Annotated in this window: 213 protein-coding genes (2 of these 213 only partly in view); 64 read left to right on the plus strand and 149 right to left on the minus strand. The window is 71.1% G+C overall.

Features of this window, described 5'->3' with window-relative positions; all coding sequences use genetic code 11:
- Nucleotides 1-706 carry the 3' portion of a DeoR/GlpR family DNA-binding transcription regulator gene (locus tag FJ657_RS13800; RefSeq protein ID WP_141164293.1) on the plus strand. 107 nt of this gene lie to the left of the window's left edge, so 706 of the gene's 813 nt are visible here — the last part of the coding sequence; its start codon lies beyond the left edge, outside the window; its stop codon occupies nt 704-706.
- Between the two features lie 79 nt (nt 707-785).
- A complete protein-coding gene (gene purU, locus FJ657_RS13805) occupies nt 786-1646 on the plus strand; it encodes a formyltetrahydrofolate deformylase (RefSeq protein ID WP_141164294.1) in 861 nt (286 codons plus the stop codon).
- Between the two features lie 85 nt (nt 1647-1731).
- Here purU and FJ657_RS13810 read toward each other — a convergent pair whose 3' ends face one another.
- The 5 genes from FJ657_RS13810 to FJ657_RS13830 form a co-directional block, all read right to left on the minus strand.
- On the minus strand, nt 1732-4821 hold the full coding sequence (locus FJ657_RS13810) for an alpha-mannosidase (RefSeq protein WP_141164295.1): 3090 nt from the start codon (nt 4819-4821) through the stop codon (nt 1732-1734).
- Between the two features lie 61 nt (nt 4822-4882).
- The gene (locus FJ657_RS13815; protein ID WP_141164296.1) at nt 4883-5722 is read right to left on the minus strand and encodes a carbohydrate ABC transporter permease; all 840 of its coding nucleotides are present in this window, start codon (nt 5720-5722) and stop codon (nt 4883-4885) included.
- A gap of 1 nt (nt 5723) precedes the next feature.
- Nucleotides 5724-6662 carry a carbohydrate ABC transporter permease gene (locus FJ657_RS13820; RefSeq protein WP_219995932.1) on the minus strand — a complete coding sequence of 313 codons (939 nt, stop codon included), beginning with the start codon at nt 6660-6662 and terminating at the stop codon, nt 5724-5726.
- Complete coding sequence (locus FJ657_RS13825) at nt 6659-8047, minus strand: extracellular solute-binding protein (RefSeq protein ID WP_141164297.1); 1389 nt, start codon at nt 8045-8047, stop codon at nt 6659-6661. Before FJ657_RS13825 ends, FJ657_RS13820 begins: the two co-directional genes overlap by 4 nt.
- Before the next feature lie 284 nt (nt 8048-8331).
- Nucleotides 8332-9660: an ROK family transcriptional regulator gene (locus FJ657_RS13830; RefSeq protein WP_141164298.1), complete on the minus strand. Its 1329-nt coding sequence runs from the start codon at nt 9658-9660 to the stop codon at nt 8332-8334.
- A 127-nt stretch (nt 9661-9787) separates the two neighbouring features.
- Between FJ657_RS13830 and nagA the strand changes: the two genes are divergently transcribed.
- The 3 genes from nagA to FJ657_RS13845 are packed head-to-tail and all read left to right on the plus strand — an operon-like array spanning nt 9788 to nt 11722.
- Nucleotides 9788-10933 carry an N-acetylglucosamine-6-phosphate deacetylase gene (nagA, locus tag FJ657_RS13835; protein WP_141164299.1) on the plus strand — a complete coding sequence of 382 codons (1146 nt, stop codon included), beginning with the start codon at nt 9788-9790 and terminating at the stop codon, nt 10931-10933.
- Nucleotides 10934-10991: 58 nt separating this feature from the next.
- Nucleotides 10992-11417, plus strand: a complete 426-nt coding sequence (locus FJ657_RS13840; protein WP_141164300.1) for a VOC family protein — start codon at nt 10992-10994, stop codon at nt 11415-11417.
- Nucleotides 11414-11722: a winged helix-turn-helix transcriptional regulator gene (locus FJ657_RS13845; protein ID WP_141164301.1), complete on the plus strand. Its 309-nt coding sequence runs from the start codon at nt 11414-11416 to the stop codon at nt 11720-11722. The genes FJ657_RS13840 and FJ657_RS13845 overlap by 4 nt, the downstream gene beginning before the upstream one ends.
- A 4-nt stretch (nt 11723-11726) precedes the next feature.
- On the opposite strand, the gene FJ657_RS13850 is transcribed toward FJ657_RS13845, so the two are convergent.
- From FJ657_RS13850 to FJ657_RS13885, 8 genes are all read right to left on the minus strand, one after another.
- Nucleotides 11727-12497 carry a glucosamine-6-phosphate deaminase gene (locus tag FJ657_RS13850; RefSeq protein ID WP_141164302.1) on the minus strand — a complete coding sequence of 257 codons (771 nt, stop codon included), beginning with the start codon at nt 12495-12497 and terminating at the stop codon, nt 11727-11729.
- Between the two features lie 77 nt (nt 12498-12574).
- Nucleotides 12575-13507: an ROK family protein gene (locus tag FJ657_RS13855; RefSeq protein ID WP_141164303.1), complete on the minus strand. Its 933-nt coding sequence runs from the start codon at nt 13505-13507 to the stop codon at nt 12575-12577.
- Nucleotides 13504-14997: a glycoside hydrolase family 3 N-terminal domain-containing protein gene (locus tag FJ657_RS13860; RefSeq protein ID WP_141164304.1), complete on the minus strand. Its 1494-nt coding sequence runs from the start codon at nt 14995-14997 to the stop codon at nt 13504-13506. The genes FJ657_RS13855 and FJ657_RS13860 overlap by 4 nt, the downstream gene beginning before the upstream one ends.
- Entirely contained in the window at nt 14994-15941 is a 948-nt protein-coding gene (locus FJ657_RS13865; RefSeq protein ID WP_141164305.1) for a carbohydrate ABC transporter permease, read from the minus strand. Before FJ657_RS13865 ends, FJ657_RS13860 begins: the two co-directional genes overlap by 4 nt.
- On the minus strand, nt 15938-16891 hold the full coding sequence (locus FJ657_RS13870) for a carbohydrate ABC transporter permease (protein WP_141164306.1): 954 nt from the start codon (nt 16889-16891) through the stop codon (nt 15938-15940). Before FJ657_RS13870 ends, FJ657_RS13865 begins: the two co-directional genes overlap by 4 nt.
- 104 nt (nt 16892-16995) lie before the next feature.
- Nucleotides 16996-18267: an extracellular solute-binding protein gene (locus FJ657_RS13875; protein ID WP_141164307.1), complete on the minus strand. Its 1272-nt coding sequence runs from the start codon at nt 18265-18267 to the stop codon at nt 16996-16998.
- Nucleotides 18268-18467: 200 nt separating this feature from the next.
- The gene (locus tag FJ657_RS13880; protein ID WP_141164308.1) at nt 18468-19622 is read right to left on the minus strand and encodes an ROK family transcriptional regulator; all 1155 of its coding nucleotides are present in this window, start codon (nt 19620-19622) and stop codon (nt 18468-18470) included.
- Nucleotides 19623-19790: 168 nt separating this feature from the next.
- Entirely contained in the window at nt 19791-23375 is a 3585-nt protein-coding gene (locus FJ657_RS13885) for a S8 family serine peptidase (protein WP_141164309.1), read from the minus strand.
- Nucleotides 23376-23697: 322 nt separating this feature from the next.
- On the opposite strand from FJ657_RS13885, the gene FJ657_RS13890 reads away from it, so the two are divergent.
- The 6 genes from FJ657_RS13890 to FJ657_RS13915 all read left to right on the plus strand — a co-directional run bounded on the left by FJ657_RS13890 (nt 23698) and on the right by FJ657_RS13915 (nt 28477).
- Nucleotides 23698-24150 (plus strand): FMN-binding protein, encoded by a 453-nt coding sequence (locus FJ657_RS13890; protein ID WP_141164310.1) that lies wholly within the window; start codon nt 23698-23700, stop codon nt 24148-24150.
- 3 nt (nt 24151-24153) lie between these two features.
- On the plus strand, nt 24154-25074 hold the full coding sequence (locus FJ657_RS13895; protein WP_141164311.1) for an FAD:protein FMN transferase: 921 nt from the start codon (nt 24154-24156) through the stop codon (nt 25072-25074).
- Nucleotides 25071-26654 (plus strand): ferredoxin--NADP reductase, encoded by a 1584-nt coding sequence (locus FJ657_RS13900; protein ID WP_141164312.1) that lies wholly within the window; start codon nt 25071-25073, stop codon nt 26652-26654. Before FJ657_RS13895 ends, FJ657_RS13900 begins: the two co-directional genes overlap by 4 nt.
- 182 nt (nt 26655-26836) lie before the next feature.
- Nucleotides 26837-27301 (plus strand): Hsp20/alpha crystallin family protein, encoded by a 465-nt coding sequence (locus FJ657_RS13905; RefSeq protein WP_141164313.1) that lies wholly within the window; start codon nt 26837-26839, stop codon nt 27299-27301.
- A 175-nt stretch (nt 27302-27476) separates the two neighbouring features.
- On the plus strand, nt 27477-27926 hold the full coding sequence (locus FJ657_RS13910; protein ID WP_141164314.1) for a hypothetical protein: 450 nt from the start codon (nt 27477-27479) through the stop codon (nt 27924-27926).
- A 128-nt stretch (nt 27927-28054) separates the two neighbouring features.
- Entirely contained in the window at nt 28055-28477 is a 423-nt protein-coding gene (locus tag FJ657_RS13915; RefSeq protein WP_141164315.1) for a hypothetical protein, read from the plus strand.
- Between the two features lie 102 nt (nt 28478-28579).
- Here the strand turns inward: FJ657_RS13915 and FJ657_RS13920 are convergent, their stop codons facing one another.
- The gene (locus FJ657_RS13920) at nt 28580-29797 is read right to left on the minus strand and encodes an NADP-dependent isocitrate dehydrogenase (RefSeq protein ID WP_141164316.1); all 1218 of its coding nucleotides are present in this window, start codon (nt 29795-29797) and stop codon (nt 28580-28582) included.
- Between the two features lie 189 nt (nt 29798-29986).
- Between FJ657_RS13920 and FJ657_RS13925 the strand changes: the two genes are divergently transcribed.
- The 4 genes from FJ657_RS13925 to FJ657_RS13940 all read left to right on the plus strand — a co-directional run bounded on the left by FJ657_RS13925 (nt 29987) and on the right by FJ657_RS13940 (nt 33025).
- Nucleotides 29987-30439 (plus strand): GNAT family N-acetyltransferase, encoded by a 453-nt coding sequence (locus FJ657_RS13925; RefSeq protein ID WP_141164317.1) that lies wholly within the window; start codon nt 29987-29989, stop codon nt 30437-30439.
- Between the two features lie 46 nt (nt 30440-30485).
- Nucleotides 30486-30797 (plus strand): MGMT family protein, encoded by a 312-nt coding sequence (locus tag FJ657_RS13930; protein ID WP_181408985.1) that lies wholly within the window; start codon nt 30486-30488, stop codon nt 30795-30797.
- Between the two features lie 76 nt (nt 30798-30873).
- Nucleotides 30874-31317, plus strand: coding sequence for a MarR family winged helix-turn-helix transcriptional regulator (locus FJ657_RS13935; RefSeq protein WP_141164318.1), 444 nt, complete (start codon nt 30874-30876; stop codon nt 31315-31317).
- Nucleotides 31318-31546: 229 nt separating this feature from the next.
- Nucleotides 31547-33025 (plus strand): MATE family efflux transporter, encoded by a 1479-nt coding sequence (locus tag FJ657_RS13940; RefSeq protein ID WP_141164319.1) that lies wholly within the window; start codon nt 31547-31549, stop codon nt 33023-33025.
- A gap of 71 nt (nt 33026-33096) precedes the next feature.
- Here FJ657_RS13940 and FJ657_RS13945 read toward each other — a convergent pair whose 3' ends face one another.
- From FJ657_RS13945 to FJ657_RS13960, 4 genes are all read right to left on the minus strand, one after another.
- Nucleotides 33097-34905: an ABC transporter ATP-binding protein gene (locus tag FJ657_RS13945; protein ID WP_141164320.1), complete on the minus strand. Its 1809-nt coding sequence runs from the start codon at nt 34903-34905 to the stop codon at nt 33097-33099.
- Nucleotides 34902-36818 carry an ABC transporter ATP-binding protein gene (locus tag FJ657_RS13950; RefSeq protein ID WP_141164321.1) on the minus strand — a complete coding sequence of 639 codons (1917 nt, stop codon included), beginning with the start codon at nt 36816-36818 and terminating at the stop codon, nt 34902-34904. Before FJ657_RS13950 ends, FJ657_RS13945 begins: the two co-directional genes overlap by 4 nt.
- A 327-nt stretch (nt 36819-37145) precedes the next feature.
- Nucleotides 37146-39068 carry a sensor histidine kinase gene (locus tag FJ657_RS13955; RefSeq protein WP_141164322.1) on the minus strand — a complete coding sequence of 641 codons (1923 nt, stop codon included), beginning with the start codon at nt 39066-39068 and terminating at the stop codon, nt 37146-37148.
- Nucleotides 39065-39736 carry a LuxR C-terminal-related transcriptional regulator gene (locus FJ657_RS13960; protein ID WP_255447353.1) on the minus strand — a complete coding sequence of 224 codons (672 nt, stop codon included), beginning with the start codon at nt 39734-39736 and terminating at the stop codon, nt 39065-39067. The genes FJ657_RS13955 and FJ657_RS13960 overlap by 4 nt, the downstream gene beginning before the upstream one ends.
- 408 nt (nt 39737-40144) lie before the next feature.
- Here FJ657_RS13960 and FJ657_RS13965 point away from each other — a divergent pair, with 408 nt between their 5' ends.
- Nucleotides 40145-41110, plus strand: a complete 966-nt coding sequence (locus FJ657_RS13965) for an ATP-grasp domain-containing protein (protein ID WP_141164323.1) — start codon at nt 40145-40147, stop codon at nt 41108-41110.
- Between the two features lie 159 nt (nt 41111-41269).
- Here the strand turns inward: FJ657_RS13965 and purH are convergent, their stop codons facing one another.
- The 3 genes from purH to FJ657_RS13980 all read right to left on the minus strand — a co-directional run bounded on the left by purH (nt 41270) and on the right by FJ657_RS13980 (nt 45335).
- On the minus strand, nt 41270-42859 hold the full coding sequence (gene purH / locus FJ657_RS13970) for a bifunctional phosphoribosylaminoimidazolecarboxamide formyltransferase/IMP cyclohydrolase (RefSeq protein WP_141164324.1): 1590 nt from the start codon (nt 42857-42859) through the stop codon (nt 41270-41272).
- Nucleotides 42856-43443 (minus strand): phosphoribosylglycinamide formyltransferase, encoded by a 588-nt coding sequence (gene purN, locus FJ657_RS13975; protein WP_141164325.1) that lies wholly within the window; start codon nt 43441-43443, stop codon nt 42856-42858. The genes purH and purN overlap by 4 nt, the downstream gene beginning before the upstream one ends.
- Before the next feature lie 95 nt (nt 43444-43538).
- Complete coding sequence (locus FJ657_RS13980; protein WP_181408986.1) at nt 43539-45335, minus strand: cell division protein PerM; 1797 nt, start codon at nt 45333-45335, stop codon at nt 43539-43541.
- Nucleotides 45336-45520: 185 nt separating this feature from the next.
- On the opposite strand from FJ657_RS13980, the gene FJ657_RS13985 reads away from it, so the two are divergent.
- The gene (locus FJ657_RS13985) at nt 45521-46135 is read left to right on the plus strand and encodes a DUF4166 domain-containing protein (RefSeq protein ID WP_141164326.1); all 615 of its coding nucleotides are present in this window, start codon (nt 45521-45523) and stop codon (nt 46133-46135) included.
- A gap of 106 nt (nt 46136-46241) precedes the next feature.
- Here the strand turns inward: FJ657_RS13985 and sucD are convergent, their stop codons facing one another.
- The gene (sucD, locus tag FJ657_RS13990; protein ID WP_141164327.1) at nt 46242-47144 is read right to left on the minus strand and encodes a succinate--CoA ligase subunit alpha; all 903 of its coding nucleotides are present in this window, start codon (nt 47142-47144) and stop codon (nt 46242-46244) included.
- Nucleotides 47145-47179: 35 nt separating this feature from the next.
- The gene (gene sucC, locus FJ657_RS13995) at nt 47180-48343 is read right to left on the minus strand and encodes an ADP-forming succinate--CoA ligase subunit beta (protein ID WP_141164328.1); all 1164 of its coding nucleotides are present in this window, start codon (nt 48341-48343) and stop codon (nt 47180-47182) included.
- A 185-nt stretch (nt 48344-48528) separates the two neighbouring features.
- Between sucC and FJ657_RS14000 the strand changes: the two genes are divergently transcribed.
- Nucleotides 48529-49287: an oxygenase MpaB family protein gene (locus FJ657_RS14000; protein WP_181408987.1), complete on the plus strand. Its 759-nt coding sequence runs from the start codon at nt 48529-48531 to the stop codon at nt 49285-49287.
- Here FJ657_RS14000 and FJ657_RS14005 read toward each other — a convergent pair.
- Entirely contained in the window at nt 49263-49640 is a 378-nt protein-coding gene (locus FJ657_RS14005) for a hypothetical protein (protein ID WP_141164330.1), read from the minus strand. The genes FJ657_RS14000 and FJ657_RS14005 overlap by 25 nt on opposite strands.
- Nucleotides 49641-49746: 106 nt before the next feature.
- Nucleotides 49747-50127: a hypothetical protein gene (locus FJ657_RS14010; protein WP_141164331.1), complete on the minus strand. Its 381-nt coding sequence runs from the start codon at nt 50125-50127 to the stop codon at nt 49747-49749.
- Between the two features lie 194 nt (nt 50128-50321).
- Between FJ657_RS14010 and FJ657_RS14015 the strand changes: the two genes are divergently transcribed.
- Nucleotides 50322-51572 carry an MFS transporter gene (locus FJ657_RS14015; protein WP_141164332.1) on the plus strand — a complete coding sequence of 417 codons (1251 nt, stop codon included), beginning with the start codon at nt 50322-50324 and terminating at the stop codon, nt 51570-51572.
- Between the two features lie 61 nt (nt 51573-51633).
- On the opposite strand, the gene FJ657_RS14020 is transcribed toward FJ657_RS14015, so the two are convergent.
- From FJ657_RS14020 to FJ657_RS14030, 3 genes are all read right to left on the minus strand, one after another.
- On the minus strand, nt 51634-52128 hold the full coding sequence (locus FJ657_RS14020) for a hypothetical protein (RefSeq protein ID WP_141164333.1): 495 nt from the start codon (nt 52126-52128) through the stop codon (nt 51634-51636).
- 174 nt (nt 52129-52302) lie between these two features.
- Nucleotides 52303-54696, minus strand: coding sequence for an ATP-dependent helicase (locus FJ657_RS14025; RefSeq protein ID WP_141164334.1), 2394 nt, complete (start codon nt 54694-54696; stop codon nt 52303-52305).
- A 68-nt stretch (nt 54697-54764) separates the two neighbouring features.
- Nucleotides 54765-55781: a glycerophosphodiester phosphodiesterase family protein gene (locus tag FJ657_RS14030; protein ID WP_181408988.1), complete on the minus strand. Its 1017-nt coding sequence runs from the start codon at nt 55779-55781 to the stop codon at nt 54765-54767.
- A gap of 24 nt (nt 55782-55805) precedes the next feature.
- Here FJ657_RS14030 and FJ657_RS14035 point away from each other — a divergent pair, with 24 nt between their 5' ends.
- From FJ657_RS14035 to FJ657_RS14045, 3 genes are all read left to right on the plus strand, one after another.
- Nucleotides 55806-56156 carry a DUF4190 domain-containing protein gene (locus FJ657_RS14035; protein ID WP_141164335.1) on the plus strand — a complete coding sequence of 117 codons (351 nt, stop codon included), beginning with the start codon at nt 55806-55808 and terminating at the stop codon, nt 56154-56156.
- Nucleotides 56143-56742 (plus strand): hypothetical protein, encoded by a 600-nt coding sequence (locus tag FJ657_RS14040; protein WP_141164336.1) that lies wholly within the window; start codon nt 56143-56145, stop codon nt 56740-56742. Before FJ657_RS14035 ends, FJ657_RS14040 begins: the two co-directional genes overlap by 14 nt.
- Before the next feature lie 74 nt (nt 56743-56816).
- Nucleotides 56817-57611, plus strand: coding sequence for a Bax inhibitor-1/YccA family protein (locus FJ657_RS14045; RefSeq protein ID WP_141164337.1), 795 nt, complete (start codon nt 56817-56819; stop codon nt 57609-57611).
- 77 nt (nt 57612-57688) lie between these two features.
- Here FJ657_RS14045 and guaA read toward each other — a convergent pair whose 3' ends face one another.
- The 9 genes from guaA to guaB form a co-directional block, all read right to left on the minus strand.
- Complete coding sequence (guaA, locus tag FJ657_RS14050) at nt 57689-59278, minus strand: glutamine-hydrolyzing GMP synthase (RefSeq protein ID WP_141164338.1); 1590 nt, start codon at nt 59276-59278, stop codon at nt 57689-57691.
- Entirely contained in the window at nt 59275-59760 is a 486-nt protein-coding gene (locus FJ657_RS14055) for a DUF3817 domain-containing protein (RefSeq protein ID WP_141164339.1), read from the minus strand. Before FJ657_RS14055 ends, guaA begins: the two co-directional genes overlap by 4 nt.
- 10 nt (nt 59761-59770) lie before the next feature.
- Nucleotides 59771-60598 (minus strand): SURF1 family protein, encoded by an 828-nt coding sequence (locus FJ657_RS14060; RefSeq protein WP_141164340.1) that lies wholly within the window; start codon nt 60596-60598, stop codon nt 59771-59773.
- Nucleotides 60598-62175: a cation:proton antiporter gene (locus FJ657_RS14065; protein ID WP_141164341.1), complete on the minus strand. Its 1578-nt coding sequence runs from the start codon at nt 62173-62175 to the stop codon at nt 60598-60600. The genes FJ657_RS14060 and FJ657_RS14065 overlap by 1 nt, the downstream gene beginning before the upstream one ends.
- A 3-nt stretch (nt 62176-62178) precedes the next feature.
- Nucleotides 62179-62703 carry a cation:proton antiporter regulatory subunit gene (locus FJ657_RS14070; protein ID WP_141164342.1) on the minus strand — a complete coding sequence of 175 codons (525 nt, stop codon included), beginning with the start codon at nt 62701-62703 and terminating at the stop codon, nt 62179-62181.
- Nucleotides 62704-62740: 37 nt separating this feature from the next.
- Nucleotides 62741-64642, minus strand: a complete 1902-nt coding sequence (locus FJ657_RS14075; protein WP_141164343.1) for a glycerol-3-phosphate dehydrogenase/oxidase — start codon at nt 64640-64642, stop codon at nt 62741-62743.
- Between the two features lie 101 nt (nt 64643-64743).
- A complete protein-coding gene (locus tag FJ657_RS14080; protein WP_141164344.1) occupies nt 64744-65865 on the minus strand; it encodes a GuaB3 family IMP dehydrogenase-related protein in 1122 nt (373 codons plus the stop codon).
- Nucleotides 65866-65918: 53 nt separating this feature from the next.
- Nucleotides 65919-67043 carry a carboxypeptidase-like regulatory domain-containing protein gene (locus FJ657_RS14085; protein WP_181408989.1) on the minus strand — a complete coding sequence of 375 codons (1125 nt, stop codon included), beginning with the start codon at nt 67041-67043 and terminating at the stop codon, nt 65919-65921.
- A gap of 177 nt (nt 67044-67220) precedes the next feature.
- Nucleotides 67221-68723, minus strand: a complete 1503-nt coding sequence (gene guaB / locus FJ657_RS14090; protein ID WP_141164346.1) for an IMP dehydrogenase — start codon at nt 68721-68723, stop codon at nt 67221-67223.
- Nucleotides 68724-69109: 386 nt separating this feature from the next.
- Between guaB and FJ657_RS14095 the strand changes: the two genes are divergently transcribed.
- From FJ657_RS14095 to FJ657_RS14110, 4 genes are read left to right on the plus strand one after another with little or no spacing between them, the layout of a single operon-like run.
- Nucleotides 69110-70468 (plus strand): branched-chain amino acid ABC transporter permease, encoded by a 1359-nt coding sequence (locus FJ657_RS14095; RefSeq protein WP_141164547.1) that lies wholly within the window; start codon nt 69110-69112, stop codon nt 70466-70468.
- Nucleotides 70469-70478: 10 nt separating this feature from the next.
- Nucleotides 70479-71450 carry a branched-chain amino acid ABC transporter permease gene (locus FJ657_RS14100; RefSeq protein WP_141164347.1) on the plus strand — a complete coding sequence of 324 codons (972 nt, stop codon included), beginning with the start codon at nt 70479-70481 and terminating at the stop codon, nt 71448-71450.
- The gene (locus FJ657_RS14105; RefSeq protein WP_141164348.1) at nt 71443-72378 is read left to right on the plus strand and encodes an ABC transporter ATP-binding protein; all 936 of its coding nucleotides are present in this window, start codon (nt 71443-71445) and stop codon (nt 72376-72378) included. The genes FJ657_RS14100 and FJ657_RS14105 overlap by 8 nt, the downstream gene beginning before the upstream one ends.
- A complete protein-coding gene (locus tag FJ657_RS14110; protein ID WP_141164349.1) occupies nt 72368-73204 on the plus strand; it encodes an ABC transporter ATP-binding protein in 837 nt (278 codons plus the stop codon). The genes FJ657_RS14105 and FJ657_RS14110 overlap by 11 nt, the downstream gene beginning before the upstream one ends.
- A 419-nt stretch (nt 73205-73623) precedes the next feature.
- On the opposite strand, the gene FJ657_RS14115 is transcribed toward FJ657_RS14110, so the two are convergent.
- From FJ657_RS14115 to groES, 3 genes are all read right to left on the minus strand, one after another.
- Nucleotides 73624-74892: an ABC transporter substrate-binding protein gene (locus FJ657_RS14115; protein WP_141164350.1), complete on the minus strand. Its 1269-nt coding sequence runs from the start codon at nt 74890-74892 to the stop codon at nt 73624-73626.
- Nucleotides 74893-75016: 124 nt separating this feature from the next.
- Entirely contained in the window at nt 75017-75949 is a 933-nt protein-coding gene (gene rarD / locus FJ657_RS14120; protein ID WP_141164351.1) for an EamA family transporter RarD, read from the minus strand.
- Between the two features lie 77 nt (nt 75950-76026).
- A complete protein-coding gene (gene groES, locus FJ657_RS14125; protein ID WP_141164352.1) occupies nt 76027-76323 on the minus strand; it encodes a co-chaperone GroES in 297 nt (98 codons plus the stop codon).
- 153 nt (nt 76324-76476) lie between these two features.
- On the opposite strand from groES, the gene FJ657_RS14130 reads away from it, so the two are divergent.
- A complete protein-coding gene (locus FJ657_RS14130; protein WP_141164353.1) occupies nt 76477-77649 on the plus strand; it encodes a THUMP-like domain-containing protein in 1173 nt (390 codons plus the stop codon).
- 86 nt (nt 77650-77735) lie between these two features.
- Here FJ657_RS14130 and FJ657_RS14135 read toward each other — a convergent pair whose 3' ends face one another.
- The 5 genes from FJ657_RS14135 to tsaB all read right to left on the minus strand — a co-directional run bounded on the left by FJ657_RS14135 (nt 77736) and on the right by tsaB (nt 81168).
- Nucleotides 77736-78215 carry a DUF4190 domain-containing protein gene (locus FJ657_RS14135; RefSeq protein WP_141164354.1) on the minus strand — a complete coding sequence of 160 codons (480 nt, stop codon included), beginning with the start codon at nt 78213-78215 and terminating at the stop codon, nt 77736-77738.
- A gap of 77 nt (nt 78216-78292) precedes the next feature.
- Entirely contained in the window at nt 78293-78583 is a 291-nt protein-coding gene (locus FJ657_RS14140; RefSeq protein ID WP_141164355.1) for a DUF4190 domain-containing protein, read from the minus strand.
- 139 nt (nt 78584-78722) lie between these two features.
- Nucleotides 78723-79835: a tRNA (adenosine(37)-N6)-threonylcarbamoyltransferase complex transferase subunit TsaD gene (gene tsaD, locus FJ657_RS14145; protein WP_141164356.1), complete on the minus strand. Its 1113-nt coding sequence runs from the start codon at nt 79833-79835 to the stop codon at nt 78723-78725.
- Nucleotides 79832-80476 (minus strand): GNAT family N-acetyltransferase, encoded by a 645-nt coding sequence (locus tag FJ657_RS14150; RefSeq protein WP_255447354.1) that lies wholly within the window; start codon nt 80474-80476, stop codon nt 79832-79834. The genes tsaD and FJ657_RS14150 overlap by 4 nt, the downstream gene beginning before the upstream one ends.
- On the minus strand, nt 80473-81168 hold the full coding sequence (gene tsaB / locus FJ657_RS14155) for a tRNA (adenosine(37)-N6)-threonylcarbamoyltransferase complex dimerization subunit type 1 TsaB (RefSeq protein ID WP_141164357.1): 696 nt from the start codon (nt 81166-81168) through the stop codon (nt 80473-80475). The genes FJ657_RS14150 and tsaB overlap by 4 nt, the downstream gene beginning before the upstream one ends.
- Nucleotides 81169-81309: 141 nt before the next feature.
- On the opposite strand from tsaB, the gene FJ657_RS14160 reads away from it, so the two are divergent.
- Entirely contained in the window at nt 81310-82050 is a 741-nt protein-coding gene (locus FJ657_RS14160) for a DUF899 family protein (protein ID WP_181408990.1), read from the plus strand.
- Nucleotides 82051-82180: 130 nt separating this feature from the next.
- Here FJ657_RS14160 and tsaE read toward each other — a convergent pair whose 3' ends face one another.
- Genes tsaE through glmS form a run of 4 tightly spaced genes read right to left on the minus strand, consistent with a single transcriptional unit; the run spans nt 82181 to nt 86169 of the window.
- A complete protein-coding gene (gene tsaE / locus FJ657_RS14165; protein ID WP_141164549.1) occupies nt 82181-82645 on the minus strand; it encodes a tRNA (adenosine(37)-N6)-threonylcarbamoyltransferase complex ATPase subunit type 1 TsaE in 465 nt (154 codons plus the stop codon).
- 35 nt (nt 82646-82680) lie between these two features.
- A complete protein-coding gene (gene alr / locus FJ657_RS14170) occupies nt 82681-83853 on the minus strand; it encodes an alanine racemase (protein ID WP_141164550.1) in 1173 nt (390 codons plus the stop codon).
- Between the two features lie 56 nt (nt 83854-83909).
- The gene (locus tag FJ657_RS14175) at nt 83910-84272 is read right to left on the minus strand and encodes a holo-ACP synthase (protein WP_141164359.1); all 363 of its coding nucleotides are present in this window, start codon (nt 84270-84272) and stop codon (nt 83910-83912) included.
- A 46-nt stretch (nt 84273-84318) separates the two neighbouring features.
- Nucleotides 84319-86169 carry a glutamine--fructose-6-phosphate transaminase (isomerizing) gene (gene glmS, locus FJ657_RS14180; RefSeq protein WP_141164360.1) on the minus strand — a complete coding sequence of 617 codons (1851 nt, stop codon included), beginning with the start codon at nt 86167-86169 and terminating at the stop codon, nt 84319-84321.
- 47 nt (nt 86170-86216) lie between these two features.
- On the opposite strand from glmS, the gene coaA reads away from it, so the two are divergent.
- Nucleotides 86217-87161, plus strand: a complete 945-nt coding sequence (gene coaA, locus FJ657_RS14185) for a type I pantothenate kinase (RefSeq protein ID WP_141164361.1) — start codon at nt 86217-86219, stop codon at nt 87159-87161.
- Nucleotides 87162-87213: 52 nt separating this feature from the next.
- On the opposite strand, the gene glmM is transcribed toward coaA, so the two are convergent.
- From glmM to FJ657_RS14205, 4 genes are all read right to left on the minus strand, one after another.
- Complete coding sequence (gene glmM / locus FJ657_RS14190; protein WP_141164362.1) at nt 87214-88578, minus strand: phosphoglucosamine mutase; 1365 nt, start codon at nt 88576-88578, stop codon at nt 87214-87216.
- A 23-nt stretch (nt 88579-88601) separates the two neighbouring features.
- Complete coding sequence (rpsI, locus tag FJ657_RS14195) at nt 88602-89093, minus strand: 30S ribosomal protein S9 (RefSeq protein ID WP_141164363.1); 492 nt, start codon at nt 89091-89093, stop codon at nt 88602-88604.
- Between the two features lie 26 nt (nt 89094-89119).
- Complete coding sequence (rplM, locus tag FJ657_RS14200) at nt 89120-89566, minus strand: 50S ribosomal protein L13 (RefSeq protein ID WP_141164364.1); 447 nt, start codon at nt 89564-89566, stop codon at nt 89120-89122.
- 158 nt (nt 89567-89724) lie between these two features.
- Nucleotides 89725-90618, minus strand: a complete 894-nt coding sequence (locus tag FJ657_RS14205) for a tRNA pseudouridine synthase A (RefSeq protein WP_141164551.1) — start codon at nt 90616-90618, stop codon at nt 89725-89727.
- Between the two features lie 90 nt (nt 90619-90708).
- Between FJ657_RS14205 and FJ657_RS14210 the strand changes: the two genes are divergently transcribed.
- The 4 genes from FJ657_RS14210 (at nt 90709) to FJ657_RS14225 (ending at nt 95948) form a co-directional block, all read left to right on the plus strand.
- Entirely contained in the window at nt 90709-92613 is a 1905-nt protein-coding gene (locus tag FJ657_RS14210) for an acyltransferase family protein (RefSeq protein WP_181408991.1), read from the plus strand.
- Between the two features lie 132 nt (nt 92614-92745).
- The gene (locus FJ657_RS14215) at nt 92746-93090 is read left to right on the plus strand and encodes a DUF485 domain-containing protein (protein WP_141164366.1); all 345 of its coding nucleotides are present in this window, start codon (nt 92746-92748) and stop codon (nt 93088-93090) included.
- Nucleotides 93087-94697 (plus strand): monocarboxylic acid transporter, encoded by a 1611-nt coding sequence (locus FJ657_RS14220; RefSeq protein ID WP_141164367.1) that lies wholly within the window; start codon nt 93087-93089, stop codon nt 94695-94697. Before FJ657_RS14215 ends, FJ657_RS14220 begins: the two co-directional genes overlap by 4 nt.
- Nucleotides 94698-94880: 183 nt before the next feature.
- On the plus strand, nt 94881-95948 hold the full coding sequence (locus tag FJ657_RS14225) for an ATP-dependent DNA ligase (protein ID WP_141164552.1): 1068 nt from the start codon (nt 94881-94883) through the stop codon (nt 95946-95948).
- A gap of 37 nt (nt 95949-95985) precedes the next feature.
- On the opposite strand, the gene ligD is transcribed toward FJ657_RS14225, so the two are convergent.
- The 31 genes from ligD to FJ657_RS14380 form a co-directional block, all read right to left on the minus strand.
- A complete protein-coding gene (ligD, locus tag FJ657_RS14230; RefSeq protein ID WP_141164368.1) occupies nt 95986-97008 on the minus strand; it encodes a non-homologous end-joining DNA ligase in 1023 nt (340 codons plus the stop codon).
- Between the two features lie 159 nt (nt 97009-97167).
- Nucleotides 97168-97743 carry a 50S ribosomal protein L17 gene (gene rplQ / locus FJ657_RS14235; RefSeq protein WP_141164369.1) on the minus strand — a complete coding sequence of 192 codons (576 nt, stop codon included), beginning with the start codon at nt 97741-97743 and terminating at the stop codon, nt 97168-97170.
- 41 nt (nt 97744-97784) lie between these two features.
- A complete protein-coding gene (locus FJ657_RS14240; RefSeq protein ID WP_141164370.1) occupies nt 97785-98777 on the minus strand; it encodes a DNA-directed RNA polymerase subunit alpha in 993 nt (330 codons plus the stop codon).
- Nucleotides 98778-98963: 186 nt separating this feature from the next.
- Complete coding sequence (rpsK, locus tag FJ657_RS14245) at nt 98964-99362, minus strand: 30S ribosomal protein S11 (protein WP_141164371.1); 399 nt, start codon at nt 99360-99362, stop codon at nt 98964-98966.
- The gene (rpsM, locus tag FJ657_RS14250; RefSeq protein WP_141164372.1) at nt 99362-99742 is read right to left on the minus strand and encodes a 30S ribosomal protein S13; all 381 of its coding nucleotides are present in this window, start codon (nt 99740-99742) and stop codon (nt 99362-99364) included. Before rpsM ends, rpsK begins: the two co-directional genes overlap by 1 nt.
- 164 nt (nt 99743-99906) lie before the next feature.
- Nucleotides 99907-100023: a 50S ribosomal protein L36 gene (rpmJ, locus tag FJ657_RS14255; RefSeq protein WP_055821300.1), complete on the minus strand. Its 117-nt coding sequence runs from the start codon at nt 100021-100023 to the stop codon at nt 99907-99909.
- Between the two features lie 66 nt (nt 100024-100089).
- On the minus strand, nt 100090-100311 hold the full coding sequence (gene infA / locus FJ657_RS14260) for a translation initiation factor IF-1 (protein WP_100365313.1): 222 nt from the start codon (nt 100309-100311) through the stop codon (nt 100090-100092).
- Between the two features lie 224 nt (nt 100312-100535).
- The gene (locus tag FJ657_RS14265; protein WP_141164373.1) at nt 100536-101126 is read right to left on the minus strand and encodes an adenylate kinase; all 591 of its coding nucleotides are present in this window, start codon (nt 101124-101126) and stop codon (nt 100536-100538) included.
- Entirely contained in the window at nt 101123-102457 is a 1335-nt protein-coding gene (gene secY / locus FJ657_RS14270) for a preprotein translocase subunit SecY (RefSeq protein WP_141164374.1), read from the minus strand. The genes FJ657_RS14265 and secY overlap by 4 nt, the downstream gene beginning before the upstream one ends.
- A 91-nt stretch (nt 102458-102548) precedes the next feature.
- Nucleotides 102549-103247: a 50S ribosomal protein L15 gene (rplO, locus tag FJ657_RS14275; RefSeq protein ID WP_141164375.1), complete on the minus strand. Its 699-nt coding sequence runs from the start codon at nt 103245-103247 to the stop codon at nt 102549-102551.
- Nucleotides 103247-103432: a 50S ribosomal protein L30 gene (rpmD, locus tag FJ657_RS14280; RefSeq protein ID WP_141145312.1), complete on the minus strand. Its 186-nt coding sequence runs from the start codon at nt 103430-103432 to the stop codon at nt 103247-103249. Before rpmD ends, rplO begins: the two co-directional genes overlap by 1 nt.
- Entirely contained in the window at nt 103432-104178 is a 747-nt protein-coding gene (gene rpsE / locus FJ657_RS14285) for a 30S ribosomal protein S5 (protein ID WP_141164376.1), read from the minus strand. Before rpsE ends, rpmD begins: the two co-directional genes overlap by 1 nt.
- Nucleotides 104175-104534 carry a 50S ribosomal protein L18 gene (gene rplR, locus FJ657_RS14290; RefSeq protein WP_141164377.1) on the minus strand — a complete coding sequence of 120 codons (360 nt, stop codon included), beginning with the start codon at nt 104532-104534 and terminating at the stop codon, nt 104175-104177. Before rplR ends, rpsE begins: the two co-directional genes overlap by 4 nt.
- A gap of 2 nt (nt 104535-104536) precedes the next feature.
- Nucleotides 104537-105073: a 50S ribosomal protein L6 gene (gene rplF / locus FJ657_RS14295; RefSeq protein WP_141164378.1), complete on the minus strand. Its 537-nt coding sequence runs from the start codon at nt 105071-105073 to the stop codon at nt 104537-104539.
- Nucleotides 105074-105079: 6 nt separating this feature from the next.
- A complete protein-coding gene (gene rpsH, locus FJ657_RS14300; protein WP_141164379.1) occupies nt 105080-105478 on the minus strand; it encodes a 30S ribosomal protein S8 in 399 nt (132 codons plus the stop codon).
- A 117-nt stretch (nt 105479-105595) separates the two neighbouring features.
- Nucleotides 105596-106174, minus strand: coding sequence for a 50S ribosomal protein L5 (gene rplE, locus FJ657_RS14305; RefSeq protein ID WP_141164380.1), 579 nt, complete (start codon nt 106172-106174; stop codon nt 105596-105598).
- The gene (gene rplX, locus FJ657_RS14310; RefSeq protein WP_141164381.1) at nt 106174-106533 is read right to left on the minus strand and encodes a 50S ribosomal protein L24; all 360 of its coding nucleotides are present in this window, start codon (nt 106531-106533) and stop codon (nt 106174-106176) included. The genes rplE and rplX overlap by 1 nt, the downstream gene beginning before the upstream one ends.
- Before the next feature lie 3 nt (nt 106534-106536).
- Complete coding sequence (gene rplN / locus FJ657_RS14315; RefSeq protein ID WP_141145305.1) at nt 106537-106905, minus strand: 50S ribosomal protein L14; 369 nt, start codon at nt 106903-106905, stop codon at nt 106537-106539.
- A gap of 3 nt (nt 106906-106908) precedes the next feature.
- Nucleotides 106909-107226 (minus strand): 30S ribosomal protein S17, encoded by a 318-nt coding sequence (gene rpsQ / locus FJ657_RS14320; protein ID WP_141164382.1) that lies wholly within the window; start codon nt 107224-107226, stop codon nt 106909-106911.
- Complete coding sequence (gene rpmC / locus FJ657_RS14325) at nt 107226-107549, minus strand: 50S ribosomal protein L29 (RefSeq protein ID WP_141164383.1); 324 nt, start codon at nt 107547-107549, stop codon at nt 107226-107228. Before rpmC ends, rpsQ begins: the two co-directional genes overlap by 1 nt.
- Complete coding sequence (rplP, locus tag FJ657_RS14330) at nt 107549-107968, minus strand: 50S ribosomal protein L16 (RefSeq protein ID WP_141164384.1); 420 nt, start codon at nt 107966-107968, stop codon at nt 107549-107551. The genes rpmC and rplP overlap by 1 nt, the downstream gene beginning before the upstream one ends.
- 3 nt (nt 107969-107971) lie before the next feature.
- On the minus strand, nt 107972-108733 hold the full coding sequence (gene rpsC / locus FJ657_RS14335) for a 30S ribosomal protein S3 (RefSeq protein WP_141164385.1): 762 nt from the start codon (nt 108731-108733) through the stop codon (nt 107972-107974).
- Nucleotides 108733-109137 carry a 50S ribosomal protein L22 gene (gene rplV / locus FJ657_RS14340; protein WP_141164386.1) on the minus strand — a complete coding sequence of 135 codons (405 nt, stop codon included), beginning with the start codon at nt 109135-109137 and terminating at the stop codon, nt 108733-108735. Before rplV ends, rpsC begins: the two co-directional genes overlap by 1 nt.
- Before the next feature lie 23 nt (nt 109138-109160).
- Entirely contained in the window at nt 109161-109442 is a 282-nt protein-coding gene (rpsS, locus tag FJ657_RS14345) for a 30S ribosomal protein S19 (protein WP_141164387.1), read from the minus strand.
- Between the two features lie 15 nt (nt 109443-109457).
- The gene (rplB, locus tag FJ657_RS14350) at nt 109458-110294 is read right to left on the minus strand and encodes a 50S ribosomal protein L2 (protein WP_141164388.1); all 837 of its coding nucleotides are present in this window, start codon (nt 110292-110294) and stop codon (nt 109458-109460) included.
- Between the two features lie 19 nt (nt 110295-110313).
- Entirely contained in the window at nt 110314-110613 is a 300-nt protein-coding gene (gene rplW, locus FJ657_RS14355) for a 50S ribosomal protein L23 (protein ID WP_141164389.1), read from the minus strand.
- Complete coding sequence (rplD, locus tag FJ657_RS14360; protein WP_141164390.1) at nt 110610-111263, minus strand: 50S ribosomal protein L4; 654 nt, start codon at nt 111261-111263, stop codon at nt 110610-110612. The genes rplW and rplD overlap by 4 nt, the downstream gene beginning before the upstream one ends.
- A gap of 2 nt (nt 111264-111265) precedes the next feature.
- Nucleotides 111266-111916, minus strand: coding sequence for a 50S ribosomal protein L3 (gene rplC / locus FJ657_RS14365; RefSeq protein ID WP_141164391.1), 651 nt, complete (start codon nt 111914-111916; stop codon nt 111266-111268).
- A gap of 27 nt (nt 111917-111943) precedes the next feature.
- Nucleotides 111944-112252, minus strand: coding sequence for a 30S ribosomal protein S10 (gene rpsJ, locus FJ657_RS14370; RefSeq protein ID WP_141145294.1), 309 nt, complete (start codon nt 112250-112252; stop codon nt 111944-111946).
- Nucleotides 112253-112734: 482 nt separating this feature from the next.
- On the minus strand, nt 112735-113712 hold the full coding sequence (locus tag FJ657_RS14375) for a DNA topoisomerase IB (RefSeq protein WP_141164392.1): 978 nt from the start codon (nt 113710-113712) through the stop codon (nt 112735-112737).
- A gap of 107 nt (nt 113713-113819) precedes the next feature.
- The gene (locus FJ657_RS14380) at nt 113820-114971 is read right to left on the minus strand and encodes an ROK family transcriptional regulator (protein WP_141164393.1); all 1152 of its coding nucleotides are present in this window, start codon (nt 114969-114971) and stop codon (nt 113820-113822) included.
- 142 nt (nt 114972-115113) lie between these two features.
- Between FJ657_RS14380 and FJ657_RS14385 the strand changes: the two genes are divergently transcribed.
- Genes FJ657_RS14385 through FJ657_RS14410 form a run of 6 tightly spaced genes read left to right on the plus strand, consistent with a single transcriptional unit; the run spans nt 115114 to nt 120484 of the window.
- Complete coding sequence (locus FJ657_RS14385; RefSeq protein WP_141164394.1) at nt 115114-116145, plus strand: sugar ABC transporter substrate-binding protein; 1032 nt, start codon at nt 115114-115116, stop codon at nt 116143-116145.
- Nucleotides 116146-116190: 45 nt separating this feature from the next.
- Nucleotides 116191-117177 (plus strand): ABC transporter permease, encoded by a 987-nt coding sequence (locus tag FJ657_RS14390; RefSeq protein ID WP_219995934.1) that lies wholly within the window; start codon nt 116191-116193, stop codon nt 117175-117177.
- A gap of 8 nt (nt 117178-117185) precedes the next feature.
- Entirely contained in the window at nt 117186-117938 is a 753-nt protein-coding gene (locus tag FJ657_RS14395) for an ATP-binding cassette domain-containing protein (RefSeq protein ID WP_141164395.1), read from the plus strand.
- A 1-nt stretch (nt 117939) separates the two neighbouring features.
- Nucleotides 117940-118851 (plus strand): sugar phosphate isomerase/epimerase family protein, encoded by a 912-nt coding sequence (locus FJ657_RS14400; protein WP_141164396.1) that lies wholly within the window; start codon nt 117940-117942, stop codon nt 118849-118851.
- Nucleotides 118852-118896: 45 nt separating this feature from the next.
- On the plus strand, nt 118897-119772 hold the full coding sequence (locus FJ657_RS14405; protein WP_141164397.1) for a sugar phosphate isomerase/epimerase family protein: 876 nt from the start codon (nt 118897-118899) through the stop codon (nt 119770-119772).
- On the plus strand, nt 119765-120484 hold the full coding sequence (locus FJ657_RS14410; protein ID WP_141164398.1) for a nucleoside/nucleotide kinase family protein: 720 nt from the start codon (nt 119765-119767) through the stop codon (nt 120482-120484). Before FJ657_RS14405 ends, FJ657_RS14410 begins: the two co-directional genes overlap by 8 nt.
- Nucleotides 120485-120624: 140 nt before the next feature.
- Here FJ657_RS14410 and FJ657_RS14415 read toward each other — a convergent pair whose 3' ends face one another.
- The 28 genes from FJ657_RS14415 to FJ657_RS14545 all read right to left on the minus strand — a co-directional run bounded on the left by FJ657_RS14415 (nt 120625) and on the right by FJ657_RS14545 (nt 159161).
- Complete coding sequence (locus FJ657_RS14415; protein ID WP_141164399.1) at nt 120625-121590, minus strand: carbohydrate ABC transporter permease; 966 nt, start codon at nt 121588-121590, stop codon at nt 120625-120627.
- Nucleotides 121590-122894 (minus strand): carbohydrate ABC transporter permease, encoded by a 1305-nt coding sequence (locus FJ657_RS14420; RefSeq protein ID WP_141164400.1) that lies wholly within the window; start codon nt 122892-122894, stop codon nt 121590-121592. Before FJ657_RS14420 ends, FJ657_RS14415 begins: the two co-directional genes overlap by 1 nt.
- Nucleotides 122895-123019: 125 nt before the next feature.
- Nucleotides 123020-124342, minus strand: a complete 1323-nt coding sequence (locus tag FJ657_RS14425) for an ABC transporter substrate-binding protein (protein ID WP_141164401.1) — start codon at nt 124340-124342, stop codon at nt 123020-123022.
- Nucleotides 124343-124539: 197 nt separating this feature from the next.
- On the minus strand, nt 124540-125934 hold the full coding sequence (locus tag FJ657_RS14430) for a hypothetical protein (RefSeq protein ID WP_141164402.1): 1395 nt from the start codon (nt 125932-125934) through the stop codon (nt 124540-124542).
- A gap of 84 nt (nt 125935-126018) precedes the next feature.
- Nucleotides 126019-127212, minus strand: a complete 1194-nt coding sequence (gene tuf / locus FJ657_RS14435; RefSeq protein ID WP_141164403.1) for an elongation factor Tu — start codon at nt 127210-127212, stop codon at nt 126019-126021.
- Between the two features lie 121 nt (nt 127213-127333).
- Complete coding sequence (gene fusA, locus FJ657_RS14440; RefSeq protein ID WP_141164404.1) at nt 127334-129448, minus strand: elongation factor G; 2115 nt, start codon at nt 129446-129448, stop codon at nt 127334-127336.
- A 72-nt stretch (nt 129449-129520) separates the two neighbouring features.
- The gene (gene rpsG / locus FJ657_RS14445; RefSeq protein WP_141164405.1) at nt 129521-129991 is read right to left on the minus strand and encodes a 30S ribosomal protein S7; all 471 of its coding nucleotides are present in this window, start codon (nt 129989-129991) and stop codon (nt 129521-129523) included.
- Nucleotides 129991-130365: a 30S ribosomal protein S12 gene (gene rpsL / locus FJ657_RS14450; protein ID WP_141145283.1), complete on the minus strand. Its 375-nt coding sequence runs from the start codon at nt 130363-130365 to the stop codon at nt 129991-129993. The genes rpsG and rpsL overlap by 1 nt, the downstream gene beginning before the upstream one ends.
- A 436-nt stretch (nt 130366-130801) precedes the next feature.
- Entirely contained in the window at nt 130802-131524 is a 723-nt protein-coding gene (locus tag FJ657_RS14455; protein ID WP_141164406.1) for a type 4a pilus biogenesis protein PilO, read from the minus strand.
- Nucleotides 131524-132306 carry a hypothetical protein gene (locus FJ657_RS14460; RefSeq protein WP_141164407.1) on the minus strand — a complete coding sequence of 261 codons (783 nt, stop codon included), beginning with the start codon at nt 132304-132306 and terminating at the stop codon, nt 131524-131526. The genes FJ657_RS14455 and FJ657_RS14460 overlap by 1 nt, the downstream gene beginning before the upstream one ends.
- Complete coding sequence (gene pilM, locus FJ657_RS14465) at nt 132303-133460, minus strand: type IV pilus assembly protein PilM (RefSeq protein ID WP_141164408.1); 1158 nt, start codon at nt 133458-133460, stop codon at nt 132303-132305. Before pilM ends, FJ657_RS14460 begins: the two co-directional genes overlap by 4 nt.
- Nucleotides 133376-134209 carry a prepilin peptidase gene (locus tag FJ657_RS14470; protein ID WP_255447356.1) on the minus strand — a complete coding sequence of 278 codons (834 nt, stop codon included), beginning with the start codon at nt 134207-134209 and terminating at the stop codon, nt 133376-133378. Before FJ657_RS14470 ends, pilM begins: the two co-directional genes overlap by 85 nt.
- Complete coding sequence (locus FJ657_RS17425; RefSeq protein WP_255447357.1) at nt 134206-136131, minus strand: hypothetical protein; 1926 nt, start codon at nt 136129-136131, stop codon at nt 134206-134208. Before FJ657_RS17425 ends, FJ657_RS14470 begins: the two co-directional genes overlap by 4 nt.
- The gene (locus FJ657_RS14475; RefSeq protein ID WP_141164410.1) at nt 136128-136802 is read right to left on the minus strand and encodes a type IV pilus modification PilV family protein; all 675 of its coding nucleotides are present in this window, start codon (nt 136800-136802) and stop codon (nt 136128-136130) included. The genes FJ657_RS17425 and FJ657_RS14475 overlap by 4 nt, the downstream gene beginning before the upstream one ends.
- Nucleotides 136799-138196 carry a type IV pilus modification PilV family protein gene (locus tag FJ657_RS14480; RefSeq protein ID WP_141164411.1) on the minus strand — a complete coding sequence of 466 codons (1398 nt, stop codon included), beginning with the start codon at nt 138194-138196 and terminating at the stop codon, nt 136799-136801. Before FJ657_RS14480 ends, FJ657_RS14475 begins: the two co-directional genes overlap by 4 nt.
- Nucleotides 138197-138321: 125 nt before the next feature.
- A complete protein-coding gene (locus tag FJ657_RS17510; protein WP_305005805.1) occupies nt 138322-138771 on the minus strand; it encodes a type IV pilin protein in 450 nt (149 codons plus the stop codon).
- A gap of 316 nt (nt 138772-139087) precedes the next feature.
- Nucleotides 139088-140329, minus strand: a complete 1242-nt coding sequence (locus tag FJ657_RS14490; RefSeq protein WP_181408992.1) for a type II secretion system F family protein — start codon at nt 140327-140329, stop codon at nt 139088-139090.
- Nucleotides 140329-142578: a PilT/PilU family type 4a pilus ATPase gene (locus FJ657_RS17515; protein WP_305005807.1), complete on the minus strand. Its 2250-nt coding sequence runs from the start codon at nt 142576-142578 to the stop codon at nt 140329-140331. The genes FJ657_RS14490 and FJ657_RS17515 overlap by 1 nt, the downstream gene beginning before the upstream one ends.
- A gap of 23 nt (nt 142579-142601) precedes the next feature.
- A complete protein-coding gene (locus tag FJ657_RS14500) occupies nt 142602-144266 on the minus strand; it encodes a GspE/PulE family protein (RefSeq protein ID WP_141164412.1) in 1665 nt (554 codons plus the stop codon).
- Between the two features lie 171 nt (nt 144267-144437).
- Complete coding sequence (locus tag FJ657_RS14505) at nt 144438-144854, minus strand: DUF6121 family protein (RefSeq protein ID WP_141164413.1); 417 nt, start codon at nt 144852-144854, stop codon at nt 144438-144440.
- On the minus strand, nt 144829-146073 hold the full coding sequence (locus FJ657_RS14510; protein ID WP_141164414.1) for an ECF transporter S component family protein: 1245 nt from the start codon (nt 146071-146073) through the stop codon (nt 144829-144831). Before FJ657_RS14510 ends, FJ657_RS14505 begins: the two co-directional genes overlap by 26 nt.
- A gap of 106 nt (nt 146074-146179) precedes the next feature.
- Nucleotides 146180-146584 carry a type IV pilin protein gene (locus FJ657_RS14515; protein WP_219995935.1) on the minus strand — a complete coding sequence of 135 codons (405 nt, stop codon included), beginning with the start codon at nt 146582-146584 and terminating at the stop codon, nt 146180-146182.
- 315 nt (nt 146585-146899) lie between these two features.
- Nucleotides 146900-150784: a DNA-directed RNA polymerase subunit beta' gene (locus tag FJ657_RS14520; protein WP_141164416.1), complete on the minus strand. Its 3885-nt coding sequence runs from the start codon at nt 150782-150784 to the stop codon at nt 146900-146902.
- Nucleotides 150785-150831: 47 nt separating this feature from the next.
- Entirely contained in the window at nt 150832-154326 is a 3495-nt protein-coding gene (rpoB, locus tag FJ657_RS14525) for a DNA-directed RNA polymerase subunit beta (protein WP_141164417.1), read from the minus strand.
- Nucleotides 154327-154669: 343 nt separating this feature from the next.
- The gene (locus FJ657_RS14530) at nt 154670-155500 is read right to left on the minus strand and encodes a response regulator transcription factor (RefSeq protein ID WP_141164418.1); all 831 of its coding nucleotides are present in this window, start codon (nt 155498-155500) and stop codon (nt 154670-154672) included.
- Nucleotides 155497-156729: a sensor histidine kinase gene (locus FJ657_RS14535; protein ID WP_181408993.1), complete on the minus strand. Its 1233-nt coding sequence runs from the start codon at nt 156727-156729 to the stop codon at nt 155497-155499. Before FJ657_RS14535 ends, FJ657_RS14530 begins: the two co-directional genes overlap by 4 nt.
- A 106-nt stretch (nt 156730-156835) precedes the next feature.
- Nucleotides 156836-157363 carry a hypothetical protein gene (locus FJ657_RS14540; protein ID WP_141164420.1) on the minus strand — a complete coding sequence of 176 codons (528 nt, stop codon included), beginning with the start codon at nt 157361-157363 and terminating at the stop codon, nt 156836-156838.
- 181 nt (nt 157364-157544) lie between these two features.
- Nucleotides 157545-159161: a glucoamylase family protein gene (locus FJ657_RS14545; RefSeq protein WP_141164421.1), complete on the minus strand. Its 1617-nt coding sequence runs from the start codon at nt 159159-159161 to the stop codon at nt 157545-157547.
- Nucleotides 159162-159276: 115 nt separating this feature from the next.
- Here FJ657_RS14545 and FJ657_RS14550 point away from each other — a divergent pair, with 115 nt between their 5' ends.
- From FJ657_RS14550 to FJ657_RS14560, 3 genes are all read left to right on the plus strand, one after another.
- Complete coding sequence (locus FJ657_RS14550) at nt 159277-160140, plus strand: spermidine synthase (protein WP_255447358.1); 864 nt, start codon at nt 159277-159279, stop codon at nt 160138-160140.
- 80 nt (nt 160141-160220) lie between these two features.
- Entirely contained in the window at nt 160221-161363 is a 1143-nt protein-coding gene (locus FJ657_RS14555) for a PQQ-dependent sugar dehydrogenase (protein WP_141164422.1), read from the plus strand.
- Entirely contained in the window at nt 161363-161869 is a 507-nt protein-coding gene (locus tag FJ657_RS14560; protein ID WP_141164423.1) for a SprT-like domain-containing protein, read from the plus strand. The genes FJ657_RS14555 and FJ657_RS14560 overlap by 1 nt, the downstream gene beginning before the upstream one ends.
- 36 nt (nt 161870-161905) lie before the next feature.
- Here FJ657_RS14560 and FJ657_RS14565 read toward each other — a convergent pair whose 3' ends face one another.
- The 3 genes from FJ657_RS14565 to FJ657_RS14575 form a co-directional block, all read right to left on the minus strand.
- Entirely contained in the window at nt 161906-162208 is a 303-nt protein-coding gene (locus FJ657_RS14565; RefSeq protein WP_141164424.1) for a DUF427 domain-containing protein, read from the minus strand.
- A 109-nt stretch (nt 162209-162317) separates the two neighbouring features.
- A complete protein-coding gene (locus tag FJ657_RS14570; RefSeq protein WP_141164425.1) occupies nt 162318-162776 on the minus strand; it encodes a 2-phosphosulfolactate phosphatase in 459 nt (152 codons plus the stop codon).
- A 55-nt stretch (nt 162777-162831) separates the two neighbouring features.
- Entirely contained in the window at nt 162832-163269 is a 438-nt protein-coding gene (locus FJ657_RS14575) for an EVE domain-containing protein (protein WP_141164426.1), read from the minus strand.
- A 69-nt stretch (nt 163270-163338) separates the two neighbouring features.
- Here FJ657_RS14575 and FJ657_RS14580 point away from each other — a divergent pair, with 69 nt between their 5' ends.
- On the plus strand, nt 163339-163821 hold the full coding sequence (locus FJ657_RS14580; protein WP_141164427.1) for a hypothetical protein: 483 nt from the start codon (nt 163339-163341) through the stop codon (nt 163819-163821).
- 232 nt (nt 163822-164053) lie between these two features.
- Nucleotides 164054-165715, plus strand: a complete 1662-nt coding sequence (locus FJ657_RS14585; RefSeq protein ID WP_141164428.1) for a DEAD/DEAH box helicase — start codon at nt 164054-164056, stop codon at nt 165713-165715.
- 103 nt (nt 165716-165818) lie between these two features.
- Here the strand turns inward: FJ657_RS14585 and FJ657_RS14590 are convergent, their stop codons facing one another.
- On the minus strand, nt 165819-166328 hold the full coding sequence (locus FJ657_RS14590) for a septum formation family protein (RefSeq protein ID WP_141164429.1): 510 nt from the start codon (nt 166326-166328) through the stop codon (nt 165819-165821).
- Nucleotides 166329-166472: 144 nt separating this feature from the next.
- Complete coding sequence (locus FJ657_RS14595; RefSeq protein WP_141164430.1) at nt 166473-168488, minus strand: aldo/keto reductase; 2016 nt, start codon at nt 168486-168488, stop codon at nt 166473-166475.
- Between the two features lie 296 nt (nt 168489-168784).
- Between FJ657_RS14595 and FJ657_RS14600 the strand changes: the two genes are divergently transcribed.
- A complete protein-coding gene (locus tag FJ657_RS14600; protein ID WP_141164431.1) occupies nt 168785-170221 on the plus strand; it encodes a fibronectin type III domain-containing protein in 1437 nt (478 codons plus the stop codon).
- A 261-nt stretch (nt 170222-170482) separates the two neighbouring features.
- On the plus strand, nt 170483-171916 hold the full coding sequence (locus tag FJ657_RS14610) for an LAVTG motif-containing sortase-dependent surface protein (protein ID WP_181408994.1): 1434 nt from the start codon (nt 170483-170485) through the stop codon (nt 171914-171916).
- Nucleotides 171917-172018: 102 nt separating this feature from the next.
- Here the strand turns inward: FJ657_RS14610 and FJ657_RS14615 are convergent, their stop codons facing one another.
- On the minus strand, nt 172019-172612 hold the full coding sequence (locus FJ657_RS14615) for an NUDIX hydrolase family protein (RefSeq protein WP_141164434.1): 594 nt from the start codon (nt 172610-172612) through the stop codon (nt 172019-172021).
- 121 nt (nt 172613-172733) lie between these two features.
- On the opposite strand from FJ657_RS14615, the gene FJ657_RS14620 reads away from it, so the two are divergent.
- The 3 genes from FJ657_RS14620 (at nt 172734) to FJ657_RS14630 (ending at nt 179302) form a co-directional block, all read left to right on the plus strand.
- Entirely contained in the window at nt 172734-173375 is a 642-nt protein-coding gene (locus FJ657_RS14620; protein ID WP_255447359.1) for an alpha/beta hydrolase, read from the plus strand.
- An 83-nt stretch (nt 173376-173458) separates the two neighbouring features.
- Entirely contained in the window at nt 173459-178483 is a 5025-nt protein-coding gene (locus FJ657_RS14625; RefSeq protein WP_141164436.1) for an Lhr family helicase, read from the plus strand.
- A 39-nt stretch (nt 178484-178522) separates the two neighbouring features.
- Nucleotides 178523-179302 carry a DNA-formamidopyrimidine glycosylase family protein gene (locus FJ657_RS14630; protein ID WP_141164437.1) on the plus strand — a complete coding sequence of 260 codons (780 nt, stop codon included), beginning with the start codon at nt 178523-178525 and terminating at the stop codon, nt 179300-179302.
- Nucleotides 179303-179347: 45 nt separating this feature from the next.
- Here FJ657_RS14630 and FJ657_RS14635 read toward each other — a convergent pair whose 3' ends face one another.
- The 4 genes from FJ657_RS14635 to FJ657_RS14650 all read right to left on the minus strand — a co-directional run bounded on the left by FJ657_RS14635 (nt 179348) and on the right by FJ657_RS14650 (nt 183763).
- Complete coding sequence (locus FJ657_RS14635; protein WP_141164438.1) at nt 179348-180670, minus strand: O-acetylhomoserine aminocarboxypropyltransferase/cysteine synthase family protein; 1323 nt, start codon at nt 180668-180670, stop codon at nt 179348-179350.
- The gene (locus FJ657_RS14640; protein ID WP_141164439.1) at nt 180667-181920 is read right to left on the minus strand and encodes a MalY/PatB family protein; all 1254 of its coding nucleotides are present in this window, start codon (nt 181918-181920) and stop codon (nt 180667-180669) included. The genes FJ657_RS14635 and FJ657_RS14640 overlap by 4 nt, the downstream gene beginning before the upstream one ends.
- Before the next feature lie 191 nt (nt 181921-182111).
- Nucleotides 182112-183050: a hypothetical protein gene (locus tag FJ657_RS14645; protein WP_141164440.1), complete on the minus strand. Its 939-nt coding sequence runs from the start codon at nt 183048-183050 to the stop codon at nt 182112-182114.
- Nucleotides 183047-183763 carry a sigma-70 RNA polymerase sigma factor region 4 domain-containing protein gene (locus tag FJ657_RS14650; protein WP_141164441.1) on the minus strand — a complete coding sequence of 239 codons (717 nt, stop codon included), beginning with the start codon at nt 183761-183763 and terminating at the stop codon, nt 183047-183049. Before FJ657_RS14650 ends, FJ657_RS14645 begins: the two co-directional genes overlap by 4 nt.
- Nucleotides 183764-183949: 186 nt before the next feature.
- On the opposite strand from FJ657_RS14650, the gene FJ657_RS14655 reads away from it, so the two are divergent.
- Nucleotides 183950-184249 carry a DUF1905 domain-containing protein gene (locus tag FJ657_RS14655; protein ID WP_141164442.1) on the plus strand — a complete coding sequence of 100 codons (300 nt, stop codon included), beginning with the start codon at nt 183950-183952 and terminating at the stop codon, nt 184247-184249.
- Between the two features lie 126 nt (nt 184250-184375).
- Here the strand turns inward: FJ657_RS14655 and FJ657_RS14660 are convergent, their stop codons facing one another.
- The gene (locus FJ657_RS14660) at nt 184376-185479 is read right to left on the minus strand and encodes an AraC family transcriptional regulator (protein ID WP_255447360.1); all 1104 of its coding nucleotides are present in this window, start codon (nt 185477-185479) and stop codon (nt 184376-184378) included.
- A 151-nt stretch (nt 185480-185630) separates the two neighbouring features.
- Between FJ657_RS14660 and FJ657_RS14665 the strand changes: the two genes are divergently transcribed.
- Nucleotides 185631-186467: an SDR family NAD(P)-dependent oxidoreductase gene (locus FJ657_RS14665; RefSeq protein WP_141164443.1), complete on the plus strand. Its 837-nt coding sequence runs from the start codon at nt 185631-185633 to the stop codon at nt 186465-186467.
- A gap of 180 nt (nt 186468-186647) precedes the next feature.
- On the opposite strand, the gene FJ657_RS14670 is transcribed toward FJ657_RS14665, so the two are convergent.
- The 15 genes from FJ657_RS14670 to FJ657_RS14740 all read right to left on the minus strand — a co-directional run bounded on the left by FJ657_RS14670 (nt 186648) and on the right by FJ657_RS14740 (nt 200964).
- Nucleotides 186648-187415, minus strand: coding sequence for a hypothetical protein (locus tag FJ657_RS14670; RefSeq protein WP_141164444.1), 768 nt, complete (start codon nt 187413-187415; stop codon nt 186648-186650).
- A gap of 145 nt (nt 187416-187560) precedes the next feature.
- Nucleotides 187561-188268 carry a GntR family transcriptional regulator gene (locus FJ657_RS14675; RefSeq protein ID WP_141164445.1) on the minus strand — a complete coding sequence of 236 codons (708 nt, stop codon included), beginning with the start codon at nt 188266-188268 and terminating at the stop codon, nt 187561-187563.
- Between the two features lie 49 nt (nt 188269-188317).
- A complete protein-coding gene (locus tag FJ657_RS14680) occupies nt 188318-189223 on the minus strand; it encodes an NAD(P)-dependent oxidoreductase (RefSeq protein WP_141164446.1) in 906 nt (301 codons plus the stop codon).
- A complete protein-coding gene (gene pcaC, locus FJ657_RS14685) occupies nt 189216-189665 on the minus strand; it encodes a 4-carboxymuconolactone decarboxylase (RefSeq protein ID WP_141164447.1) in 450 nt (149 codons plus the stop codon). Before pcaC ends, FJ657_RS14680 begins: the two co-directional genes overlap by 8 nt.
- Nucleotides 189662-190066 carry a cupin domain-containing protein gene (locus FJ657_RS14690; RefSeq protein ID WP_141164448.1) on the minus strand — a complete coding sequence of 135 codons (405 nt, stop codon included), beginning with the start codon at nt 190064-190066 and terminating at the stop codon, nt 189662-189664. The genes pcaC and FJ657_RS14690 overlap by 4 nt, the downstream gene beginning before the upstream one ends.
- Nucleotides 190063-191001: an NAD(P)-dependent oxidoreductase gene (locus FJ657_RS14695; protein ID WP_141164449.1), complete on the minus strand. Its 939-nt coding sequence runs from the start codon at nt 190999-191001 to the stop codon at nt 190063-190065. Before FJ657_RS14695 ends, FJ657_RS14690 begins: the two co-directional genes overlap by 4 nt.
- Nucleotides 190998-191846, minus strand: coding sequence for an SDR family NAD(P)-dependent oxidoreductase (locus FJ657_RS14700; RefSeq protein ID WP_141164450.1), 849 nt, complete (start codon nt 191844-191846; stop codon nt 190998-191000). The genes FJ657_RS14695 and FJ657_RS14700 overlap by 4 nt, the downstream gene beginning before the upstream one ends.
- Nucleotides 191833-192714, minus strand: coding sequence for an N-acyl homoserine lactonase family protein (locus FJ657_RS14705; protein WP_141164451.1), 882 nt, complete (start codon nt 192712-192714; stop codon nt 191833-191835). Before FJ657_RS14705 ends, FJ657_RS14700 begins: the two co-directional genes overlap by 14 nt.
- Nucleotides 192704-194356 carry an FAD-dependent oxidoreductase gene (locus tag FJ657_RS14710; RefSeq protein WP_141164452.1) on the minus strand — a complete coding sequence of 551 codons (1653 nt, stop codon included), beginning with the start codon at nt 194354-194356 and terminating at the stop codon, nt 192704-192706. The genes FJ657_RS14705 and FJ657_RS14710 overlap by 11 nt, the downstream gene beginning before the upstream one ends.
- Entirely contained in the window at nt 194353-194913 is a 561-nt protein-coding gene (locus FJ657_RS14715) for a gluconate 2-dehydrogenase subunit 3 family protein (RefSeq protein ID WP_141164453.1), read from the minus strand. The genes FJ657_RS14710 and FJ657_RS14715 overlap by 4 nt, the downstream gene beginning before the upstream one ends.
- Nucleotides 194914-194923: 10 nt before the next feature.
- A complete protein-coding gene (locus tag FJ657_RS14720; protein ID WP_219995936.1) occupies nt 194924-195937 on the minus strand; it encodes an ABC transporter permease in 1014 nt (337 codons plus the stop codon).
- The gene (locus FJ657_RS14725) at nt 195930-197507 is read right to left on the minus strand and encodes a sugar ABC transporter ATP-binding protein (protein ID WP_141164454.1); all 1578 of its coding nucleotides are present in this window, start codon (nt 197505-197507) and stop codon (nt 195930-195932) included. The genes FJ657_RS14720 and FJ657_RS14725 overlap by 8 nt, the downstream gene beginning before the upstream one ends.
- Nucleotides 197504-198058 carry a hypothetical protein gene (locus FJ657_RS14730; protein WP_141164455.1) on the minus strand — a complete coding sequence of 185 codons (555 nt, stop codon included), beginning with the start codon at nt 198056-198058 and terminating at the stop codon, nt 197504-197506. Before FJ657_RS14730 ends, FJ657_RS14725 begins: the two co-directional genes overlap by 4 nt.
- Nucleotides 198058-199695 (minus strand): GMC family oxidoreductase, encoded by a 1638-nt coding sequence (locus FJ657_RS14735; protein ID WP_141164456.1) that lies wholly within the window; start codon nt 199693-199695, stop codon nt 198058-198060. Before FJ657_RS14735 ends, FJ657_RS14730 begins: the two co-directional genes overlap by 1 nt.
- Nucleotides 199696-199890: 195 nt before the next feature.
- Nucleotides 199891-200964: a sugar ABC transporter substrate-binding protein gene (locus FJ657_RS14740; RefSeq protein ID WP_141164457.1), complete on the minus strand. Its 1074-nt coding sequence runs from the start codon at nt 200962-200964 to the stop codon at nt 199891-199893.
- 211 nt (nt 200965-201175) lie between these two features.
- Here FJ657_RS14740 and FJ657_RS14745 point away from each other — a divergent pair, with 211 nt between their 5' ends.
- Nucleotides 201176-201667, plus strand: a complete 492-nt coding sequence (locus FJ657_RS14745; protein ID WP_141164458.1) for a GlcG/HbpS family heme-binding protein — start codon at nt 201176-201178, stop codon at nt 201665-201667.
- Nucleotides 201664-202446, plus strand: a complete 783-nt coding sequence (locus FJ657_RS14750) for an SDR family NAD(P)-dependent oxidoreductase (protein WP_141164459.1) — start codon at nt 201664-201666, stop codon at nt 202444-202446. The genes FJ657_RS14745 and FJ657_RS14750 overlap by 4 nt, the downstream gene beginning before the upstream one ends.
- 42 nt (nt 202447-202488) lie before the next feature.
- On the opposite strand, the gene FJ657_RS14755 is transcribed toward FJ657_RS14750, so the two are convergent.
- Complete coding sequence (locus tag FJ657_RS14755; protein ID WP_181408995.1) at nt 202489-203241, minus strand: M15 family metallopeptidase; 753 nt, start codon at nt 203239-203241, stop codon at nt 202489-202491.
- Nucleotides 203242-203328: 87 nt separating this feature from the next.
- Between FJ657_RS14755 and FJ657_RS14760 the strand changes: the two genes are divergently transcribed.
- The 3 genes from FJ657_RS14760 to FJ657_RS14770 are packed head-to-tail and all read left to right on the plus strand — an operon-like array spanning nt 203329 to nt 205744.
- Complete coding sequence (locus tag FJ657_RS14760; protein WP_141164461.1) at nt 203329-204006, plus strand: response regulator transcription factor; 678 nt, start codon at nt 203329-203331, stop codon at nt 204004-204006.
- Nucleotides 204003-205235 carry a sensor histidine kinase gene (locus FJ657_RS14765; protein ID WP_181408996.1) on the plus strand — a complete coding sequence of 411 codons (1233 nt, stop codon included), beginning with the start codon at nt 204003-204005 and terminating at the stop codon, nt 205233-205235. Before FJ657_RS14760 ends, FJ657_RS14765 begins: the two co-directional genes overlap by 4 nt.
- On the plus strand, nt 205232-205744 hold the full coding sequence (locus FJ657_RS14770; RefSeq protein ID WP_141164463.1) for a VanZ family protein: 513 nt from the start codon (nt 205232-205234) through the stop codon (nt 205742-205744). Before FJ657_RS14765 ends, FJ657_RS14770 begins: the two co-directional genes overlap by 4 nt.
- A gap of 72 nt (nt 205745-205816) precedes the next feature.
- Here the strand turns inward: FJ657_RS14770 and FJ657_RS14775 are convergent, their stop codons facing one another.
- A complete protein-coding gene (locus FJ657_RS14775) occupies nt 205817-206371 on the minus strand; it encodes a hypothetical protein (protein ID WP_141164464.1) in 555 nt (184 codons plus the stop codon).
- Nucleotides 206372-206496: 125 nt separating this feature from the next.
- Here FJ657_RS14775 and FJ657_RS14780 point away from each other — a divergent pair, with 125 nt between their 5' ends.
- Nucleotides 206497-207282, plus strand: coding sequence for a response regulator transcription factor (locus tag FJ657_RS14780; protein WP_141164465.1), 786 nt, complete (start codon nt 206497-206499; stop codon nt 207280-207282).
- Entirely contained in the window at nt 207279-208685 is a 1407-nt protein-coding gene (locus tag FJ657_RS14785) for a sensor histidine kinase (protein ID WP_255447361.1), read from the plus strand. Before FJ657_RS14780 ends, FJ657_RS14785 begins: the two co-directional genes overlap by 4 nt.
- 77 nt (nt 208686-208762) lie before the next feature.
- On the opposite strand, the gene FJ657_RS14790 is transcribed toward FJ657_RS14785, so the two are convergent.
- Complete coding sequence (locus FJ657_RS14790) at nt 208763-209305, minus strand: MarR family winged helix-turn-helix transcriptional regulator (RefSeq protein WP_181408997.1); 543 nt, start codon at nt 209303-209305, stop codon at nt 208763-208765.
- A gap of 53 nt (nt 209306-209358) precedes the next feature.
- On the opposite strand from FJ657_RS14790, the gene FJ657_RS14795 reads away from it, so the two are divergent.
- Complete coding sequence (locus tag FJ657_RS14795) at nt 209359-209964, plus strand: isochorismatase family protein (protein ID WP_141164467.1); 606 nt, start codon at nt 209359-209361, stop codon at nt 209962-209964.
- Complete coding sequence (locus tag FJ657_RS14800) at nt 209961-211616, plus strand: MFS transporter (RefSeq protein WP_141164468.1); 1656 nt, start codon at nt 209961-209963, stop codon at nt 211614-211616. Before FJ657_RS14795 ends, FJ657_RS14800 begins: the two co-directional genes overlap by 4 nt.
- A 542-nt stretch (nt 211617-212158) precedes the next feature.
- Here the strand turns inward: FJ657_RS14800 and FJ657_RS14805 are convergent.
- Both FJ657_RS14805 and FJ657_RS14810 read right to left on the minus strand, forming a co-directional pair.
- Nucleotides 212159-213562 (minus strand): pyridoxal phosphate-dependent decarboxylase family protein, encoded by a 1404-nt coding sequence (locus FJ657_RS14805; protein ID WP_141164469.1) that lies wholly within the window; start codon nt 213560-213562, stop codon nt 212159-212161.
- On the minus strand, nt 213559-214266 hold the full coding sequence (locus FJ657_RS14810) for a TetR/AcrR family transcriptional regulator (protein ID WP_141164470.1): 708 nt from the start codon (nt 214264-214266) through the stop codon (nt 213559-213561). The genes FJ657_RS14805 and FJ657_RS14810 overlap by 4 nt, the downstream gene beginning before the upstream one ends.
- 124 nt (nt 214267-214390) lie before the next feature.
- Between FJ657_RS14810 and FJ657_RS14815 the strand changes: the two genes are divergently transcribed.
- The gene (locus FJ657_RS14815; protein WP_141164471.1) at nt 214391-215464 is read left to right on the plus strand and encodes an agmatine deiminase family protein; all 1074 of its coding nucleotides are present in this window, start codon (nt 214391-214393) and stop codon (nt 215462-215464) included.
- A 4-nt stretch (nt 215465-215468) separates the two neighbouring features.
- Nucleotides 215469-217367: an amidase gene (locus FJ657_RS14820; protein WP_141164472.1), complete on the plus strand. Its 1899-nt coding sequence runs from the start codon at nt 215469-215471 to the stop codon at nt 217365-217367.
- Here FJ657_RS14820 and FJ657_RS14825 read toward each other — a convergent pair.
- Both FJ657_RS14825 and FJ657_RS14830 read right to left on the minus strand, forming a co-directional pair.
- On the minus strand, nt 217364-218221 hold the full coding sequence (locus FJ657_RS14825; RefSeq protein ID WP_255447362.1) for a glycoside hydrolase family 16 protein: 858 nt from the start codon (nt 218219-218221) through the stop codon (nt 217364-217366). The genes FJ657_RS14820 and FJ657_RS14825 overlap by 4 nt on opposite strands.
- Before the next feature lie 246 nt (nt 218222-218467).
- A complete protein-coding gene (locus tag FJ657_RS14830; protein WP_141164473.1) occupies nt 218468-219490 on the minus strand; it encodes an aldo/keto reductase in 1023 nt (340 codons plus the stop codon).
- 108 nt (nt 219491-219598) lie between these two features.
- Here FJ657_RS14830 and FJ657_RS17520 point away from each other — a divergent pair, with 108 nt between their 5' ends.
- A complete protein-coding gene (locus tag FJ657_RS17520) occupies nt 219599-220195 on the plus strand; it encodes a TetR/AcrR family transcriptional regulator (protein ID WP_141164474.1) in 597 nt (198 codons plus the stop codon).
- A 100-nt stretch (nt 220196-220295) separates the two neighbouring features.
- Here the strand turns inward: FJ657_RS17520 and FJ657_RS14840 are convergent, their stop codons facing one another.
- Both FJ657_RS14840 and FJ657_RS14845 read right to left on the minus strand, forming a co-directional pair.
- Entirely contained in the window at nt 220296-221681 is a 1386-nt protein-coding gene (locus FJ657_RS14840) for a dihydrolipoamide acetyltransferase family protein (protein WP_141164475.1), read from the minus strand.
- 27 nt (nt 221682-221708) lie between these two features.
- Nucleotides 221709-223883 carry an alpha-ketoacid dehydrogenase subunit alpha/beta gene (locus FJ657_RS14845; protein ID WP_141164476.1) on the minus strand — a complete coding sequence of 725 codons (2175 nt, stop codon included), beginning with the start codon at nt 223881-223883 and terminating at the stop codon, nt 221709-221711.
- Between the two features lie 199 nt (nt 223884-224082).
- Between FJ657_RS14845 and FJ657_RS14850 the strand changes: the two genes are divergently transcribed.
- A complete protein-coding gene (locus tag FJ657_RS14850; RefSeq protein ID WP_141164477.1) occupies nt 224083-224817 on the plus strand; it encodes a GntR family transcriptional regulator in 735 nt (244 codons plus the stop codon).
- A gap of 95 nt (nt 224818-224912) precedes the next feature.
- Here the strand turns inward: FJ657_RS14850 and FJ657_RS14855 are convergent, their stop codons facing one another.
- Nucleotides 224913-225713 (minus strand): HAD-IA family hydrolase, encoded by an 801-nt coding sequence (locus FJ657_RS14855; RefSeq protein WP_141164478.1) that lies wholly within the window; start codon nt 225711-225713, stop codon nt 224913-224915.
- Nucleotides 225710-225847, minus strand: the 3' portion of a protein-coding gene (locus tag FJ657_RS14860; protein WP_141164479.1) for a class II fructose-bisphosphate aldolase. The gene runs 741 nt beyond the window's last position; 138 of the gene's 879 nt are visible here — the last part of the coding sequence; the start codon falls outside the window, past its right edge; the stop codon is at nt 225710-225712. The genes FJ657_RS14855 and FJ657_RS14860 overlap by 4 nt, the downstream gene beginning before the upstream one ends.

Genomic DNA, 225847 nt, shown 5'->3' on the forward strand with positions numbered 1-225847 from the left:
GCTCGCCGCCGAGCTCGCCGTGTCGCCCGCGACCGCGCGCCGCGACCTCGCCGACCTCGCCGACCAGCGGCTGCTGCTGCGCACCCACGGCGGCGCCCGCCTGCTCGAGAGCCGCACCGAGGTGCCGGTCGCGCTGCGAGACAGCCGCAACCAGGAGGCGAAGCGCGCGATCGCGACCGCCGTCGCCGCGCTCGTGCCGAAGCAGCGCTACGCCGTCGCCCTGAGCGGCGGCACGACCACCGCCTCCGTCGCCCGCGCCCTCGCGAGCCACGGCGAGCTGACGATCGTGACGAACTCGCTGACGATCGCACAGCTGGTGACGACGCATCCGCAGCTCAAGGTGATCATGACCGGCGGGGCGCTGCGCCACGAGTCGCTCGAGCTCGTCGGCGTGCTCGCCGAGAACACCTTCAAGGCCATCAACCTCGGCATGGCGATCCTCGGCGCCGACGGCGTCAGCCCCTCGGGCGGCGTCACGACGCACGACGAGACCGAGGCGCGCACGAACTCGGCCATGGTGCAGCACGCGCAGCGGGTGATCGTCGTCGCCGACGGCTCGAAGCTCGGCCGCGCCGCGCTCGCCCCGGTCGCGACGCTCGACGAGGTCGATCTGCTCATCACCGACGAGACGGCCGACCCGGATGCGGTGGCCGAGCTGCGCGCCGCCGGGCTCGAGGTGCGCATCGTGCCCGCCGCGCGCGCCTGACGCCGCCCGGGCGTGACTCGGCTCGGGCGGAGCCGCAACCCGGCGGAACCGCGCTCCGACCGGCCCTAGAGTTGCTCGGGTGACCGCCAGCCCCGCCACGCACTGGATCCTGACCCTGGTCTGCGACGACCGCCCCGGCATCGTGCACGCCATCAGCGGCGCCGTGGTCGAGGCGCGGGGCAACATCACCGAGTCGCAGCAGTTCTCGAGCGACGACACCGGCCGCTTCTTCATGCGCCTGCAGGTGGAGTCGGAGGCGAGCCGCGACGAGTTCGTCGCCGCGCTCGCGCCGGTCACCGACCGCTACGCGATGGAGTGGCAGCTGGATGTCGTGAACCGTCCGCTGCGCACGCTCGTGCTGGCGTCCAAGGCCGGGCACTGCCTCAACGACCTGCTGTTCCGCGAGCGCGCCGGCCAGCTGCCGATCGAGGTTCCGCTCGTGCTCGCGAACCATGCCGAGCTGGGCTCGCTGGCCGAGTTCTACGGCGTGCCATTCGAGCACCTGCCGGTCACGGGCCCCGACGAGAAGGCCGCTTTCGAGCGGCGCGTGCTCGACGTGGTCGAGCAGCACGACATCGAGCTGGTCGTGCTGGCGCGCTACATGCAGATCCTCTCCCCCGAGCTGTGCGAGAAGCTCGCCGGGCGCGCGATCAACATCCACCACTCCTTCCTGCCGGGCTTCAAGGGCGCGAACCCCTACAAGCAGGCGCACGCCCGCGGCGTGAAGATCATCGGCGCGACGGCGCACTTCGTGACGAGCGACCTCGACGAGGGCCCGATCATCGAGCAGAACATCGTGCGCGTCGACCACACCCGCTCGCCGCAGCAGCTCGTCGCGATCGGGCAGGACGAGGAGAGCCGCACGCTCACGCAGGCCGTGAAGTGGTTCTCGGAGCACCGCGTGCTGCTCGACGGCGCGCGCACGATCATCTTCCGCTGAGCTCGATTCTGCTCCCCGGAGAACGGCAGACGGAGGCCCCGCCAGCACACCCCCTGTGCTCGCGGGGCCTCCGCCGTCGCGTGGATCAGGCGCGCGGGATGCGCACCGTCACCAGCTCGAAGGGCCGGAGGTTCAGCTCGAGCGCGTCGTCCGAGGTCGCGCCCCGGCCGCCGTCCGTCGCCGCCGATCCGTCGAGCGGCCGCTCGAGCAGGTCGGTGCGCACGGCGGCGCCGGCGGCGAAGCCGGGCTCGAGGCGGCCGGAGGCGCGACCGCCGCGCGACTCGTAGAGCCGCACCACGACATCCCCCGACCCGTCTTCGGCCAGCTTGACCGCCTCGATCAGGATGGATGCCGACGCCGGTCCCGTGACCTTCACCAGCGGCTCAGCGGCGAGCGCCGCGCCCGCCGCCTCAGCGCCGTCCGCGCTGCCGGCACCACCCGCGACCGTGCGCAGCGGCAGGTTCACGCGGTATCCCGCGCCGATGCCGTCGAGCAGCTCGCCGGGCACGATCACATGGTGGAACACGTGGCGCCCCTGGTCGGCGTGCGGGTCGGGGAAGGTGGGCGCGCGCAGCAGCGACTCGCGCACGAGCGTCGTGGTGCCGCCGTCGTCGCGCGTCGTGCGGGTCACGTCGTGGCCGTAGACGCGGTCGTTCGCGACGGTCACGCCGAAGCCGGGCTCGTCGACGTGCACCCAGCGGTGGGCGCTCGTCTCGAAGCGCGCCATGTCCCACGAGGTGTTCGCGTGGGTGGCGCGGCGCACGTGGCCGAACTGCACCTCGCTCGCGGCGGTGGCGGCGTGCACGTCGAAGGCGAAGGCGAGCTTGAGCAGCTTCTGCCGCTCGTGCCAGTCGATCGCGGTCTCGATCTCGAGGCCGAGCCCGTCGCCCGACAGCGCGAGGCGCTGCACGATGCTCGAGTCGCCGACGGTCCGGTGCAGCACGACCGTGTCGCCCTCGATCGTCAGCGACTCGGTGCTGACGGCGTCGACCGGAGTGCGCTGGTAGGCCGCGTCGATGTCCCACGCATCCCACTGGTTCGGGGTGTCGCGGAAGAACTGCAGCTCGTTGCCGCGCCCGCCCGGCGCGATCGCCTCGCGGCCGGCGGCCGCTCCGGCGCCGTCGTGCCGCACGAGCGACACGAGGTGCCCGTCGCGGTCGAGCCGCGCGGTCAGGGCGTCGCTCGCGAGCTCGGCTCCGCCATCATCCGTCGCCGTGACGCGAGTGGATGCGCGACGCGCGACGCCCGCGGAGAGCGCCGGGATCCCATCCACCTCGACCGGGCTCGCGTTGAACGCGAGGTCACCGGACCCCGTCGACGAGCCGGCTCCCCCGCCGAGCGCCCCGATCGCGTCGCTGATCAGCCCCTCGAGGCTCTCGGCCACGGCGGCGTAGTTGCGCTCCGCGTCCTGGTGCACCCAGGCGATCGACGAGCCGGGCAGGATGTCGTGGAACTGCTGCAGCAGCACGGTCTCCCAGGCCCGGCGCAGCTCCTCCGCCGGATAGGACGCCCCGGCCCGCACGGCCGCGGTCGCCGCCCAGAGCTCGGCCTCGCGCAGCAGGTGCTCGCTGCGGCGGTTGCCCTCCTTGGTGCGCGACTGCGAGGTGTAGGTGCCGCGGTGGAACTCGAGGTAGAGCTCACCCGACCAGACCGCCGGCTTCGGCAGCGAGGCCCGCGCCTCGGCGAAGAACTCGTCGGGCCGCTTGAGGTCGACCTTCGGCGAGCCGTCGAGGTCGTGCTTGCGGTGGGCCGTCTCGATCATCTCGCGCGTGGGCCCGCCGCCGCCGTCGCCATAGCCGTAGGGCACGAGCGAGAGGTCGCTGACGCCGCGCTCGCGGTTCTGGCTCGCGGCCCGGGCCAGGTCGGCGCCCGACAGGTCGGAGTTGTAGGTGTCGACCGGCGGGAAGTGGGTGAAGATGCGGGTGCCGTCGAGCCCCTCCCAGAGGAAGGTGTGGTGCGGCATGACGTTGGTCTCGTTCCACGAGATCTTCTGGGTGAGGAAGTTGTCGCTCGCCGAGGCGGCGACGATCTGCGGCAGCCCGGCCGAGTAGCCGAAGCTGTCGGGCAGCCACACCTCCTTCGTCTCGACGCCGAACTCGCGCAGGAAGAAGCTCTTGCCGAAGACGAACTGGCGGGCCATCGCCTCGCCGCCGGGCATGTTGGTGTCGCTCTCGACCCACATGCCGCCGACCGGCACGAAGCGCCCCTCCTTCACCCGCGCGCGGATCCGCTCGAACAGCTCGGGGTAGCCCTCCTTCATCCAGGCGTACTGCTGGGCGCTGGATGCGGCGAAGACGAAGTCGGGGTAGCGGTCCATGAGGTCGAGCACGTTCGAGAAGGTGCGGGCGACCTTGCGGCGGGTCTCGCGCACGGGCCACAGCCAGGCGGAGTCGATGTGCGCGTGCCCGACGGCGACCGTGCGGTGCGTGCTGCCGGCGGCGCGGTCGGCGAGCACGCCGGCGATCTCCGCACGAGCAGCCGAGGCGGTCGCGCTCACGTCGTCGGGGTCGAGCACGTCGATCGCGCGCTCCAGGGCGCGCAGCAGCCCGGCACGACGCGTCGACTCGGCCGGCAGGTTCTCGAGCACGCCGAGCAGCGTCCACACATCTCGCTCGAGCGCGAAGGCCTCGCGGTCGAAGACGCCGAGGTGCGCGCCGGTGAAGCGGTAGATCGGATCGCGCGGCGCCGTGGCGAGGTCGCCGAGCGGCGTCGGGGTGTTGCTCCAGTCGCTGCCGACGTCGGGGTTCGACGCCGCCTCGATGTAGAGCGTGAAGCTCTCCCCCGGCCCCGCGGGCACCGGCACGAAGGTGTTCTTCGGCTCGAGGCCCTTGACGACGACGCCGTCCTCCGACCAGATGAGCCCCTCCGACTGGAAGCCGGGACCGCTGGGCAGGAAGCCGAGGTCGGCGACGAGCTCGACCGCATCCGCCGGCCAGTCCGCCGGCACCGTGCCGGTGACCCGCAGCCAGGTCGTGCCCCAGGGGCGGCCCCACATCCGGCCCGCCTCGAAGGGCTCGTAGCTCTGCGTGACGGCCTCGGCGAACGGCACCGGCTCGCCCGGCGCCTCCCACGCCGTCACCTCGACGGGTGCGGTCTCGGAGTAGGCGGCGGGCAGGATGCGCTCGCGGTAGCTGCGGCGGATGCGCGCCTCGATGAGCGCGGTCGTGTCGTGCATGGAGTTCTCTCCCGGAAGGTGGATGGATCAGGTCGTTCGAGGTCGGCGGCGCCCGCCCGGTTCAGCCCTTGACCGCGCCCGCGAGCGCGAAGGAGCCGCCCGAGAAGCGCTGCACGAGCACGTACAGCGCCAGCACGGGCACCGAGTAGAGCAGCGAGAACGCCGCCAGCTGGCCGTAGGCGACGGCCCCGTAGGCGCCGAAGAAGTTGTAGATCGTGACGGCGGCGGGCATCTGGGTCGGATCGGTGACGAGGATGAAGGGCACGAAGAAGTTCCCCCAGGCCTGGATGAACACGAAGATGAACACCACGCCGATGCCCGGCCGCATGAGCGGCACGACGACGCGCAGCAGCGTCGACAGCATCGACGAGCCGTCGGTCCACGCCGCCTCCTCGATCGAGATCGGCACCGAGTCCATGAAGTTCTTCGCCATCCAGATCGCCATCGGCAGGCTGGTCGCGGCGAGGAACAGGATGATGCCGGGGAACGAGTTGAGCAGGTCGAGGGCGACGAAGAGCCCGTAGACCGGCACCATCATCGCCGTGATCGGCAGGCAGGTGCCGAACAGCACCCCGTAGAGGAACGGCCGGTTGATGCGCAGGGTGTAGCGCGACAGCGGGTAGGCCGCGAGTACCGCCACGACCACGGTCAGCAGCGCGGTGCCGGCCGAGATGATCAGGCTGTTGCCGAGCGGGATCCACGCGTTCTCGGGTGTGAGCACCTTCGCGAAGTTGTCGAGCGTGAACTCGGGCGCCTTCGCGGTGAGCGTCGCGCGGGTGTCGAAGCTGGCGAGCACGAGCCACACCATCGGCAGCAGGAACGCCACCCCGATGAGCACGAGCACGAGGTTCGACACGATGCGCAGCCCGCGGCCGCGCGGCGAGGTCAGGGCGAGCGACATGTCAGTCGACCTCCGGCTTCAGGGCGCGGATGTACACGATCGAGCACAGGGCGCCGACGACGAGCAGGATGAGCGCGATCGCGGTGCCGAAGCCGAGCTGGCCGAAGGAGATGCCCTCCTTGTAGGCGAGCAACGGCAGCGTCGACGAGTTCGTGCCCGGTCCGCCGCCCGTCATGACGTAGATGAGGGTGAACACCGAGAGGGTCTGCAGCGTCGTCAGCATCAGGTTGGTCGAGATGCTGCGGCGGATCATCGGGATCGTGATGCGGATGAGGCGCTGCCAGCCGGCGGCGCCATCCACCTCGGCCGATTCTGTGATCTCCGGCGGCACGTCGTTGATGGCCGCCGAGTAGACGAGCATCGAGAACGCGGCGCCGCGCCAGATGTTGGCGAGGATGACGGCGAGCATCGGGAAGCTGTAGAGCCAGCTCGGCCCGTCGATGCCGATCGCGGCGAGCATCCCGTTCAGCGTGCCCGCCTTCGTGAAGAAAGCGTAGGCCGCGAAGGAGGCCACGATCTCCGGCAGGATCCACGCGCCGACGACGATCGTCGAGACGAGGGCCCGCACGACCTTGTTGGCGCTGCGCAGCATCAGCGCGAGGGCGAGACCGAGCACGTTCTGGCCGACGACGGCCGAGAAGAACAGGAAGACCAGGGTCAGCACGACCGACTTCGGGAAGTCCGGGTCGGCGAACAGGTCGGTGAAGTTCTTGAAGCCGATGAACTCGGCTCCCGCGGCGGCGGAGCCCGAGAGGGCCGAGTTCGTGAAGGCGCCGAAGACGGCGCTGATGACGGGCCCGAGCAGGAAGATCGCCAGCAGCACGATCGCCGGCAGCAGCGGGGTGCCGCGCAGCAGGTTCCGGCCGAGCCGGCCGCGCCGGCGGCGGTCCCCGGAGGGACCGCCGCCGAGCACGGCGGGCGCGGCAGCGCTCGCCGTCACTTCGTGGTGTTCTTCTCGCCGACGATGCCGACGACGGATTTGTCCCAGTCGGCCGCAGCCTCCTTCGGACTCTGCTGTCCGGTCATCACCGCCTCCATCGCCTTCTGGATGTCGAGCGAGATCTTCGAGTAGTCGGCGGTCGCCGGTCGGAAGTTCGTGACCGGCACGATCGAGCTGAAGAACTTGAACGAGGGGTTGGCCTCGGCGTAGGCCGGGTCCTCGGCGACGTCCTTGCGCACCGCGATCTGGCTGGCGGCCACGTCGTAGGCGAGCGAGTTCTCCTTGTTGAGCGCGAGCGCGATGAAGTCCCACGCCGCGTCCTTGTTCTTGCTCTTCGCGCCCATGGCGAGCGTCCACCCGCCCGACATGCTGACCGAGCCGGGGTCCTGGCCGTCCTGCGTCGGCATCGGCGCCTGGCCCATCACGTCGTTCCACTCGGGCCAGGGCGCGTTGCCGTCGGGCAGCCAGGTGCCGCTCTGCCATGAGCCGTCGAGCGAGATCGCGAGCTTGCCCTGCGGCAGCCACTCCGACGAGATCGTCGTGCCGATGTTCTTGTCGAGCGCCTGGTCGGGCGTCGGGCCGAGGTCGCCCTGGTAGACGTCCTTGATGAACTGCAGCGAGTCGGTGAAGCCCTTCGAGCCGGTCACCCACTTCTTGCTGTCGGTGTCGTAGAGGGTGTCCTTCGTGCCGTAGAGCAGCATCTCGAAGCCCTGCATCGACGAGGCCTCGCCCTGTGCGGTGCCCGAGTAGATGTTGAACGGCACGACGCCCGGCAGCTTCGCCTTCACGGCCTTCGCGGCGTCGAGCACGTCGTCCCAGGTCTTCGGCTGCCAGGGCACCTCGACGCCGGCCTTCTTCAGCAGGTCCTTGTTGTACCAGAGGGCGCGGGTGTCGGTTCCCATCGAGATGCCGTAGGTCTTGCCGTCGTCGCCGAGCCCGGCCTGCTTGGCGTTGCCGAGGAACTGATCCCAGTCGTCCCACTTGTCGATGTAGCTGTCGAGCGGGGCGAGGTAGCCGGCGTCGACATCCGACTTCACCTGGAAGGTGTCTTCGTACATCACGTCGGGCGCGGTCGAGCTCGACTTGTTCATGAGCGCGAGCTTGGTGAAGTAGTCGGTCTCCTGCGCGGCGATCGGCACGAGCTCGACCTTCATGCCGGGGTGGGCTTTCTCGTACTCGGCCTTGACCTTCTTGAGGTTCTTGTCGAGCTGGATGAAGTTGCCGAACTTCTGGTAGGCGACCTTGATGGTCTTGCTGTCGCCTCCGCCGCTGCCGGAGCAGCCGGTGAGCAGCAGGGCTCCTGCGGCGATGGTGGCGAGAACCGCGAGTGCGCGCTTCGGCGCGGTGACGCGGCGTGCTCTGTTCCTGAGTGCTGGTTTCCTCATCGAAACTCCTCGGTGTGCACGGCACCCGTCGGCGAGGAGTCAGCGCAGCGCTGGTGATGCAGGAGCTGCTGGTGATGCTGGTGGTGCTGAACGCGGGGGCGTCATCGTCGCCGCGGGCGGGGGTGCAATAACTAAAACCGATGTACTTAATGTGTGTCAAGCATTCCCCGAGATCGAGAGGCAGGATCGCGCGGCGATCCTGGTCTCGCCGCGCGGTATCGTGCGGCGCGCTCAGGATCGCGCGGCGATCCGGCCTCGAACGACGGGCGGGCGGGATGCGCGGCTCAGGCCTGCGCGGCGAGCAGCAGGTTCGCGGGGCGCGGCGAGTAGAGCGCATCCAGCACCTGGCAGGCGGCGCCCACCGCGGTCACGTCGGCGCCCGCGGCACTGGACACGATCCGCACCGGATGCGGTGTCACGAGCGCGGGTGACGTGCGCACCGCACGCTCGACGCGGTCGAGCAGCAGTCGTTCGACCGGCTCCCAGAACGGGCCGCCGCAGACGATCCGGTCGACGTCGAGCAGGTCGGCGAAGCGCACGAGCGCCGTCGCGATGTCGGCGCCGAGCGCCTCGATCAGCGCGACCGCGACGGGCTCCCCTGCCTCGGCGCGATCGGCCAGAGCGCCGAAGGCGTCGAACAGCGCGCGCGGGTCGTCGACGTCGGCGGAAGGTGCGCCGGCCCCGACTCCGGCCCCGGCGCCGGCACCGACCCCGGCGCCGACGCCACCCCCGCCCCCGGCGCCGGCGCCGGCGCCGGCGCCGGCCGCTCGCCGCACGAGCCGCAGCGGACTCGTCTGCTCGCCGAGGCATCCCGTGCGTCCGCACTCGCAGGGCACGCCGCCCTCGGTGCTGTCGCGCACGATCGTGTGGCCGATGTCGCCGGGATTCGCCGAGGCGCCGCGCACGACCGCGTGGTCGAGCACGATGCCGAGACCGACGCCCGAGCCGTAGTAGAAGAACGCGAAGTCGTCGCCGTCGTGCCCCGTCTGCCCCCAGAGCTCCGCGGCGGCGGCCGCCGTCACATCCTTCTCGAGCACGACCGGCATGCCGAGGCGTCGAGCGAGGTCATCGCGCAGCGGCACCTCGCTCCAGCCGCGCAGCAGCGGCGGGTCGTCGACGACGCCGCGCTCGCGGTCGATCGGGCCGGGCGCGGCGATGCCCACGCCGAGCACGCGCTCGCGCGGCACCGCGAGCGACTCCGCTGCCTCGGCGAGCAGCGACTCGATCGCCCGCTCGATCGCGTCGAGCACCTGAGTCGGCGACACGGCGACGGGCGTGCGGTGGATGCGCCGGGCCACGACCGCGCCGTCGAGGTCGGTGAGCACGAAGGAGATCAGGGCGGGGTCGAGGTGCACGCCGATCGCGTAGCCGCCGCGCGGATCGAGGCGCAGGATCGTGCGGGGCTTGCCGCGGCCGTTGACCTGCTTGCCGGTCTCGAGCACGACCTCGTCGTCGAGCAGTCGCCGTACGACATTGCCGATCGTCTGCGGGCTGAGCCCGGAGGCACGGGCGAGCTCGACGCGGCTGAGGCCGTCGGGGGCGCGGCGGATGAGGTCGAGCACGACGGCCTGGTTGAAGCCGCCGACGGCGAGCAGGTTGGTGCCGCGGCGCATCGCCTCTCCCTCCTCGATCGTCGAGCCGCGCCGGTCACGATCGGGTCGAGCGAGCGTCTTCGGCGGCGCGCCCGGGTGGGCACGCTGGACAGTATGGCCCTCGCGGAGCGGTGGGTAGAGTTCCGCCATGAGTGTTCTGCTGCACTCCGGTCGCCGTGTCGATGCGCGCGGAGAGGTCGATGACGCCTGGCTGCTCCTCGAGGGCGAGCGCATCACGAGGACGGGTCGCGGGGTCTCGTCAGCCCCATATGCCGACGAGAGCATAGATCTCGACGGCGCGCGCATCCTGCCTGGCTTCGTCGACATCCACGGGCACGGCGGCGGGGCCGCCGCCTACGACGCGGGCGGCGAGGAGCTCGAGCGGGCTCTCGCGGCGCACCGGCCGCACGGCACCTCCCGCCAGGTCGTGAGCCTGGTGGCGAACCCGCTCGAGCAGCTGGAACGGAGTCTGCGCGGGATCGCCGAGCTGAGCCGCCGCGACCCGCGCGTGCTGGGCGCGCACCTCGAGGGGCCGTTCCTCTCGCCCGACCACAAGGGGGCGCACAACCCGGAGTTCCTCATCGAGCCCTCGGCGGATGCGGTCGGCCGCCTCCTCGCCGCCGCCGACGGCACGCTGCGGCAGATCACGATCGCCCCCGAGCTGCCCGGCGCGCTCGAGGCGATCACCCGCTTCAGCGCCGAGGGCGTCGCGGTCGCCGTCGGGCACACGGACGCCGACGCCGCGCTCGTGAGCACGGCCTTCGACCACGGCGCGCGCCTGCTGACCCACGCCTTCAACGCGATGCGGCCCATCCACCACCGCGCGCCCGGCCCCGTCGTCGCGGCGCTCGACGACGAGCGCGTCGTGCTCGAGCTGATCCTCGACGGCACGCACGTGCATCCCTCGGTCGCCCGGCTGCTGTTCGCCTCGGCTCCCGGCCGGGTCGCCCTGGTGACGGATGCGATGGCCGCGGCCGCCGCGGCCGACGGCGACTACCGGCTCGGCAGCCTCGACGTCGAGGTGCGCGACGGGGTCGCGCGCATCGCCGGCACGGACACGATCGCCGGATCGACGCTCACGCAGGACACCGCGCTGCGGCTCGCCCTGCACGAGCTCGACCTCCCGCTCGCCGATGTCTCGGCCGCACTGTCGCTCACGCCCGCACGCGCTCTCGGACTCGACGACCGCTTCGGCCTGCTCGCGGCCGGCCACGCAGCCGATGTCGTCGTGCTCGACGACGACGACCGGGTCGCCCGCGCCTGGGCCGCGGGCGTCGAGGTCGAACGCCGCTGACGGAGCCCGTCCCGACAGGCTCTTGACGCGCCACTTGCATTTTGCAAGTATCACCGTCATGAGCCTCTTCATCACCTGCCCGGTCGCCGACATCGAGCACGCGACCGCCTTCTACACGGCTCTCGGCTGGACGCTCAACGCCGAGATGTCCGATCACAACGTGTCGTGCTTCCGCATCTCCGCGAGCGACGCCGACCCCGCCGCCGAGCAGTACGTCATGCTCGGCACCCGCGAGATGTACGCGAGCGTCGGCGGCACCGAAGACCTGATCGGCGGGCCCGACACCCCGTCGAAGGTCACCGTCTCGTTCGATCTGCCGAGCCGCGAGGCGGTGGATGCGCTGGTCGAGCGCGCCGGCGCGGCCGGCGGCCGGATCGGCGACATCGACGACTACCCCTTCATGTACCAGCGCCAGTTCGACGACCCGGACGGCTACCACTACTCGCCGTTCTGGATGAAGCCGGACGCCGCTCCGACCGCGTGAGCGGATCCGACGACGCTCCGACATCCGACCTCGCCGCCGCGCTCGACGTGATCGGCGCGCGGTGGGCGCTGCTGATCGTCGCGCGGCTGCTCGACGGCCCGCAGCGCTACGGCGACCTGCAGCGCGACCTCGGCGTGCCGACGAACATGCTCGCCACCCGACTGCGCGAGCTCGAGACGGCGGGGGTGCTCGCACGCCTCCCGCTGCGCCACAACACCCGCGCGTACGCGCTCACCGAGCGCGGACTCGCGCTGCGCGACGCGATCGACAGCCTCGCGCGCTGGGGCGGCGGCCGCGAGGGCTGAGCGTCTAGACCTCGAAGGGCAGCCGGTTGTCCCAGGCGAAGCGGTAGTAGTCGGCGTGCTGCAGGCGCGATGCCGCGGCCTCGTCGACGATCACGAGCACCTTCGGGTGCAGCTGGATCGCCGAGCCCGGCGACGACGCGCTCACCGGGCCCTCGACCGCCTCGGCGACCGCCTCCGCCTTGGCCTCGCCGAAGGCGAGCAGCACGAGCTGGCGTGCGTCGAGGATCGTGCCGAGCCCCTGGGTGAGGCAGTGCCGCGGAACCTGGTCGGGCGAGTCGAAGAAGCGGGCGTTGTCGGCGCGGGTCGCCTCGGTCAGCGTCTTGATGCGGGTGCGGCTGGCCAGGGACGAGCCGGGCTCGTTGAAGCCGATGTGCCCGGTGCGGCCGATGCCGAGGATCTGCAGGTCGACGCCGCCGGCGGCCGCGATCGCCGCCTCGTAGCGCGCCCCCGCGCCCTCGAGCGGCCCGCCGTCGTCGCCGGGCACGTGCACGAGCTCGGGCGTGAGCCCGAGCGGTTCGACGACCTCGCGCGTGATGACGGCGCGGTAGCTCTCGGGGTGGCCGTCGGGCAGCCCGACGTACTCGTCGAGCGCGAAGCCGCGCGCCGCGGACAGGTCGAGCGAGCGGCGGGCGAGCGCGGTCCAGGTCGTGAGGGGCGTGGATCCGGTCGCGAGCCCCAGCACCGCATCCGCCCGGCGGGTCACGAGGCGCGCGATCTGCTCGGCGGCCAGCTCGCCGGCAGCCTCCGCATCGGGGACGATCGCGATCTCAGCCATTCGGGTTCTCCATCATCATCGGGGCGATCCGCTCTCAGCTGGAACGGCTCTCGGTCGGGGTGCGAGCCGGGTGGCTCTCAGGCGGGATGGGCGGCGCCCGCGGCGCCGAGCGGCTCGACCCCGATGAGCGCGGCGCCGACGGCCGCCGCGGGGAAGCCCCGGGGCAGCAGGTCGACGCGGGTCGGGAGGTCCTGCATGCGCAGGAAGGGCGAGGCCTCGCTCCAGGCCTCGAGCACGGCGCGCACGGCCGCGAGCAGCTCGTCGCCGAGCGAGCTGAGGCCGCCGCCGATCACGACGCGGTCGACGTCGACGGTGAGCACGAGGATGCGCACGGCGGCCGCTATGTTCGACACGAGCCGCTCGCGCACGGCCATCGCCGGCGCATCCCCGGCGTCGGCGGCGGCGAACAGCGCCCGCACCGGCTTGGGGTCGTCGCTCGGCCAGAGCCGCGCGACGGCGGAGCCGGAGGCGCTGAGCTCGAGGCAGCCGCGCTGACCGCAGGGGCATTCGGGCCCGTCGGGGTCGACGGGGATGTGACCGATCTCGCCGGCGACGCCCCGCGAGCCGCGCCAGAGGCGGCCGTCGAGCACGAGCCCGGCGGCGAGTCCGGTGCCGAGGTTGAGGTAGGCCATCGAGTGGCTCGGGCCGTGCTCGAGCAGCGAGTACACCCCGAGGGCGGCCGCGTTGACGTCGTTCGCGACGCGCACCGGCCGACCGAGTGCGGCGCCGAGGCGCGCGCCCAGGTCGAGCCCTTCCAAGCCGAGGTTGACCGCGTGACGCACGCGCCCGAGGTCGTCGACGGCGCCGGGGATGCCCACCCCGACCGAGCGGGCGGCGGCGACCCCGGCGGGCTCCGCCTCAGCGAGCTCGGCGACGACGGCGGCCGCCGTGGCGATGACCTCGTCGGCGCCGAATCCGGTCGCGCGACGGCTCTCGGCGATCACGGCGCCGTTGTCGCCGACGAGCACCGCGTGGGTCTTGGTGCCGCCGATGTCGATGCCGATCCTCACGGCCGCTCCAGCCAGTCGATCAGCGCGGCGCCGACGATGCGCGACGCCCCGAAGGTGGCGACGTCGGCGTAGGCGCGGTCGGGCGCGGGCCAGCCCATGTCGATCGCGATGGTGCCGGGGCGGGTCGCCCGAGCCTCGTCGATCAGCTCGCGCACCCAGGCGTGCCGGTGATTGTCCTTGCCGATGAGCACGAGCGGCGCGAGCCCGCCGTCGCCGGCCGTCAGCGACGCGAGCACCCCCGCGGCATCCTCTTCACGCACCTCGACGACCGCACCGCCGGCGGCGGCGACCCCCCACGGGGAGTGGCCGACGGCGATGTTCGCGGTGGTCTCGATGGTCACCAGGGTGGCACCGGCAGCGGGCGCCGCGCCAGGCTTCACCTCGAAGGCGGTGCGGATGCGCTCGGCCGACACGGGCGGCGGGCCGGAGCTCCAGCCGTCACCGGAGGCGGCATCCGCGTCAGAGTCGCCCGGCAGCTCGGCGCCGCCCGGCACCGTCGCCGCCAGCTGGGCGCCCAGCGCCGCGACGCGCGCGGCCGCCTCCTCGATGCGCGACGCCGGCAGCTCATCACGCGCGACGGCCGCGCGCACGGCGGCTTCGATCAATGCGAGCTGCTCGTCGGTGTTGCGCGTGCCGATGCAGAGCAGGTCGCACCCGGCCTCGAGCGCGAGCGCGGCGGCGCGTGGGATGCCGACCTCGCCGCTCGCCCCGGCCATGTCGAGCGCGTCGGACACGACGACCCCCGCGAAGCCCAGGCTGCTCCGCAGGAGGTCGTCGAGCACGGCCCGCGAGAACGTCGCGGGGGTCTTCGGCCCGTCGAGGGCGGGCACGACGATGTGCGAGCTCATGATCGTGCGCGCCCCGGCCGCGATGGACGCGGCGAAGGGCGGCAGCTCGCGCTCGTCGAGCTCGGCGCGCGAGGCCTCGACGACGGGCAGCGCGAGGTGCGAGTCCTGCGCGGTGTCGCCGTGCCCCGGGAAGTGCTTGGCGCTCACGGCGACGCCCGCGGCCTCGTGCGCGGCGATCCACGCGGCGCTGTGCCGGGCGACGAGCCGGGCGTCCGCGCCGAAGCTGCGCACGCCGATCACCGGGTTGTCGGGGTTCGAGTTGACGTCGACGTCGGGCGCGAAGTTGAGGTTCACGCCCGCCGCGGCGAGCTCCCCCGCGACCGCCGCGCCGACGGCCCCGGTCAGCTCGAGGTCGTCGAGCCGGCCGAGCACCGCGTTGCCGGGGAACGGGGCCCCGGTCGCCGCATGCAGCCGGGTCACGTCGCCGCCCTCCTCGTCGATCGCGATGATCGCGCAGGGGTTGGCGGCGCGGATCGCGTCGGTGAGCGCACGGGTCTGCGCGGGATCGACGATGTTCTCGCCGAACAGGCACACCCCCGCGAGCCCCTCGCGCAGCCGGGTCTCGAGCCACGACGGCAGGGTCGTGCCGACGAAGCCGGGCAGCAGGGTGCCGAAGACGGCCGCGGGCGCGACGTCGCTCATCCCTTCACCGCCCCGGCGACGAGGCCGCTGGTCATGCGCCCCTGCACCAGCAGGAAGAACACCACCACGGGGATCGCGACGAGCGTCGAGCCGGCCATGATCGCCGCCCAGTTCGTGGTCGTGTTCGCCTGCACGAAGGTGCGCAGCCACACCGGCAGGGTGTGCGCCGAGTCGTCGGACATGACGACGAGCGCGAAGACGAACTCGTTCCAGGCCTGGATGAAGCCGAACACGCCGGTCGCGATCAGACCAGGCGCGAGCAGCGGGAAGGTGACCCGCCAGAAGGCGCCGGCGCGCGAGCAGCCGTCGATCATCGCCGCCTCCTCGAGCTCGGCGGGCACGCCGTTGACGAATCCGCGCAGCGTCCAGATCGTGAACGGCAGCACCGTCGCGACGTAGACCAGGCTCAGGCCGATGATCGAGTTGAGCAGGTTCCAGCCCTCGAGCAGGCGGTAGGTGGAGATGATCATCGCCTCGCCCGGGATCATCTGCACGACCAGGATCGCGATGATGAACGCCCGGCGTCCCTTGAAGCGGAAGCGCGTCACGGCGAGTGCCGCCAGGAAGGCGAACACGAGCGCGACGCCGACCGTGATGAGGGTCGAGCCGAGCGAGTTGAGCAGCGCCGGCAGGAACGGCGTGCGGGTGTCGCCGAAGAGCACGAGCGCGTAGTTGCGCAGCGTGAACTCGTCGGGGAAGAAGTGCGGCTCGGCCCCGCGCACCAGGTTGTTGGGCAGGAACGACGAGTTCACCATCCAATAGACGGGGAAGACCGAGAGCAGGAAGATGACCACCGCGATCGCGCTGAACACGATCGACGAGGGACGGATGCGGCGGCGGCGCGCGACCCCGCGCCCGGCCGCCGTGGTGGTGCGGCCGGACGCGGGCGGCGCGGAGACCGGCGACGTGGATGCGGTGCGTTCCGGGGCGACGACGGCGGTCATGCCTCGTCCTCCTTCAGGCTCTGGCGGATGTACACGAACGAGACGGCCATGAGGATGAGCACGAGGATCACGGCGATCGCGCCGCCCGTGCCGTACTCCCCGTTCGCGAGCGAGGTCTGGTAGATGTACACGCCGATGGTCGAGGTCTCGGCGATCGAGCCGCCGATCGCCTGGAGGGCCTGGATCTGGGCGAAGACGCGCAGATCCCAGATCGTGCTGAGCACGATGAGCACGAGGAAGATCGAGCGCAGGTACGGCAGCACGATCAGGCGGAAGCGCGCCAGCGCCCCGGCCCCGTCGAGCTGCGCGGCCTCGAGCACCTCGTCGGGCACCTGCGTGAGCCCCGCGTACACGGTGAAGGCGATGAAGGGGATGGCGCCCCAGACGACGATCACCCCGGCGACGAAGAAGAAGCCGACGGCCGAGATCAGCCACGAGTGGCCCATCCAGTTCGTGCCGGTGACCTGGGTGAGCAGGTAGTTGGCGACGCCGTACTGGGTGTCGAAGACCCAGCCCCAGACGAAGGTCGCCGAGAGCGGCGGCATCGCCCAGGCCAGCAGCAGGCCGATCGAGAGCAGAGTGCGGAAGCCCTTGTTGAGCCGCTGCATGAGCAGGGCGACGAGCGTGCCGAGCACGATCGTGATCACGACGCAGACGACGCAGAACAGCACGCTGCGCCCGAGCACGTTCCAGAACTTCGGGTCGCTGAGCACGTTCGCGTAGTTCTGGAAGCCGATGAACGGCGCCGGGGCGCCGAAGACCTGGGCGCGGCCGTACTGCTGGAACGACTGGATGACGAGCTGGATGAGCGGCCAGCCGATCACGACGGCCAGCACGACCGTGCTCGGCACGAGCAGGGCGAGCGGGAGGCCGACGTGGCCGCGCCGACGACGGCCGGCGGGGGTGAGCGCCGGCGGCGCCGCGACGGGCGCCTTCGAGGCGAGAGACATGGGGAGAGGCTCCGACTACTGTGAGCCGCGTGACCTCACCTTCCTAGGGCGATGGCCGCGCGGGCCGGATGGGCGGCGATGGAACCGCCGCCCATCCGGTTCGATCACTTGTTGAGGATGGCGTCGATCTTCTTGTCGAGCTCCGTCGCGAGGCTCTTCACGTCGCCGCCCTGGGCGACGGCGCTGAAGAAGTCCTGCAGCAGGTTGCTCGACTCGACATCCGCCCACTTCGGCGAGGCCGGGGTGAGCTTCGAGTTGGCGGCAGCCTCGGCGATCGCCTTCGCCACGTCGTCGGTGCCGAGGGTCGAGGCGAGCGACTTCTTGGCCGGCACGAGGCCGTTCTTGCCGAGGATGGTCTGGTAGTCGTCGCTGAGCATGATCTTCAGCGCGTCGTAGGCCAGCTCCTTGTGCTTCGACTTGTTCGAGACGGCGATGTTCGATCCGCCGGCGAACACGTGGGCGGCGCCGCCGCTCTTGCCCGGCAGTGCGAAGACGCCGAGGTTCGACTCGAGGTCGGGGCAGCCGGGGGTGTCGCTGTCAGCGGGGGCGAGGATGGAGCCCTTGACCCAGCTGGGCGCGCTCAGCTGAGCGACCTGGTTGGCGCAGAACGGCACCTGCGGGTTGGTCTCGTCGCCGTCCTTCGGGGCGGTCGAGGCCTTCTCGTAGACCTGCTGCAGCTGCTCGATGCCCTTGACCGAGTCGGCGCTCGAGAACGACGAGGTCCACTTGCCGCCCTTCTCGGTCGCGATCTCGCCGCCGTTCTCCCAGATGTAGGGAAGGGCGTTGTACCAGTCCTTGCCGGGGGCGTAGATGCCCGAGACGCCGGCGTTCGCGCTCGCGAGCTTCTCGCCGTCGGCGACGTACTCGTCGAGCGTCTTCGGGGCCTCGAGTCCGGCCGCGGCGAACATGTCCTTGCGGTAGAAGACGAGACGCGCACCCGAGTAGTACGGGGCGGCGTAGAGCTTGCCGTCGGCGCTGCCCGCCTCGACGAAGCCGGGCAGCAGGTCGTCGCCGCCGAGCTCCTTCTTCTTGCTGCTCAGGTCCATGAACGCGCCGACCGTGGTGAACGCGGGCGACTGGGTGTTGCCGACCTCGACGACGTCGGGGCTGTCGCTGCCCGAGAGGGCGGTGGTGAGCTTGTCGACCAGGCCGGTCCAGCTCTGCTCCTCGATCTTGAGGGTCGAGCCGGGGTGCTGCTTCTCGAAGGTCGTCGTCAGGTACTCACGCGCTTCCTTGGGCGTGTCGGTTCCGTTGAGCCAGACCCGGATCTCGGCCTTGTCGTCACTGCCGCCGCTGCCTCCGGCAGCGCAGCCGGAGAGCACGAGGCCGGCGGCCGCGACGAGCGCTGTCGCCGCGACGATGCTGAACTTCCGCATCTCGATTTCCTTTCCTAGGGCGATGTGCCGTCACGGATCGGTGGTGCCTGTCCGCGACGGTGCGGGGGTGGTGGTGCGGGGTGATGCAGATGGTGCGGTGATGCCGGTGGAGCTGTGGTGCGGGTGATGCCGGTGGTGCGGGTGGTGGTGCCGATGGTGCGATGCGCATCCCCTCGACGAGGTGGATGCGGCGGGCGGGGTCAGCTGACCCCGAGCCGCCCCGAGAGCACGAGCGCGGCGGATCCCCGCAGCACGATGTCCTCTCCGAGGCTGCTCGACCGCAGGGCGACATGGTCGTGGAACTCGGCCATGGTGCGACTGCGGAGGGTCTCGAGCGTGGCCGCGACGAGCGGCCCGTCGAGAAGGGCGGCGGGACCGTTGAGCACGATCTCCGCGAGGTCGAGGGCGCCGACGACGGGCGCGAGGGCGATGCCGAGGCGGCGGCCCGCCTCGGCGAGAACAGCATCCCGCGCCGCGGCGTCGGCCGCGGCGGCGAGGCCCGCCTCGAGGCGGGGCACGGCGAGCCAGGTCTCGAGGCAGCCGCGCTTGCCGCAGACGCATTCGTCGCCGCCGTCGGTGCCGACGACGACGTGGCCGATCTCGCCGGCGGCCCAGCGGCTGCCGTGCAGCGCGATGCCGCCGATCACGAGCCCGGCGCCGACACCGTGGCCGACCTTGACGAGCATGACGTCGCTCGATGCTCCGCCGAAGCTGTGCTCGGCGAGGGCGGCGACGTTGGCGTCGTTGGCGACGACGACCGGCAGCGCGGTCTCGGCGGCGAGGCGCGACTGCAGGTCGACGCCCGCCCAGCCCAGGTTGGGGGCGCTCTGCACGCGGCCGGCCGGGTCGACGATGCCGGGGCTGCCGACGCCGATGCCGAGCACGGGCACCGAGGCGAGGCCGACGAGCTCGCGCACCAGGCCGGCGGCCTTCTCGAGGGCCGCGTCGCCGGTGGCGGCGTCGAGCGGCATCTCGCGGCGGTGCACGACGTCGCCGTCGATCGTGAGCACCGCGCCACGGAACGCGTCGTGCTGGCTGAGGTCGACGCCGATGATCTGGTGCGCGTCGCGGGCGATGTCGAGCAGCGTCGCGGGCTTGCCCGGGCGGGGGTCTTCGCGCTGACCGAGTTCGACGACGTAGCCGTCGGCGATGAGCTCGGCGACGAGGTCGCTGACCGTGACCCGGGTCAGCCCGGTGTCGCGGGCGAGGTCCGCTCGACTGCGGGCGCCTTCTCGGAAGAGCGTCTGCAGCACGAGCGAGCGGTTGTGGCCTCGCGCGTGCTCGGGCAGCAGTTTGGTGCGCGGACGCAGTGCTCGCCCGAGGGCGGTGACTCCGTTCGCATCCGATGCCGACATGTTTGTTAGTAAAGCGTACGAACAAAGCCCGCGCAATACGGCGCGGGCTTTGTGATCATCTGGTGACCGGATGCCGCGAGCGCGACACGATCACCGAGAGCGACCGAGGGGATGCGCTGCCGCGAGTCAGCCCGCGGCAGCGCAGCCCCTCAGTTCATCCCTCCCCGATCAGAACCAGATCAGCAGCGGGGCCACCGGGCTCGTCGACGGCGCGACGCCGTCGGCTCCCGAGTAGGTGGCCGTCACCTTGTGCAGTCCCTGCCCCTGCTTGGGCAGCTTCACCGTCACCGTGCCCTTCGGGCCGACCGCGAGCGGGGCGCCCACGTTCTTGCCGTCGATCTTGAGCTGCACCGTGCCGCCCGCGGCGCCGGTCACCCTGACGGTGGCCTTCACCTGGCTCCACGAGAACGCGCTCCAGCTCGACAGCGTGACCTTCGTCGACGACGCGGCGAGCACCGTCACCGGCGCGCTCGTCGCCGTGCCCGAAGGCAGACCCTCCTTCGACGCCGTGACGACGACGGCGAGGCTCGCGCCCGCATCCTTCTTCGTCGGCGTGTAGACGGACTTCGTCGCGCCGGCGATGTCGGCGCCGTCCTTCTGCCACTGGTAGGCGAAGGTCAGTCCGTCGACGTCCCACGATCCCGGGTCCGCCGTCAGCTTCGCGCCGACCGCGGGCGTGCCCGCGATCGCCGGCGGCTCCGTGTTCTGCGGAGCACCCGGCTCGCCGCCGCCGCCCTCGCCGGTCGCCACGTCGACGACCGTGCGCAGGCCGCTGTCGGCGTAGCTGACGATGCCGAGGTAGTGGCTCTCGGCATCCAGCCCGGCCCAGCTCGCGCGGTACGAGGTCTTCTCGCCCTGCGTGCCCTGCACGACGGCCGGGTCGAGCGTCAGCGGCGCCCCGCCCTGCACCACCGAGGTGACGGTCAGGTCGAACGGCGTCGGCGCCCCGGCCGAGTCGTAGACGTCGACGATCACCTGGTAGTCGCCGGGCGTCGGATCCTCGAGGTCGACGCGCTCGTCGCCGGATGCCGTCGCCGACTGCCACCCCTCGACCGGCGTCGTGCCGTCGAGGCGGTACACCGTCAGGTCGAGATCGACCCCGTCATCGAGCGCATCGAGGTCGAAGCGCGCGAAGCCGGCGCCCTCGGGAACCGAGGTCGCGTAGGTGTAGCTGTCGCCCGTCGAGCCGGTTCCCGAGTGCTCGGGGTCGGCGCCGGTCGGGTCGGGCAGCAGAGCGCCCTTGCTGAGGCCGGTCGTGCCGAGCGGCAGCGGTCCGGTGGCGCCGGGCGTGATCTCGACGTCGACCGAGCCGGTCGTGCCGGTGCCCGTGACGGTCTCGGGTGCGACGACCGACACCGGCTTCACGGCGAGCGGGCTGCGCACGACGGTGTCGCCGCTCTTCCAGCTCAGGTACCCGCTGCTCCACGCGTCGACCGGAGCCGTCGTGCGGTCGAAGGTGACGGTGAAGCTGGTCGACTCGCCCTCGGCGAGGGTGATGCTCGACGGCTCGACCTTCGCATCCACGCCCGCGAGTCCCGCGACCGACGCCGTGTAGGTGCCGGCCGTGCGCGCGGTGACCGTGCGGGTGATCGACTCGGGCGCCGTCAGCGCGCCGATCGCGATCGAGGCCAGGTTGAGTTGGCTCGCGTCGATCGGCGTCACGTCGGGGCCGAGGTCGTAGCCGAGACCGGCGATGTAGCTGTTCCAGTCGTCGGGCCCGTTGAGGTACACGAGTCCGGGCGAGAACATCTTCGTCGGGTCGACGTGACCGGCTCCCTGGCCGAAGACGTCCTCGACCTTCGTGCCGGCCTCATCCACGGTGTCGTAGGCGGTCGTCATGAGCGCCGACTTGATCTCGGCCGGCGTCGTCAGCGGGTGCGCGCCGAGGTACAGCGCGGCGAGTCCGGCGACGTGCGGCGAGGCCATCGAGGTGCCCGAGAGGAACTCCCAGGTCGGGTCCTCGCCCGCGGCGTTGGCGCCGTCGGCGAGGATCGCCACGCCGGGGGCCGCCACGTCGGGCTTGAGGATGTCGCTGCCGTCGGCCAGCACGGGTCCACGCGACGAGAAGCCGGCGAGCTGCGGCGTCGGGATCTGCGTCTCGGTCGTGTTGTCGGGCGTCAGCACCGCGGTCTGACCGGGCGTGCGTGCCGCCTTCAGCACCGCGTCGCGGTACTGCGCGTCGAGGTGCACGCTCGGGATGACGTGGTCGTCGGCGTCGATCGAGCCCTCGACGACGTTCACGAGGATCATCCCCACGCCGCCGGCGGCCTTCACGACCTCCGACTTCTGCGCGCGTGCGTTGACGCCGCGGTCGCAGACGACGATCTTGCCCGCGGCCTTCGCCGGGTCGAGGTCGCCGGGCTGGCAGAGCGTGGGATCGGCCACGCCGGCCGCGCCGATGTCACCCGCGTAGACCACCTCGGCCTCCACCTTCTCGGTGACCGTCACCGAGGCGCCCGCGAAGGCGTTCGGGGTCGGCTGGCCAGGGAAGGTCGCGGTGGCGTAGTAGGTGGGGATCGTGGTCGCCGCGACGGTGGTCTCCCACGGCGCCGCGTTGTCGAGCGTCGAGGCGCCGGGGCCGTCGTTGCCGGCCGAGGCCGCCACGAAGATGCCGGCCGAGGCGGCGCCGAGGAACGCGACGTCGGTGGGCGAGACGGTCGTGGTGGCCGAGCCGCCGCCGATCGAGTAGTTGATCACGTCGACGCCGTCGCGCGTGGCCTGCTCGATCGCCGCGATGAGGTCGCTCGAGGCGCAGCCGTCATCGTCCTGCGACTCGGGGTCGGGTCCCGACCAGCACGCCTTGTACATGGCGATCTTCGCCGCCGGGGCGACGCCGCTGATCGTGCCGTAGTCGCGACCCGAGACGCTCGCCTTCACGTCGGCGTTTCCGGCCGCGGTCGACGAGGTGTGCGAGCCGTGGCCGTCGCCGTCGCGCGGCGAGATGTACTCGCCGGTCGCCGGCGTGCCGGCGCGGGCCTCGGTCCAGCCGTTCACGTAGTAGCGGGCGCCGACGAGCTTCGTGTTGCACTCCTGGCCCGTGAACTGCTGCGCCGCATCCTTGCCGGGCTGGCAGAGACCGGAGTAGGTGCCGCCGTCGCCCTTCTTGTAGAGGATGCTGCCGCCGGCCGTCCAGGGCTCGCTGCCCGGCGTCGCGCCGAGCTTCTTGCCCGCGAACGACGGGTTCTCGGGCGCGATGCCCGAGTCGACGACGCCGACGACGACACCCTGGCCGGCCTTGTCGGTGCCGCCGAGCTTCGACCACACGCCGTCGTCGCCCGAGAGACCGAGGAAGTCGGTGCTCGGCACGGCCGCGGTGAGGTGGTGCACGTCGTCGAGGTTCAGCGCCGCGACGCGCTTGTCGGCGCGCAGCTCGGCCGCCTGCTGCGCCGTGAGGTCGGCGGCGAAGGCGTTGAGGGTGAGGCTGTAGCTGTAGTCGACGCTCGCGCCGACGTCCTTCGCCACGGCCTTCTGCTCGGTCTCGAGGTGCTTGGTGTAGCTCGCGACCGGGGCCTGCCCGGCGAGCAGCTGACGCCCCTGCTTCGGCGCGGTCGCGGCATAGCCGTTCACGCCGCCCGTGTAGCTCGCGGCCGGGTCGCCCTTGAGGGTGACGATGTAGCGGCCGGCTTCGAGGTGCGTCGTTCCGCCGAGGCCGCTCGGCAGCTCCGAGTTCTGGCCCGTGACCGGCGCGGGCGCGGCGGTCGCCGGCGTCGCGGCGAGCAGCCCGCCGGCGACGAGGGCGGCCGTGGCGAACACGGCGGCGGCGGATCTGACTCCGCGCGGGGATCGACCCGTGGGGTCCGTTGTCGTTCTCACTGATGAGGTCCTTTTCGATCAGGGATGCGGATCACGCGGCAGTCGGGTCTGCGACGATGATTCAACCTAGCTGAGAAACACCCCCGAACGGGGGACAATCTCGGATGAACCTTCCGCGGGGTCGATGCGTTGGAATGGATGTACGCACAGCCCGGTTGCGGCTGTCGCACAGACCGATCCGCTTCGGTTGACCCGCGCGAGCACGCGCACAGGACTTCGGCGCCGACCGCGCCAGGACGACCATCCGCCCCCTGGAGGACTCATGACCGCCCTTTCCCGCCCCCTCGTCCTCGGCGTCGCCGGGCTCGGACTCGTCGGCGCGCTCGCCGGCTGCGCGACGACCACGACCGACTCCTCCGGCTCGACCGGCGGCGGCTCCGAATCGTCGTCGAGCGACGCGGGTTCGACGTCGAGCAACGGCTACAAGGACGGCTCGTACACGGCGACCGGCGAGTACCAGTCGCCGGGCGGCGACGAGTCGATCAAGGTCACGCTGACCCTCGAGAGCAACAAGGTGACCAAGGCCGAGGTCGAGCCGCAGGCCTCGAGCGGCAACGCGAAGCAGTACCAGACGCAGTTCAGCTCGGGCATCGACGGCGAGGTCGTCGGCAAGAGCCTCGACGAGCTGTCGGTCACCCGCGTCTCGGGGTCGTCGCTCACCTCGCGCGGCTTCAACGACGCGGTCGACCAGATCAAGCACCTCGCCGAGCTCTAGGACGTGCCCGTCTCGTCCGAGACCGCGCCCGACCCGTCGGGCTCCCCGGCGCGCTGGCGTTTCGAGGCGATCGGCACCGCCTGGAGCATCGACACCCCGTCGCCGCTGAGCGCGGCGCTGCAGGGCGACATCGCCGATCGCATCGAGGGCTTCGACCGCGACTGGTCGCGGTTCCGGCCCGATTCGCTCGTGAGCCGGATGGCGCGCGAACCCGGGCGCTACCACCTGCCGGGCGAGGCCGGTCCGCTGCTCGCGCTCTACCGCATCCTGTTCGAGGCGACCGCGGGCCGCGTCTCGCCGCTCGTCGGGCACGCGCTCGAAGACCTCGGCTACGACGCGGGCTATCGCCTGACGCCGGCGCAGCGCATCCGCCCGACCCCGAGCTGGGATGACGCGCTCGCGTGGGACGGCGAGCAGCTGACCTTGCTGCGGCCGGCGCTGCTCGACGTCGGCGCGGCCGGCAAGGGGCTCCTGGTCGATCTGCTGTCGCGGATGCTGCACGACGCGGGCGAGCACGAGCACGTCGTCGACGGCAGCGGCGATCTGGTGCGCGCCGCCCTGCAGGACGCGGCGCCGGAGCGGATCGCCCTCGAGCACCCCGCCGACCCGACGACGGCGGTGGGCGTGATCGAGCTCGGCAGCGGCGCGATCGCGGCGAGCGCCGCCAACCGCCGCGCCTGGGCCGGCGTCCACCACATCATCGACGCCCTGACCGGGCTGCCGACGCGGCAGGTCACGGCGACCTGGGCCGTCGTTCCCGCGACGGCCGAGTACCCGGCCATGACGGCCGACGGTCTCGCGACGGGGCTGTTCTTCGCCGCGCCCGACGCGTTCGCCGCGGCCGGCCCCTTCGCCTGGGCCACAATCACTTCCGGGGGGCGCATCGCGCACTCCCCCGACCTGCCTGGAGAGGTCTTCGCATGATCGAGCGACTGGATGCGGTGTTCGGCCGCGTCACGATGTACCGGCTGATCGCCATCAGCCTCGCCGCGCTGGCGGTGATCTCCGCCGTGCTGGTCGGCACCGGCTCGATCACGATCGTGACGCTCTTCTCGTACGCTCCCGGGCTGAAGCTCGTGGCGATGCTGGTGAGCCTCGTCGTCGCGGTGGCGTGGGCGTCGCTGTCGAACTTCGTGCTCGCGCTGCTCTTCCGGGCGCGGTTCCACGCCGAGTCGAGCGTGATCACGGGCCTTCTGCTGTTCTTCATCTTCCCGCCGACGCTCGACGTGACCGGCCTGCTCGGGCTCGCCCTGGCGGCGACGCTCGCCTCGGCGAGCAAGTGGCTGATCGCCCCGCACGGGCGGCACCTGTTCAACCCGGCGGCGTTCGGCGCGTTCGTCGTCGGCGTGCTCGGCCTCGGCTCCGGCTCCGTCGCGTCTGCGTGGTGGGCGGGCACCCCGCTGCTGGCTCCGTTCGTCGTCGTCATCGGCCTCGCCGTCGCGATCCGCACCCGGCGGGGTCTGGTGATGCTGACCTTCGCGGTGGTCGCGATCCTCGCCCAGACCGGCAGCTTCGTCATCGGCGGCGGCGACGCCGGATTCGCCCTGCAGTCGGCGGCGCTGAGCTCGGCGACCCTGTTCTTCGCGGTCTACATGATCACCGAGCCGCTCACGCTGCCGCCACGGCGCTGGCAGCAGCTGCTCATCGCGATCGTCGTCGGCCTGCTCTTCGGCTTCCGCTTCTCGCTCTCGAGCGGCGCCGAGGTCGGCCCGTTCACCTTCGGCCTGTTCGCGACCCCCGAGCTGTGGCTGCTCGTCGGCAATCTCGTCGCCTTCGCGCTCGCCCGCCGCCGCGGCATCCGCCTCGAGCTCACCGACCGCCGGCAGCTGACGCCGACCAGCTGGGAGTTCCAGTTCACGCCGAGCGGACACGTCCCCTTCGCGCCCGGCCAGTTCCTCGAGCTCGACGTGCCGCACGCGAAGGCCGACAGCCGGGGCACGCGCCGCACCTTCAGCATCGCGTCGCCGCCGCGTCCGGAGTCGGGTATCCGTCTCGGCCTGCGCGTGCCCGAGTCGAAGCCGTCGAGCTACAAGCGGGCGCTGCTCGAGCTGCCGGTCGGCGCGAAGCTCACCGCCACCTCGGTGGGCGGCGACTTCACGCTGCCCGCCGATGACGGCCGCCCGCTTCTGCTGGTCGCCGGCGGCATCGGCATCACCCCGTTCATCGCGCAGCTGGAGCAGCTGCGACTGACGGCGGCCGGGCGGGATGTCGTGCTCGTCTACGCCGTGTCGTCGCTCGATGAGATCGCCTACGCCGCCGAGCTGGGCCGCAGCGGCGCCCGGGTGCTGCTGGTGTCGCCGCAGCCGCTCCCGCGCATGCCCGAGGGGTGGGACTGGCTCGGTGCGGGCCGGCTCGACGGCGCGCGCCTGCTCGCGGCGGTGCCCGACGCGGCGTCGCGCGAGGCGATGCTCTCGGGGCCGCCGGCGCTGATCGCCGCGCTCAAGCCGGCCCTGCGTCGCGCCGGCGCCCGCCGCATCCGCACCGACGCGTTCCTGGGGTACTGACCCCCGGTCGCCGGACGCCCTCGACGCCGCCGCTCTCCGTTCGCGGGGACGGCGGCGTGGGCGCGTGGAGGCGGCGTTCGCCCTGCGAGATCACGGTCGCAATCCTTAGCACTCGCGACACCCGAGTGCTAACTTGGACGCAGTTGAGTCACACCGACTCAAGTTCGAGAAGGAGCTCATCCATGTACCTGACCCGCGATCTCGAGCGCGCCACCGCCGCCCGCCGACTGACGAGCGCCCCGGCCCCCCGCGCCCTGCCCGCCGACCTCTACCGCGACGGCGACCACTACGTGCTCGCCCTCGAGATGCCGGGCGTCGACCCCGGCACGATCGACGTCGACGTCGACGGCCGCCTGCTCACCGTGAGCGCCCGCCGCACCGCCCTCACGGGCGACGGAGTCGAGTGGATCGCGCGCGAGCGCGGCACCGGCGACCTGCGCCGCCGCTTCACGCTCGGCCGCAGCATCGACACCGAGCAGATCTCGGCCGACTACCGCGACGGCGTGCTCAGCGTCGTCATCCCGGTCGCCGAGACCGCCAAGCCGCGCAAGGTCGCCGTCGTCGGCGCCCCCGCCGCGCCCGCCGGCGCCGACGCCGCGTCGGGCGACGCCGGCGAGACGGTCGCCACGGAGACCGCCGCCGAGTGAGCGGCACCACCGCCGACACCGCGTCCCCCCGTGCGACGACGGCGGAGACGGGCCCGGATGCCGAGCGCCGGGCCCGTTCGCTGTTCCCAGGCAGCGCCACCCTCGGCGGATAAGCTGACGCCCACCCCGCGGCGGCACGGCCCCCGCGCCACGGACCATCCCGAGGAGACCCGCCATGGCCCCGACCCGCCGCACCGCCCTCCGCCGCACGACGACCGCGCTGCTCGCCATCGGCGCGCTCAGCACGGCTCTGCTCGCCGGCTGCAGCGCGATCGACCCGAACGGCAAGCCGCAGGCCTGCCTGTCGCTGAAGGACCCGGCGCAGAAGGCCGTCACCGACGTCAGCGACGCGCTGCAGGGCATCACGAGCGATCCGCAGGCCGCCGCCGATCAGGTGCGCGCCACCAAGGACGACCTGCAGAAGGCCGTCGACAAGGTCAAGAACGACGATGTCAAAGCCTCGGCGCAGAAGGTCGTGGATGCCCTCGGCGACCTCGAGACCGCGATCGACGCCCGGGTCGCGAACCCGGCCGACCTCGACACCAGCGCCCTGACCGACGCCGGATCCGCGGTGCAGACCACGGCGAAGGATCTCGTCGACCTCTGCGCGTCGAGCCTCAACTGATCCGACTCCGGCGCCGGCGCGGACGACATGGGGATGGGCACCGGTCCCCACGCTCGCGGCCATAGCCGGGCCACATCCCGTGCATAGACTGCAGACTCCTGCTCACCTATCGCACCAAGGAGTCCCCCGTGGTTTCGACCCGTCGTCTCACCGTCGCCGCCCTCAGCGTCGCGACCCTCAGCATCGCCCTGCTCGCCGGCTGCGCCGGCGGTCAGAGCAAGGCCGAGGCCTGCGCGTCGCTCAAGAGCGTGACCGAGAAGACCAACAGCGAGCTGTCGAGCGCCTCGAGTGACATCGCGACCGACCCGTCGAAGGCCGCCGACGCGATCGACACGTTCAAGGGCGAGTGGCAGAAGGCCACCGACAAGATCCAGAACGCCGACGTCAAGAAGTCGGCGCAGAAGGCCGTCAACTCGCTCGACGACTTCTCGAAGGCGCTCTCCGACCGCACCGACGACCCCACGGACACCGACACGAGCGCCCTCATGGATGCCGCCACCGCCGCCCAGGAGGCCTTCACCGACCTCGGCACCGTCTGCTCCAAGGCCTGACGCCCGCGCCGGCGGCAGTGCGCTCACCGCCTGCCGCCCGGCGCCGACGCAGAAGGGGCCCGGATGCTTCCGCATCCGGGCCCCTTCTCTGTTCAGCGCGACTCAGCCGAGCTTCGCCTGCAGGTTCTGGTCGAGGGTCTCGAGGAACTCCTCGGTCGTCTGCCAGGCCTGGTCGGGCCCGACCAGCAGCGCGAGGTCCTTCGTCATCTTGCCGCTCTCGACGGTCTCGATGACGACCTGCTCGAGGGCGAGCGAGAAGTCGATCAGCGGCTGGTTGCCATCGAGCTTGCCGCGGTGCGCGAGGCCGCGCGTCCAGGCGAAGATCGACGCGATCGGGTTGGTCGACGTGGGCTTGCCCTGCTGGTGCTGGCGGTAGTGGCGCGTGACGGTGCCGTGCGCGGCCTCCGCCTCGACGACCTTGCCGTCGGGCGTCGAGAGCACCGAGGTCATGAGGCCGAGCGAGCCGAATCCCTGCGCGACGGTGTCGGACTGCACGTCGCCGTCGTAGTTCTTGCAGGCCCAGACGTAGCCGCCCTCCCACTTCATGGCCGAGGCGACCATGTCGTCGATGAGGCGGTGCTCGTAGGTGAGGCCGGCGGCCTCGAAGCGGTCCTTGAACTCGGTGTCGTAGATCTCCTGGAACAGGTCCTTGAAGCGGCCGTCGTAGGCCTTGAGGATCGTGTTCTTGGTGGAGAGGTACACCGGGTAGCTGCGGGCCAGGCCGTAGTTGAGCGAGGCGCGCGCGAAGTCGCGGATCGAGGCGTCCTGGTTGTACTGCACCTGGGCGATGCCGTCATCCGGGGCGTCGTAGACCTCGAACTTCATCGGCTCGGAGCCGTCTTCGGGCGCGAACTCGACCGTGAGCTTGCCCTTGCCCTTGAAGACGAAGTCGGTGGCGCGGTACTGGTCGCCGAAGGCGTGACGGCCGATGATGATCGGCTTGTTCCAGCCGGGCACCAGGCGCGGGATGTTCGAGATGATGATCGGCTCGCGGAAGATCACGCCGCCGAGGATGTTGCGGATCGTGCCGTTGGGCGACTTCCACATCTTCTTCAGGCCGAACTCCTCGACGCGGGCCTCGTCGGGGGTGATGGTCGCGCACTTGACGCCGACGCCGTGCTTCTGGATCGCGTGCGCCGCGTCGATCGTGACCTGGTCGTCGGTCGCGTCGCGGTGCTCGATTCCGAGGTCGTAGTACTCGAGGGTCACGTCGAGGTAGGGGTGGATCAGGCGGTCCTTGATGAACTGCCAGATGATCCGCGTCATCTCGTCGCCGTCGAGCTCGACGACCGTGCCTTCGACCTTGATCTTCTCCGCCACTGATGTGTCCTTTGGTTCGCGTAACAGGCCGTAGCAGAGCCTACCGCCCCGCCCAGATATCTCGACATCGAGAGAATCGGCGCCGGTCCCCCGAACAGCGGACACCGCAATCCCTGCGCACGCGATGAGTCAGCCGATCTCCTCCTGGGGGCTTACACGGGGGTGGACGAAGCGGGTTAGTCTCGTGTCATGGCTGACCTGAGACTCGAGGAGCTGTCGGCTCAGACGATCGCCGCGGCGAACAGTCTGACGCTCAAGCCGGGCCAGGAGGCCTTCCTCGCCCCCGAGACCTACACGCACTACGAAGACAAGATCGATCCCACCACGTCATGGGCGCGGGTCGTGCTCGACGGCGACGAGGTCGTCGGCTACCTCGTGGGCAACTTCGACGAGACCGCCGGCGACGACTTCCTGCGCGCCGCCCTCTGGCGCATCAACGTCGCCGCCGACGCCCAGGGCAGCGGCGTCGGCAAGTTCGCCGTCCACGCGCTCGCCGACGAGGCCCGCAAGCGCGGCTTCAGCCGCATCACCGTCGTGTGGGAGTCGGGCGAGGTCGGGCCGGAGAAGTTCTTCCAGGCGGTCGGCTTCACCGTGATCGGCGAGACCCCCTACGGCGAGAACCTCGGCGCGCTCGACCTCTGATCGGCACCGGCAGGCAGCCTCGCCGACTCGGTGACAGACTGGCCGGATGCCGCCCTCCGACGACTTCGTGAGCCGCGTGCTCGAGGTGGTCGCCGACATCCCCGAGGGCCGGGCGATGGCCTACGGTGACGTCGCCGCGGCGCTCGGCTCGTGTGCCGCGCGCGGTGTGGGCCAGGTCATGGCGTACTACGGCTCGGACGTGCCGTGGTGGCGCGTCGTGCGGGCGAGCGGACACCCCGCGCAGGATCACGAGCACCTCGCGCTTGAGCACTACCGGGTCGAGGGCACGCCGCTGCTCTGGTCGCGCGACGGCTCGGTGTTCCGCGTCGATCTCGCGCGCGCCCGCCACCTCCCCTGACCCCGTCAGGATCGCGCGGCCATTCCGTTCAGTTCGAGGCTTGACAGTTAGAAATCTAACAGTTAGAGTTCTGAACATGGACGCACCGGAGAACGCCTTCGACAGCAGCCTCGGCTTGCTGCGATGGATCGGCTGGGCCCAGCGCAAGGCCGCTGAGGACTGGGTTCGCGAACGCGAGCTCAGCTTCGAGCAGGGTTTCGTGCTCGGGTACCTCGTCGACTCCCCCGGCGCGATCCAGCGCGACATCGCGCGGATGACCCGCACGAGCGCCGCGAGCGTGTCGAGCCTGCTGCAGGGACTCGAGCGCCGCGGACTCGTCGAGCGCCGCACGGAGGAGGGCGACGACCGCAGCAAACGCGTCTACACGACGCCGGCCGGGGCCGAGCTCATCGCCGGATTCGAGACCGCCATGGCCTCGGCCGACGAGGTCATCCTCGCCCCGCTCAGCGACGACGAGCGCTCCACGCTCGACGGCCTGCTGCGCAAGATCACCGCCGCGCTGCCGAAGCCCAGCCGCTAGCAGCCCGCCACCGCAGAACCCGGCACCACCGCACCACAGCCACCACCCTCGACGCCGCCCGAGCGGCGCCCTCGACGACCGGGATCTCCGGCGCGGATCCGTCCCGCGCATCCCGACGACTCATCCCGCCACGCCGGCTGCCGCCGGCGCGCGCTCGACCCTGCCCGACCGGCCCCGCCGACCGAGCGCTGGCGGGCATGCCCTCGGCGTGCCCGGAAGGAGAACCACCATGAGCACCTCAGAACCCGCCGCCACCGCGGCATCCACCGCAGCGGAGTCCACCACCCCGTCCTCCGCCGGCGCCGTCGGCTCGAACCGCTGGTACCTGTCGGCCGCGCCGATCGTGCGCGCCCTCATCCGCCTCTGCGCCCCCATGGCCGCCGGCATGATCGTCGGCGCCGTCTACAACGTCATCAACGCCGGCTTCATCGGCTCACTGCACGACACCGCCCTGCTCGCGGCGATCACCTTCGGCACCCCGCTGCTCGGCCTCGTCATGGCGGTCGGCGGCGTCTTCGGCGTCGGCGGCGGCGCGCTCATCTCGCGCCTGCTCGGCGCGGCCGAGAAGAACCCGGCCGAGGCAGACGAGATCAAGCACGCCTCCGCGGTCGCCGTCTGGGGCTCGGTCATCGCCGGCGCCGTCTTCGGCGTCGCGGGCCTGCTGCTGCTGAACCCGCTCGTCGGCCTGCTCGGGGCGGATGCCGCGGCGTACGCCGCCACCGCGTCGTACGTCGCGGTCATGCTCGCCTTCGTGCCAGTGCTGGCGCTCACCTTCTGCCTCGAGCAGCTGGTGCGCGCCGAGGGCGCCGCCCGGCAGTCGATGATCGGCCTGATCCTCTCGACCGTCGGCAACCTCGTCTTCGACGTGCTGTTCATCCTGGTGCTGCACTGGGGCGTCGCCGGCGCGGCGCTCGCAATGGGCCTGTCGAACGTCATCGCGGTGATCTACTACGGCGCCTGGCTGCAGCGGAACAGCGAGTTCGTCAGCCTCTCGCCGCGCTGGTTCACGCTGCGCGGCAGCATCCTCAAGCCGATCTTCGGCGTGGGGGTGAGCGAGCTGCTGCAGTCGTCGTTCCTCATCGTGACCTCGCTCGTGCTGAACAACCTCGCCGTCGCCTACGGTGATGGCCCGCTCGCGGCCATGGGCGTCGCGGTGCGCATCGCGCAGCTGCCGGAGTTCCTCGTGATGGGCATCACGATCGGCGTGCTGCCGCTGCTCGCCTACGCCTACGGCAAGGGCGACCGCGAGCGCCTCAACTCGGCGCTGAAGGCGGCGGCCGTCGCGGTCGGCGTGATCGTGCTGGTGTTCTCGACGGTCGTGTTCGTCTTCCGCGAGCCGGTGTTCGAGCTCTTCTCCGACGACCACGCAGTGCTCGGCATCGGCCTCACGATCCTGACGGCGCAGCTCGTCGCGGCCATCGTGAACGGCTTGACGGGCCTCATGACCTCGCTGTTCCAGGCGACTGGGCGCTCGGTGCCGGCGATCGTGATCTCGATGGCGCAGGGCGTGCTGTTCATCCCGATCGTGCTGCTCGGCAACTGGTGGTTCGGCCTGGCCGGCATCATCTGGTCGCTGACGGTGAGCGAGATCCTCGTCTTCCTCATCGGCGGAGGTATGTGGCTGGCCTCGCGCCGCGCCATCGACCGCGGCCTCGCCGAGGGCAGCCCCGAGCGCGCCGAGGAGGCGCTGGCCATGGCGGAAGGCTGAGCGCCGCGACGATCCACGAGGGGCCCGCATCCGTCTCCGGATGCGGGCCCCTCGTGTCAGCGCGAGCCGACTCAGACCAGCGAGTCGCGCCAGGCCGCGTGCAGTTGGGCGAAGCGCCCCGTGCCCGTGATCAGCTGCTCGGGGCTGCCGTCCTCGACGATGCGACCGTGCTCCATCACGAGCACCCGGTCGGCGATCGCGACCGTCGACAGGCGATGCGCGATGATCACCGCGGTGCGGTCGGCGAGGAGGGTCGTGAGCCCCTCCTGCACGAGGCGCTCCGAGGGGATGTCGAGCGAGGCGGTCGCCTCATCCAGGATGAGCACCGCCGGGTCCGCCAGGAAGGCGCGCGCGAACGAGATCAGCTGCCGCTGCCCCGCCGAGACGCGCCCGCCGCGCTTGTTGACGTCGGTGTCGTAGCCGTCGGGCATCGACATGATGAACTCGTGCGCGCCGACCGCCTGCGCGGCCCGGCGGATCTCGTCGAAGCTCGCGCCCGGCTTGCCCAGCGCGATGTTCTCGCCGACCGAGCCCGAGAACAGGTACGCCTCCTGCGTGACCATGACGATCGCGCGGCGCAGGTCCTGCGCATCCAGCTCCCGCAGGTCGACGCCGTCGAGCGTCACCGCCCCCTTGCTCGGGTCGTAGAAGCGCGAGATGAGCTTCGCGAGCGTCGACTTGCCCGCACCGGTCGAGCCGACCAGCGCGATCGTCTGGCCCGAGGGGATGTCGAGCGAGAACTCCGGCAGCACCACCCGGTCGCCCTTGTAGGCGAAGGTGACGTCATCGAAGCGCACGGCTCCCGTCGAGTGCGCGACGTGTACGGGCTTGACGGGGTCCGGCACGCTCGGCTTCTCCTCGAGCACGCCCGAGATCTTCTCCAGCGCCGACGCGGCCGACTGGTAGGAGTTGTAGAACATCGCCATCTCCTCCATCGGGTCGAAGAAGCGGCGCGTGTACAGCACCACGGCCAGCAGGGCGCCGATCTCGAGCCCGCCGCCGATCACCCGGAAGCCGCCCACCAGCAGCACGACCGCGACGGTCACGTTGCCGATGAGGATCAGGCCGGGGTCGAAGATCCCGAACAGCTGGATGACCTTCGCATTGGCGTCGCGGTACTCCTCGACGTGCTCGCCGAACTCCTTCTCGTTGCGCTTCTCCTTGCGGAAGGCCTTGACGGCCCGGATGCCGGTCATCGACTCCACGAAGTGCACGATCACGGCCGCCGAGGCGACGCGGGTGCGGCGGAACAGGTTCTGCGAGCTCTTCTGGAACCAGCGCACCAGGAACCACAGCGGCACGAGCGAGGCGGCCAGCACGAGCCCGCTGAACGGGTCGAGCGACACCAGCGCGATCGCGATGAACACCATGTAGAGCACGCCGCGCACGAGGCCGTTGATGCCCGAGTCGAGCAGCTCGCGGATCGCATCCAGGTCGCTCGTCTGACGGGCGATGATGCGGCCGGAGGTGTAGGTCTCGTGGAACTCGAGACTCAGCCGCTGCGCGTGCACGTACACCCGCTTGCGCAGGTCGAACAGGATGGCCTGGCTGATGCGCGCCGACAGCACCGTGTACTGCGCGATCAGCACCGCGCCGGCGATGCCCGCGATCAAGTAGCCGCCGACCGCGGCGCCCAGCGGAAACCAGTCGGAGGCCTTCATCAGCGCGGGCAGGCCCTGATCGATGCCGAAGGCGATCAGCGCCGGCCCCGCGACCTGCAGGCCGGTGGAGACGACGATGACCGCCGCCGTCAGCACGAGCTTCGCGCGCAGCGGCTTCAGCAGCGAGCCGAGCAGGCGCAGCGAGCGCTGCCGGATCGCCCGGCTCTCGTCTTTGGTGTAGTCGGAGCGCTCTTCGCCCGCGACGCCCGAGATGCTCATTCGCGTCCCTCCTCGGCTGCGGCGACCGCATCCCGCTCGAACGATCCCTCGTCGGGGATGATGTCGAGCGTTCCGGTCTGGGTGTGCTTCTGTCGCGCTTCCTCCTCCTCGTCGAGCGACGAGATGACGAAGCGGTAGTGCTCGTTGCGGGCCAGCAGCTCGCTGTGCTCGCCCACATCGGTCACGCGCCCGTTCTCGAGCAGCGCGACCCGGTCGGCGAGGGTGACGGTCGACGGACGGTGCGCCACGATCAGCGCGGTCGTGTCGCTGAGCACGCGGCGCAGCCCCGCCTCAACCCGCGCCTCGGTGTCGACGTCGAGCGCCGACAGCGGGTCGTCGAGCACGAGCACCTCCGGGCGGGCGGCGACGGCACGGGCGAGCGCGAGGCGCTGCCGCTGACCGCCGGAGAGGCTGAGCCCCTCCTCGCCGACCTTCGTGTCGACGCCCTCGGGCAGCTCGTCGACGAACGACGCCTGCGCCACATCCAGGGCCTCGCGCATGACGCGCTCGGCCTCGACGGCCTGGCTCGGATCCGCGAGCTCGGGCCGGCCGAGCAGCACGTTCTCGCGCACCGACGCCGAGAACAGCGTCGCGTCCTCGAAGGCCATCGCGATGTGACGGCGCAGATCCTCGCGGGTGAGGTCGCGCACATCCACGCCGTCGAGGCGCACCGCGCCGCCGGTCACGTCGTAGAGGCGCGTCGTGAGCGCGGTCAGAGTCGTCTTGCCCGAGCCGGTGAGCCCGACCAGCGCCATGGTCTCGCCGGGGCGGACCTCGAGCTGGATGCCGTTGAGCAGGTCGGGGAACTGCTGCGGCGAGTCCTGGTACCGGAAGTGCACGTCGTCGAAGACGAGGCGCCCCTTCGCATCCTGAACCGTCGCCGGCTCGGCCGGATCGGTGATCGCGTTCTCCGAGTCGAGCACCTCGTAGAGCCGGTCGACGGCCGTGCGGGTGTCGAAGGTCATCGACAGCAGGAAGCCGATCGACTCGATCGGGAAGCGCAGCACGGTCGCCGTCGCGAAGAACGCGAACAGCTGCCCGACCGTGAGCACGTCGTTCGCCGCCAGCAGCACCCCGCCGAGCAGGCTCAGCGCGAAGGCGACATCGGGCACCAGCAGCAGCCAGAGCCAGATGCCGGCGATCGCCTGCGCCTTCTCGATCTCGGTTCCGCGCAGCTCCTCGGCCTGACGGGCGAACTTCTCGAGCGAGTGCCGACCGCGGCCGAAGGCCTTGAGCACGCGGATGCCGTGCACGCTCTCCTCGACGGCGGTCGCCAGGTCGCCCTGCTGGTCCTGGCTGCGGCGGGCGACGACCGAGTACTTCTGCTCGAAGACGTAGCCGTAGATCCAGAGCGGGATCGAGCAGATCAGGAACAGCAGACCGAGCTGCCAGCTCCAGAAGAACAGCACCACGAATCCGACGACGATCGTGATCACGTTGACCACGAGCAGCACGATGCCGAACGACAGCCAGCGGCGGATCAGCCCGAGGTCGCTCATCGCGCGCGACAGCAGCTGCCCGCTCGCCCAGCGGTCGTGGAAGGCGACCGGCAGGTCCTGCAGCTTCGCGTAGAAGGCGTTGCGCATGCTCGCCTCGACGTGCGTGCCCGGGGTGAGCACGAACCAGCGACGCAGCGCGATGAACACCGCCTCGCCGGCGCCGAGCAGCAGCACGAGGATGACGGCGGGCCAGATCTGCGCGCCGTCACGGGAGCGCAGCGGACCGTCGACGAGGTTCTGCAGGATCACCGGGATCGCCAGCGACACGAGGCCCGCGAGCAGCGCCGCGACGGCGCCGAGGATCAGCCGGCCGAGCGCCGGCTTCACGAAGGGGTAGATCTTGGCGAGCGTGGCGACGGTGCCGGCGCGATGCTCACGCGGTCGAGGACGGTCGGGGGACGTGGTGGAGCGCATGCGTCATCCAGGGTCGTTTCGGCGCACGGAGACGCCGGAGCGGAGATGGTGGTGGTGTGGATGCTGCGGGCGGCCGGTGAGACCGGGGCCCGCCGAGATGGGGCTGGGGGTGCCGCCGCTACGGCCGCTTCGCGGCGCGCACGGCGTGCACGACGGAACCGACCGGGGAGAGGCGGACGCCCTCGATTCGCGTGATGGTCGTGGTGTCCATGTCGCCTCCTCGTCGCGTCCGCAGCCCGCGGGGTGACCCCGCGCGAGCCTTACAACCTATCCCCGGGCTGTGAATCCGCGCAAGAGCCGATCAGTCCGGCCGAACAGTCCGGCCGATCAGTCGCGCTGTGCGGGAACGGCCGGCAGCCGCACCGTCACGGTCGTGCCCGTGCCGACGTCGCTCGCGAGCTCGAGCTCACCGCCGAGAGCCTCGACCCGGTCGACTAGGCCGCGGATGCCGGTGCCGGCATCCAGTGACGCTCCCCCTCGACCGTTGTCGCGCACCGTCAGCACGAGCGATCCGGCCTCGCCGTCGCCGACGACATCGCGGGTGTCGTCGCTCTCGAGGTGCAGGCGCACCCACGCGCGCCGGGCTCCCGAGTGCCGGGCGATGTTGGCCAGGCACTCCGAGGCGACGAAGTACACCGTCGCCTCGACCAGCTCGGCCGGGCGCTCGTCGACGAGCACGTCGACCTCGGTCGGAACCGGGCAGCGCGACGCGAGCTCGGGCAGCGCGAGGGCGAGCCCGCCCTCGACCAGCACGGTCGGGTGGATGCCGCGGGCCAGTTCGCGCAGCTCCTTCAGCGCCGACGACAGCCGGCCGAGCGTCTCCTCGAGCCTCTGCGCCAGCTCGTGCGCGCCCTCCGCACGGGCGGCGGAGACGAGCGTGCGCAGCTCCATGGCGAGCGCGACGAGCTGCTGCTGCGAGCCGTCGTGCAGGTCGCGCTCGAGCCGCTTGCGCGCCTCGTCGCCGGCCTCGACGATGCGCTGACGCGACTCGCGCACCTGCGAGAGCGTGAGCTCGACCTCGCTGCGCAGCGCGCGGTTGTCGACGCTGAGGCGCAGGGCGGCCGAGACGCCGTCGAGCAGCCGCTCGTTCTCGGCGAGGGCGCGGTCGTGACGGATCACGGCGATCGGGGTGCCCCCGTCGCCGGAGATCGGCAGCAGCGTGCTCGTCGGCTCGGCCACATCCAGGTCGACCTCGACCGGGGCGCCGGCGTCGTCGATCCAGCCGCCCGTGCGCTGATCCCACCAGAACACCTCGACGCCCGGATCGCGCAGCACCGTCGCGAGCGACTCGCGCCAGGCCGCGCGGTCGACGCCGTCGCGGGTGATCATCATGAGGTCGGCGACGCGGCCGCGGGTGTTGCGCAGGTGCACACTGCCGGCGATGTAGCAGATCGGCACCGACGCGACCGCGAACAGCGAGACGACCGCGACGGATCCGTCTCCCGTGATCGCGACGACGAAGGCGCCCTTCGCAGCGCTGTGCATCGCGTAGCTGATCGCCTCGGCGACGAGCGCGGCCGTCCACGCGAAGAGGCCGATCGGCATCACGAAGGCGACGCTGCGGGTCGGCTGGCTGCCGCGGCTCCACTGCCAGAGCAGCCGGGTCGCGACGAACAGCACGATGACCGCACCGATCACGCGGTAGATCGTGTCGACCGTCGTGAAGGTGCTCTGGTCGCCGACGAGAGCGTAGGCGTTGCTCACGCACAGGCAGTCGCGGTTCTCGGTCTTGTCGGCGATCAGCACGACCACGGCCCGCACGACCGAGACGCTCACGCCGAAGCCGACGACCGCCCAGTCGACGACGCCGACGTAGCGGCCCCGCGGATAGGCGAGCGCGATTAGACCGAGCAGCAGCGCCCAGATCAGGTCGATGCTGCGCAGGATCGGCCAGACGTAGCCGAAGTAGGCGACCACCGCGAAGAAGGTCTGCGGGATCCAGAAGTAGGGGAACAGCGCCATCATGACGATCGGCAGCCGCCGCTCGCCGAGCTGCAGTCCGACCATGGCCGAGAACGCGAAGACGAACGGCACCGCGGCGTGCAGCGTCACCCACGAGACATCGGGGCGGTCGAGGGGCGGCGTCGACTGCCAGCCGAGCACCTGCATGACCAGGTTGAGCAGCGGGCCGGCGGCGATGAACACGCCCCAGGCGATCGAGCGGCCGACACCGAGGCGGCGCGGCGGCGTCGGGCGCACGTCGAGCGGCCGCGGGTGGACGGAGCGCGCGGCCGCCGCCGCCGCGTTCATCGCGACCCGAGGAAGGCGAGCACCGCCAGCACCCGACGGTGGTTGTCGGGCGAGTCGTCGAGGCCGAGCTTCTGCATGATGTTGCGCACGTGCGTCTCGACCGTCTTGACGCCGAGGAACAGCTGACGCGAGATGCCCGCGTTCGAGTTGCCCTGGGCCATCGCCTCGAGCACGGACAGCTCACGTGCTGTCAGCGTCGACAGCGGGCCGTCGGCGCGCGGCCGGTTCATGAGCTGCGCCACGACCTCCGGGTCGACGACCGAGCCGCCGCGCGACACCGTCGTGACGGCGGCGACGAGCGTGTGCGGCTCGGAGACGCGCTCCTTCAGCAGGTAGCCGGTGCCGGCGCCGGCATCCAGCGCACGCATCGCGTACTCGGGCGTCGCGTACATCGACAGCAGCAGCACGCCGATGCGTGAACCCTGCCGACGCAGGGTCTCGAGGGCGACGATGCCCTCGTCGCGGAACTTCGGCGGCATGCGGATGTCGAGCACCGCCACGTCGATCCCGCCCGACTCGACGGCCGCGACGAGCTCCTCGCCCGAGCCGACCGAGACGACGACGTCGACTCCGCCGTCGGCGAGCACCTTGCCGATGCCTTCGCGCAACAGCATCGCGTCATCGGCGACCGCTGCGCGCAGTCGCGTTCCAGGTGTTGCGTCGGTCATAGCAACCCGACCTCCGATGGGCGGCGGGGCTCCGCCCGAGCGTCCCGATCTCCCCTCGGGACAGGTTGAGGATACCTAATCAGGGCTTCCCCCGATGAACTGGACAGACCGTTCCGCCAGATTGTGGCTCGGAGCAAGCGCTCCCAGCGACGGAACGGGGGTAGAGCGGATGTCGTCCCACATCGCGAAGCTCACCGCCCCCGTCGGCGTGTCGGTCGGCAGCCCCGCGACCGATGCCGACTCCGACACCGTGATCCGCTCGACGCGCAACCCGAAGCGCCCTGCGCTGCGCCCGAGCGGGGCGAGGAGTCGTCTCGCCCCCCGTGCGGTTCCCAGCTCGGCCCCGGCGGGCCGGGAACCGCACGGGTCCCCTCGTCCTCTCGTGGGCATCCGAGGAGAGCTCCGCCTGTGATCCTGCTCGTCGCCCCGCCCGATGACCGTCATGCCGCCGCCGTCGCCGACCGCCTCCGTGCCCGCGGCGACGAGGTCGCCCTCATCGACGTCGCCAGCCTGACCGCCCAGCTCACCGTCGGCCTCGACTTCGCCCCCGGAATCCGCGCCTCCGGCTCCGTGCAGCTGCGCGGCCTCGACGGCTCCACCACCCAGACGATCGACGTCTCCCGCGTCACCGCGGGCTGGTGGCGACGCAGCTGGATCCCCCTGCTCGGCGCCGACGACCCCCGCCTCACCGGCGCCCCCGTCGACTTCGGCGAAGCGCTGGTCTCGACCGCCGAGGCCCTCGACATCGCCTGGGCCAACGAGCCCGTCGCCGTCGACCTGGCGCAGCGCCGCACCCGCCTGTGGGCGGCCGCCCGGCGCGCCGGCCTGATCATGCCGCACACGATCGTCACCCGCGACCCGGGCGCCGCGCACCGCTTCGCGAAGCAGCACCTGCGCACCGGCGTCATCTGCCGTCCGCTCGTGAAGTCGCACGCGGAGTGGCCCGCGCAGGACCGCATCGTGGGCGTCTCGGCGATCGACGAGCTCGTCGAGCAGAGCGGCCCCGACCTGGTGCTGCGCGCCTTCGTGCCCGGCTCCGACGTGCGCGCCTTCGTCGCCGGAGACCGCGTGCTCGCCGCCGATCTCGGCGCGGCCGCGGCCTCCGACTCCGATGCACCGTTCCCCGCGGTGCCGGACTGCGCTCGGGCCGTCGACCTGCCCGACGACATCCGCGACGGACTGATCGCGCTCGTCGCCGACCTCGGGCTCGGCCACGCCGCCGTCGACCTGCGCCGCACCCGCGCCGGCGAGCACCTCTTCCTCGACCTCGACCCGCTCGCCGAATGGCTCGACGTCGAAGCCGCGACGGGACTGCCGCTCACCGAGTCCCTCGTCGACGAGCTGGTCGCCCGCTCCGCCTCGCGCGTCGCCTGAGCTGCGGCGCCTGCTCCGCCTCGCCTGAACTGCGGCGCCTGACGCTCCTCGCCGGATCCGCGTCTCCTGTTCGCGGGCTGGAGACGACGGACGCCGGGGTGGATGCTCGCGCATCCGCCCCGGCGTCGTGCCGAGTCGCGGGCCGTCAGGCCCGTCGGCTCAGTGGAAGAAGTGGCGCTCCCCCGTGAAGTACATCGTCACGCCCGCCGCCGCGGCCGCGTCGATCGTCTCCTGATCGCGCACCGATCCGCCGGGCTGCACGATCGCGCGGATGCCCGCCTCGAGCAGCACGGCCGGGCCGTCGTTGAACGGGAAGAAGGCGTCCGAGGCGGCGACGCTGCCCGCGGCGCGGTCGCCGGCGCGGTCGACGGCCAGCTTGCACGAGTCCACGCGGTTGACCTGGCCCATGCCGATGCCGACCGAGGCGCCGTTCGCCGCGAGCAGGATCGCGTTCGACTTGACCGCGCGGCACGCCGTCCAGGCGAAGGCGAGGTCGGCGAGGGTCTGCTCGTCGGCCGGCTCGCCCGCGGCGAGGGTCCACGTGGACGGGTCGGCGAAGTGCGCGTCGACGTCCTGCACGAGCACGCCGCCCGAGATGTCCTTGAACTCGCGCGTCGGGCGCTGGAAGCCCTCGGGCAGGGTCAGCAGACGGATGTTCTTCTTCGTCGACAGCACCGCGAGGGCGTCATCGTCGAAGCCGGGCGCGACGACGACCTCGGTGAAGATGTCCTTGATCGACTCGGCCGCCGCCAGATCGATGCGGCGGTTCGCGGCGATCACGCCGCCGAAAGCCGACACCGGGTCGCACTCGTGCGCCTTGCGGTGGGCGGCGGCGATGGTCGCGCCGACGGCGATGCCGCAGGGATTCGCGTGCTTGATGATCGCGACAGCCGGCTCGGCGAGGTCGTAGGCGGCGCGCACCGCCGCATCCGCATCGACGTAGTTGTTGTACGACATCTCCTTGCCGTGCAGCTGCACGGCCTGGGCGATTCCGCGCTCGGCGGGCACCGTGTAGAGCGCGGCGCCCTGGTGCGCGTTCTCGCCGTAGCGCAGCTGGCCCTGCAGCTCGGCGCTGTAGCTGAACTCGAGCGGGAAGCCGTCGACGCGGCCGATCGCCTGGGTGTCCTCGACCTCGAACCAGCTCGCGACGGCGGCGTCGTAGGCGGCCGTGTGCTGGAAGGCCTCGCGGGCGAGGCGGCGGCGCTGCGCCAGGTCGGTTCCGCCCGCGTGCACGGCGGCGATGACGTCGGCGTAGCGGTCGGGGGCGACGACGATCGCGACGTTCGCGTGGTTCTTCGCCGAGGCGCGCACCATCGCCGGGCCGCCGATGTCGATCTGCTCGACCACGTCGTTCGCGGCCGCGCCCGAGCGCACCGTCTCGACGAAGGGGTAGAGATTGACGACCACGAGCTCGAAGGGGCGGATGCCGAGCTCGTCGAGCTGACGCTCGTGCGACTCCAGCCGCAGGTCGGCCAGCAGACCGCCGTGCACGCTCGGGTGCAGGGTCTTCACCCGGCCGTCGAGCGACTCGGGGAAGCCGGTGACGCTCGAGACCTCGGTGACCGGGTGCCCGGCGTCGGCGATGGTCTTCGCGGTCGAGCCCGTCGACACGATCTCGATGCCGGCGGCGGCGAGCTCGCCGGCCAGCTCGAGCAGTCCGGTCTTGTCGCTGACCGAGATCAGCGCGCGACGGATCGGGACGATGTCCCTGCTGCGGTAATCGGCGGGGTCGTGGCTGGGACCGCTCACGCGAGCTCCTTCAGATCGAGATGTCCGTTGGCGATGTCGAGCACGGTCTGGATGAGCAGACGGCGCTCGACGGGCTTGATGCGCTCGTGCAGCGCGGCTTCGGTGTCGTCGGGCAGGATCGCGACGCGCTCCTGGGCGACGATGGGGCCGGAGTCGACGCCGTCGTCGACCACGATCACGCTGGCCCCGGTCTGCTCGGCGCCTGCCCGCACGGCATCGCGCACGGCGTGCGGGCCGGGGAACTCGGGCAGGTAGGCGGGATGCGTGTTGAGCAGCGCCGGGGTGAGCGCGCGCACGAAACGCGGCGGCACCAGGCGCATGAGGCCCGACAGGATCACGAGATCGGGCTGCCACTGCTGCACCTGGGCGAGCAGCTCGTCGCCCCAGGCATCGCGGTCGGGGAAGGCGCCGTACGGCACCGTGAAGCTCGGGATGCCGAAGGCCTCGGCGTGCGCGAGCCCCTCGGCGTCGCGGTCGGCGCCGATGGCGACGACGCGCGCGGGGAACTCGGCGTCCTGGGATGCCTCGAGCAGGGCGCGGAGGTTCGATCCGCCGCCGGAGATGAGCACGACCAGCCGGAGCACCCGACAAGACTAGGGGACGCGCGCCGGGGCGCCGACCACGGCGGCGACGGCCCGGATGCGGTCTCGCGGCACGGGCGCCGCCGACGTCCGGCTGCTCAGCGCGGCAGGTCGACCGGACCGGTGTCGACGTCGTCCTCGGCGGCGCGCGCATCCGGCTTCCCGTCGCGGCTCTGCCCGGCAGCCACGGAGCCGGCGTGGGCGGACGGGGCGCCGGCGCCGCCGCCAGCGCTGTCGGCGCGGTCGGCGCTGTCGACGGGCGCGGCGTCGTCGACCCGCGCCCGTCGTTCGGCGCCCGGACGACGCAGGCGGCCGCGCAGCGAGCCGAGGCTGTCGAGGAACGAAGCGCCCGAGCGCACCGTGTCGATCGGACCGGTGTCGGCGTGCATGTCGACGCTCGCGTCACGATGCGCCGCCGCGTCGTGCACGACGATCGGCTCGGGCTCGGATGCGGTTCCGACCTTCTCGGGAGCCGGCTCGGGCGACGCCGGAGCGGCATCGCGACGCGGCCGATCCGCGAACCGCGCTGCGGCCGACGACGACGCGACGGGCGTCGGAGTCGGACCCGCGCCCGCGCCCGCGCTCATCGTCCCCTCGGGAACCAGGGCGCCGCGGCGCTCGGCCGCCGTGCGCGCATCCAGCTCCGCCGTCGCGTCCGCCTCGTCGGCGTCGAGTTCGGCACGACGCCGCAGCGGCCGCCCGGCCGCGAAGCCGATGCCGATCGCGACGGCGAACTCGATCGCCGAGACCGCGCCCACCGCGATCGGATCCGGCCCGACCGACACGAGCCTCCCCGGTCCGGCCGCGCCGCCCGACGCCCACGCCAGAAGACCCATGACGAGCCCGCCGGCGACGCCGCCGCCCAGCGCGGCGACGAGCATCCACCGGCCGGAGCCCTCCTCGCCCAGGTCGCGCCGCAGTCCGCCCCGCGTCGCCGCCCCCGCCAGGAAGCCCGCGACGATCGGCACGAGCAGACCCGCGAAGCCGAAGGCCGACGAGCCCTCCGGGATCGCGCCGAAGATCGGGAGCGCCGGGATCGGCCCCAGGCTCGTGCCCAGCGGCGACACGCTGGACCCCGTCCCGATCGCGAAGCCCGGACCCACGAACCACGACGCGGTCCAGATGATCAGATTCGGCAGCAGCGCCAGCTGTCCCGCGGTCAGCGCGACGCTGCCCGCGACGCCCGGGTGCAGCGACTCGTAGAGACGGATGATCTGCGCGTACGACACGACCAGCGCGAGCGCGAGCGCCGCCGCGGAGACGAGCAGCGTGATCGACGCGGCAGCCGCCCCCGACCGCAGAGCCCCGGTGAGCACGATGCGCGGCAGCTCGGGGATCATCCGATGCACGCGTCGACGCACTCGCTCGGCCGTCTCGTCGTTGCGGTTCCAGGCCCACTCGCGCAGCAGTCCGAGCATCAGTCCGACCGCGAAGGCGACCGTGGGCAGCAGCGCGCCCTGCCAGATCGACGGGCGCGCCGACGCGTGTAGCGCCGAGAGCGTGGCCAGCAGCGACAGGGCGCCGAAGACCCCGGCCGAGGCGAGAGTGCCGAGGATCGGATGGTGCGTCTCGAAGATCCGCGCACCGGCGCGCAGCCCCAGCAGCGCCGTCAGCAGCGCGAAGCCGAGCGCCGCGATCGTGACCACGACCACCGAGGTCTCCGGGCCGGCGCCGAGCGCGGCGGCCGTCGTCGGATCGAGCGCGAGCCGCACATCCGCCCCGTGTCCGATCAGCCAGCTGTCGACCGACGCGCGCCAGAAGATCAGCCAGTCGGGTCCGAAACCGTACTGCGCGGCCCACAGGATCGTCAGCGGAACGAGCGGGATCGCGATGCCGATCGCGAACGCGAGGGCCGCCTCGAACGCGGAGAGCAGCAGGGTGAGGCGGCGGGTCACGTGCCGACTGTATTCGGGCGTCCGGCATCCGCCGCGGGGGCGCGGCGGGCGCGGGCGAACCGGGGCGTCGATCGGGCGCCGCGTTCTCTCCGCGGCCCTGTATCGGCGATTCAACAAGGTCCTGAGCCGGCGCGGACAGCAGCGCGGATCGGCCCGGCGCTAGGGTCGGAGACCAGGAGGCGCGCATGGCGGAGTCGGTGTACCAGCGGGTGCTCGGCGACGACTTCGCGCTGCTCGACCTGCGACTGCGACGGTACTTCGGCATGCCGCCCGAGGGAGCCGTCGGCGTCGGGCGCGGCGTCTACGACCACGCCGGAGCCGTCGGGATCGGCGGCCGCCTGCTGCGACCGGTGCTGACCTGGCTAGCGTGGCAGCGCATCCTCTTCCCCGAGAGCGGCGACGAGATCGCGTTCACGGTCGTGAACCGCGCCGACGAGCGCCGCGGCACGCTCTCGGCGCAGCGCACCTTCGACTTCGACGGCGTGCGCCGCGTCATGGAGGACACCATGTCGGTGCGCCGCGGGCGCCTGCGTGACCGCCTCGGCCGCACGCGCTGGCTGGAGGTCGACCTCGAGCTCAGCGTCGTCGACGGCGGGCTGCACATGGTCTCGCGGGGCCTCGGCATCCGTCTCGGTCTCGTGCGGCTGCCGCTCCCCCGCGTCGCCCGGGTCACGCTCGACGAGCGCAGCGACCCCGACGGCGTGCACCAGCGGGTGGATGTGCGGCTCACCGCGCCGCTCATCGGCGAGTTCTTCCGCTACTCGGGCATCTTCAGCTACGACTACCGCCAGCTGCGCTGACCCCTCCGCGGACCAGCGCCGGCGAGACGACGAGGGGCCCGCATCCGGGTGGATGCGGGCCCCTCGTGCATGTGCGCGAGCCGCGACGGCTCGACGCGGGCACGGCTTACAGCGCGGCGTAGACCTCGCGCAGCAGGGCGGCGGTCTCGCTCGGCGTCTTGCCGACCTTGACGCCGGCGGCCTCGAGGGCCTCCTTCTTCGCCTGTGCGGTGCCCGCCGAGCCGGAGACGATCGCGCCGGCGTGGCCCATCGTCTTGCCTTCGGGGGCGGTGAAGCCGGCGACGTAGCCGACGACCGGCTTGGTCACGTTGGCCTTGATGAAGTCGGCCGCGCGCTCCTCGGCGTCGCCGCCGATCTCGCCGATCATGACGATCGCCTTGGTCTCGGGGTCGGCCTCGAAGGCGGCGAGGGCGTCGATGTGGGTGGTGCCGATGACCGGGTCGCCGCCGATGCCGATGGCGGTCGAGAAGCCGAGGTCACGCAGCTCGTACATCATCTGGTAGGTCAGGGTGCCCGACTTCGACACGAGGCCGATCGGTCCCTTGCCGGTGATGTTCGCCGGGGTGATGCCGACGAGCGCCTCGCCGGGGGTGATGATGCCGGGGCAGTTCGGCCCGATGATGCGGGTCTTGTTGCCCTTCGCCTTGGCGTAGGCCCAGGCCTCGGCCGAGTCCTGCACCGGGATGCCCTCGGTGATCACGACGAGCAGCGGGATCTCGGCGTCGATGGCCTCGATGATCGCGCCCTTCGAGAAGGCCGGCGGCACGAAGGCGATGGAGACGTCGGCGCCGGTGGCGGCGATCGCCTCGGCGACGGTCGCGAAGACGGGCAGCTCGACGGTCGAGCCGTCGGCGGCGGTGTGCTCGACGGTGGTGCCGGCCTTGCGGGCGTTGACGCCGCCAACGACCTGGGTTCCGGCCTTGAGCATCAGGGCGGTGTGCTTGGTGCCCTCGCCGCCGGTGATGCCCTGCACGATGACCTTCGAGTCCTTGTTCAGGAAGATCGACATTTCTCTTCTTCTCTCAGTTCTTCTCGGTCGTCGGATCAGGCGTTGGCGAGCTCGGCGGCCTTGTCGGCGCCGTCGTCCATGGTGGTCGCGAGCGTGACCAGCGGGTGGTTCGCGGCGGCGAGGATGGCGCGCCCCTCCTCCACCTGGTTGCCGTCGAGGCGCACGACGAGCGACTTGGTCGCCGCGTCGCCGAGGATCTCGAGGGCCTTGACGATGCCCTCGGCCACGGCCACGCAGGAGGTGATGCCGCCGAAGACGTTGACGAAGACGCTCTTGACCTGCTCGTCGCCGAGGATGACGTCGAGGCCGGCGGCCATGATCGACGCCGACGCGCCGCCGCCGATGTCGAGGAAGTTCGCCGGCTTCACGCCGCCGTGGTTCTCGCCCGCGTAGGCGACGACATCCAGGGTCGACATGACGAGCCCGGCGCCGTTGCCGATGATGCCGACCTGGCCGTCGAGCTTGACGTAGTTGAGGTCGTTCTGCTTGGCCTTGGCCTCGAGCGGGTCGGCCGCGTCCTTATCCTCGAGCTCCTCGTGCTCGGGGTGGCGGAAGCCGGCGTTCTCGTCGAGCGAGACCTTGCCGTCGAGGGCGACGATGTCGCCGGCGCCGGTGAGCACGAGCGGGTTGACCTCGACGAGCGTCGCGTCCTCGCCGGTGTAGACCTCGTAGAGCTTCACGATGACGGGGGCCACCTTGCCGACGAGCCCCTCGGGGAACTTCGCGGCGACGGCGATCTCGGTGGCCTTCTCGAGGGTGATGCCGGTGCCCGGGTCGACCTCGATGCGCGCGAGGGCCTCGGGGCGCTCCTCGGCGAGCTGCTCGATCTCCATGCCGCCCTCGTAGCTGGCGAGCGAGAGGTAGGAGCGGTTGGCTCGGTCGAGCAGCACCGAGAAGTAGAACTCCTGCTTGATGTCGGCGCCGGCGGCGACCATGACGCGCTTGACGACGTGGCCCTTGATGTCGAGACCGAGGATGTCGTTCGCGGCGGCCTCGGCGTCGTCGGGGGTCTTCGCGACCTTGACTCCGCCGGCCTTGCCGCGGCCTCCGGTCTTGACCTGCGCCTTGACGACCGTCACGCCGCCGAGCTTCTCGGCGGCCGCACGGACCTCGGCGGGGGTGTCGGCGATGATGCCGGGGAGTACGGGAACCCCGTACTTCTCGAAGACGTCACGGGCCTGGTACTCGAAAAGATCCACGCTGGCTGCTTCTTCCTTGCGCGTCGGAGTCGTCGGGGAACAGCCGGTATCTCGACATAGAGATAGTTCGACATCAAGAGATATCGGCGGCACCAACCCTAGCGCTCCCGCGCGACCGCTTCGTGCGAGCGCGTTCAGGATGCGGAGCGCAGGCGCCACCGGACGTGCGGCCGTACGATCGCCGCGTGAGAGCTGCCCGCGACTGGCCGGAGTACGCGGCCGACGGCGCGCTCGTGCTGGGCGGCGCGGCGGCGATCCTGCTGCAGCTCGGCGATCCGGTGGTCGCCCGCGGGGTGGCCGCGCACAGCGCCTTCGCCCGCGATCCGCTGCGTCGGCTCGAGCACACCCTCGCCTACGTCTACGCGGTGTCGCTCGGCGACGACGAGCTCCGCCGCCTCGTCGCCGGGATGGTCGACGGCGCGCACGACGGTGTGCCGGGCGCCCGCGACGCCGAGCACCAGACCTGGGTGGCGGCGACGCTGTGCTGGACCGGCATGCGCACGCACGCGCTGCTGCGGGGTCCGGTCGCGGCGGCGCTGGCCGACGAGATCGTCGCCCGCAGCGAACGCCTCGCCACCGCGCTGCAGCTGCCGGCCGGCGCGTGGCCTGCCGATCGCGCGGCTTTCGACGCCTACTGGGATGCGCGCATCCTCGCCCTCGAGATCGGAGCAGAGGCCCGCGAGGTCGCCGGGCAGCTGCTGCACCCGACCGCGCTGCCCTGGTGGGCGCGGCCGGCGATGCCGATCGTGCGCGCGCTGACACCGGCGCTGCTGCACCCGTCGGTGCGCGCCGCCTACGGGTTGCCGCTGCGACGCCGGCGCGCGGCGCTCGCGCTCGCACTGGTGCGCACGGTGCTGGCGATCACGCCGCGACGGCTGCGCGAGCTGCCGTCACGGCGCCTGCTCGCGCGGCTGCGGCATCACTCCTCGCGGAAGCCGCGGTAGATGCCCGCGGCCGAGGCCGCGTGGCCCACCGCGTCGACGAGCTGCCGGAAGGCGTTGTCGGTGCGGGCGATGCCGATCGTTCCGGAGTTCGCGAAGATGCTGCGGCTGCCGCGCTGGATGAGCGCGGTCGGCGCGCCCTGCGCATCGATCCCGAAGACGACGTGGAACTCGATGTACATCATCTCGGCCGCGTTGGCGCCGGCGAGCGCGGTGAGGTTCGCGTCGCCCCGGCTGAAGCGGTGGCGCCCGTCGGGCTGCACCTGCGCCGAGTAGCCGATCCCGACGATCGTCCGGCCGACCAGCTCGATCGCGGCCACCGGCGAGCCCGAGAACGTGAACAGCACGTCGGACATGGCGGCTCTTGGCGTTCGAGAAGTGGATGCCGGCCGCGCGGGGTGCGCGCGGCCGGCGGATCGGAGGCCCGAGCGGGCCGCCGGGGCGGTCACACCGCCGGGGAGATCAGGCCGCGGGGCCCGAGCCGATGTAGATGCCGGCGTTCGAGGCGGCGCCGCCGATCGCATCCACCAGCTGGCCGTAGGCGCTGTCGGTCTTCGAGACGCCGATCGCGCCGCCCTTGAGAAAGCTCGCGCCGCCGTCGCGGTCGACCCGCACGGTCAGGTTGCCCGACTCGTCGTGGGCGTAGGCGACGACGAAGGCGACGTGGAAGTCGTCGCCGGAGAGCGCGCCGAGCCAGAAGGTCTTGGTCTTGCTGCCGCGGCTGAGGCGGTGGGCTCCGTTCGGCAGCACCTCGGCCGAGTAGCCGAGCGCCGACACCGTGTTCGCGACGAGGGTGGAGGCGGCGGTGCTGTCGCCGCCGAGGGTGAAGAGGGTGCCGGCCATGATGCTCCAGATGCTCGCGACGTGCGCGCACGTCGATGGTGGTGGTGGCACCGCGACGGGGCAGTCGCGGCACCGGCGCCGCGAGCTCCCCCGAGGATGGAGAGCGGCGTTTCGCTCACATTAGCGCCGGGATGCGCGGCCGCGCGATGGGCACATCTGCCCGCGCGGATCCGGCCCGGTCCTAGGCTGGCGCGGTGAGATTCGCCGCGCTGCGCGCCCCCTGGTACCGCGGCTACCTGATCGGCGGCATCCTGCTCATGTCGGGCGACCACGTCGAGCACGCGATCACCTACTTCGTCATGTGGCAGAAGTTCCAGTCGCCCGTGCTCGCGGGCTTCGCGACGATCAGCCACTGGGTGCCGTTCCTGCTCGGCGCGATCCCCTTCGGACATGTCGCCGATCGCTTCGACAACCGGCGCATCATCCAGGCCTCGTGCGTGCTCTTCGCCCTCGTCTCGGTGGCGTGGGCAGTGCTGATCGGCACGAACACGCTGCAGCCGTGGCCCTGCGTGATCCTGCTCGTGCTGCACGGACTCTCGGGCGCGTTCTGGAATCCCGCCGACCAGCTCATGCTCTACGACATGGTCGGTCCGAAGGATCTGCCGAGCGGGGTGCGGCTCATGGCGACCGGACTCAACCTCGGCCAGCTGGCGGGGCCGGCCCTCGGCGCCGCGCTGCTGTTCATCGTCGGGCCGGTGTGGGGCATGGCGCTCAACGTGCTGCTCTACGTGCCGTTCTTCGTCTACCTCGCGATCACGCCGGTCACCGGTCACCGCACGCGCCGCGTGACACCGCCGCGGATGCGCGTGCGCGACGTGCTCGGCGTGCTGCGCGAGGTGCCGCGCTATCCGGCGATCCTGCTGATGATGCTCGTGCAGGGCGCGGTCGGCCTGTTCATCGGAACCGCGCTGCTGCCGCTGCTGCCCGACTTCGGCCGACTGCTCGGGCAGGACCAGGGGCCCGGCTACATCCTGCTGCTCATCGCGATGTCGACGGGGGCGGTCGCGGGCGGGCTCGGCATGGAGGCGCTCGGGCGCATCGCCGCGAGCACGCGCGTCGCGATCATCGCCTCGGCGCTGTTCGGCCTCGGCGTGCTCGTCTTCGCGCTCTCGCGCAGCTTCCCGCTCTCGGTCGCGGCGCTCGTGCTCGCCGGCCTCGGCAACCTCGTCGGCGCCTCGACCGCGCAGACCGTCGTGCAGCTCGCTGCGCCCGAGGACCGCCGCGGCGCCTTCATCGGCGCGTTCGGCATGGCCGCGAACGGCTTCCGCGCGGGCAGCGGCATCGTCGTCGGCGGACTCAGCGCGCTGCTCGGCGTCGCCAGCGGCGTCGGCATCGGGGCGGGCGCACTTCTCGTGGTCGCGCTCGTGCTGCTGACCGTCGTCACGCTGCGGCGACGGCGCGGGGATGCGTCGGTCGACCCGGCGGGTGTGGTCGCGCTCGACTGAGGCGAGCGCCGACGAGGACGGCGATGACGGCTCGATGCCGACCGCGCGACGCCGACCGACGTCAGCGCTGCTGCGCGGCGATCGGCCCCGAGAAGCGGCCCGGCTGCGCGACCGTGAACGTCGGGGCCTCGAGCCCTGCGGTGAGCGCCTGCCCGACGGCGGCCGCCAGGTCGGCGCGCTCGGGGAAGGGCTGCGGAATGCCCTCCGCCTCGCCGATCGCGAGCTGGCCGACGAGCTGCATCGTGACGCCGCCCTGCTGGCCGACGCCGGTCAGCGGAGCGAGCCCCGTGCCCGGCAGCATCACGATCTCCTGCTCGGCCGGGTTGGCCGACAGCACGCCGATCTCGCGGGCGGTCAGCGACACGATCGCGAGCAGCACCGGCGCGGTGAAGTTCTCACTGGCGACGCGGGCGTCGAGCGACCCCGAGAACGGCTGCGCGGCCACGATCGGACCGCCGAGCCCCTCGGGCGCACCGCGCCAGACGATGCCGCTGAACTGCGGCAGCTTCTGGATGATCGGCAGCAGCTGCTCGATCGGCGGCGGAGTCGTGCTCATGCCGACACCCTAGCTTCCCCGGCGCGCGCAGCCGCGGCCCCTGTTCGTGCCACAGCATCCAGCAGGTCGTCCATCGCGTTCCCCCTCGTCGGTCTCGCGGCGCCCGTCGGGTCGGGCGCCGCGCCTCCTTCTCGCCGACCGCCCCCCGCGGCCGGACTCGTCACCTCGCTCGCGTCAGAGCTTCTCGATCGGCGCGATCTTGATGAGCAGCTTCTTGCGCCCGGCCGTGTCGAACAGCACCTCGGCGATCGACTTCGGCCCCTGCCCGGTCACGCCGGTGACGCGGCCCTCGCCGAAGTCGGCGTGACGGATGCGGTCGCCGATCTCGAGGGTCAGATCGCCGTTGTCGCGAACCTTGGCCGTGACGGCGTTCGCCCACTCGCGCTTCTCGCGGTTCGGGGCCGGCGGCAGCGACGAGCCGTAGCTGAACCGGTCGGATGATCCGCCGCGCCGGGCGTTGAGCGCGCGCGGCTGCGATCCTCCTCGCGAGTTCGCGAAGCCCGGCGACTGACGCCACTCGATGAGCTCGGCCGGCACCTCCTGGAGGTAGCGGCTCGGCAGGGCGACGGTCGTGTCGCCGAACTGCGCGCGCTGCATCGCGAGCGAGAAGAACAGGCGGCGCTTGGCGCGCGTGACGCCGACGTAGAACAGCCGGCGCTCCTCCTGCACTCCCCCGGGCTCGCCGGCCGACATCTGGTGCGGCAGCAGCCCCTCCTCGATGCCGGTGAGGAAGACGGTGTCGTATTCGAGGCCCTTGGCCGTGTGCAGCGTCATGATCGACACCGAGCCGTCGGTGTCGTCGATCTCGTCGGCGGCGGCGAGCAGGGCCACGTTGGTGAGGAACTCGATGAGGGTGCCGTCGGGGTTCTGCTTGCGGAACTCCTTGGTCTGCGCGAGCAGCTCCTCGAGGTTCTCGGCGCGCGCCTCGTCCTGGGCGTCGCGCGTGGCGCGCAGCCCGGTGACGTAGCCGGTGCGCTCCATGAGCAGCGCGAAGATGTCGGCGGGGGCGGCGGTGAGCGCCTGGCCGGAGGCCTCGTCGAGCAGGTCGACGAGGGTTCGGATCGCGCCGGTCACCTTGGGCCCGAGCCCGAGCTGCTCGACATCGCGCAGCGCATCCCGCAGCGGCACGCCCTCGCGGTCGGCGTGCGCCTGCAGCGTCGCCTCGGTCGCCGGGCCGATGCCGCGGCGCGGCACGTTGAGGATGCGACGCAGCGCCAGGTCGTCGGCCGGGTTGACGACCTGGATCAGGTACGCCATCGCATCCTTGATCTCGGCGCGCTCGAAGAACTTCGTGCCGCCGGGGATGCGGTACGGCAGGGCCGAGCGGATGAAGATCTCCTCCAGGGGCCGGGTCTGCGAGTTCGTGCGCACGAACACGGCCATGTCGTTGAGCGAGGTGCCCGCCGTGCGCAGCTTGTCGATCTCGTCGGCCACGAACTGGGCCTCGTCGTGCGCCGAGTAGCCGGTGTAGCCGGTGATCTTGTCGCCGGCGCCGATCGTCGTGAAGAGGTTCTTCGCGGTGCGGTCGAAGTTGTTGCCGATGACGGCGTTCGCCGCGTCGAGGATGTTCTGCGTCGAACGGTAGTTCTGCTCGAGCAGGATCGTCTTCGCCTCGGGGAAGTCGCGTTCGAACTCGACGATGTTGCGGATGTCGGCGCCGCGGAAGGCGTAGATCGACTGGTCGGAGTCGCCGACGACCGTGAGCGAGGCGGGCGCGATCGACCCGTCGGCCTCGAGCCGGGTGCGGGTGTCGGCGGGCACGTTCTGCGGCTTCACGGCGCGTACGAGCTCGCGGATGAGCGCGTACTGGGCGTGGTTGGTGTCCTGGTACTCGTCGACGAGCACGTAGCGGAAGCGGCGCTGATAGAGCGCGGCCACCTCGGGGAAGGCGCGGAACAGGTAGACGGTCTGCGCGATGAGGTCGTCGAAGTCGAAGGCCTTCGCGCGGGCGAGCCCCTCGCTGTAGCGGCGGAAGACCTCGAGGAACGCCGACTCCTTCGGGTCGTCGACGTTCGCGTTCCGGGCGAAGCTCTCCGCATCCGTCAGCTCGTTCTTGAGCTTCGAGATGCGCCCGGCGACGCTCGACACCGTCAGCCCGAGGGTGTCGGCCTCGAGCTCCTTGAGGATGCGCTTGATCAGCGCGCGGCTGTCGGCCGAGTCGTAGATCGTGAAGCTCGGCGAGAGACCGAAGGCCTCGGCCTGTCGCCGAAGGATGCGCACGCAGGCGGAGTGGAAGGTCGAGATCCACATGCCCTGCGCGGCGTCGCCGACGAGTCCGTGGATGCGCTCGCGCATCTCGGCGGCGGCCTTGTTGGTGAAGGTGATCGCGAGGATCTGGCTCGGCCAGGCCTCGCGGGTGTCCAGCAGGCCGGCGATGCGGCGGGTCAGCACGCTCGTCTTGCCCGAGCCGGCTCCGGCGACGATGAGCAGCGCGCGCCCGCGGTAGAGCACGGCCTCGCGCTGCTGCGGGTTGAGCCCGGCGAGCAGGCGCTCGTCGACCTCGGACGATCCGCCGAAGGAGGAGGTGGTCGGGTGGTCGGGCTCGAAGCCGTCGAGGACGAAGCTCATGTCCCGACGAGTCTAGGTGCGACCGCCGACGCCCGAGGGCTCGCCGCCGAGACCTCGACGCGGAGGCGTCAGCGCTCGTCGCGTACCGCGACGGCGAGGTCGGGCTGGTCGGCGAACACCCCGTCGACGCCCGTGTCGTAGATCGCCCGGAACTCGGTGCGCCAGTCGCCCGGCGCCTCCTTGCCGCCGCCGAGCCGCGCGGCACGGGTGAGGAAGCGGTTCTCGGCACGCAGCGTCCAGGTGAAGACCTGGAGGCCCGCGGCGCGGATGCGCTCGACCGTGCCGGTCGACTCGACCTCGTCATCCTCGGAGACGATCACCAGGCTCTTCGCCAGGCTCACCCCGTCGACCGCGCCGATCAGCGCCGGCAGTCCGCGCGGTCCGATCTGCGCCGCGTAGCTCAGCGCGTTGACGCCGTCGCGCGCCTCGAGGTCGGGGGCCGCGCCGTCCGCCTCGATCAGGTAGACGGTGGAGCCGGACACGCCCCGGTCGCGCACCTTCGTGAGCACGCTCTGCTCGAACGACTCGACGGTGAGGCGATCGGCCACGTCATCCCAGCCGGCGATCTCGCGGGCGAACAGCTCGTCGAGCGGCAGCCCGATCGACGCGAAGTAGTGGGCGTGCTTGATCTCGGCGACCATGCGCAGCATCCGTCCGGCCACGTCCTGGCACTCGTCGATCAGCCCCAGCAGGTCGACCAGGCGCAGCATCGGCTCGGCGCCGTCGTGGCCCGCGGATGCCGGACGCACCTTCGGCAGACGCTCGACCGCGCGCAGGGTCGCCAGCTCGGCCCAGTCGAAGTCCTCGGTGAACCAGCCAGTCAGCCGCTGGCCGTCGATCTGCTTCGTCGTGCGGCGGTCGGCGAACTCCGGGCGACGCGCGACGTCGGTCGTGCCCGAGATCTCGTTCTCGTGCCGGATCACCAGCACGCCGTCGCGGGTGGCCACCAGATCGGGCTCCACCGCATCCGCCCCCTGCTCGAAGGCGAGCCGGTAGGCCGACTCGGTGTGCTCGGGACGATAGCCGCTCGCACCGCGATGACCGATGACGAGAGGACGGTTCGGCACGGGGAGGGATCCGGTCACGCGACCCAAGATAATGGGGTCACGATGAACAGCAGGGATACGGCGAGCGCCTGCACGCACTGCGGTCGCGACCTCGACCCGGCGTGGAAGTTCTGCGTCTGGTGCGGTGCGCGCGTCATCCCCGCGGAGGCCGCGCCGGAGCCGACCCCGCACGCGGAGCGGCACCTGAATCCGGTCGCGGTGTTCGCGCTCGTGCTCGGCATCCTGCTGTCGCCGCTCGCGATCGCCTTCGGGCACGTCGCGCTGCACCAGCTCAAGTCGAGCGAAGACCGCGGCCGGCTCATCGCCCTCATCGGCACCGTGCTCGGCTACGCCGCCGTCGTTCTGATCGTGCTCGTCGTCGTCGCCTGGGTGCAGCTGCGTGTCCCGCTCTGATCGCGGCGCCGTCGGGGCCGCCGTCGCGCGGCGCTTCGTCGAGCCCGCCCGGGCTCTCCCCCTCCGCTGGGGCTCCTACCGCCCGCGGCTGATCGGCGGGCTCGCCCTCATCGTCGCCGGCGGCGTGGCGATCGCCGGCTCGAACACCTTCCAGCTGCTGCTGCTGCTCGCCGGATCGACCGCCCACATCGTCGGCTGGGGCATCATCCCGAGCGACGGCTGGCGCCGCGTCGTCGCCGCTCTCCCCGCCACGCTCGGCTGCTGGATGGCGCTGCCCGGTCCGCGCTACCTCGCCGTGCTCGTGCTCCCCTTCGCCGCCTGGCTGCTCGTGCGGCACCGTCCCCCGCTCGCCTGGCTGACCGCGCCGCTCGTCGTGATCGCCGCGATCGGCGTCGCGCTCGCGATCGGCGAGCTCGAGAGCGGCGCCCCGGGCGCCTACCGGTGGATGCTGCCGGGCACCGCGGTCATGGCGGCCGTGCTGGTGGGCTGCGCCTCGCTGGCGCGGGCCATCCACGCCGGCCTCGATCGCTCACGGCGGAACGGCATGCAGGGGATGCCCAGCCGCCGGGCTACAGGTGATCTTTAGACTGGTGCGACCCGGCATTCCCGGGCGTGACCCGCATCCAGCGGGCCCACCCTGACCATGAGCATGGAGGCGACATGGCCAACGGCAACCCGGCGTTCCGATCCCCCGCGTTCTCGGAGCGCGGCACGGCGGTTCCGCCGATCCCCACCCCCGAGCAGCTGGCCCACCACTACGACCTGCCCTCGGCGACCCCGATCGACACCGACCGGATGACCTACGAGGACACGGCGGTCAAGACCGTCGTCAGCTTCGGCGTGCTGCTCATCGGCGCGGTCGTCGGCTGGTTCTTCCCGATCCTGCTGTTCCCCGCCGCGATCGCCGGCCTCGTGCTCGCGCTCGTCAACATCTTCAAGAAGCGCCCCTCGGCGGCGCTCGTGCTGGCCTACTCGGCCGTGCAGGGTGTCGTGGTCGGCGCGGTCTCGCAGTTCTACTCGACGAAGTTCGACGGGATCATCCCGATCGCCGTGTTCGGCACCCTCGCCGTCGTCGGCGTGACGCTCGCGCTGTTCGCGAGCGGCAAGGTGCGGGCCTCGGCGCGCGCGACCAAGATCTTCCTCGTCGCGATGCTCGGCTACGTCGCGTTCTCGCTCGTCAACGTCGTGCTCATGCTGACCGGCGTCGTCGACAACTACGGCGGACTGCGCGGCGTCGAGATCGCGGGCATCCCGCTGGGCATCCCGCTCGGCATCCTCGTCGTGATCATGGCCGCGTACTCGCTCGTGCTCGACTTCGACAGCATCCAGCAGGGCGTGCGCAACGGCGCCCCGCGGGTCTACGCCTGGGCCGGCGCCTTCGGCATCATCGTCACGGTCGTCTGGCTGTACCTCGAGATCCTCCGCCTCGTGAGCTACTTCATGCCGCGCAACTGACGTACCGCAACCGAGAAGGGCCCCGTCGCGATCGCTCGCGACGGGGCCCTTCTCGTGTGCGCAGGCGAGCCGGAGGCTCACTCCCACTCGATCGTCCCCGGCGGCTTCGACGTGACGTCGAGCACGACGCGGTTGACCTCGCTCACCTCGTTCGTGATGCGGTTCGAGATGCGGGCCAGCACGTCGTAGGGCAGGCGCGTCCAGTCGGCCGTCATCGCGTCCTCGCTCGAGACCGGACGCAGCACGATGGGGTGGCCGTAGGTGCGGCCGTCGCCCTGCACGCCCACCGAGCGCACATCCGCGAGCAGCACGACCGGGCACTGCCAGATTTCGCCGTCGAGGCCCGCCTTGGTCAGCTCGGCACGAGCGATCGCGTCGGCGTGACGCAGAATCTCGAGACGGTCAGAGGTGACCTCACCCACGATGCGGATTCCGAGGCCGGGCCCCGGAAAGGGCTGACGCCCGACGATCTCCTCCGGAAGCCCGAGCTCCCGGCCGATCGCGCGCACCTCGTCCTTGAACAGGGTGCGCAGCGGCTCGACGAGCTCGAACTGCAGGTCCTCCGGCAGCCCGCCGACGTTGTGGTGGCTCTTGATGTTCGCGGTGCCCGAGCCGCCGCCCGACTCCACCACATCCGGGTAGAGCGTGCCCTGCACGAGGAAGCGGATGGGGTCGCCCTCCGACGCCGCCTCGGCGACGAGCTCGGACTGCACCTTCTCGAACGAGCGGATGAACTCGCGGCCGATGATCTTGCGCTTCTGCTCCGGATCGCTCACCCCGGCGAGGGCGTCGAGGAACTGCTGGCGCGCGTCCACCGTCACCAGGCGCACGCCGGTCGAGGCGACGTAGTCGTTCTCGACCTGCTCGCGCTCACCCTGACGCAGCAGTCCGTGATCGATGAAGACGGCGACGAGCTGGTCGCCGACGGCCTCGTGCACGAGCGCGGTCGAGACGGCCGAGTCGACGCCGCCGGAGAGCGCGGAGAGCACCCGGCCGGTTCCGACCTGGGCGCGGATGCGCTCGACCTGCTCGGCGATGACGTTGCCGCTGTTCCAGTCGGCGGGCAGCCCGGCGGCCTTGTGCAGGAAGTTCTCGATGACCCGCTGGCCGTGGTCGGAGTGCTTGACCTCGGGGTGCCACTGCACGCCGTAGAAGCGGCGGGCGTCGTCGGCGAAGGCCGCGACCGGGGTGTGCTCGGTGCGGGCGAGCACCTCGAAGCCCTCGGGAGCGCGCGCGACCTGGTCGCCGTGGCTCATCCACACGTTCTGCTCGGCCGGCTGCCCGTCGAGCAGCGTGCCCTGGGTGACGACGGTCGCGTTGGTCGCGCCGTACTCGCGCAGCCCCGTGTTGGCGACCTCGCCGCCGAGGGTCTGCGCCATGACCTGGAAGCCGTAGCAGATGCCGAGCGTCGGCACGCCGAGGTCGAAGACGCCGGCGTCGAGCGCGGGCGCGCCCTCGTCGTAGACCGACGACGGACCACCGGAGAGGATGATGCCGACCGGGCTCTTCGCCGCGATCTCGGCGGCGGTCGCCGAGTGCGGCACGATCTCGCTGTAGACGCCGGCCTCGCGCACGCGGCGGGCGATCAGCTGGGCGTACTGGGCGCCGAAGTCGACGACGAGGACGGGGCGCTGCTCGGTCGGCGCCGCGGGGGTGGGGTCGGTCACGCGTTGGTCTCCACGGTGTTGTCAGATGAACCGGTGTTGCCGGACGGGGACGAGGCGCCGACGCGAGCACGCTGCTCAGCTTCGGCCTTCTGGATGATGGCCTCGATCTGGCGGGGCACCCGCCGCTCGAGGAAGAACGACAGCAGCGGGATGACGCCGCCGGCGGCGATGAAGAGGAAGCGCCCGAAGCTGAAGCGCGAGAAGCGCCACAGCACGAAGTCGAGACCCACGTAGAGCACGTAGAACCAGCCGTGCGCGATGAGGATGATCGTCGTCAGATCCGTGCCGCCGGGGCTGTGCGGAGCAGCTAGGAAGAAGCCGCGCGGGCCTCCGGCGTAGACGTCGTAGCCCCATCCCCAGCGGATCGCCGTGACGACGCCGAGCAGGAGGAGCATGGTGCCGGTGATGATCGACGACACCTTGTAGATCTTGACCGCCAGACGCAGCCGCGGGATGTCGGAGGGGCGGGGGCCGAGAGGCATGAGGCCCATTCTACGGGCGGCTCGAGGGCTCGCCGGCCGCCTCCGCCGCCTCGCGCTCGGCGAGGATCTCGCGCTCCATGGCATCGCGCACGAGGCGGTACCAGAGATAGAACGCGAAGCCGGCGAAGATGACCCACTCGATCGCGTAGAAGATGTTCAGCACGTTGAGCGCCGCATCCTGCTCGGGCGGCGGCGCGACGATCTGCCGGGTGCCGGCGATCGGCTCGTCGTCGACCACGTAGCCGCCGTAGACCGGGCCGACCTCGGCCCATTCGTTGATCAGCGCCGCGGGCGCGAGCGCCGAGCGCTGGCCCTTCTCGAATTCGTCATCGGTCGGCGCCTCACCCGGCATGTAGCGTCCGCGGATGCTGCGGGGCTCGGCGTCGAGGCCGGCGGCGGCCTTCTCGGCGGCGGCGCGCGTCGCGGTCCAGCCGAGCGCGACGGCGAGCGAATCGCCGTCGTCGTCGACGAGATGACCGACGACCCAGTAGCCGGCGCGCCCATCCACCTCGCCCGCGGTTCCGACGCGCACCCGGTCGCTGAGCACGACGGTGTCGCCGGGCACGACCGCGCCGCTGACGCTGACGCGTCTCCCGGCCTCGTCTCCGGTCACCGCGGTCTGCGGGCGGTCGACCTGCGACAGCGGCAGCACTTTCTCGGTGTCGAGCTTCTCGGTCGTCGCCGTCAGCACGGCCCGGCCCAGCTGCCACTGGGCGAGTGCGGCGAAGGTCGCGGCGATCGCCATGACGAGCAGCAGCGCGCCGATCCAGCGCGGCGTGCGCGCGATGCTCCACCAGCGCCGGCCGTCGAAGGCGGGGCGCTCGTCGCTCGAGGCCATCAGTACTCCGGGTCCCTCTCGCGGCGACGCGGGCGGGCGTCGCCGTCGCTCTGCTGCATCGCCTGCTCGGCGAGGCGCAGGGCGTTCTCACGCTCGCGCTCACGCGCGGCGGCAGGATCGTCGGAGGCGCGCCGGGCCTCGGCTTCGGCCGCCGTCGCGGCGTCGACCGACTCGGCGCGCGCGGCACCCGCCGCCCGCTCTGCCGCATCCTCGCGGTCGCCCGCGCGCTCGGCCTGCTCGACCGTGGCCGAACGGGGAGCCTGCAGCGGCGTCTCGTCGTCGAGGTACTCGCCGTCGATCGTCGGCTCGTCGGCGACGGCGTCGGTCTCGGGCTGCTGCCCCTCCATGGCCGCCTCGGCGATCGCGAGCTCGAGGTCGCGCCCGGCATCGGGTCGCTTGGCGATCTTCGGGCGCACACGGAAGATCGCGGCGCCGATCTTCTCGCTGTTGACCGACAGGATCGGACCGACCACGGCCATGATCAGCACGTAGAGACCCGCGAAGGGCTGCAGCCGTTCATCCAGCCCGGCCCCGGCCGCGAGCGTCGCCAGGATCAGCGCGAACTCGCCGCGGTTCTGCAGCATCGCGCTCGCGTTGAGTCCCTCGGCCGGCGTGAGCTTGTTGAAGCGGGCGATCAGCTGGCCGCTCGCGGTGTTGATGATGAGCGTCATCACGACCGCGACGAGCACCGGCACGAGCACGCCGCCGAACTGGCGCACGTCGAGCGCGAGGCCGAAGTTCAGGAAGAAGAACGCCGCGAAGACGTCGCGCATCGGCAGCGCGAACTGCTCGATGCGGGCGCGGAAGCGGGTCGCCCCCAGCACGAGGCCGATGAGGAACGCGCCGATCGCGTCCGAGACGCCGAGCAGCTCGCCGATTCCGCCGAAGGCGACCGCGAGGCCGAAGAACAGGATCGTGAACAGCTCGTCGTCGCGGGTCTGCACGATGCGCGAGACGATCCGGCCGCCCCAGCGCGCCACCGTGAACATGACGACGAGGAAACCGAACGAGATCGCCAGCTTCAGCACGATCGCGCCGAGGTCGGTCTCACCGCCGACCACGACGCCGACGATCGCGAGGTACGCGGCGACGAAGATGTCCTCGAGCACCGCGATGCCCAGGATCATCGGCGTCTCGCGGTTGGCCAGACGCCGCAGCTCGATCAGCAGCTTCGTGACGATCGCACTCGACGACACCGCCGTCATGCCGGCGATGATGAGCGCCTCGCGCGTGCCCCATCCCACCCACATGCCGAAGGCGAAGCCGGCGCCCATGTTGGCGAGGATGCGCACGCCGCCCGAGAGGGCGAGCTTGCCCGCATTGCCGAAGAACTCGTCCTGATCGAACTCGAGGCCGAGGTTGAAGAGCAGGAAGATCAGGCCGAAGGTCGCGACGAGCTCGACGTCGGCCGGCTCGAAGGCGAGCGGGAAGAAGTGCGTGTTCGGGCTCGCGAGCACGCCGACGACCATGTAGATCGGGATCGCGGGCAGGCCGATCAGCTTGCCGAGGCGTCCGAGACCCCAGGCCAGGACGAAGAGGATGCCGAGGACGAGCAGCTCTCCGCCGAGGGAGTGCACGGTCTACGCTCCGGCGTCGGCGGCGACCTTGGGCGTCAGCTCCCCCGTGCGATAGAAGTTGAAGGCCTTCGCGACCTTCTCGGGGCTGCCCGCGACGACGAGCGTGTCGCCGGGGAACACCTTGAAGTCGTCGGCCGGAGCCGGGTTCGCCGATTCGCCGCGCACGACCGCGACGACCGTCAGGCCGACGAGTCCGCGGGTGGCGAGGCTGCCCAGCTGCTGCCCGGCGATGTGGTGGTCGTAGTCGACCGTGAACCAGTCGATCGAGAGGCCCGGCAGGGTCTCGAGCGCCGAGAGCGACTCGGTGATGCGGGTGCCGCCGAGCAGTTCGGCGAGCGTGTGCGCCTCGTCTTCGTCGAGACGCAGAGACACCTTGGCGGCGTCGGCGCCGTCGCCGGCGTCGGAGAACGTGATGAGGTCGCTGTGCCCGGAGCGGTGCGTGATCACGCCGACCTTGCCGCCGTCATCCGTGACGAAGGTGTGGAGCACGCCGACCCCCGGGAGCTTGACCCGTCGGACATCGACCATGGATGAGCTCCTTCAAGCTGTGGGGAATGCCCTCAGTCTACTGAGGCCCGTCCCCGGTGGCCGGACGCTTCGCCTGCGGCGTACGTCCCGTGCGCGGTGCGCGGGTCGTGCGCGACGCCGCGGACTTCGCCGTGCGCGGCTTCGCCGAAGCCGTCCGTCCGGCCGGCTTCGGAGCGGTCGTCACCGGCGCATCCGCCGCACTCGGCAGCTCGGCGAGGATCGTCGAGATGTCGGGAGCCTCGAGACGCACCCGGTCGGCCGCGGCATCGTCGGGCTCGAGCTGGCTGGCCCGCTCGGCGGCGACACGGCGCAGATAGTTCTCCGTCTCCTCCTGGATGCGGTCCGCATCCCAGCCGAGTACCTCGCCCATGAGCGCAGCGGCGACGGGCGCGGCGCTGACGCCGCGATCCCAGGCCTCGATCGAGATGCGGGTGCGGCGCGCGAGCACGTCCTCGAGGTGCAGCGCTCCCTCGTGGCTGGCCGCGTAGACGAGCTCGGCCTGGATGTAGTCGTCGGCCCCCGGCACCGCCTCGGCGAGCTCGGGCCGCTCCTTGATGAGCTCGAGCACCTCGTCGGTCAGCACGCCATAGCGGTTGAGCAGGTGCTCGACGCGCACCCGGTGCACGTCGAAGGCGCGGGCGATGCGGGCGCGCTTGTTCCACGCCGCCTGGTAGCCCTCGGCGCCGAGCAGCCCGATGTCCTGCGTGACGCTCTCCGACCATCTGCCGTCGAGCGCCGCGACGGCCTCGTCGATCGCGTCCTTCGCCATCACGCGGTAGGTCGTCCACTTGCCGCCGGCGATCACCACGAGACCCGGCACCGAATGCGCCACGAGGTGTTCGCGGCTGAGCTTCGAGGTCTGCTCGCTCTCGCCCGCCAGCAGCGGACGCAGGCCCGCGTAGACGCCCTCGACATCCTCGCGGGTCAGCTTCACGGCGAGTACCTGGTTGACGTGCTCGAGCAGGTAGTCGATGTCGGCGGCCGTCGCAGCGGGATGCGCCTTGTCGAGGTTCCAGTCGGTGTCGGTCGTGCCGATCAGCCAGTGCCGACCCCACGGGATGACGAAGAGCACGCTCTTCTCGGTGCGCAGGATCATGCCGATCTTCGACTGGAAGCGGTCGCGCGGCACGACCAGGTGAACGCCCTTCGACGCGCGCACCTTGAATCCGCCGCGGGCGCCCACCATCGCCTGCGTGTCGTCCGTCCAGACGCCGGTCGCGTTGACGACCTGCTTGGCGTGGATCTCGAAGCGCTCGCCGGTCTCGACGTCGAGCGCCTGCACGCCGACGACGCGCTCGCCGACCTTGAGGAAGCCCTCGACCCGCACGCGCGGGGCGACGTGGGCGCCGTAGAACGAGGCCGTGCGCGCCAGATTCGCCACGTAGCGGGCGTCGTCGACCTGCGCGTCGTAATAGGTGAGGCCGCCGATGAAGGCGTCCTTGTCGAGCCCGGGCATCGCCTTCGCGAGCTGCCGCTTCGACAGGTGACGGTGGTGGGGCACGCCGGGCGGGCGGCCGCCGCTCCACGAGAAGGCGTCGTAGAGCAGCATTCCGGCGCCGATGTAGAGGCGCTCGAACACGGGCTTCGTCAGCGGGTAGAGGAAGCGCACCGGCTTCACCAGGTGCGGGGCGATGCGCTGCAGCAGCAGGCCGCGTTCGATGAGCGCCTCGCGCACGAGCCCGAAGTCGAGCTGCTCGAGGTAGCGGATGCCGCCGTGCACGAGCTTCGACGAGCGGCTCGAGGTTCCGGAGGCGAAGTCGCGCGCCTCGAGAAGACCCGTGCGCAGACCGCGGGTGACGGCGTCGAGTGCAGATCCCGTGCCGACGATCCCGCCGCCGACGACGAGGATGTCGAGCTCGCGATCGCGCATCGAGGCGATCGCCGCCGCGCGCTCCTCGGGACCGAGCTTGGTGGATCGGGTCACGGACCTGCGGGCCATCGGCGCCTCCTCATCGAAACCACCTCAACGCTACGCCGGAGCGTCGCGCGGGGCCGAGGGATGCCGTCTGCACGTTTTCCCGGAATGGTCCGGGAGCCGCCTCAGCCCTGGGCGTAGGGCGCGACGACGACCTCGACGCGCTGGAACTCCTTGAGGTCGGAGTAGCCCGTGGTCGCCATCGAGCGACGGAGCGCGCCGATCAGGTTGGTCGTGCCGTCGGCCGCCGTCGACGGCCCGAAGAGCACCTGCTCGAGCGGAGCGATGGTGCCGACCTCGACGCGGTTGCCGCGCGGCAGCTCGCCGTGGTGCGCCTCGGCGCCCCAGTGGAATCCGCGTCCCGGCGCCTCCTCGGCGCGGGCCAGGGTGGAGCCGAGCATGACCGCGTCGGCGCCGACCGAGATGGCCTTGACGATGTCGCCCGAGGTGCCGAGTCCGCCGTCGGCGATGACGTGCACGTAGCGGCCGCCCGACTCGTCGAGGTAGTCGCGGCGAGCGCCGGCGACATCCGCCACCGCGGTGGCCATGGGCGCGTGGATGCCGAGCGCCGAGCGGGTCGTCGACGCCGCTCCCCCGCCGAAGCCGACGAGCACGCCGGCCGCACCGGTGCGCATGAGGTGCAGCGCCGCGGTGTACGTGGCGGCGCCGCCGACGATGACCGGCACGTCGAGCTCGTAGATGAACTTCTTCAGGTTGAGCGGCTCGACGGTCTTGGAGACGTGCTCGGCGCTGACCGTCGTGCCGCGGATGACGAACAGGTCGACGCCCGCATCCACGACCGCCTGGTAGTGCTCCTGCGTGCGCTGCGGGCTCAGCGCGCCGGCGACCGGCACGCCCGCGGCGCGGATCTCGGCGAGGCGCGCCTTGATCAGCTCGGGCTTGATCGGCTCGGCGTAGATCTGCTGCATGCGCTTCGTCGCCGACTCGGCCGGCAGCGTCGCGATCTCGGCGAGCACCGCGGTCGGGTCCTCGTAGCGGGTCCAGACGCCCTCGAGGTCGAGCACGCCGAGTCCGCCGTGGCGGCCGATCGCGATCGCCGTCTCGGGGCTGACCACCGAGTCCATGGGGGCGGCGAGCACCGGGATGTCGAAGGTGAAGGCGTCGATCGTCCAGCTCACGCTGACGTCCTGCGGGTCGCGGGTGCGCCGGCTGGGGACGACGGCGATGTCGTCGAAGGCGTACGCGCGTCGGGCCCGCTTGGACCGGCCGATCTCGATGTCAGTCACCGGGCAAGCCTAGCGGCGACGCGGTGGATGCGATCCGGGTGCGGCCGAGGTCGTCAGCCGTCCGACTCCCGGTCCGCGTCGATCGACGGGCCGGCCGCGGCCCCGGCCGCCGCGCGACGACGCCGCAGGCCCGCGATGACGGCGAGCGCCGCCCCGACCGGCACCGCCGCGGCGGCGCCGACGATGAGCCACGGCGGCGCGGTGACGCCGGTCGCGGCCAGCTCGGGCGCGGTCGCGGCCGGAGCCGTCACCGGCGGCGCCTGCACGATCGGGTCGCCGGCGCGCACCGCAGCCGCGGTCGCGAAGACCGGCTGTCCGTCGTCGTTCGGAATCGGGCTGACGGTGAGCGCCGGGCCGTCCTCACGCCCGTCCTCGGTGGCGACGAGCGTGACCGGCTGCGGGAACAGCTCGGGGATGTCGAAGGCGCCGTTCTCGTCGGTCGTCGCCGTGGGCGCACCGGGAAGCGGCTGCCCGGCCGAGTCCGCGACGACGACGGTCGCGCCGGGCACAGGGGCTCCGGACGCATCCGTGACGTTGCCGGCGAGGCTCGCCGTGTGCCCGACGAACCAGAGCTGCGCGAGTGGCGAGCCGTCGATGCGGGTCGAGGTGATCGACAGTGTCGTGATCGGCACGGAGGGGCTGAACCAGCCCGCGGCACCGTTCGTGTCCTGTCCGGTCGGAGAGAGCACCCCGGTCAGCACGCCGGAGTCCGGATCGAACGCCGTGATCGCGGCGGGCGTGCTCGCGTAGTTGAACCCGCCCTGGAAGCCGAGCTGGTCACCGGTGACCGAACCGGCTGGCCCGGCGGCGCTGATCGTGATCGACTCCGCGTCGATGTCACCGAGGATGAACGACCATCCCGAGGTCGGAGTCGGCGCGGCGAAGGTGAATGTGGTGGTCGACGGCGCCGTGTTCGAGACCGGGCCGAAGCTGAGGTAGCTGCTGCCCGACGAGGTGCCGTACAGCTGCCCGGGCGGGGTGCCCGCTCCGATGGTCGCGCTGACCGGGGTCGACGGCGGCGGGGCCGTGGTCGTGTAGGTCGAGTCGGGGAAGCCGGGCGCGAGCGAAACCGCAGCGGGGGCGGTCGTGATGGTGGCGTATTTTCCGGCGCGCTGCCCGGGCGCCGCCTGCGCGCTCAGCGCCGTCGTGGTCAGCAGCGCCGCGGCCACCGCGGTCACGCCGAGCGTCCGTCCCCGAAACCCCATGCGCCCCATGCGTCACACAGTAGAGCGGCCCTTGTCCCCCTGTCGAGGGGAGAAGGGCCGCTCTGCTGACGCGTGGTGTCGGGGATCAGCGCGAGGAGCTCGGCGCCTCGACCGTCATCGGGATGTCGGATCGGGGAGCTCGTGTGCGACTCAGCGCGAGTAGTTCGGCGCCTCGACCGTCATCTGGATGTCGTGCGGGTGGCTCTCCTTGAGACCCGCCGGCGTGATGCGCACGAACTTGCCCTGCGCCTTGAGCTCGGGGATCGTGCGGGCGCCGACGTAGAACATCGACTGACGCAGGCCGCCGACCAGCTGGTACACGGTCGCGGCGAGCGCGCCCTTGTAGGCGACGCGGCCCTCGATGCCCTCGGGGATGAGCTGCTCGTCGCTCGGCACATCCGCCTGGAAGTAGCGGTCGCGCGAGTACGAGGTCTTCTTGCCGCGGGTCTGCATCGCGCCGAGCGAGCCCATGCCGCGGTAGTTCTTGTACTGCTTGCCGCCGACGTACATGAGGTCGCCGGGGCTCTCGTCGGTTCCGGCGAGCAGCGAGCCGAGCATGACCGTGTCGGCGCCGGCGACGAGCGCCTTCGCGATGTCGCCCGAGTACTGCAGTCCGCCGTCGGCGATGACCGGCACGCCGGCCTCGCGGGCGGCGAGCGAGGCCTCGTAGACCGCGGTGACCTGGGGCACGCCGACACCGGCGACGACGCGGGTGGTGCAGATCGAGCCCGGGCCGACGCCCACCTTGACGGCGTCGACGCCGGCGTCGATGAGCGCCTGGGCGCCTTCGCGGGTCGCGGCCTGGCCGCCGATGACGTCCACGCCGGCGAAGGCCGGGTCGGCCTTGAGGCGGCGCACCATGTCGAGCACACCGGCGCTGTGGCCGTTCGCGGTGTCGACGACGATCACGTCGACGCCCGCCTCGAGCAGAGCGGTGGCGCGCTGCCAGGCGTCGCCGAAGAAGCCGATCGCGGCGCCCACGCGCAGGCGGCCCTGCTCGTCCTTCGTGGCATCCGGGTACTTCTCGGTCTTCTCGAAGTCCTTGACCGTGATGAGGCCCTTGAGCTTGCCGTTCTCGTCGACGAGCGGCAGCTTCTCGATCTTGTGCTCGGCGAAGATCGCGATCGCCTCGTCGGGGTCGATGCCCACCGGAGCGGTGATGAGCGGGGCCTTCGTCATGACGTCGCGCACGAGCGTGGTCTGGTGCTCGAAGGGGGCGACGAAGCGCATGTCGCGGTTCGTGATGATGCCGACCAGGGTTCCGTCGCTCTCGACGACCGGGACGCCGGAGACCCGGAACTGACCGCAGAGCGCGTCGACGTCGGCGACGGTCGCCTCGGGCGTCGTCGTGACCGGGTTCGTGATCATGCCCGACTCGGAGCGCTTCACCTTGTCGACCGCGGCGGCCTGATCGGCGATCGACATGTTGCGGTGCAGGATGCCGATGCCGCCCTGGCGGGCCATGGCGATCGCCATGCGGGCCTCGGTCACGGTGTCCATGGCGGCGGAGAGCAGCGGCACGGCCACGTCGATGCGCTTCGTCAGTCGCGAGCGGGTCGACGCCTCGCTCGGGATGACGTCCGTGTAGCCCGGCAGGAGCATGACGTCGTCGTACGTGAGACCGATGAATCCGAACGGATCGGGCTGTTCCATGGTGTCCTTCGCCTGTTTTTCCCGCCCCGTACCGGGGGCGATCGCCTCGTGGTGGGAAGAACCGGCTGCGGCATCGGAACCGGTAGTCCATCGTAACGGTCGCGGATGGCCCTTCATTCCCCCTCCGCACCCGCCTCCGACGACGGATCCGGTCGCTCCGCGCCCGAATCGTGATCCGTCTCGACTTGCGCCCGGGCACCGCGCCCCGGATTCTTGTCCCTACGTGATTCACCGTCGAAACACGTCCGACACATCCACGGGTTAACTTCGCCGGTGGATGCGAGGCATCCACCCAGCCCCCGACCTGCACTCAGGAGGCAATCGAAGTGGGAATTCTCCCTGTCGACCCCCGGCGTCAACGCGCCGTCGGCATCGGACTGATCGGGATGGCGTTCGCAGCGCTCGTCGCCGTTCTGCCGATCGCCGCGCCGCTCGCCGCCGCGGCCGATCCCATCGACCCCAGCACCGCCGACGAGAGCATCTCGATCTGGCTGCGCGAGCGCGACTCGAAAGCGCCCGTCCCTAACGTCACGGTGGAGGTGAAGGGCAAGAGCTTCGACGAGACGTTCACCACCGATCCGGATGGACGCGTACTCGTCGGGCTGCCGAGCGGCGGCGACTACACGGTCACCGTCGACACCTCGACGGCGCCGGCCGAGATCGGCACGCTGCCCGCAGCTCAGAACCCGCGCAAGCTGACGGTTCAGAACACCAACAAGAACGTGCCGGTGAACTTCCTGTTCACGACCGACGCGGGCGCCGGAGGCGGAGCGTCGACGACGCCGAGCGACGGGGCCAGCCCCTCGCCCGACAGCAGCGCCGGTTCGAGCTCCGGCAGCGGCGACAGCTCCGGCAGCCCCGCGATCACCGGCGGCCTCGTGGCCTCGAAGATCGTCACCGGCATCATCTACGGCCTGCTGCTCGCGCTTGCCTCGATCGGCGTCTCGCTGATCTACGGCACCACCGGGCTCAACAACTTCGCCCACGGCGAGCTGGTCACCTTCGGCGCGCTGATGGGCTACCTGTTCTCGAGCATCCTCGGACTTCCCGGCTTCGTCGGCATCATCGCCGCGGTCCTGCTCGGCGGCCTGTACGGCTTCGTGCAGGACACGGTGCTCTGGCGCCCTCTGCGCAAGCGCGGCGTGGGCCTCGTGCCGCTGATGATCGTCAGCATCGGCCTCGCCCTCGCGACCCGCTACCTCTACAGCTTCTTCTTCGGCGCCGACCGCCTGACGCTGCCGAACGACCCGTCGCCGTTCCTCAGGATCGGCTCGGTCAGCCTGCGCTTCACGGATGTGATGGGCGCGGTCGTCGCGCTCGTCGTGCTGCTGGCGGTGGCCTGGGTCATGCTGCGCACGCGGCTCGGCAAGGCCGCCCGCGCGGTCTCCGACAACCGCTCGCTCGCCGCGGCATCCGGCATCGACGTCGACGGCGTCATCCGCTGGATCTGGATCGGCGGAGGCGCGCTCGCCGGCCTCTCCGGCGTGCTGATCGCCTACTACCAGTCGCTGCGCTGGGACACGGGAAGCCAGATCCTGCTGCTGATCTTCGCGGCCGTGACCCTCGGCGGTCTCGGCTCGGCGTTCGGCGCCCTCGTCGGATCGATGGTCATCAGCGTCTTCATGAACCTGTCGACGCTGTTCATCCCCGACAACCTGAAGTACGTGGCGGCTCTGGCCGTCATGATCGTCATCCTCCTGGTGCGACCGCAGGGCATCCTCGGCCGCCGCGAGCGGATCGGCTAGGAGGGCGACCGTGGACTTCAACTTCATCCCCCTGGCCTTCGGCGAGGCGATCTCGCCGACCACCGCGGCGTACGCGCTCGCGACCATCGGTCTCGTGGTGCACTTCGGCTTCACCGGCCTCGTGAACTTCGGTCAGGCCGGGTTCATGGCGATCGGCGGCTACGCCTTCGTCGTGACCAGCCTTCAGTTCAACTGGCCGCTGCCGTTCGCGATCCTCGCGACCATCGTCTGCAGCGTGATCTTCGCGTTCCTGCTGGGGCTTCCGACGCTGCGACTGAGGGCCGACTATCTGTCGATCGTCACGATCGCCGCGGCCGAGATCGTCAGACTCTCGGTCAAGACCCCCGAGCTCACCGGCCTCACCGGCGGCGCGACGGGTCTCAACGGCGGCGCCGAGTCGTTCCAGGACCTCAACCCGATCCCGAACGGCCAGTACCTCGGACCGCTGCACATGAGCGCGGCCGACCTCTGGTCGGCGATCGTCGGCTGGTCGCTGGTGCTGCTCGCCTGCCTGCTCGTCTGGGCGCTCATGCGCAGCCCCTGGGGCCGCATCGTCAAGGGCATCCGCGAAGACGAGGATGCGGTGCGCGCCCTCGGCAAGAACGTCTTCAGCTACAAGATGCAGGCGCTCGTGCTGGGTGGTGTGCTCGGCGGTCTGGCCGGAGCGCTGTTCATCCTGCCGCGCTCCCTGCAGCCGGATAACTACGGCACGCAGCTGACGTTCTTCCTCTACACGATCATGCTGCTCGGCGGCGCGACGACGATCTTCGGGCCGCTGCTCGGCGCGGCGATCTTCTGGGTCGTGCTGTCGCTCTCCGACGGCCTGCTCAGCGTGGCCGTCACCAACAACATCCTTCCCATCTCGAGCACCCAGCAGGGCCCGATCCGATTCATCATCGTCGGCGTCGCGCTCATGCTGCTCGTGATATTCCGACCCCAGGGCATCCTGGGCAAGAAGGCCGAGGTGTTCTTCCGTGCCTAAGACGGATGTGAACGAGCTCATCGCGGGGCCGGTCGCCCCGGGCGTGCCGAAGAAGAACCCGATCGTCGTCGCCGACGGCATTACCCGCACCTTCGGCGGCTTCACCGCGGTGAACGTCGACCACGTGGAGATCCCGGCGAACGCGATCACGGCGCTGATCGGGCCGAACGGCGCCGGCAAGACGACGTTCTTCAACCTGCTCACCGGCTTCGACAAGCCGAACGAGGGGCGCTGGACGTTCCTCGGCGAGCAGCAGTACGGCGTGCCCGCCCACAAGGTCGCCCGGCGCGGCATGGTGCGCACCTTCCAGCTGACGAAGGCGCTCAACCTGCTCAGCGTGATCGACAACATGCTGCTCGGCGCACCCCAGCGCCCGGGCGAGCGGTTCCTCACGTCGCTGATCCCCTCCACCTGGCGTGCGCGCGAGGAGGAGCTGACGGCGAAGGCCGACGACCTGCTGAAGAAGTTCAAGCTCGACGCCAAGCGCGAGGACTTCGCCGGCGCCCTCTCGGGCGGCCAGCGCAAGCTGCTCGAGATGGCCCGTGCGCTCATGAGCGACCCGAAGATGGTCATGCTCGACGAGCCGATGGCCGGCGTCAACCCGGCGCTGACCCAGTCGCTGCTGGGCCACATCCTCGCTCTCAAGGAGGAGGGGATGACGGTGCTGTTCGTCGAGCACGACATGCACGTCGTGCGCGAGATCGCCGACTGGGTCATCGTCATGGCCGAGGGCAAGGTCGTCGCCGAGGGCTCCCCCGACACCGTCATGGACGACCCCGCGGTCGTCGAGGCGTACCTCGGCGCCCACCACGACACCGACCTCGGCGACGTGCGCGGCCAGCAGGAGATCGCGAAGGACATGGAGTCCGATCTCATCAAGCAGGAGATCGAGGAAGAGATCGAAGAGGAGGCCGCCGATGGCCGCTGAGCTGGAGACGGTGCTGAAGACCACCGACCTCGTCGCGGGCTACCTGCCCGGTGTCAACATCCTCAACGGATGCTCGGTCACGGTCGGCAAGGGCGAGCTGGTGGGCATCATCGGCCCGAACGGCGCCGGCAAGTCGACCCTGCTCAAGGCGATCTTCGGTCAGGTGAACATCCGCGGCGGCTCGGTCACCCTCGCCGGCCAGGACATCACCGGGCTGAAGGCCGACAAGCTCGTCAGCCGCGGTGTCGGCATGGTTCCGCAGACGAACAACGTGTTCCCGTCGCTGACCATCGCCGAGAACCTGCAGATGGGCCTCTACCAGAAGCCCAAGATCTACAACGAACGCCTCGAGTTCATCACGGCGCTGTTCCCGGAGCTGTCGAAGCGTCTCGCGACGCGCGCCGGCTCGCTCTCGGGCGGCGAGCGCCAGATGGTCGCGATGTCGCGGGCGCTGATGATGGATCCGAGCGTGCTGCTGCTCGACGAGCCGAGCGCGGGCCTCTCGCCCGTGCGTCAGGACGAGACCTTCATCAACGTCTCGCAGATCAACCGCGCCGGCGTCTCGGTTCTGCTCGTCGAGCAGAACGCGCGCCGCGCGCTGCAGATCTGCGACCGCGGCTACGTGCTCGACCAGGGGCGCGATGCCTACTCGGGCCCGGGTCGCGAGCTGATGAACGACCCCAAGGTGATCGAGCTGTACCTCGGCACCCTGGCGGCCGATCAGGAGAAGGCGAAGGCCTCGGCAGCGAAGCCCGCTGCCGCGGCGAAGAAGCCCGCTGCGGCGGCGAAGGCCGCGAAGCCGGCGGAGTCGTCGACCGAGGGCTGATCGCCCGTCAGAACGCCACGAGGGGCCCCGGATGCGTGCATCCGGGGCCCCTCGTCGGTGTGCGGTGCGGCGCGGCGCGGCGTGCGGTGCGGATCACAGTCGCGCGACGTCGTCCCGCTGCTCGATTCAGGACCGACGCGTCGAGTCGCTCGGGCTCGCCAGTCCGACGCGCCGGTGTGGAGCGTGTCGGATGCGCGGAACGCATCGCGGTCGCCGGTGCGGGTTCGGGCGCGGGCCGGGGAGATCCCCGGGAGAAGTCGGTGGCGTCGACCCCGCGCAGCGGCACCGCACGGCGGCACCGCGAGGGCTACCGCGCTGCGGCATCGCACGGCGGCACCGCGCACGCTCCCGTGCACGACGAAGGGGGCCCGGCCTGATGGCCGAGCCCCCTCGAGATCGCGGTCAGAGACCGCGTGACCTCAGTTCTTGGTCAGGTCGCCGAAGACGGCGTCCTCGTACTCGGTCTTGTTGCCGGCCGTGTACTTCCACACCGAGACGTAGGCCTGCGACGGGTCGCCGTTCTTGTCGAACGAGATCGGGCCCGACTGGCCTTCGTAGTCGACGTCCTTGCCGTCCTTGATCAGCTTCGCGCAGTCCTCGAAGGTCTTGCACTTCTCGCCGCCCTCGGAGACCGACTGCAGGTTGTCGCGGATCGTCTTGCCGTCGGTCGCCTTGCCCTGCAGCGCGGCGAGCGCGAGCAGGATGGTGGCGTCGTACGACTCGGGACCGTAGGTGAACACCGACAGCTTCTTGCCGGCGGCCTTGTCGAGCTTCGCGGCGAAGTCGTCGCTCGCCTTGACGCCCGGGTTGGTGAACTGCGCGCCGGCGATGTCGACGTTGGTGTACTTGTCGTCGATCACGCCGTAGTTGCCGTCGACGCCGTAGAGCTTCGTGAAGTCGAAGCCCTGGCCCTTGAGCTGCTCGGCGATGACCTTGATCTCGTCGTAGCTGATCACGAGCAGCGCGTCGGGGTTCGGCGCGAGGGCGGTCGTCACCGCGGAGGTGAAGTCGCTGGCGCCCTCATCGAAGGTGACGTTGGCGGCGAGCTCGATGCCGTTCTCGTCGAAGTACTTCTTCACCGAGTTGTCGAGGCCGATGCCGTAGTCGTTGTTGCCGTAGAGCACCGAGACCTTGGTGGCGCCGTCGGAGACGATCTTCTGAGCGACGACCTGGCCCTGCAGCACGTCCGAGGGAGCGGTGCGGAAGTAGTAGCCGTCGTCCTTGTAGGTGGAGAAGGCGGGCGAGGTGTTCGCCGGCGAGATCTGCACGACACCGGCCTGCGTGATCTGGTCGATGACCGAGAGCGAGACGCCCGAGGAGGCCGCGCCGACGATCGCCGAGACGCCGCTGGCGAGCAGCGCCTTGGTCGACTGCGTGGCGATGTCGGTCGAGGTGTCGCCCGAGTCCTTCTGCGTGGTCGAGATCTTGATCCCGGCCTTGGCGGCGTTGATGTCGTCGACGGCGGCCTGGACGCCCGCGATCTCGGGCGGGCCGAGAACCGCGAGGGTTCCGGTCGTCGGCAGCAGCGAGCCGATCTTCAGGTCGAGGTCGCCGCCCGAGCCGCTGTCGCCGCCGCTGCCGCCAGTGGCGCAGCCGGAGAGGACGAGCGCGGAGGCTCCGAGCAGCGCGACGCTGCCGAGAACCGCCCGGATCGAGCGGGAAGACGTGGGGCGTGAAAGGGCACCCATGTTGCTCCTTGAAGGTGATGTGCAGGGAAAGCTTCAGGTGCAGACGCACCCTCGCGTGGGTGCAAAAGTAACCGCCCTGTAAGGCGGAGACAATAAGCCGGTGTTACAGCCCTGTAACGCCTGATCAGGCGAGCACGCGCCGCTCCCGGCGCGCCGCCCCCGCGGCCCGCAGCGCATCCGCGCTGAGCAGGATGAGCGCCAGCCAGACGAGCCCGAACCCGATCCAGCGCTCGAGGTCGATCTGCTCGTGCAGCAGCACGACGCCGGTGATGAACTGCAGGACCGGCGCGAGGTACTGGGTGAGTCCGAGCGCGACGAGCGGGAGCCGGCGCGCCGCCGCCGAGAAGAGCAGCAGCGGAGCTGCGGTCGCGATGCCCGACAGGGCCACCAGGATCGTGTGCGCGACGCCGTGCCGCCCGAAGTCGAGCCCGGTGATCGAGCCGACGACGATGAGCTGCACGATCGCGACGGGCAGCAGCCAGGCGGTCTCGACGGTGAGGCCGCCGATCGCGTCCACTCGGCCGCCGACCTGCTTCTTGATGAAGCCGTAGGTGCCGAAGCTCAGCGCGAGGATGAGCGAGATCCACGGCACGCTGCCGTAGCCGACGGCGATGACCGCGATCGCCACGACCGAGATGCCGACCGCGACCCACTGCGCCGGACGCAGCCGCTCGCGCAGGAAGACCACGCCGAAGAGCACGGTCACGAGCGGGTTGATGAAGTAGCCCAGCGAGGCCTGCAGCACCTGGCCGCCGAGCGCGGCGACGACGAACACCTGCCAGTTGACGTAGATGACGACGGCGGCCGCGAGCAGGGCCAGCATCGCGCGCCGGTCGCGCAGCAGCCGACCGAAGGAGCGCCAGCCGCGCACGATCGTGATGAGCACGACGCAGACGACGAGCGAGAAGAGGATGCGCCACGGGATCAGCTCGAAGGGGCCGATCGGGGCGAGCAGCACGAAGTATCCCGGCAGCAGCCCCCAGAGCAGGTAGGCGCTGCCGGCGAAGGCGAGCCCGGAGCCGAAGCGCGGAGAGGATTCGGGCTCGGGCTCGGTCACCGCGCGAGCCTAGCGGGACGACGAAGGGCCCCGCCGCGCGATGCGGCAGGGCCCTTCGGAAAGCGGAAGAACGCGGGTCAGCGCTCGACGACCGCGAGCACGTCGCGCGCCGAGAGCACCAGCAGGTCCTCGCCGCCGAACTTGACCTCGGTGCCGCCGTACTTGGAGTAGATGACCTTGTCGCCCACGGCCACGTCGACCGGGACGCGGTTGCCGTTGTCGTCGACGCGACCGGGGCCGACGGCCACGACCTCGCCCTCCTGGGGCTTCTCCTTGGCGGTGTCGGGGATCACGAGGCCCGACGCGGTGACCTGCTCCGCCTCGACCTGGCGGATGACGATGCGATCTTCGAGCGGCTTGATTGCGACCGACACTCTGACCCTCTTCTTTCGTTGAAGTCCGTTGGCACACTCCGTTCGAGAGTGCCAAAGACACCATAGCGCGTCGTTAGCAGTCGTTCAATGCGAGTGCCAGCGACGCGACACCCGGCGCAACCCGGCCGGCGCATCCGCGCATAGGGTTGCCGGATGGACACGGCCGAGCTGCAGGAGCTGCTCACCCCCGAGAGCCTGGCCCTGCTCGACGAGCTCGACCTCGACGCGCTCGGCGACGCCGTGGCCGCCGTCTCGCGGCTGCGCGCGGCAGGCCACTCCCCTGCCCGTGTCGCCGCCGTGCTCTCGCAGGCGCGCCTGCGCCGCCGCGCCCGGGCGAAGTTCGGCGCCTTCGCCGACCGGATGCTGTTCACCGGCGCCGGTCTCGAGCAGTCGACGCGCCTCGCGGTCGCCTCGCTGCACGCGGGGCGATTCGCGGCCGCGGGTCTCGACCGCGTCGCCGACCTCGGCTGCGGGATCGGGGCGGATGCGCTCGCGCTCGCCGGCCTCGACCTGGCGGTGCTCGCCGTCGAGCGCGACGAGCCGACGGCGGCCCTCGCGGCCTACAACCTGGCCCCGTTCCCCCGGGCGCGCGTCGAGTGCGCCGACGCCACCTCCGTCGACCTGAGCGAGGTGGATGCGGCCTGGCTCGACCCGGCCCGGCGCAGCGCGGGCCGCCGTCTCGACGACCCGGGCGACTGGGAGCCGTCGCTCGACTTCTGCTTCGACCTCGGCCGCCGCATCCCCGTCGGCATCAAGCTCGGGCCCGGCGTCGACCGCGGGCTGCTGCCGGAGGGCTTCGAGGCGCAGTGGATCTCGGCCGATCGGGAGGTCGTCGAGCTCGTGCTGTGGTCGGGTGTGCTGGCCCGCCCCGGCGTGGGCCGTGCGGCGCTCGTGCTCGGCGCGCACGGCGCCGCCGAGCTGGTCGCGGACGCCGACAGCGCGGACGCCGAGACGGGCGACCTCGGCGAGTGGATCTACGAACCCGACGGCGCCGTCATCCGCGCCCGCCTGATCGGCGACCTCGCGCGGCGACTCGACGGGCGGATGCTCGACGAGACGATCGCCTGGATCACCGCCGACGAGGCCGTCGACACCCCGTTCGCGCAGCGTTTCCGGGTCGTCGACGAGCTGCCGTTCGACGAGAAGAGACTCAAGCGGGAGCTGCGCGAGCGCGGAATCGGCACGCTCGAGATCAAGAAGCGCGGCGTCGACGTGGATCCCGCGCAGCTGCGCAAGCGACTCGCCCTGAGCGGGGCGGCCTCCGCGACGCTGGTGCTGACGCGCCGCGCGGGCGCACGCGTGGCGCTGCTCGCCGAGCGCGCCTGACGCGGCGCGGCGCGGCGCATCCGGACCGGTGCCCGGAACGACGAAGGGGGCCGGCTCATCCGAGCCGACCCCCTTCGCGAACCGACTCAGTAGTCGTAGTAGGCGCTGGTCGACGCCGCGGCGATGATCGCGATGATCCAGAAGATCACCGCGATGACGCCACCCGCGATGCCGATGTAGCCGAGGATCAGGCCGGCGAGAGCCAGGCCGCGGCCGCCCTCACCCGTGCGCTTGATCTGACCGAGCGCGATGTGGCCGGTGATGACGGCGCCCAGCGAGACGACGAAGGCGAGCACGAGCGAGATGATCGCGAGCGTGTTCGTGCCCTGCGACTGCACGGGCTGGTAGCCGCCGTACTGCGAGCCGGGGGCGCTGTAGGTCTGCGGCGCGGCCTGGCCGTAGGGCTGGGCGGGCTGACCGTAGGGCTGCTGCTGCGGCTGCTGACCGTAGGGCTGCTGCCCGTACGGCTGCGCGGGCTGCTGGCCGTAGGGCTGCTGGGGCTGCTGCGGCTGGCCGTAGGGGTTGCCGCCGGCCGGCGACGCGGGAGGAGGAGGGATGTCGCTCATGCGAAGACTCTATTCATTGTGGGGCGGTGGCAGACGACGATGCCCCGGCATCGGAGCCGGGGCATCGTCGCTGAGGTTCAGTAGCTGGTGTAGTTCCCGGCGCCCGAGGCGGCGAGCACGACGCCGAAGATGATCCACAGCACGCCGATCACGAGGCTGGCGATGCTGATGATGAGACCCGCGAGGGCCAGGCCGCGGCCGCCCTCACCGGTCTGCTTGATCTGGCCGAGGGCGATGATGCTGACGATCAGACCCGCCAGGCTGAAGACGAAGGCCAGGATCAGGCCGACGATCGCCAGCGTGTTGGTCTTCGCCGCCGGGGCCGGGGTGTATCCGGTGGGCTGGGCGGGAGGAGGGGTTGCGGTCATTTTCGGCTCCTAGATAGGTGAGTCGTCAGCGCATGACAGCCTGTCAAAGCCCTGAATGCGTGTCAACGCGCCAGACCGTGTATTTCGAGATGTGTTCAGCAGTTCGCCGGGGCCCGTTCGCCGGTCGACGCGCGGCGGGTCACACCGCCTGCACCTCGGTGACCGGCAGAGTCGAGTCGGCGGCGAAGTCGAGGGGCGACGGCGCCCGCCCCGCGGCGACGAGCTGAGCGCCGACGCTGGCGATCATCGCCCCGTTGTCGGTGCACAGCGAGAGCGGCGGGATGCGCAGCGCGACGCCCGCTGCCGCACAGCGCTCTTCGGCGAGTCCGCGGATGCGGGCGTTCGCGACCACTCCCCCGCCGAGCAGCAGCCGCGGCACGCCGTGCTCGGCGCAGGCGTCGAGCGCCTTCGTGATCAGCACGTCGGCGACGGCCTCGCGGAACGACGCCGCCACATCCGCCGTCGGCACTTCGTCGCCGCGGTCGCGCGCGGCTTCGACCGTGCGCGCGACGGCGGTCTTGAGCCCCGAGAAGGAGAAGTCGAAGCGGTGGCGCTCGCGATCCTTCGGCGCCGTGAGCCCGCGGGGGAAGCGGATCGCGCGCGGATCGCCCGTCGCCGCGGCGCGGTCGATCTGCGGACCGCCCGGGTACTGCAGGCCGAGCAGCCGGGCGACCTTGTCGAAGGCCTCGCCGGCGGCGTCGTCGATCGTCTCGCCGAGCAGCTCGACGTCGTCGATGAGGTCGCGCACGAGCAGGAGGCTCGTGTGGCCGCCGCTCACCAGCAGCGCGATCGTCGGCAGCTCGAGCTCGCCGCGATCGTCGGAGACGGCGGGCGTGCCGGCGGTCGAGCCCGCCGCAGTGCCGACGGCGGCGGGCGGGCGCAGCAGGTCGGCCCCGACGTGCCCGACCAGATGGTTCACGCCGTAGAGCGGCTTGCCCGTCGCCAGCGCGAGCCCCTTCGCGGCGCCGATGCCGACCATGAGCGCGCCGGCGAGTCCCGGTCCGCTCGTGACGGCGATCGCATCCAGCTCGTCGAGCGTCACGCCGGCTTCGGCGAGCGCCGCCTGCAGCGTCGGCTCGATCGCCTCGAGGTGCGCGCGCGCCGCGACCTCCGGCACCACGCCGCCGTAGCGCGCGTGCTCGTCCATCGACGAGGCGATGACATTGGCGAGCAGAGTCCGGCCGCGCACGATGCCGACGCCGGTCTCGTCGCAGCTGGTCTCGATCCCGAGAACAAGCGGTTCGGCGGTCACGGCGAGGCCTCCTCGGTCGGGTCGACGGCGAGCTGCTTGCGCATGATGACCGCGTCGATCGCGCCGCGGTAGTAGCGGGGGCGGATCGCGATCTGCTCGAATCCCTCGGCGGCGTAGAGCGACTGGGCGACGCTGTTGTCGATGCGCACCTCGAGCAGCACATCACTGAGTCCACGCCGCTCGGCCTCGGCGACGAGGCGGCGCAGCAGGTGCCGGCCGAGACCGGCGCCGCGCAGCTCGGCGACGACGGCGATGTTCTGCACGTCGCCCTGCTCGGCCGACGACGGGGCGGAGAGCCCGGCGTAGCCGACGATGTGGGAGGCCGAGGCGGATGCCGACCCTGACGGCGGGAGCGGCGGCACCGTGCCGACGACCTCGGCCCCGACGGGGCCCGCGCCGCCGGACCGGCCCGCGCCGGCGACGGCAGGCGGGCCGGCGACCTCCCGCGCCCCGTCGCGCTCGGCGACCAGATAGAAGGTGTGCGGCGAGGCGAGCTCGCTGCGCATCGCCTCGGTCGGCCACGGGTCGTCGGCGAAGACCTCGTGCTCGAGCGCCATCAGCTCGTCGAGATCACCCGGCTCAGCCCGACGCACGTGCACGCCCGGCGGCGGGGATCCCGGGTCGGTCGCCGCGGCGTTCACGCGGTGACCCGCTTCGGCCCGGCCGAGAGCGTGACGTCGGGCGGGCGCAGATAGAGGGGCTCGAGCGCGGGGCTCACGACGCCGCTCGCCCGCAGACGCTCGGCGAGCAGCCCGAGGGCTCCGGCAGGGATGACCGCGGCATCCACGCGCAGCGCGCCGGCGAGCTCAGCCCCGGGCGCGGTCAGCTCGGCGAACAGGCTCTCCGCGTCGTCGCCGCGCACGAGCTCGGGTCCGCGCAGGGCGACGGGGATGCGGGGCGCGGCGGGCGCGGCGGGCGAGGCCGACGAGGCGGTCGAGGTCGACAGCGACGCGGGAGCGGGCGCGGCGAAGGCGGTCCACGCGAGTTCCCGACGACGCGCGTCCGTCACCACGAGGACCGGGCCGTCGGCGTCGAGCGCGACGGCGGCGTGCGAGGGCACGCCGATCACCGGGACGCCCCGCCCGAGCGCGAAGACGCGGGCCGCGGCGATGCCGACGCGCAGCCCCGTGAACGGACCGGGGCCGAGCCCCGCGGCGACCGCATCCACCTCGCCCGCGGCGATGCCGGCCTCGGCGAGCGCGGCCGCGATGAGGGTGCCGACCTTCTCCGCGTGCGAGCGCGTGTCGGTCTCGACGAGTTCGGCGACGACGCGGTCGGGTCCGTCGACGACGGCGACGCTCGTGCCCGCCGAGGTGTCGATGGCGAGCAGCATCCCTCGAGCGTACCGTTGACCGGTCTGCCCGGCCCGCGTAATGTGGACGGCGTTCACATTGTCGTGACGCGCGACGCCCGGCCCGCTCGGAACCCCGCCCCGGACCGTGCCCGTGCAGCATCCGTTCGAGGAGGAACCGCCGTGACCGACGTCATCTCGCCCTTCGACGCCCCGCCCGGCGACCCCGTCGTCGTCAGCCGCGACGCCTGGCGCGAGGCGCGCATCCGCCTGCTGGCGCTCGAGAAGGAGGCGACCCACGCGCGCGACCGGGCGCTGCGCGCCCTGCGGGAGCTGCCCTTCGAACTCGTCGAGACCGACTACCGCTTCCTCGGACCCGAGGGCGAGGTCGGGCTGATCGACCTCTTCGAGGGGCGACGTCAGCTCTTCGTGCACCACATGATGTGGCTCGACAGTGACGAGGCCTGCCCCAGCTGCTCGATGTTCTACGACAGCCTGGGCCGCCCCGAGCACTTCGCCGCCGCCGACACGTCCGTGCAGTTCGTCGCCAAGGCGCCCTTCGCCTCGATCGAGCGGATGCGGGAGCGACTCGGCTGGGAGCGGCCGATCTACGCCACGGTCGGCACCGCGTTCAGCGACGACTTCCAGGCCACGATCGACCCCGCGCGCGGCGTGACCGAATACAACTGGGCGCCGTTCGGGGTCGGCGGCGACACCGCGTTCGACATGCCCGTGCAGTCGACCTTCCTGCGCGACGGCGACCGGGTGCTGCACAAGTACTCGGCGTGCGCGCGAGGAACCGAGCTCACGCAGAATTACCACGCGCTGCTCGACGTGACCCCGCTCGGACGGCAGGACGCCCGCGGTTGGGTGCGGCACCGAGACCGCTACGGCGCCGAGCACTCGCACCGCCATCACCACTGAGGCGTCGCCGATGCAGGGCGTCTCCGATCCAGGGCGTCTCCGATCCAGGGCGGCGCCGATGCAGGGCGGCGCCGCGCCCCGCGCCGAGCGCGCCGTCTCCGGCGCGCAGCAGGACCGCGACCCGGGTCGGTCAGTCGAGCGGCGGCAGCTCGACCCAGCGCGGCCCGACGCCCTCGACCACGACGTGCCGGGGCTCCTCTTCGGCATCCACCTCGTCGCCCGGTCCGAGCGCGGCATCCGCTGCCGCGCCGGTGCGCCGCTCGATCGCGATGCGCAGCCACGACGCGCTGACGCCGTCGAGCTTGCCCGCGCCCCACTCGACGACGGTGATCGATCCGGCCCAGTCGATGTCGAGATCGTCGAGCTCGAGCGCAGTCGCCAGCCGGTAGGCGTCGACGTGCACGAGCGGGACGCCGCCGGCGGTGGGATGCGTCCGCGCGAGCACGAAGGTCGGGCTCGTGACCGCGCCGCGCACGCCGAGCCCCTCGCCGATGCCCCGGGTCAGCGTCGTCTTGCCCGCGCCGAGCTCGCCGTCGAGCTGGATGAGATCACCCGCGCGCAGGTGCGCGGCGAGACGGATGCCGAGCTGCTCCATCGCGGAGGTGTCGGGGATCGTGAGCTCGAGCGCGGTCACGCGAGGCCACCCGCCGCCGCGGCCGGCGGCGTCGCCCGCGCCGCCTGCGCCGGCTGCGGCGCGCCGACGACCGTGCGCGCGGCACGTCCGCCGACGCGCGTGACGATCTCGTAGTCGATCGTGCCCGCGGCATCCGCCCAGTCCTCGGCGCTCGGCGCGCCCGTCGCCGGATCGCCCCACAGCACGGCGCGGTCGCCGACCGCGACCGGGGCATCGCCCACGTCGACGACGAACTGGTCCATGGCGATCCGGCCGACGACGGGATGCCGCACGCCGTCGATCGCGACGCTCGCCCCGCCCGAGGCGGAGCGCGGCACGCCGTCGGCGTAGCCGAGCGGCACGAGCGCGAGCGTCGTCGGCGCGGCGGTGCGGTGGATGTAGCCGTACGAGACGCCCTCTCCCGCGGGCACGCGCTTGACGTGCGCGATCCCGGCGCTGACCTCCATGACCGGCCGCAGCCCGAGCACGTCGACCGGAACCCGCGGATCGGGGCTGAGGCCGTAGCTCGCGATGCCGATCCGCACCAGGTCGAGGCGGGTCGCCGGCAGCGCGATCGCGGCGGCGCTCGCGGCCAGGTGACGCAGCTCGGGATGCACCCCGGCTTCGGCGAGCGCCGCGACGGCGAGCTCGAAGCGGGCGAGCTGAGCGAGATCCTCCTCCGGTGAGGTGCCGGAGAGGTGGCTGAAGACGCCGCGCACGCGCAGCCCCGCGTCGCGCTGCAGCTCGGCGACGCGGGCGATGACCGCGGGGGCGTCGTCGGCCTGGATGCCGTTGCGGCTCAGCCCGGTGTCGAACTTGAGGTGCACGGTCGCCCCGGCGGCCGCCGCGCGCTCCAGCTGGTCGAGCGAGCTCACCCCGACATCCACCCCGGCCTCGGCCGCCGGGCCGAAGTCAGTGTCCGGGCCGTGCAGCCAGGCCAGCAGCGGGGCGCGGATGCCGGCGGCGCGCAGGGCGAGCGCCTCGTCGAGGTCGGCGGTGCCCAGCCAGTCGGCGCCGCCGCCGAGGGCGGCACGCGCCGCGACGAGCGCGCCGTGGCCGTACGCGTCCGCCTTGACGACGACCATCGTGAGGGCGGGCGCGACGAGCGGCTTCAGGGTCGCGACGTTGTGGCGCAGCGCCTCCGCGTCGATGCGGATCTCGCGCAGCGGGCGCGCGGTCGCGGCGCTCATCCGGTCGGCGCTCATCTCCTCGGCGCTCATCCGGTCGCCGCTCGTCTCCTCGGCGCTCATCGCGCATCGCCTTTCTCGGCGACGACCATGGCGATCGCGACCCCCGCGTCGTGCGAGAGCGAGAGGTGCAGCCGGGTCACGCCGAGGTCGTCGGCGATCGCCTTCGCGGCGCCGCCGAGCGTGATCTCGGGCGATCCGTGCTCGTCCGAGCTGACGATCATGTCGTGCCAGCGGATGCCGGTCGAGCGCCCGAGCGCCTTCATCACGGCCTCTTTCGCGGCGAATCGCGCGGCGAGCGAGCGCAGCGGACGGTCGCGTTCGCTCTCAGCGAACAGGCGCTCGGCCAGCTTCGGCGTGCGCGAGACCGCGCGCTCGAACCGCGCCAGATCGACGACATCGGCCCCGATGCCGACGATCATCGCCGCACGCCGATCCGCGCATGCACCTCGCTCATCACCGCCCGGTCTACTCGACCGTGACCGACTTCGCCAGGTTGCGCGGCTGGTCGACGTCGAGGCCCTTCGCCGCGGCGAGCTCCATGCCGAAGACGTGCAGCGGCGCGACCGCCAGCAGCGGCTCGAACATCGGGCCGGCCAGCGGGATGCGGATGACCTCATCGGCCGACGACACGACCGCGGCGTCGCCGAGCTCGGCGATCGCGATCACGCGGGCGCCGCGCGCGCGGATCTCCTGGATGTTCGAGACGACCTTCGGGTGCAGCGACCCGGTGTGACGCGGGCTCGGCACCACGACGAAGACCAGCTGGCCCGGCTCGATCAGGGCGATCGGACCGTGCTTCAGCTCGCCGGCCGCGAAGCCCTCAGCGTGGATGTAGGCGAGCTCCTTGAGCTTCAGCGCACCCTCGAGCGCGATCGGGTACCCGACGTTGCGCCCCAGGAAGAGCACCGACTGCGTGTCGGCCGACCACTGCGCCAGCTCGGCGATGCGCTCTGAGGAGTCGGCGATGACCGACTGCAGCTTCTCGGGCAGGCTCGTCAGCTCGTCGATGAGCGGCTGGGCCGACTCCGGCGTCAGCAGTCCCCGCGACTCGCCGAGCTTGAGCGCCAGGAGATACAGCGCGGTCGCCTGCGCGACGAAGGCCTTCGTCGATGCGACCGCGACCTCCGGGCCGGCGTGGGTGTAGAGGATCGCGTCCGACTCGCGCGGGATCGTGGCGCCCTGCACGTTGCAGATCGACAGGGTGCGCGCGCCGGCGGCGCTCGCGTACTTGACGGCCATGAGCGTGTCCATGGTCTCGCCCGACTGACTCACCGACACGACCAGCGTGCGCTCGCTCAGCACCGGCTCGCGGTAGCGGAACTCGTGCGACAGCTCGACGTCGACGGGGATGCGCGCCCAGGCCTCGATCGCATACTTGCCGAGCATGCCGGCGTAGTAGGCGGTGCCGCAGGCCAGAACGACGACGCGGTCGATGTCGGCGAAGACGGGCTCGAGCGGCTCCAGCTCGGGGATCACCGTGCGCCCGTCGACGAGACGGCCGCGCAGCGTGTTCGCGATCGCCTCCGGCTCCTCGCTGATCTCCTTCTTCATGAAGCTCGGCCAGCCGCCCTTCTCGGCGGCGGAGGCGTCCCACGCGATCTCGAACTCGCGGGTCTCGACCGGAGCGCCCGCGAAGTCCGTCACCGCGACGCTGTCGGGGCGGATCGTGACGATCTGGTCCTGACCGATCTCCATCGCGTGCCGCGTGTGCTCGACGAAGGCCGCCACATCCGAGCCCAGGAAGTTCTCCCCCTTGCCGAGGCCGATCACGAGCGGGGAGTTGCGACGGGCCCCGACGACGACGCCGGGCTGATCGGCGTGCACGGCCAGCAGCGTGAAGGCGCCCTCGAGACGGTCGACCACGCGACGCAGCGCCTCGGTCAGGTCGTGCACCTCGCGGTATTCGCGGGCGACGAGCAGTGCGGCGACCTCGGTGTCGGTCTCGCTGAGGAACGTCTCGCCGGCATCGAGCAGCTCGGCCTTGAGCTCGGCGAAATTCTCGATGATGCCGTTGTGGATGAGCGCCAGGCGCCCGCCGTCGGCGAGGTGCGGGTGCGCGTTCACGTCGGTCGGCCCGCCGTGCGTCGCCCAGCGGGTGTGCCCGATTCCGGTGCGGCCGTCGGACAGCGGGGTCGCCGCGAGATCGTCGGTGAGGGTCTTCAGCTTGCCGGCGCGCTTGCGCATCCCCAGCTCGCCCGACTCGTCGAGGATCGCGACCCCGGCCGAGTCGTATCCGCGGTACTCCTGACGACGCAGGCCCCCGATCAGCACGTTCAGGCTGCTGCCCGGACCGACGTAACCCACGATTCCACACATGGGGTCGATTCTAGGTGGAGCGGCCTGTGCCCCTACGCTGAGGCACGATGTCTGACAGCGGTGCGGGCGGGACGACGCCCTTCGTCGAGATCCCTCGTGCCGAGTGGGCGGATCTCGCCTCCGAGGTCCCCCAGCCCCTGACCGAGGCCGAGGTCGCCGCGATCCGGGGACTCGGTGATGCGCTCGACCTCACCGAGGTCGCCGAGGTGTATGTACCGCTGAGCAGGCTGCTCAGCCTCTACGCCGCCGGCGCCAAGTCGCTGCACGCCGCGACGCGGGGCTTCCTGCGCGCCGACGACGAGGCTCCCACGCCGTTCGTGATCGGCGTGGCGGGATCGGTGGCGGTCGGCAAATCCACCATCGCGCGGCTGCTGCGCGAGCTGCTCGGCCGCTGGGATGACACGCCCCGGGTCGAGCTCGTGACGACCGACGGCTTCCTGCACCCGAACGCCGAGCTCGAGCGGCGCGGCCTCATGACGCGCAAGGGCTTCCCCGAGAGCTACGACCGACGCGCACTCCTGCGCTTCGTCAGCCAGGTCAAAAGCGGGGCCGCCGAGGTCGCGGCGCCGGTCTACTCGCACCTGACCTACGACATCCTGCCCGGCGTCGAGAACGTGACCCACCGCCCCGACGTGCTCATCGTCGAGGGCCTCAACGTGCTGCAGCCGCCGACCGCCGGCGGGCGCCTCGCGGTCAGCGACCTGTTCGATTTCACGATCTACGTGGATGCGCGCACGGCCGACATCGAGGAGTGGTACGTGCAGCGCTTCCTGCGCCTGCAGCGCGGGGCGTTCGCGGATCCCTCGTCGTACTTCCACCGCTACGCCGCGCTCAGCGAGGACGAGGCGGTCGCCCGGGCCCGCTCGATCTGGCAGGAGATCAACGAGCCGAACCTCGTGCAGAACGTGCTGCCGACCCGCGCCCGCTCCTCGCTCGTGCTGCGCAAGCAGTCGGATCACACGGTCTCGTCGGTGCTCCTCCGCAAGATCTGAGCGCCGAGCCGAGGCGGCACTCGGCGTCAGCGGACGGGTGACGCCCGGAGGGTCAGAGGGCGAGTGCGGCGCGCACGACGTCGGCGAGGTGCTCGGCGGTCGACCGGGCGACCGACTCGGTCGACGCCTCGACCATGACGCGCACGAGCGGCTCGGTGCCGCTGGGGCGCAGCAGCACGCGACCCGTGTCGCCGAGCGCCTCGGTCGCCGCGGCGACCTCGGCCGCGACGGTCTCGTCGGAAGCGAGACGCTCGCGATCGACGCCCGCGACGTTGATGAGCACCTGCGGGTACACCGTCATGACCGACGCGAGGTCGGCGAGGGTGCGGCCCGTGCGCGCGATCTCGGCGGCGAGGTGCAGGCCGGTCAGCACGCCGTCGCCGGTCGTCGCGTGGTCGGTGAAGATGATGTGGCCGCTCTGCTCACCGCCGAGGTTCGCGCCGTGCTCGGCGAGACCCTCGAGCACGTAGCGGTCGCCGACCGCCGTCTCGATCAGGCGGATGCCGTGCTCGGCCATCGCGACGCGCAGGCCGAGGTTCGACATGACGGTCGCGACGAGCGTGTCGTCGACGAGCAGTCCGCGCTCCTGGCGCGACACCGCGAGGATCGCCATGATCTGGTCGCCGTCGATGACGTTGCCGTCGGCGTCGACGGCGAGGCAGCGGTCCGCATCCCCGTCGTGCGCGATGCCGAGGTCGGCGCCGACCTCGAGCACCTTCGCCTGCAGCTTCTCGAGGTGGGTCGAGCCGACGCCGTCGTTGATGTTGATGCCGTCGGGCTCGGCGCCGATGAGCGTGACCGTCGCGCCGGCGAGAGCGAACGCCTCGGGCGAGACGCCCGCGGCGGCGCCGTGCGCGGCGTCGATGACGACGTGGATGCCGTCGAGCCGGTTCTTGAGCGTGCCGACGAGGTGCACGATGTAGCGGTCTTCGGCGTCGGCGAAGCGGCGGATTCGCCCGACGCCTGCGCCGGTCGGCAGGAGGTGCTGCTTGTCGAGAGCCGCCTCGATGCGGTCTTCGACGAGATCGGGGAGCTTGGCCCCGCCGAAGGAGAAGAACTTGATGCCGTTGTCGGGCATGGGGTTGTGCGACGCGGACACCATCACGCCGAAGTCGGCGTCGATGTCGCCGACCAGGAAGGCGGCGGCGGGGGTCGGGATCACACCGGCGTCGAGCACGTCGATGCCGGAGCTCGCGAGGCCGGCCGCGACGGCGGCTGCGATGAACTCGCCCGAGACGCGGGGGTCACGCGCCAGGACGGCACGAGGACGTCGACCGCGAGTGCGGTTCTCGTCCGCGTGCCGCCCTTGCGTGAGCACGACAGCCGCGGCCTGAGCCAGGCCGAGAGCGAGGTCCGCGGTGATGATCTCGCCGTTGGCGAGTCCGCGGACCCCGTCCGTTCCGAAGAGTCGAGGCATGTGAGCCGGCCCGGAGGGGCGGATCAGCGCTTCGAGAACTGCGAGGCCTTGCGGGCCTTCTTGAGACCGGCCTTCTTGCGCTCGATGACGCGCGCGTCGCGCGTCAGGAAGCCGGCCTTCTTCAGGGTGGCGCGGTTGTTCTCGCGGTCGATCTCGTTGAGAGCGCGCGCGATCGCGAGGCGCAGAGCGCCGGCCTGGCCCGAGGGGCCGCCGCCGGTGATCTTCGCGGTCACGTCGTAGCCGCCGATCAGGTCGAGCACCTTGAAGGGGTCGTTGATCAGCTGCTGGTGCAGCTTGTTCGGGAAGTAGTCCTCGAGCGTGCGGCCGTTGACCGCGTAGCTGCCGGAGCCCGGCACCAGGCGGACCTGGGCGATGGCCTCCTTGCGACGGCCGACGGCCGCGCCCGAGACGGTGAGGGGGGCACGCGGGGTGCTGGTCTCGACGGCGCCGGCGGGCGTCTCAGTCGAGTAGTTCTGCAGCGCCTCGCCGGTGATGGTGTCTTCGATCTTCGCCATGATTCGGTGATCCTCGGTTTCGGCGCTTACTGGGCGACCTGGGTCAGGGTGTAGGGCTTGGGCTGCTGAGCGGCGTGCGGGTGCTCGGCACCGGCGTAGACCTTCAGCTTCTTGATCTGGGCGCGGCCCAGCGAGGTCTTCGGCAGCATGCCGCGGATGGCCTTCTCGACCGCGCGCGTCGGGTGCTTCTCGAGCAGCTCCGAGTAGGCGGTGGCGGTGAGGCCGCCCGGGTAGCCCGAGTGGCGGTAGGCGAGCTTCTTCTGAAGCTTGGCGCCGGTCAGCGCGACCTTCTCCGCGTTGATGATGATGACGAAGTCACCACCGTCGACGTGGGGGGCGAAGGTCGGCTTGTGCTTGCCGCGCAGCAGGGCGGCGGCGTGGCTGGCCAGGCGGCCGAGCACGACGTCGGCGGCGTCGATGATGACCCAGTCGCGCTGGATGTCAGCGGGCTTGGGGCTGAAAGTGCGCGTCACGATAGGACTGCTTTCTCTCGAGGTGGTCGTGAATCCCGCTCCGGTGTGCGTTCGGCGCCGATGGCGTCGAACCCGACGGTGGAGGGCTCGGTATCGCCGCACGCAGTGGAACTGCGAGCAGACAACCTGGCAAGACTACGCGACGCGAGAGGATGCGGTCAAACCGGGCGGGTCGCAGCATCCACCTCGTGCGCTCCGCGGCGGTTGCGGGTCTGGGCGGCCCGCTCGGCGAGCTCGGCGTCGGCCGGGTAGCCGACCTCCATGAGGGTGAGACCCTTCGCCGGCGCGACGATGAACTCGGAGCCGCGCCGGGCCTCGTCGCGGATGCCGACCATCCGCTCGGGGTCGAGCTTGCCGGCGCCGACGGCGATCGAGGCTCCGACGAGCGCGCGCACCATGCTGTGGCAGAAGGCGTCGGCCTGCAGCCGGGCCACGAGAACGCCATCGGCGTCGCGGCGCCAGCTGAACGACTGGAGGGTGCGGATCGTCGTCGAGCCCTCGCGCGGCTTGCAGTAGGCGGCCCAGTCGTGCAGCCCGGTGAGCGCGGCGGCCGCCGCATCCATCGCCTGGTCGTCGAGTTCGGCGGGGTGCCAGAGCGTCGCGCCGCGGCGGCGCGGATCGCGCAGCGCGCGCGGGTCGGCGACCCGGTACTCGTAGCGACGCCAGATCGCCGAGAAGCGGGCGTCGAAGCCGGCCGGCGCGCGGGTGACCGACGATACCCAGACGTCCGCGTCGAGACCGGCGATGCCGTTGAGACGGCGGGCGAGCGCCGCCGGACCCTGCGGGGCCTTCGAGCGATCGCCGCCGCGGTGAGCGGCATCGAGGCTCGCGAGCTGGGCGTCGTCGAGGTCGACGTGCGCGACCTGGCCGAGCGCGTGCACACCGGCGTCGGTGCGCCCGGCGACGGTCAGCAGCGGAGGCGTCGCGCTGCGGCGGAACACGGTCGCGAGCGCCGCCTCCAGCTCGCCCTGCACGGTGCGCAGCCCGGGCTGACGACCCCATCCCGAGAAGCCGGCGCCGTCGTAGGCGATGTCGAGGCGCAGCCGGTGCAGCGCGCCGGGATGCTGCTCCACGGGGGTCGTCGGCGCATCCAGCGCGGACTCGGCGTCATCCACTCATCGAGTCTAAAGTGGGTGCCGCCCATGACTCCGACGCCATCCGCACGCCCCGCCGCGGGCACGGATCCGCGCCCCGTCGCCGACACCGCCGCGGCCTCGCGCGGGCTGCGCGGACGTCTGACCGGACTCGATGGGCTCCGCGCGATCGCGGTGACGCTCGTCGTGGTCTTCCATCTCGCGCCGATCCCGGTGCTGCCCGGCGGTTTCCTCGGCGTCGACGTCTTCTTCGTCATCAGCGGCTTCCTGATCACGACGCTGCTGCTGCGCGAACACGTCCGCACGGGCCGCATCCGTCTCGGCGCGTTCTGGCTCCGCCGCGCACGGCGCCTGCTGCCGGCGCTCGTCCTGCTGCTGCTGGTCTGCGGCGCGGCGGCCGCCGCCGTCGGCGGCGACACGCTGCTGCACCTGGGATCGCAGCTGCTCGGCGCGGCGACCTTCTCGAGCAACTGGATCTTCATCGCCCAGGGGTCGAGCTACTTCGACGCGGCGACGCCGGAGCTGTTCCGCAATCTGTGGTCGCTCGCCGTCGAGGAGCAGTTCTACCTGCTGTGGCCGCTCGCGGTGCTGCTGCTCGTGCTGCTGCCCCGCCGGGTGCGGATGTGGATCGCGCTCGCGCTCGCCGCGGCGAGCGCCGCCGCGATGTGGGTGATCGCCGACCCGAGCGACGGCACGCGCGCCTACTACGGCACCGACACCCACAGCTTCGGGCTCGCGCTGGGCTCCTTCCTCGCCTTCGCAGCGCAGGGCTGGGCCGGCGATCGGGCCCTCTGGTCCCGTGCCCGCCGGGCCGCTCTCGGCATCCTCGGCCTGCTCTCGATCGGCGCGCTCGTCGCGCTGGCGATCCTGCTTCCCGAGCACGACCCCTTCGTCTTCCGCGGCGGCCTGCTGCTCGCCGCGGTGCTCACCGTGGTGGCGATCGCGGCCGCCGTGACCCCCGGCTCCCTGCTCGGCCGCGCCCTCGACCTCGCCCCGCTGCGCTGGATCGGCGCTCGCAGCTACGGCATCTACCTCTGGCACTGGCCCGTCTACCTGCTGCTGGATGCGGCGGCGCCGACCTGGCCGCGCGAGGGCTGGAGCGGGTGGGCGCTCTCGGGCGCCGCGCTCGCCATCACGCTCACCGCCGCCGGGGTCTCCTACAGCGCCCTCGAGCAGCCCATCCGCACCGACGGCTTCCGTCGCACCGCACGCCTCGTGCTCGGCTGGTGGCGGTGGGGCGCGAGCTCCGCGACGGCGGCGACGGTCGTGACGGTGCTCGCGCTCGGCGCGGTCGCGGCGACGGGATGGGCGGTGACGCGCGATCCGGGCGTCGGCAGCACCCAGAGCCAGGTCGAAGCCGGACAGGCCGCGATCTCGGCGACGCCGTCGCCCTCGGCATCGCCCTCGGCCTCCGCCGCTCCCCCGCAGGGCGACCGGATCAGCGTGATCGGCGACTCCGTCACCCTGGCGGCCGCGACGGAGCTGCAGACCGGACTGCCGGGCGTCGACATCGAGGCGGCCGTGTCGCGGCAGATGTCGGTGGCCCCGCAGCTCGTGCAGGCTCTTAAGGACCAGGGGCGGCTGCGGCCGATCGTCGTCGTCGCGCTCGGCACGAACGGCTCCCTCAGCCGCACCACCCTCGACGAGGTGCGCCGCATCATCGGGCCGCAGCGTGAGCTCGTGCTCGTCACCGCGCAGGCGCCGCGGTCGTGGATCGACCCCAACAACGCCATCCTCACCGCCTACGCCCAGCAGTACCGCAACGTCGAGCTGTCGAACTGGCACGACGCCGTGCAGCCGCACCTCGACCAGCTGAACCGCGACCAGGTGCACTTCGGCGGGGCTGGGGCGCGGCTGTTCACCCAGACGCTCGAGGAGGCGCTGCAGCGGCTCGCGCAGCTGCCGCCGCTGCGCGGAGACCGCGACTACGAGTCGGCGCCGCGCCCGGTCTGATCGGCGCCGCGGGCCCGGCACCGTCGCCGGATCCGTTCGGCGCTCCTCGACACCCGCAGCACAGCCCCTCTATGCTGACCCCCATTCGGGGGACGCGCAACGAGGCGCGCCCCCGGTGACGAGGAGGTCACCGTGTCCGATTCCGCGCCCGACCGCTCCGCCGCCCGCGGACCCGACTACGAGGCCGTCGCCGCCTCCGAGCCCTTCCAGCGCCTGCGCCGCCGGCATCGCGGCTTCGTGTTCCCGCTCGCCGTGCTGTTCCTCGTCTGGTACTTCGTCTACGTGCTGCTCGCCGCCTACGCCCACGACTTCATGGCCACGCCGGTGATCGGGAACGTCAACCTCGGCCTGCTGCTCGGGCTGGGCCAGTTCGTGACGACCTTCGTGATCACGATGGCCTACGTGCGCTTCGCGAACCGGCGGATGGATCCCGAGGCCACGGCGATCCGTCACGAGCTCGAGGAGGCGGAGAAGTGACCGCCGAGAACAACCCGGTGCTCAACATCGCGATCTTCCTGGCGTTCGTGCTCGTGACCCTCGTGATCGTGTTCCGAGCGAGCCGCAACAACCGCTCGGCCGCGGACTACTACGCCGCCGGCCGCTCGTTCACCGGTCCGCAGAACGGCATCGCGATCTCGGGCGACTACCTCTCGGCGGCGTCGTTCCTCGGCATCTGCGGCGCCATCGCGGTCAACGGCTACGACGGCTTCCTCTACTCGATCGGCTTCCTCGTCGCCTGGCTCGTCGCCCTGCTGCTCGTGGCCGAGCTGATGCGCAACACCGGCAAGTTCACGATGGCCGACGTGCTCTCGTTCCGTCTCAAGCAGGGCCCGGTGCGCACCGCGGCCGCGGTCACGACGCTCGTCGTCTGCTTCTTCTACCTGCTGGCGCAGATGGCCGGAGCGGGCGGGCTCGTCGCGCTCCTCCTCGGGCTCAACGGCCCCGTCGCGATCGGCATCGTCATCGCCGTCGTGGGCGTGCTGATGATCCTCTACGTGCTGATCGGCGGCATGAAGGGCACCACCTGGGTGCAGATCGTCAAGGCCTGCCTGCTCGTCGGCGGCGCGGCGATCATGACGGTCTGGGTGCTGGCGGTCAACGGCTTCGACTTCTCGGCGCTGCTGCAGAAGGCCGCCGAAACCTTCGGCGCCTCGCAGAAGGCGGCGGATGCGGGACTCGACGGCGCGGCACTGCTCGCGCCCGGTCTGCAGTACGGCGCGAACCCCCTCGACTTCGTGTCGCTCGCGCTCGCCCTCGTGCTCGGCACCGCCGGCCTGCCGCACGTGCTCATGCGCTTCTACACGGTGCCCTCCGCGAAAGAGGCCCGCCGCAGCGTCGTCTGGGCGATCTGGATCATCGGCGCCTTCTATCTCTTCACGCTCGTGCTCGGCTACGGCGCGGCCGCGCTCGTCGGCCCGGATGCGATCCTCGCGGCGCCGGGCGGCGTCAACTCGGCGGCGCCGCTGCTCGCGCTGCAGCTCGGCGGACCGGTTCTGCTCGGCATCATCTCCGCCGTCGCCTTCGCCACGATCCTCGCGGTCGTCGCCGGACTCACCATCACGGCGGCCACCTCGCTCGCGCACGACATCTACGCGAGCGTGATCAAGAAGGGCAAGCCCGAGCCGGGCCGCGAGGTCAAGGTGGCCCGCTGGACCGTCGTCGGCATCGGCATCCTCGCCATCATCGGCGGCATCGCCGCGCAGGGCCAGAACGTGGCGTTCCTCGTCGCCCTCGCCTTCGCGGTCGCTGCCAGCGCGAACCTGCCCACGATCCTGTTCTCGCTGTTCTGGAGGCGATTCACCACGCGCGGCGCCGTCTGGAGCATGGTCGGCGGCCTCGCCTCGGCCCTCATCCTCATCATCTTCTCGCCGGCCGTCTCGGGCGGCCCGACGCCGATGATCCCCGGCGTCGACTTCCACTGGTTCCCGCTCTCGAATCCGGGCATCGTGTCGATCCCGGTCGGGTTCCTGCTCGGCATCATCGGCACGCTGAGCGGGCCGTCGAAGGAAGACAGGCGGGTCGCCGCCGAGATGGAGGTGCGCTCGATGACCGGACACGGCGCCGAGAAGGCGAGCGATCACTGACCGTCGGCGTCGACACGACCGCGCGATCGAGACCGCGGCGGGCGCGCCTCCTCAGGAGGGGTGGATGCGCGCCCGCCGCCCTGGCACGATGACGCCATGAGCGCCGACGCCTCGCCTCCCCCGCCCGCGAGCCCGGCGCCGTCCGCGCTCGACCTGCTCGGCGGCGACCTCGACGGCGGGCCGATGCTCGCGAAGGCGGCGGCCGGCGTGCCCGATGCCGACGCGATCGAGGGCGGCTACGCCTACGAGCCGAAGTGGGACGGCTTCCGCGCCGTGGTGGCCATCGGCGTCGACGGGGTCGAGATCGGCAGCCGCGGGTCGAAGCCGCTCACGCGCTACTTCCCCGAGCTCGTCGAGGCGATCGGGGCCCAGCTGCCGGTCGGCACGGTCGTCGACGGCGAGATCGTGCTGCGATCGACGAACGCCGGCGCGGCGCGCAGGGCCGGCGGCGGGTCGGGCGGCGGGGCCGACGAGCGCCTCGACTGGGAGACGCTGTCGCAGCGCATCCATCCGGCCGCGAGCCGCGTGGCGATGCTCGCCGCCGAGACGCCGGCGTCGCTCGTGATCTTCGACCTGCTGCGCTCCGCCGACGACGCCGAGCTGCACACCCGTCCCTTCGCCGAGCGCCGCAGCGCCCTCGAGCGGCTCACCGGAGAGCGGGCCATCCACGCGCCCCTCCATCTCTCGGCGCTCGGCCGCGACGCCGATCAGGCACGGCGCTGGCTGGACGAGTTCGAGGGCGCCGGACTCGACGGGGTCGTCGCGAAGCCGCTCGGCGCGCCCTACGCCCCCGGCAAGCGCGTGCTGCTGAAGGTCAAGCACGCGCGCACCGCGGATGTCGTGCTGACCGGGTACCGGATGCACGCCTCGGGCGAGGGCGTCGGCTCGCTGCTGCTCGCGCTCTACGGCGATGACGGCGAACTGCACCGGGTCGGCGGCGTCTCGGCGTTCACGGCGGCGCGACGCCGCGAGCTGATCGACGAGCTCGCCCCGCTCGTCGAACGGGATGCCGACGGCGAGCCCGTCCGCCGCGAAGACGAGAAGAACCGCTTCACCGGCACGCGCGACACGAGCTACGTCGTGCTGCGCCCCGAGCGCGTGCTCGAGGTGCGTTACGACCAGATGGAGGGGTCGCGCTTCCGGCACACGGCGCAGTTCGAGCGCTGGCGTCCCGATCGCGAGCCCGCGTCGTGCACCTTCGCGCAGCTCGAGGTGCCGGCGGCCTACGACCTCGGGGCGCTGCTGGACTGACGCGCGCGCCGACTCGCGAGCTCGCGCATCCGCTCGCTCACTCCTCCTTGCGCGCCCGACTCGGAGCGACGCGCCGGGGCTCACCCGGCATCTTGGGGTAGTCGGGTGGGTAGACCAGGTCGCCGAGGCCGTCCGCGACATCCCGCTCCCACCACTCGAGCAGCGTCGCCATCGAGCCGGGCGCATCGTGCAGGTCCGCCCAGGGATCGCCGATCTCGGCGAGACGCTGCGGCACGGTGCGGATGGTGAACGCGCCCGGATCGATCGTGTCGAGCTCGTCCCACGACACCGGGGTCGAGACCGTCGCCCCGGGCAGCGCCCGCGGACTGTAGGCGCCGGCCGTCGTGCGGTCGCGGGCGGCCTGGTTGTAGTCGAGGAAGATGCGCTCCCCGCGCTCCTCTTTCCACCACGACGTCGTCACGGCATCGGGACGCCGTCGCTCCAGCTCGCGGGCCGCCGCGATGACGCCGTGCCGCACCTCGATGAAGTCATGGTCGGGCCGGATCGGCGCGGCGAGGTGAAGCCCGCGACTGCCGGAGGTCTTGACGGCCGCAGTGAGTCCGGCCTCGGCGAGCACCTCGCGCATCCCGTGCGCCACAGCGACCGTGTCGGCGAAATCGGTGCCCGGCTGCGGGTCGAGGTCGATGCGCAGCTCGTCGGGGTGGTCGGTGTCGGCGGCGGTCGACGGCCAGGGATGGAACACGACCGTGTTCATCTGCGCCATCCACACGAGCGCGGCCGCCTCGTCGGCGACGAGCTGCGGATGCGTGCGTCCGCTCGGGTAGGTGACATCCACGGTGCGGATCCACTCGGGCGCGCCCTTGGGCGGGTTCTTGGAGAAGAACCACTCCCCCGTCACGTCGCCGCCGAAGCGCTGCAGCGAGATCGGACGGTCGCCGTTGTGCGCCAGGAACGCCGGCGCGACCGCGACGAGGTACTCGGCGAGCTCGAGCTTCGTGACGCCGGCTTCCGGCCACACCACCCGACTCGGACTCGAGACGCGCATCTCGCGCACGCCGTGCGGACCCGGGACCTCGAGCGTCGTCGCCTCACTCGCCATGCTGCTCACGCTAACCGCGCCCGCCGACGAGCGGAAGGACCGCGCTGCCGGGCGACCGTCCGCCGACGGCGCGACGCCGGCCGATCGCACCGACGACGAAGGCCCCGTCGGCGAACCGGCGGGGCCTTCGTGCAGCTGCGCGACGAGCGCGCGGCGGTATTACTTCTTGTCGTCCTCGGCGGGGGCCTCAGCGGCCTCCTCAGCCTCGACGGCCTCGACCTCGGCGACCTCGGCGTCAGCCTGAGCCGCGTCAGCGTCCTCGACGACCTCGGTCTCCTCGACCTCGGTCGTCTCCTCGGCCTGGGTCTCCTCGACCGGCGCGACCTTCGTCTCGGCGCGAGCGGCCGACTTCTTCGACGAGGCGGGCTTCTTCGAGACGGGCTCGAGCACGAGCTCGATCACGGCCATGGGGGCGTTGTCGCCCTTGCGGAAGCCGGTCTTGATGATGCGGGTGTAGCCGCCCTCACGGTCGGCCACCTGCGGCGCGATCTCCGTGAAGAGCTTGTGCACGACGCCCTTGTCGCCGATCGTTCCGAGAACGCGGCGGCGGGCGTGCAGGTCTCCACGCTTGGCGAAGGTGATGAGGCGCTCGGCGATCGGACGCAGGCGCTTGGCCTTCGTCTCGGTCGTCTGGATGCGCTCGTGCGTGAACAGCGCGGCGGCGAGGTTCGCGAGCAGCAGGCGCTCGTGAGCCGGTCCGCCTCCGAGGCGGGGTCCCTTGGTGGGCTTAGGCATTGTCTATTTCTCCAGTGTTGCGAAGTCGATCGTGCGGGAACTCAGACGTTGGTCTCGTCGTCGTAGCCGCCGTAGAAGTGGGCGCCGTCGAAACCGGGAACGCTGTCCTTGAGCGACAGACCGAGCTCGACGAGCTTGTCCTTGACCTCGTCGACCGACTTCTGACCGAAGTTGCGGATGTTCATGAGCTGCGTCTCCGAGAGGGCGACGAGCTCGCTGACCGTGTTGATGCCCTCGCGCTTGAGGCAGTTGTAGCTACGCACCGAGAGGTCGAGGTCCTCGATGGGCATCGACAGCTCGGAGCTGAGGACGGCGTCGACCGGGGCGGGCCCGATCTCGATGCCCTCGGCCTGCGTGTTCAGCTCGCGGGCGAGACCGAACAGCTCGACCAGGGTGCGGCCGGCCGAGGCGATCGCGTCACGCGGGGTGATCGCGGGCTTCGACTCGACGTCGACCACGAGGCGGTCGAAGTCAGTGCGCTCGCCGGCACGGGTGGCCTCGACGCGGTAGGTGACCTTGAGCACGGGCGAGTAGATCGAGTCGACCGGGATCTGGCCGGCCTCGCTGAACTCGCTGCGGTTCTGGGTCGCCGAGACGTAGCCGCGGCCGCGCTCGATGGTGAGCTCGAGCTCGAACTTCGCCTTGTCGTTGAGCGTCGCGATGACGAGCTCCGGGTTGTGGATCTCCACACCCGCCGGAGCCGAGATGTCGGCGGCGGTCACCTGACCCGCGCCCTGCTTGCGCAGGTAGGCGGTGATCGGCTCGTCGTGCTCGCTCGAGACGACGAGGCCCTTGATGTTGAGGACGATCTCGACGACGTCCTCCTTCACACCGGGGACCGTGTCGAACTCGTGCTGGATGCCGTCGATGCGGATGCTGGTGACCGCGGCGCCGGGGATCGACGAGAGCAGCGTGCGACGCAGCGAGTTGCCGAGGGTGTAGCCGAAGCCGGGCTCGAGGGGCTCGATCACGAACCGCGAACGGAACTCGGAGATCGTCTCCTCGGAGAGAGTGGGGCGCTGTGCAATGAGCACGTGGTGTCCTTTCGGCGAGAGCGTCCGCCATATGACGCTCACGGAGATTCAGCGGATGGCTGGGCCGCCGTTTGTTGAGTTGTTGAAAGTCACGAGACCGCAGACGCGCTGCGGGAGCCGGGGCCGGCCGGCGTGCGGCCGGCCCCGACGGCGCTCCTCAGCCGCGCGGGGCGAGGAGCGCCCACATCACACGCGGCGGCGCTTCGGGGGGCGGCATCCGTTGTGCGCCTGCGGCGTCACGTCGTTGATGCTGCCCACCTCGAGGCCGGCGGCCTGGAGCGAGCGGATCGCCGTCTCGCGACCCGAGCCCGGGCCCTTCACGAAGACGTCGACCTTCTTCATGCCGTGCTCCTGCGCCTGGCGGGCGGCCGACTCGGCGGCCATCTGCGCGGCGTAGGGGGTCGACTTGCGCGAGCCCTTGAAGCCCACGTTGCCCGACGAGGCCCAGCTGACGACAGCGCCCGAGGGGTCGGTGATCGACACGATGGTGTTGTTGAACGTCGACTTGATGTGGGCCTGGCCCACGGCGATGTTCTTCTTCTCCTTGCGGCGCGGCTTGCGCGCGGCGGACTTGGGAGCGGCCATTACTTCTTGCCTGCCTTCTTCTTGCCGGCGACGGTGCGCTTCGGTCCCTTGCGCGTGCGGGCGTTGGTCTTGGTGCGCTGACCGCGGACCGGCAGGCCGCGGCGGTGACGGAGACCCTCGTACGAGCCGATCTCGACCTTGCGGCGGATGTCGGCCTGCACCTCGCGGCGCAGGTCACCCTCCACCTTGAAGGTGCCCTCGATGTAGTCGCGGAGCGCGACGAGCTGGTCGTCGGTCAGGTCCTTGACGCGGATGTCACCGGAGATCCCGGTCTCCTTGAGGGTCTCGAGCGCGCGAGTGCGTCCGACCCCGTAGATGTAAGTGAGTGCGACCTCCACGCGCTTATCGCGCGGGATGTCGACGCCGGCGAGACGTGCCATGTCGGCTTCTCCTGGTTGTCGTGGAGGTGTGGTGCGCCGCCGGTGCCTGGGCCTCCAACCCAAGGTGTCCTCCTGCTCGCGTGGCGAGTCGGAATCTGGTGGCGCGATCTGTTCTGTTCAGTTGTGGTTCGTGCAAGTGACGCCGACCGCGAGCGGCCGGGGCGTCAGCCCTGGCGCTGCTTGTGGCGCGGGTTGCTCTTGCAGATCACCATGACGCGGCCGTTGCGGCGGATCACCTTGCAGTGGTCGCAGATCGGCTTGACGCTCGGGTTGACCTTCATGTTCTTCTTCTCTCGCTGTCTTCGTGCACGCCCGGGTGCGGGCGGCCGTTACCTGACCAGCGGGTCTTACTTGTAGCGGTAGACGATCCGGCCGCGGGTCAGGTCGTAGGGGCTCAGCTCCACGATCACGCGGTCCTCGGGGAGGATGCGGATGTAGTGCTGGCGCATCTTGCCCGAGATGTGGGCGAGAACCTTGTGTCCGTTGCTGAGCTCAACGCGGAACATCGCGTTGGGCAGCGCTTCGAGCACGGATCCTTCGATCTCGATGACTCCGTCTTTCTTGGCCATACCCTCTTCGTTACGTCGTTCGACCGCAGGTCATGCGGGTGGGATTGTCGGTGCGGTGGCGCGCGAAGACGCGGGCACAAAGCACCAAGGGGAGAGCCTACGCCATGACACGGCTTTTCGCCAAGCCGGTGCTACACTCCCGCCGCTCGCACGACGGGGACGACGAACGGCCCCGGCTCCCCCGCCGCTGCGGAGATGTCGGGGCCGTTCGAGGAGCGGTCGGCTCAGGCGCTGACGCGGTCGATGCCGCGCGAGGCGAGCGCCGTGAAGACGCGCTGCGTCACCTCGTCGACGGTGCCGAGGCCGTCGACCTCGACCAGAAGGCCGCGGTCGCGGTAAGCCGCGATCAGTGGCTCGGTCTCGCGGGCGTAGACGTCCTGGCGGTGGGCGATCGCCTCTTCCGAGTCGTCGAGACGCCCCTGCTCGACCGCGCGCTTGCGCAGCCGGGTGACGATTTCGTCGCGATCGGCGACCAGACGCACCACGGCGTCGAGCTCGTGACCGTGCGAGGAGAGCAGCTCATCCAGGTACGACACCTGCTGCGTCGTTCGGGGGTAGCCGTCGAGCAGGAAGCCCTGCCCGGCGTCCGCCTCCGACAGGCGGTCGGTGACGAGCTCGTTCGTGAGCTCGTCCGGAACGTAGTCGCCGGCATCCACGATCGCCTTCACCCGGAGTCCGAGCTCGGTCTCGTTCTTGATGTTGGCGCGGAAGATGTCGCCCGTCGAGATCGTGGGGATCCCGTAGGCGGCGACGATGCGCTCGGCTTGCGTGCCCTTGCCCACTCCCGGCGGGCCGACGATGAGCAGTCGGGTCATCGCAGAAGCCCCTCGTAGTGGCGCTGCTGCAGCTGCGAGTCGATCTGCTTCACCGTCTCGAGGCCGACGCCGACCATGATCAGGATGCTCGTTCCGCCGAAGGGGAAGTTCTGGTTCGCGTTGATGGCCACCAGGGCGATCAGCGGGATGAGCGCGATGAGGCCGAGGTAGATCGAGCCCGGCAGGGTCACGCGGGTCAGCACGTAGTCGAGGTACTCGGCCGTCGGTCGCCCGGCGCGGATGCCCGGAATGAAGCCGCCGTACTTCTTCATGTTGTCGGCGACCTCTTCGGGGTTGAAGGTGATCGCGACGTAGAAGTAGGTGAACCCGACGATGAGCAGGAAGTACAGCGCCATGTACAGCGGGTGGTCACCGCGCGTGAGGTAGTCGGTGATCCACTGCACCCAGGGCTGAGCGGCCTTGCCGGCCGGCGGCGCGTTGAACTGCGCGATGAGCGCCGGCAGGTACAGCAGCGACGAGGCGAAGATCACGGGCACGACGCCGGCCATGTTGACCTTGATCGGGATGTACGTGTTGTTGCCGCCGTAGGTTCGGCGACCCACCATCCGCTTCGCGTACTGCACCGGGATGCGTCGTTGCGACTGCTCGACGAAGATGACCGCCGCGACGATGAGGATGCCGATCAGGATGACCAGGATCAGCGTCTCGATGCCGCGCTGCTGGAAGATCGAGATGAGCGCGCTCGGGAACTGGGCGGCGATCGAGGTGAAGATCAGCAGCGACATGCCGTTGCCGATGCCGCGCTCGGTGATGAGCTCGCCCATCCACATGATCAGGCCGGTTCCGGCGGTCATGGTGATGACCATGAGCAGGATGCCGTACCAGGTCGAGCCGTCGGCCGTGATGATCGACGAGCACTCGGCCGAGGCGGTGCCCGAGCCCGAGAACAGGGCGCCGGAGCGGGCGACCGTGATCAGCGTCGTCGACTGCAGGATGCCGAGCGCGATCGTGAGGTAGCGCGTGTACTGCGTCAGCTTGGCCTGGCCCGCCTGTCCTTCCTTGTAGAGGGTGTCGAAGCGGGGGATGACCACGCGCAGCAGCTGCACGATGATCGACGCGGTGATGTACGGCATGATGCCGAGCGCGAAGATCGAGAGCTTCAGCAGCGCTCCGCCGCTGAAGAGGTTGACGAGGGTGTAGAGACCCGATGCGCCGGCCTGACCGTTCACACACGCCGTCACGTTGTCGAAATCGACGAACGGGGCCGGAATGAACGAGCCGATGCGGAACAGCGCGACGATGCCGATCGTGAATGCGATCTTGCGTCGCAGGTCAGGCGTCCGGAAGATCCGCGCGACGGCACTGAACACTGGGGAGATCCTTCCGGATTGGTGGGGCGCCGGAGGGATCCGGCTGAGGCGGTCCGACAGCTGGTGGGCTGCCGGACCGCCTCGGCGTCGACTACTTGATCGAGCCGCCGGCGGCGACGATCTTCTGCTCAGCAGAGCTCGAGACCTTGTCGACCGCGACGTTCAGCTTAACTGCAATCTCGCCGTCGCCCAGAACCTTGACCTTCTCGTTCTTGCGAACCGCGCCCTTGGCGACGAGGTCGCCGATGGTGACGTCGCCGCCCTTCGGGTACAGCTCAGCGAGCTTCTCGAGGTTGACGACCTGGTACTCCACCCGGAACGGGTTCTTGAAGCCGCGGAGCTTCGGAGCGCGCATGACCGAGTTCAGGTTGCCGCCCTCGAGGCCCGGACGCACCTGGTAGCGCGCCTTGGTTCCCTTGGTACCGCGACCGGCGGTCTTGCCCTTCGAGCCCTCACCGCGTCCGACGCGGGTGCGGTCCTTCTTCGACCCGGCGGCGGGACGGAGGTGGTGCGCCTTGAGCACCTGAGGACGCGCGGCGACCTCCTCCTTCTTCGCAGCGGGGGTCTTCTTGGCGGCCGGCTTCGCAGCCGTGGTCGACTTCTCCGCGGCAGCGGGGGCGTCGGCCTTGGCGGCAGCCGGCTTCTTGGCGGCGGGCGCCTTCTTCTCGGCAGCCGGCTTCTCGGCGGCGGCCTTGGCAGCCGGAGCCTTCTTCTCGGCGGCGGGCTTGGCCGCAGCCTTCTTGGCGGGGGCCTTCTCGGCCTCGTCCTTCGTGGCCTTGTCGTCAGCCATCAGTCAATCTCCTCGACCTTCACCAGGTGAGCGACAGTGCGCACGTAGCCGCGGTTCGCCTGCGTGTCCTCGCGCACGACGGTGTCGCCGATGCGCTTGAGACCGAGGCTGCGCAGCGTGTCGCGCTGGTTCTGCTTCTCACTGATCACGGACTTGATCTGGGTCACCTTGAGACGCGCGGCCATCAGGCACCTGCCTTAGCGGTAGCTGCAGCGCGAGCGTCGGCCTCGGCGCGCACCAGGCGCTCCGGGGCAACATCCTCGAACTCCAGGCCACGACGGGCGGCGACGGCGCGCGGCTCTTCGAGCTGCTTGAGCGCCTCCACCGTCGCGTGGACGATGTTGATCGTGTTCGACGAGCCGAGCGACTTCGACAGCACGTCGTGGATGCCGGCGCACTCGAGCACGGCACGCACCGGGCCACCGGCGATGACACCGGTACCGGCGGCGGCCGGACGCAGGAGCACGACGCCGGCGGCGGCCTCACCCTGAACCGGGTGCGGGATCGTCGCGGCGACGCGAGGCACGCGGAAGAAGTTCTTCTTCGCCTCCTCGACGCCCTTGCTGATCGCCAGCGGGACCTCGCGGGCCTTGCCGTAGCCGACGCCCACCAGCCCGTTGCCGTCGCCGACGACGACGAGCGCGGTGAAGCTGAAGCGACGACCGCCCTTGACGACCTTCGACACGCGGTTGATGGTCACGACGCGCTCGAGGAACTGGCTGTCGCTGTCGCGACCGCCCCGCGAGTTGCGGTCGTTGCGGTCGTTGCGGCCACGGCCGCCGCCGCGGCGACCCTCGCGCTCGTTGGTCGGCGCCTGGGTGCCGGCGGCGGTCTCGACCGGCGCCTCGTTGACCGTGGCGACGTTCGTCTGCTCGGCCTGGCTGGCCTTGGCCGGCTCAGCGGCCTCGTTCTGGTTCGTTGCGTCGGTCACAGGTTCAACCCGCCCTCTCGAGCTCCCTCGGCGATCGCGGCGACACGACCGGCGTACTTGTTTCCACCACGGTCGAAGACCACGGTGTCGATACCGGCCTGCTTGGCGCGCTCGGCGACGAGCTCGCCGACCTTGCGGGCCTTGGCGGTCTTGTCGCCCTCGAAGGCGCGGAGGTCGGCCTCGAGAGTCGAGGCGCTCGCGACGGTCTTGCCGACCGTGTCGTCGACGACCTGCACGAAGACGTGACGCGCCGAGCGGGTCACGACGAGGCGCGGACGCTCGGCCGAGCCGACGATGCGCTTGCGCAGACGCGCGTGGCGGCGGTTGCGCTGGGCGCTCTTGGAAGTGATAGCCATGATTACTTACCGCTCTTTCCGGCCTTGCGGCGAACGACCTCGCCCGCGTAGCGCACGCCCTTGCCCTTGTAGGGCTCCGGCTTGCGCAGCTTGCGGATGTTCGCGGCGACCTCGCCCACGGCCTGCTTGTCGATGCCACGGACGGTCAGCTTGTTGTTGCCCTCCACCTCGAAGGTGATGCCCGCGGGCGGGTCCACCGTGATGGAGTGCGAGTAGCCGAGGGCGAACTCGACCGAGCTGCCCTTGGCGGTCACGCGGTAACCAGTTCCGACGACCTCGAGGCCCTTGGAGTAGCCCTCGGTCACGCCGACGATCTGGTTGGCGATGAGCGTGCGGGTCAGGCCGTGCAGCGAGCGCGAGGCGCGCTCGTCGTCGGGGCGCGAGACCAGCACCTGGTTGTCCTCGAGCTTGACCTCGATGGGGCTCGCCACGACGAGCGAGAGCTCGCCCTTAGGGCCCTTCACCGCGACGGCCTGGCCGTCGACCGAGATCGTCACACCCGAGGGGATGTCGATGGGGAGTCGTCCGATTCGCGACATGTCAGATCACCACACGTAGGCGAGGACTTCCCCACCCACGCCCTTCGAAGTCGCCTCGCGGTCGGTCAGCAGACCCGAGGAGGTGGACAGGATCGCCACGCCGAGGCCGCCCAGCACGTGGGGGATCTCGGTCGAGCGGGCGTAGACGCGCAGGCCGGGCTTCGACACGCGCTTGATGCCGGCGATCGACCGCTCGCGGTTCGGGCCGTACTTCAGGTCGATGGTGAGGGTCTCGCCCACGCGAGCCGCCTCGACCTTCCAGTCGGCGATGTATCCCTCGCGCTTGAGGATGTCGGCGATGCGCGCCTTGAGCTTCGACGACGGCAGCGAGACGCTGTCGTGGAAAGCCGAGTTCGCGTTGCGCAGCCGGGTCAGCATGTCAGCGACCGGATCGGTCATCGTCATGGTTTATCTGCTTTCTGTAGTCGGTTTCGGCGAGCGGTACACCGCTGCCGACCTTCTCTAGGGAAACCCGGCCGGCCGGAGCCGGCCGGGTTGTCGACCTCTGATCCTACAAGAGGATCAGGCGTCGGCCTTCACGAACGGGAAGCCGAGCGCGCGGAGCAGCGCACGACCCTCGTCGTCGTTCTTCGCCGTGGTGACGACGGTGATGTCGAAACCGCGGACGCGGTCGATGCGGTCCTGGTTGATCTCGTGGAAGATGCTCTGCTCCGAGATGCCGAACGTGTAGTTGCCGTTGCCGTCGAACTGCTTGTCGCTGAGGCCGCGGAAGTCGCGGATGCGAGGCAGGGCGAGCGAGATCAGGCGGTCTGTGAACTCCCAGGCGCGGTCGCCGCGCAGCGTGACGTGGGCGCCGATCGGCATGCCCTCGCGCAGCTTGAACTGGGCGATCGACTTGCGGGCCTTCGTCACGATCGGCTTCTGGCCGGTGATCGCGGTCAGGTCCGCCACGGCGCCCTCGATGACCTTCGAGTCACGGGCGGCCTCGCCGACACCGGTGTTCACGACGACCTTGACCAGGCCGGGGACCTGGTGCGGGTTCGTGTAGCCGAACTGCTCGGTGAGCTGCTTGACGATCTCGGCGCGGTACTTGGACTTCAGGCGGGGCTGGATTTTGCCAGCCACAGCAGTCTCACTCATCAGAGGTTCTCTCCGGACTTCTTCGCGTAGCGAACGCGAACCTGCTTCTTGACGCCGTCCTTCTCGACCGTCTCGACCTTGTGGCCGACGCGGGTCGGCTTCTTGGTCTTCGGGTCGACGAGGGCGACGTTCGAGATGTGGATGGGGGCCTCGTGGGTCTCGATGCCACCGGTCTTGGTGCCGCGCTGGGTCTGGCCGACCTTCACGTGCTTGGTGACGTAGTTGACGCCCTCGACCACGACGCGGTTGCGCTCGGTGAGGACCTCGATGACCTTGCCCTGCTTGCCGCGGTCTCCACCGCGAGCCTGAGTGGCGCCGCTGATCACCTGGACCAGGTCGCCCTTCTTGATCTTCGCCATGAGTTAGATGACCTCCGGGGCCAGCGAGATGATCTTCATGAACTTCTTGTCGCGAAGCTCACGGCCGACCGGTCCGAAGATGCGGGTGCCACGGGGGTCCCCGTCGCCCTTCAGGATCACGGCGGCGTTCTCGTCGAACTTGATGTAGGAGCCGTCGGGACGACGGGTCTCCTTGCGGGTGCGGACGATGACCGCCTTGACGACGTCGCCCTTCTTCACGTTGCCGCCGGGGATCGCATCCTTGACCGTGGCGACGATGACGTCACCGAGGCCGGCGTAGCGACGGCCGGAGCCGCCGAGCACGCGGATGGTGAGCAGCTCCTTGGCGCCGGTGTTGTCGGCGACCTTGAGGCGGGATTCCTGCTGGATCATGGGTTACTTCGCCTTCTCCGCGATCTCGACCAGACGCCAGCGCTTCGACGCCGACAGCGGTCGGGTCTCGGCGATGACGACCAGGTCGCCGATGCCGGCGCTGTTGGTCTCGTCGTGGGCCTTCACCTTGGAGGTGCGGCGGATGACCTTGCCGTACAGCGGGTGCTTAACGCGGTCCTCGACCTCGACGACGATGGTCTTCTCCATCTTGTCGCTGGTCACGTAGCCGCGACGCACCTTGCGGTAGCCACGGGCGGCCTCGTCGCGGACGTCGTGAGCGGCGTGCTCGTGACCCGCTTCGGCCTTCTCGACCTTCGCCATTACTTGCTCGCCTCCTCGGCGGTCTCGTCGGCGGGCGCCTCGTCGGCGGCAGCCTTCTTGGTGGACTTCTTCTTCGTGGCCGGCACCTCGGCGGCGACGGGCGTGGCACGGATGCCGAGCTCGCGCTCACGGATGACGGTGTAGATGCGAGCGATGTCGCGCTTCACGGCGCGCAGGCGGCCGTGGCTCTCGAGCTGGCCGGTGGCCGACTGGAAGCGCAGGTTGAACAGCTCCTCCTTGGCCTTCTTCAGCTCTTCGACGAGACGCTCGTCCTCGAAGGTGTCGAGCTCGACAGGGGCGAGCTCCTTGGATCCGACGGACATTACGCGTCGCCCTCCTCGCGCTTGATGATGCGTGCCTTGAGCGGCAGCTTGTGGATTGCACGGAGAAGCGCGCCACGGGCGAGCTCCTCGTCGACGCCGGCGACCTCGAAGAGGACGCGGCCCGGCTTGACGTTCGCGACCCACCACTCCGGCGAGCCCTTACCCGAACCCATGCGGGTCTCGGCGGGCTTCTTGGTCAGCGGGCGGTCGGGGTAGATGTTGATCCACACCTTTCCGCCGCGCTTGATGTGGCGCGTCATGGCGATACGAGCGGCCTCGATCTGACGGTTCGTGACATACGCGGGCGTCAGAGCCTGGATGCCGAACTCGCCGAAGCTGACCTTCGTGCCACCGGTCGCCTGGCCGGAACGGCCGGGGTGGTGCTGCTTGCGGTGCTTGACCTTACGGGGAATCAGCATGGTTTACGCCTCAGCTCCTGCGGTGGCGGGGGCGGCCTCGGCGTTGCGGGGGCCGCGGCCACGGCCGCCGTCACGACGCTCGGGGCGCGACGACTTCTGAGACGCCTGCTCGCGAGCGAGTTCCTTGTTGGTGATGTCGCCCTTGTAGATCCAGACCTTCACGCCGATGCGGCCGAACGTCGTCTTGGCCTCGTAGAAGCCGTAGTCGATGTTCGCGCGCAGCGTGTGCAGGGGCACGCGGCCCTCGCGGTAGAACTCCGAGCGGGACATCTCCGCGCCGCCGAGGCGGCCGGAGACCTGGATGCGGATGCCCTTGGCGCCGGCGCGCTGCGCGCCCTGCAGGCCCTTGCGCATGGCGCGACGGAACGCGACACGGGCGGAGAGCTGCTCGGCGATGCCCTGCGCGACGAGCTGGGCCTCGGCCTCGGGGTTCTTCACCTCGAGGATGTTGAGCTGGATCTGCTTCTTGGTGAGCTTCTCCAGGTCGGCGCGGATGCGCTCGGCCTCGGCGCCGCGGCGGCCGATGACGATGCCGGGACGCGCGGTGTGGATGTCCACACGCACGCGGTCGCGGGTGCGCTCGATCTCGATCTTGGCGACACCGGCGCGGTCGAGCTGCGTGGTGAGCAGACGACGGATGCGCACGTCCTCGGCCACGTAGTCGGCGTAGCGCTGACCCGGCTTGGTCGAGTCGGCGAACCAACGCGAGGTGTGGTCGGTGGTGATGCCGAGACGGAAGCCGTACGGGTTGACCTTCTGGCCCATTACTTGCTCGCCTTCTTGCTGCCGGCGGCGACCGGGGTCGCGTCCGTGAGCTCGTCAGGGGTCGAGAGCACGACCGTGATGTGGCTGGTGCGCTTCAGGATCTTGAAGGCGCGACCCTGCGCACGCGGCTGGAACCGCTTGCGGGTAGCACCCTCGTCGACCCAGGCACCCGACACGAACAGGTCCTGCTCGTCGAGGTACTGGTTGCTCGCATCCGCCTTGACGCGGGCGTTCGCAACGGCGGACGCGACGAGCTTGTAGATCGGCTCGCTCGCACCCTGCGGCGCGAACTTCAGGATGGCCAGGGCCTCCTGAGCCTGCTTGCCCTTGATCAGGGCGATGACGCGACGGGCCTTCTGAGGCGTGACGCGGATGTGTCGCACGCGGGCGATGGACTCCACCATTTCTCTCTCCTCCTCGTGTCGCCTTAGCGGCGACGGCCCTTCTTGTCGTCCTTCTCGTGACCGCGGAAGGTGCGGGTCGGCGCGAACTCGCCGAGCTTGTGGCCGACCATGGTCTCGGTCACGAACACGGGGATGTGCTTGCGTCCGTCATGCACCGCGATGGTGTGGCCCAGCATCGCCGGGATGATCATCGAGCGGCGCGACCAGGTCTTGATCACGTTCTTGCTGTTGGCCTCGTTCGCGACCTGCACCTTGCGAAGCAGGTGGTCGTCGACGAAGGGGCCCTTCTTGAGACTGCGCGGCATCTTCTACAACTTCCCTTAGCGCTTCTTGCCGGCGTTACGGCGGCGGACGATGAGCTTGTCGCTCTCCTTGTTGGGGCGACGGGTGCGTCCCTCGGCCTGGCCCCAGGGGCTGACCGGGTGACGACCACCGGAGGTCTTGCCCTCACCACCACCGTGCGGGTGGTCGATCGGGTTCATCGCGACACCGCGGACGGTCGGGCGGACGCCCTTCCAGCGCAGACGGCCGGCCTTGCCCCAGTTGATGTTCGACTGCTCGGCGTTGCCGACCTCGCCGATCGTCGCGCGGTTGCGCAGATCGACGTTGCGGATCTCGCCCGAGGGCAGGCGCAGCTGGGCGTAGGGGCCGTCCTTCGCGACGAGACGCACCGAGGCGCCGGCCGAGCGGGCCAGCTTGGCGCCTCCGCCGGGGCGGAGCTCGATCGCGTGGATGACGGTACCCACAGGGATGTTCTTCAGCGGCAGGTTGTTGCCGGGCTTGATGTCGGCGCCGGGGCCCGACTCGATGATGTCGCCCTGCTGCAGCTTGTTCGGCGCGAGGATGTAGCGCTTGGTGCCGTCCACGAAGTGGAGCAGCGCGATGCGCGCCGTGCGGTTGGGGTCGTACTCGATGTGCGCGACCTTGGCGTTGACGCCGTCCTTGTCATTGCGACGGAAGTCGATGACGCGGTACTGGCGCTTGTGGCCACCACCGATGTGACGGGTCGTGATGCGACCGGTGTTGTTGCGGCCGCCGCTCTTGGTGAGCGGACGCAGCAGCGACTTCTCCGGGGTCGAGCGGGTGATCTCGGCGAAGTCAGCGACCGAGGAGCCACGACGACCGGGGGTCGTCGGCTTGTACTTGCGAATAGCCATGTGTCTGTCTCCTTCGGCCTTATCCGACAGCCGTGAAGATGTCGATCGAGCCGGACTTGAGGGTGACGATCGCGCGCTTGGTGTCCTTGCGCTTGCCGAGGCCGAAGCGCGTGCGGCGGGTCTTGCCGGTGCGGTTCAGCGTGTTCACCGAGGCGACCTTGACGCCGAAGATCTTCTCGATCGCCAGCTTGATCTCGGTCTTGTTCGAGCGGGGGTCGACGACGAAGGTGTACTTGCCGTCGTCGATCAGGCCGTAGCTCTTCTCGCTCACGACCGGCGCGATGATGATGTCGCGCGGGTCCTTGTTGTAGCCGCTCATGCGGAGACCTCCTGCTTGGCGGCGGTCTTCGCGGCGACGAAGCCGTCGAACGCAGCCTTGGTGAAGACGATGTCGTCGCTGACGACGACGTCGTAGGCGTTGAGCTGGTCGGCGAAGAGCACGTGCACCGACGGGATGTTGCGCACGCTCTTCAGGCCGGTCTCGTCATCGCGCTCGAGGACGATCAGCACGTTCTTGTCGGCCTTGAGGCCGGTGAGAACCGCGACGGCGTCCTTGGTCGACGGGGTGTCGATGCCGAAGTCGGCGATCACGTGGAGGCGCTGGCCGCGGGCACGGTCCGAGAGAAGGCCGAGCAGAGCAGCGGCGATCATCTTCTTGGGGGTGCGCTGGCTGTAGTCGCGCGGCACCGGGCCGTGCACGACGCCACCGCCGGTGTGCTCGGGGGCGCGGATCGAGCCCTGACGGCTGCGACCGGTTCCCTTCTGCTTGAACGGCTTGCGACCGGCGCCGGAGACCTCTCCGCGGTTCTTGGTCTTGTGCGTGCCCTGACGCGCGGCGGCGAGCTGCGCGGTCACCACCTGGTGGATGAGGGGCACGTTGGTCTGCACGTCGAAGATCGACGCGGGCAGCTCGACCGATCCGGCCTTCTTGCCCTTCGCGTCGACGACGTCGAGGGTTGCGTCAGCCATGATCACTTCTCCTTCACGGCGGTGCGGACGAAGACGATGCGGCCACGAGCGCCGGGAACGGCGCCCTTGACCAGGATGAGGCCCTTCTCCAGGTCGACGGCGTGGACCTTGAGGCCCTGCACCGTGACGCGGTCGCCACCCATGCGACCGGCCATGCGCATGCCCTTGAAGACACGGCTGGGGGTCGAGGAGGCGCCGATGGAGCCCGGCTTGCGGTGGTTGCGGTGCGCACCGTGCGAAGCGGAGACGCCCTTGAAGTTGTGGCGCTTCATGACACCGGCGAAGCCCTTGCCCTTGCTGGTGCCGACGACGTCGACGTACTGGCCGGCCTCGAAGATGTCGACGGCGAGCTCCTGTCCGAGCGTGTACTCGGCAGCATCGGGGGTGCGGACCTCGGTGAGGTGACGGCGCGGCGTGACGCCGGCCTTCTCGAAGTGGCCGCCCGTGGGCTTGTTGACCTTGCGCGGGTCGATCTGGCCGTAGGCGATCTGCACGGCGGTGTAGCCGTCGACCTCCTGCGAGCGGATCTGGGTCACGACGTTGGGGGTGATCTGGACCACGGTCACGGGAACGAGCTTGTTGTTCTCGTCCCAGACCTGGGTCATGCCGAGCTTGGTGCCCAGCAGACCCTTGGTCGTCTTGAGAGCAGACATGGGAATCCTTCTGGTGGGAGCTCGGGTTTAGAGCTTGATCTCGATGTTGACGTCCGCCGGCAGGTCGAGACGCATGAGCGAGTCCACGGCCTTCGGCGTCGGGTCGACGATGTCGATCAGGCGCTTGTGGGTGCGCTTCTCGAAGTGCTCGCGGGAGTCCTTGTACTTGTGGGGGCTGCGGATGACAACCACCACGTTCTTCTCCGTCGGCAGCGGGACCGGACCGACGACGGTCGCTCCGGCGCGGGTGACGGTGTCGACGATCTTGCGGGCCGACGCGTCGAGACCTGCGTGGTCGTACGACTTCAGTCGGATGCGGATCTTCTGTCCGGCCATACTCAACTCTCTTCTATCTGCTCGGCGCACAGGTCTGGCCTGTCCGCCTTGCGCAGCACTTCTGCTGGCGCACCACTGTTCTTCTGTCAATCCGCGTCCTGCGGACTCCGTGCGGAAACAACCGCACTCGGCACACGCCACTCCAAGGTGTTCCTGGCTGGCAGGCATCCGCGGAGTCGGATTCGATTGAAGCTGTGCTCTGCTGCCCGAGGCCCAACCTCTCGCGAGAGCCGGTCGCGGGGACCTGGCTTCGGGGGTTGTGCACTGCACTGGCAGTGATCCGCGCGCACGCGCACGGAATGTTGAACTAGGAGAGTCTGCCACAGCGCCGCGGCGCCGTGCAACCCGGGCGTGTCGCGTTCGGCGTGTCGCGCCCGGCCCGGATTCCCGGGGGATGCGAGCCATCCTCTCTCCGGGTCGCGGCAGCCCGCATCAGTGCTCGCCCGGGCGGGACCGGTGCCCGCCCGGTGCGGCGAACCTCGCTAGGAGAAGAGGAGCGCGCGCAGCTCCGACTCGGCCGATCCGATGCGGCCCGGGTCGATCGTCACGCCGTCGGCGTAGAGATCGAGGATGCGGGGATCGACGTAGCTCGCCCGTGCGATCGCGGGGGTGTTGCTGAGCACGGCGGAGGCGTCGCGCATCGCCTGCGCGATCGCGCGCTTGCGGGCGGTCGGCGTGCGCTCCGGCCCGTGCTTCGCGAGGCTGACGGCCGCGGCGACCGTGCCGTGGAGCGTGCGGAAGTCCTTGGCCGTGAAGTCGCCACCGGTGCGCGCCCGCACATCCTCGTTGATCTCGGCGGCGGCGAGCGGGTGCCAGCCCCGGTCGTCGCGCCAGGCCAGCAGCCGCGCTCGGCCGCCGCGGCGCTTGAGCCGCGCGACCACGGCGGCGAGATCGACGTCGCGGATGTCGGATTCCCACTCCTGCCCGCTCTTCGCCGGGAAGCGCAGCTCGACGGTGTCGCCGCCGCGCACCGTCACGTGCGCGCCGAGCAGGGTCGACAGCCCGAAGGAGCCGTGGGAGCTGGCGTACTGCTCCGACCCGACGCGCAGGCTGCCGGTGTCGAGCATCCGGAACGCGGCGGCGAGCGCCCGCTCGCGGCTCACGCCCACCCCGTCGTCGCGGCGCAGGTCGATCGTGACCTGGCGTCGCGCGGCCGGCAGCGTCTCGGCGAGCGCGAGGGCGCGGTCGTGCTTGATGCGGTCCTTCTGCTCGCGCCAGGTCGGGTGGTAGATGTACTGCCGCCGGCCGGCGCCGTCGACACCGGTGGCCTGGATGTGCCCGTTGGGGAACGGGGCGATCCACACCTCGGTCCAGGCGGGCGGGATCGCGAGGGCGTCGAAGCGCGCCCGCAGCTCGGCGTCGCGCACGGTCGTGCCGTCGGCATCCCGGTAGCTGAAGCCGCGGCCGGAGGCGACGCGGCGGTATCCCGGTCCGGCGGAGTCGCTGCGGCGCAATCGCATGCGCTGACGCTAGATCGCGGGCGCTCCCTGGCGCGCGAGCGCGCAGTCGGCATCCAGCGGGAGGAGGTTGCGCTCACAGCCGGCGCGCCACATCCCCTCGAGCCGGTTCAGGCGGCGCCGACCCCGGCCTCGTGCGCGAGCACGCGGTCGGCGGCGACGAGGGCCAGCCCGCGCACGCCGACCAGTTCGCCGATCGTCGACAGACGGATCTCGAGGTTGCGCGTCGCGAGCGGGGCGGCACGCTGGTAGACGCGCTCGCGGATGCCCGACAGCAGCACCTCCCCCGTGTCCGCGAGTAGACCGGAGAGCACGATCGTGGCCGGGTTCAGCACGCTGACGAGTCCCGCGATCGCATCGCCCAGAACACGGCCGGCGCGACGCACGGCCTGCACCGCCTCGGCCTGCCCACGGCGCACCTGCTCGACCAGGTCGGCGACGCTCGCGGTGGCGATGCCGAGCTCATCGAGGTCGCGGCGCAGCGCCCATCCGCCGGCATAGGCCTCGACGCAGCCGAGGTTGCCGCAGCGGCAGGGCAGCGGGTTCTCGTCGTCGGCGGCGGTGGAGCGGGTGTGGCCGACGTCGCCGGCGGCACCATCGCTGCCGCGGATGATCGCGCCGTTGAACACGAGTCCGCTGCCGACGCCGGTGCCCAGCTTCAGGCTGATGAGGTTGTCGCTGCCGATCGCGCGAGCCTCGGCGACCGCGCGCGCGTTCGCGTCGTTCTCGACGACGACCGGCACGGCCCAGCGCGCGCCGAACCAGCCGGCGATGTCGAAGCCGTCCCATCCGGTCATGATCGGCGGGTTGACGACGCGGCCGGCGGCGAACTCGACCGGACCGGGGACCCCGACTCCGACGCCCCAGACCTCGTCGGCGATCGCGAGCTCGTCGACGGCGGAGGCGACCTCGGCGAGCACCGCCTCGGGGCCCTGCCACACGTCGATCGCGCGCGAGACGTGACGCAGCGGCTCGCCCGCGAGGTCGCAGACGCCGACGGTCAGCCCGGTGGCACCGATGTCGGCGGCGATCACGACGGCGCGGTCGGCGCGGAAGGCGAAACGGCTGGAGGGCCGGCCCCCGGTCGACTCCCCTCCCCCGATCTCCTCGATGAGGCCGGCGTCGGCGAGCGCGGTCAGCCGGCCGTTCACGGTCGAGCGCGAGAGTCCGGTCAGCTCCATCACCTCGGTGCGGCTGAGCTCGGCACGGTCGCGGAACAGCGCGAGGACGTCGCCGAAGGGGGCGATCGGCACTGCGGTCATGGCGGCTCCGTTGCGAGGTGTGGCCCTACCTTACCCAACAAGTGATCAAAAGCCAGCAGACTTTTGTGTTGCAGATAATCAAAAGTTCCCGTAGCTTCTCCCCCACTGGCACGCAGTGGTGCCCCGAACCCTGAGGGTCGACATGTTCAGCAACGAAGCGACAGCGAAGCGCGCGGCCCGCGTGCTCCTCCCGATCGGCGTCCTCGCGCTCGCACTCGCGGGCTGCTCCACCGGAGGCGGCGCCTCCGACAGCGGATCGACCAAGGTCGCCGCCGTCATCAAGGGCCTCGACAACCCCTTCTTCCAGGCGATGGAAGACGGCATCGACGACACCGCCAAGGCCGACAAGGTCTCGGCCACCGTGCAGGCCGCCGCCGACATCACCGACACGACCGGCCAGGCCGACAAGCTCACGACGCTCGCCGGACAGGACTTCGGCTGCTTCATCGTCAACCCGATCAGCGGCAGCAACCTCGTGCAGGGCCTCGCCCAGGTCTCCGCCGCCGACAAGCCGATCGTCAACATCGACCAGCCCGTCGACGAGAAGGCCGCCAAGGCCGGCGGCGTCAAGATCGCCACCTACATCGGCACCGACAACACCAAGGCCGGCGGCAAGGCCGGCGACTTCGTCGCGAGCAAGGTCGCGGCAGGCTCGAAGATCGCCATCATCGGCGGCATCTCCGGCGACGTCACCAGCGCCGCCCGCGTCGACGGCTTCAAGGCCGCGATCGACGGCAAGCTCGACGTCGTGCAGGAGTCGGCCGCCGACTGGAACCGCGAGAAGGCGCTGACCACCGCGACCGACATCCTCGCCGCCAACCCCGGCATCGCCGCCTTCTTCGCCGCGAACGACGACATGGGCCTCGGCATCGTCAAGGCCGTCGAGAACGCCGGGCTCACCGGCAAGGTCGTCGTCGTCAGCGTCGACGGCAACAAGGATGCGCTGCAGTCGGTCAAGGACGGCGGCCTCAGCGCGACCGTCGCCCAGTACCCCTACGCCGTCGGAACGCTCGGCGTGCAGGCCTGCCAGGTCGCGATCCAGGGCGGCAAGCTGCCCGCGAACGTCGAGTCGCCGACCGCGCTCGTCACGCCCGACAAGGCCGACACCGCTCTCGCGAAGTTCCCGCAGCCCTTCGAGAGCTTCGACAACCCGCTGGAGAAGCTCCTCAAGTAAGGAGCGCATCCACACCACCGGAAACAGGAAGCACCAGGGAGCACCGTGACCACCACCCAGCCCGACATCGCCCGGCCGAGCGCCGTGCGATCCGCCCTCGGCGAAGCCCGCCGGCTCAGCTTCTGGGCCGAGAACGCCGCACCGATCGGACTCCTCGTGCTGGTCGTCGTGTTCGCCGCGCTCAGCCCGACCTTCCTCAGCCCCGGGAACATCAAGGCGATGCTGGTCGCCGCCGCGATCCTCGTGATCCTCGGCGTCGCCCAGTCGTTCGTCATCACCACCGGCGGGATCGACCTCTCGATCTCGGCCACCATGACCGTCGGGGCGGTGGGCTTCGGCCTCGCCTGGCAGGCCGGCGCGGGCTTCATCGCCTCGGCCCTGCTCGCGATCATCGCCTCGACGGTCATCGGCGTCATCAACGGCCTGCTCATCGCGAGCGGCAAGGTGACCGACTTCATCGCCACCCTCGGCACGCTCTCGCTCGCGACCGGCGCCGCGCTCATCCTCTCGGCGGGCAAGCCGATCCAGGTCACCAGCATCGAGCTGCTGCGCATCACCACCGGCTCGGTCGGCGTCTTCGGCTACCCGATCATCATCGCCGCGGTCGTGGGCGTGCTCGGCTGGTTCGTCATGTTCCGCACCCGCTTCGGCCTGCACGTGCAGGCGGTGGGCGGCAGCGAGGAGAGCGCCGTCGCCAACGGCATCAGCGCCACCCGCGTGCGGATCGCCGTCTACGTCATCTCGGCCGTGCTCGCCGGCCTCGCCGCGCTGCTGCTCGTCGCCCGCGTCGGCGCCGCCGAGCCCACGATCAACACCAGCTACCTGCTCAACTCGATCGCCGCGGTCGTGCTCGGCGGCGTCAGCCTCACCGGCGGCCGCGCCAAGATCGTCGGCCCCATCCTCGGCGCACTCCTGCTCACCGCACTCGCCAACGGGCTCACCCTGCTCGGCGTCTCGCAGTTCTACCAGCCCGTCGCCGTCGGCCTCGTCGTGGTGCTCGCCGCGCTGCTGACCCGCTTCCAGAAGAAATGAGCACGTCGATGACGACCGCAGACCTCATCCTCCAGGCCACCGACATCCGCAAGTCGTTCGGCGGCGTGCACGCCCTCAAAGGCGCCTCGATCACGATGCGCCGCGGCGAGATCACCGCGCTCATCGGCGACAACGGCGCCGGCAAGTCGACGCTCGTGCGCACCATCTCCGGCATCCACCGCCCCGACTCGGGCACCATCACGCTCGACGGCGAGGTCGTCTCTCTCGACACCCCGAAGGCCGCGCAGAAGCTCGGCATCGAGACCGTGCAGCAGAACCTCGCGCTGGTCGAGGAGCTGACCGTGTGGCAGAACTTCTTCCTCGGCCGTGAGAAGACGAAGGGCGTCGGCCCGCTGCGCTGGCTCGACCGCGCCGCCATGAAGCAGACGGCCTCGACCATGCTCGGCGACCTCGCCGTCAACGTGCCGCCGGTCGGCAGCCGGGTGCGCCGCCTCTCGGGAGGCCAGCGTCAGGCCGTCGCGATCGCCCGCGCCGCCGGATGGGGCAGCAAGATCGTGATCATGGACGAGCCCACCGCGGCGCTCGGCGTGCAGGAGACCGAGCGCGTGGAGCAGATCGTCCGCAAGCTGCGCGACCAGGGCGTCGCCGTGCTGCTCATCAGCCACAACTTCGACCAGGTCATGCGCCTGGCCGACCACGTCTGGGTGATGCGCGCCGGCAACGCGGTCGCCGAGCGGCGCATCGCCGAGACGAGCGGCGACGAGCTGGTCTCGCTCATCACCGGCGCGAAGGCGGCCTGACGTGAGCGCCGACGCAGCCGCCGAGCGCAGTCCGCTCGGCGTGCACTCCGGGCTCTGGGGCGCCGGCTGGTCGCCCGAGCAGGCGGAGCGCGCGATCGGCGGCGCCGCCGCCGCGGGCTTCGATCTGATCGAGCTGCCCGTATCCGGCCCCGACACGGTCGACTTCACGCGGGCCGCCCTCGAGCGGCACGGTCTGCGCCCGACGGTGTCGCTCGCGCTGCGCGCCGACGAGGACGTGAACAGCGAGGATGCGGCGGCCGCCGCCCGCGGAGAGGCCCGCCTCGCCGCGGCCGTCGACCACGCCGCCGCCCTTGGCGCCGACTTCCTCGGCGGCGTCATCTACTCGCAGATGGGCCGCTATCTCAGCCTGCCGACGGCTGCCGGCCGTCGCAGCTCGCTCGCGGCGCTGCGCCGCACCGCGCGACGCGCCGCCGACGTCGGCGTCACGCTCGGCGTCGAGTACGTGAACCGCTACGAGTCGAACCTGCTGAACACCGCGGCGCAGACGCTCGAGTACCTCGACGAGCTCGGCGAGCCCAACGCGGTCGTGCACCTCGACACCTTCCACGCGGCGATCGAGGAGATCGACGTGGCCGACGCCGCGGCGGTCGCCGGTGGCCGGCTCGGCTACATCCACGCGAGCGAGAGCCACCGCGGCGAGCTCGGCACCGGGCGCCTCGACTGGGATGCGCTGCTGCGCCGCCTCGTCGGCCAGGGCTTCGCGGGGCCGATCACGGTCGAGTCGTTCTCGAGCGCGATCATGCCCGCCGCCGACCAGATCGACATCGGGCTCTGGCGCCCGATGTGGAGCGACGCCGACCGCGTCGCCCGCCGCTCGCACGACTTCCTGCGCTCACGCCTCGACGGGCTCATCGCCGAACGCGAGGGCAGCGCGCCCTCCGCCGCGGCCTGACCGCCGGCCCCACCGACTCACCGTCCCGACCCTCCAGGAGCATCCATGTCCACCACCAACGCGCTCGGCGTCCACGCACTCGTCTTCGAAGGCGGCACCACTCCGGCCGAGTTCGAGCGGCTCGTCGCCGCGACCACCGCCGCCGGCTACGACAACCTCGAGCTCTCGCTGCACGACAGCGCCAACCTCGACGTGGACGCCGCCCGCGACGCGCTCTCGGCCGCCGGACTCGGCATCGTCTGCTCGCGCGGGCTCGCCTTCGACGCCGACGTCTCGAGCGACGACCCCGAGGTCGTGGCCCGCGGTGCGGCGCTGCTGCAGGACTCGCTGCGCATCACCCGCGAGCTCGGCGGCACCCACTTCACCGGCGCGCTCTACAGCGCGCTCGGCAAGTACGGCCACCAGCTCACCGCTGCCGGTCGCGCCAACGTCGTCGCCGTGCTGAAGGAGCTCGCCGCCGAGGCCGCGTCGCACTCGATGACCCTCGGGCTCGAGATCTGCAACCGCTACGAGACCAACGTGATCAACACGGCGGCGGATGCGCTGCGCCTCGCCGACGACATCGCGGCCGACAACGTGCTGATCCACCTCGACACGTACCACATGAACATCGAGGAGGATGATCTCGTGCGTCCTGTCCACCTCGTCGGCAATCGCCTCGGCTACGTGCACATCGGCGAGAACCACCGCGGCTTCCTCGGCTCGGGTCACCTCGACTTCGGCGCCTTCTTCCACGCGCTCGCCGACATCGACTACCGCGGCCCGATCACCTTCGAGTCGTTCTCGTCGGCCGTCGTCTCGCCGACGCTCTCGAACGACCTCGCGATCTGGCGCAACCTCTGGAACGACGGCCCGGCTCTCGCCGATCACGCCCGCCGCTTCCTCGAGAACCAGCTCGAGGCGGTGGGACTGCGTGGCTGAGCACGCGGACGCGGCCGGCCCCGCCATCCCCGGGCTCGAGCAGCTCGCCGACCGGGCGCGCGCGCTGCTCGGCGACGGCGGCCGGGTGCTGATCGGCATCGCCGGCAGCCCGGGCGCCGGCAAGACGACCCTGGCGAAAGCCCTCGTCGCGCGGCTCAACGAGCGCGCCGGTGTCGCCGACGGCTCCGCTCAGCACCCCGACGCGATCGCCGGGTACCTGCCGCTCGATGGCTTCCACCTCGCGAACGCCACCCTCGATCGGCTCGGCATCCACGACCGCAAGGGCGCCATCGACACCTTCGACGGCTGGGGCTTCCTCGCGCTGCTCGGTCGGGTGCGCCGCGAGTGGGATCACACCGTCTACGCGCCGAGCTTCCGCCGCGAGGTGGACGAGGGCGTCGCCGGCGAGCTCGCGATCGAGCCCCAGCACCGCATCGTGATCGTCGAGGGCAACTACCTGCTCGACGACGCCGAGCCCTGGGATCGCATGATCGAGCTGTTCGACGAGGCGTGGTTCTGCGCCGCGCCCGACGACGCGCGGGTCGACCGGCTCGTCGACCGGCACACCCGGCACGGCCGCAGCGTCGAGGCCGCGACCGCCTGGGCGCACGACGTCGACGGCGTCAACGCCGAGCGGATCGAGCGCAGCGCCTCGCGCGCCGTGCTGCGCGTCTCGGGTGTCGACGGCCGCATCCTCGCGCCACTCGACTGACGCGCGCGCGATCGGATCGCCGCGCCGCCGCAGGGCCGCGCACGATCCGCCCATGACTCGGGCCCGGCGGGGAGAGCTGATTCCCCCGCCGGGCCCGATCCGTGTCGACGCCCTCCGCGCCGATCACTCCTCTGTCGCGATCAGCCCTTCGTCGCGCCGGCCAGCAGGCCGCGCACGAAGAAGCGCTGCAGCGAGAAGAACACGACCAGCGGCACGATGATCGAGATGAACGCGCCCGCCGACTGCAGGTACCACTGAGCGCCCCAGGAGCCGGAGAGCGAGTTCAGCGTCTGCGTCAGGGGCAGGGATGACGACGGCGCGAAGATCGTCGCCACGAGCAGGTCGTTCCAGACCCAGAGGAACTGGAAGATCGCGAACGAGGCGATCGCCGGCATCGCGAGCGGCAGGATCAGCCGGAAGAAGATCTGCCCGTGACCCGCGCCGTCCACCCGCGCCGCCTCGATGATCTCGCCGGGGATCTCGCTGATGAAGTTGTGCAGCAGGAAGATCGCCAGCGGCATCGCGAAGACCGCGTGCGCGATCCACACCGTCGCGAAGCTGTGGTCGGCGTCGCGCAGGTCGAAACCGGGGAACACGCTCACCCCGTTGATCGTGAGTCCGCGCGAGAACAGGCTCAGCAGGGGCACGAGGGCCATCTGAATCGGCACGATCTGCAGCGCGAACACCGCGACGAACGCGATGCTGCGACCCTTGAACGGGATCCACGCGAAGGCGTACGCCGCGAGCGACGCCACCGCGATCGGGATGAGCGTGGCCGGGATCGCGATCGCGAGCGAGTTGATGAACGACTGTCCCAGGGTCAGCGCCGTGCCGCCCGACGTCAACGCCGAGAAGTAGTTGTCGAGCGTGAACGACGGGTTCGTGAAGACCGTCCACCAGCCCGACGACGAGGAGTCGGCACCGGGACGGAACGATGTCACGAAGAGGCCGAAGGTCGGGATCGTCCAGATGATGGCGATCACGATCGCGGCGATCGTGGCGCCCTTGGAGGTGAGCTTGTTGCGCGCCTCGCGCTCCTGGCGCTTGACCTCGCGCTCCGACAGAGCCGTGGCCCGGCGGATTCCGGGCTCGTCGATGGCGGTCATCAGCGCACCTCCTTCTGCTTGCGCATCTGGCGCACGTTGTAGATGATCAGCGGCAGCACGAACAGGAACAGCACCACGGCCAGTGCCGAGGAGTGCCCGTAGCTCTGGAACCGCTGCTGCTGGTTGACCATCTCGAAGCCCAGCACGGTCGAGTTGTTCCGGCCGCCGGTCATCACCGCGACGATGTCGTAGACCTTCAGCGACGCGATCGTGATCGTCGTCAGCACGACGATCACCGACGAGCGGATGCCGGGCACCGTCACATTGCGGAAGACCTCCCAGGCGTTCGCGCCGTCCAGCCGCGCCGCCTCGATCTGCTCGGTCGGCACGCCTTTGATGGCCGCCGACAGGATGACCATCGCGAAGCCGGTCTGCGTCCAGATGAAGACGAGCAGCAGGCAGAAGGTGTTGAGCACCTCGTTCGACAGCCACGACACCGGCTGCCCGCCGAGCCCGGTGACGATCGCGTTGAGCAGACCGATCTGCGAGCCCTCGCGGTAGTCGTAGACGAACTTCCAGATGATGCCGGCGCCGACGAAGGAGATCGCGACCGGCATGAAGACGAGCACCTTGAGGAACTTCTCGCCGCGCGCCTTGTCGATGAAGACGGCGTAGACGAGGCCGATGACGGTCGAGATGACCGGGGCGACGAGCGCCCAGATGAGCGTGTTGATGACCGACCAGAAGCCGTCGGGGTTCGTGAAGGTCCAGGCGTAGTTCTCGAGGCCGACGAAGGTCTTGCCGGTCTTGTCGAAGAACGACTGCCAGATCGTCGACAGGGCCGGGTAGACGAGCCCGAGGATCAGCAGCAGTGCCGCCGGCGCCAGGAATATGACCAGCTGGAAGACGTAGCCCGATCCTTCCCGCGCCCGGTAGTCGGCGAAGAACAGCAGCGCGCCGGCGAGCAGCGCGATGCCGACGACGTACAGCGTCGCGTTCTGCAGCGGGCGCAGCATCATGAACGCGAGCACCGGGATGAGGAAGCACGCGGCCAGCCTCAGCACGAAGTAGCCGCGGCCGGGGCGCGGTGCGAACTCGATCAGCACGAGGATGATCGCCACGACCGCCGCGAAGGCGACCACCATGATCGGGATCTGCACGAGCGGGTGCAGGCCGCCGAGGAAGCGGAAGAAGCTGTTGAGCGAGAAGCCCAGCGACGTGGGCACCGCTCCCGTCGTGGCCGGCCGGGTGACCAGCACGAGGAAGAGCGCGACGATCCCGATCGCGGCCACCGCCACGATCGCCCCCGTCACGCTGCGGGGGATGCGACGGCGTCGGGTGACGCCCGGACTGACGACGGCCATGGGGATCGCCTTCCTGCGCGGCGCGACGCTGCGCGGGTCAGGAGTGTTCGGGGTTCGCGGAGCTCGGAGGTGGAGCACCGGCCGGGGAGGGGCTCTGCACCCTCCCCGGCCGGGAGCTCAGCGGGTCAGTTCTCGTATCCCGCCTGGATGTCGGCCAGCACCTTGTCGGTCGGGGTGCCGTCGATCCAGTTGACCATCCCCTTCCAGAACGAGCCCGAGCCGACGGTCGCCGGCATCAGGTCGGAGGCGTCGAAGCGCACCGTGGTGTCGTCGCTCTGCAGCGTCTTCATCGTCTCGGTGAGGAACTCGCTCGAGGCCAGGCTCGGGTCGGCGCCCTTGTTGGCCGAGACCACGCCGCCGAGCTTGACGCGGGCGTTCGCCCACTCGGGGGTCGACATGTACTCGATGACCTTCTGCACGTTCGCGTCATCCGAGAACCCGGTGACGAACTCGCCGCCCGCCTCGACCGACTTCTGACCGGCCTCCTCACCGGGAAGCACGAAGGCGTAGACGTCGCCGTCCGAAGCGATCTTCGGAGCCGCCCCCGCTGCGGTCTTCGTCTCGAGGAAGTTCGCCGAGAGGAACGAGGCCTGGTGGGTCATCGGGCAGCTGCCGTCGGCGACCTTGGCGGCGACGTCACCGAAAGCCGTCGAGTTGATGCTCTTCACGTCGCCGAAGCCGGCGTTGACGTACTCCGGGTTGAGCAGGATCTCGCCGACCGAGTCGAAGGCCTTCTTGATCTGCGGGTCGGTGAACTTCACCTTGCCGGACACCCAGTCGTCGTAGGTGTCGGGGCCGGCCTGGCGCAGGACGAGGTCTTCGATCCAGTCGGTGCCCGGCCAGCCGGACGCGGCGTCGGACGCGAAGCCGGCGCACCACGAGGGGCCGCCGCTCTTCTCGGTGATCGTCTTGGTGAGGGCGATCAGCTCATCCCAGGTCTGCGGGACCTCAACGCCCCACTCCTTGAACTTCGCCGGCGAGTACCAGACGTAGCCCTTCAGGTTGGCCAGCATCGGCGCGGCGTAGAACTTGCCGTCGTCGGTGCCGTAGGCCTTCCAGTCCTTGCCCCAGTACTTGTCGACGTTCTTCGAGACCGCGTCGCTGGCCTCCTTGACCTCGCCGGTGCCGATGAGGCTCTTCAGCAGACCGGGCTGCGGCACGATCGCGATGTCGGGGGCGGATCCACCCGTCACCTTGGTGACGATGTTGCCTTCGAAGCTCTTGTCGCCGGTGTACTTGACCTTGATGCCGGTGTCTTTCGTGAACTGGTCGAAGGACTTGTTCAGGGCGTCGGCCTCACCGCCCGTGATGCCGCCGGAGATCTCGACGGTGGTCTTGCCAGAGCCACCGTCCCCGCTGCTCTCCGCGCATCCCGCCAGAATCAGCGCTGCAGCGCCGGCGAACGCCATCGGCACGAGAAGCCGGCGTCGTCGAGTCCAGTTGCTCATCTTTCCTCCTCATCGAGTACGCGACCTCCGGGTCGCCGACGGGTGGAGTCGAGCGAACGCGCCGGGGGTACGCGCTGACTCAACCTTCGTGCAGGGCACCGTGAGCGGTCAACAGTTGAGACGATCACAACTCGGTAACCGACCAAATCGTTTGCGGGTCGCGTCGTCGTCAGCAGTGGTTTACGGAGCACTCCGGATCAGACGGCGACCTTCTTCCACGCCGCCTCGAGGCGGCGCTGCAGGTCAGGATGCGGCAGGTCGGTCGCCGCAGTCAGCCCGTCGGCGTCGACGGTGAAGTCGGCCGGCACCGCCTTCGAGCCGAGGCTCGTGTCGTCGAGGTAGATGCGCACCCGGTCGCTCGTGCCCTCGATGCCGGCCTGCACGGCCTTCAGGATGCGCTCGGCCTCCTCGGTCGAGGTGAGCGGGTCGATCCCGAGGTCGAGGTGATCTTTGCTCAGATCGATCTTGAGCACCGCCGTCTCGCCCACGAGGTCGGGGACGACCGCGACGAACGGCACGCCGACGGCGTAGGCGGCGGGGACGGTGGCGACGATCTGCCCGTCGCGGTGCATCTGGTAGGTCACCTCGTCCCAGCCAGGGTCGGTCGGGAACCGGGCGAGGGCCTGATCCCAGCCGTCGCGCGTCGTCGCGATCACGGTCAGCAGCCGACTCGGGGTGCGATCGACGGCGGGCTCGACCCAGGCGATGTCGGCCGAACCCGCGAACTCGCTCGCCAGCGCGGTGGATTCGGGCGCGAGCCGCAGCGCGCGGCGCAGCACGCCGGGGCTGCCGGCGATGCCGCCCCAGCCGAGCTTCGACAGGGATCCCTCCGGCACGGACGTCTCGACCGCCGCCGCGACCTCGTCGAAGGGCGCGTCGGCCGGGGCGTAGAGGTCGAAGCCGATGTCGGTGAAGCCGCGCGAGCGTCCGATCGCGATCTCGGCGCCGGGCCAGCGGGCGAGCGCGTCGTCGAAGATGTCGAGCTTGCCGGAGTCGCCGGCCGTGACGTTGATGTAGTCGCGCCCGTCGGGTGACTGGGCGATCAGCTGGTAGCGGCTGTCGAGGCGGGCGTCGCGCAGCTCGCGGAACCCGCTCTGCACGACCGATCTCGCCGTGCCCTGGGCGACGCCGAGCCGGGTGACGTCGCGGTCGATGCGGGCCCAGCGCAGGCCGTCGACGGTCGCGGCCCACGCCGCGATGGCGAGCTTCGCGTCGCCACCCTCGGGCTTCGTCCGGTCGAGCGACGGCAGCAGCACGGTGATCGGCCCGGCGTCGATGCGCACGTCAGAGAAGGCGCCGCCCTGATCGGCCGCGTGATCGATGACGTCGCGCCCGATCCCCTCGATCGCCTGGGCGGGATCGCCCTTCGCGGTGATGCGCAGATCGCCGATCCGCGACTTCCCGGTGCGACTCAACTCGACGCTCGCGACGGACGGGCGCCCGCTCATCCACTCGGCGAAATCGTCGGACTCGCGGTAGGCGGGCAGACAGGCCGACAGCACGGATGCGACGACACCGCCGATCAGCAGCGCCACCAGCACTCGACGCGGTCGCGCGGCGACGGCGCGTGTTCGACTTCCCCTCGACTTCATGCCTCGAGCCTAGGCGACGATGAGTGTTCGGGAACGACGAAGGGGCCGGGCCATACGGCCCGACCCCTTCAGAAGAAGATCGAATTACTTGTTGATCTTGGTGACCTTGCCGGCGCCGACGGTGCGGCCACCCTCGCGGATGGCGAAGCCGAGGCCCTCCTCCATGGCGATGGGCTGGATCAGCTCGACCGTCATGTCGGTGGTGTCGCCGGGCATGACCATCTCGGTGCCCTCGGGCAGCGTGATGACGCCGGTGACGTCGGTGGTGCGGAAGTAGAACTGCGGACGGTAGTTCGCGTAGAACGGGTTGTGACGGCCACCCTCGTCCTTGGACAGGATGTACGCCGTGCCCTCGAAGTTGGTGTGCGGCGTGACCGAACCCGGCTTCACGACGACCTGGCCGCGCTCGACGTCCTCGCGCTTGGTGCCGCGGAGGAGCAGACCGCAGTTCTCGCCGGCCCAGGCCTCGTCGAGCTGCTTGTGGAACATCTCGATACCCGTGACCGTGGTCTTCTGCGTCGGGCGGATGCCGACGATCTCGACCTCGGAGTTGATCGCGAGGGTGCCGCGCTCGGCGCGGCCGGTGACGACCGTTCCACGACCGGTGATGGTGAAGACGTCCTCGATGGGCATGAGGAACGGCTTGTCCTTGTCACGCACCGGGTCGGGGATGTTGTCGTCGACGGCCTCCATGAGGTCGAGGACCGACTGGGCCCACTTCTCGTCGCCCTCGAGAGCCTTGAGGCCCGAGACGCGGACGACGGGGGCGTTGTCGCCATCGAAGTCCTGCGAGGAGAGGAGCTCGCGCACCTCGAGCTCGACGAGCTCGAGGATCTCCTCGTCGTCGACCATGTCCGACTTGTTCAGCGCGACGAGCAGGTACGGCACACCAACCTGCTTGGCGAGCAGGACGTGCTCGCGGGTCTGAGCCATCGGGCCGTCGGTCGCCGCGACCACGAGGATCGCGCCGTCCATCTGAGCGGCACCGGTGATCATGTTCTTGATGTAGTCAGCGTGACCCGGGGCGTCGACGTGCGCGTAGTGGCGCTTCGGCGTCTCGTACTCGACGTGCGAGATGTTGATCGTGATGCCGCGCTGACGCTCCTCGGGAGCGGAGTCGATCGAAGCGAAGTCGCGCTTGACGTTGGTGTCCGACGGGTACTTGTCGGCGAGCACCTTCGAGATGGCAGCGGTGAGCGTGGTCTTGCCGTGGTCGACGTGACCGATCGTTCCGATGTTGACGTGCGGCTTGGTCCGCTCGAACTTGGCCTTAGCCACTTGGGTCCTCCTAGGACTCGGTTGAGCGCGTCCGGATGGATTCCGAACGCTCCAGGTTGGTGTGTGTAGTTATGTTACTCAGCGCCGCGGGCCGCCGGAGCCACCCGCGGCGCTGAAGGACTTACTCGCCCTTGCTCTTCTGCACGATCTCCTCGGCCACAGCCTTGGGGACCTCGGAGTAGCTGTCGAAGGTCATCGAGTAGACGGCGCGGCCCGAGGTCTTCGAGCGCAGGTCGCCGACGTAGCCGAACATCTCCGAGAGCGGGACCTTCGCCGAGACGACCTTGACGCCGGTGGCGTCCTCCATCGACTGGATCTGGCCACGACGCGAGTTCAGGTCGCCGATGACGTCGCCCATGTACTCCTCGGGCGTGCGCACCTCGACGGCCATGAGGGGCTCGAGCAGCACCGGGTCGGCGCGGCGGGCGGCCTCCTTGTAGGCCATCGAGCCGGCGATCTTGAACGCCATCTCCGAGGAGTCGACGTCGTGCGACGCGCCATCGATCAGGGTCGCCTTGACACCCACGGTCGGGTAGCCGGCGAGGACGCCGACCTGCATGGCGTCCTGGATGCCCGCATCCACCGAGGGGATGTACTCGCGCGGCACGCGACCGCCGGTGACGGCGTTCACGAACTCGTACGAGGTCTCCGGGGTGACCTCGAGCGGCTCGAGCGAGATCTGCACCTTCGCGAACTGACCGGATCCACCGGTCTGCTTCTTGTGGGTGTAGTCGTACTTCTCGACCGTGCGGCGCAGCGTCTCGCGGTAGGCCACCTGGGGCTTGCCGACGTTGGCCTCGACGTTGAACTCACGCTTCATGCGGTCGACGAGGATGTCGAGGTGGAGCTCGCCCATGCCCTTGATGATGGTCTGGCCGGTCTCCTGGTTCTGCTCGGTGCGGAACGTCGGGTCCTCTTCGGCCAGCTTCTGGATCGCGGTGCCCAGCTTCTCCTGGTCGGCCTTGGTCTTCGGCTCGATGGCGACCTCGATGACGGGCTCGGGGAACGTCATCGACTCGAGGATGACCTGCGCGCTCGGGTCGCTGAGGGTGTCACCGGTGGTGGTGTCCTTCAGGCCGATGACCGCGTAGATGTGGCCGGCGGTGACCGAGTCGACCGGGTTCTCCTTGTTGGCGTGCATCTGGAAGATCTTCCCGATGCGCTCCTTCTTGCCCTTGGTCGAGTTGATGATCTGCGCGCCGGAGTCGAGCTTGCCCGAGTAGACGCGGATGTAGGTCAGACGACCGAAGAACGGGTGCGTCATGATCTTGAAGGCGAGGGCCGAGAACGGCTCGGCCGAGTCGGCCTTGCGCTCGATGACCTTCTCCTCGTCGCGCACGTCGTGGCCTTCGACAGCGGGCACGTCGAGCGGCGACGGGAGGTAGTCGACGACCGCGTCGAGCATCGGCTGCACGCCGCGGTTCTTGAAGGCGGAGCCGCAGAACACGGGGTAGATCGCCGAGTCGAGCACGAGCTTGCGGATGGCGCCCTTGATCTCGTCGATCGTGAGCTCCTCACCGCCGAAGAACTTCTCGAGCAGCGCGTCGTCGGTCTCGGCGACGGTCTCGAGCAGCAGCTGGCGGTACTCGTTGGCCTTCTCGACGAGGTCAGCGGGGATCTCCTCGACGGCGTACTCGGCGCCCATCTTGACGTCACCCTTGGCGTCGCCGCGCCAGGTCTTCGCGTTCATCTCGACCAGGTCGACGACGCCCTCGAAGGACGACTCCGCACCGATCGGGAGCTGCATGACCAGCGGCTTCGCGCCGAGGCGCTTGACGATGGTGTCGACCGTGAAGTAGAAGTCGGCGCCCAGCTTGTCCATCTTGTTGACGAAGCAGATGCGGGGAACGTCGTACTTGTCGGCCTGACGCCACACGGTCTCCGACTGGGGCTCGACGCCCTCCTTGCCGTCGAAGACGGCGACGGCGCCATCGAGCACGCGCAGGTTGCGCTCGACCTCGACCGTGAAGTCCACGTGGCCGGGGGTGTCGATGATGTTGAGCTGGGTGCCCTTCCAGAAGGCGGTCGTCGCGGCCGACGTGATCGTGATGCCGCGCTCCTGCTCCTGCGCCATCCAGTCCATCGTCGCGGCGCCGTCGTGCACCTCGCCGATCTTGTGGGTGATGCCCGTGTAGAACAGGATGCGCTCGGTCGTGGTGGTCTTGCCGGCATCGATGTGCGCCATGATGCCGAAGTTGCGGACCTTGTTGAGGTCGGTGAGCACGTCCTGTGCCACGGGGTTTCCTTCCGGGAGAAAGTGGATGCGGGGAGCGGGGCCGGGTTCGCCGGCCCCGCTCGACGCGGGCTGTTACCAGCGGTAGTGCGCGAAGGCCTTGTTCGACTCGGCCATCTTGTGGGTGTCCTCGCGACGCTTGACAGCGGCGCCGAGGCCGTTCGAGGCGTCGAGGATCTCGTTGGTGAGACGCTCGGTCATCGTCTTCTCGCGACGCGACTTGGCGTACGAGGTGAGCCAGCGCAGCGCGAGGGTGTTCGCGCGGTGCGGCTTGACCTCGACCGGCACCTGGTAGGTCGAGCCGCCGACGCGGCGGCTCTTGACCTCGAGGGTGGGGCGCACGTTGTCGAGCGCCTTCTTGAGAACCTGGACGGCATCCTGACCGGACTTCGAGCCGACGCCGGAGAGCGCGTCGTAGACGATGCGCTCGGCGAGGCCCTTCTTGCCGTCGACCAGGATCTTGTTGACGAGCTGGCTCACGATGGGCGCGCCGTACACCGGATCGGCGACGACGGGGCGCTTCGGAGCGGGTCCCTTGCGAGGCATTACTTCTTGTCCTTCTTCGCGCCGTAGCGGCTGCGGGCCTGCTGACGGTTCTTCACGGCCTGGGTGTCGAGCGCGCCGCGCACGATCTTGTAGCGGACGCCGGGGAGGTCCTTCACACGACCACCACGCACGAGCACCATCGAGTGCTCCTGCAGGTTGTGGCCCTCACCGGGGATGTAGGCGGTGACCTCGGTGCCGTTCGAGAGCTTCACACGGGCGACCTTGCGGAGCGCGGAGTTCGGCTTCTTCGGGGTGGTGGTGTAGACGCGGGTGCAGACGCCGCGCTGCTGGGGGTTCGCCTTCAGGGCGGGCGCCTTGGTCTTGACGACCTTCGGCGTGCGGCCCTTGCGCACCAGCTGCTGAATGGTGGGCACTACTGATTCTCCTTGTCGCTGCACGGTGACAGCGTTTGATGGGATGTGATTTCGGCCATCGAGATCCGCCGCCCGATCGACCTGCGAGCAGGTGCGTCAGCGGTGGCTGGCGGATATGCCGTGGGGGTGGGCTATTGGGTCTTCGCGATGAAGAGCCCGGTGAGCCGGCTGCCCGTGTGCACGACGATGCGCACACACGCGGTCAAGACTACCCCGCGTGTCGTCTGCGCCGCAAGGTGAGGCCGAGCTCGCGGCGAGGCGCTGCCCCGCCGGCCGCGCTCTGTGCCGCAGAGCGTCGGCGGAACGCGTAACGCCCCGCCGGGAAGCCCGGCGGGGCGCACGCGTGCAAGGTCAGCGGAGGGATTGCTGCTTGCAGTCTGGCCGGCGGCGCAATAAGGGGGGATGCGCCGCCGGTGTCTGGGTGGATGGAGCGGCGTCAGCCGTTTGCGGGCGCCGTCGTGGCCGCGGCTGCGGCCGCCGCCGTGTTGAGGACATAGACGAAGCCGCCGAGATCCATGCTCGGGACTCCGCCGTCCTCTCCCTGGCTCGACTTGATCGAGAAGGTGTTGACGAGCACGAGACGCTCTCCGGTCTGCACGGCATGCGCGAAGTTCAGGAGCGACGCGGAGTCACCGCTCACCTTCAGCTGGACACCGACGAGTACGAAGTTCTCCGCCGTGATCGTCGGATCCGTGGCGGGGCCCGCCACCGGCGTCGGCGTCGGCGTCGCCGACGCGCTTGCGGACGGCGACGCGCTGGAATCCACCGGGGCCGCCGTCTCACCGCCGGCCGTAGCCGTGGGCGCGGAGTACGGCGTGACGTTGTCGAACGTGATCTCCTCGACGGTGACGCCGTTCTGCGTCGCCATCGCGTTGATCGAACGGAGGAAGTCCGCTCCTGCGAGGCTCTTCGGCACCGAAGCCGTCACCTCGTCGCGCTCGGACTCCAGCGCGGTGAGATCGCGCTTCGCTGCGGCGAGCTTAGACAGCTGCAGCTTGGCGGTCTCGTTCTGCGTCTGGATCGTCGTCCGCTGCTGATCGGATTCGAGCGCCGAGTTGACGAGGGGCTGCGCCCCGAGGAACCAGCCGCCGGCCAGAACGGCGATTGCGACCACGGCGGTGATCAGAAGCCAGATCCGGTTGTCGATCTTCGCGCCCATCAGCCGTTCGCCTTCTTGTCGTTCGTGAAACGACCCGTGAAGGCCGAGTCATCGAGATGCACGAGAACCGTCGTGGTGTAGCCCACGTCGTCGAGGCTGACGGAGGTGGGCTGTGCGTCGACGACGCCCTTCACCTTCGCCAGCGAGTTGAGCAGATCCGGGACGCTCGGCAGGGCCGAGCTCTTCAGCGAAAGCGTGATCTTCGCGACGTTGGTGCTGTCGAGCGGAGAGTCCCCGTCTCGATACGACTCCGTGATGCTCACGGAATCGGCATCGACCGTGTCGAGCGTCATCCCTGCGGGTAGCGCGGCCTGGATCGAGTCGAGCGTCTCCTTCCAGTCGATCTCGACCGAGGCACCCACGCGCTGGGCAGCCTCTCCGACCGCGATCGTCTGCTGAACCTCCTGAACGTCCTTATACCCGGCCTGCTTCGCCGCGAGCTCGGCGCTTTCCGCCTGCGCAGCGGCGAGCGAACTGCGCGACAGCATGTCGAGCGACCAGGCACCCCCGATGCCCAGTGCGGCGACGGCGACGACCGCAACGAGCGCGAGCCTCATGCCACGACGGGCCGTCTTGGCACGATGACGCTGACCGATCTCCGGAGGCAGCAGGTCGGCGTGCGGCAGACCCGAGAGCACGGCCGGTATTCCGCGACTGCCCTTGGCCGGCGCCGGGACGGTCGCTGCGGCCATCTCGGTCGCCTCGACGTTCGTCGGAGCCTCGGCCATCGGCTCCTTCTTCTTGCCGCCGATGTCCTTCTTGAGGATGTCCATCACGCTCATGCTCGGCTCCCCAGCGCCAGCCCGGCCGCGACCGGGATCTCGGTGAACTCGTTGCGAAGTCGATCGCCATCGGCGGACTTCGCGATGTGGAAGCGCGAGAGGCTGTCGGGGATGCCGACCGGAAGTCGCGTGGCATCCGCGAGCGCCTTCGGCAGCCCCTGCAACTGGGCACCGCCGCCGGAGAGCAGCACCCGGTCGATCCGGGCGCCGCCGCGGCTGTTGACGTAGAAGCTCAGGGTGTTTCTGATGCTGTCGATCAGATCGTTTGTCGAGCTCGCGATCGTCGTGATCGCCGGCTGCCAATCGGCGCTGACGCCTTCGGCGTTCAACCCGAAGCCGCGCTTGACCTGCTCAGCCTGCCCGGGCTCGATCCCGAGAGCCTTGACGAGCGCGCTCGTCGTGTCGTCACCGCCGCTCTGGATGATGCGCACGAACTGAGGGATCCCATCCTGCGCGATCACGACCATGGTCGTCACCGCGCCGATGTGTACGAGAGCGGAGGTGCCGCTGCCCTTCGCGTTGTCGACGAGCGCGCGGGTGAGCGCGAACGGGATGAGGTCGACGGCGACGGGGTCGAGCCCTGCCTCTTGCACGGCCTCGACGTTGCGCAGCACGGAATCCTTCACCGCAGCAACGAGAAGACCGTTGATGACGTCACCGCCATCGGTCTTGCCGCCCGAGATCGGATAGAAGTCGAGGATCGCGTCGGCGACCGGCACCGGCAGAAGCTCCTGCACCTGGAACGGCAGTGACTCCTTGATCTGCGCCAGCGGCATCTTCGGCACGGAGATGTCGCGCACCATCACGCGGTGGTTTCCCATTCCGAGCACGACCTTCTTGCTCTTGAACCCGGCAGCAGCCCACAGCTGCTTGAGCGCCGAGGCGACGGTGCTCTGTTCGAGCACCTCTCCGCGCTGCGCTGCCGCCGGCGGCAGCGCGAGTGTGTGGTAACGGACCAGAGTCGGCTTGGGTTTGCCCGCGTCAGCGATCTCCGCTGCGCGCAGCACCCCCTTCCCGATGTCGAGCCCGACGATCGTCGAAGCCATGTTTCCCCCCTTGATAGTCCTCGTCAGCGAAGCCCGACGAGGGACAGATATGTGTCGGCGATCGGCACGCCGGCGAAGATCCCGATCCAGGCGCCCGCGATCATCCACGGGCCGAACGGGATGCCCTGTTTGCGCTTGACGCGTCCCAGGGCGATGAGGACGATGCTGAACACCCCTCCGAGCAGGAACGCCGCGCCGGCCCCCACGATGAGCTGTTGCCAGCCGAACCAGCCGAGCACCAGTCCGAGCACGCCGGCCAGCTTGACGTCGCCGAGCCCCATGCCGCCCGACACCATCAGGAGGATGAAGTAGGCGCCGACCAGGATGCCCGCTCCCGCCGCGGCTCGAGCGACGGCTTCGAGATCGCCGTTGAGGACGCCGGCAGCCGCGAGCAGGACGCCGACCACGGCGTACGACGGCCAGACAATGCGATCGGGCAGGGTCTTCGTGTCGATGTCGATCAGCGCGAGGGCGATCGAAATGGTCGCGACGTAGAGTAGCGCCGTCAACTGAAGCATGAACGCTGCCGCCGGACCGGGCTCAGCGAGCGGCGGTTGCGCCATCACCATCCAGGTCGTCACGGCGACCCAGAAGACCCCAACTGCGAGTTCGACCAGCGGATACCGCGCCGAGATCGGAAGCGCGCAGGTGCGGCACTTGGCGCGAAGCAAGAGCCACGACAGCACCGGCACGTTGTCGCGGGCTGCGATAGGAGTCGAGCAGCGCGGACACGCCGACCGCGGGTGCACGACCGAGAGCCCGGCAGGTACGCGGTAGACGACCACATTGGTGAAGGACCCGACGGCGAGCCCGAGGACTGCGGTCAGGACGACGGCAAGCAGAAGGAACGGGATCACGGGATCTGCGCTCCTGTCGCGGTGTAGGCCGTCTTGGTGGTGGCGAACTGGCTCACGTTGTAGGTGATCGACGTCGGCTTGAGGAACTTCGGCGGCGCGTTGATCTTGAAGCGGGTGTCGTAGCCGTAGGCCTTGTCGAAGCCGGCTCCTGTCACGGCGTTGCAGCCGTTGAGGTAGACAGTGCTCGCAACCGAGCCACGGAACTTCTGCACGAGCGTGCCGTTGATGGTGAGGGTCTTGCGGCTCACGTTCACGCCCGCAGTCGCGTAGTTCGTGTACACGCCGTTGCATCGGATCTGCGAGGCGCCCCACTTGTAGACGCCGTTCACGTTCTGCACCTGGACCGTGTGCTTGACGGAGAGCAGCGCGCCGTCGATTCGGCGATCCTCGAACTTCTTGAAGCTGTAGGTGTTGCCGTTCTTGACGATCGGGTTCCAGACCCATACGGCCGAGTCCCCCACGACGCCGAGCATGTCGGAGGTGCTGTCGTACTTGATGTCGCCTGTCACGTAGACGTAGCGCGCTGCGGCGATCGTCATCTTGCCGCTGAAGTTGCCGCGCACGTAGACGTCGCCGGACTTGCAGTCGTAGGCGGGGTTGGTGAGCGAGCTGTCGAAGCGATCGAGCACCTCGTTCGAGAGCGGATACTGGTAGGCCGATCCCGTGACCGAGTCGGTGGTGCCGTTGTACTTGAAGCCGCTCGAGATCACGGTCGTGCCGTCTTCGCTCTGCTTCATCGCGCTGGTCGTCGAGCAGTCGACGATGGCGGGGTACGCAGGGTCTCCGGCGGCGCGCTTATTCGGATCGGTCCCGCTCGTCGGCACCGACTGCACGTAGATGAGATTGTTCGGGATCGTCGGGATCGTCGCCCCGGCCGCACTCGTCAGCGCCGCGATCGACCCGCATTTGGCGGCGTCGTTGTTGCCGACGCCGGCCTCGTTGATCGACGTGAACTTGGTCCACGGCGAGTTCACGGTCATCGTGCCGCCGGTGTTGAAGGTGATGATCGTCGGCCCGGTGTAGAGGCACCCCGGGTCCGGCACCTGGGCCGGCCGATCGGTGAAGGTCTCGCGACGCAGGTCCGCGTTGGAATCGGGCATCGGCACCTGGGCGCGATAGACCGGGCGGCTGCTCGGGTTGAACTCCGCCCCGGTCTTCCACGTCGGGTTCGAGCAGTTCGCCGGCTTCGTCCAGTTCTGGGCGCTGGTCTTGCCCGCGGGGTCGGAGCTGGTGACGCGGTCGTTGAACTTCGCGCCGCAGATGCTCAAGCGATCGTTGCTGTGCACCGGACCGTTGAGCGTGTCGTTCGCACCGAAGTCGATGTCGCAGTCGAGCGAGTCGGGGCGTCCGTCGTACTGGTACATCGCGCACCCGGTCTTGCCCGAGATGTCGGGATCCTGCACTTCATAGACGGTGAAGTACATGTAGTCGAGGAATCCGCTCTGGTGCAGGTCGGCAACGACGCTGCGGACCTCGTTCGAGACCTTGCCCGTAGCGCGGATGCGGAGCCGTCCCGACGACGCGTACTGCGAGTTGTCGACCTCGTAGCGGAAGCCGGCCTGCGCATTGTTCGGCATCGATCCCCACTTGTCGCCCGTGACGGCGAAAGCGTCGTTGTTGACCGGCGGGAGCGTCACGCTGCTGCCCGTCGCCTGCGTGAACTTCGAGGCGGGGTTGCCGTAGTACTGGTAGCTCGGGTCGTTGGCGAGACGGCTGGTGTAGTCCTCGACGCCGGCGTAGGCGATGTCGAGCGCGGCGTTCCAGTCGTCGTCAGTGTCGGTCTTCCGGACGCTCGAGATCGCCGCCGACATGCTCGTCGCGACCAGGACGAGCATGATCAGCCCGAGGCCGAAGACGACGGGCAGCGCGACACCGCTCTCGGGATCGCGCCGACGCAGCGCGTGGACGATTCGCAGGATCATGAGGTGCTCGACAATCCGAGATTGGGCATGGGGATGGTGGTGTTGATGGCGACCGGCGTCTGGCCGGTCCCGCTGACCACTGACGCGGTCACCGTGATCGAGGCGATGTTCTTGAGAGAGCCCGCCGCGATGGCGCCCGAGCTGAACGCGATCGCGTTTCCCGAGGAGTCGTTGTACGTGAAGATCGCTGTACTCGTCAGGCCACTGCCCGCGACACGGGTCCGGGGCGAATTGCAGCTCGAGGGAGTCGAGATGCCCACCGAGGTGATTGACACGCCGCAGACCGTGACCTTCAGCTCGCCGGCCGTCGTCACGAAGAACTGGTACTTCGTCGCGGCGTTGACACTGTCGCCAGCAGCGACGTCAGTGAGGGCCAGCAACGTGAAGCCGTCTTGCTTGGCCTCCTGAACCGCGGGACTGGTACCTCCCGAGATCACGACGTTGGAGGCGACCCGGACGGGCGTCTCGATGGCATTCATGATGTTGCCGGCCTGCGATGCCGCACGCCCGTTCTGGATCGACGCCGTCCCGATCTTGCCCGTCTGCACGAAGAGCGCGGCGACCATCGCCAGCAGGAGACCCGTCACCATGAGAGCAGTGAGGAGCTCCGGGAGCGACGCGCCTCGTTGCGGCAGCTTCTTCGCCTCGCGGAGGCGGGCGGCGACGCTCATTGGTTCGGCCTCGGGTCGAGGGTGATCGTCTGGCCCGCCGCGACGGCGCCGAGTCCCGTCGGCAGCGTCAGATTCGACAGCGCTGTCTGGATCAGGCTGGCCGTGTAGCCGGTGAGCTTCCAGGTGCCGTAGGGCAATGCGAGAACCGAGCTACCGCCTGAGACAGAGAAGCTGTATGACATCGGATTGAGGCAACCGGGGTCGCCAGGGTAGTTCGAGGAGGCGCTCGTCGCGACGATCTTCGTGACCGTGCTCGGGTTGTTGACCTTGACGTAGCCCATCGGGATGGCGACGGATGCCGATCCTCCCGGGTCGGCGCTCGCCGACGCAGGCCGAGCCCCGTCCCCCTTGTTCTGACCGTTGACCGCACCGCCAGACCACGCCTGAGGATCCGGCGAGAGGCAGCTCGCCGTGGTCTCGGTCGCCGCCTGCACCTTGCCCGCCGCGACGGTGTACCCGTCCGGGTAGGGGAACAGCTTCACGGCGGTCGTGTTCGAGGAGCTGAGCACGCCGCTGTCGGTCGCGGAGTAGACCCCACCGCTGTAGAAGTACGACGTGTCGAGGTTGCTCGGCATCACGACGTTGCCGCTCGGCTTGTCGGAGGCGTAAGCGCGATTGAGGGTCATCGCCGCGTCGAAGTCGAGCTTGGCCGAGGCAGTAGCGCCGGCCTCGACTGTGCGATCGATCGCAGGACCGGTGGTCGACGAGAGGGTCATCGTCGTCGAGGTGATGAAGCCGGTCTTGTTGATCTTGATCGAGTAGTTCGCCGGCGGCACCTTGAGCACATAGCTGCAGCCGTCGATGTCGGTCGCCGGCACGTTCGCCAGCGCGACCCCGGTGGCCTTATTGGTGATCGTCACGGTGACGCCCTGTCGCGCGAGGCCGTCGGCGCCGAGCACGGCGACGACGACGGTCCCCATGCTCGGGTCGTTGACGCGGTCCGACGGCGAGATGTTGGTGTCCAGCTGCACCGGCTTGGTGATGGTCGTCATGCCCGGCCACGTGACCTGGATGCTGACGTTCTTGTAGAGCAGGTTGCCGCCGCCGGTGCCGCACGCCGCGATGGTTCCGCTGGCGGGCACCCACTGGACGGTGCGATCGATCGTGTAGACCGTGCCGTTCGATCCGGTCACCGAGCTGGAGCTCGAGGTGAGGTCGAGAGGATTGGCTTTCTGATTGAGCCGGTCGAGCTCGGCTTTGGCCAACCCGATCGCGGTCTGACGCAGGGTCGAGTCCTTCGAGAGCCGCTGCATCGTGACCAGCGAGTACGACATCCCGATCATGAGGAGCGCGAAGACCATCATGGCCACGACCACCTCGACGAGCGAGAAGCCGTCTTCGCCGCCCTGGTCGACGCGGCGGCGGATACGAGTTGCGATTCTTTCGATGCTCATGAGTGCCTCACCCCCCCGGGAGACGTTCTCAACGCTGGTGTTCCGCCGTTCCGTGCGGAGCGGCTGTGGTGCTATGTGAAGGTGGGGCGCCGCCGCTGGCGACGCCCCACCCGAACCGGAGCTGCTTAGCAGCCGCTCGGCTTGGCCGTGTCGGCGAGGGCGTCGGTCGCGCCGCCACCGGCGGTGATGTAGATCTTCTTGGCGGTGTCGCTGCCGGCCGGCGAGACGAGGCAGTAGCCGTCGGCGGTGCGGTCGGTGCCGCTGTAGGTGATGGTGGTGCCCGGGCTCAGCGTGAAGCCGTACTTGCCGAGGGTCGCCTTGTCCAGCGTGGTGGGCAGGGCGGCCGGAGTGGCGTTGGTGTAGTACGCGTTGATGGCGACCTTCGCGTTGGTCAGGTCCGACTTGACCGACGAATCCTTGGCGTTGTTCTGGACGTTGATGTACACCGGGATCGCGATCGCGGCGAGGATGCCGATGATGATCACGACGACGAGGAGCTCGATCAGGGTGAAGCCCTGCTCGTTGTTACGGACGCGGACGAGACGGTTCTCGAGCGCCTTCTGGATGCGGGACATGGGTGATCCGTTTCTTCGATGTGATTTTGGATTCGCGAGCCCGCCCCCCAACGGGCTGACCCACGGCTATGACGTTATGAGGGTCGGAAGACCCCTGGAATCCCGCGTCCGGGGGTGATTCGTTCGTATTTCGTCCCCAGTCCGGGGGGACGGATTCCCATCGTTTTCGGCGCGCCTCGCACTTGCCGCTCAGATGTCGTGCATCACGGTCGCCGCCAGCACTCTGGGCGCCCGGTCGCCACGACGACGAAGAAGGGGCGCAGGTCCGCTGAACGCGGTTCTGCGCCCCCTCGGGCCTCTCCGAGCGAGGAAGGGGTCAGTGGCCGGCGACGCTCGCGATCTGGAAGATCGGCAGGTAGAGGGCAACGATGATGCCACCCACGACGACGCCGAGGAAGGCGATGAGCAGCGGCTCGATCAGCGAGGTCAGGGCCTTCGTCGTCGATTCGACCTCGGAGTCGTAGAAGTCGGCGACCTTGGTCAGCATGACCTCCATCGAGCCCGAGTCCTCGCCGACCGCAACCATTTGGGTCACCATCGGCGGGAACACCTTCTCCTCGGCGAGCGGCCCGCCGATCGACTTGCCCTGCCTGACGGCGTCGGCGACGTTCTTGGACGCCTTCTCTACGACGTAGTTGCCGGCCGTCTCGCCGACGACGACGAGCGCGTGCAGGATCGGCACGCCGGCCCCGATCATGTTCGCGAGGTTGCGGGTGAACCGCGCGACGGCGATCTTCTTGTTCAACTCGCCGAACACCGGGATGCGCAACTTCAGTGGGTCGAGCCGCTGACGCACCGCCTCGGTGTTCTTATTGATGCGCCACCACGCCATCCCCCCGATGATGAGGATCGCCAGCACCGGCACGATCCAGACCATGTTCTCGGAGAGGGTTACGAGGACCTGCGTCGGAGCCGGTAGAGAGCTGCCCGCCCCTTCGAACATCGATTTGAACACCGGCACGATGAAGATCAGCATCAGGAGAACTGCAACCCCCGCGAGGATCAGCACCATCACGGGGTAGGTCATCGCCGACTTGATCGTGGCTCGGAGCTTCGCCTCCTTCTCGAAGTTCGTCGCCACCGAGGCGAGCGCATCTTCGAGGAAGCCGCCGGTCTCACCCGCGCGGATCATGTTGACCATGATCGGCGGGAACTCGACGGGGTGCTTGGCCATCGCCTCCGATAGCGCGGAGCCGGACTCCACCTCGCGGGTCACCTGGGCAAGGATCGTCTTCAGCTTCGGATTCTCGGTCTGCTCGCTGAGGATGTTGAGCGTCTTCAGCATCGACAGACCGGCCGAGATCATGGTCGCCATCTGCCGGCTGAACACCGCCAGGGCTTTCAGGTCCACGCCCTTGCCGAAGCTGCCGAAGCTGATCTCGCGGCTGAGCCCGGATCCGCCCGTCCACTCCTTGATCTCGACGGGCGCCAGGCCCATGTTACGGAGCTTGTCGACGACGGCGCCCTCGCTGGAAGCTTCGAGCCGCCCGCTCACGAGCTTGCCGACGGAGTTGCGGCTCTTGTACTCGAATGCGCGCACTGCGACGGTCGCGGCCATCAGTGACGTCCCTTCTGGTCGCCGTAGTCATTGAAATCGAGGGAGACAAAACCGCCGTCGCCGCCGGCCTGGTTCATGTCGACACGGGTGATGAGGCGCTCGAGCGTCTCCGGGTCCTGCGACTTCTCCATCGCGACGGAGCGCGTGATGGTGCCGTCGTTGACCAGCTGCGCGAGCGCCTGATCCATCGTGTGCATGCCCTGCGAGGCACCCGACTGCAGCACCGAGGTGATCTGGTAGGTCTTGCCCTCGCGCACGAGGTTCGAAATGGCGGGCGTCGTGAACATGACCTCGGTCGCGACCGCACGGCCCGATCCCCCGGCCTTCTTCACCAGCGTCTGGCAGACGACGCCCTGCAGGGTCGCCGCCAGCTGGGTGCGCACCTGGTCCTGCTGGTGCGGCGGGAAGACGTCGATCACGCGGTCGATCGTGGTCGGCGCGCTCTGCGTATGCAGGGTCGCGAACACGAGGTGGCCGGTCTCGGCGGCGGTGAGCGCGATCGAGATGGTCTCGAGGTCGCGCAGCTCGCCGATGAGGATGACGTCGGGGTCCTGACGCAGCACGTGCTTCAGGGCGTTGCCGAAGCTGTGGGTGTCGCGGCCGACCTCGCGCTGGTTGATCAGCGACTTCTTGTTCTTGTGCATGAACTCGATCGGGTCCTCGACCGTCACGACGTGGTCGCGGCGGGTCTCGTTGACCAGGTCGATCATGGCGGCGAGGGTCGTCGACTTGCCCGAGCCGGTGGGGCCCGTGACGAGCACGAGACCGCGAGGCAGGGTCGAGAACGAGCCGACCTCCTCGCCGATGCCGAGCTCGCGCAGGGTCTTGATGTGCGTCGGGATGATGCGGAACGCCGCACCCATCGAGCCGCGGTCCTGATAGAAGTTCACGCGGAATCGCGCATTGGCCGACAGCGTGTACGCGAAGTCGAGCTCGAGCGCCTCGTCGAACTTCTTCTGGTAGTCCTCGCTCAGCAGCGAGAACAGCCGCTCGCGCACGACCGCGCGATCCCAGACGTCGTAGCCGGGGATCGGGCTCAGACCGCCGTCGACGCGCAACATCGGCGCAGCGCCGGAGGCGATGTGGAGGTCGGATGCGCCGGTCAGCAGAACCTGCTGCAGCGCCGCGATGAGGTCGGGGTCGGGCGAGCCGGCGCCCGGGTTCAGCGCGGCGATCTCGTCGATCTCCGCGGCACTCGGGGCGACATCGGCGGGCGCGTCGGGCGCGGCGACCGTGTCGAGCAGCTGCGTCGGCGCGGGCGCCTCGGCGGTGCCGACCGGCGCCGTCGGGAAGTCGTAGGCGACGGTCGCCGGGTCGGCGACGTCGTCGAAGGAGATCGCCGAGAACGCGTCCGGCGCCGGCGCATCGAACGCGGCGGTCGGCGTCGGCGTCGGCTCGGCAGCGGCGGCGGGCGCGTCGAACACGGGAGCCGCCGCGGCCGCCGGAGCGAACGCCGAGTCGGTCGGCGCCGGAGCGCTGAGCACCGAATCCAGGTCGATCGCGGGCGCCGTCGGAGCGAGCGATTCGGGCGCGCCCAGGTCGAGCACGCTCGCAGCCTCGGTCTCAGCGTCGGCGGCGAGGGGCGCAGCCAGGTCGTGCGCCGATCCGGCCGCCTCGGGTGCGGACGGAGCGGAAGCCGACGCGAAGAACGCGGCGTCGAGATCGAGCGGCGCGCCCGCCGGAGCGGCCGGGTCGTCGACCGACACCGGCGCCGCGTCCGGCGAACCGAACGACTCGAAGGAGAAGTCGGCGCCGCCGAAGTCGGGCGCGTCGAGGTCGAGCACGGGCGCCGACGCGGGCGCGGGTGCGTCGAAGGGGGTCTCGGACGCCGGGGCAGCGACGTCCGAGAGATCGAAGACCGGCGCCGGAGCATCGGTGGCCGGCACGGTCGGCGCGGGCGCATCCACCAGGTCGAAGACGCGACCGGCGGGCGGCGGGGCCGCCTCGAAATCGAAGGCGGCGCCGGCGGCGGGCGCCGGGAAGCTGCCCGGCGTCGCACCCGCGGCGGGCATCGGCGGCGGGAAAACCGTCTCGGGCGCAGGCGCGGGCGGCGCGGCGCTCCCGGAGGGGGAGGCGGACGCGGCGGAGGGGGTGCCCTGCGCCGCGCCCGAGACGGGGTCTCCATCGGGGGTCATGGTCGGCGGAGGCGACGTGAACAGGTTCTTGTCCGCCGGCGGCACCGGCGGAGTCGAGAACGGCACGCCGCCGCCCACGTCTGACAATGGGATGTCGTAGACAGGCTTTTCCATGATTTCCCCCCAGATCCGAGTCGTCAGGCGACGACGCGGAGAATCTCTTCGATCGACGTCAGGCCCGCCTGGGCCTTCTGCCAACCGTCCATGCGCAGGGTGCTCATGCCCTGGCTGATCGCGATCTTGCTGATCTCGGCGCTCGAGGCGCGGGACACGGCCATGCGCTCGATGTCCTCGCTGACCGCCATGATCTCGTGCAGCGCCAGACGGCCCCGATAGCCGGTGTTGCTGCAGGTCGAGCAGCCGACGGGCATCCACAGCTCCGGCGCGGGCTGCGTCGGGTCGGTGGTGAATCCCAGTCGGTGCAGGTCTTCGGGATCGTGCGCGTACGGCTGGCGGCAGCGCTCGCACAGCCGGCGCGCGAGACGCTGAGCGACGACCGAGTCGAGCGCCGACCCGACGAGGAAGGGCTCGATGCCCATCTCGGTCAGACGGGTGATCGCGCTCGGCGCGTCGTTCGTGTGCAGCGTCGACAGCACGAGGTGGCCCGTGAGCGACGCCTCGATCGCGATCTGCGCCGTCTCGTGGTCGCGGATCTCACCGATCAGCACCACATCCGGGTCGGATCGCAGGATCGACCGCAGCGCGCTCGCGAAGGTGAGGCCGGCCTTGACGTTGACCTGCACCTGGTTGATGCCCGGCATCCGGTACTCGACCGGGTCCTCGACCGTGATCACGTTGATCTCGGGCCGCACGACCGCGTTGAGCGTCGTGTAGAGCGTCGTCGACTTGCCCGAACCGGTCGGACCGGTGACGAGGATCATGCCGTAGGGCTTGGTGTAGCTGTTGCGGTAGATCTCCGCGTTGCGCGGGGTCAGCTGCAGCTGATCCATCGACACGCTCGTGTTCGAGTTGTCGAGGATTCGCATGACGACCTTCTCGCCCCACACCGTGGGGAGGGTCGCGACGCGCAGGTCGATCTGGCGACCGCCGTGACGCACCGACAGGCGGCCGTCCTGTGGCTTGCGCCGCTCGGCGATGTCGATGTCGCTCATGATCTTGAGGCGCGAGATCACGCCGTTCTGGATGTTCTTGGGCGCCTTCTGCATGATGTGGAGCACGCCGTCGATGCGGTAGCGCACCGTCAGCTCCATCTCGCCCGGCTCGATGTGGATGTCGGAGGCGTGGTCCTGGATGCCCTGGCTGATGAGCAGGTTCACGAAGCGCACGATGGGCGCGTCGTCTTCGAAGGCGTCGGCGACCGCGACATCCGTCGACGCGTCGGTCTCCTCCTGGATCAGACCCTGCAGCTCGCTGAGCTCGCCGTCGGCGCGGTGGAACTTGTCGATCGCCGTCATCAGGTCGCCGCGCTCGGCGACGACGGCCTTGACGCGCAGACGGGCGGCGGCGCGCACGTCGTCGAGCGCGAGCACGTTGCCCGGGTCGGACATCGCGAGCGTCAGCTGGTCGCCCTGCACCGAGAGCGGAAGCACCTCGTAGCGGCGGCAGACGGCGGCCGGCACGAGCGCGACGGCGGCCTGCTCGACCGGATAGTCGAGCAGCTCGACGAAGGCGAGGCCCATCTGGGCGGCACGCGCCGACGCGAGCGAGGCGGGCGTGAGAACGCCCTCCTCGAGAAGACGATTGACGACGGCGGCCTCGTCGTAGTCAGGCTGATACACCGCATCGATGCTGGTGATCGGCATGAGGCCGCGGATGATGAGGATCTCGGCGAGGGAGGTCATGTCACCCCCCTCAGAATGACGTACCTGCCGAATGCCGACCCCCCGCCGACATCCGGTTACCCAGACGGAACTTCGGGAGGCTCCGTCTGCTGTCACGACAGTAGGGCCGCGTGTCGTGCCAGCCCATACCCGCCTTGTGGGGGTAAAGGGGTCACGCCCCTCGTGCGGGTGTCAGCGCGGACGTCGGTAGGCGCGGATGCCGAACCAGGTCGCGATCACGGTGACGGCGGCGAGGGCGGCCGCCACGACGACGAACGGGCTCTGCGCCTGCGCGACGAGCAGACGCAACCCGGCGAGACCGCCCGCGACGACGAAGACCAGGTAGACGGACGCCGCCGCGACGAGCGCCGATCCCCACGGCGAGCGGGCGGTCGTCGACCGCGCCGTGACGAACCACAGCGCGACGCCGGCGAGCAGCGTCGCGATCGGCACCGCGAACACGCTGATTCCGGTCGGCACCGGATCACGGTCGGCCGCGAGGGCGATCATCCCGCCGACGGCGAACTGCGCGGCGCCCCACAGCACCGTCGTGAACAGCGCGACGAGGTACTCCGGCCGCGGCTCAGACGGCGACGTAGCCCCGCTCACGCTGCGCCTTCTTCTCGGCCTGATCGCGGTCGAAGCGCTCGCGCGCCTCGCGGTTGCGGGCGACGACCTTGCGTCCGCGCGCCGCCGCGATGAAGCCGAACCACATCGCGGTCTCGCGGGCGGCCAGACCCGCCACGATGAACCAGGGGTTCTCGATCTGCTCCACGAGGAGGTTGCGCGACGCGGCCGAGTCGAGGCTCGTGACCCCCGCCAGCAGCAGCGTCGTCACGATCGCCACCGCGTAGACGAGCGCACCCAGCACGAGGCTCGTCACCACGTGCGCGAACCAGTGCGCACGGTTGAGCAGCAGCGCGAAGATCAGCGCGAGCACCGCATAGGCGACGACCGGGATCACGAAGGTCTGGCCGGTGACGAAGTCGAGGAAGGTCGGCAGCCAGTCGGCAGCACGCTCGCGCAGGGCGAGGATGCCCGCCACGATGCCGCCGTACAGGGCGCCGAACACGATCGACGACAGCAACGCGAAGCCGGCGCCGAAGAGCCGGTTGTGCTGCGCCTTGGGCGGCTCGACGTCGTCGGTCGCGAGGAACGACGAGAAGGCCTCGTGGTCGACGGCGGGCAGCGGCTGGGCGCCGGTCGGGTAGGTCGTGGATCCCGTCGTGACCTGCTCATCGACGGCGCGCGGGCGCTCTGCGGCCGGTACGGGGATGATCGGCTCGGCGGCGGGAGCCGGCTCGGCGACCGGAGCGGCCGTCGCCGTCGGCGCGGCGGCGGGCGGCGCGGAGGCGACGCTCTCGGCGTCGCGCGAGTCGGCGAGCAGCTCGGCGACCGGGATCCCCGTCGTCGCCGGGGGCTCCTCCGGCTCGACGAGCTGCGGGGCGGCCGGCGAGGCGGGCACGGGGCCCGGCTCCGACGACGGCGCGGTCGGCTGCGCGGCGGACGACGGGACCCGCGGCGCCTCGGTCGTCTCCTGCGCGGTGGTCGGCTCGGCGACGACGCGCGGGGCCTCCTGGGTCCACTGGGGTTCCGCGCGGCGGGCGGCCTCCGCGGCGTCCGGGTCGTCGGCGTCGACGTCAGCGGGGGCGTCGGCGACGCCCCCGGCCGAGGATGCCGCCGGCACCGCATCCACCCCGCCCGCCGTCGCCTCGTCGGCGTTCGCGTCGTCGTCGGGTGCGGTCGCTGCCGCGGTCTCGTCGGTCGTCGACACCGGCTCTTCGTCGGCTCGGCGGACGCCGTTCTGCGGGGACGCTGCGTCGCTCATGACGCCTCCTTCACGGGGGATACGTCATGCTAGCGACGCCGATCCGCCCTCTCGGGGAGGCGAGCCGAGCACGCGCGGATGCCGGACGCCCGGCCGCGCGTGGCGATCAGCTGCAGCCGGCCGCCGTGACGCCGCCCTGCTCGGTGACCGAGAAGGTCGCCCCGGTGGGGCTGAGCGCCCAGATGCAGAACGTCGAGGCGTTGTCGGCGGGCACGCTCTTCCACTGCGGGGCGCCTCCGGCGGGATAGGCGACGCTCGCGGCGCCGTACCCGAACGGCCTCAGATCGTTGGTCGAGAGCGTGGACGGGTACCGGCCGTTCGCCGTCACCGAGTACGCGATCGCGGCCTGCTTCGCCGCAGCGAGATCGCTCTTGACCCCGCTGTCCTTGGCGCCGTTCTGCACCGACACGTAGACCGGCACGGCGATCGCCGCGAGCACGCCGATCATCATGACGACGACGAGCAGCTCGACGAGCGTGAAGCCCGCGTCGCGGCGCGCGCAGTCGAGCACTCTCGAGATCCGACTCCGGGCGCGATCCAGCGCATCCATGATTCCCCCTGATCCGGGCGGATGCCGGTGGTGAGTCGGCACGCCCTGCTGCGGCGGCGGGAGTCCCGTCCCGTCACCGTGCCGTGAGAGTACGTCGCGTCCGCGGGCGCGCATCAGCCCCACTCCGGGGCGCACCACGGCCCCGGATGCGCCCGGAACGCGCCGCCGGCACGCGAACGGACGCGTCTCCCCCGCCAACGACGACGGCCCCCGCACCCGGAGTGCGAGGGCCGTCGTGCGATCAGCTCGCGGAGCCGATCAGCTGCGAGTGCTCGATCAGCTGTAGGTGCCCGGCGAGTAGTCGTCGGAGCTGAAGCTGTCGAAGTCGACGAAGCTCAGGTCCGACTCCGAGAACACCGCGTCGTCGGTGAAGATGCGGTTCGGGTAGCGCTCCGCCTTCGCCTCCTCGGTGGCCTCGACCGTGACGTTGCGGTACTTGCCGAGGCCCGTACCGGCCGGGATCAGCTTTCCGATGATCACGTTCTCCTTGAGACCGACCAGCGGGTCCGACTTGCCCTCCATGGCGGCCTGCGTCAGAACGCGGGTCGTCTCCTGGAACGACGCGGCCGACAGCCACGACTCGGTCGCCAGCGAGGCCTTGGTGATTCCCATGACCTCCTGGCGGGCCGACGCCGGCTTCTTGCCGTCGACGATGGCGCCGCGGTTGATCTCGGTGTACCGCGAGCGGTCCACGAGCTCACCCGGCAGCAGGTCGGTGTCGCCGTGCTCGACGACGGTGACCTTGCGCAGCATCTGGCGCACGATGACCTCGATGTGCTTGTCGTGGATCGGCACACCCTGCGAGCGGTACACGCCCTGCACGCCGTCGACCAGGTGCTGCTGCACGGCGCGGACGCCCTTGACGCGCAGCACCTCCTTCGGGTCGAGGTTTCCGGCCACGAACTGCTGGCCGAGCTCGACGCGCTGGCCGTCCTCGACGAGGAGCGTCGCGCGCTTCAGCACGGGGTAGGCGTGCACCTCGTCGCCGTTGTCGGGCGTGAGGATGATGCGGCGCTGCTTCTCGGTGTCCTCGATCTCGATGCGGCCGGCGGCCTCCGCGATCGGGCTCGCGCCCTTCGGAGTACGGGCCTCGAAGAGCTCGGTGACACGGGGCAGACCCTGGGTGATGTCGTCCGCACCGGCGGTTCCACCCTGGTGGAAGGTGCGCATCGTGAGCTGCGTTCCGGGCTCGCCGATCGACTGGGCCGCGATGATGCCGACGGCCTCGCCGATGTCGACGAGCTTTCCGGTGGCCAGCGAGCGGCCGTAGCAGGTCGCGCAGACGCCGACAGCGGCCTCACACGTCAGCACCGAGCGCACCTTGATGCTCTCGACGCCGGCGGCGATCAGCTTGTCGATCAGCACGTCGCCCACATCGTCGCCGGCCTCGCCGACGACGTTGCCCTTGGCGTCGACCGCGGCCTCGGCCAGCGAGCGCGCGAACACCGAGTTCTCGACGTTCTCGTCACGCACGAGCTTGCCGTCGACCGTGTCCGCGATGCGGATCTCGAGGCCGCGCGTGGTGCCGCAGTCGTCCTCGCGGATGATGACGTCCTGCGACACGTCGACGAGACGACGGGTCAGGTAGCCCGAGTCGGCGGTACGGAGGGCCGTGTCCGCCAGACCCTTGCGGGCGCCGTGGGTCGCGATGAAGTACTCGGCCACCGACAGGCCCTCGCGGTACGAGGAGATGATCGGACGCGGGATGGTCTCACCCTTCGGGTTCGCCACCAGACCGCGGATACCCGAGATGTTGCGCACCTGCAGCCAGTTACCACGAGCACCCGACGACACCATCCGGAAGATGTTGTTGCCGGCCGTGTACGACTTCTGCATCGACGCGGCGACCTCGTTGGTGGCCTCGGTCCAGATGTCGACGAGCTCCTTACGACGCGAGGCGTCGTCGATGAGTCCCTTGTCGTACTCGCCCTGCACCTTGGCGGCCTGCTTCTCGTGCTTCGCCACGATCTCCGGCTTGTCGGAGGGCGTGATGATGTCGGAGAGCGCGACGGTGACACCCGAGCGCGTGGCCCAGTGGAAACCGGCGTCCTTGATGCGGTCGAGGGTCGCGGCGACCTCCACCTTGGGGTAGCGCTCGGCGAGGTCGTTGACGATCGCCGAGATCTTGCCCTTGTCGGCGACAGCCTCGACGAACGGGTAGTCCGTCGGCAGCGCCTCGTTGAACAGCGCGCGACCCAGCGTGGTCTTCACCAGCGCGGTCGAACCCTGCTCGAAGCCCTCGCGCTCGGCCGCCTCGGCCTCGCCGAGGTAGACGTTCTCGAGGCGGATGCGCACCTGGGCGTTGAGGTCGAGCGAACCCTGGTCCTTGGCGAGGATCGCCTCGGCGACCGACGAGAAGGCCCGGCCCTCACCGACAGCACCCTCCTTGAGGGTGGTCAGGTGGTGGAGGCCGATGATCATGTCCTGCGAGGGCAGGGTGACCGGACGGCCGTCCGAGGGCTTGAGGATGTTGTTCGACGCCAGCATGAGGATGCGGGCCTCGGCCTGCGCCTCGACCGACAGCGGCAGGTGGACGGCCATCTGGTCGCCGTCGAAGTCCGCGTTGAACGCGGCGCAGACGAGCGGGTGCAGCTGGATCGCCTTGCCCTCGACGAGCTGAGGCTCAAAGGCCTGGATGCCGAGACGGTGCAGCGTGGGCGCGCGGTTCAGCAGAACCGGACGCTCGCGGATGATCTCCTCGAGCACATCCCACACCTGCGGGCGCGAACGCTCGACCATGCGCTTGGCGCTCTTGATGTTCTGCGCGTGCGACAGGTCGATGAGGCGCTTGATCACGAAGGGCTTGAAGAGCTCCAGCGCCATCTGCTTGGGCAGACCGCACTGGTGCAGCTTCAGCTGCGGGCCGACGATGATGACCGAACGACCCGAGTAGTCGACGCGCTTGCCGAGCAGGTTCTGGCGGAAGCGACCCTGCTTTCCCTTGAGCATGTCGCTCAGGGACTTCAGGGCGCGGTTGCCGGTACCCGTGACGGGGCGGCCGCGGCGGCCGTTGTCGAACAGCGCGTCGACGGCCTCCTGCAGCATGCGCTTCTCGTTGTTGACGATGATCTCGGGCGCACCGAGGTCGAGCAGACGACGGAGGCGGTTGTTGCGGTTGATCACGCGACGGTAGAGGTCGTTGAGGTCGGAGGTCGCGAAGCGGCCGCCGTCCAGCTGGACCATCGGGCGCAGCTCCGGCGGGATGACCGGGACGACGTCGAGCACCATCGCGGCCGGCGAGTTGCCGGTCGCCAGGAACGACGACACCACGCGCAGGCGCTTGATCGCGCGGATCTTCTTCTGGCCCTTGCCGGTGGCGATCTGCTCGCGGAGCAGCTCGGCCTCGGCGGCCAGGTCGAAGGCCTCGAGGCGCTTCTGGATCGCCTCGGCGCCCATGTGCGCCTCGAAATACAGACCGAAGCGGTCCTGCAGCTCGTGGAACACCGAGTCCTCAGGCTTCAGGTCGCCGACCTTGAGCGTGCGGAAGGCCTCCCACACGTTCTCGAGCTGGGAGATCTGCTCGTCGACGCCCTTGCGCGTCTGAGCCATCTCCTTCTCGGCGGCGTCCTTGACCTTGCGCTTCTGGTCGGCCTTGGCGCCCTCGGCCTCGAGGCCGGCGAGCTCCTCCTCGAGGGTCGCGAGGCGCGCGGCGACGCGCGAGTCGCGCGCCTGCTCGAGCTGCTTGATCTCGAGACGGATCTCGTTCTCGAGGCCCGGGGCGTCGTTGTGACGCCCCTCCTCGTCGACCGAGATCACCATGTAGGCGGCGAAGTAGATGACCTTCTCGAGGTCCTTCGGCGCCATGTCGAGCAGGTAGCCGAGACGGCTGGGCACGCCCTTGAAGTACCAGATGTGCGTGACCGGCGCGGCGAGCTCGATGTGGCCCATGCGCTCGCGGCGCACCGAGGACTTGGTGACCTCGACGCCGCAGCGCTCGCACACGATGCCCTTGAAGCGGACGCGCTTGTACTTGCCGCAGGCGCACTCCCAGTCGCGGCTGGGTCCGAAGATCTGCTCGCCGAACAGACCGTCCTTCTCCGGCTTCAGGGTGCGGTAGTTGATCGTCTCCGGCTTCTTGACCTCGCCGTACGACCAGGCGCGGATGTCCGTGCTGGTGGCGAGACCGATCCGGAGCTCATCGAAAGTAGTGGCTTCGAGCACTTACTTCTTCCTTCTTCTGACTTCTGTGAATCCTGATGAGGCCCGGATCAGATGTCGTCGATGGACGACGACTCGAACCGGCTGGAGATGTTGATGCCGAGCTCCTCGGCGGCACGGAAGACCTCGTCGTCCGTGTCGCGCAGGCTCACCGTGCTGCCGTCGGCCGAGAGCACCTCGACGTTCAGGCAGAGCGACTGCATCTCCTTGATGAGGACCTTGAAGCTCTCGGGGATGCCGGGCTCCTGGATGTTCTCGCCCTTGACGATCGCCTCGTAGACCTTCACGCGGCCGAGGATGTCGTCGGACTTGATCGTCAGGAGCTCCTGGAGGGCGTACGCGGCGCCGTAGGCCTCGAGGGCCCACACCTCCATCTCACCGAAGCGCTGGCCGCCGAACTGCGCCTTACCACCGAGCGGCTGCTGGGTGATCATCGAGTACGGGCCGGTGCTGCGCGCGTGGATCTTGTCGTCCACGAGGTGGTGCAGCTTCAGGATGTACATGTAGCCCACCGACACGGGGTCGGGGAAGGGCTCACCCGAGCGGCCGTCGAACAGTCGGGTCTTGCCCGAGCCGTCGATGAGGCGCTCGCCGTCGCGGGTCGGCAGCGTGGAGTCGAGCAGACCCTCGATCTCCTGCTCGAGCGCCCCGTCGAACACCGGGGTCGCGACCTTGGTGTCCGGGGCGGCCTCGCGGGCGACCTCGGGCAGGCGCGCGGCCCACTCCGGGTTGCCCTCGACCTTCCAGCCCTGCTTGGCGATCCAGCCGAGGTGCAGCTCGAGCACCTGGCCGAAGTTCATGCGGCCGGGGATGCCGAGCGGGTTGAGCACGACGTCGACGGGGGTTCCGTCGGCGAGGAACGGCATGTCCTCGACCGGCAGGATCTTCGAGATGACGCCCTTGTTGCCGTGACGGCCGGCGAGCTTGTCACCCGCGGTGATCTTGCGCTTCTGGGCGATGTAGACGACCACGCGCTGGTTGACGCCCGAGCCGAGCTCGTCGTCGCCGTCCTGCGCGTCGAAGACCTTGACGCCGATGATCGTGCCCTCTTCACCGTGAGGCACCTTGAGCGAGGTGTCGCGCACCTCGCGGCTCTTCTCGTTGAAGATGGCGCGCAGCAGGCGCTCCTCGGCGCTCAGCTCGGTCTCGCCCTTCGGCGTGACCTTGCCGACGAGGATGTCGCCGGGGCGCACCTCGGCGCCGATGCGGATGATGCCGCGCTCGTCGAGGTCGGCGAGCAGCTCGGGGCTGACGTTGGGGAGGTCGCGGGTGATCTCCTCCTTGCCGAGCTTGGTGTCGCGCGCATCCACCTCGTACTCCTCGATGTGGATGGACGAGAGCACGTCCTCCGACACCAGGCGCTGGCTGAGGATGATCGCGTCCTCGAAGTTGTGGCCCTCCCACGGCATGAACGCGACGAGCAGGTTCTTGCCGAGCGCGAGCTCGCCGTTCTCGGTCGCGGGACCGTCGGCGATGACCTGACCGGCCTCGACGCGCTCACCCGCATCCACGATCACGCGGTTGTTGTAGCTGGTGCCCTGGTTCGAGCGGTCGAACTTGCGCAGGAAGTAGCTCTGCGTGCCGCCCTCGTCGAGCTGGATGGTGACCTCGTCGGCCGAGACCTCGGCGACGACACCGGCCTTCTCGGCGGTGATGACGTCACCGGCGTCGATGGCCGCGAAGCCCTCCATGCCGGTTCCGACGACAGGCGAGTCCGAGCGCAGCAGCGGCACGGCCTGGCGCTGCATGTTCGCACCCATGAGGGCGCGGTTCGCGTCGTCGTGCTCGAGGAACGGGATGAGCGAGGTCGCGACCGACACCATCTGGCGCGGCGAGACGTCCATGTAGTCCACGCGGTCGCGCTCGACGAGCTCGACCTCACCGCCCTTGGGACGAACCAGGACGCGGTCCTCGGCGAAGTGGAAGTCCTTCGTCAGCGGCGCGTTGGCCTGGGCGACGAGGAACTCGTCCTCCTCGCTCGCGGTCAGGTAGTCGATCTGGTCGGTGACCTTGCCCTTGACGACCTTGCGGTACGGGGTCTCGATGAAGCCGAAGGAGTTGATGCGCGCGAAGGACGCGAGCGATCCGATCAGGCCGATGTTCGGGCCTTCCGGGGTCTCGATCGGGCACATGCGGCCGTAGTGCGAGGGGTGGACGTCACGCACCTCGACGCCGGCGCGCTCGCGGCTCAGACCACCGGGTCCGAGCGCCGAGAGGCGGCGCTTGTGGGTCAGACCCGCGAGCGGGTTGTTCTGGTCCATGAACTGCGACAGCTGCGAGGTTCCGAAGAACTCCTTGATCGCGGCGACGACGGGGCGCACGTTGATCAGGGTCTGCGGCGTGATCGCCTCGATGTCCTGCGTGGTCATGCGCTCGCGGACGACGCGCTCCATGCGCGAGAGACCGGTGCGGACCTGGTTCTGGATGAGCTCGCCGACCGCGCGGATGCGGCGGTTGCCGAAGTGGTCGATGTCGTCGACGTCGAGACGCAGGTCGACCTTCTTGCCGTCGCGCGTGCCCTCGATCGTGGTCTGCTCGGCGTGCAGCGCGACCAGGTACTTGATCGTGGCGAGGATGTCGTCGACCGACAGGACCGAGTCGCGCAGGTCGGCCTCGAGGCCGAGCTTGCGGTTGATCTTGTAGCGGCCGACCTTCGCCAGGTCGTAGCGCTTCGGGTTGAAGTAGTAGTTGTCGAGCAGCGCACGCGCGGCCTCGGCGGCGACCTGCTCGCCCGGGCGCAGCTTGCGGTAGATGTCCTTGAGCGCCTCCTCCTTGGTGAGGACGGCGTCCTTCTCGAGGGTCGAGGCGATCGACTCGTAGCCGGGGAACGCGGCGAGGATGTCCTCGCTCGTCAGACCGAGGGCCTTGAGGAACACGGTGACCGACTGCTTGCGCTTGCGGTCGATGCGCACGCCGACCTGGTCGCGCTTGTCGATCTCGAACTCGAGCCAGGCACCACGCGAGGGGATGACGCGGGCCGAGTAGATGTCCTTGTCGGACGTCTTGTCGGGCGTGCGCTCGAAGTTGACGCCGGGCGAGCGGACGAGCTGCGACACGACGACGCGCTCGGTTCCGTTGATGACGAAGGTGCCCTTCTCGGTCATGAGCGGGAAGTCGCCCATGAAGACCGTCTGGGTCTTGATCTCGCCGGTGAGGTGGTTCATGAACTCGGCGTTCACGTACAGCGGCGCGGAGTAGGTCTTGCCCTTCTCCTTGCACTCCTCGATGGAGTACTTCGGCGGCTCGAGCTCCGGGTGCGAGAAGCTGAGCTGCATGGTCTCGCCCAGGTCCTCGATCGGGGAGATCTCCTCGAAGATCTCGTCGAGTCCCGTGGTCTCGGGAACGCCGGCGTCGCCAGCCTCGCGGGCCTTCGCGACGCGGGCCTTCCACGCGTCGTTGCCGACGAGCCAGTCGAAGCTCTCGGTCTGAAGGGCGAGAAGATCAGGAACGGTCAGCGTGTCCTGGATCTTGGCGAACGAGAGCCGCGAGGCTCCGCGGCCGTTCTTGGGGGAATTCGTACTGGATGCGGAGCGCGCAGCAGCCAAGGAAACAACCTCCGTGAGATCCGTCGATCTCAGTTGTCTGTCGGTTCGTGTGAGAGAAAGCTCGCCGAAACAGGTCCGGCCCCGCCGCTATCTTCGGGGCGCACCAGCCGACCGAAATATGACGGCATGGGAGAGTGGGAGCGCAAGGGACAAGCATAGCCCCGGAATGCGCGACACGTCTACCTTCTCCTTGACTCGATTCGAGGATCGGCGTATAAGGGCCAGCCGGCCCCGGAATTCCGGGGCTTCAGCAGACCTGTCGCGGGGTCTGATGAGCGCAACCGGGCGGAGCGCATCCGCATTCCCGCCGCGCGGTCGCTCTCCGCGGGAGCGGAGGCGCGGGTCAGGGGCGCAGGCGGGCGATCGCCTGGGCGCGGGTCGCGACCAGCAGCTTGCCGAAGATCGCGTTGACGTGCGTCTTGACGGTCGCGGTCGAGACGAAGAGCCGGCCGGCGATCTCGGGATTCGCGAGTCCCTCGGCCATGAGCAGCGCGACCTCCGCCTCGCGTGCCGTGAGCTCGGGCTCGCGGGCGCGCAGCGCGGCGAGCGGGTCGGGGGCTGCGGCCGACCCGGACCCGGCGCCGGCCGCTGGGCCGGCCGCGGATGCCGGGGGCTCCACGACGGTGCGCATCCCCGCTGCGTTCGCCGATGCGGAGTCTCCCCCATCGCGCCCCCGGCTGCCCGCCGGCGCCGTCAGTCCGCCGATCAGCCGCGCGCCCACCTCGGCGGCGAGCGTCGTCTGACCGCTGCGCACCGCGCGCACGGCGGCCGCGATCTCGGCGCGGCCGGCATCCTTCGTCAGATACCCGCGCGCGCCGGCGCGCAGCGCGCCCATGATCGAGGCGTCGTCGGCGTAGGTCGTGAGCACGAGCACGGCGGTCTTAGGAGCCGACTCGCGCAGGCGCTCGGTCGCGGCGGCGCCGTCGAGCACCGGCATGCGCAGATCCATCAGCACGACGTCGGGAGCGAGCGACGTCGCCAGCTCGACCGCCTGCGCGCCGTCGGCCGCCTCGCCGACGATCTCGATGTCGGGCTCGAGCCCGAGCACGGTCACGATGCCGTCGCGCACGATCGCCTGGTCGTCGGCGACGAGCACCCGGATGCGCGGGGCGCCGCCGGCGGCAGCATCGGCACCGCCGACCGCCCCGCCCGAGGTCGAGCCCGCCCCGCTCACGCCGGCACCTCGACCCGCACCATGAACCGTGTACCTGCCCCTTCGACGCCGGTACGCAGCTCGGCGCCCGCGATCTCGCTCACGCGCTCCTCCATCCCGGCGAGGCCGTGCCCGCCGCCCGTTCCCGCCGCGGCGCCGGCGGCGCCGAGCGGGTTCGTCACCTCGAGCACGAGCCGGCCGTGGTCGGCGGGCGCGACCGGCGCCGCCGCCATGCTCGGCCGCGCGCCGGGCACGCGCCGCAGCTCCACCGCCACCGGCTGACCGGCCGCGTGCTTGCGCGCGTTGCTCAGCGCCTCCTGCAGGATGCGGCGCAGCGCCGTCGCGGTCGACGCCGGCAGCGCGCGCGGCGGGGTCGCGAGCCGCGCCTCCACCGCGCCGCCGAGGGCGCGGTGCGCCTCGATCAGCTCGGCGAGCGCCGCGGTCGCCGCCTCGGGCGACACGGGAGCCGCATCCGTCTCGTCGGAGCGCAGCGCGTCGACGGCGCGGCGCGCGTCGCGGAGGCCGTCGACCGCGAGCGTGCGCGACGACCGCACCCGGGCGGCCGCCTCGTCGACGCGACCGGATTCGAGCAGCGCGTCGACCGCATCTAGCTGCACGACCAGCGCACCGAGCCCGTGCGCGAGCACGTCGTGCAGCTCGCGGGCGACGCGGGCGTGGTCGTCGAGGCGCTCGGCCCGGCGGCGCTGCTCGGCGAGCTCGCGCAGGCGCAGCTCGGCCGCGTTGACCTGGCGGCGGCTGACGCCGACGAGCGCGGAGATGATCAGCATCGCGAGCGAGCCGACGATGACCCCGCCGAGGTCGCGGCTCTCGGACGAGGTGAGCAGCAGTCCGGCGCCGAGCGCCGCGACCGCCAGCACGAACGCGACGACGCCGGCGCGCACCGGGCGCTCGAGCCGGCCGATGACGAGCACGAGACCGACCGCGAGCGGCACCCCGCCGAGCACGTTCGCCTCGAAGGCGACCAGGCCGCCGACGACGATCATGCCCAGCTCGGCGGCCAGCTGCCGCCGCGACATCGTGTCGGGGATGAGCGCGCGCAGGATCCAGCCGATGACGCCGACCGCGCAGGCCAGCCACACCCATGGCGCCCGATGGGTGCTCGCGAACATCGAGGCGAGGCCGAGCGCGTAGACGGCGCCCCAGATGACGCTGAACAGCCAGCTCCGCCCGCCCGACCGCGGCATGTTGGCGCGGGCGATCGCGTCGGCGGCGCGCGAGCTGAAGGTCACGGCTCCATCCTGCCGCTGACCTCGGACGGGCGGGCCGCAGACGCGGCGGGGCCGCATCCCCGAGAGGATGCGGCACCCGACCGGAGCAGAGCGGCGGGAGCGGCGCTCACGCGGCGCCCACGCCGGTCAGCTCCTGGTGACGAGCCAGGCGCAGCTGGATGACTCCGGCGCGCACCAGCCGGTTCGCGCCGATGACGAGCAGGATCGCGCCGGTCGAGGCGACGAGCGCGCCGAATCCCATCGATCCGGCCCAGACGTCGATGCCGATGCGCACGGCGATGAGCGCGAAGAACAGCGCGGCGCCGACCCAGCCGGTGCGGGTCTGCCACTCGATCGCCTGGCCGCGACGATCGACGACGTGGCCGTCGACGTTGCGGAAGCGCGTGATGACGCCCATGACGACGCCGATCGCGAGGCTCAGTGCCAGCTCGAGCAGCAGCAGCCCGAGGCCCTGCGCGGTGAACGCCGCGGCGGGCGTCGACTTCACGAGCAGGCCGAGGCCGACGACGCCGAGGATGGCCGGCATGAGCCAGTTCGAGCGGGCGGTGAGGTTCTGCCAGGTCGACTGGCGATAGCCGATGTACACGACGAGCGCGAGGCCGAGGGCGATCGAGATGAGGTTCTGAGCGGTCATGAGTCCACTGTCGCGACCGGCGGCGCGCGGCGGATCGGCCCGAGGGTGGGCACCCGGGTGGAGATGAGAACGATGCGGGTGGAGAGCCTGCACGCTCTCCACCCGCCTCGCGTCACCCGTGTCGGGTGGGATGCGACACGGGGCACCACCACGAGCCCGCGCCGCATCGAGTCGGCGATCTCTATCCGAGCTTCGAACCGAACACCTGAGCCGCCACCACCGGACGCACCGCCTTCTCGAAGGCGCGGTCGGCGAAGTACGACTTGAGCTTGTCGTGGCCGAGCTCGTTGAAGATCGCGGCCATGATCATCGACTGGTCGAGCGACAGGTACCGCTCGGCGACGCGATCGGACTTCACCGCGACGGCGTCGTAGAAGCCGCCGGGGCCGTAGGCGCCCAGCTTGTTCTTGATCCCGTCGAGGTTGGTCAGCGCGGCCTTCTTGTCGTAGGGCAGCGCGAGGAACGCGGCGTGCGGGGTGACGACGCCGTCGCCGAAGGCCGGCGTCGGGTTCGTCGCCTCGCGGCAGCCCTCATAGCCGAGGTCGACGTCGGTGCGCTCCTCGTCGGACGTGTAGCCGTCGCTCTGCATGCCGATCGCGTCGACGCCGTATTCGCGGTAGCCGCCGGCCGGGTCGCTGGCGGGCGAGAAGCCCCAGTAGCCGTAGCCCGCCTCATCCAGCCCGTGATGGATCTGCGCCTTCACGGTGGCCGGGTGGTTGACGCCCCAGCTGCGCGGGCCCCACTGCGCCTCGGGAACGAACAGGTCGGGCATGAGCGCCTCGAACATGCTGCCGCCCCAGGCGGGCACGAGCTGCATGCCGTCATAGGAGTAGGTGCCCTCGTAGACCTTCGTTCCGCTGTAGTCGCGGATCACGCCGGTCGGCTTCTGCTCCTGCCAGCCGAAGTCGCAGCCCTGGTCGGGCATCGTGCGGTAGGTGCCGTAGTAGTCCTTCGCGGGGATCTGGCCGTTCGCGATGCCGACATAGGTCGCGATGCGCGCCTCGCTGACCGTCGTGTCGTACCAGTGGCAGGTGTAGTAGACGGTCGTGCCGCTGCCCGTGTAGTCGCCGGGCACGGTGCAGCCGTCACCGGGAGGCGCATCCCAGAAGCCGCCGCGGTTGAGGCCCAGTGCCGGGTCGATGCCGGGCTTGGATGCGGCAGCGGCCTTGTCGTGGAACCAGGAGAAGTCCATCGACGAGTACAGGGCGCCCGCCTGCTTCTTCAGCGCGGGGTCGGCGTTGCCGACCACGCGGAGCGCCGCGGCGAGCCAGCCGTTGTCGACGGTGGAGAGGAAGGGGTAGACGACGGATCCGTCTTCGGGCCAGCTCGTGAGCTTCGCGCCGGTGGTCGGCGAGTACCAGTTGTAGAACATGCCGCTGCCCTGGTGCCGCTCGAGGGTGCCGAGGGTCTTCAGGGTCGTGGCGAGGCGCGTGCGCGCATCCTTGCGGTCGATGATCCCGAGGTCGCGCGCGGCGACGGTCGACCAGAGGTAGCCGCCGATGTTGGTCGGACTGGTCTCGGCGCTGGCCTTCGTCAGGTCGCCGGTGACGTTGTCGGCGGGGAGGCCGGTGGCCTTGTCGGTCATGGCGTCCATGGAGCGCCAGGTGTCTTTCGCGTACTGCAGGAAGGTCTGGTCGTCGGCGGAGGCGTGTCCGCCGCCGGGCCCGTGGCCGGGTCCGCCGGGTCCGCCGGGTCCTCCGCCGTAGCCGCCGGCGTTCGCCGCGGCGGGGGCCGCTATCGCGATGCCGAGGGCGGCGATCGCGGCGAGCGGGGTGAGCAGTCGGGTCGAGCGTCTCATCGGGAACTCCCTTGTTCTCGGATCTCGTGCACCCATTCCACCGCGAAAACCTGACGAGCGCAAGGTTTTCATTCGCGACGCCGTCGGATCACGCCGTGCGACCTAGGCTGTGCGGGTGGCGAGACAGATCGAGGAACCGCCGCTGCCGGGCATCGTGCTCGACAGCGGACTCTGGGCCGAGGTGCGCCCCGACCGCTGGAACGACGGCGCCTACGAGCTCGTCGTCGACGGCACCCCGCAGTCGCACGTGCACCTCGAGCAGCCCGAGGAGCTCTTCTTCGAATACGTGCGCCGCATGGGCCACGTGATCGACCAGCTGCCCGCCGGACCGCTCACCGCCGTGCACCTCGGCGCCGGCGCGCTCACGCTGCCCCGCTACGTCGCCGCCACCCGGCCCGGCTCGCGCCAGCAGGTGCTCGAGCTCGAGCGCCCCCTCATCGACCTGGTGCGACGCGAGCTGCCTCTGCCGAAGGATGCCGCCATCCGGGTGCGCTACGGCGACGCCCGCGCGACGCTCGCCAAGCTGCCGCCCGCGCTGAACGGCACCGTCGACCTGCTCGTCGTCGACGTGTTCGGCGGCTCGCGCATCCCCGCGCACGTCACCAGCGCCGAGTTCTACGGCGAGTGCGCCGCGCTGCTCGCCCCCGGAGGCGTGCTGCTCGCCAACATCGCCGACGGCGCCGGTCTCGCCTTCGCGCGTGGCCAGGCCGCGACCCTCGCCTCCGTCTTCGCCGACGTCGCCGCGCTCGCCGACACCCAGATGCTCAAGGGGCGCCGCTTCGGCAACGTCGTGCTCGCCGCATCGCCGAGCGAGATCCCGCTCGAATGGCTGCCGCGCCTGCTCGCCGGCGGACCGCATCCGGCCAAGGTCGTGCACGGCCGTGAGCTGAAGGACTGGATCGCCGGAGCCGCCGTCGTGAGCGACGCGACCGCCATCCCCTCGCCGCCGCCCGCCCGCAGCATCTTCGAGGTCAAGTGACGGGCTCGCATCCGCGCTCGTCCTCGCCCTCGCCCAGCGCGACGAGGCCGCGGTTCAGCACCGCGCGCTACCGTCGCACCATGGCTCGACGCATCCAGGCCGCGCTCGCCGTGGCGACCCTCGCCGGCCTCGCCCTCAGCGCCTGCGCCCCCACCGACCCCGCTCCCGCCAGCCCCGCGCCGACTCCCCCGGCCACCACCGCCCCCGCCGGATACACCGTTCCGACTGGCGAGCCGACCGTGCTCGCCAGCGGCCTCGACACCCCCTGGTCGATCGTGCGGCTCAGCACCGGCCAGACCCTCATCAGCGAACGCGACAGCGGCGAGATCGTGCAGGTGCGCCCCGACGGCAAGGTCGCGTCGATCGGCAAGGTGCCCGGTGTCGTGCACCAGGGCGAGGGCGGACTGCTCGGCCTCGCCGAGCACGACGACGGCGGGATGCGCTGGCTCTACGCCTACATCACCACCCAGAACGACAACCGCATCGTGCGCATGCCCCTCGGCGACGAGCTCGGGCTGGGCACACCCCAGATCGTGCTCAAGGGCCTCGCGAAGGCCTCCAACCACGACGGCGGACGGATCGCGTTCGGGCCCGACGGCCTGCTCTACGCGACCGTCGGCGACGCGGGCGAGCCCGCCCGGGCGCAGGACCGCACCTCGCTCAACGGCAAGATCCTGCGCATGACGCCGACCGGCGGGGTGCCCGACGGCAACCCCTTCGACAACTCGCTCGTCTACTCGATCGGCCACCGCAACCCGCAGGGCCTCGCCTGGGACGCGAGCGGCCAGCTCTACGCCGCCGAGTTCGGGCAGGACACCTGGGACGAGTTCAACCGAATCCAGCCCGGCAAGAACTACGGCTGGCCGATCGTCGAAGGCCAGGGCGGCAAGCGCGGCTACGTCGACCCGCTGCTGCAGTGGAAGACCGACGACGCCAGCCCCAGCGGACTCGCCTACGTCGGCGGCACCTTCTATCTCGCCGCGCTCAAGGGCCAGCGGCTCTGGTCGATCCAGCCCGACGACCTCGGCCGAGGATGGACGCAGGCGACCGGCGCCGTCGGAACAGCCTGGTACGAGGGCGAGTACGGACGCATCCGCGACGCCGTGCCCGGCCCCGACGGCACGCTCTGGATCATCACGAACAACACCGACGGCCGCGGCTCGCCGAAGTCGGGCGACGACAAGCTGCTGCAGGTGAGCCTGACCGCGCAGGGCGCGGGCTGATGGCCGACCTCGACCGCGTGCGGCGCTGGGCCGACGCCCTGATCGCGCTGCACCTCGATCCCGCCGTGTGGACCTTCGCCTTCGACTCGGCGAAGACCCGCGCGGGGCTGTGCGACTACACGCACAAGCGCATCAGCGTCTCGCGGCACCTCGCCGGGCGCTTCGACGACGACGAGATCCACCAGGTGCTGCTGCACGAGGTCGCGCACGCGCTCGCCGGCCCGCGCGCCGGGCACGGTCCGCGCTGGAAGGCGACCGCCGCCGAGCTCGGCTACGTCGGGTCGCGCCTGCACAGCGGCGGCGTCGCCGAGGAGCTGGCGCCGTGGATCGGCACCTGCCCGGCCGGGCACACGCACTACCGCTATCGCAAGCCCACCCGCGAGCTCTCGTGCGCGAAGTGCTCGCGCCGCTACGACCCGCGCGCGGCGATCGTCTGGGTGCGCCGAGAGGAGCTGGATGCGCGTCAGGCGGCCGCCGCATCCGTGTCCGGAGCGGCGACCGCCTGATCACCGCGGCGCGCGGCCGCGGCGGGAGGTCTCAGGTCAGCTGACCTGGACCTCCTTCCAGAAGGCGACGTAGCCGGCGATGTCCTTGCCGACGCGCTGCTCGGCGGTCGGGAAGGGGTGCGGGTAGGTCCAGGCGCGGTCCTGCAGCCACTCGTCGCCGCTCTTCACGAAGAAGTACTGGCACTCGCCCTTCCAGGGGCAGGTGTAGGGCGTGGGGCTGTCCTTCAGCAGGTCGCGGTTGACGCTGGCCGGCGGGAAGTAGACGTTGCCCTCGATGTGCAGGACGTCGGCCTCGTCGGCTTCGGCGACGACGACGCCGTTGATCGTGGCGGTGGGCATGGGCGCTCCTCAGGTCGTGGGCGGGGGCGCGATCGCGCCTCCGCTGATCGGAACGCTACGCGCGCCGTGCGCCATTCCGCCGGATGGTGCCGACCGTCGGGGCTCGCGCTCAGCTGCGGGCGAGGCGGGCGGTGACGGAGGCGCTGATCAGGTGGCGGGTGGCGTTGCGGAGCGAGCCGTAGCCGGCGCCGGCGACGGCCGCCTCCGGCGAGCAGTGGTCGATGCCGAGGTCGGCGAGGCGGTCGATGATCGCGCCGGCCGCCAGCAGGTCCTCGACGGCGAAGCGCAGCGCCCCGGCCTCGGCCGGCTCGCCGGCGGCGACGACGGCGATCGAGACGCGGTCGCCGCGCTCCTCCTGCTTGCGCAGCACGAGGTCGCCGATGCGCTCCGCATCCTCGACCCGGGCGGTCTCGAGGCCCGGATGCGCGGGGGTCTCCTGCTCGCCGAGCTGATCGACCCAGACGAGTACGTCCGCGTCGGCGAGTGCCGCGGCACCGGCCCGGCCCCCGTCGAAGCGCACCTGGTAGGTGGCCTGGGCGGAGGGATGCGAGGTGACGGGCGCACTCATGATGCCGAGGCTACCGACCTCACGGCGACGCCCCGCGCGCCGACGACGCGGGAGGTCACCCCGCCGACGGCGCCTCCGCCGGCACGAGCTCGGACGCGCCCATCGCCGCGGCGACGAGGGCGAAGTCGTGCGCGCTGAGCTCGACGAGCCCGCGCCGCAGGGCGTAGCCCCAGTTCGGCTTGCTCGTCAGCTCGAGCTCCCCCGCCAGCTCGGCGATCGGCACCGAGCGCACCCCCTCGACGTAGTCGACCCGGCGACGCCACATCGCCTCGGGCGACTGCCAGGGCGCCCCGTCGGAGACCACGCCGATCGCCGTGAACTCCTTCAGCGCATCCCCTTCGGGGTAGGCGGTCTTCGGCGAGTAGTAGACGAGCCGATCACCCGGCTCCATGCGGCGCAGGCCCGCGGCCGCACCGTGATTCGTCTGCGCGATGCCCATCGCGAGCCCGCGGTGCACGTGCTCGCGCTGCACCACGCCCATCCAGTACCTCATCGGCCGCCTCCCGTTGCTCGCCTGCCGCGAGTGTGGCGCGCACCGCCGACATCCGGTGGAATGGACCGGGTGAAGGTGCGTCTGAAGTTCGAGCTGCCGTGCACGATCGACGAGGCCTGGGACCTGGTGCGCTCGCCGGGAGCCCTCACCGCGGTGTCGCGTCCCTGGCTCGCCTTCGACCCGGTCGAGTCGGCCAGCCTCCCGGACAAGTGGGAGCAGCGCGCCTACCCGGTCGAGGTGCACGCGCTCTTCGGGCTCGTGCGCGTCGGCGAGCAGACGATCGACGTGAGCTTCCGCGAGAAGGATGCGCTGCGGGTCTTCGTCGACGACGGCGGCCCGACCGCGGGCGCGCTCACGCTCGTCACGCGGTGGCGGCACCAGATGGCGATCGCGCCCGGCCGCGACGGCGCGACGCTCTTCCGCGATCAGCTGAGCTTCTCCGCCGGGGCCGCGACGCTGCTCGTCTGGCCGGTGCTCTGGGCGTTCTGGCAGTGGCGCGGGCGCGGCATCCGCCGGCTCGCGACGCGGATCGCGCGCGACGGCGCGGAGTGAACCTGCCGTTCGGCCCGTCAGCCTGATAAGGTCTACAGGTTTGCCGCCATTGAAGCGGCACTCGCGTCGTAGAACGCATCCCTCTCCGGACAGCACCACCGTCCGGGATCACCGACCAGGTCGGCGCCGATCCCGCACGTCCGGATGACATCGCAGAACGGCGCAACGCCCGGCCCGGCCTCCGCCGGATCATTCAGGGCGTCCGTTCACCATCGAAAGCAGTAACACCTCTATGTCCACGGACTTCAGCACGCTCGGCGTGCCCTACCCGCTGATCGAGGCCCTCGCCAAGCAGGGCAAGACCAGCGCCTTCCCCATCCAGGCCGACACCCTGCCCGACACGCTCGCCGGACGCGACGTGCTCGGCCGCGGCCGCACCGGCTCGGGCAAGACCCTGGCCTTCTCGATCCCGATGGTCGCCCGCCTCGGCACCCGTCTCGCCGGCGGCGCCCGTCGCCCCGGTCGCCCGCTCGGCCTCGTGCTCGCGCCGACCCGCGAGCTCGCGACCCAGATCGACGCGACGCTCAAGCCGCTCGCCGAGGCCTACGGCCTCACCACGACCACGATCTTCGGCGGCATCAACCAGAAGCGCCAGGTCGAGGCGCTGCGCGCCGGCGTCGACATCGTCGTCGCCTGCCCCGGTCGTCTCGAAGACCTCATGAAGCAGGGCTTCGTGCACCTCGACGCCGTCGAGGTCACCGTGATCGACGAGGCCGACCACATGGCCGACCTGGGCTTCCTGCCCGGCGTGACCCGCATCCTGTCGGCGACCGGCAGCGAGGGGCAGCGGATGCTGTTCAGCGCCACGCTCGACAACGGCGTCGACAAGCTCGTGCGCCGCTTCCTGCAGAACGAGGTGCTGCACTCGGTCGACGAGGCCACCTCGCCGGTCGCGGCCATGAGTCACACCGTGTTCCGCGTCGAGAGCGCCGAGGGCAAGACCGAGCTCGTGCAGAAGCTCGCCTCGGGCACCGGCAAGCGCATCCTCTTCCTGCGCACCAAGCACGCCGCCAAGAAGCTGGCGCAGAAGCTGACCGCCGCGGGCATCCCGGCCGTCGACCTGCACGGCAACCTCAGCCAGCCGCAGCGCGACCGCAACCTGGCGGCGTTCGGCGGCGGGGATGTGCGCGTGCTCGTCGCGACCGATGTCGCCGCGCGCGGTGTGCACGTCGACAACGTCGAGCTGGTCGTGCACGTCGACCCGCCGATGGAGCACAAGGCGTACCTGCACCGCTCGGGCCGCACCGCCCGCGCCGGCGCCGAGGGCGCGGTGGTCACGATCGCGATGCCGAGCCAGATGGACGACCTCAAGAAGCTGCTGCGCAAGGCCGCGATCCAGGTCGAGCCGCAGACCGTCACCGCCGCCTCGCTCGAGGTGGATGCGCTGGTCGGCGCCGTGGCCGAGTACGTCAAGCCGGCCCCGAAGCCGGAGCGCCAGCAGGGCGGCGGCGGTCGCTCGACCGGCGCGAACGCCCAGCGCAAGCGCGCGCTGCGCGAGGAGCGCGACGGCCAGGGCGGCGGCCGTGGCGGTCGCGGTGGACGTGGCGGCTCCGGCCGTGACGGCGGCCGCGACGGCGCGGGCCGCAGCGGCGACATCGTCGGCTCGGGTCAGGGCCGCGGTCGCGGCCGTGGCGCCGGCGCCGGAACGGGCGCGAAGGCGGCCGCGGGCGAGCAGCGCCGCGACCGCTCGGGTCGCCCCGACGGCGTGCGCTCGGGCGAGAGCGCGCCGACCAAGACCCAGCACGCCCGTCACGAGGAGGCCGGCCGCGCCGGCGTCTCGAAGCGCCGCACCGGCCGTCGCGCCGGCGCCGCCGCGGGCTCGACCGGGGGCTCGAAGCTCATGGTCGGCTCGGTTGTGCGTCAGAACGGCGGAGGCCGCCGCTCGGGTCGTTGACCCGCGCAGCTCCGACGAAGGCCTCTGATCCGCTGGATCGGGGGCCTTCGTCGTCATCCGCTCCGGGCTCCCCGAGGCGGACGGCCGGGCGGGTCGCGTCAGGTCAGATCCTCGCGTCCTTGACGCTCTGGTCGAGCACGTCGTAGTAGTAGTCGGTCGCGGTGCAGACCGCGACATGGTCGCCGTCAGCCCAGCCGTCTTCGTCGGGGGTCCACGCCCAGCTCTCGAGCGACGAATCCGAGTAGGGGATGCCGACGTAGTCGGTGAGAGCCTGCGAGCAGAGCGCCCGCGAGAGCTTGTCGACCTTGATGTCGCCCGGGTAGTCGACGCCCTCGAGGGTCACGAGCGCCGTGACCTCGTAGTCGTGCTCGTCGGAGCAGTCGACGATCGCGGTCTCGATGTCGTCATCCGGCTCGAGGAAGCAGTCGCCGACCTCGAGCTCGTCGAGGGCGGTGTCGTAGTCGGGGTCGACAGAGCCGCCGGAGCCCGGCGCGCCGCCGCCGCCGAGGGCACGGCCGAGGTCGCGGGCGGTGTCGATCAGCGCGCATCCGCTGAGGGTCGTGACGAGCGTCGCGGCGGCCAGGGCGGCGATGAGGATGCGGGCGGGGCGCACGGCGGGTCCGTTCGATCAGGGCGAGCTGACGGGTGAGGCGTCAGCGCGTGGTCGGCGGGCTGATCCGCCGACGGTGAGGGAACAGTACGTGAGCACCGCCCAGGAGCGGAAACATGAGCGCGACCCCAGTCCGGGGCGCGGCGCTCACACCCGCAGGTCGAGCCAGCCGACCTCGGCCGGGCTGAGCTCGATCGCGAGCGCGGCGAGCGACGACCGCGTCTCGTCGAGCGTGCGCGGGCCGATCAGCGGGAAGGTCGGGAAGGGCTGCGCGAGCACGTAGGCCAGCGCGATCGCCGTGGGGGCGACCCCGCGCCGCGCCGCCAGCTCACGCGCGCGACGCAGTCGCTCGAAGTTGCCGTCGCTGTAGTAGCAGCGCACCAGCTCCGCGTCGCTCGTGTCGGCCGGGTCGGCGCGGGCGAAGAAGCCGCGCGCCTGCGACGACCACGGGAACAACGGCGTCTGCGTGCGCTCCAGCCACTCCTTGGATGCCGCATCGGTCGCGTGCTCGCAGCCCTCCCACGGCACGTCGAGCGCCTCGGCCAGACCGAAGTGGTTGCTCAGCACGGTGAAGCCGCGGCGGCCGTTCGCCTCGGCGTAGGCGCGGGCGGCATCCATGCGCACGGTCGTCCAGTTCGAGCCGCCGAAGGCGCCGATGCGGCCCGCGCGCCAGTGCTCGTCGAGCACGTCGACGAACTCGCCGACCGGCACCTCGGGGTTGTCGCGATGCAGGAAGTAGAGGTCGGCGCGGTCGGTCTGCAGCCGGTCGAGGCTCTCGTGCAGCTGACGGCTGACCGACTCGGGGTCGCAGTGCGGGGTGTGCGCGCCCTTGACGATCAGGGCGAGCTCGTCGCGGATGCCGCGCTGCCGCATCCACTCGCCGACGAGCCGCTCCTGGCGGCCCCGGGCGTAGACCCACGCGGTGTCGAACACGGTTCCGCCGTGCTCGACGAAGTCGTCGAACATGACGGCGGCCTGGCGCAGCGTGGTCTGGTTGTCGGCGCCCATCACGAGGCGCGAGAGCGGAACCCGCACCCCCTCGACGCTCGCCATCGGCATCGTGCCGCGGCTCGCGCGGCGCAGCGGCTCCCCCGCGACGGGCGCGACCGGGGCGTCGGCGCGCTCGCTCGCGTAGACCGCGCCGATGCCGTGGCGCCAGCGCTGCTCGAGCTGCGCCATCGCGCTGCTGTGCTGCCAAGGCACGAGCGGCGACTCGATCGCACCGGCCGCCGCGGCCTCGGCCAGCGCATCCGCCTCGCCGGCGTACTGCGCGAATGGCGGGAAGATCAGCTCCTGCTCGGGGGCTCCGGGCCGCTGCAGCACCGCGGGCACGGGGCGATCGGGATCGGGCGTCCACGGGTCGGGCAGAGTGAGGATGCCGGCCTCGCCGACCACGCGCACCTGCGACTCGAGCGCGATCGACACGGCGCATTCCAACTGGGCGGTCAGCGTGAGGCCGTCGTCGTCGGCCGCCGGCAGGGCGACGGTCAGCGCCGCCCACCGGTCGACGCCGTTCTCGTCGGCGTGACCCGCCGTGTCGACGCGCGCCGCGGCGAGCGCCGCCGCATCGAGGCGGAGACCGGCCGCATCCGCCACCAGGGTGAACGCCGACAGCGTGTAGCAGCCGACGTCGAGCACCCCACCGCCGGCCAGCTCGGGCAGGGTGATGCGCGAGGGCTCGTCACCGGCTGCGAAGCCGAAGCGAGCGGACACCGAGAGGATGCGGCCCAGCTCGCCGCCGCGCAGCATCCGCTCCAGCGCCCGCCACTGCGGATGGGCGCGGTGCATGAACGCCTCGAGCAGCACGACGCCGTTCTCGCGGGCCGCCTGCTGCACGGCCATCGTGTGCGCCGGATCGGCGGTGAGCGGCTTCTCGACCAGCACGTGCTTGCCGGCGCGCGCCGCGCGGATCGCCCACTCGGCGTGCTGCGGATGCGGCGTCGCGACGTAGACCGCATCCACGGCCGGGTCGGCGAGCAGATCGGCGTAGGAGCCGTGCGGAACCGGCACATCGTCGAACTCGGCCGCGAACTCCCGCGCCCGCGCCAGGTCGCGGCTCGCGATCGCGACGAACCGGCCCGTCGTGCTCAGCGGCAGCTGCCGTGCGAAGGCGCGGGCGATGCCGCCGGCGCCGATGATCCCCCACCCCACTGTGTCGGTCATGGTCACCAGCCTAGGGAGCGCGCCCGCCTCCGCGTCGGAGCCGAGCGGCTCGCCGAGCGGTCGCGCCGGTCGGACCATCGGCCATCGGCACCGCAGGGAGAGCCGGCCGCTCGACGGGGTGGCTGGCTCTTCGCGTCGACCGGGATGCGCGAACTCGCGGCGTGCACCCGGACGCGAGATCTCGTGGGCGCTGGCCAAGCTGATAAACAGCTGAGTTTCTGTGCCATACTCATCTCCGCGCGCAGGCGCGCCCCCTCCGAAAGCGGTATCAGGGACCGCGAGAACGGCACATCATCGTGAAGAAGATCACCACCGCGGGCTTCGGTCTCGCGCTGGCGGCGGCGCTCGTCGCCGTTCCGCTCGCGACCGGCGCCGCCGCCGCCGAGACGGTCGCTCCGGCCGGTGGCGACGTGGCCGCGAACGGCCCCGCCGCGAGCTCCTCCGGCGAGACCTCGGACCCCGCCGCGGAGCCCGCAGATGAACAGCAGGACGCGGCCGAGCCCGACACGGGCCAGCGAGATGGCGCTGAGCCCGACTCAGCCGCGTCCGGCGCCGGCGGCGCGGCCTCGAACGATGCCCCGCCGACACCGAGCGCCGCCGCGGCCTCGCCCGCCGCGGGCGACCTCCCGACTCCCGAGGCGGTTCGCGCCGACGTCTCCGCCCTCAAGCCCGAGACGACCACGTTCGTATTCGTGAGCTGGCGGCGCCCCGCTGAGCCCACCCGCTTCCGCGTGACGGCGACCCTCGACCGCGATGGCACCTCGACGACGCAGGAATTCGACGAGCCCGCCTTCGACGAGAACGGGCAGTGGGACGCCTACGAGACCGTTCCGGTGCACGCCGTCTGGGAGTTCGGCGACACCTTCACCGTGACGGTGCGCGCCATCAGCGCCGACGGCACCCAGGAGGGCCAGTCCGTCACCGTCACCGCCGCGGCGCCGATCTCCGACGGCCCGACGATCACGTCGGTCACGACATCGGGTCTGCACTCGCCGTCGGTCACGGTCAGCTGGGAGCACGTCATCGCCGTGCACCCCGAGCTCGTGACCGGCTACATCGTGTCGATCGGTCCGCCGCCCGGGTCCGGCCTTGACAGCGACACCTATGCGGATAAGTACATCGAGGTCGGGCGCGACGTGCGCACCGCGACGTTCAGCACACTCGACATCTCCCGACGCGACCAGGATCCGATTCTCGACCAGCCGATCCAGAACGCGACCGAGTACTGGGTCTGGGTGTCGCCGCTGACCGAGGGCGGGGCGTACGCCGGGTACTCGGCCAGCGCTTCGGTCACCACTCCGGCGGTCCAGACGCCGGCCGCGCCCGCGCAGCCGACCGGCGACACCCGCGGCGTCACCGCCAGCGTCAAGGACGGCAAGATCACCGTTCAGGGATCGGCCGTCACGGCCGGATCCTGGTACTTCGGCTACGCCTTCTCGACGCCGGTGGCACTCGGATGGGCGCAGTCAGCCGCTGACGGCACGGTCACCTTCGACCTGACGGCCGCGAAGCTCGCACCGGGTTCGCACCACCTCGCCCTGGTCGGCAATGACGGCACCATCGTCGGCACCGTCGCATTCACGGTGAGCGGCGGGGCGGTCGCCGGCGCCGCAGTGACGAGCCTGGCCTCGACCGGAATCGACGCCGGCCTGCCGACGGGCGCGGCTCTCGCGCTGCTGATCGCCGGCACCGCGCTGCTCGTCGTGCGCCGACGTTCCACGTTCCACCGCTAGATCGAGACCCGTCCGCAACACCCGTCGACGCTCCCGAGCGACACATCAGCGGCCCCCGGGCGGCGTTGAAGGCCGGTCGAATCCCACCGACGGCGACCGGCGGCTCCCGTACCCCGAACAGGGGTGTACGCCCGGGAAGAACGACAGTGGTTGAATTCGCGAAACAGGGTCTTCCTCAGCTTAGTTGCTGGCCCTGAGCAGGGCATTCCCGCACCTGAATACGTCCTCGGATCGGCGACACGTCGCCAGATTGGCATCACCGTGAAGAAGACCTTCCGGGGCTTTCTCGGTCTCGGGCTCGCCGCAGCCCTGGTCACCTCGCCGCTGGTCGTCTCCGGCGCCTCCGCCGTCGACGATGAGAGCCCGACGTCGACGACGGCGACGGCGACGGCGACGGCGACCGCGACCGCGACCGCGACCGCGACCGCGACCGAGCATCCTGCCGGCACCGGCACGCCCGGGAGCATCGCGCCCGCCGAGCCGACGCCCGGCGATCAGCCCTCGTCGGACGCATCGTCTGCGCCGCTCGCCGCCGACGCATCCTCACCCGACGCGTCGGCCGCTCCGGTGACGACGCCGTCGGCCCCGCGCTACCTCAACTCGTTCTACGACAAGGCGGGTTGGCTCATCAGCATCGCCTTCTCGCCGTCGCCCTCCGACGGCGGAGCGCCGATCACCGACTACCGGCTGACGGTGACCGGGCCCGGACTGCCCGACGGAGCGACGACCTACACCGAACGGATCGACCCCGCGACCGTCTATCCCACCGCCGGCGAGTTCGGCGAGTACTGGAAGGTGGTGGGCGCGCGCCTCACCTTCGGGGCGCACTACGACCTCACCGTCGACGCCAGCAACGACGGCGGCGTCACCTGGGGACCGGCCGCCACGTCGACCGCGGACGCCCCTGCGACTCCCGACGTCGAGATCACCTCGGCGAAGGCGACCGGGCACAAGACGGTCTCGGTCACCGTGAACTGGCGGCTCTCACTCGACGAGCCGTCGCAGCTCACCGGATTCGTCGTCTACCTGCTGGAGAAGCCGGGTGACGGATCCGTCAGATTCCGCGCCGCGAGCCGTACCGTGGGAGCCGACATCCGATCGGTCACCTTCGACAGAGTCGGCGACCACCCCTGGGACAGCGACTCCGGCTCGGTCGACGAGACGCTCCCGCTGCCCAACGACGCCCGGTTCTCGGTCGCGGTGATCCCCCTGGCAGGTGAGCTGCGCACCGGCGACGGGGACGGCCGTGACATCGCGACTCCGTCGTCCACGCCCGCGGCACCGGCACAGCCGACCGGCGCCAGCGGCGGCGCGAGCACGACCGTCGCCGACGGCAGGATCGTGGCGAAGGTCCCGGCCGCGAAGGCCGGTGACTGGGTCTTCGGCTACGCGTTCTCGAGCCCTGTCGCGCTGGGCTGGACCCAGGTCGCCGCCGACGGAACCGCCACCTGGAGCCTCGCAGGCGCGAAGCTCGCGGCCGGCACCCACCACCTCTCGGTGCTCAGCGACGACGGCGCCGTGATCGGCACTGCGGCATTCCGCCTCGCGTCCGGAACCGGCGTCACCGAGCTGGCCTCGACCGGATCCGACGCCGCCCTGCCGCTCGGCGCCGCCGCCGTGCTGCTGTTCGCCGGCCTGGCGCTGATCGTCGTGCGTCGCGCGCGTGGCGCCCGCAGCGCTGCCAACGGGGGCTGAGCCGCACCGGGTTCGGCGCCACCGCACTGAGCGAGGGCCGGTCATCCACTCGGATGGCTGGCCCTCGTCGTCGCCGCGGCGAACACGCCGCCGCGAGATCGCTCAGCCGAGCACGCCGACCGAGGCCAGGGCCGCACGCAGCAGGGTGCCGCGACCGCCCTCCATCTCGGCGTGCACCTCGGGCGACGAGGCCTCGGCGGGCGTCATCCAGGTCAGCTCGAGCGCGTCCTGGCGCGGCTCGCAGGTGCCCGTGACCGGCACGACGTAGGCCAGCGAGACCGCGTGCTGGCGCTCATCCACGAAGGCCGACAGGCCCGGGATGGGGAAGTACTCGGCCACCTGGAACGGCACCGGACTCGGCGGCAGCTGCGGGAAGGCCATCGGGCCCAGGTCCTTCTCCAGGTGGCGGAAGAGGGCGTCGCGCAGGGTCTCGCCGTACATCACGCGTCCGCTGACGAGGGTGCGGGTGATCTGGCCGACGTCGTTCGCCCGCAGCAGCACGCCCACGCTCGTCACCACGCCGAGGCCGTCGACGCGCACCGGCACCGCCTCGACGTAGAGCAGCGGAAGCCGGCGCCGGATGTCGGCCAGCTCGACGTCGCTCAGCCAGGCCGAGTTCGGCTCCGGCTCGCTGGCGCCGTCGCCGAGGCCGTCGTCGGGAGTGCCGGGTCGGTCGGGGGTGCCCACGTTCGCCATACACAGATCGTACGGATGCGGAGGCGCGGAGACGTGCAGGGCGCGGGATGCGTCGCGCGCATCCTCTCGTCTCCTCCCGGCGCCCGGCACGGCGTCGCCGGCACGACCTAGGGTCGACAGCGTGACGAAGCTCGAGATCGATCGCGACGCCGCGCTCTGGAGCACCCCCGAGGCCGAGCGCGCCGGCCGCCCGCTGCTCGTGCTGCTGCACGGCAAGGGCTCGCACGAGGGCGACCTGTTCGGGCTCTCGCCGCACCTGCCGCTGAACGTGACCGTCGCGTCGCTGCGCGCGCCGATCGCCGACGGGCCGGGATTCTCGTGGTTCGCGCGCGGCGGCTACACACCGGGCGACGTCTCCCGCGAGGTCGCCGACGCGGCGGCGGACGCGGTGCTCGCCTGGCTCGACGCCGAGACCGACACGAGCGCCGGCGTCGGGCTGCTCGGCTTCAGCCAGGGCGCCATGGTGTCGACCCAACTGCTGCGGCAGGAGCCGCGCCGCTTCGACTACGCGGTCGCGCTGAGCGGCTACGTGCCGCGCGAGGAGCACGACGGGGATGCGCGACTGCGCGAGCTGCCGCCGCCGGTGTTCTGGGGTCGCGGCGACAGCGATCCGGTGATCCCGTCGGCGTCGGTCGAGTGGAGCATCCCCTGGCTCGCGACCCACACGACCCTGACCGAGCGCGTCTACCCGGGGCTCGGGCACGGCGTCGCGCCGCAGGAGCTGGCCGACATCTCCGCGTTCATCGCGGCACGGGTGGGCTGAGCGGGCCTTCGCTCCCAGCGACGCAGCTGGGTGCGGAGTGAGCAGCGCGAGCACGTGTCGGCGGCATTCGCCAGGATGTGAGCATGCCCGAGAAGCGCGAACCCGCCGACGCTGACCGCGTCGCGGTGCTCGACCGCTTCTCCCCCGCGACGCGCACCTGGTTCGCGGGCGCGTTCCGTTCGCCGACGGCCGCGCAGGCCGGCGCCTGGACGGCGATCTCCTCGGGCTCGAACGCGCTCGTCGTCGCGCCGACCGGCTCGGGCAAGACACTCTCGGCGTTCCTCTGGTCGCTCGACCGTCTCGCATCCAGCCCGCCGCCGGAGGATCGCCGGCACCGCACCCGCGTGCTCTACATCTCCCCGCTGAAGGCGCTCGGCGTCGATGTCGAACGCAACCTGCGCGCCCCGCTCGTCGGAATCACCCAGACGGCCAAGCGCCTCGGCGAGACGCCGCCCACCATCACGGTCGGCGTGCGCAGCGGCGACACGACGTCCGCCGACCGGAGACTGCTGCAGCGCGAACCCCCGGACATCCTCATCACGACGCCCGAGTCGCTCTTCCTCATGCTCACGAGCGCGGCGCGCGAGACGCTGACCCAGGTCGACACGGTCATCCTCGACGAGGTGCACGCCGTCGCCGCGACCAAGCGCGGCGCCCATCTCGCCGTCTCGCTCGAGCGCCTCGACGCCCTGCTCGAGAAGCCGGCGCAGCGCATCGGGCTGTCGGCGACCGTGCGCCCGCGCGAGGAGGTCGCGCGCTTCCTCGGAGGCACCGCGCCGGTCGAGATCGTCGCCCCGCCGATCGAGAAGACCTTCGACCTCAGCGTCGTCGTGCCCGTCGAGGACATGACCGAGCTCGGCGTGCGCAGCGCCGATCCGGTGGATGCCGGGCCCGGCGAGGCGGACGAGACGGGTCTGCAGAGCGCCGGCTCGATCTGGCCGCACGTGGATGCGCGCATCGTCGACGAGGTGCTTGCGCACCGCTCGACGATCGTCTTCGCGAACTCGCGCCGCCTGGCCGAGCGGCTCACGGCCCGGCTCAACGAGGTCTACGAGGAGCGGCTCGCTGCGGCCGCGGGTGCGGCCGAGTGCGAGGCGGGATCGGCCGATCGGCCGGGCGATGCCGAGTCCGGCGCGGATGCGGATCCCGTGCCGGCCGGCGTCGCCGTCGCCGAAGCCGCCGCCGCGGTCGAGGCCCGGTCGCGCGCCGCCGCCGAGGTGCGCACCCGCGCCGCATCCGTCTCGACCTCCCGGCGATTCCCCGCCGAGGCGGTCGGCGGCTCGGGCGTGACCGGCGCCTCCACCCAGCTCGCGCCGGGTCAGTCGGTCGGCGAACTCGGCGACGACGGTCCGGTGCTGGCTCGCGCGCATCACGGCTCGGTGAGCAAGGAGCAGCGCGCCGTGATCGAAGACGACCTGAAGTCGGGTCGGCTGCGCTGCGTCGTCGCGACGAGCTCGCTCGAGCTCGGCATCGACATGGGCGCCGTCGACCTGGTGATCCAGGTCGAGTCGCCGCCGAGCGTCGCGAGCGGCCTGCAGCGCATCGGCCGCGCCGGGCACCAGGTCGGCGAGATCTCGACGGGCGTGATGTTCCCGAAGCACCGCGCCGACCTGCTGCACACCACGGTCGCGGCCGAGCGGATGCGCACCGGGCTCATCGAGGCGCTGCAGGTTCCGCAGAACCCGCTCGACATCCTCGCCCAGCAGACCGTCGCGGCGACGGCACTCGACGAGCTCGACGTCGAGGAGTGGTTCGAGACCGTGCGGCGCAGCGCGCCGTTCGCGACGCTGCCGCGCAGCGCCTACGAGGCGACGCTCGACCTGCTCAGCGGCCGCTACCCGAGCGACGAGTTCGCCGAGCTGCGCCCGCGCATCGTCTGGGATCGCGTGGCCGGCACGATCACCGGGCGTCCGGGAGCGCAGCGCCTCGCCGTGACGAGCGGCGGCACGATCCCCGACCGCGGGCTCTTCGGCGTCTTCATCGTCGGCACCGAGGACGGGGCGCGCCGCGTCGGCGAGCTCGACGAGGAGATGGTCTACGAGTCGCGCGTCGGCGACGTCTTCGCGCTCGGCGCGACGAGCTGGCGCATCGAGGAGATCACCTCCGACCGGGTGCTCGTCTCCCCCGCCTTCGGGCAGCCGGGGCGGGTGCCGTTCTGGAAGGGCGACGGTCTCGGCCGCCCCGCCGAGCTGGGCCGCGCGATCGGCGCGTTCACGGCCGAGCTCGCCGCGGAGAGCAGCGGCGGATTGAGCTCGCGTCTCGACGAGGCCGGGCTCGACGACTGGGCCGTCGGCAATCTGCGCGCCTTCGTCGCCGAGCAGAAGCAGCACACCGGCACGGTGCCGACCGACAAGACCCTGCTCGTCGAGCGCTTCCGCGACGAGCTCGGCGACTGGCGGCTCGTGCTGCATTCCCCGTACGGCATGCCCGTGCACGCGCCGTGGGCGCTCGCGGTGACGGCGCGCATCCGCGAACGGCTCGGCGTCGACGGCTCGGCCATGGCCGGCGACGACGGCATCGTCGTGCGCCTGCCCGACACCGACGCCGATCCGCCCGGCGCCGAGCTCTTCGTCTTCGAGCACGACGAGCTCGAGCAGCTCGTGACCGACGAGGTCGGCGGGTCCGCGCTCTTCGCCGCGCGCTTCCGCGAGTGCGCCGCCCGCGCCCTGCTGCTGCCGCGCTACAACCCCGGCCGCCGCTCGCCGCTCTGGCAGCAGCGCCAGCGCAGCGCCCAGCTGCTCGAGGTGGCCCGCAAGTACCCGAGCTTCCCGATCATCCTCGAGACCGTGCGCGAGGTGCTGCAAGACGTCTACGACCTCCCCTCGCTCGCGACCCTGACGAACGACATCGCCCAGCGACGGGTGCGGCTCGTCGAGGTGCAGACCGAGAGCCCGTCGCCCTTCGCCCGCACGCTGCTCTTCGGCTACGTCGCCGCGTTCATGTACGAGGGCGACAGCCCGCTCGCCGAGCGTCGCGCCGCCGCGCTGAGTCTCGACCCGTCGCTGCTGGCCGAGCTGCTCGGGCGCGCCGAGCTGCGCGAGCTGCTGGACGAGAAGGTCATCGGGCAGACCGAGTCCGAGCTGCAGCGGCTCGCCGACGACCGCAAGGTCAAAGACGCCGAGGGACTCATCGATCTGCTGCGGCTGCTCGGGCCGCTGACGACCGCGGAGCTGGCCGCGCGGACGCGGGCACCGGAGGCGGACGACGGCGAGAGCGGATCCGACTCTGGCTCCGGCGCTTCCGGCGGCAGCGGCGGCGGGCTGGATGCCGCGGGCATCGAGTCCGCGATGGTCGCCTTCGCCCGGGCGAACCGCGTGATCCGCGCCGGCATCGCGGGCGAGGAGCGCTGGGCCGGCGTCGAAGACGCCGCCCGCCTGCGCGACGCGATCGGCGTGCCGCTGCCGATCGGGGTGCCGAGCGCCTTCCTCGACCCGGTGCCCGATCCCGTCGGCGACCTGGTCAGCCGTTACGCGCGCACCCACGGTCCCTTCACGGTCGCCGAGGCGGCGGCCCGCCTCGGGCTCGGCGTCGCCGTCGTGCTGGATGCGCTGCGTCGTCTCGGCGCCGATCGCCGCGTGGCCGAGGGCGAGTTCCGTCCGGGCGCGAGCGGAACCGAGTGGGTCGACGCCGAGGTGCTGCGCCGCCTGCGCAGCCGCTCGCTGGCGGCGCTGCGGCAGGAGGTCGAGCCGGTCGCGCAGGACGCGCTCGCGCGATTCCTGCCCGAGTGGCAGCACATCGGCCGCCGCGGTTCCGGGGCGTCCGGCGGACTGCGCGGAATCGACGGGCTCGTGCAGGCCATCGATCAGCTGGCCGGCGTCGCACTGCCCGCCTCCGCGTGGGAGAGTCTCGTGCTGCCGGCGCGGGTGCGCGACTACACGCCCGCCTGGCTCGACGAGCTGACGACGACGGGCGAGGTCGTCTGGTCGGGCAAGGGCGAGCTCTCGGGCGGCGACGGATGGGTGGCCTTCCACCTCGCCGACACGGCTCCGCTCACGCTGGCCGAACCCGGCGAGTTCGACCGCACGCCGCTGCACGACCGGCTGCAGGAGATCCTCGTGATGGGCGGGGCGTATTTCTTCCGTCAACTCGCGACCGCGGTCGGGCCGATCGACGGGCAGCCGGTCGACGACAAGGATCTGGCGACGGCGCTCTGGGACCTCGTCTGGGCCGGGATCGTCGGCAACGACACCGTCGCCCCGCTGCGCGCGCGGCTCGGCGCGAGTCCGGTGCGCTCGCGCTCCGCGCCCCGCGCGCGCGGCTACCGGGGGCGCTCGAAGTACGGCGCCGCCCGCGCGGCCGCGGCGGCGATCGCGATGACGGCGCCGCCGACGCTGAGCGGGCGGTGGAGTCTGCTGCCCGCGGCCGAATCCGACAGCACCATCCGGGCCACCGCGATCGCCGAGCAGCTGCTCGAGCGGCACGGCGTCGTGACGCGCGGCGCGGTCGCCGCCGAAGGCGTGCGCGGCGGCTTCAGCACGGCGTACCGCGTGCTGTCGAGCCTGGAGGAGACCGGGCGCGTGCGCCGCGGCTACTTCGTCGAGCAGCTCGGCGCGGCCCAGTTCGCGACCCCGGCGACCGTCGACCGGCTGCGCAGCTTCAGCCGCGATCCCGATGACGAGACGCCGCCGAGCGCCGTCGTGCTCGCCGCGACCGACCCGGCGAACGCCTACGGCGCCGCCCTCGCCTGGCCCGAGGGGCACACGAACCACCGCCCGGGTCGCAAGGCCGGGGCGATGGTCGTGCTGGTGGATGGACGGCTCGCGATCTACGTCGAGCGCGGCGGCAAGACGGTGCTCACCTTCGGGCTGCCGACCTCGGCGGGACCGGCCTCCGCGCGCGGATCCGCCTCCGGATCCGCCTCCGCCTCCGCCTCCGCCTCCGCCGACGCGGATGTCACGTCCGGCGCGTCGGCGTCGAGCACCGCCGACGCCGACACGTCACGCCTCACGGTCGCCGCGCACGCGCTGGCCGACACGATCCGCGCCGCGGGCGGCACCCTGCGCGTCGAGAAGATCGACGGCGACTTCGCCGTCGGCACGCCTCTCGGCGACGCCCTCGGGGCCGCCGGCTTCGCGACCACGCCGCAGGGCCTGCGGCTGCGCGCATGAGCCGCCTCGGCGGATGCCGCCTGGGCGTCGGAGGCCGCGATGCCCGAGGGTGACACCGTCTTCCGCGCCGCACGCGAGCAGAACCGCGCCCTCGCCGGACAGATCCTGACCGCATCCGACTTCCGAGTCCCCCGGTTCGCGACGGCCGACCTCAGCGGCGAGACCGTGCACGAGGTCGTCGCCCGCGGCAAGCACCTGCTGCACCGCATCGGCGACTACACGCTGCACACCCACCTCAAGATGGAGGGCATCTGGCGGGTGTACCGGCACGGCGAGAAATGGCAGCGTCCGGCGCGCCAGGCCCGCGTCATCCTCAGCACCGCCGACCTCCAGTCAGTGGGCTTCGCGCTCGGCATCACCGAGCTGATCCGCCGCGACGACGAAGACGCGACGGTCGGCTACCTCGGACCCGACCTGCTGGGCCCCGACTGGGACGCCGCCGTCGCCGAGCAGAACCTGCGCGCCGACGCCGCACGTCCCGCCTTCGTCGCCGTGCTCGACCAGCGCAACCTCGCCGGTCTCGGCAACGTCTACGCGAACGAGCTGCTGTTCCTGCGCGGCATCGACCCGCATCGGCCGATGGGCGAGGTGGATGGTCTGCCCGGCCTCATCGACCTCGCCCATCGCCTGATCACGGTGAACCGCGACCGCCAGGAGCGCGTGACCACGGGCGACATGCGCCCGGGCCGGCGCACCTGGGTCTACGGCCGCCGCGGTCGCCCCTGCCTGCGCTGCGGAACCCGCATCCGGCAGGGCGAGCTCGGCGCCGACGAGCTCACCGAGCGCGTCGTCTACTGGTGCCCGCGCTGCCAGACCTGACGTCCCGCTCAGGGCACGGATCGAAGCCCGAGTCCGGGCTCGCACTCAGGCCAGGGCCTGCTCCAGGTCAGCGATGAGGTCACGCACGTCCTCGGTACCGACCGAGAGGCGGATGAGCCCGGGGACGATCCCGAGTCGCCGGTTCAGCTCCCCGTCGAAGGACAGGTGCGTCGTGGTCGCCGGATGCAGCGCCATCGAGCGCACGTCGCCGATGTTCGTCATGTGGCTGATCAGCCGCAGCCGCTCGAGCACGCGCGCCGCGCCCGCTTCGCCGCCACCGACCGTGAACGCGAACACCGAGCCGGTGCGTCCGCCGTACAGCCGCTGCGCGAGCTCGTGGCGGGCATCCCCCGGCTGGCCGGCGTAGTCGACCGACACGACACGAGGATGCGCGCGCAGCCACTCCACGATCGTCGCCGTGCTCGCGAGGTGGCGCTCCATGCGCAGCGACAGCGTCTCGATGCCCTGCGCGACGAGGAAGGCGTTGAACGGCGACAGCGACGGCCCGATGTCGTTCACGACGGCCTCGCGGGTCGTGACGGCGTAGGCGCGGCGCCCCGCCCGCTCGAGCGAGGAGCGGCGCCCGCCCGGCGCCGTGGTGATGAGCGGATACGGGCGTGACGCGTTCGCCCAGTCGAAGGCGCCGCCGTCGACGATCGCCCCGGAGATGACGGCGCCGTGCCCCGTGAGGAACTTCGTCGACGAGTGCACGACCACGTGGGCGCCGTGCTCGAAGGGCCGGATCAGGTACGGCGACGCGATCGTGTTGTCGACGATGAGCGGCAGCCCGTGCCGCTCGGCGACGCGCGCGAGCAGCGGGATGTCGACGATGTCGTTCTTCGGGTTCGGGATCGTCTCGGTGAAGATCGCCTTCGTGGCGGGCGTGATCGCGGCATCCCAGGCGGCCTCGTCGTCCGGGTCCCAGACGTAGTCGACGCCGACGCCCATGCGCGCGAAGCTGCGGCCGAAGAGGATGCGCGTCCCGCTGTAGATGCTCGCGCTCGAGACGAAGCGGTCGCCCGACTGCACGAGGGCGAACAGCGCGGCGGTGATCGCCGCCTGACCGGAGGAGACCAGGATCGTGTCGACGCCGCCCTCGAGCGAGCTGATGCGCTGCTCGGCGACGCGACCGGTCGGGTTGACCTGACGCGAGTAGATGAGCCCGTCGTTCTCGGCCGAGAAGCGGCCCTTGGCGTCCTCGAGCGAGTCGAACCAGTAGCCGGCGGTGAGCGTGATCGGCGGGATGCGCGCCCCGGCGACGGTGTCGCGGTACTCGCCGGCGTGCACCTGGCGGGTGTCGAAGCGCCACTCGGGCACGGCGTCGGCGGCGCGATCGTCGGTCGTCGGGTCGGCCGCAGCGTCGGTCATCGGGTCTCCTGAGTGGGGATGCGGGTCGGGCCCGAGGCGGAGGCTGCGGGGCGGGAAGTCCGCTGGTGCCGGCGAACCGCATCCGCGATCGCGATCACGGCCTGCTCGAGGATCGGAGCCGGCATCGCGAACACGAGTCGGGCCCAGCCGGCGAAGTCGCGCCCGCAGAGCGCCCCGTCGGTGAGGGTGACGCCGGCCTCATCGCGCAGGAAGTCGGCGAGCGGCAGCGGCAGGCCGAGGTCGCGCAGGTCGAGCCAGGCGATGTAGGTCGCGTCGGGCACACGGTAGCCGACCTCGGGCAGATGCTCGGCGAGCAGTTCGGCGAGCAGCCGCCGGTTTCCGTCGAGGTAGTCGACGACCTCGCCCAGCCACGCGCGGCCGTCGCGATAGGCGGCGGTCGTGGCGATCACGCCGGGCGTCGCCGCCCCGTGCATGACCGCGAAGCCGAAGCGCTGGTACGCCGCCTCGTCCTCATCGTTCGAGGTGATGAGCTGCGCGGTCTTGAGGCCGGGGATGTTCCACGCCTTCGAGGCGCTCGTGCCGGTGATCGTGTGGCGGGCGGCGGCATCCGAGATCGAGGCGTAGGGGATGTGCTGCTGCCCCGGGTAGATCAGCGGCGCGTGGATCTCGTCGGCGAAGACGCGCCCGCCGTGCCGCTCGACGACCTCGCTGATCGCGAGCAGCTCGTCACGGCTGAGCACGACGCCGGTCGGGTTGTGCGGATTGCACAGCACGAGGGTGCCGGCGCCGGCGGCGAAGGCCGCGTCGATCGCCTCGAGGTCGTGCTGCCAGCGGCCGTCACGCACGACGCCGTCGACCTGGATCACCTCGCGGCCGAGCGTCGGCGGGTAGGTGAGGAAGGGCATGTAGGCGGGCGTCGGCACGATCACGGCCGAGCCGGGGGCGCTGAAGTCGCGGATGACGACGCCGAGCGCGGTCATGACATCGGAGACGTGGTGGATGCGGTGCGCATCCACTCGCCAGCCGGAGCTGTCGGCCAGGTAGTCGGACGTCGCGGCGGCCATCTCGTGTGCGCTCGACGGCGAGAGGTAGCCGAGCACGCCGGCCTCGATCGCATCGTGGAGCGCCGCGGTGACGGCGGGGGCGGTGCCGAAGTCCATCTCGGCGACCCAGGCGCCGATCGTGTCGGGGTGCAGGCTCCACTTGCGGCTCGTCGGCGTGACGAGGCGGTCGCGCGGGATGCTGTCGAAGGGGCTCGCCGGGCGGGTGCGGCGGCTCAGTCCTGACATCGCCGCGCCTGTCCGGTCGGGAGGTCGGTGCTGCGATGGCCGAGGGCGAGCGGGATGCGGCGGCGAGCGCGGGGGCGGGAACGCACGAGCATCACCGCAGGCTAGCCCGGGCCGCGCCCTCGGCTGCCGACGCGGGTAACACGGCGTCACCGCCTCGACCGGGCACGCGCACGGATGCGGATGCGCGGTGCTCAGGCCGCGGCGGGCACGACGGCCGCCGGGTCGGGCGGGGTGACCGGGGTCTCGCCACCGGTGCCGCCGGTGCCGCCGGTGCCGCCGGTGCTGTCGCCCGGGGTCGTGCCGCCGCCGGTGTCGCCGGGGGTCGTCCCGCCGCCGGTGCCGCCCGGCGTGCCGGTGCCGCCCGTGCCGCCCGTGTCGCCGGGTGTTCCCGTGGATCCGCCGGATCCCGTGGCGCCCGAGCCCGAGCCGGTGCCGCCGTCTCCGGTCGATCCGCCGCCCGTGCCCGTGCCGCCCGTACCGGTTCCGCCCGTACCGGTTCCGCTGGATCCGGTTCCGCCGGATCCGGTTCCGCCGGATCCGGTGCCCGTGCCGCCGGATCCCGTGCCGCCCGTGCCCGGCGCGGTCGTCGACGGGGCGCTCGGCCGGGTCGACGGGGTCGTTCCCGCAGCCGCCCCGGCGCCGCCGGCGCCCGCGGAGCCGCCGCGGTTCGACCCGGCGGCATCGCGGGATCCGCCTCCGCCCGCTCCGCCACCCCAGGGCACCCCGGGCCAGATCGGCGCGGTGAGTCCGGGGATCGCCGGCAGATCGCCCGGCGCGGGCAGCACGCCGGGGATCGCGCTCTCGCTGCCGGTCGCCGCCTCGACGCTCCCGCCGGCGACGCCCTGCGACGGCGAGGCCGTGATGCGCGGGGCGCTGCCGGGTCCGAGCGCCGCCATGGCGGCGCCGCTGCCGAGCAGCAGCGTGGCCGCGAGGGCCGTCGAGAACACGAGAGGACGCGAGCGTCGACGCCGCCAGCCGAGCGGCACGGGCCCGCCGCCGACGCCCTGGTCGCCCGCGGCGATGCGGTCGAGCAGCAGCTCGCGACGTGGCTCGAGGTCGGCGGTGTCGCCGATCGCCGAGCCGGCAGCGGCGAGCGCGCGCCGCAGGTGCTCGTCGTTGCTGACGATCATGCCGCGACCTCACTCGGTGATCGACCGTCGGATGCGGGGGCGGCGGTCGGGTCGACAGCGGGGTCCGCGGCCGAGCGGGCGGTCTCGTCGGGTGTCGGGGCGGCGGCCGCGGCGGAGGTCGCCCGAGGCGGGAACACCGCCGCGCGCATGCGCTGGAGCTCCTGCGAGACGACCGCGGCCGGCACCCCGATCCCCTCGCCGATCCGCTCGATCGAGAGCCCGAGCTGGTAGCTGAGCACGCCGACCTGACGGGCTCGCAGCGGCAGGCCGCGCATCCGCTGCAGCATCCGCGACTGGATGACGAGAGCGGGGTCGGCGGCATCCGCCGGGTCGGTGTCGGCGCGGGTGGTCGCTGACGGCGCCGTGGTCTCTGCGGGCGCAGTGGTCTCTGACGGCGCCGTGGTCGCTGCGAGCGCGGCGCTCTCCGTGGTCGCGACGGGCTCGGCGGGCTCCTTCCGGACCTCCCCGTGCCGCTCAGCCCGGCGCTGTTCGCGCGCCAGCTTCTCGGCCCGCTCGCTGGCGACCACGACGACCCAGGCGATGCGGTTCTCGATGACCCGAGCGGGAGGGCGCTGCACGAGCCCGACGAGCACGTCCTCCACGGCCTGGCGGGCGAGCTCGCGGTCGCCCGAGATCACGCCGACGGCGCTGACGGCCCGACGGAAGTCGGCGTCGAGGAACTCGTCGAAGTCGAGGGTGGTGAACGCGGGCACGGGCATCCTTCTGGCCCGGCCGCATTCGGGTCGCCTCCGGGATGAGTGCATCGTGCCCCCTGTTCGGGGGTGCAGGCAAGTCGGATGAGCGAATATCACCCCGAACGTTTTCGTCGAGGCGCGGGCCGGGGAGCGCGCGGGTCCTGACGACGAGCTCACGTCGGCGGTGGATGCGAGACTCGCCGCATGGAGTTCGAGTTCGAGGCGCAGCTCTGGCGCTGGGAGGTGCGGCGCGAGGACTGGGGCTTCGTGAGCGTGCCGCCCGAGGCGTCCGAGGAGATCCGGGAGCTCGCCGAGGTGCTGCCGCCGCGCGGCTTCGGCTCGATCCGGGTGGAGGTCATGATCGGCGCGACGCGCTGGCGCACCTCGATCTTCCCCGACGGCGACGACAGCTACTCGCTGCCGATCAAGGCCGCGGTGCGGCGCCGGCACGGGCTCGAGATCGGCGACACGGCCACGGTGCACCTGACGATCCTCGACGCGTAGTCGGTCCGACGCGTAGTCGGTCCGACGCGCAGCCGGTCCGACGCGGGTCCGATCCCGACGCTGCGCCGACCCCGCTGCGAGGCCGTCCCCGACCCCGACGCCGTCGGCCCCGTCGCGCCCCGAGGATCAGGCCGTGCTGAGCCCCGCCCAGTCGGCCGCGTCGAGTCCGTCGCGCGGAACCGCCGCGAGCAGCTCGCGCGCCCGCACCGCATCGCGGCCCGGCGCCTCGCGGTAGGCGGCACGGTAGTCGCGCGAGAAGTGCGAGGCGCTGCGGTAGCCGACCGCCGCCGCCGCTTCGGCCGCCGTCTCGCCGCGCACGATCATCCGTCGTCGCGCCTCGCCGAGCCGGCTGCGCTTCTGGTACTGCAGCGGCGACATCCCGGTCACGGTCGCGAAACGACGACCCAGGGTGGATGCGCTGACGCCGACGCGGGCGGCCAGCTCGTCGAGCGACCAGGGCCGGGCGAGCTCGTCGACGATGAGGGCGACGGCGCGGCTGACCGTGTCGGCGTCGGGGGTCGACCCGGCGGCGAGGATCCGCGGCGCCTGGTCGCTCTGCAGCAGCCGCAGCACGACCTCACGGGCGAGCAGCGGCGCGAGCACCGGGATGTCCTCGGGCCGGTCGAGCAGGCCGAGCAGCCGGGCGACGGCGTCGGCGAGCTCGGGGGTCCAGGTGCCGAGCCGGTCGGGCGTGCTGCGCCCGGCCGCCGGATCCGCCGCCGCCGCCTCGCCCGCGCCGCCCGCACCGGTCGAGCGGGTCGCCCCGCCCGCACCGGCCGCGATCGTGCCCGAGCTCGTGCTCGTCGCGACGAGCGGCGCGACCTCGGCGATCACGAGCGGATCGAGCCGCCACATGACGGAGCGGAAGTCGCCGTCGGGAGCCTCGACGACCCCGGCGACGACCGGCAGGTCGACCGGCGTGACGAGGAAGCGCTCGCGGCCCCAGATCGCGTCGTGCGCGCCGATGATCGAGCGCTTGCGCCCGCGCAACGCGAGCGAGAGCGAGGGCGGGTAGGTCTGCGGCAGCATCCCGGTCGGGCGGTCCACGCCCGACAGCCGCAGTCCGAGCGCGGCGGCGTGCGGGCTGTCGCGACGGCGGCCGGCCAGGTCGGCGGCGCGGTCGAGGCTCGCGCGGATCTCTGGGTCGAGGGCGCGCTCGACCGCGTCGGAGTCGTCGGCCGCGCCGACGACTCCGATGCCGTCGCCGCCGGAGTGCTGCTGGTCGCTCACGGGATCAGTCAAGCACGACGATCTGCCGCGCCATCGGCTGCGGGGCGAGCACGCCGAGGATCGGCAACGACCTGACGTGATCGGGCAATCGCGAGCCCGTCCCGACGACGAGAGTCGGATGACCGAACAGCTCGCAGAAAGAGGACGCCCGATGAGCGACACCACCGCCCCCGACACCGCTTCGACCTACATCCACGACCCCGCCGCCGGCCTCGACGCGCTCCCCCGCGACGAGCGCCTCGCCGGACGCACCGCCCTCGTCACCGGCTCGTCGAGCGGCATCGGCGAGGCGATCGCCCGCGTGCTCGCCGCCTCCGGCGCCCGCGTCGCCGTGAGTGGGCGCGACGCCGCGCGCCTCGAGCGCGTGGTCGACGCGATCACCGCCGCCGGCGGCGAGGCCGTCGCGATCGAGGCCGACCTCACGGCCGAGCCCGCGCAGCTGCGCGCCGCCGCCGCCCGTGCCGAGGAGGCGCTGGGCGGCCGGGTCGACATCCTCGTCAACAACGCCGGCGTCTACCCCGGCGGCCCGACGCCCGACCTCGCCGACGATGCCCTCGCTGCGCTGCTGAACACGAACATCCGCGCCCCGCACGCGCTCGTCGCGGCGCTCGCGCCCGGCATGATCGAGCGCGGGCACGGCGTGATCGTCAACACCGGATCGTGGATGGCGCGGGTCGGCGTGCCGTTCATGGCGGCGTACCCGGCGACGAAGGCCGCGATCGAGCAGCTCACGCGGGCCTGGGCCGCCGAGTTCGGGCCGCGCGGCATCCGCGTCAACGGCGTCGCTCCGGGAGCGACGGCGACGCAGGGCAACGCCGCCTCGGTCGACGCCCTGCTCGCGATGACGAGCGCCACCGTGCTGGGGCGCCCGGTGCAGCCGATCGAGATCGCCTATGCGGTGCGCTGGCTCGCCTCCGACGAGGCGGCCGCGGTGCACGGCATCTCGCTCGACGTCGACGGCGGGATCGCGGCGACGCGACTCAGCTGAGCGGCGCGCGTGCGACCCGGTCGCGGCGCGTCCGACGCGGCATCGCGGACCGCGGCCACGGCGCGGACCGACGCAGCATCGCGGATCGCGGTCGCGCATCCCCTCGCTCCGATGCGGGCGGGCGGATGCGCGGCTCGGCTCACACGGGCCGAGTCGCGCGCGGCTGTCGAAAGCGGTCGCTCAGCCCCAGGCGCCGACCGGCGCCTTGACGATGTCGACCGGGCGGGTGCTCCAGTGCGCGCCGTTCGCGTAGTGACTCGACGCCCACGGCGAGGCCCAGATCGCGGCGGCGGTCACGTCGGCGGAGGCGCCGGACTCCATGCCCGCGACGATGCCCGGGTAGCGGCCGCTCTTGATGTTCTCGGCGCAGTAGCGGGCCGCCTCGACGAGGCTGACGTAGCTGCCGAGACCGGATCCGCCGCCCGACCCGAAGCCGTTGTTGAGCGGGTTGTTGCGGTTCCACCAGTTGTTCGTGCCGTTCTCCTGGCGCATCCAGCGCAGCATCACGGTCACGTTGGCGTCGGTCTGCTGCCAGCCGCCGAAGAGCAGCACCATCTTCGCCCAGTCGGCGTTCGTGCCGCTCTGCTTGAGGGTGTCGATGCCGGCGGTGGCCATGACCACGTCGCGCGAGACGTCGTTCGCGGCCACGTCGTCGTCGACGGTCAGCGCCGACTTGAGCTCGTCGGTCGTGCGGATGTCGCCCTCGGCGATCGCGGCGGGCGTGCCCGGCGCGGCCTTCAGGTGCTTCACGGCCGCGTGCGCGCCGACGGCGGGGGTGACGGTGAGGCTGGCGACGAGCGCGGCCCCCATGAGCACCTCGACCATGGCGCGACGGCGCAGCGAGACGTTCGGAGTGCCCCCGACGCGCGGAGCGGAGGCGGCGACCTGCGGGGTCGACGAAGCGGACCGGGAACGGCCGTCAGTGAGTCGATGAGATGAGCGGGTCATGCAGCCGTCGACGATAACAGAGGGTTCTGGCCGCCGTCACGCCCCGATTCCCAGGGTCGCCCGATCGAGGTGACGCCGATCGCGGGGAGTCGGCAGCGCCCGCGGCGTCCTCGACCAGGATCGGCGTCACCGTCGTCGACGGAACTCAGAGGCCGGCCTCCTCGGCGCGGAGGTGGGCGAGGGCGGTGCGAGCCGCCGTGCGCACGTGCGCCGCGCAGAGCGCCGAGGCGGTCTCGTCATCCCGCCGCTGGATCGCCTCGACGATGCCGCGCAGCTCGCGCACGACCTGCAGCGGGCGTCCCTTCTCCGACAGCGAGGTCGCGCGCAGCGCCTGCACGCGCACCTGGATGCTCTCGAGCAGCTGCTGCAGCGCGGCACTGCCGGCGCCCTCGACGAGCACGACGTAGAAGTCGTCTTTCGCCTTGAGCAGCTCGCGGATCGTGGTGTGCTCGTTGGTGACCTCGTCGAGCTCGTCGACCGTCGCGACCAGGCGGTCGACCTGATCGTCGGTGGCGCGCTCGACGAAGCGGCGCACGATGAGCGACTCGAGCCCGGCCCGCACCTCGTAGAGGTCTTCGGCCTCGGTCAGCGAGGGGGCCGAGACGACGGCGCCCTTCTGCGGCACGACCGTCACGAGGCCCTCGGTGGCGAGCTCGCGGATGGCCTCGCGCACGGTCGTGCGCGAGACGCCGAGCCACTCCATGAGCTCGCGCTCGACGAGGCGCTGGCCTGGCTGCAGCTCGAAGTCGCGGATCGCCTGGCGCAGGCGGCCGAGCACCTGCTCGCGCAGGGGGGCCGCGATGCGTCCGACCGGCTCGAGGCCGGCGACGACGAGCGAGTTGGCGGGGGTCATGGACGGGCTCGATTCGGGTGAGTGATGCTGTTCGGCAATCTAGCCTCCCTCAGTGCTCCGACGCGGATGCCGCGTCCGAGATCCAGCGCGCGACCTCGGTGTGGTCGGCGGTCGGCTCGAGCGCCTCGGCGGCCTCGGCCCAGTGGGCCACGGCCTCGTCGGCGAGTCGGTGGTAGGCGCCGGTCGACTCGGTGAGCCCCTGCGCGATGCGCATGTCCTTGAGCATGAGACGCAGGCCGAAGCCGGAGTCGTAGCCGCCGGGCAGGATGAAGTTGGGCCACTTGTTGTCGGTCGAGCCGCTGCGTCCGCTGGCGGCGTTGAACACGGCGAGCATGATCTCGGGGTCGAGGCCGAAGCGCTGACCGGCGATCATGACCTCGCTCGTCGCCCAGAGGTGGGTGGCCGAGAGCAGGTTGTTGAGCGCCTTGAGCGCGTGGCCGGAGCCGACGGCGCCGGTGCGGGTGACCTTCCCGAGCACGCTCAGCACGACCTCGGCGCGGTCGACCTCGGCGCTGTCGCCGCCGGCCATGATCGCGAGGGTGCCCCGCTCGGCGCCCTTCACCCCGCCCGAGACGGGGGCGTCGACGAGCGGGATGCCGTGCCCGGCCAGGCGCTCGGCGAGCGCCTGGGTGGCGAGCGGCTCCGAGGAGCTCATGTCGAGCAGCAGCGTGCCCGGCGCGAGCGCGGAACCCGAATCCCCACCCGCGCCGAGCAGTTCGTCGACGACCGCGGTGACGATCGCCGAGTTGGGGAGCATGAGCAGCACGACGCCGGCGCCGGTCACGGCCTCGGCCGCGGTCGCGCATCCGGTCGCCCCGATCGCGGCGACGCGCTCGACCGCACCCGGGGCGACGTCGAAGCCGCGCACCGGGAAGCCGGCGTCGACCAGCCGCGACAGCAGGGGGAAGCCCATGTTGCCGAGGCCGATCACGGCGACGGTCGGCTGCTCAGCCATTCGAGGCCGCCGGCTCGGTCGCGGCGTCGGCCGGCGCGTCGGCCGGGGTCATGGCGCCCATCTCCTCGATCACGCGCTCCGCGACGCGGAACGACTCGAGCGCGGCGGGCACGCCCACGTAGATCGCGGTCTGCATGAGCACCTCCTGGATCTCCTGCACCGAGACGCCGTTGTTGATCGCGCCGCGCACGTGCACGCCCAGCTCGTGGGTGCGGTTGAGCGCGGTGAGCATGGCGAGGTTGATGAGGCTGCGGGTCTGACGCGGCAGTCCCTCGCGGGTCCACACGGCGCCCCAGCAGTACTCGGTCACGAGCTCCTGGATGGGCCGCGAGAAGTCGGTGACCTGGCCGAGCGAGCGCTCGACGTGCGCGTGACCGAGCACCTCGCGGCGCAGCTGCAGGCCGGCCTCGTAGGTGTCGGCGTGGGTGTCGTCGGGGCTCATGAGGGGTCCGTTCGCTGGGGTTCGGTCGTGTAGTCGGCTTCGTCGACGGCATCCGCCCAGACGGTGGGGCCGAGCGACACGGCGGTGTGGGTCATGAAGGAGTCGGGAGCGGCGCCGTGCCAGTGCTCCTCGCCGGGCGAGACCCAGACGACGTCGCCGGGCAGCAGCTCGACCACGGGACCGCCGGCCGACTGCGTCACCCCGCGACCGGCGGTGACGAACAGGATCTGGCCGTCCGCGTGGTGGTGCCAGTGCGTGCGCGCACCCGGGCGGAAGCTGACGTCGTTGATGGTCACGCCGTCGGTTCCGGTCATGGTCATGTAGTTGTCGACCTGGCCGGTGAACTGCGAGCCCTTCTTGGCTCCCAGTCCGACGCGACGGTCGGCGGTGACGTGCTTCATCGGGTTCCTCCCTCGGGGCTGGTGGCGGCATCGGCACCCGGCAGCGGCAGGTGCAGCCGCACTCCCCCGGAGACGTCGCCGATCGCATCCACGACCGTGTTGCTGATCTCGTCGGCGCGGCCGCTGGCGATCGCGAGCCCGAAGGCCGCGACGGGTCCGGAGGCGTGCAGGCCGGCGACGCCGAGGTCGGCGATCAGCTCGGTGTAGAGCTGCACGTCCTTCATCATGAGCGTGTTCGTCAGGCCGCCCTTGAGGTAGTCGCCGTGCACGATCTTCGGGAAGCGGTTGAGTGTGGCGAAGTTGACGCCCGAGCTGGCGTTGAGCACCTCGAGCAGCGCATCCAGGTCGAGTCCGGCCTTCTTTCCGGCGACCATGACCTCGGCCGTGGCCGACAGGGCGACGGCGTTGAGGAAGTTGTTGAGCAGCTTCGTCACGTGACCCGAGCCGCTCGCGCCCATGTGCACGACCGTCGTGGCGATGTGCGCGAGCACCGGCTGGATGCGCGCGAGGGCGTCCGCGTCGCCGCCCACCATGAGCGTGAGCGTGCCCTTCTCGGCCGCGGCCGCTCCGCCGGAGATGCCCGCGTCGAGGTAGTGCGCGCCCTTCGCGGCGAGCTTCTCGGCGATCGCGCGGGTGGATGCGGGTGCGGCCGTCGACAGGTCGACGACCACCTGGCCCTCGCGCACGTTCGCGAGCACGCCGTCGTCGCCGAGCACGACCGCCTCGACGATGCGGCTGTTCGGCAGCGACAGCAGCACGACATCCGACTCGCGCGTCACCTGGGCGCCCGACGCGGCGACCGTGGCTCCCGAGGCGTCGAGGTTCGCCTGCTGGGCGTCGAAGCCGAGCACGTCGACCCCGCCGCGCAGCAGCGAGCCCGTCATGCGCCCGCCCATGTTGCCGAGCCCGATGAATCCGACTCTCAGCTCGCTCATTCCGCGGCCCCCTTCCAGTCGTCGCCGTACAGCGCGGTGTCGACGGCGGAGTAGTCCCAGGCGCCCGCCCCTCCGGAGGGGCGCACGGTGTTGACGATGGTCGCACCGCCGTCGGCGGAGACGACCTGCCCGGTCACGTAGGCCGAGTCGTCGCTGAGCAGGAACGCGACGACCCCGGCGATCTCCTCAGGGCGGCCGGCGCGGCGCAGCGGCGTGGTCTCGGCGCGGCGCTCCATGTCGTTCTTGCCGCCGGAGGTGCCGGCGGCGGCCGCGAACAGCTCGGTCGGCACGATGCCGGGGGCGACGCCGTTGACGCGGATGCCGAGCGGCCCGCCGTACATGGCGGCGCCGTGGATGAGCCCGACGACGGCGTGCTTGCTGGTCACGTAGGGCAGCAGGTCGGCGCTGCCGGTGAGGCTGGCGATGCTCGCGGTGACGGCGATCGTGCCGCGCGTCTGCGTGCGGCGGAACTCGCGGAACGCGGCGCGCAGGCCGAGGAACTGGCCGCGCACGTTCACCGCCATGACCTTCTCGAAGTCGGCGACCTCGAGTTCGGGCAGCGCGGTGAATCCGCCGAAGATGCCGGCGTTGAGGTGGTGCAGGTCGATGCCGCCGAAGGCCTTCAGCCCGGCCTCGACGTAGGACTCGACGCCCTCCTCGGTGGAGATGTCGGCGGTGACGGCGATGGCGTCGGTCGGCAGCGCGCCGACGAGCTCGTCGACGGCGGCGCCGTCGAGGTCGACCGCGACGACGCGGGCGCCCTCCGAGGCCAGTCGCTGGGCGCTGGCGCGGCCGAGGCCGCTGCCCGCTCCCGTGACGACGGCGATGCGATCAGCGAAGCGCATCCGCTGCTCCCTTCTGATCGGGGTGGGTGTCGGCGGCGGGCGCCGCCGGGGTCGCGGGCAGCTCGCCGATGACGGCGGCGTGCTCGCCGAGCGCGCCGACTGCCCGCGGGAAGCGGTCGAGCGTCGACGGGTCGTGGCCGGTGACGACGTGCGCGACCTCGCCCGCGGCGAGCGCCTCGCGGATGAGCCGGAAGGCGTCGTACATGGCCGGCAGCTCGGCGACGGAGGTGAACGGCATGTCGCGCTCGTACTCCTCGTAGTAGTGCACGGCGTCGCTGGCGAGCAGCACGGTGCCCTCGCTCGTGTCGACGAGCACCATCGCCTGACCGGGCGTGTGGCCGCCGACCTCGATGACGCGCACGCCGGGGGCGTAGTCGAGCTCGCCGCCGAAGAAGTCGATGCGGCCGGCGTCGCGCGCGGCGACGAGGGCGGCGATCTCGGTGTCCTCCACCGAGTGGTGGAAGAGCGTCTGGTGGCCGTTCGGGCCGGTCCAGAAGTCGAACTCCTTCTTCGCGAGCAGGAAGCGGGCGTTCTCGAACAGGGCGATGTTGCCGATGTGGTCGAAGTGCCCGTGGGTGAGGATCACCTCGGGCGCCGTCGCCGGATCGACATCCGCCAGCGCGAAGGCCTCGTGCGGCTCGAGCAGGAAGGTGCGCTGGCGGTTGCCGCCGCCGAGGCGCGAGAAGCCGGTGTCGACGACGATCTCGCGCTCGCCGTCGCGCAGCACCCAGAAGAAGTAGTCCATCTCCAGGTCGCCGTCGGGCTCGCCGTAGAGCGGGTAGTTGAGGTAGACGCCCTCGCGGGTGGCGTGCCGTGTGCCGTAGCGCACGATCGTCACCTGCCAGAGGTGCTTCGGCTCACTCGGCATGGCGCAGCTCCCAGATGCGGTCGGCCGCCCTCAGGGCGAGGGCCTGGATGGTGTGGGTCGGGTTGACGGCGGCGCCGGTGGCGAAGCTCGACCCGTCGACGATGAACAGCCCGGGCACGTCGTGCGCTTGGTGGTCGGCGTCGACGACCGAGTCGGTCGGGTCGGAGCCCATGCGCGCGGTGCCGAGCAGGTGCCAGCCGAGGATGCTGTCGAAGCCGAGCACGCGCACCGAGTCGGCACCGGCGGCGTAGGCGAGCTCGGTGGCCCGCTGGATGCCGTGCGCGCCGAGCTTCTTCGAGTTCTCGCTGAGCGTGTAGTAGGTCTTCACGCCCGGCAGGCCGAAGGCATCCAGGTCGTCCCAGTCGAGCTCGACGCGGTTGTGCGCCTCGGGCTCGTCGTCGCCGCACACCCAGATCGTGGCCTCGTGGTTGAGGTGGTGCTCGAGCGCGGCGTGGTGGCCCTCGCCCCACGGCGCCGTCTGCAGGGCCGTGTTGAGCGGCGAGTAGCCGCGCATCGCGACCATCGCGAAGCCGCGCAGGTGGTCGTTGTCGGGGTCGGTCTCGTAGAAGTGCCGCGACGAGACCGTGCCGCCCCAGGCGCCGCGGTCGGCGTCGGTGCGCTCGGGGAAGTGCGCGATGACCATGGTCTGCACGTGCGGCAGGAAGTTGCGGCCGACCTGGCCGCTCGAGTTGGCGAGGCCGTCGGGGAAGCGCTCGGAGGTCGACATGAGCAGGAGGCGCGGCGTGCCGATGCCGTTGCCGCAGATCACGACCGTCTTCGCGCGGATCGTGCGCACGACCCCGTCGGCGTCGTAGTACACGGCGCCGTCGGCGTGCCCGTCGTCGTCGATCGTGACCTCGCGCACGCGGGCGCTCGTCACCAGGTGGGCTCCGGCATCCAGCGCCTCGGGCCAGTAGGTGTTCGACGGCAGCGACAGCGCGCCGCTCGGGCAGCCGAAGGCGCAGAAGCCGCGGTTCACGCAGGCGGTGCGGCCCTTGTGGTCGACCGAGAGGATGGCCTGCGACTGCGCCCAGTAGTACCAGCCGAGCTTCTCGAAGCCGTCGATCCACTTGTTGCCGATCGTGCCGATCGGAACGGGCGGCAGGGCGAGGTCGTGGCGGTCGGGCGCGGTGGGATCGCCGGCGAGGCCGCTGACGCCCATCTGCTGCTCGTTGATCTCGTAGTAGGGCACGAGGTCCTCGTAGTCGATCGGCCAGTCGACGCCGAAGCCGTCGAGGCTCCGGGTCTTGAAGTCGCTCGGCATGAGGCGCCAGAAGTGTCCGCCGTAGCCGACGGCGCTGCCGCCGACGGCCGAGTACATGTAGACGTCGACGGGGTTCTCGCCGAGGTTCGTGACCGGGTAGTCGGCAGGGCCGCGGCGCTTGCCGGGGCTCGCGTTCCAGTAGTGCCGGCCGCGCACCTCCCAGTCGCGATGCGCCTTGGGGATGTCGGCGTCGTCGATCCAGTCGCCCTGCTCGAGGCAGACGACCTGCACGCCGCGGCGCGCGAGGCTCCACGCGACGGCCGCGCCGGCGGCACCGGCGCCGATGACCAGCACGTCGGTCTCAGGGATGGCACCCGCGGTGTCGTCCGAGGCGCCGGCCGTGCTGGTGGCGTCCGCGACGCCCTCCGCCGCGCTCACGAGGCCGCTCGCACGTTGACGGGGAACTGCTTCACGCCGTCGAGGCGCTCGACCGGGAACGGCGCGAGCGGAGCCCCGTTCACCGTGCGGCCGATGTCGAAGCCCGTGCGCTCGGCCACGACCGCGAGAACGCGCTCGTGCCGGTAGTAGGCCTCGTACGTCAGCTCGAGCACGAGGGCGAAGGCCTCGGCCGTCCGCTCCTCCTTCTCGAGCGCGGTGAGCACCGCGACGACCTGGGCCGGCTCGAGCCCGGCCAGGGCGGCGCCGTGCTCGGCCCGCGCGACGACGTCGGCCCGGTCGAGAGCGGCGAGCAGCAGCGGACGCAGCTGGGGCGCGGTGAAGACCACCGCATCCACGTACTCGACGGTGTCGAGCTCGGCCGCATTCGGCCAGTGGTCGTCGCCGGGGATGAGGCGGCCGACCCAGGCGGTCAGAGTCACCTGGCGGCGCGGGTCGAGCACGCGGATGCCGTGCTCGCCGGGGGCGACGTAGGTGCGCCCCATGAGCTTCTCGAAGCGGCTGTGCGTGTCGGCGCCGCCGCGGGAGTCGAATGCCATGAGGGTCCCCTTATCCGTTCCGTCGCCGGCTGTAGGCGTCGAGGGCCACCGCGAAGACGATGATCGCGCCCTTCATGACGGCCTGGCTGTTGGTGTCGAGGCCGATCGAGTCGGAGACGTTGGTGATGCAGGCGATGATCAGCAGTCCGATGCCGGTGCGCCACATCGCGCCCTCTCCGCCGAAGAGCGAGGTGCCGCCGATGACGACCACGGCGATCGAGTCGAGCGCGATCGTGCCGCCGAGGTCGGCCTGGCCGACGCCGACGCGCGAGGCGATGATGAGTCCGCCGATCGCCGAGCAGATGCCGACGACCGTGTAGGTGATGATGCGCAGCCGGTCGACGCGGATGCCGGCGAGGCGCGCGGCCTCCTGGTTGCCGCCGATCGCGTAGAGCGACTTGCCGTAGACGGTGCGGCTGAGGATGAACGCGCCGAGGATGAACACGACGATGAACAGCCAGGTCGCGTTCGGCACACCGAGGAAGCTGCCGAGGCCGAGCTCTTCGAAGCCCTCCTTGTTCACGACGATCGGGGTCGACTGCGAGTAGATGTACGCGCCGCCGCCGAATACCGACGAGGTGCCGAGGGTCGCGACGAAGGCGTTGACCTTGAGCTTCGTGACGAGCAGGCCGTTCACGAGGCCCATCGCGAGGCCGAGGATGAGCGCGATCAGCACGGCGGCCGGCAGCGGCAGCTTGTTGGCCATGTCGGCGTAGAGCACCGCGGTGGCGGCGTAGATGGCGCCGACCGAGAGGTCGAAGCCGCCCGCGATCATGACCATGGTCATGCCGACGGCGATGATGCCGAGCGGCGCGTTCTGCGACAGGATCTGGCTCAGGTTGCCCGGGTCGAGGAACCCGGGGTAGATGATCTGGGCGCCGATGATCACGAGGATCAGCACCCACACCATGCCGAAGTGCAGGAAGATGTGCGCCGCGACCTTCTTCGCCGAGCGGGGCTCGACCGGCTGCTCGGGCCGGTTCAGGGCGACGGTGGCCGAGTCGGCCAGGTTGGTCTCAGGCACCGGTGGCCTCCTTGTCGTGGTGGCCCTCGCCGAATGCGGCGGCCAGGATGGCGTCGACGTGCACGGGGTCCGTGCCGCGGATGAGCTCGTCGACCGCGCGACCGTCGCGCAGCACGATGATGCGGTCGGCGACCGCACTCACCTCCTCGAGCTCGGAGGAGGCGATGATGACGCCGATGCCGTCGGCGGCGAATCGGCGGAGGGCCTTGAGGATCTCCTCCTTGGCGCCGACGTCGACGCCGCGGGTGGGCTCGTCGGCGAGCAGGATCTTCGGCGCGAGGAAGCGCCAGCGCGCGAGCAGGAGCTTCTGCTGGTTGCCGCCCGAGAGCGTTCCGGCCTTCGCCCCGAGGCGAGCCGGGTCGAAGCCGAACTCGGTCACCAGCTCGGCCGTGCGGGCCTTGAGCTGCGCGGTCGACATGACCCCGGCCGTGGCGACCTTCGAGTAGCGCGCGATGGCGATGTTCTCGGCGGCCGTCATCCCGAGCACGAGGCCCTGGTTCTTGCGGTCCTCGGGGATGAGCGCGACGCCGGCGTCGAGCGCGGCGCGCGGCGTCTTCGGCCAGCGCACCTCGCTGCCGCCGATCCGCAGGGTTCCGGTCGACTTCGGCTCGAGGCCGGCGAGGCAGCGCAGCAGGGTCGTGCGGCCGCTGCCGACGAGTCCGCCGAGCCCGACGATCTCGCCGGGGCGCACGTCGATGGCGATGTCGTAGAGCAGGCCGGGGAGCGAGATCCCGGTCGCGATCAGCGGCTGGTCGTCGCGGCGCTCGTGCACCGTGACGCTCGTGTCGACGCCGTTCTCGTCGACGTCGCCGGCGAGCTCGGCCTTGACCAGGCCGCCGGCCTCGCCGAGCATCTCGTCGACGATGCGGGTGCGGTCCCACTCGGCGACAGGACCCTGCTGCACGACGCGGCCGTCGCGCAGCACGGTCACGTGGTCGGCGACGTCGAGCACCTCCTCGAGGTTGTGCGAGACGAAGATCATGGTGACGCCCTGGCTGCGCAGCTCCTTGACGAGCCGCACGAGCGCGACCCGCTCGGTGTCGCTGAGGGCCGCCGTGGGCTCGTCGAGCAGGATGATCTTGGCCTCGGCGACGAGGGCGCGCATGATCTCGAGGATCTGCTGGTCGGCGACCGACAGGCGCCGCGCCATCTGGCGCCCGTCGATGCGCACGCCGAGTCGGCTGCACAGCTCGAGGTAGCGGCGGTGGATCTCGCGGCCGCGCACGACGCCGGCCGAGGAGGGCGTCATACCGAGGAAGACGTTGTCTTCGGCGCTGAGGCCGGGCACGATCGTCAGCTCCTGGTAGATCGCGACGAGGCCGGCGGCGCGCGACGCGGTCGGCTCGCCGGGCTTCGGCTGCACGCCGCCGATCGTGACGGTGCCCTCGGTCGCGGCGACGCGGCCGGTGAGCACGCCGATCAGGGTCGACTTGCCGGCGCCGTTCGCGCCGACGAGGGCCTCGACCGTGCCGGCGGGGATCGTCAGGTCGACGCCCTTCAGCGCGCGCACGCCGCCGTAGGTCTTGACGACCCCGTCGACGACGATCGCGGGGGTGGATTCGGCGCTCATGCGGAGACCTCCGTGCTGTCGGTGCCGGTGCCGTGCGTGCCGGCGCTGTCGTCGCTCGGCGGCGTGCCGATCGGCAGCGGCGCCGTGTCCGGCGTCGCCCGGTAGATCGCGCCCCGGGCGCGCACGGCGCTGGTGACGTCATCCAGGTCGTCGTCGAAGACGATCGGGATGACGCTGCGCTTCTCGTAGCCGACCCGGCGGGCGACGTCAGCGTCGAGGAAGTAGGCGGCGGTGATCGCGTCGGCGAGCGCCGGGAATTCGGCGGGCGGGGTCGCGGCGAGGCTCGCGAACTCGGCGGGCAGGGCCCGGCCGTCGTCCTCGCGGGCGGCGAGGTCGCCGAGCGCCGTGCGCACGGGCGCGAGCAGGTCGGGGCGCACCGAGAGCACCCGGTCGATGCCGGTCGAGGCGACGTGCCCCGCCGAGCCGGTCGGCATGTCGACGCCGTCGACGCCTGTGCCGGCGGGGATGAGCACGTCAGCGACACGGCCGAGCAGCTCGCGCTCGGCGTCGCTCAGCGGCGGAAGCTCGCTGGCGGGCAGCTGGTACGACATCAGGCCACCTCCTGCTGACGGCGCTCGGCGATCGCGTGCTCGGTGGCGCGCAGCGCGAAGGCCGCGATCGTCGGCGTCGGGTTCATTCCCGACGAGGTCGGCCAGGTGCTGCCGTCGACGATGATCAGGTTCGGGATGTCGTGGCTGCGGCCCCACTCGTCGACGACCGAGGCGCTCGGGTCGACGCCCATGGTGGCGGTGCCGAGGATGTGCCAGCCGGTCTCGCGGATCATCGGCGCGACGATCGTCTCCTTCGCGCCCGCCTCGATCAGCGACTCCTGAGCCCGCTCGACGTTGAAGGCGAGCAGGTCCTTCGTGTTCTGCGAGGTGGTGTAGATCATCTTCGCCGCGGGCAGTCCGACGTTGTCGGTGCGGCTCGGGTCGAGCTCGATGCGGTTGTGCTCTTCGGGCAGGTCTTCGGCGACGATGCCCCAGGCGACCGAGTGGCCGAGCCGGTCAGCGACCGTGCGGTGGAAGTCGTCGCCCCAGATCGGCTTGCCACCCCAGGGGAACGCGGCGGTCATCGCCTGCGGTCCGCCGGTCGGCGTCACGTTCCACTTCGCGCCGCGCACGAAGCCGCGGCGGCGGTCGGTCTCGTAGAACTCGAGCGAGTAGATCGGCTGACCCCAGACGCTCTTCCACGGGTCGAACTTCTCGTCGAAGACGCCGACGACGGTCGCGAAGGGGTGCATCATGAGGCGCTTGCCGACGAGGCCGGACGAGTTGGCGAGGCCGTTCGGGTTGCGCTTGTCGGCCGACATCTGCAGCAGGCGCGGGGTGCCGACGCCGTTCGCGGCGAGCACGACCACGTCGGCCTCCTGCCGGCGCTCGACGCCGTCCTTGAGGTAGACGACGCCGGTGGCGCGGCCGCGCGCATCCACCTCGACCCTGCTGACGGTCGCGCCGGTGATGAGCTGCACGCCAAGCTTGAGCGCGTCGGGCCAGTGCGTCACGTCGGGCGACCCCTTGGAGTGGTTCGGGCAGCCCCACATGCAGGCGCCGCGCTGAACGCAGGCGCCCTGGTTGCGGTAGTCCTCGGTGGCGATCGCGTTGCTGCCGGGCCACCAGTGCCAGCCAAGGCGGTCGTGCGCGGCGGCCATCATGCGGCCGGCGCGGTTCATCGGGCCCGGGCGCATCGGGTAGGAGGTGATGTCGGGGAAGGCCGTGTCGCCCGGGTAGCCGGAGACGCCGAAGTCGGCCTCGATGCGGTCGTAGTAGGGGGCGAGGTCCTCGTAGCTGAAGGGCCAGTCGTCGGCGACGCCGTCGAGGGTGCGCACCCGGAAGTCGGAGGGCATGAGGCGCATCCAGATGCCCGCGTACATGACCGCGCTGCCGCCGACGCCGTTCCAGATGAGCGGGTCGACATCCGACTCGCTCGTGTCGATCGGGTAGTCGGCGGGCGCCTGGCGCACCTTCGGCAGCGGGTTCCACGGCTTGCCCGCGCTGAGCTCGAGGTACTCGTCGGCGACGTGCGAGGTGGAGTAGTCAGGCCAGGTGCCCTGCTCGAGGCAGACGACCCGGAAGCCGGCCTCGGCGTAGCGCTTGGCGGCGACAGCCCCGGCGGGGCCGGCGCCGACGATCACGACGTCGGCGCGCTCGCCGCGCACGGCGGGGGCGGTCAGGTTGCTGGCGGCCATCAGAGGGCTGCCTTCGGGGTGAGGATGCGGCGCTGCATTTCGGTGACCTTCGCGGTGGTGAGCGGTCGGTGGAGCGGTGGTGCTGGATGAGCGGTGGTGCTGGTGGTGCTGCGCTGCGGCGGAGCCGCGGTGCTGGCGCGCCCGGGGCGGGGGTGGATGAGCATCCCCGCCCCGGGGCGTCTCAGTGCGTCACGATCAGTACTCCGGGTCGAACGACTTCGCGTCGGCCGGGGTCAGGATCTGCACGCCGGTCTTCGCGGCCTCGCCGGTCAGCTCGGCGCCGTCGTTCGGCAGGTAGCTGGTGACCTTCTCGCCGGCGAACGCCGCGGCGATCGCCTTGACCGACTGGGCGGCCATCGTCGAGGGGTAGTAGGGCGACGAGCCGGCGAGCGTGCCGTCGCGCAGCTGCTCGATGGCCCACTTCGAGGCGCCCTTGTCGTAGAGCTTCACCTTGCCGTCGAGCCCGGCGCCCTTGAGCGCCTGGTAGGCGCCCTGGGTGACGTCGGAGTTCGCGGCGCTGAACACGACGGTCGTGTCGGGGTTTGCCTTGAGCAGCGGAGCGAGCTTCGCCTGGCCCTGGTTGAGGGTGTAGTCGGTGTCGACGGTCGAGACGATGTCGAAGTCGGGGTACTTCTTCTTCATGGTCTCGATGGCCTTCTCGAGGTTCTTCGTGACGCCGAAGAGCTTCGGTCCGCTCAGCGCGATGACCTTCTGCGGGCCGGGGTTCTCCTTGGCCATGTGCTCGATGTAGCCCTCGAAGACGGTCGAGGAGTCGGTGCCGCCGATGTAGTTGAGGGTGCCGGGCGTGTACTGCTCTTCGCCGACCTTGAGTGCGCGACCGCACAGCGGCACGGCGATGACCGAGACGACGACGCCCTTCTTCGGGGCGGTCTGCGACATGATCTTGCACATGATCTCGTCGTTGATCGGGTCGATGATCATGGCGTTGAAGCGGTTCGACTGCAGGGCGTTCTGCACCTGGTTGAACTGCGTGGTGCCGTCCCACTTGGCGTCGAAGACGGTGACCTTGGCGTCCTTGATCTTCGCGACCTCGGCCTTGACCGTCGAGGTCGACGACTGCAGCCAGGCGTTGTTGACGCTGGGGGCGAAGTAGGCGAGGCGGATCGGGCCCTGCACCGAGACGGAGGTTCCGCCGGCATCCACGGTGACCTTCTTGCCGGTCGCGGCGGAGGTTCCCGAGGAACATCCGGCCACGAGCCCGACGAGTGCCGTCGCGAGGGCGATCGCGGCGAGCGTGCGTCGCTTCATGAATAACTCCCTTGTTATCTGCTGACGTGCCGTCGCGTCGTCGCTCGGGCAGTCCGAGCGACGGGGGCTGAGTTCGCGGTGCTGTGGTGCTCGGGTGAGACGCCATCCGTCGCTCGGTGCGGTGATCGTACGACAATCCGACAATCTTGGTCAACTGCGGGCTGAAGACCCGGAAAACGAGTTCCAATCACCCTCAATTTTGTGTGATCGTATGACGAAGCAACTCACCACGGTCGAGGAGTCGAAGATGACCTACCGCCCCGAAGTCCACCCGCGGCACGTGCGCGTGCTCGCCTACGCCGAGGCGCGCGTCGTGCTCGACGCGGCTCTGGCCGAAGCCGAGCGCATCGGCGTGCCCGCCAGCGTCGCCGTGCTCGACGCCGGCCGCGAGCCGCTCGCCTTCGGCCGGCAGGACGGCGCGGGTCTGCTCACCGGCGAGGTCGCGACCGGCAAGGCGTTCACCGCGATCTCGCTCGGAACCGCGTCGGGCGACCTGTCCGTCGCCGCCAACACCGGCGGCGACTTCGCCGCGCTGCACCACGCGACCTCCCGCAACCTCGTGACCTTCGCGGGCGGCTTCCCGCTCGTCGACGCCGAGAGCGGGAACCTCGTCGGCGCGATCGGCGCGAGCGGCGGCAGCCTCGACGAGGACATCGCGATCGCCCAGGCCGGTGTCGCCGCGTTCCTGGAGCTGGCCCGATGACCGCCGCCCTCGCTCCGCGCGGACCGCGCATGGACGGCCGCCGCGTCGTCATCACCGGCGCCGCCGCCAACATCGGCGCGGCGACCGCGCGCCTGCTGGGCGCGGAAGGCGCCTCCATCGTCATCGGCGACCTCGACGACCGCGCGCAGCTCGTCGTCGACGAGCTCGTGGATGCGGGCGTCACCGCGACCTTCGTGAAGACCGACGTCTCGAACGGCGAGAGCATGCAGGCGCTGCTCGCGGCCGCGAACGAGTTCCTCGGCGGCATCGACGTGATCATCAACAACGCCGGCGTGCAGCGCTCGAGCGCGATCAGCGAGATGAGCGAGTCGGACTGGGACCTGCACATGAACGTCAACGCACGCTCGTGCTTCCTCGCCGCGCGCTACGGCGTGCCCTACCTGCGCGAGTCGGGCCGCAACCCGGCGATCGTCAACATGGCGTCGGTCGGCGGCTACAAGGCTCCCGCCGGACTCAGCGGGTACTCCGCCTCCAAGGGCGCGATCATCGCCTTCACCCGCACGGTCGCGACCGAGCTCGGCCCCGACGGCATCCGCGTCAACGCGATCGCGCCGGGCTGGGTCGACACCTCGTTCAACGACCCGATCGTCGCGCACATGGGCGGCAAGGCGGTGCAGGATGCGCAGGTCGCCGCGGGCGTGCCCCTCGGCCGTCAGGGCCGCAGCGACGAGATCGCCGAGGCGTTCCTCTTCCTCGCCTCCGACGCGTCGACCTTCATGACGGGGCAGACGATCGTGATCGACGGCGGCGCCAGCTAGGCGCGCTTCCCGAGAGCGCGGGCGCAGCGCGGCTCGCCGGGGTCAGCCCGCGGCGTCCTCGCGCAGCGCGGGGCAGGTGCCGCCGTGCCGTGCCGCGAGCTCGTAGTGCCACATCTCGTTCGCGTAGATCTGGCAGAGGCCGAACTCCTCGGCGTGCGACTGCATCCACAGCGTCGTCTCCCAGGGGCCGATGTCGACGGCCGAGCCGCTGACGTGAGCCGAGTCGCGGGGCGTGGCGACCCAGCGCCGGGCCTCCTGCTCGCTGCCGTAGTGCCGCACGGCCGTGTCGAAGAGCCACTGCTGGTAGCGCTCGCTGCGCCAGCCGCTCGTGAGCACGAGGTCGTGGCCGTCCTCGACGGCCGCCGCCGCAGCCGCCTGGATGGCCGCGCGCAGGTCGGGGTCGAGGTTCGCCACAGCGGGCACGCTCTCGTCGTCGACCGCGACCGAGTCTCCCGTGGCGATGTAGCCGTCGGCCGCGGTGGGCGATCCCGTCCACATGCCGCCCGAGGCGAGTCCGCCCGACGGAGCCGAGGGCAGCACCCGCTGCACGGTCGGCGCGAGCGCGCCGCGCACACCGGGGATCGCCACCGCGGCGATGACGAGCGCCAGAACCAGCAGGATGAGCGCGAGCGCGAGAGCACGGGCTCGTCGCGTCGCGCGCGAGAGGTGAGGGCGGGCCGGCACCGGGCGGGCCGACGACGGTGCGGACACGGGCGCGGTGGGCGGCGCCCAGGCTCCGGGCAGGCGATGCAGGGCGTCGGCGGGCGGATGCGGGGCGCGGGATTCAGGTCTCATGCCAGCCAGAGAACCGCGGCGGATGTTGCGAGGGCGTATCGCTTTCCGCATACGCCGGCGATATGCACACCCGCCTACGCTCGGCCTATGCGTGTGCTGGTGGTCGAAGACGAGCTGTACCTGGCGGAGGCGATCCGCGACGGTCTGCGGCTCGAGGCGATCGCCGCCGACCTCGCCGGCGACGGCGACCGCGCGCTCGAGCTGCTCGCGATCAACAGCTACGACGCGCTCGTGCTCGACCGCGACATCCCCGGCGTGCACGGCGACGAGGTCGCCCGGCGCGTGTCGTCCGAACCCGGCGGCCCGCGCATCCTCATGCTCACGGCCGCCGACCGGCTCGACGACAAGGTGTCGGGGTTCGAGCTCGGCGCCGACGACTACCTCACGAAGCCCTTCGCCTTCCGCGAGCTGGTGCTGCGGCTGCGCGCGCTCGCCCGGCGCCCGGCCGAGGCGGCGCCGCTCGTGCTCGAGCGGGCGGGCGTGAGCCTCGATCCCTTCCGCCGCGAGGTGTTCCGCGCGGGCCGACACGTCGCCCTGACCCGCAAACAGTTCGCGGTGCTGCAGGTGCTGCTCGAGGCGGGCGGCGGCGTGGTCAGCGCCGAGACGCTGCTCGAGCGCGCCTGGGACGAGAACGCGGATCCCTTCACGAACGCGGTGCGCATCACGATCTCCTCGCTGCGCCGCCGACTGGGCGAGCCGTGGGTGATCGAGACCGTGGCCGGCGTCGGGTACCGCATCGCCGACGAGCCCGAGGCGACGCCGTGAGTGCCCGCCTCAAGCTGACCCTGAGCTACGCCGCCTTCCTCGCGGTCGCGGGCGTCGCCCTCGCGGCGCTCCTCTTCTACCTGCTGCGCTTCGTGCCCGATTCGAGTGTCGAACTCGCCGCCGGCTTCGCGCCGAGCCGCGGCGACCTGCTGCGCGCGCTCTGGCCGCGGCTGCTGCAGGTCGGCGCCGTGCTGCTCGTGGTCGGCTTCGTCGGCGGCTGGTTCCTGGCGGGACGCATGCTGAAGCCGCTGCGGCGCATCCACGACGTCGCGGTGCGGGTGGATGCCGGCTCGCTCGACGACCGGGTGCGGCTCGGCGGCGCCCGCGACGAGTTCCGCGAGCTGGCCGACACGCTCGACGGCATGCTCGACCGGCTGCAGGCGGCGTTCGAGGAGCAGAAGCGCTTCGCGGCGAACGCCTCGCACGAGCTGCGCACCCCCTATGCGATCTCGCGGTCGCTCATCGAGGTGGCGCTCGCCGACCTCTCGGGCACGGACGTCGAACGGCTGCTGCGCCGCCTCGACGACACGAATCGCCGAGGCGCGGAGGCGGTGGAGGCGCTGCTCGCGCTGGCCGCGCTCGAGCACGCCGGCGCGCTCGATCCGGAGCCGGTGGATGTGGCGGAGCTGACCGGCGAGGTCGTCGGCGAGCTGCGCCCGGTCGCCGAGAGCGGCGGCGTGACCGTCTGGACGAGCCTGGGCGAAGGCGACGTCGACGGACGCGAGGCCCTCGTGCGTCAGCTGGTCGCGAATCTGGTGCTCAACGGCATCCGCCACAATCTGCCGGTCGACGGGCGAGTGGATGTCGGCACGCGCACGGCCGCCGACGGCGCCGTGGAGCTGCGCGTCGTCAACAGCGGCCCCGTCGTGTCGCCCGAGCTCGTGCCGACGCTGACCGAGCCCTTCGTGCGCGGCGCCGGACGGGTGGCGCAGACCGCGAGCGTCGCCCCGGTCGACGCGACGGCGCCGCCGCCGCATCTCGTGCCGGAGGGCAGCGGTCTCGGTCTCACCCTCGTGGCGCGCATCGCCGCCGTGCACGGCGCGCGGCTGGCCATCACCGCACCCCCGACGGGCGGGCTGGATGTGCGGGTGCTCTTCCCCGCGCCGAGCGGCGCGGCCGCGGCGACGGATCCGACCGAGACCGCGGGCCCCGGTGCGGTCCGTGGAAACGGCCGCGATGCGGTCCATGGGGACGGATCCGGCGCTCCCGACCGAGGAGGAGCGCGATGAGGTTCTCGATCCTGCACTGGGGCTCGATCTTCTTCTACCCGATCTGGGTCGGCCTCGCCGCGATGAGCGTCGTGATCGGATCGGTGCTGCTGCGCCGCGGCGAGCGCGGGCGTCTGGCGCTGGTCGGCATGGCCGGGATCGTGCTCGTCTTCGTGCTCGGACTCACGCTGCTGCCGACCGGGCAGTGGACGAGCGGCCAGTTCTGCTCGCTGCGCCTGACCGCGCCCGACCTGCTCAGCGCCGAGCCGTTCTCGAACCTCGGGCTCTTCGTTCCGCTCGGCTTCTTCCTGGCGCTCGCGACGAGGATGCCGATCATCTCGGTCGCCGCCGGCTCGCTCGTCTCGGCCGGCATCGAGGCGACGCAGGCCTACGTGACCGCGATCGGGCGGGCCTGCGACGCGAACGACTGGATGCTCAACACGGCCGGCACGCTGGTGGGCGTCCTGCTCGCCGTCGCGGTCTCGGTGGTCGCACGACGCTCATCCGCGCGCACCTCTGCTGCCGGCTGATCCGCCGGCGTCCGCGCCGATGACAGAGCGGCCGGGCGCCCCTGCACCCGGCCGCTCCTTCTGACGGCGGCTTCAGTCGTCCCGGCCGGAGCCGCCGCGTCCTCCGTGACCCGAGTCGTCGGATCCGCCGCTGTGGTGGCCGGCGTCATCCGAGCCGCCGCTGTGCGAGGAGCCGGACCCGGACGATCCCGAGCCGGAGGACCCGGATCCGGAGTTACCCGAACCGGATCCGGAGTTCGAACCCGGCGCGGGCGCCGGTGCGGGGCGGTCTCCCCCGTGGTCGTCGCCGACGTCGTGGCCGGCCCCGTCGTCCTGACCGGAGTGGCGCGGCAGATTGTCGTCACCGACGTCGTGGCCGGGGCGCTCGTCCTGGCCCGAGTGACGCCGCAGGTCGTCGTCGCCCGGCTCGGCCGAGGCCGATCCCGAGGGTCGAGGGCTCGAGCTCGGGCTCGTCCCGTCGTCGCTGCCGTGGTCGTCGACCACCGACGAGGGCACGGTGCCGAGCTGGTTCGTGGGCACCGCGTTGAGGGTCGCCGCGTTCACGGCGACGCCGCCGGCGGCGATGGCCAGCACTCCGGCGGCGATGCCGGCGATGGCGAGCTGCTTCTTCATGTCGCGGATCTTCATGTCGTTCACGCTAGGGACGCGCCGTCGAAGACGGGCCCCGCGGACATCCAAGAAACGTCCAAGATCGCGGGATGCCGCTCCCCCGCTCTACGACACGAGCGCCGCGACCCCGGAAGATGAGTGTCATGCGCGCCCTGCTCGTCGAAGACGATCCCTCGCTCGCCGACGGCATCGTCGACGCCCTCGCCGGCTCCGCGATCGTGACGCGGCACGTCGGCACCGGGCGCGAGGCGCTGGCGGCCATCGCCGACGACGCCCCCGACATCGTCATCCTCGACCTCGGCCTGCCCGACATGGACGGCACCGATGTGGCGCGCGCCGTGCGTCAGGCGGGCGAGACGCCGATCATCGTGATCAGCGCGCGCAGCGCCGAGCTCGACCGGGTGCTCGCGCTCGAGCTGGGCGCCGACGACTACCTCGTGAAGCCCTTCGGACTGCGGGAGCTGCTGGCGCGCATCCGCGCCGTGACCCGGCGTGCGGCTGCGGCATCCGCGCTGGCCGAGGCGGCCGCCGCAGTGCCCGGGATGGACAGCGCCACGGGTGCGGACGGCGCCGCGGGCGCGGATGTCGCCGCGGGCGCGCCGGACCTCGGCCCACTCGCGATCGACGAGCGAGCCCAGCGCGTCACGCTCGACGGCGCCCCGCTGCACGTGACGCCGACCGAGTTCGAGCTGCTGCGCCACCTGGCGAGCGATCCGGGTGCGGTGCGCCGTCGCGCCGACATCCTGCGCGACGTCTGGCACACCGAGTGGTTCGGGGCGACGAAGACGCTCGACGCGCACGTCGCGGCGCTGCGGCGCAAGCTCGGATCGCCGGAGTGGATCCAGTCGGTGCGCGGCGTCGGATTCCGCTTCGAGGTGCCGGCCGGCGGCGCGGATCCCACCGCCGACGCGGAGGGATCCCGCCCATGATCCGCCGCATCCTCGCCGCCCTGATCGCGGTCGTCGTGATCGCGCTGCTCGTGCAGGACATCCCGCTCGCCAGCTACCTGCGCGAGACCGAGGAGGCGCGACTGACGACGGCGCTCGAACGCGACGCGTTCGTTCTCGCCGGGCGTTCGAGCGACGCGCTCGACGGCGACAGCGACGACGCCGCGTCGCTCGCGGCCGTGCGCAACCTCGCGAGGCAGTACGCGGCCGACAGCGGGGCCCGGCTCGTGATCGTCGACGCCGACGGCGTCGCCGTGGCGACGAGCGACGAGGGGGATGCGGCGGTCGGCGAGTCGTACGGCTCGCGCCCCGAGTTCCGCACGGCGCTCGGCGGCAGCCCGACCTCGGGCGAGCGCTCCTCGCAGACGCTCGGCGGCGAGCTGCTGTTCGCGGCCGTGCCGGTGATCTCGGGCGACACGACGGTCGGCGCCGTGCGCGTCAGCTACGACGACCGGCAGGTGACCGAGGCCACCTCGAGCAAGATCTGGAGCCTCGCCGTCGTCGGCATCACGACCCTGCTGCTGGCGGGCGTGATCGGCTTCATCCTGTCGCGCTCGATCACGCGGCGACTGCGCCTGCTGCGCCACGCGACCGAGCGCTTCGCGCGGGGCGACCGCGCCGTGCGGGCCGACGCCGAGTCGGGCGCGCCCGAGGTGCGCTCGCTGGCCGGCTCGTTCAACACGATGGCTGCGCGCATCGACGATCTCATCGCCCAGCAGCGCGCCTTCGCGGGCGACGCGTCGCACCAGCTGCGCTCCCCGCTCACGGCCGTGCGACTGCGGCTGGAGCACGCGCGCGAGCTCGTCGGCGTCGACCCCGAGGGGGCGACGCAGCGCCTCGACGTCGCCGAGGCCGAGCTCGACCGTCTGGACGAGCTCATCGAGGGGCTGCTCGTGCTGAGCCGCGCCGAGGATGCCGCTGCGGTCGAGACCGTGGACGCGGGCGCGATCGCCCGTGAGCGCGTCGAGGCCTGGCAGGCCCTCGCCGAGGAGCGCGAGAGCGTGATCGAGCTGGACGGGGCGGCGGATCCGCTGCTCGTCTCGGCCGTGCCCACCGCCGTCGACCAGGTGCTCGACAACCTCATCGACAATGCCCTGCGCGCGGGCGGGCCGGGCACGCGCATCCGGGTCTCGCTCGCTGCCGCCCCCGATGATGCGGACGCCGTCGACCTGCACGTGATCGACAACGGCCCCGGCATGACAGCCGAGCAGCGCGCTCGCGCCTTCGACCGCTTCTGGCGGGGACGCAACGACGACCTCGGCAGCGGACTGGGGCTCGCGATCGTCGCCCGCCTGGTGCGCGCCTCGGGCGGCGAGGCGACCCTGCACGACGCCGTCGGCGAGGATCTCGGACTCGACGCCCGCGTGCGCTGGCGCCGCCCCTGACACCTCTCGTCCTCCCGCACCCGCACCCGCCACTCCTCAGGACCGATCGGTCGATGGATTGGCGCGGGGCGGGCGGCCTAGGCGTCGCCGATGTCGCGCAGGATGCGGGCGGCGCGCTCGAGCACGGCGCGGTCGTCGTCGGAGAGGTCGGCGAGGATGCGGTCGAACCAGGCGTGCCGCCGCACGCGGTCGACCGCGGCGATCTCGGCGCCGGCTTCGGTCGGCACGATGCTGACGCGGCGGCGGTCGCGGGCGTCGGGCTCGCGGCGCACGAGTCCGAGCTGCTCGAGCCGGTTGACGGTCTGGCTGATCGTCGAGAGCGCGACGCGGTCGCGATCGGCGAGCTCGCTGAGCGACTGCGGTCCGGTCGCGGTGAGCGCCGCGAGCACCTCGGTCGCGCTCTCGCCGAGGTCGCCCTGCGCGCGCAGGCTGCGGAAGCGGCGGTAGATCACGGCGACGCTGCGGCGCAGCTCGTGACCGAGCTCGCGCACCTCCGGGTCGATCGGCGGAGCGCCGCCGCCGGCTTCGGCGGCGCGCGCGGCCGCCGCGTGCTCCCGCTCGAGCGCGGCGCGTTCGACCTCGCTGCGGTGCGTCGCGTCACGACTTGATTCCCTGCCCACGATTGCTTAGCATAACGAAGCAGTTTTACTTCGTATACCTAAGGAACAAGCGGATGACCGTCACCACCCTCGATCCGACCGTCGCCCTCGTCGCCATCGACCTGCAGAAGGGCATCGCCGTCGACCCGCGCGCGCATCCGGTCGCCCCGGTCGTCGCCAACGTCGTGGCCCTGCTCGACGCCTTCCGCGCGCGCGAGCTGCCCGTCGTGCTCGTCAACGTCACCGGCGGAACCGGCGTGCGCACCGACCGCAGCGCGGCGCAGGCGGCCGCCGCATCCTCCTCCGCTGCCGGGCCGTCGGGCCCGCGCACGTTCCCGGCCGACTTCGCCGAGCTGATCCCCGAGCTGGATGCGCACGCGAGCGACATCCTCATCACCAAGCAGACGGTGGGCGCCTTCACCGGAACCGACCTCGAGGCGCGCCTGCGCGAGCGCGGCGTGACCCAGCTCGTCGTCGTGGGCATCGCGACGAGCGCCGGCGTCGAGTCGACCGTGCGCGCGGCCGCCGACCTCGGCTTCCACGTCAGCGTCGCGACCGACGCCTGCACCGACACCTCGATCGCCGGCCACGAGGCCAGCGTCAGCGCCGGACTCCCCCGCTTCGCCGAGACCGGCACCACCGCGGAGGTGCTCACGCTGCTGCCGGCGCTCGCCCGATGACCGCCCGCGAGACAGCGGCCCACGACGTCACCGCACCCGACGCCGCACCGAGCCACGGAGCCGGAACCGGCGCTGCCGCCGACACGCGCATCCCGCGCCGGCTCTACGCGCCGCTCATCATCGGCACGATCCTCAACCCGATCAACTCCTCGATCGTCGCCGTCGCCCTCGTGCCGATCGCGGCCGCCTTCGGAGTGCCGGCATCCCAGTCGGCGTGGCTCGTGACCGGGCTCTACCTGGCGACCTCGGTCGGGCAGCCCCTGGCCGGTCGGCTCGTGGATGCGCTCGGCGCGAAGCCCGTCTTCCTCGTCGGCGCGGCACTCACCATGCTCGCCGGCGTCATCGGAGCGGTCGCTCCCGCGTTCGGCTGGCTCATCGCGGCGCGCGTGGTGCTCGGCCTCGGCACCTGCGCCGGCTACCCCTCATCGATGTCGATCGCCCGCTCGCGCACGACCGACCCGACCGCGAAGGGCGCCCGCACCCTGTTGACCGTGCTCGCCGTCGCGACGCAGACGGTCGCGGTGATCGGCCCGACGCTCGGCGGCGCGCTCATCGGCGTGGGCGGATGGCCGGCGGTCTTCGCGATCAACGTGCCGCTCGGACTCCTCAGCCTCGTGCTCGGCGCGCTGTTCCTGCCGTCCGCGACGCGCACGGCATCCGCAGCGCCCGCGACCTCGGCAGCGCCGGATGCTCACAACTCAGGAGAAACGCGGCCAGGTGGAGCGTTCGCCTCGTCTGAGCACGGATCTCCTGAGTTGCGTCGGGCTGGGCGGGCGACTCGCCGCGCACCCGGAGCGCCCGACGCGGACGCGAGCGGCGGCTCCGCGACGCCCGCCGCACCGCGCCGCCGCATCCGCCTCGACCTGCCCGGCCTGGCGCTGTTCATCCTCGCCCTGCTGCCGCTGCTCGTCGTCATCATGGAGCCGACCGCGGGCCTCACCTGGATGCTGATCGTCGCCGTGCTCGCGGGCGCCGGCTTCGTGCTGCGCGAGCTGCGCACGACAGAGCCGTTCATCGATCTGCGCATGATCGGCGGCAACCGGGCCCTGCTGTCGACGTATGTGCGCGCGACGCTGACGGCGCTGGTCAGCTACACGTTCCTGTACGGCTTCACCCAGTGGCTCGAGCACGCGCGCGGTCTGTCTCCGGCGGCGGCGGGGCTCATCCTGCTGCCGACCTTCGCGATCGCGATCGTCGTCTCCGCCCTCACCGGACGGGTCGCGCGCCTGCGCCCGAAGCTCTCGGTCGCGGCGGCCGCGCAGCTGATCAGCTGCGTGATCATGCTGTTCGCGAGCGCGCAGAGTCCGCTCTGGATGCTGGTCGCAGCCGCCGTCGTCATGGGGGTCTCGCAGGGCCTCGCCAACGTGACGAACCAGCAGGCGCTCATCGCCGTCGCGCCGGCCGCCCAGATGGGGTCGGCCGCCGGCATCATGCGCACCTTCTTCTACTTCGGCGCGATCCTGTCGGGCGCGGCGACGGCGCTGTTCTTCGGAGCGGCCGCCGACACCGACGGCCTGCACCGGGTCGCGATCGTCTCGATCGCCGCGAGCTCGCTGCTGCTCGTGCTCACCCTCGTCGACCGCTCGCTGCGTCCGCGCGTGGCCGCGCCCGTCCCCGCTCCCGCGACGGCGCCGTCTCCCTCGGACGCCTGACGCTCCGGCTCGCTCCTTCCCGCTCCTCTGTCGGGTCGACACGGTCGACGGCGATCGGGGTCGGGGTCAGGGTCAGGGTCGGGGTCGGGGTCGGGGTCGGCCCATACCGCGGATACTGGCGCCCCGCGCCGCCGCCAGCGCCGGTGGCGACGCACCCCGCGCTCGGCAGTATCCGCACCTCGCTCGGCAGTACCGGCGAAGACCGTCCGAGCCGAGCCGAGCCGCGGCGCCGAGCGTCCGGGCGCCGAACCGCCTCCGTCCCCACGATCCGTCGTCGAACACGCGACCGGAAGCGCGACCTGCGAGCGCTTTCGACTCGAGACGTCTCGCTCAGGCGTCCGCGGATACTGCTCACGGCGCACCCCACGGCCGCCGGTCGCCCCCGCTTCCCCGCTCGCCAGTATCCGCGAGCTCGGGCCGAGCGCGTGCACGGAAGCGGCTCGTCGAGAACGCCGCGGCACGATGCGGCTCGACGCAACCGCCGAGACGCCGCTGCGCACGCAGCCGCCGAGCACGCCGCCGCGGGCCCGCGCCGCCGCCCCTCACTCCATCGTGTCGAGGATCTTCACCAGCAGGTCGAAGGTCGTGAGCGGGTTGATGATCGCGAAGCGCACGACCGGCTCGCCGTGGTGCGAGCTCGGCACGACGAAGCCGATCTGGTCGTCGAGCAGCTTCTGCGACCAGCGGTCGTAGTCGGCGAGGGTCCAGCCCTCGCGGCGGAAGACGACGATCGACAGCTGCGGGTCGCGCACGAGCGACAGCGACGGTCGGGCCGCGATCTCGTCGGCGATCCGCCGGGCGAGGCGGATGCCGTGGTCGATCGCCGCGCGGTAGCGCTCGGTGCCGTGGGTGGCGAGCGAGAACCACATCGGCAGGCCGCGGGCGCGGCGGGTGAGCTGGATGCCGAGGTCGGACGGGTTCCAGTCGGCGGCGTCGGTCAGGGTGTCGAGGTACTCGGCGTGCTGGGTGTGCGCACGCAGCGCCTGCGCCGGGTCGCGGTAGATCAGAGCGCACGCGTCGAACGGCGCGAACAGCCACTTGTGCGGGTCGACGATGAGCGAGTCGGCGTGCTCGACTCCGGCGAAGACGGGGCGCATCCCCTCGACGAGCATCGCGGCGAGGCCGTAGGCGCCGTCGATGTGCAGCCACACTCCGCGAGCACGCGTGACGGCGGCGACCGACGCGATGTCGTCGACGATGCCGAAGTTGGTGGTGCCGCCGGTTGCGACGACCGCGAAGACCGCGTCGCCGAACTCGTCGAGCGCGGCTTCGACGGCGTCGCCGTGCAGTCGCCCGTCGTCGCCGGTGGGCACGCCGACGACATCCACGTCCATGATCTCGGCGGCGGACTTGATCGACGAGTGCGCCTCGCTGCTGCACACGACGACCCAGCGATCGGGGCGCGCGCGGCCCTCGTCGGCGAAGCGGCGGCGGACGACGTCGCGCGCGGCGACGAGCGCCGAGAGGTTGCCGATCGTTCCGCCCTGCATGAAGACGCCGCCGGCCCCCTCGGGCAGCCCGAACTCGGCGGCGAGCCAGTGCAGCACCTCGTTCTCGGCGTACACCGCCCCGGAGCCCTCGATCCACGAGCCGCCGTAGACGGCCGAGGCCGACACGATCACGTCGAAGGCGCTGGCGGCCTTGCTCGGCGCCGAGGGGATGAAGGCGAGGTAGCCGGGGTGGTCGGTCGTGAGGCAGGCGGGGGCGAGCACGTTCTCGAACACGGCGGTCGCGCGGCGAGCACCGATGCCGTCGGTCGTGATCGTGCGGCCGGCGAGGCGGAAGAGGTCGCGCTCGGTCATGGCCTTGTCGAGCGGGATGTCGGTGCCGAGCGCGCGGCGCCGGGCGTAGTCGAGCACCTCGTCGACCGTGTCGACGGTCTCGGGCAGGATCGCGTGCATCCGCGCGGCGGGGTCGGTGCTCGTGAGATCGGCCGGATCGGTCATGGGTTCTCTCCCGGGTGGTGGTCGGAGCGAGGATGCGCGGAGCGCGACGCCGGGTCGGCGTCGCCTCCGGCACTGAGGGCTGAGGGGTCGGCGCCGAGCAGCGCCGCGGCGACGCGCAGGGTGAGCGCGCGCCGGTCGGGCGCCGCCTGCCAGCGTACGAGCGAGTGGGCGTTGAGGCCGTCGATGAGGGCGAGCAGCTGCCAGGCGACCGCGTCGGCGTCGCCGGACGCCCCCGCGGCGAGGTCGAAGGACCCCTTCGCGATGCCGTCGGAGATGACGCCGGCGATCATGGCCTGCCAGGCATCCATCTGCTCGCGCACGGCCGCGGCGAGCGCCGCGTTGCCGGTGCCGAGCGCCCAGCCCTGCACCCAGACGAGCGTGACGTCGTCGCGTCCGCCGTCGAGCACGGTGTCGATGAGCGCTCCGACGCGGCGGGCTGCCGCCGGCTCGCCGGCGAGCAGCGCGGTGACCTCGTCGAGCTCTTCGGCGACGATCACGGCGAAGGCGGAGGCGACGAGCTCGTCCATCCCGTCGATGTAGTGCGAGACGAGTCCGGAGGCGACGCCGACGCGGGCGGCCACGGCGCGCAGGGTGAGCGCGGCGAGTCCCTGCTCGAGGGCGAGCTCGCGGGCGGCGCGCTCGATCTCCGCGCGGCGCTCGACGGGCGACTTGCGGGTGCGGGGTGCTGCGGGTGTTGACGTCATCGGCTCTCGTCCGTACTCTGCCCCATATTGATCGCTTGATCAATACCCGGTCCGAGACCCACCGGATCGACAGTCCGGCGGACGGCGACGACGCCTCCGCCGCCCGCAAGCCGAGGAGACCCCCATGACCTGGCGCATGCCGGCCGAGACCCACCCCCACGAGCGCAGCTGGATGGCGTTCCCCGTCGCCGGTCAGACCCTCGGCGACACCGCCGCCGAGCGCGAGGAGTGCTACGCCGCCTGGACCGCCGTCGGCCGCGCGATCGCCGAGTTCGAGCCGCTCACGATGGTCGTCGACCCGAGCGAGACCGCCCGCGCCCGCGACCTGCTCGGCAGCGGCGTCGAGCTGCTCGAGGCCCCGCTCGACGAGTTCTGGATGCGCGACTTCGGCCCCAGCTTCGTGCTCGACCCCGAGCGCCCCGGCGTGCTCGGCGCGGTCGACTGGGTCTTCAACGGCTGGGGCGACCACGAGTGGTCGGACTGGGCGAAGGCAGCCGAGATCGCCCGCCTCATCGCGAGCAGCACCGGCGCCGAGCTCATCAGCTCGACGCTCGTGAACGAGGGCGGCGGCATCCACGTCGACGGCGAGGGCACCGTGCTGCTGACCGAGACGGTGCAGCTCGACCCGCGCCGCAACCGCTACGCCGACAAGGCCCGCGTCGAGGCCGAGATGCTGCGCACGATCGGCGCGACCACCCCGATCTGGCTGCCGCGCGGCCTCACCCGCGACTACGACGAGTTCGGCACGAACGGCCACGTCGACATCGTCGCGACCTTCCCCTCCCCCGGCCGCGTGCTGCTGCACGAGCAGCGCGACCCCGAGCACCCCGACCACGAGGTCTCGCGCGAGATCCGCGCGGTGCTCGCCGACGCTCGCGACGCCGCCGGGCGCGCGCTGGAGATCATCGACCTGCCCGCGCCGACGCAGATCCGCGACGAGGAGGGCATCGTCGACTTCAGCTACGTCAACCACTACGTGCTCAACGGCGGCGTGATCGCCTGCGGCTTCGGCGACGAGAAGTCGGATGCCGAGGCGCGCGCGATCCTCGCCGACGCCTACCCGGGCCGCGAGGTCGTGACGGTGGATGCGCGGCCGATCTTCGCGCGCGGCGGCGGCATCCACTGCATCACCCAGCAGCAGCCGGCGCTCGAGCCGGTCGGCGCGGGTTCGGGTGCCGGCACCGTCGCGGGGGCCTGAGCCGATGAGCGACCAGACCACGCCGCCCGCCGAGGACCGCGCCGCCGAGGACCCGGCGACCGCCCCCTTCGACGTCGCCGAGACGAGCATCGCCGAGCTGCGCGCCGCGCTCGAGAGCGGCGTCGTCACGAGCGTCGAGCTCGTGCGCGCCTACCTCGCCCGCATCGACGCCTACGACGGGCCGGACACCGCGACCGCGCTCAACGCCGTCGTCGTGCGCAATCCCGAGGCGCTCGCCGACGCGACCGCGTCGGATGCGCGCCGCGCCGCGGGCGAGACGCTCGGACCGCTCGACGGCATCCCCTACACCGCGAAGGACAGCTACCTCGTGCGCGGCCTCACCGCCGCGGCCGGCAGCCCCGCCTTCGAGCACCTCGTCGCCCAGCGCGACGCCTTCACGATCGAGCGCCTGCGCGGCGCCGGCGCGATCTGCCTCGGACTGACGAACATGCCCCCGATGGCGAACGGCGGCATGCAGCGCGGCGTCTACGGCCGCGCCGAGAGCCCCTACAACGCCGACTTCCTCACCGCCCCCTTCGCCTCCGGGTCGTCGAACGGATCCGGCACGGCGACGGCCGCGAGCTTCGCCGCCTTCGGTCTCGGCGAGGAGACCTGGTCGAGCGGGCGCGGCCCGGCATCCAACAACGCCCTCTGCGCCTACACGCCCTCGCGCGGCGTGATCTCGACGCGCGGCAACTGGCCGCTCGTGCCGACCATGGACGTCGTCGTGCCGCACACCCGCACGATGGCCGATCTGCTCGAGGTGCTCGACGTGATCGTCGCCGACGACCCCGAGACGCGCGGCGACCTGTGGCGGGCGCAGCCGTGGATCGCGATCCCGGCTGCCAGCAGCGTGCGGCCGGCGTCGTACGTCGCGCTCGGCTCGGTCGCGCGCGCGACGACGCTCGCGAGCACGACGCCGGCGTTGAACGCGTCGACGGAGGCGAAGAGTTCCGCCGGCGCCGGCCCGCTCGCCGGGGCGCGCATCGGCATCCCGACCATGTACCTCGGCACGGATCCGCTCGCGGGCACCGCCGAGAACCCGGGCATCGGCGGCCCGACCGGGCAGCGCATCCAGGCCCGCGCGAGCGTCGTCGCCCTCTGGGAGGCGGCCCGCCGCGACCTCGAGGCCGCCGGAGCCACGGTCGTCGAGACCGACTTCCCCGTCGTGTCGCGCTACGAGGGCGACCGCCCCGGCGCGACGACGATCGCGACGGCCGGCCGGGTGAGCGCCGCCTACCTGAAGCGCGAGATCGTCGATCTCTCGGCCTGGGGCTGGCACGACTTCCTGCAGGCCAACGGCGACCCCGCCTTCGACTCGCTGGTCGGCGTCGACGGCGCGCGCATCTTCCCGCAGCCGGCGGGGGCGCTGCCCGACCGCTACACGGGCTTCGACGACGACATCGCCGACTACCCGGGCTGGGTCGCCGAGCATCCCGAGGTTCGGAGCTTCCTCGACATCCCCGAGCTCGAGGCGGGGATGCGCGGCCTCGAGCAGACGCGCCGCGACGACCTCGAGGCGTGGCTCGACGAGCAGGGTCTCGACGCGGTCGTGTTCCCCGCGGTGAGCGACGTCGGCCCCGCCGACATGGACGTGGATGCCGCCTCCGCCGACCTGGGCTGGCGCAACGGCGTGTGGGTCGCGAACGGCAACCTCGCGATCCGGCACCTCGGCATCCCGACCGTGACCGTGCCGATGGGCACGATGGCCGATATCGGCATGCCGGTCGGGCTCACCTTCGCCGGCCGCGCCTACGACGACACCCGGCTCCTGCAGCTCGCCGCCGCCTTCGAGGCGACGGGTGACCTGGCGACCGGCGACCTGGCGACGGGCGGCACGACGACGGGGCCCCGCCGGACCGAACCCGGCAGGACCCCGCGCCTTCTCCCCGAGGGGGACTAGTTCGAGTACACGCGCACGTAGTCGACCTTCATCGACTGCGGCATCTGCGTCGTGCCGTCGGGGTAGCCGGGCCACTGCCCGCCCACGGCGACGTTGAGGATGATGAAGAACGGCTTGTCGAAGACCCACGGGTTGCCGTTGGTGTCGGCGGTCGTCCGCGTCTCGTAGACGTTGCCGTCGACCGACCACGAGATGCGTCCCGGCGCCCAGTCGACCGCGAAGGTGTGGAAGTCATCGGCGAACGACCAGCCCTGCGGGTGCTGGTAGGTGCCGGTCGGTCCGGCCGCGCCCGAGTAGCCGGGGCCATGGATCGTGCCGTGCACGCGGTGCGGCTCGTAGCCGACGTTCTCCATGATGTCGATCTCGCCCGAGTTCGGCCATCCGACGCTGCCGATGTCGTCGCCGAGCATCCAGAACGCCGGCCAGATGCCCTGGCCGCGCGGGATCTGGATGCGGGCCTCGACCCGGCCGTACTGCGGCTGGTACTTGCCAGCGGTGGTGAGTCGCGCGGAGGTGTACGAGCCGTCGCCCTCTTGGCGGGCGGTGATGACGAGATTGCCGTTGCCGTCGAGCTCGGAGTTGGCGCGCGAGTCGGTGTAGTTCTGCAGTTCGCCGTTGCCCCAGCCGCCTCCACCGGTCTCGAAGTTCCAGACGTTGCCGTCGGGCGCCGAGCCCGCGGGACCGTCGAAGTCCTGCGACCAGACCAGGTTCTCGGCGTGCGCCTTCGGTGCGTTGGCGGTGCCGCTGACGGCGGATGCGGCGCCGACGGCGAGCACGGCCACCCCGGCCGCGATCGCGAACAGCGCGGGTCGACGGCGCCGAATCGCCGTCGATCTCGTGGTGCGAATCATCATCGATCCTCTCCTGCGGTCTCTCCCCGAGACCGCGGTCTTCGCACGGGGTGCGCAGTCGAGGTCCGCGCCGCGCGAGCCGGACTCCGTCGTCCGACGGTTCGACTGTAACCACTTCGGGGGTCAAGTCGCACCCCGCTACCGCGCCCTGAAACGTTGAAACCCCTGTTCAGAACCCTTTGCGGAAAGTTTGCTCAGAGCCTTTACGAACAGGGGCCTCCACGACAGGACGCGAGCGCGAGCCGGAACTCAGGCCGCGCTGCGCTCCGCGAGCGGACGGCGCCGCAGCGCGGCATCCAGCACCTCGGGCGCCTGGTAGCTCATGTCGAGGCGCGTGACGTCGGTGCCGGGCGCGACGATCGCGTCGATCGCATCCAGGGTCGCGTCGTCGAGCCGCACCTCGCTCGCGGCGAGCAGATCGTCGAGCTGGGCCTCGGTGCGCGGTCCGATGATCGCGCTCGTCACGCCCGGGTGCGCGACCACGAAGCCCAGCGCGAGGTGCGTCAGCGAGAGCCCCGCCTGCTCGGCGACGGGGATGAGCTGCTCGATCACGTCGAGACGGCGCTCGTCGCGCAGGTACGAGAACGGCATCTGCGAGCGGTGAGTCTCGATCGGCTGACCCTTGCGGTAGCGCCCGGTGAGCTGGCCGCCGCCGAGCGGGCTGTAGACCAGCGTGCCCATGCCGTACTTCTGGGCGAGGGGCAGGATCTCGCCCTCGATCGAGCGGTTGAGGATCGAGTAGGTCGGCTGCTCGGTGCGGAAGCGCTCGAAGCCGCGGCGCTCGCTCATCCACTGCGCCTCGACGATCTGCGAGGCGGGGAAGCTCGACGTGCCGATCGCGCGCACCTTACCCGAGCGCACGAGGTCGGTGAGGGCCGAGAGGGTCTCGTCGATGTCGACGCTCGGATCGGGGCGGTGCACCTGGTAGAGGTCGATGCGGTCGGTCTGCAGCTTGCGCAGCGAGTCCTCGACGGCGGTCATGATCCAGCGGCGCGAGTTGCCGCGCCGATTCGGGTCCTCGCCCATCGGGCCGTGGAACTTGGTGGCGAGCACGACGTCGTCGCGGCGGCCCTTCAGCGCGAGGCCGACGACCTCCTCCGAGTCGGCGTACATGTCGGCGGTGTCGACGAAGTTGATGCCCGCGTCGAGCGAGCGGTGGATGATGCGGGTCGCCTCGTCGCGGTCGGCGGTGCCGAAGCTGCCGAGCGTCATGGCGCCGAGCGCGAAGGGGCTGACCTTGATTCCGGTGCGGCCGAGGGTGCGGTGCTGCATGGGTGTTCCTTCACCTGGAGTGGATGCGATCCGGCGGGCTATCATCGGATAACCGGAACCGCATTCCGGAACTATACGGAACGTGGTTCCGTTTTCGCAAGGAGCCCCATGTCCGCATCCCCTTCGACGTCCGCGTCGAGCGCGCCGACGTCGGCGCGCCGCCCGCGCGCCGACGCGCAGCGCAACCTCGCGACCGTCGTCGCCGCCGCGAAGGAGGTCTTCGCCGAGAGCGGCGTAGATGCGCCGATGCGCGAGATCGCGGCCCGCGCCGGGGTCGGCGTCGGCACGATCTACCGCCACTTCCCGCAGCGCTCCGACCTGGTCAAGGCCGTCTTCACGACGGAGGTGGATGCGGCCGCCGCCGACGCCCCCGCGATCGCCGCCGCGCACTCCCCCGGCGATGCCGTCGCCGCCTGGCTCGTGCGCTACACCCGCTTCGTCGCGGCCAAACGCGGCCTCGGGGCAGCGCTGCACTCCGGCGACACCGCCTACGCCGCCCTGCCCGACTACTTCCTCGGCACGCTCGGACCGGTGCTGCGCGACCTGCTCGACAGCGCCGAGGCGGCGGGCGAGATCCGGTCGGGCACAGAGCCGGAGGACCTGCTCGTCGCCGTCTCGCGCCTCAGCTCAGGCCAGGACGCCGCCCAGTCGGAGCGTCTCGTGCACCTGCTCGTCGACGGCCTGCGCTACGGCGCCGCTCGCTGATCTCTCCCATCACGGAGCGCCCGAGAACACGACGAAGGGCGACGCCGACGCTGGAGCCACCACACTCAGCGTCGGCGCCGCCCTCCGGCGACCCCGATCGTCAGATCAGGATCTGCAGCGGCGACTCCACGATCGACGCGAAGCGGTCCAGCCACCGGGCCGCGACGACGCCGTCCACCGGACGGTGGTCGACCGAGAGGGTCACCGTGACGACGGTGCCGGCCACGATCGTCTCGCCGTCGTCGGCGACGACGGGCTGACGGCGTGCGGCTCCGACGGCGAGGATGCCCGCCTGCGGCGGGTTGATGATCGCGGCGAACTCGTCGACGCCGAACATGCCGAGGTTGCTGATCGCGAGGGTGCCCCCTTCGAGCTCCGACTGCTGCAGTCGGCCTTCGTTGGCGCGCGCGACCGCATCCTTGATCTGGGCCGACAGGGCCGAGAGCGAGAGCGATTCGATGCCGCGGATGGTCGGGGTCACGAGGCCCTTCGAGCTCGCGACGGCGACGGAGATGTCGGCGGTGTCGAAGCCGACGACGGCGTCGTCGGTCCAGATCACGTTCATCTCGGGCACGTCGACGAGGGCGCGTGCGGCGGCCTTGACGAAGAGGTCGTTGACCGAGACGCGCGTCTCCTGCCCGTCGTTCACCTGGGCGCGCAGCGCGAGCAGCGCGTCCACCCGCAGGTGGCGGGTGAGGTAGAAGTGCGGGGCGTTGCGCTTGCTCTCCTGCAGGCGGCTCGCGATGACGCGGCGCAGCTTGCTGTGCGGCGTGGCGGTGCCGCCGGCGGGGACGGCGACGGGCGAGCTGGATGCGGCGGGCGCGCCCGGCCCGGACGCGGCAGCGGGAGCTGAGGTCGGCGCCGACGCTCCGGCCGCGGCGGCCGCCTTCACGTCGTCGCGCAGCACGCGCCCCTGCGGCCCGGAGCCGGCAATCGCGCTGAGCTCGACGCCCAGCTCGACCGCGAGTCGGCGGGCGAGCGGGCTCGCGAAGATGCGCGCGCCGGCAGGACGCGTCGGAGGCGCAGCAGCGGCGGGCGCCGGAGCGGCGGCGGCAGCAGCAGCAGCAGCGGGCGCCGGAGCGGCAGCCAGGACCGGAGCGGGCTCGACCGCCGCCGGCGGAGCAGCGGGAGCCGCAGCGGGCTCGGGTGCGGCGGGCGCCGGCGCGGCGGGCGCCGGAGCCGGCGCGGCGGCAGCCGCTCCCCCGCCGAGCTGGGCGACGAGCTCCTCGGCGGCGGCGGCATCCTCACCCGGTGCGAGCAGCACCGCGATGGGGTCGCCGACCGGGACCATACTCCCCGACTCGACGAGCAGGGTGTGCACGACGGCGTCGTCATCCACCTCGATGTCGACGACGGCCTTCTCGGTCTCGACCGAGGCGACGGCGGTGCCCTTCGACACCGTGGCGCCGCTCTCGATCAGCCAGCCCTCGAGCGCGGCCTCGTCGGAGTCGGCCGAGACGCCGGGCATGCGCAGCAGACGTGCCATGAGTCGTTTCCTCTCTCGGTCGGGTTCTCAGACGATGCCGCGGATCGCCGCGACGATGTCATCGGTGGAGGCCAGGGCGGCCGCTTCGAGCACCTTCGAGATCGAGGGCGACGACTCGGAGCCGCTGACGCGGGTGACGGGGGCGTCGAGGTAGTCGAAGTAGCGACGCTGGATCTCGTCCGACAGCCAGCCGCCGTAGGAGGTGCCGGCGGCGCCCTGCTCGACGATCACGACGCGGTTGGTCTTCGTGATCGACTCGCCGATGGCATCCCAGTCGACGCTCGCCTTGTCGAGCCAGCGGAGGTCGATGACCTCGCCGTCGACGCCGGTCTGCTCGACGGCGTCGAGCGCGCGCTGCACCATCGAGAGGTAGCTGATAACGGTCACCTCGGATCCGCTGCGGCGGATCTCGGCCTTGCCGAAGGGCAGCAGGTAGTCGAGGTCGATGGGCGCCTTGCCGACGGTCTTGTAGAGGTCGGCGTCGTGCTCGAGCACGGCGACCGGGTCCTTGAGGCGCATGGCCGTGTTGAGCAGGCCGACGTAGTCGAGCGGGGTCGAGGGGGCGATGATGCGCCAGCCGACCGAGGTGGCGAGGATGCCGGCGGGGTCCATCGAGTGCTGCGAGCCGTAGCCGGTGTTGGTGCCGATCTTGATGCGCATGATCAGCGGCATGTCCGACTGGCCGCCGAACATGTGCCGCGCCTTGCCGATCTGGTTGAACAGCTGGTCGGCCGCGACCCAGAGGAAGTCGGCGTACATGAGCTCGATGACCGGGTAGTAGCGGCCGTCCATCGCGACGCCGCCGGCGAATCCGGTGAAGGCGTTCTCGCTGATCGGGGTGCCGAGGGTGCGCGCCGGGAAGTCGTCTGCGAGCCCCTTCGTCGCACCGCGCGAGCCGCCGGAGAGGCGGTGGATGTCCTCACCGAGGGTGATGATCGAGTCGTCCTGCGACATGCGGCGGTGCATGGTCTCGGCGATCACGTCGACGAACTTGGCGTCGCGCAGCTCGCTCTCGGCGAAGTCGCTCGCGTTCTTGACCGTGAGGCCCTCGAACGACGGGATGTCGCCGCGGATGCCCTCGTTGATGCGCGAGGTGTCGGGCCAGAGCTCGGTGCGGATGCGCAGCGAGCCGGGCTTGCCGTTCGGGTCGGCCTCGACGACGCGGTCGCCGATCTCGGCCATGGTGCTCTTGACCCGGGTGCGCAGCTCCTTCGCCTCGTCGGCGGTGAGGATGCCGCGGCGCACGAGGTGCGACTCGACGAGCAGGATCGGGTCGCGGTCGCGCCACGACTGCTCCTCTTCCTTCGTGCGGTAGCCGAAGGCGCTCCCGGGGAAGGGACCGTTCTGGTGGAAGTAGCGGTAGGTGTCGGCCTCGATGATGGTCGGGCCGCCGCCGGCGCGCATGTGCTCGACGGCCTGCTGCGTCGCGAGGTAGACGGCGAGCGTGTCCTGACCGTCGACGCGCCAGCTCGGGATGCCGAAGCCGAGTCCGCGGCCGGAGAGGCGGGCTTCGCCGGTGGCCTCGTTCACGTTGGTGGAGACGGCGTACTGGTTGTTCTCGATGAAGAACGAGACCGGCACGTCCCAGGCGGAGCTGAGGTTGAAGCTCTCGAGCACCGAGCCGATGTTGACGGCGCCGTCGCCGAAGTAGCTGATGGCGACGTTGTCGGTGCCGGCGTGGCGGTCGGCCCAGCCGAAGCCGACCGCGAAGGGCACGGCGCCGCCGACGATCGCGTTGGTGCCCATGGCGCCCGCGTCGATCCACTGCAGGTGCATCGAGCCGCCGCGGCCGCCGCAGTAGCCGTCCTTGAGGCCGGCGATCTCGCTGAGCGCGCGGTAGAGCACGTCGCGCACCTCGGGCGTGAAGTCGGCCTTCGCGTCGAAGCCGGCCGGCTGCACGTGGCCGAAGGCCTTGGCGAGGAACTGGTGGTGGCCGCGGTGCGAGCCGTTGATCTGGTCGGCGCTGACGAGCGGCAGGGCCGAGCCGACGGCGCCGCCCTCCTGGCCGATCGACGAGTGCGCGGGGCCGTTGATGAGCTTCTGGCCGGCGAGCTCGAGCACGTACTCCTCGAACGCGCGGATGAGGTGCAGCTGCACGAGCATGGTCTGCAGCAGCGCCGGGTCGGCGGCGTCCCAGTCGGCCTTGGTGGTCTTCAGCTCGACCCACGGGGCAGCGGGCTTGAGCGCGGTGGTCTTGGGCATCGATCCTCGCCTTTGATGAATCCGGGTCGCGGCTCGTGGTGGCCCCTGAGTCCGGAGCATCCGTTGGATATGCTGACCGGACCGACGGGGTCGCCGCGTGCGTTAACAGTACCGTACAACTCTATACATGCATACCTATCACCGGGGGTGCATGCCGACGACGATGAGGTCGCCGGCCACACGGGGAGGGAGAGGTGCCATGAGCGATGTGCTCGACCGCAACTCGGCGACGCCGCTGTACGTCCAGCTCGCCGACGTCATCCGCGACAAGATCAAGGGCGGGGAGTGGGTCCCCGACCAGAAGATCCCGTCCGAGAACGAGTTCAACCAGCTCTACGGCATCAGCCGCATGACCGCCCGCCAGGTGCTCAGCCGCCTGGTGGACGAGGGGCTCCTCTTCCGCGTGCAGGGCAAGGGCACCTTCGTCTCGCACCAGAAGATCTCCACACGCTCGCCCTCCTACATGGGCATCCGCGAGCAGCTCGAGCAGCAGGGCTACGCGACCAGCACCGAGATCCTCAGCGAGCAGATCGTCACGGCCGACGCCCGCGTCGCCGAGGCGCTCGGACTCGACGAGGGCGCCGAGGTCTACCAGATCCGCCGCCTGCGCCGAGTGGATGCGACGCCGCTCAGCCTGCACGTCAGCTACGTGCCGAAGGAGCTCGCCCCGCAGGTCATCGAGCACGACCTCGCCTCGCAGCAGCTGTGCACCGTGCTCGAGCGCGAGTACGGCCTGGTCATGGCGCAGGTCTCGGAGACCCTCGAGGCCGAGAGCGCGACGAAGACGCTGTCGAAGCAGATGGAGGTGCGCCTCAACGCGCCCCTGCTGCTGCTCGAGCAGCGCATCGCCTCGCCGAAGGGCGCGAAGTTCGAGTTCACGCGCATCCACTTCCGCGGCGACATGGTGCGACTGCACTTCACCTACGAGCACTGATCCGGGCGGCTCGGCCGCTCCACACGCGAATCGGGCGCCCGCTCCCTGGCCGGGGAGCGGGCGCCCGATGGCGTTCGCGGCGGATGCGGCGCGGCTCAGCGCGCGGCGGCTCCGGCGCGCGCGGTCTGCAGCAGACGTTCGATGCCCTCGAGCTCGACCAGCGGGTAGCCGTCGCGGGCGTCGTAGCCCGCGAGCAGCTCGGCCGGCACCCCGGCCTCGCCGAGGCTCGAGACGACCGTGGTCGCGGCGGGGAAGTCGTCCTCGCCGGTGAAGTGGCTCACGGTGACGATGTGCGCGAGACCCGCCGCGGCGGCCGCGGCGGCGCCCGACTGCGAGTCCTCGACCACGACGACCTCGTCGGCGGTGCGGCCGAGCTTCTCGATCGCGAGCAGGTAGATGTCGGGCGCGGGCTTCTTGGCGGGAACGATGTCGCCCGCGAAGACGCCGGCGATCTGGGCACGGCGCTCGGGTCCGATGACCGAGGTGAGCACCGCATCCACGCTGCGCTCGGCCGAGGTCGACGCGACCGCGACCTGCCAGCCGGCGTCGAGCGCCTCGCCGATCAGGCGGGCGACGCCCGGGCGGCCGGGCAGAGCACCGGCCTCGACGAGCTCGACGTAGATCGCCGACTTGCGCTGGTGCGCGGCGGCGATGCGCGCATCCAGCTCGTCGCCCGAGCCGAGGTCGATCTCCGGATGCTGCGCCAGGTACGCCTTGAGCCGCTCCTTGCCGCCGCCGATGCGCAGCAGCGGGCCGTACTCCTCCGCCGTCCACTGGAAGCCGAAGCCGAGCTCGTCGAAGGTGCGGTTGAAGGCGACGAGGTGGCCGTCGAGCTCGGTGTCGGCGAGGACGCCGTCGCAGTCGAGCACGAGGGCGCGTCGCGCGTCGCCGCTCACGCGGTCACCGCCGCAGCGGCCTTGCCGGCCGAGCGGAACAGCGTCGCGTTCTCGGTGATGACCTCGCCGACGGCGGCGCCGATCTGGTCGAAGAGCTTCACCGGCTCCCACTTGCCGCTGCGCTCGGCCTCGGC

This window comes from Schumannella soli (genome assembly GCF_006517435.1).
Taxonomy (GTDB): domain Bacteria; phylum Actinomycetota; class Actinomycetes; order Actinomycetales; family Microbacteriaceae; genus Schumannella; species Schumannella soli.

What these genes read in the sequence shown, in the direction of transcription:
- FJ657_RS13810 (WP_141164295.1), bottom strand. Translation starts at nt 4,821, where the DNA reads ATGCACGACACGACCGCGCTCATCGAGGCGCGCATCCGCCGCAGCTAC.
- FJ657_RS13815 (WP_141164296.1), bottom strand. Translation starts at nt 5,722, where the DNA reads ATGTCGCTCGCCCTGACCTCGCCGCGCGGCCGCGGGCTGCGCATCGTG.
- FJ657_RS13825 (WP_141164297.1), bottom strand. Translation starts at nt 8,047, where the DNA reads ATGAGGAAACCAGCACTCAGGAACAGAGCACGCCGCGTCACCGCGCCG.
- FJ657_RS13830 (WP_141164298.1), bottom strand. Translation starts at nt 9,660, where the DNA reads ATGCGCCGCGGCACCAACCTGCTCGCCGTCGGCGGCTTCAACCAGGCC.
- nagA (WP_141164299.1), top strand. Translation starts at nt 9,788, where the DNA reads ATGAGTGTTCTGCTGCACTCCGGTCGCCGTGTCGATGCGCGCGGAGAG.
- FJ657_RS13840 (WP_141164300.1), top strand. Translation starts at nt 10,992, where the DNA reads ATGAGCCTCTTCATCACCTGCCCGGTCGCCGACATCGAGCACGCGACC.
- FJ657_RS13850 (WP_141164302.1), bottom strand. Translation starts at nt 12,497, where the DNA reads ATGGCTGAGATCGCGATCGTCCCCGATGCGGAGGCTGCCGGCGAGCTG.
- FJ657_RS13860 (WP_141164304.1), bottom strand. Translation starts at nt 14,997, where the DNA reads ATGAGCGACGTCGCGCCCGCGGCCGTCTTCGGCACCCTGCTGCCCGGC.
- FJ657_RS13865 (WP_141164305.1), bottom strand. Translation starts at nt 15,941, where the DNA reads ATGACCGCCGTCGTCGCCCCGGAACGCACCGCATCCACGTCGCCGGTC.
- FJ657_RS13870 (WP_141164306.1), bottom strand. Translation starts at nt 16,891, where the DNA reads ATGTCTCTCGCCTCGAAGGCGCCCGTCGCGGCGCCGCCGGCGCTCACC.
- FJ657_RS13875 (WP_141164307.1), bottom strand. Translation starts at nt 18,267, where the DNA reads ATGCGGAAGTTCAGCATCGTCGCGGCGACAGCGCTCGTCGCGGCCGCC.
- FJ657_RS13880 (WP_141164308.1), bottom strand. Translation starts at nt 19,622, where the DNA reads ATGTCGGCATCGGATGCGAACGGAGTCACCGCCCTCGGGCGAGCACTG.
- FJ657_RS13890 (WP_141164310.1), top strand. Translation starts at nt 23,698, where the DNA reads ATGACCGCCCTTTCCCGCCCCCTCGTCCTCGGCGTCGCCGGGCTCGGA.
- FJ657_RS13900 (WP_141164312.1), top strand. Translation starts at nt 25,071, where the DNA reads ATGATCGAGCGACTGGATGCGGTGTTCGGCCGCGTCACGATGTACCGG.
- FJ657_RS13905 (WP_141164313.1), top strand. Translation starts at nt 26,837, where the DNA reads ATGTACCTGACCCGCGATCTCGAGCGCGCCACCGCCGCCCGCCGACTG.
- FJ657_RS13910 (WP_141164314.1), top strand. Translation starts at nt 27,477, where the DNA reads ATGGCCCCGACCCGCCGCACCGCCCTCCGCCGCACGACGACCGCGCTG.
- FJ657_RS13925 (WP_141164317.1), top strand. Translation starts at nt 29,987, where the DNA reads ATGGCTGACCTGAGACTCGAGGAGCTGTCGGCTCAGACGATCGCCGCG.
- FJ657_RS13930 (WP_181408985.1), top strand. Translation starts at nt 30,486, where the DNA reads ATGCCGCCCTCCGACGACTTCGTGAGCCGCGTGCTCGAGGTGGTCGCC.
- FJ657_RS13935 (WP_141164318.1), top strand. Translation starts at nt 30,874, where the DNA reads ATGGACGCACCGGAGAACGCCTTCGACAGCAGCCTCGGCTTGCTGCGA.
- FJ657_RS13940 (WP_141164319.1), top strand. Translation starts at nt 31,547, where the DNA reads ATGAGCACCTCAGAACCCGCCGCCACCGCGGCATCCACCGCAGCGGAG.
- FJ657_RS13945 (WP_141164320.1), bottom strand. Translation starts at nt 34,905, where the DNA reads ATGAGCATCTCGGGCGTCGCGGGCGAAGAGCGCTCCGACTACACCAAA.
- FJ657_RS13950 (WP_141164321.1), bottom strand. Translation starts at nt 36,818, where the DNA reads ATGCGCTCCACCACGTCCCCCGACCGTCCTCGACCGCGTGAGCATCGC.
- FJ657_RS13955 (WP_141164322.1), bottom strand. Translation starts at nt 39,068, where the DNA reads ATGAACGCGGCGGCGGCGGCCGCGCGCTCCGTCCACCCGCGGCCGCTC.
- FJ657_RS13960 (WP_255447353.1), bottom strand. Translation starts at nt 39,736, where the DNA reads ATGACCGACGCAACACCTGGAACGCGACTGCGCGCAGCGGTCGCCGAT.
- FJ657_RS13985 (WP_141164326.1), top strand. Translation starts at nt 45,521, where the DNA reads ATGGCGGAGTCGGTGTACCAGCGGGTGCTCGGCGACGACTTCGCGCTG.
- sucD (WP_141164327.1), bottom strand. Translation starts at nt 47,144, where the DNA reads ATGTCGATCTTCCTGAACAAGGACTCGAAGGTCATCGTGCAGGGCATC.
- FJ657_RS14005 (WP_141164330.1), bottom strand. Translation starts at nt 49,640, where the DNA reads ATGTCCGACGTGCTGTTCACGTTCTCGGGCTCGCCGGTGGCCGCGATC.
- FJ657_RS14010 (WP_141164331.1), bottom strand. Translation starts at nt 50,127, where the DNA reads ATGGCCGGCACCCTCTTCACCCTCGGCGGCGACAGCACCGCCGCCTCC.
- FJ657_RS14020 (WP_141164333.1), bottom strand. Translation starts at nt 52,128, where the DNA reads ATGAGCACGACTCCGCCGCCGATCGAGCAGCTGCTGCCGATCATCCAG.
- FJ657_RS14025 (WP_141164334.1), bottom strand. Translation starts at nt 54,696, where the DNA reads ATGAGCTTCGTCCTCGACGGCTTCGAGCCCGACCACCCGACCACCTCC.
- FJ657_RS14035 (WP_141164335.1), top strand. Translation starts at nt 55,806, where the DNA reads ATGAACAGCAGGGATACGGCGAGCGCCTGCACGCACTGCGGTCGCGAC.
- FJ657_RS14045 (WP_141164337.1), top strand. Translation starts at nt 56,817, where the DNA reads ATGGCCAACGGCAACCCGGCGTTCCGATCCCCCGCGTTCTCGGAGCGC.
- FJ657_RS14055 (WP_141164339.1), bottom strand. Translation starts at nt 59,760, where the DNA reads ATGCCTCTCGGCCCCCGCCCCTCCGACATCCCGCGGCTGCGTCTGGCG.
- FJ657_RS14060 (WP_141164340.1), bottom strand. Translation starts at nt 60,598, where the DNA reads ATGGCCTCGAGCGACGAGCGCCCCGCCTTCGACGGCCGGCGCTGGTGG.
- FJ657_RS14070 (WP_141164342.1), bottom strand. Translation starts at nt 62,703, where the DNA reads ATGGTCGATGTCCGACGGGTCAAGCTCCCGGGGGTCGGCGTGCTCCAC.
- FJ657_RS14075 (WP_141164343.1), bottom strand. Translation starts at nt 64,642, where the DNA reads ATGGCCCGCAGGTCCGTGACCCGATCCACCAAGCTCGGTCCCGAGGAG.
- guaB (WP_141164346.1), bottom strand. Translation starts at nt 68,723, where the DNA reads ATGGAACAGCCCGATCCGTTCGGATTCATCGGTCTCACGTACGACGAC.
- FJ657_RS14095 (WP_141164547.1), top strand. Translation starts at nt 69,110, where the DNA reads ATGGCGTTCGCAGCGCTCGTCGCCGTTCTGCCGATCGCCGCGCCGCTC.
- FJ657_RS14110 (WP_141164349.1), top strand. Translation starts at nt 72,368, where the DNA reads ATGGCCGCTGAGCTGGAGACGGTGCTGAAGACCACCGACCTCGTCGCG.
- FJ657_RS14115 (WP_141164350.1), bottom strand. Translation starts at nt 74,892, where the DNA reads ATGGGTGCCCTTTCACGCCCCACGTCTTCCCGCTCGATCCGGGCGGTT.
- FJ657_RS14130 (WP_141164353.1), top strand. Translation starts at nt 76,477, where the DNA reads ATGGACACGGCCGAGCTGCAGGAGCTGCTCACCCCCGAGAGCCTGGCC.
- FJ657_RS14135 (WP_141164354.1), bottom strand. Translation starts at nt 78,215, where the DNA reads ATGAGCGACATCCCTCCTCCTCCCGCGTCGCCGGCCGGCGGCAACCCC.
- FJ657_RS14140 (WP_141164355.1), bottom strand. Translation starts at nt 78,583, where the DNA reads ATGACCGCAACCCCTCCTCCCGCCCAGCCCACCGGATACACCCCGGCC.
- tsaB (WP_141164357.1), bottom strand. Translation starts at nt 81,168, where the DNA reads ATGCTGCTCGCCATCGACACCTCGGCGGGCACGAGCGTCGCCGTCGTC.
- tsaE (WP_141164549.1), bottom strand. Translation starts at nt 82,645, where the DNA reads ATGGAGCAGCTCGGCATCCGTCTCGCCGCGCACCTGCGCGCGGGTGAT.
- alr (WP_141164550.1), bottom strand. Translation starts at nt 83,853, where the DNA reads ATGAGCGCCGCGACCGCGCGCCCGCTGCGCGAGATCCGCATCGACGCG.
- FJ657_RS14175 (WP_141164359.1), bottom strand. Translation starts at nt 84,272, where the DNA reads ATGATCGTCGGCATCGGGGCCGATGTCGTCGATCTGGCGCGGTTCGAG.
- glmS (WP_141164360.1), bottom strand. Translation starts at nt 86,169, where the DNA reads ATGTGTGGAATCGTGGGTTACGTCGGTCCGGGCAGCAGCCTGAACGTG.
- coaA (WP_141164361.1), top strand. Translation starts at nt 86,217, where the DNA reads ATGTCTGACAGCGGTGCGGGCGGGACGACGCCCTTCGTCGAGATCCCT.
- glmM (WP_141164362.1), bottom strand. Translation starts at nt 88,578, where the DNA reads ATGCCTCGACTCTTCGGAACGGACGGGGTCCGCGGACTCGCCAACGGC.
- rpsI (WP_141164363.1), bottom strand. Translation starts at nt 89,093, where the DNA reads ATGGCGAAGATCGAAGACACCATCACCGGCGAGGCGCTGCAGAACTAC.
- FJ657_RS14210 (WP_181408991.1), top strand. Translation starts at nt 90,709, where the DNA reads ATGACTCCGACGCCATCCGCACGCCCCGCCGCGGGCACGGATCCGCGC.
- FJ657_RS14225 (WP_141164552.1), top strand. Translation starts at nt 94,881, where the DNA reads ATGCTCGCGAAGGCGGCGGCCGGCGTGCCCGATGCCGACGCGATCGAG.
- ligD (WP_141164368.1), bottom strand. Translation starts at nt 97,008, where the DNA reads ATGGCGAGTGAGGCGACGACGCTCGAGGTCCCGGGTCCGCACGGCGTG.
- rplQ (WP_141164369.1), bottom strand. Translation starts at nt 97,743, where the DNA reads ATGCCTAAGCCCACCAAGGGACCCCGCCTCGGAGGCGGACCGGCTCAC.
- rpsK (WP_141164371.1), bottom strand. Translation starts at nt 99,362, where the DNA reads ATGGCCGCTCCCAAGTCCGCCGCGCGCAAGCCGCGCCGCAAGGAGAAG.
- rpsM (WP_141164372.1), bottom strand. Translation starts at nt 99,742, where the DNA reads ATGGCACGTCTCGCCGGCGTCGACATCCCGCGCGATAAGCGCGTGGAG.
- rpmJ (WP_055821300.1), bottom strand. Translation starts at nt 100,023, where the DNA reads ATGAAGGTCAACCCGAGCGTCAAGCCGATCTGCGACCACTGCAAGGTG.
- infA (WP_100365313.1), bottom strand. Translation starts at nt 100,311, where the DNA reads ATGGCCAAGAAAGACGGAGTCATCGAGATCGAAGGATCCGTGCTCGAA.
- FJ657_RS14265 (WP_141164373.1), bottom strand. Translation starts at nt 101,126, where the DNA reads ATGACCCGACTGCTCATCGTCGGCCCGCCGGGAGTGGGCAAGGGCACG.
- rplO (WP_141164375.1), bottom strand. Translation starts at nt 103,247, where the DNA reads ATGGCTGACGACAAGGCCACGAAGGACGAGGCCGAGAAGGCCCCCGCC.
- rpmD (WP_141145312.1), bottom strand. Translation starts at nt 103,432, where the DNA reads ATGGCCGCGCGTCTCAAGGTGACCCAGATCAAGTCCGTGATCAGTGAG.
- rplR (WP_141164377.1), bottom strand. Translation starts at nt 104,534, where the DNA reads ATGGCTATCACTTCCAAGAGCGCCCAGCGCAACCGCCGCCACGCGCGT.
- rplF (WP_141164378.1), bottom strand. Translation starts at nt 105,073, where the DNA reads ATGTCGCGAATCGGACGACTCCCCATCGACATCCCCTCGGGTGTGACG.
- rpsH (WP_141164379.1), bottom strand. Translation starts at nt 105,478, where the DNA reads ATGACGATGACCGATCCGGTCGCTGACATGCTGACCCGGCTGCGCAAC.
- rplE (WP_141164380.1), bottom strand. Translation starts at nt 106,174, where the DNA reads ATGAGTGAGACTGCTGTGGCTGGCAAAATCCAGCCCCGCCTGAAGTCC.
- rplX (WP_141164381.1), bottom strand. Translation starts at nt 106,533, where the DNA reads ATGGCGAAGATCAAGAAGGGCGACCTGGTCCAGGTGATCAGCGGCGCC.
- rplN (WP_141145305.1), bottom strand. Translation starts at nt 106,905, where the DNA reads ATGATCCAGCAGGAATCCCGCCTCAAGGTCGCCGACAACACCGGCGCC.
- rpsQ (WP_141164382.1), bottom strand. Translation starts at nt 107,226, where the DNA reads ATGGCGAAGGTCGAGAAGGCCGAAGCGGGTCACGAGCACGCCGCTCAC.
- rpmC (WP_141164383.1), bottom strand. Translation starts at nt 107,549, where the DNA reads ATGTCCGTCGGATCCAAGGAGCTCGCCCCTGTCGAGCTCGACACCTTC.
- rplP (WP_141164384.1), bottom strand. Translation starts at nt 107,968, where the DNA reads ATGCTGATTCCCCGTAAGGTCAAGCACCGCAAGCAGCACCACCCCGGC.
- rpsC (WP_141164385.1), bottom strand. Translation starts at nt 108,733, where the DNA reads ATGGGCCAGAAGGTCAACCCGTACGGCTTCCGTCTCGGCATCACCACC.
- rplV (WP_141164386.1), bottom strand. Translation starts at nt 109,137, where the DNA reads ATGGTGGAGTCCATCGCCCGCGTGCGACACATCCGCGTCACGCCTCAG.
- rpsS (WP_141164387.1), bottom strand. Translation starts at nt 109,442, where the DNA reads ATGCCGCGCAGTCTCAAGAAGGGCCCCTTCGTCGACGACCACCTGCTT.
- rplB (WP_141164388.1), bottom strand. Translation starts at nt 110,294, where the DNA reads ATGGCTATTCGCAAGTACAAGCCGACGACCCCCGGTCGTCGTGGCTCC.
- rplW (WP_141164389.1), bottom strand. Translation starts at nt 110,613, where the DNA reads ATGAGCGGCTACAACAAGGACCCGCGCGACATCATCATCGCGCCGGTC.
- rplD (WP_141164390.1), bottom strand. Translation starts at nt 111,263, where the DNA reads ATGGCTGACGCAACCCTCGACGTCGTCGACGCGAAGGGCAAGAAGGCC.
- rplC (WP_141164391.1), bottom strand. Translation starts at nt 111,916, where the DNA reads ATGTCTGCTCTCAAGACGACCAAGGGTCTGCTGGGCACCAAGCTCGGC.
- rpsJ (WP_141145294.1), bottom strand. Translation starts at nt 112,252, where the DNA reads ATGGCCGGACAGAAGATCCGCATCCGACTGAAGTCGTACGACCACGCA.
- FJ657_RS14375 (WP_141164392.1), bottom strand. Translation starts at nt 113,712, where the DNA reads ATGCGATTGCGCCGCAGCGACTCCGCCGGACCGGGATACCGCCGCGTC.
- FJ657_RS14380 (WP_141164393.1), bottom strand. Translation starts at nt 114,971, where the DNA reads ATGACCGCAGTGCCGATCGCCCCCTTCGGCGACGTCCTCGCGCTGTTC.
- FJ657_RS14385 (WP_141164394.1), top strand. Translation starts at nt 115,114, where the DNA reads ATGTTCAGCAACGAAGCGACAGCGAAGCGCGCGGCCCGCGTGCTCCTC.
- FJ657_RS14395 (WP_141164395.1), top strand. Translation starts at nt 117,186, where the DNA reads ATGACGACCGCAGACCTCATCCTCCAGGCCACCGACATCCGCAAGTCG.
- FJ657_RS14405 (WP_141164397.1), top strand. Translation starts at nt 118,897, where the DNA reads ATGTCCACCACCAACGCGCTCGGCGTCCACGCACTCGTCTTCGAAGGC.
- FJ657_RS14415 (WP_141164399.1), bottom strand. Translation starts at nt 121,590, where the DNA reads ATGACCGCCATCGACGAGCCCGGAATCCGCCGGGCCACGGCTCTGTCG.
- FJ657_RS14420 (WP_141164400.1), bottom strand. Translation starts at nt 122,894, where the DNA reads ATGGCCGTCGTCAGTCCGGGCGTCACCCGACGCCGTCGCATCCCCCGC.
- FJ657_RS14425 (WP_141164401.1), bottom strand. Translation starts at nt 124,342, where the DNA reads ATGAGCAACTGGACTCGACGACGCCGGCTTCTCGTGCCGATGGCGTTC.
- FJ657_RS14430 (WP_141164402.1), bottom strand. Translation starts at nt 125,934, where the DNA reads ATGAAGTCGAGGGGAAGTCGAACACGCGCCGTCGCCGCGCGACCGCGT.
- rpsG (WP_141164405.1), bottom strand. Translation starts at nt 129,991, where the DNA reads ATGCCTCGCAAGGGACCCGCTCCGAAGCGCCCCGTCGTCGCCGATCCG.
- FJ657_RS14455 (WP_141164406.1), bottom strand. Translation starts at nt 131,524, where the DNA reads ATGGGCGCGAAGATCGACAACCGGATCTGGCTTCTGATCACCGCCGTG.
- FJ657_RS14460 (WP_141164407.1), bottom strand. Translation starts at nt 132,306, where the DNA reads ATGAGCGTGATGGACATCCTCAAGAAGGACATCGGCGGCAAGAAGAAG.
- FJ657_RS17425 (WP_255447357.1), bottom strand. Translation starts at nt 136,131, where the DNA reads ATGATCCTGCGAATCGTCCACGCGCTGCGTCGGCGCGATCCCGAGAGC.
- FJ657_RS14475 (WP_141164410.1), bottom strand. Translation starts at nt 136,802, where the DNA reads ATGAGCGTCGCCGCCCGCCTCCGCGAGGCGAAGAAGCTGCCGCAACGA.
- FJ657_RS14480 (WP_141164411.1), bottom strand. Translation starts at nt 138,196, where the DNA reads ATGAGCATCGAAAGAATCGCAACTCGTATCCGCCGCCGCGTCGACCAG.
- FJ657_RS17510 (WP_305005805.1), bottom strand. Translation starts at nt 138,771, where the DNA reads ATGTCCCGCATCCAGAAGGCGCTCGAGAACCGTCTCGTCCGCGTCCGT.
- FJ657_RS14490 (WP_181408992.1), bottom strand. Translation starts at nt 140,329, where the DNA reads ATGGCCGCGACCGTCGCAGTGCGCGCATTCGAGTACAAGAGCCGCAAC.
- FJ657_RS17515 (WP_305005807.1), bottom strand. Translation starts at nt 142,578, where the DNA reads ATGGAAAAGCCTGTCTACGACATCCCATTGTCAGACGTGGGCGGCGGC.
- FJ657_RS14500 (WP_141164412.1), bottom strand. Translation starts at nt 144,266, where the DNA reads ATGACCTCCCTCGCCGAGATCCTCATCATCCGCGGCCTCATGCCGATC.
- FJ657_RS14510 (WP_141164414.1), bottom strand. Translation starts at nt 146,073, where the DNA reads ATGAGCGACGCAGCGTCCCCGCAGAACGGCGTCCGCCGAGCCGACGAA.
- FJ657_RS14540 (WP_141164420.1), bottom strand. Translation starts at nt 157,363, where the DNA reads ATGACCGCTCAGAACCTCATCTCGATCGCCCTCGGCCTCGCGCTCGTC.
- FJ657_RS14545 (WP_141164421.1), bottom strand. Translation starts at nt 159,161, where the DNA reads ATGAGACGCTCGACCCGACTGCTCACCCCGCTCGCCGCGATCGCCGCC.
- FJ657_RS14555 (WP_141164422.1), top strand. Translation starts at nt 160,221, where the DNA reads ATGGCTCGACGCATCCAGGCCGCGCTCGCCGTGGCGACCCTCGCCGGC.
- FJ657_RS14560 (WP_141164423.1), top strand. Translation starts at nt 161,363, where the DNA reads ATGGCCGACCTCGACCGCGTGCGGCGCTGGGCCGACGCCCTGATCGCG.
- FJ657_RS14565 (WP_141164424.1), bottom strand. Translation starts at nt 162,208, where the DNA reads ATGCCCACCGCCACGATCAACGGCGTCGTCGTCGCCGAAGCCGACGAG.
- FJ657_RS14570 (WP_141164425.1), bottom strand. Translation starts at nt 162,776, where the DNA reads ATGAGTGCGCCCGTCACCTCGCATCCCTCCGCCCAGGCCACCTACCAG.
- FJ657_RS14575 (WP_141164426.1), bottom strand. Translation starts at nt 163,269, where the DNA reads ATGAGGTACTGGATGGGCGTGGTGCAGCGCGAGCACGTGCACCGCGGG.
- FJ657_RS14585 (WP_141164428.1), top strand. Translation starts at nt 164,054, where the DNA reads ATGTCCACGGACTTCAGCACGCTCGGCGTGCCCTACCCGCTGATCGAG.
- FJ657_RS14595 (WP_141164430.1), bottom strand. Translation starts at nt 168,488, where the DNA reads ATGACCGACACAGTGGGGTGGGGGATCATCGGCGCCGGCGGCATCGCC.
- FJ657_RS14615 (WP_141164434.1), bottom strand. Translation starts at nt 172,612, where the DNA reads ATGGCGAACGTGGGCACCCCCGACCGACCCGGCACTCCCGACGACGGC.
- FJ657_RS14625 (WP_141164436.1), top strand. Translation starts at nt 173,459, where the DNA reads ATGCCCGAGAAGCGCGAACCCGCCGACGCTGACCGCGTCGCGGTGCTC.
- FJ657_RS14630 (WP_141164437.1), top strand. Translation starts at nt 178,523, where the DNA reads ATGCCCGAGGGTGACACCGTCTTCCGCGCCGCACGCGAGCAGAACCGC.
- FJ657_RS14635 (WP_141164438.1), bottom strand. Translation starts at nt 180,670, where the DNA reads ATGACCGACGCTGCGGCCGACCCGACGACCGACGATCGCGCCGCCGAC.
- FJ657_RS14640 (WP_141164439.1), bottom strand. Translation starts at nt 181,920, where the DNA reads ATGTCAGGACTGAGCCGCCGCACCCGCCCGGCGAGCCCCTTCGACAGC.
- FJ657_RS14645 (WP_141164440.1), bottom strand. Translation starts at nt 183,050, where the DNA reads ATGATCGTCAGCAACGACGAGCACCTGCGGCGCGCGCTCGCCGCTGCC.
- FJ657_RS14655 (WP_141164442.1), top strand. Translation starts at nt 183,950, where the DNA reads ATGGAGTTCGAGTTCGAGGCGCAGCTCTGGCGCTGGGAGGTGCGGCGC.
- FJ657_RS14665 (WP_141164443.1), top strand. Translation starts at nt 185,631, where the DNA reads ATGAGCGACACCACCGCCCCCGACACCGCTTCGACCTACATCCACGAC.
- FJ657_RS14670 (WP_141164444.1), bottom strand. Translation starts at nt 187,415, where the DNA reads ATGACCCGCTCATCTCATCGACTCACTGACGGCCGTTCCCGGTCCGCT.
- FJ657_RS14675 (WP_141164445.1), bottom strand. Translation starts at nt 188,268, where the DNA reads ATGACCCCCGCCAACTCGCTCGTCGTCGCCGGCCTCGAGCCGGTCGGA.
- FJ657_RS14680 (WP_141164446.1), bottom strand. Translation starts at nt 189,223, where the DNA reads ATGGCTGAGCAGCCGACCGTCGCCGTGATCGGCCTCGGCAACATGGGC.
- pcaC (WP_141164447.1), bottom strand. Translation starts at nt 189,665, where the DNA reads ATGAGCCCCGACGACACCCACGCCGACACCTACGAGGCCGGCCTGCAG.
- FJ657_RS14690 (WP_141164448.1), bottom strand. Translation starts at nt 190,066, where the DNA reads ATGAAGCACGTCACCGCCGACCGTCGCGTCGGACTGGGAGCCAAGAAG.
- FJ657_RS14695 (WP_141164449.1), bottom strand. Translation starts at nt 191,001, where the DNA reads ATGAGCGAGCTGAGAGTCGGATTCATCGGGCTCGGCAACATGGGCGGG.
- FJ657_RS14700 (WP_141164450.1), bottom strand. Translation starts at nt 191,846, where the DNA reads ATGCGCTTCGCTGATCGCATCGCCGTCGTCACGGGAGCGGGCAGCGGC.
- FJ657_RS14705 (WP_141164451.1), bottom strand. Translation starts at nt 192,714, where the DNA reads ATGCCGAGTGAGCCGAAGCACCTCTGGCAGGTGACGATCGTGCGCTAC.
- FJ657_RS14715 (WP_141164453.1), bottom strand. Translation starts at nt 194,913, where the DNA reads ATGGCATTCGACTCCCGCGGCGGCGCCGACACGCACAGCCGCTTCGAG.
- FJ657_RS14725 (WP_141164454.1), bottom strand. Translation starts at nt 197,507, where the DNA reads ATGAGCGCCGAATCCACCCCCGCGATCGTCGTCGACGGGGTCGTCAAG.
- FJ657_RS14730 (WP_141164455.1), bottom strand. Translation starts at nt 198,058, where the DNA reads ATGTCGTACCAGCTGCCCGCCAGCGAGCTTCCGCCGCTGAGCGACGCC.
- FJ657_RS14735 (WP_141164456.1), bottom strand. Translation starts at nt 199,695, where the DNA reads ATGGCCGCCAGCAACCTGACCGCCCCCGCCGTGCGCGGCGAGCGCGCC.
- FJ657_RS14740 (WP_141164457.1), bottom strand. Translation starts at nt 200,964, where the DNA reads ATGAAGCGACGCACGCTCGCCGCGATCGCCCTCGCGACGGCACTCGTC.
- FJ657_RS14745 (WP_141164458.1), top strand. Translation starts at nt 201,176, where the DNA reads ATGACGAAGCAACTCACCACGGTCGAGGAGTCGAAGATGACCTACCGC.
- FJ657_RS14750 (WP_141164459.1), top strand. Translation starts at nt 201,664, where the DNA reads ATGACCGCCGCCCTCGCTCCGCGCGGACCGCGCATGGACGGCCGCCGC.
- FJ657_RS14755 (WP_181408995.1), bottom strand. Translation starts at nt 203,241, where the DNA reads ATGAGACCTGAATCCCGCGCCCCGCATCCGCCCGCCGACGCCCTGCAT.
- FJ657_RS14760 (WP_141164461.1), top strand. Translation starts at nt 203,329, where the DNA reads ATGCGTGTGCTGGTGGTCGAAGACGAGCTGTACCTGGCGGAGGCGATC.
- FJ657_RS14770 (WP_141164463.1), top strand. Translation starts at nt 205,232, where the DNA reads ATGAGGTTCTCGATCCTGCACTGGGGCTCGATCTTCTTCTACCCGATC.
- FJ657_RS14775 (WP_141164464.1), bottom strand. Translation starts at nt 206,371, where the DNA reads ATGAAGATCCGCGACATGAAGAAGCAGCTCGCCATCGCCGGCATCGCC.
- FJ657_RS14780 (WP_141164465.1), top strand. Translation starts at nt 206,497, where the DNA reads ATGCGCGCCCTGCTCGTCGAAGACGATCCCTCGCTCGCCGACGGCATC.
- FJ657_RS14785 (WP_255447361.1), top strand. Translation starts at nt 207,279, where the DNA reads ATGATCCGCCGCATCCTCGCCGCCCTGATCGCGGTCGTCGTGATCGCG.
- FJ657_RS14795 (WP_141164467.1), top strand. Translation starts at nt 209,359, where the DNA reads ATGACCGTCACCACCCTCGATCCGACCGTCGCCCTCGTCGCCATCGAC.
- FJ657_RS14800 (WP_141164468.1), top strand. Translation starts at nt 209,961, where the DNA reads ATGACCGCCCGCGAGACAGCGGCCCACGACGTCACCGCACCCGACGCC.
- FJ657_RS14805 (WP_141164469.1), bottom strand. Translation starts at nt 213,562, where the DNA reads ATGACCGATCCGGCCGATCTCACGAGCACCGACCCCGCCGCGCGGATG.
- FJ657_RS14810 (WP_141164470.1), bottom strand. Translation starts at nt 214,266, where the DNA reads ATGACGTCAACACCCGCAGCACCCCGCACCCGCAAGTCGCCCGTCGAG.
- FJ657_RS14815 (WP_141164471.1), top strand. Translation starts at nt 214,391, where the DNA reads ATGACCTGGCGCATGCCGGCCGAGACCCACCCCCACGAGCGCAGCTGG.
- FJ657_RS14820 (WP_141164472.1), top strand. Translation starts at nt 215,469, where the DNA reads ATGAGCGACCAGACCACGCCGCCCGCCGAGGACCGCGCCGCCGAGGAC.
- FJ657_RS14825 (WP_255447362.1), bottom strand. Translation starts at nt 218,221, where the DNA reads ATGATGATTCGCACCACGAGATCGACGGCGATTCGGCGCCGTCGACCC.
- FJ657_RS14830 (WP_141164473.1), bottom strand. Translation starts at nt 219,490, where the DNA reads ATGCAGCACCGCACCCTCGGCCGCACCGGAATCAAGGTCAGCCCCTTC.
- FJ657_RS17520 (WP_141164474.1), top strand. Translation starts at nt 219,599, where the DNA reads ATGTCCGCATCCCCTTCGACGTCCGCGTCGAGCGCGCCGACGTCGGCG.
- FJ657_RS14840 (WP_141164475.1), bottom strand. Translation starts at nt 221,681, where the DNA reads ATGGCACGTCTGCTGCGCATGCCCGGCGTCTCGGCCGACTCCGACGAG.
- FJ657_RS14845 (WP_141164476.1), bottom strand. Translation starts at nt 223,883, where the DNA reads ATGCCCAAGACCACCGCGCTCAAGCCCGCTGCCCCGTGGGTCGAGCTG.
- FJ657_RS14850 (WP_141164477.1), top strand. Translation starts at nt 224,083, where the DNA reads ATGAGCGATGTGCTCGACCGCAACTCGGCGACGCCGCTGTACGTCCAG.